The following is a 225,538-nucleotide window of genomic DNA, read 5'->3' as shown; positions in this document are numbered from 1 at the left end:
CTGCGTCACGTCGCACGGCAGCGTGCACCCCGGCAGGCTGGCCACCGCGACGGTGGCGGCCCTGGCCAGGCCCGCGCCCTGGCCGCCCGCGCACTGGATGTCCCAGCCCGCCGCCGCGGCCCGGTCGTGCGCGCGCCGGACCTCCGACAGCGCGGGGAAGGCGGACGGGCGCAGCAGCAGGACCTTGGCGGCGCGCAGCGTGAGGTAGTCGTCCAGCTCGGCGGTGGAGCCGGGCTCGACCGCGACCGAGGCGGTGACCTGGTCCTGGAGCGAGGCGTGCGCGTAGACGTCGCCCACGGCGAACGGTCGCTCGATGACCTCCAGGCCGTAGGCGTCGAGCGCGACGAGCTGGCCGAGGTCGGAGTAGGCGTTGCCGCAGTCGACGGCCAGGGTCAGCGCCGGGTACGCCTGCCGCACCGCGCGTACGGGCTCGACGTCCCAGCCGGGCCGCACGTCCAGCGTCACGTGCCCGTAACCGGCGCAGACCTGCTGGTTGACCCGGGACACGAGGCTTTCGATCGACGGGTCGGGCGAGAGCCGGACCGTGGCCACCAGCGAGGTGCGGGTGCCCCCGATCGCCTCGGCGAGCGGCACGCCGCGCATCCTGGTCCACAGGTCCCAGCAGGCCATGTCCACCGCCGGGTCGCCGCTCGGCACCGTGTCAGGATGCTCCCAGTCGACGCCGATCAGCAGGGCGGCCAGCGTCTCCTCCAGTCTGGACCAGGTCTTCGGCTGGGGTGAGATGGTCTCGCCCCAGCCGGTCATGCCGCCATGGTCGGTGAGCTTGACGAGGAGGCTCTCCGACCTCCTGCCAGATGGCAGGACCAGTCGGAAAACCTCAAGCTCGCGCACTCGCGGCATTTATCCCCCTTTTATGACGCGGCTCCTTCCATAGTGCCTGTCTTCGCTGATTGGGCAAAACGCGGGGCCAGCAGTACGGCCACCACGGCCAGCACGACGGTGAAGCCGAGACCCACCGCGTAGTTCTCCGCCGTGGCGGTGAACAGGGCGCCGCTGACCGCGACGGCCACCACGGTGAACACCGATTCGCCCACGCCCACGGCCGCGCTGTTCTGGCCTTCCTCGCCCTCCTTGGACATCTCCAGCACCAGGACGGACACCGTCGGGTGCAGCGCGCCGATGCCGAGCCCGGAGATGGCCATGGCCACGTACGCGACCGCGATCGGCATGGAGTCGATCAGCACCAGGGAGACGAGCGCGATGCCGATGGCGATCATGGCGGCACCGCCGCGGATGGCGGTCAGGTGGCTGATCGTGCCGCGGCCCTTGATCCAGGAGCCGGTGGACCAGCCGAGCGCGCCGATCGTCAGGACGATGCCCGCCCCGGTGGCGCTCAGGCCGCGCTCGTTCATGAGCATGAGGGGGATGAGCACCTCGGCCGCCATCAGCGAGCCGTAGGCCAGGCCGCGCAGCACGGGCGCGGTCGGCAGGCCGCGGGCGGCCCTGAGCGAGCCGGGCAGCAGCAGCCTGGGCAGCGCCACGGCCAGCAGGACGACACCGGCGATGAGCAGCGGCAGCCCGGCCAGCTTCAGCGCGCTGCCGTACTGGATGAGGGCGGCGGCGACGGCGGTCACCGTGGCCCAGGCGAGCTTGCGGCCCAGGCCGGGTGCGGGCTCGGCGCTGCCGTTCTCCAGGGCCTGGCCGGCGGTGCCGCGCCAGAGCAGCAGTGCCGACGGGATGACGATCAAGGAGACACCGTGGAAGATCCACCGCCAGTCGGCGTTCTCGACCACGAAACCGGCGATCGCCGGGCCGATCATGGACGGCACCACCCAGGCGGCCGAGAACAGCGCGAACACCTTGGGATGCATCGCGCCGGGGTAGACCCGGGCGACCAGCACATAAAGCGCGACCTGGATCAACCCCGCCCCGAGCCCCTGCACGAACCGGCCCGCGATGAACACCTCCATCGTCGGCGCGAACCCGGCCAGCAGCAATCCGGCCACGAAACCCACCACACCCACCGCGATCGGCTGCAACGGGCCCCGCACGTCACTCCATCGCCCGCCCAGCACCGTCGCGATCACGCTGGCCGCCAGCGTGGCGCTGAAGGCCAGGTTGTACAGGGGCATGCCGCCCAGATCGCGGGCCACGACGGGCATCGCCGTGGCCACCGCCATCGCCTCGAACGCGACCAGCATGACGAGCGCGACCAGTCCCACGCTGAGCGCCCGGTACCGGGGGGAGAGCACGCCGGCCGGGGCGGCCGCAGGTACTTCAACAGTCGTTGTCATACCGGAAAGCTATGACGAAACCCCTGGTCAGCACATCGGGCGCGGGTCCTAGGCAATTGGCCCTAGGGCGCCCTAGGGACGGCTGAGGGCACGCCGCCCGGCTCAGCCCCCTGCTCCGCCATGCGCGCCTCCATGCCGTCGAGGAGCAGGTCCAGGCCGTAGTGGAAGCGCGTTTCGCCGTCGTCGGCGATCAGGTCGTCCACGAACCTCGCCAGGTGCGGGAACCGCTCCTGCGGCAGCGCGCGGTAGTAGCCGGAGATCTGCCCGGAGAACGTCTCGAAATACTCCTCCTTGCTCCGGTGCCCGGCCGCGCGCATCCGCGCGTAGTGCAGGGAGCCCTCGTACGCGTCGCCGACGACGTAGAGCGAGAGCCGGTCCATCGACAGGGACGCCTGCCTCGGCGTCATCCCCGAGTCGATCATCAACCCGAAGACGAACTCGCCGATGCGCAGCGAGTTGGGCCCCGAGGGAATGTTGGCCAGCGCCGCGCGCGCCACGTCGGCGTGGGCGGCGAGCACCCGGTGCACCTCGACGCCGTACGCCCGCACCTGCTCCTTCCAGCGGCTCGGATCGGGCTCGGGCAGCTCGATCTCGCCGAGCACGCGATCGTAGATCAGCTCCAGCAGCTCGTCCTTGTTGGCCACGTGCGCGTAGAGCGAGGCGGGTCCCGTGTCGAGCTCCTGAGCGACGCGTCTCATGCTCAGCGCGTCGAGCCCCTCGGCGTCGAGCACCCGCATCCCGGTCTCGACGATCAGGTCCTGGCTGAGCTGCCGCTTGACCTGCGCCGACTTGCGCGGCCTGCGCCACGGGGGTGCGGGCACAGGCTGCACGGGCTCAGGCGTGGGCACCGCATCGGCGCCTTCCTTGCGATCCACCATACGAACACTGTACTTGACACGAACACTGTTCGCCCTTAAAACAGTGTTCGTAACGAACACCGTTCGTCGAATAGAACACCGTTTCTCTGAAGGAGTCCCCATGACAGTCACCGCCTCGACGGCGGCCACCGGCGTCCAGCCCTACCGCTGGCGCTGGGTCGCCCTGTTCGTGATCCTGGCCGCCGAGGTCATGGACCTGCTCGACGCCCTCGTGACCTCGATCGCCGCCGTCACCATCCGGAAGGAGCTGGGCGGCTCCGACAGCCTCGTGCAGTGGCTCGGCGCCGGCTACACCCTGGCCATGGCCGTCGGCCTGATCACCGGCGGGCGGCTCGGCGACCTTTACGGCAGGAAGCGGATGTTCGTGATCGGCGCCGCCGGTTTCACCGCCGCCTCGTTGCTCTGCGGGGTCGCGGGCAGCCCCGAGATGCTGATCGCCAGCCGCGTGCTGCAGGGCCTGTTCGGCGCGGTGATGATCCCGCAGGGCCTAGGGCTGATCAAGGAGATGTTCCCGCCGCAGGAGCTGGGCAAGGCGTTCGGCATGTTCGGCCCGGTCATGACCATCTCGTCCGTCGGCGGTCCCGTGCTGGCCGGCTGGCTGGTCGACGCCGACTTCTTCGGTACGGGCTGGCGCATGATCTTCCTGATCAACCTGCCGATCGGCCTGGCCGCCGTGCTGGCCGCGATCCGCTTCCTGCCCGAATACCGCCTCTCGAACGCCACCAGGCTCGACCTCCTCGGCACCGTCCTCGTCTCGGCCGCCGCGTTCCTGCTGGTCTTCCCACTCATCCAGGGCCAGGAGCAGGGCTGGCCGGTGTGGACGTTCGTGTCGATGGCGGCCTCGATCGTGATGTTCGTCGTGTTCGGCCGCTACGAGTCGCGCCGGGCCAACGCCGGCCTGGACCCGCTGGTCACGCCCAGCCTGTTCCGCAAGCGCGCGTTCACCGGCGGGATGGTGGCCGGGCTGGCGTTCTTCTCCGGGATGATGGGCTTCGGCCTGGTCTTCAACCTCTACACCCAGAGCGGCCTCGGCTTCACCCCGCTCCAGGCGGGCCTCGCCGGGCTCCCGCAGGCCCTGGGCGGCGTGGTCGGCTTCGGCCTGGCGATGTCCGGCCTGCAGGAGAAGCTGGGGCGCGGCCTGCTGCAGATCGGCACCCTGGTCATGGCGGCGGGTGCGGCCGTACTCGCCCTGACCATCCACGCGGCCGGCCTCGACGTCAGCGCCTGGCAGCTCGCTCCCGGCCTCGGCCTCGTCGGCATCGGGATGGGGCTGACCATGGCGCCGTTCTTCGACATCGTGCTGGCCGGGGTCGAGCCGCACGAGTCCGGCTCCGCCTCGGGGACGCTGACCGGGGTCCAGCAGCTCGGCGGCGCGCTCGGCACCGCGGTCCTGGGCACGATCTTCTTCAACCTGCTCGCGAAGGAGTGGGACTTCGGCTCGGCGATGCAGGTCACGATCTGGGTGGAGGTGGGGCTGCTGGCGCTGACGTTCGGGCTGTCGTACCTGCTGCCGCGCAGGGCCCGTCCCGAACAGGCCGCCCACTGACCGCCCGCCCCGCACCCTCGCGGCCGCTCCGGGCGGCAGGCAATATCGGCCGGCTCACTCCGGCTCCGGAAGGTCCATCGACGCGAGCCGGGCCGGGTCGATCACGACCGCGATGCCGGCGATCCGGTCGCCGGCGATGGTGAAGGACATGAGCGAGAACGGAGTGCCGTCCTCGCGCCAGGAGACGAACCCCGGAAGGCCGTTGACGAGCACCGCGAGCCCGCGCGCGGCCGTGCCGCCCGCGACGCGCGTGGCCGCGCCGGAGGCGACCTTGGTGGCCCCGAGGGCGACGATCACACCGTCGGCGGTGTCGACGGTCAGCTTCACCTCGGGGTCGAGCACGCGCAGCAACCCCTCGAAGTCGCCCCGGCGAGCGGCGGCCAGGAAGGCCTGGACCACCTCGCGCTGCTCCCGCCGGGCGGCCGCCGGCCGCTCGGTCGCCTGCACCTTCCTGCGGGCGCGGCTGGCCAGCATCTTGGCGGCGTCGGCGGACTTGCCGAGGATCTGGCCGATCTCGTCGAACGGCACCGCGAACAGGTCGTGCAGCACGAACGCCAGCCGCTCGCTCGGCCTGAGCGACTCCAGGACGACGAGGAGCGCGAGCCCGACCGAGTCGGCGAGCGCCACGTCGTCCTCCGGCGCGAGACTGTCGTCGACCGTCACGACGAGCTCGGGCAGCCGGTCGTCGTAGGACGCCTCGGGGCGGGCCTGGCGCGAGCGCAGGACGTCGAGGCTGATCCGGCCGACCACGGTGGTCAGCCAGCCGGCGAGGTTGTGGATGGTCGCCGTGTCCTGGCGGGAGAGCCGCAGCCAGGCCTCCTGGACCACGTCCTCGGCGTCGGCGTGCGATCCGAGCATCCGGTAGGCGACCGCGCGCAACCGGTCGCGCTGCGCCTCGAACATCTCGGTCACCAGGTTCGTCGGGCTGGCGTCTGGCATGTTGTTACCTTCCTCAGATCCGCTCCGTCATGGGTGATGACGAGCCCGGAAGGGCGCAGGTAACCGAATAGCCACCCATGAAGGAGCAAGAACGATGGAAGCACGTATGAAGAGCGCGGCGAACGCCGATGTGATGACGGCGATCCAGGGCCTCTACAAGGCGATGTACGCCGGCGGCGTCGACCCCCGCGTACTCGGGCTGGTCCACCTGCGGGCCAGCCAGATCAACGGCTGCAGCCCGTGCGTCTTCGCCGGGGTCGAGTCGGCGAAGAAGCAGGGCGAGACCGACGAGCGGCTGCACAACGTGGTCGCGTGGCGCGAGACGCCGTTCTTCACCGAGGAGGAGCGGGCGGCGCTCGCGCTGACCGAGTCGGCCACCCGGATCCAGGACGGCGCGCCGGGCGTGACCGACGAGATCTGGGACGCCGCCGCGGCGCACTTCGACGAGAAGCAGTTGTCCGCGATCATTCTGAACATCGCGCTGACCAACTTCTTCAACCGGATCAACCGCACGATCCGGGAGCAGGCCGGCAAGTCCTGGTGAGTGGGGCGGGGTGTCATCCACCCGGGGCTCCCCTGGTGGATGACACCCCGCACCCCCTACGCTCCTGTGCCGACGTGCCGCTCGGCCCACTGGGCGAGGTCGCGGCGCTCGATGGCGGCCGCCATCAGGTCGGGGAAGGCATCCGGGGTGCAGGCGAACGCCGGCACGCCCATCGCGGCCAGCGCGGTGGCGTTCTCGTGGTCGTAGAACGGCGCGCCCTCGTCCGACAGCGCGAGCAGCACGACCACCTGGACGCCGGCCTCCGTCATCGCGGCCACCCTGCGCAGCATCTCCTGCCTGACACCGCCCTCGTAGAGGTCGCTGATCAGGATGAAGATCGAGTTCGCCGGACGGCTGATCAGGCCCTGGCTGTAGGCGATGGCCCGGTTGATGTCGGTGCCGCCGCCGAGCTGGGTCCCGAACAGCAGCTCGACCGGATCGTGGAGCTGATCGGTGAGATCCACCACCGACGTGTCGAACACGACGAGCGACGTCTTGAGCGACCGCATCGACGCCAGCACCGCCCCGAACACGCTCGAATAGACCACCGAGGCCGCCATCGACCCGCTCTGGTCGATGCACAGCACGACCTCACGCTGCACCGAACGCTGCCTGCGCGCGTAGCCGACCAGCCGCGAGGGGACGATCGTGTTCTTCTCCGGCAGATAGTTCTTGAGGTTGACGCTGATCGTCCGGTTCCAGTCGATGTCCGCGACCCGCTTGGGCCGATGCGTCCGCGCCGAGCGGTCGAGCGCCCCGGTCACGGCCGCCCTCGTCTTCTGGGCGAGCCTGCGCTCCAGCTCCCGCACCACCTTGCGCACCAGCGCCCTGGCCGACTCGCGGGCCTGGTCGGGCATGACCTTGTTGAGCGCGAGCAGGGTGCCGACCAGGTGCACGTCGGGCTCCACCGCCTCGAGCATCTCGGGCTCCAGCAGCAGCCTGGTGAGGTTCAGCTTCTCGATGGCGTCCTTCTGCATGACCTGGACGACCGTGGTCGGGAAGTACGTCCGGATATCGCCCAGCCAGCGGGCCACCCGAGGGGCCGACGCGCCGAGGCCGCCCTGCCTGCCGTCGCGGTCGTCGTACACGGCCGCGAGGGCCGCGTCCATCTGAGCGTCCACACCCTCCAGGCCGCACCCGGTGCCGTCGGCGTCACCTCCGCCCAGCACCAGCCGCCACCTGCGCATCCGCTCGTCCTGCCCGCTCATCCGCCGTCCCTCCCGATGATCGCCAGCACGGTGGCGACGGCCGCGGCCGCGCGCCGCTCGTCCACGTCCTGCTCCGCTTCCGCCTGTCCGCGCCCGGCCGAGCGCAGCCGCTCCCCGACCGCCCTCCGCTCCGGTACGGCGAAGCCGCCGAACGTCCTGCGCAGCAGCGGCAGCACGTCGGTGAACTGGTCGCCGGACAGCCCGGTGAGCCAGCCGTCGACGAGGGCGAGCAGGCGCGGGTCGTGCACCAGCAGCAGCCCGCCCCCGGACAGGAACCCCTCGACCCACGCCGCCGCCCTGGCCGGGGTCTGCCCTCTGGACATGGCCCTGGACATGCGGTCACCCGCGTCCTGGAGCTCACCGGAGTCGAGCAGGATCCTGGTCAGGCGGCCTTCGATGAGCCCGTGCAGGTCCTGGCGGTCGCTGACACCGCGCAGGGTCACCAGCCACCGGCTCCGCGGCGACCCACCGCCGGCGTCCGTCTCACTACTGGGCGGCGCGGCGTCGCCGAGGAGTGCGACCGCCGTGTGCACACCGTCCACGTGTTTCAGCAGGTCCGCCGCAGCGTCGTCGTCCAGCCCCGTCACGGCCACCGGGAGGCCGACGCAGATCCGTTCCAGCATCGACCGCACGATCACCGCCAGCCCGTCGGCCGAGGTGCCGCGGACGTCGCCGTACCGATGCGCGCGCACCATCGCCGGCAGCGCGGCCATCAGATGCGTCACGTCGGTGTCGAGTGCCGCCTTGGCCGACAGCGCCGCCAGCACCTCGGGCAGCGCCTCGGGCAGCTCGGCCAGCAGGCACAGCTCCACGAGCGCGGTCAGGTCCGCCAGCGCCGCCGACTCGGCCCCCGCCTGGTCCCTGGCCCGCTGCGCGGCGGCCGAGAGCACGGTGGTGCCCAGGGCGGCGTGCTCGATGAGCGCGAGGTCGTGCTCGGGCCGCCACTGCAGCGTCCACGGCTCCCTGAACGTCCCCTTGCCCCGCGACTCCCCCAGCGCCCCCCAGCCGACGCCGAGCAGCCGCAGCCGGTGCAGCAGGTGGCTGCGGTCGAGGTCGAGCGGCTTGCGCAGGTCGAGGTCGATCTCGCGGTCGAGCGCCTCGGGCTTGAGCTTCAGCCGCCGCTGCTGCTCGCGCAGGTCCCGCTGGAGCGGCACCATCGGCGTGCCGTCGGTGACGTGCCCGAGCCGGTCGCTCACGACCATGCGCCGCTGGATCAGCTCGACGGCCAGGTCGTCGCCCTCGCACAGCACGGCCCTGGCCGCCTCGGTGACCTCCCCGAGCCCGGCCAGCGGCCGGCCGCGGAGCGTCGCCAGGCTCTCGGCCAGGCGTACGGACTCGATGACGTGCGCGGACGAGACGGGCAGCCCTTCGTCGCGCAGCACCGCGGCGGCCGCGGCCAGCCACCGCTCCACGGGCCGGTCAGGCGCGCCGAACAAGTGGTGGTACCAGCCGGGTGAGGTGATCCCCGCGCCGTAGCCGCTCCAGGAAGCCAGCCGCCCGTACGTCCACGGCACCCACGTCAGCTCGGCCTTCACCTTGGGCAGACCGCGCAGGAGCGCGTTGTCGGCCGTGGCCGGCGGAAGCGGCCCGGTCAGCGCGGGGACGTGCCAGGCGCCGCAGATCACCGCGATCCTCGTGAATCCCGCTTTCAGGGCCGCGCGCAGGGTCTTGCGCATGTGCGCCTCGCGCCTGGCCTCCCGCTCGTCCGGCTCGTAGCCCTCGCGTACGGCGGCCATGGCCTCGGCGATCACCTCGAAGGGCGTGTCGCCCCGGTGCTCGACGACGTCCTCCCACCAGCGTTCGGGATCGTCGTATCCGGCCGCGGCGGCCAGCGCGCCGATGGGATCGCCGTGCAGCCCGGACCTCGCCTCCGCGGGGGCCGCCCCCGGGCCGGGAGCCTCATCGGCGGGGGCGCTTCCCGGGGCGGGAGCCTCGTCGTCGCGGTCGCCGGCCAGCGAATGGGCCGCGGGCAGGTCGCAGAAGCGTACGGGGATGCCGGCGGCGGCGCCGTACAGGATGGCCTGCCATTCCGGCGAGAACTCGGCGAACGGCCAGAAGGCGGCGCGGGACGGCTGCCCCGGCACGTGGGCCAGCAGCGCGACCGGCGGCTCCAGCTCTGGCGCGAGCGCGACGAGGGCGTCGGCCTCCGGCGGGCCTTCGATGAGCAGGGCATCGGGCCGCAGGCGGTTCAGCTCCGCCACGACGGCCCGCGCGGACCCCGGCCCGTGATGCCGCACGCCCAGGACGAACACATCCGCACCGCCACCCCGCCCCGGACCCGTCGCACCGCCACCCTGCCCCGGACCCGTCGCGACGTCATCCCGCCCCGGACCCGTCGCGACGTCATCCCGCCCCGGACCCGTCGCGACGCCGCCCTGTACCGGGCCCGCTGCGCTGCCGCTCTCCTGGGTGTCGCTCATGAGACCTCTCGGCACGCGCGGTAGAAGTCTCGCCAGTCCTTGCGCTCGCGGACCACGGTCTCCAGGTATTCGCGCCACACCACCCGATCGGAGACCGGCTCCTGCACCACCGCGCCGACGATCCCGGCGGCCACGTCGGCCGGGCGGAGCACCCCGTCGCCGAAGTGGGCGGCCAGCGCGATGCCGCTGGTGAGCACCGAGATCGCCTCGGCCGTGGACAGGGTGCCGCTGGGCGACTTGACCTTGGTACGCCCGTCCTCGGTGACGCCCGCGCGCAGCTCGCGGAACACCGTGACCACCCGCTGGATCTCCGCCAGCCCCGTCGTCGTCTCGGGCAGCGCCAGCGAGCGGCCGAGCTGGGTGACGCGGCGGGAGACGATGTCCACCTCCTCCTCGGCGGTGGCCGGGACCGGCAGCACGACCGTGTTGAAGCGGCGGCGCAGCGCGCTGGACAGCTCGTTGACGCCCCTGTCGCGGTCGTTGGCCGTGGCGATCACGTTGAACCCGCGCTCGGCCTGGACCTCGCGGTTGAGCTCCGGGATCGGCAGGGTCTTCTCCGACAGGACGGTGATCAGCGCGTCCTGTACGTCGGACGGCATGCGGGTCAGCTCCTCGACGCGGGCGATGCGGCCCTCGGCCATGGCGCGCATCACCGGCGACGGGGTCATCGCCTCCATGGACGGCCCCTCGGCCAGCAGCCTGGCGTAGTTCCAGCCGTACCTGATGGCCTCTTCCGCGGTGCCGGCCGTGCCCTGCACGAGCAGCGTCGAATCGCCGCTGATGCCGGCCGCCAGGTGCTCCGACAGCCACGTCTTGGCGGTGCCGGGCACGCCGAGCAGCAGCAGCGCGCGGTCGGTGGCCAGCGTGGCGACGGCGACCTCGACGATGCGGCGCGCGCCCACGTATTTGGGGCTGATGCGGTCGCCGTCGCCCAGGATGTACGTGGTCACGGCCCACGGCGACAGCTTCCAGCCCGGCGGTCTCGGCCGGTCGTCGTCCTTGGCCAGGACGGCCAGCTCCTCGGCGTACTGGTCTTCGGCGTGCGGTCGCAAAACGGTCATGAGACGAGCTCCTTGTACATGTCTGCACGGAAACGCAGCAGGGCGGCGACCTGCTGGATGGACTCCACGGGCGAATAGCTCTCGGCCAGGAGGAACAGGGCCGGATCGATGCGCTCGCCCGCCAGCTTGACCAGCTCGCCGAGGTTCCAGGGCTGCGTGGTGGCCACCTTCACGATCTTGCGCAGGACGGCCGTGGCCAGGCCCTCGCGCCAGTGGGACGAGACGCCGCCCAACACCATGATCAACTGACTGTCCAGGTCATGCTTTTTCACGAAATCGGCGGCGAGTTCCTGCTGCTCTTCCGGCGGCAGCGACTCCAGGAGGTCCGCGATCGGGTCCCACCCGAACATCGCCCGCGCCCACTCCGGGTCCTTCTGCAGCACGGCGGCACGCACCCAGGCGGCCTTCACCTCGGCGTCCCAGTCGGGGATCTTCAGCTTGAGCAGCGCGGCGGGCGGCCCGCCCCAGATCGCCAGCGGGGCGCGGGCGATCACCTGCTGCAGCCACCAGGCCCGTTCGCCGATGCCTCTGGGCGGTTTCAGGCGGATGCCGTCGCGTTCCATCGCCTTGTCGCACTCCTTGGGCGGGTCGACGGCGATGGTCTGGCGGGTGACGGTCACGCACGCGCTCACCCGCCCGGCCATCCGCTGGGACATGCGCGAGCCGGGAAGCCGGGTGAGCAGGTTCGCGGCGGCCTGGCGCACCTCCCTGCGGCGGTCGTCGAGCGCCTCTTCCAGGAACGGCTCGTCTTCCATGCTCAGCCCGCCGGCCAGCACCTCGACGAACTCGGCCCGGTCGTCGGGCGTCTCCCCCTCCCAGGTGCTCTCCAGCAGCCGCCTGGCCCGCGCCGGGTCGGCCGCCCTGAGCGCCCGGAGGTGGGCGAGCCGGTCGGCGGCGCCGCCCAGCTCCCACGTCTCGCCCGTGGGCTCCTCCAGCAGGTAGTCCCAGCCGGGGCCGAGCGCGGCCAGCCACCTGCCGCGGCGGCCGGCCAGCACGCCGAGATGCACCCTGATCGAGCGGTCGCGCCTGCCCTTCTCCAGCAGCTCGGGCAGCACGTAGGCGGGCACCCTGCGGCCCGTCGCGGCCGCGGCGGCCAGCCACTCGGGCAGCAGCCGCTCGTGGTCGCCGCCGATGATCCGCACCAGCCGCTCAGCCGCCCGCCGCCCCACCGCCGCCTGCTCCTCAGCGGGCGCGGGCCGACCGGCCTGCTCCTCGCCGTCGGCGGAGCCGCCGAGCTGGGCTTCCTCGGACGCCGGCGCTTCGGACGCCGTCCGCGGCTCTCCGGGTGCGGACTCCGGCGGGCCGGTCTTGCCCGGTCGGCGGCCGGCTCGCCGTCGCGCCACCTCGACGGCCGCGTCGGCGAGCAGATCCCCTTGGTACGGCCTGCGGTCGGTGCCCACCAGAGCCGCAGACGCCAAATCCTCCCAGCTCGTCACAGGATCACCGCCGTTCCCTCGTCGTCCCAGGTCGTCAGGGGTCGCAGGCCCCTCGGGGTCCATTCGGCGGCCACCGTCAGCGGATGCCCGCCGGAGACCGCGATCAGCCGCCAGGGGTCGCGAGCCCGGGGATGCAGCGGCAGACCGCCGATCGACGCCCGTGCAGGCACCACCCCGGCCAGCACGACCGGCCACGACTCGGTCCACGGATCCTCGCCGAGCGCCCTGGCCACCTCGTCCAGCGCCTCCTCCGGCGACATGCCCGGCGGCACGGCAGAGACCGCCGCGCCGCCTTCAGCCACGGGCACGGCCGTCCCGTGGCGGGCCGCGACCAAGGCGCGCAAGGGGGCCGCGCCCGGGTAGAAGGTGAGATCGGCGTCGATCGTGACGCCCGTGACCAGGGATGCGTCCAGCGGCTGGCCCTGCGGGGCGAACGAGAGCACCAGCGCGGGCCGCCCGGTGCCGCGTCCGCGCAGCCAGACGCGGCGGGCCGTCAGCCGGTCCTGCTCCTCGTCGCGCCGCCCGAGCACGTCCCACCGGTCGCGCACCGCCGGCCCGGCCAGCACCTCTTCCCTGGTGACGGGGAACCCGGCCCTGATCAGCACCGTCTCGGCCAGCGGGCCGGGCAGGGCGGCCCGGCGTCTGTAGGCGACGGCGAGCAGGTTGACCAGCGCGTATTCCTCCAGGAGCCGGCCCGGCCAGTCGTCCTCCGACCTGACCTGGGACAGCCGGGACACGACTCCCGCCGCTCCGGGGGCCTGCGCGTCGATGAGGCGCTTGGCCAGCCCGTCCCACTCGTGCGGCGCCGCTCCGGCCAGCCCTTGGCGCACCTGGTCGGCCAGCCAGCGCTCCAGCTCGGCCAGCCCGGCGGCGACGCGCGCATGACGTACGGACTCACCGCCCGCGCCCGCCTCACGCGCCCGCCCCGAGGCCGCACCCCCGGCCCCGGCCCCGGTTCCGGATGACCCCGACCCGCCCGAGCCTGGGGCCGCACCACCCGCAGTATCCGATCCCGCAGCGCCTTCCGAGTCACCCGAGCCCGCAGCGCCGCCCTCACCGCCCTCGACGCCCGAGTCGGCCTGGGCGGCGGCCTTGGCGCGGGCGGCCTCGATCTTGGCCGCCGACTTGGCGGCGCGCTCGGCCCGCGACTCCAGCCACTCCGTCACCCACTGCGGCGCCGCCTCCTGCACCGGCACCCCGTCCGCCGACCACATGAGCAGCAGCCCGAGCGCGTGCTTGCACGGGAACTTGCGGCTCGGGCAGCTGCACCGGTAAGCGGGCTCGGTCAGGTCGACGCAGGCCAGATAGGGTCTGGCCCCGCTGCCCTTGCACTCGCCGTACAAGACCGTGCCTGTCGTGCCGCGCAACGACCATTTCCCGGGCGCCGCGATCCCCTGCGCCGCCTTCTGGGAAGGTGCGTCGGGGGCGAGAGCGAGCACCTGATCACGGCTCCACCGTTCGATCACCTGCCGCAGACTAGCCAGCCCGACCGACATTTCGCCGCCAGTCCGGATGATCCGTTCACGGCCCTCCCGAAAGCCGGGAGGGCCACGAAACCACCCCGCCGTGACCTCGGCCGCGGACAGGTAGGAGCCGCCGAGCGCCCGGGCGCCTTCGAGCCGCACGTGACGCGCCTCGGCCCCGGCGAAAGCGGTCGTCTGCAGCCGCGCGTCGCCCGCTCACGTGCCGGCCGCGACCTGCGTGACGGCCGTCGGCGCTCACGTACACCTTGTGGCCGAGGATCGTGCCGTTCAGGTTGCCGGCGACTGGTACCCGACCTCGCCGACCTGCCGGACCTCACCCAGATCGAGGGTGAGCGACTGCGGCAGCGGGGCGGGCGCGCCCTCAGACCGCCCCACCTTGTCCTTGAAACATCGGCATAAACTCTCCGGGATGGAGCTACGGATCTACCCCCACGGCCCGTCCGTCCAGGTCACCGACGAGGCCGCGGCCCTGGCCAGCCCGCTCGACGGCCAGCTCGTCCTCGACGGGACCCGCTTCCTGCGCAGGGATGTCACGGGAGCGCCGGTCGCGTTCGTGGACCGCCCGCCCATCGCCGCGGCGCTGGACCTGCTCCCCCACCCCGAGGGCGGCTGGTTCCGCGAGACCTGGCGCTCGGCGGTCACCTTCCAGCCGGACGGCTATCCGGGGACGCGGGCGAGCGCCACCGGCATCTACTTCCTGCTGCAGCCGGGCGAGGAGTCGGTCCCGCACGTGGTCAGGTCGGAGGAGGTCTGGCTGTGGCACCGCGGCGGGCCCCTGAGCCTGACGATCGGGGACACGACGGTCACGCTGGGCCCGCAGGTGGAGGACGGGCAGGTGCCGCAGGCGATCGTGCCCGGCGGGGTGTGGCAGTCGGCCCGCCCGGCCGCCGCCGAGCCCGTGCTGGTGAGCTGCGTCGTGTCACCCGGCTTCGACTTCGCCGACTTCTCCGCCTGAGCCCGCGACGACGCGGACCCGCGCCCCCGGAGCCGAGTGCGGGTGCGGGTTTAGCGGCCTCGGGCGGGGCAGCCGTGTGGTCATGGAGGCCAAAGAATGGATCGTGCGGATCGATCTCGATGAGGACGGCGACGAAACCTCGGCGCGGGCGACGCTGACGACCGACGGCGGCGGCCAGGCGACGGGAACGGGCCGGGCCCGCCGTAATCCCGCCGACCCGGCGGTGGCGGAGATCGGCGACGAACTGGCCGCCTCGCGTGCCCTGGCCGACCTGGCCGCCAAGCTGGCCACCATGACCAGGCACGACATCGCCGGCAGCGCGCCGGACTCGCCGCCGCCGGCACGTTCGTGGTGATCCCCCGGCACGAGAACGGCGGGCGTCACGTCGCCGAGCTCATCTTCCGAGGCTTGACGCAGGTCCCGCGCCCGGGCACGGACTCCACGAGGCCCGACTGCCGCAGCGCCGCCACGGCTCTGCGCACGCGGGCGCGGCTGACGCCGTAGTCGCGCATGAGACGTTCCTGGGACGGGATCGCCCGGCCGGGAGGCAGCTCGCCGCGGCGGATGCGGGCCAGCAGGTCCTCCAGGAGGTACTGGTCCACGAGATCGGTGTAACGCGGGCTGCCCGTCTCGTCCGTCAGCATGGTCGTCCACGGGATCGGGCAGGGCGAGGGATGCCCGGGGTCCGGGCACAGCAGCCGCTGGATGCGCTCCTGGAGGTCCTCGGCCTGCTCCCTGGTGGCATAGACGCCGACGCGGACCTCCCGGAGCGCTCTGTCGTCGGGCAAGACACGTCTCCTCTGATCTCCGTCCGCGACAGTCTGCGCAGGTGGCGGCCCATCCGGCAACCCGTTTTCACCCCAAAACGAGTTGACGCCCGCGCGCGGCGCCGCTGAAATGGCCTCTCATGGGCAGAATGCACGCCGACGAAGTCGGCACCGACGTCGCGCTCGTGCGCCGGTTGCTGGCCGGTCAGTTCCCGCAGTGGGCGGACCTGCCCGTCGAGCCGTTCGACTCGCCGGGGACGGTGCACGCCATCTACCGGCTCGGCGACCACCTGTCCGTACGGCTCCCGCTCGTCGAGTGGGGCAGCGAGGACGTGGAGAAGGAGCAGCGCTGGCTGCCGCGGCTCGCCCCGCTGCTCCCCGTCGCCATCCCCGCCGTGCTCGGCAAGGGCGTCCCGGCCGAGGGCTTCCCCTGGCCGTGGTCCGTCTGCCGCTGGCTCGACGGCGGCAATCCCGACGCCGGCCGGCTCGCCGCCGATGCGCAGACGGCGGGGGCGCTGGCCATGGATCTGGCGGGGTTCGTCGGGGCGTTCCGGCGGATCGAGCTCCCCGGCGGGCCGCCCGCGTACCGTGGAGGGTCTTTGGCCGAGCAGGACACGGCGACGCGGGCGGCGATCGCCGAGCTGAAAGGGCTGATCGACACCGACGCCGCCACCGCCGCGTGGGACGCGGCGCTGCGCGCGCCCGAGTGGGCGGGCCCGCCCGTCTGGGTGCACGCCGACCTGATGCCCGGCAACCTGCTCGTCGCGGACGGCCGGCTCACCGGCGTGATCGACTTCGCCACCACGGGCGTCGGCGACCCGGCCTGCGACCTGATCATCGCCTGGAACCTGCTGCCGCCCCGCGCCCGCGAGGAGTTCCGCGCCGGGCTGAACCCCGACGACGCGACCTGGGCCCGAGGCCGGGGCAAGGCGCTGTCCATGGCCCTCATCCAGCTCCCCTACTACCTCGGCACCAACCCGGCCATCGCGGCCAACGCACGGCATGTGATCTCCGCGGTGCTGGCCGGCTGACAACAGGGCTCCTTGGGTTTTTTCCGGCGGGATGATTGTCTGTCCGGAGGAACTACGAGGAGGGCACCGGTGAGCCGACAGATCGTTTCAGTGGTGGGCGGCAAGGACGCCCCTGCCGCGGACACGTACACATCGACCAATCCCGCACGAACGGGCGAGGTCGTGGCCCGGGTCGGCCTGGCCGACGCCGATACGTTCGCCGCCGCCTGCCGCACCGCCAAGGAGGCCCAGCGCGAGTGGGCCAAGGTGCCGGCCCCCGTGCGCGGCCGGGTGATCGCCTCCATCGGGCGGCTGGTCGAGGCCAACGCCGAGCGGCTGGCCAGGCTGGTGACCGACGAGATCGGCAAGCCGTACGCCGAGGCGCTCGGCGAGGTCCGCGAGATCGTCGACACGTGCGACTTCTTCCTGGGCGAAGGGCGCAGGCTGTACGGGCAGACGGTGCCGTCCGAGATGCCGGACAAAGACCTGTTCACCTACCGCAACCCGGTCGGCGTGGCCGCGGTCGTCACGGCGGGGAACTTCCCCGTCGCCGTCCCCTCGTGGTACCTCGTGCCGGCCCTGCTCTGCGGGAACGCGGTCGTCTGGAAGCCCGCCGAGTACGCCGCCGCCTCCGCGCACGCCATGTACCGGCTCTTCGCCGCCTCCGGCCTGCCCGACGGCGTCCTGAACATCGTGTTCGCCGACGGCGCGCAGACCTTCCGCGGCCTGGAGCTGGCCCTGGAGGCGGGCAGCGTGCAGAAGGTGGGGTTCACCGGCTCCAGCGAGGTGGGCAGGAAGATCGGCGAGCTGACCGGGCGGCACCTGCAGTCCGCCTGCCTGGAGCTCGGCGGCAAGAACCCGATGGTGGTCATGCCGGACGCCGAGCTCGACCTGGCCGTCGAGGGCGCGTTGTTCGCCGGCTTCGGCACGGCCGGGCAGCGCTGCACCAGCCTGGGCACGGTCATCGTGCACGAGAGCGTCCACGACGAGTTCGTCGAGCGGTTCGCGCGGGCGGTGCGTGAGGCCAGGGTCGGCGACCCGGCGGAGGACGTGCTGGCGGGGCCGTTGCTCGACCAGAAGTTCGCCGACCGGTACGAGGAATACCTGACCTGGATCCAGCCCCACCACAAGGTCGTGTCAGGAGGCACCGGGAGGATCACCCAGGACAACCCGCGCGGCGACTTCGACGGCGGCGCGGGCCTCTACTACCACCCGGTCGTCGTGGACGGCGTCCGCGCCGCCGACCGGCTGTTCCTGGAGGAGACGTTCGGCCCGATCGTGGGCGTGACCACGTTCAGCACCCTCGACGAGGCGATCGAGCTGGCCAACCTGCCCGGCTACGGCCTGTCGAGCTCCATCTACACCACCGCCCCGACGAACGCCTTCCGCTTCCGCGAGGGCGTCTCGGCCGGCATGGTCAGCGTGAACAACTCCACCTCCGGCGCCGAGGCCCACCTGCCGTTCGGCGGCAACGGCAAGTCGGGCAACGGCAGCCGCCAGTCCGGCATGTGGGTGCTCGACCAGTTCACCCGCTGGCAGGCGATGAACTGGGACCACTCCGGCCGCCTGCAGAAGGCGCAGATGGACGTCGCGGAGATCGAGCCCGACCTGACCTTCCGTCTCTGAGCGAAAAAACGCGGGCCCCTCGCCAGGAGGAGCCCGCGTCATTTCGTTAGCGTCAGACCTGGCCGGCCTTCTCCAGGGCCGAGCAGCAGGTGTTCACCATCAGGCGGGCGACCACGTACGGGTCGACGTTGGCGTTGGGGCGACGGTCCTCGATGTAGCCCTTCTTCTCCACCTCGACCTGCCACGGGATGCGCACGGATGCGCCGCGGTCGGACACGCCGTAGCTGTACTTGTTCCACGGGGCGGTCTCGTGCGCGCCGGTGAGGCGGCTCTCGATGCCCTGGCCGTACTGGGTGATGTGCTCCATCGGCTTGTCGCCCTCACCGAGCGCCTCGCAGGCGGTGATGATGGCGTCGTAGCCCTCGCGCATGGCGCGGGTGGAGAAGTTGGTGTGCGCGCCGGCGCCGTTCCAGTCGCCGCGGGCGGGCTTGGCGTCGAGGGTGGCCTCCACGCCGAACTCCTCGGCCGTCCGGTAGAGCAGCCAGCGGGCGAGCCACATGTGGTCGCCGACCTCAAGGGGGCTCGCCGGGCCGATCTGGAACTCCCACTGGCCGGGCATGACCTCGGCGTTGATGCCGGAGATCGCCAGACCGGCGGCGAGGCAGCGGTCGAGGTGCAGCTCGACGATCTCGCGGCCAAAGATGGCGTCGGCGCCGACACCGCAGTAGTACGGGCCCTGCGGGGCGGGGAAGCCGCCCTCGGGGAAGCCGAGCGGGCGGCTGCCCTTGAAGAAGGTGTACTCCTGCTCGATGCCGAACCAGGACTCCTGCGCGGCGAACTGCTCGGCGATCGGGCGCAGCAGGGCGCGGCTGTTGCTCGAGTGCGGGTCGCCGTTGATCTCCTCGACCTCACACAGGACGAGCACGTTGGCGCCGCCGCGGATCGGGTCGGGACACGTGAGGACCGGGCGGAGCACGCGGTCCGACGAGTGGCCCTGTGCCTGGTTGGTGCTGGAGCCGTCGAAGCCCCAGACCGGAGGCTCGGCTCCATCGGCCAGGATCTTCGTCTTCGAGCGGAGCAGAGCCGTGGGCTCGGTGCCGTCGATCCAGATGTACTCAGCCTTGTAGCTCACGGCGGTCCTTTCGGGGTTTTTCTCAGCCACGCCGAGTCTTACGGACGGCCGTTTCCCGGTCTTTGCCCGAATGTGAACGGCGTGTTAATCGCGGCGCGTGAGCACCCCCGGGGTCACCGTTCCCGCACGACGCCGTCGCGGCTCACGGTGAGGGCGGTGCTAGGGCCGCCTTCGCCGCAGTCGGGGCCGTTGGGGAAGCTGCCCTTGGGCGTCACCGTGACCGTGCGTTCCAGCACCGGGTCCGCGGCGGCGCCGAGCAGCTTCAGCCGGACCTCCACCGGCCGCTTGGGAAGCCCTTCGACCTCGCCGACCCCGTGCTTGTCCCCGGTTCGCACCCCCCTCGCCGAGCAGGTGTCGCCCGAGCAGGTCGAGCTCTCCATCCGGGTGGATGGGCTCAGCGTGACGTCGGCCGGCCGGCAGGCGCCGTCCCAGCACACCTGTATCGAGACGGTCTCCGTTCTGGCCGCGAGCGGCGCCTCGATGCTCACCCCCACGCCGACGACGACGTGGAGGAGCCTGCACGAGGGCTCGGACTGGCACCCGGTGAGCAGCGCGGACACGGCGGCGAGCACGGCGAGTCGATGCATAACCGGTAAGACGTGGCCGGACCGCCCGGGGTTGCCCTTTCAGGGGGCGAACGCGGCGATCTCGGCCGGGACCGCGGCCTCCAGGATCGACCGCGCCAGGGCGTCGCCGGTCAGCGGCCCCATCGTCAGCCCCGCCGCGCCGAACCCCGTCACCACGTGCAGCCCGCCCACGCCCGGCAATGCGCCCACGACGGGCGAACCGGTCTCCGCCAGCGGCCGGAGCCCCGCTCTGGTCTCGATGAGCGTCGCCTCGGCCAGCCCCGGCGCGATCCTGAGCGCGTCCGACAGCACCTGCCACTGCCCCTTGGCCGTCACCCGCGCGTCGAACCCGCTACCCGTCTCGCGGGTCGCGCCGACGGCCACCCTGGAGTCGTCGAACGCCACCAGGTAGTGGTGCGACAGCGGATGCACCGACGGCCAGGCACTGGTGTCCACGCCGTCGAGCCGGAGATGGGTGATCTGGCCGCGCTGCGGCTCGACGGGCACGCGGGCGGCGACGGGTTCGAGCAGCTCGTTCGTCCAGGCGCCGGCGGCCACCACGACGTCGTCGGCCACCAGTACCTCCCCCGAAGCCGTGACCTCCACGTGGGGCGCGCCGTGCGGGCGCGGGCGCAGCCGGGCGCGGCCCTGAACCCGGACCGCCCCGTGGTGCGCCGCGCCCGCGAGGAGCGCGTCGCGCAGCGTGCGCCCGTCCACCCGGCCGCCCCCGGTGATGTACACGCCTTCCAGGCCGGGCGCGAGCGGCGGGAACAGCGCCCGCACCTCGTCGTCGCCGATCCGCCGCACCTCCCCGACGGCGCCCCCCGCCGTGCGGGCGCGCGCCTCCACCCGGGCCTGCGCCTCGGCCAGCCTGGCCGGATCGTCGCTGACCAGCAGGGCTCCCGTACGGCGATAGTCGGTACGCCGGGCGCCCGCCGCCGCGAGCAGCTCGACGACCCGCGGATAGTACGCCGCCCCCGCCGCGTACAGCTCGTAGCAGGGTCCCTCGATCGCCGAGGCCCAGGGCGAGACGATGCCCGCGCTGGCGTCCGTCGCCTGCCCCGCATCGGCGGCGTCGACGACCGTGACGGCCGCCCCGCGGCGGGCCAGGGCGAAGGCGGTGCTCGCGCCGGCGATTCCACTGCCGATGACGATGACGCGGTGCTGAGACACGGTGTCCTGAGGTCCTTCCCTGCGGGCGCGGATCGTGCACAGCGAGGCTATCCAGGGCGCGTCACAGGGGTCGCACGGGCTCCCCCGGTCCGGGGAGCGCGGCGGGCTTGGGCGTCGCCGCACCGGGTACCACCTGCGGAGATAGGAGTTCCCGCCCAGTCGCCACCCCCACGACGGCCGAGATCTGGAGCCTTCAGTGGACGTGTCCACCGTCGTGTGGTGGCTGACGATCCTGGGGATCGTCGGGTTGCTGCTGTTCGACTTCTTCTTCCACGTACGCAAGTCGCACGTCCCCACGCTCCGCGAGGCGGCGATCTGGTCGGCGCTCTACGTGGGCATCGCCCTGCTGTTCGGCGCCGGGGTGTGGCTCTTCGGCGGCGCCGACGCCGGGGCCGAGTATTTCGCCGGCTACGTGACGGAGAAGGCGCTGTCGGTCGACAACCTGTTCGTGTTCCTGGTGCTCATGTCGAGCTTCAAGGTGCCGAGGGCGGACCAGCAGAAGGCGCTGCTGTTCGGCATCGTGTTCTCGCTGATCGCCAGGAGCGGGTTCATCCTGCTCGGCGCGGCCCTGATCAACGCCTTCGCCTGGGTGTTCTACCTCTTCGGCCTCATCCTGCTGCTCACGGCCGGCAACCTGCTCAAGTCGGAGGGCGAGGAGGGCCACTCCCCCGACAATCTCATGGTCCGCGCCGCCCGCAGGCTGCTGCACACCTCCGACACCTACGACGGCGACAAGCTGTTCACCGTCCAGGACGGCAAGCGGGTCATGACGCCCATGCTGCTGGTCATGATCGCCATCGGCGGGACCGACATCCTGTTCGCCCTGGACTCCATCCCGGCCATCTTCGGCCTGACCCAGAACGTCTACATCGTCTTCACCGCCACCGCGTTCTCCCTGCTGGGCCTGCGGCAGCTCTACTTCCTCATCGACGGGCTGCTGGACCGGCTGATCTACCTCACCTACGGCCTGGCGATCATCCTGGCCTTCATCGGCGTCAAGCTGATCCTGCACGCGCTGCACGAGAACAACGTGCCGTTCATCAACGACGGGGAGCCGGTGCCGGTCGTCGAGATCACCACCGGCCTGTCCCTGTCAGTGATCATCGGCGTGCTGCTCGTCACCGTGGTGGCCTCGCTGGCCAGCCCCAAGGGCCGCGCCCAGAACACGGTGTCGGCCGCGCGCCGGCACGCCCAGGAGTATCTGGACGTCGAGCACGACCCCGCGCTGCGCGAGGAGCTCTTCGGCAAGCTCCTCGCCGAGGAGGCCCAGATCAGGAAGCTGCCGGAGAAGTACCGCAGGCGCATCCACGAAGAGGACCGGCTCATGACCCTGCTGCGCAGGGCGCACGAGGAGCACGACGAGCTCTGAGCCCCGCGGACGACCTCGCCGGGGCGAGGTCGTCGTCAGGGCCTCACATTCCGTTACGCCCGTCCGTCCCGTTGCCGTCGTAGCCGAGCAGCCGCATGGCCGTGTCCGGGTCCATCGCCGCGGCCAGGAGCTGGGCCCTGGCGTGGGCCTGGTCCCGTTCGCGCTCCGCCTTGGCCTGCGCGGCGCGTACCCCCTTGATCGCGACGAACGCCAGCCCGGCGCCCACGATCACCGCGACGACCACGACGAACAGCAGGAGCAGCAGCCCCGGCGAGGCCACCGGCGAGGCGGCCGCGTTGGTGCCGGCCGACATCGTGCCGGTCACCGCGAGCGCGGCGATGATGGACAGCGCCACGAGCCCGAGCAGGCTGGCGATGACCAGCCAGAACCGGGCCACGCCCTTACGCGGCCCACCGGCCGGCTGCGGCGCGGGGACGGCCACCGGCAACGGCGCGGCGTGCCCGCCCATCGGTCCGCTTCTGCTCACGGGTTCAGGCGCGGGCGACGCGGGCGCCCACGGCACGAACTCCGGCCGATCGGGCGACTCGGCCGGCAGCACCTCCGCGACCGGCACGATCGACCCCGACGCGGCAGGCGGCGGGACCAGCGGCGCGACCTGGCCGGGGGCCAAGATCTGGACCGCGGTGCCCGCGGGGGCGCCGAAGGCGGCCGGCTGCAGCTCGACCTCGTCCTCCACCCGTCCGGGAAGGTCGCGCTCGATGTGGCTGTGCTCCTTGTGCGCCCTGGCCGCGTCCCGGTGATACTCCTCCAGGTCCTGGTAGAGGTCGTCGGAGGCGTAGATGGTGCCGTCGATGAGCGGCCCGGTCCGGCCGCGGATGATGGCCACCACGTCGTCGCCGTTGAGCGTCTTGTGCGTCTCCAGCGCGTGCGCCAGGCAGAGCACCTCCCTGCGGTGCTCCTGCAGCAGCGCCTCGGTCTTCTCCAGCAGCCGCACCAGGTTGAACTCGATCCGCTCGCCGAGCACGTCGGGCGTCATGTCGGTCTGGTTCCTGGCCGGCTCCCTCTCGGTGATGCCGATGCCGCCCGTGCCGGGAACGCGCTTGCGCATGGCCTTGCCGCCCATGATCTCCAGTTCCTGGAGCGCGGGCAGCGAGGTGACGCCGGAGCCCATGCCCCAGTACGACTCCATCATCGCGGTGAGATACGTGGCCGAGTAGAGGTCGCCGGAGACCCCGGAGGAGTTGTCCTCGCCGAAGAACATCCGCTCGCCCGCCAGTGAGGCCAGCGAGACCATGATGTCGGCCTCGTGCTCGGACTTCCACCGGGTGAACTGGTCCTCGGGCTTGATCGAGGCGACCATGCCCAGGTAGTCGGCGCCCTTCTCGATGGTGGCGATGTCGATCTCGAGGTGGAAGCGGGTCACGTAGGCCACGACGGCGTGACAGGCCTCGTGCACGGCCACGGCGTGCCGCTCACGCTCGATGTACTCGACGTCCTCGGGCGGGCCGAGCTGCTTGAGCCGCTTGGCCCGCAGCACGTCCGACCAGGTGATGATCTCGCGCCCGTCCCTGATGGCGGTGATCAGCGACTCGTTGACCAGGTCCTTGATCGTCGCGCCGGTCGCGTACGGGGTGATCGTGGCCAGCTTGTCGATCTGCTCGGGGGTGAGCTCGTGCGCCACCTTGTCGAAATAGCCCTGGTACGTGCGCACCCGCCCGGCCTTGGACGGGTAGCCGACCTTGTAGATCCGGTCGATGCGGCCGGGCCGCAGCAGCGCCTCGTCGAGCGCGTCGGGCCGGTTCGTGGCCATCATGACGAGGATGCGGTATTTGGGCGGGGGCTTCGGCCGCATCCCGAGCAGCCGCCTGACCAGGCGGTTGAAGAACCCTCGGGGCTTCTTGAGCCCGGACAGCTCGGTGAGCAGCGCCTGGAGCGTGCCGGGGTCGCCGCTGCCGTTCATGCCGCCGCCGCCCATGAAGAAGCGGTTGCGCCGGCCCGGCTCCTCCTCGGCCTGGCGTCCGGCCCTGAAGGCCAGCACCTGGCGGGTCTCCTCGGACAGGTAGTTCACGCCGTGGCAGCCGTGGTGGCCGTTCATGCCGGAGAACCCGCCGCCCTGGCCGGGAGGACCCTGCTGGGCCAGCCGGCCGCGCTTGCCGAGCGAGTCGGCCTCGTCGAAGAAGACGATCACGCCGCCGTACCGGAGTGCGAGCTTGCGCAGCTTCCTGAACAGCGACTTCACCTTCAGGATGCCGATGCCCATGAACATGTTGGTGAACGCGCCCGGATCGACGAACACGTACGGCTTGCCGGTCTCGCCCGCGACGGCCTCGGCCATGAGGGTCTTGCCGGTGCCCGGCGGGCCCCACAGCAGCAGTCCGCTGGGGACGTACCCGCCGCGCTTCTCGATCTCGTCGGGCCGCTCCAGGAAGACGATGTTCTCCTGGACGCGCTCGACCACGTGGTCCTGCCCCCACACGTCGCGGAAGCGGGTCTTGATGTCGTCGGGAAAGTACGTCTCCACGCCGCCCCTGGACAGGAACCAGAACAGGCCGACGAACTGGATGATGACCACGAAGAACAGGAAGACGATCTGGATCAGGAACGGCATCGCCTGCCAGATCAGCGCGGGCGCCCGCAGCAGGGCCAGGAACGGGCTGACGTCCAGGACCGCGCCCAGCACCAGGGCGATGACGGTGACGAAGAAGGCGATCTTGAGCGCCCGCGAGAGGCGATACCTCGTCCAGTCGTCGAAGCGCCGGTGGGTCCACCGCTCGAAGCCGCCGAAGACCCGCTGGCTCCAGAAGCGGTGGTAGGCCGACCAGTGCTCGCTGACGAGGAAGTGCAGCTGCCTGGCGACCTCCGCGCCGAGCAGCCAGAAGATCCACTGGTAGGACTGCGCGATCTCCCGCGCGGCCTCGGGGAAGGAGATGATGCCCTCGAAGTCGGCCATCACCTTCCACGTCAGGATGAGATAGGCCAGCACCAGGACGATGAGGAATTTGCTCCGGTCCCAGAACTGCATCTTCTTCCTGGTCACGGCGTCCGGATCAGTGGGCCCGCTGCCGGGGGCGCGCAGCCCTTCGTGATGATTGGTCGTGGTCACTGGTGCTCCCTCATCCGGGCAGCCGGAGCAGCTTGAAAGAACTCGCGATCTTGTCGAACTCGCCGGCCCGCTTCAGGAAACAGATCGACTGGCAGCCGATGAGCATGACGGAGACCGTGCCGCCCTTCTCGTCGAGGATCGCGGTGTGGTCGAACGTCTGGACGTCATTGCCGATCTGGTAGTTGAAGCGGACGTGCACGCCTCTGGCGCCGTCGTCGAGGACCAGGACGTCATCGCTGATGGGCTCGAAGCGGTTGAACATCGCCGGCTGGCCTGTCGCCGTCGCCTGTTGCGCGTAGAGCTCGCGCATCTGTTCTGTCACCGGCAGGACGAAGTCGCGCAACCGGTTGAGGGAGATCGTGTCCCGCTGCTCTTCCGTGAGCTGGTGCACGGTGGCGTAGACGAACGGTTCCTGGGAGCCGAGAAGATGGTTGACCGAGGGCTCGGCCGCCTGATCGAAGGCCGTGGACCACACCCGCTGGGCCCGCAGCATCGCCGACTGCGAGTTCGGGTGGTCTCCTGACAGGTACAGCTCGATGGGGTACGCGTTGAGCTGCGTGAACGTGGCAGGCACCTTGAAGTAGGTGGTGCCTTGCTTGTCACGTACGTAGGTGAACTCCGACTGCCCGCACGCCGACAGCATGAAGATCGCGACCATGAGCGCGATCAAAGCCCGTGTCTTTTTCACCAGGGCTGACCTCCGCTTTACGGACCAACGGAGTTGTTGTGCCCGCTTTCAGCTGGAATGAGCCCACCGCGCAGTGAGAAATCTTGACCAAATCTTGGCCATACCTTGGCCTTACTTGTTACAGATCAAAAAAGACAAGCCCCCAGAGGCCAGGTCATGGGGGCGTTGTGACCCGTACAACGTTCATGCAACCCCCATTGGTTCAACTCAGGAAGTAGCGAAAGATATGAGGATCCCTTCCGACACCCCGGAGCGCGCGATGACAGAACCCGCCATGGAGACCGTCGACTCCTTCGGTATGACGGCCGAACGACAGTTCTCCGACGTCTGGTCGAGAACCGTCCTGTCGGTCAAGGAGCGCCGGCTGCTCCTGCTCGGGCTGCTCGTGGGCCAAGGGCTCGACGAGATGACGGACATCCAGCTCGACACCGCGCTGCGCAGCGGCGACCTGTCCGAGATCGAGCTGCGCGAGGTGGTCGTCTTCCTCACCCACTACGCCGGCTGGCTCCGGGGCGCCCGGCTGAACGACCAGGTCGAGGAGCTGATCGAGCGGGTCAGGCAGGCTCGATCCGATAGAGCGGACCCTGCAGGCTGAGCGCGTACAGCTCGCCGTCCCGGCCCTCGCCGAACGACGAGAGCTGATCGACCCGGCCGACCTCGGCCGCCTTCTCCAGCTCGTCGACGGGGGCGGCCTTGATCCACCCGGCGCAGAAGTCGCCGTACATGAACTGTCCCTGCAACCACGGGATCTTCTCGCCCCGGTAGACGTATCCGGCGATCATCGAGCAGTTGCCGCCTTCCTTGAGCGGATAGGCGATCACCGGATCGACCAGCTCGCGTCCCTTCCCGCCGCGGAAGGGGCGTTCGCCCTCGCGCAGGCTCCAGCCGTAGTTCTCGCCGCCCTCCGAGCCGGCGGGCTGGTAGTCGACCTCTTCCCACGCGTTCTGCCCGACGTCGCCGATCCACAGGTCGCCGGTGCCGCGGTCGAAGGTGAAGCGCCAGGGGTTGCGCAGGCCGTACGCCCAGATCTCGGTCCGCGCGCCCTGCTTGCCGACGAACGGGTTGTCCTCCGGGACCTTGTACGGCTTGCCGCGCGGGTCGATGCGCAGGATCTTGCCGAGCAGCGTGCCCAGGTCCTGGCCGTTGCCCTCCGGGTCGCCCGCGCTGCCGCCGTCGCCGAAGGCGATGTAGAGGTGCCCGTCGGGGCCGAAGGCGAGCTGGCCGCCGTTGTGGTTGGCGTAGGGCTGGTCCTGGGTGAGCACGTCGCGCCTGGCCGTGGCCTTGGCGCCGTCGTAGGCCCACTCGGTGACGTGGGTACGGCCGCGCGCGTCGGTCCAGTCGAGGTAGACCCAGCGGCCTGAGGGGTGGAACGCGACGCCGAGCAGGCCCTGCTCGTTGCCGCGGCTCACCTCGCCGGACAGGTCGATCACCGTGTCGCCGCCCGAGGTGCGCAGTTTGCCGGGCTGCTCGGCGATGTAGAGCCGGTCGTCGCCCTTGCGCACGGCGAACGCCACCGGCTGGTCGAATGTCCCGATCTCCTTGAAGCGCAGCTCGCCGCGCTCGGCCGTCTTGGCCGTCTTGGCCGGTGTGGCAGGCGCGGCAGGCGTGGCCGTGCCGGGCGTGCTCATCTCCGGGGTGGCGGGTGCCGAGCACCCGAGAAGGAGCACGAGTAAAGGTAGGGCCGCGACGAGGCGCACAGCGCTCATCCTGCCATGAACGTTAGGGTTCAGGCATGCCTACCGCATTGATCACGGGCGCGACCTCCGGCCTCGGCGCCGCCTTCGCCCGCCGCCTGGCCGCCGACGCGTTCTCGCTCGTCCTGGTGTCGCGCGACGCGCTCAGGCTCGCCCAGACCGCCGACCAGCTCAAGCTCCGGTACGGCGTGGACGTCGAGGTGCTGCCCGCCGACCTGACGACCGATGAAGGGCTGGCCAGGGTCGAGTCCAGGCTCCACGACGGCGTGGACCTGCTGGTCAACAATGCCGGGTTCGGCCATCCCGGCAGCTTCCCCGACGTGCCGGTCGAGCAGGAGCTGCGCATGCTCAAGCTGCACTGCGAGGCCGTGCTCAGGCTGACGCTGGCGGCGCTGCCCGGGATGCGGGAGCGCGACAGGGGCGCGGTGGTCAACGTGGCGTCGGTGGCCGCGTTCTTCGCCCACAACACCTACAGCGCGTCCAAGGCGTGGGTGGTCAACTTCAGCGAGGCGGCGGCCGCCAAGGTGGGCAATCCGCGCATCAAGGTCATGGCGCTGTGCCCCGGTTTCGTGCGGACCGAGTTCCACCAGCGGGCCTCGATGGACAGCTCGGGGATTCCCGGGTTCCTGTGGCTCAAGGCCGACAACGTGGTGCGGGCGGCGATGCGCGACCTGGCCCTGGGCAAGCCTGTCTCGGTGCCCGACCTGCGTTACAAGGCGATCGTCGCGGTGGGCAGGCTGGTGCCCCGCGGCCTGCAGTCGCGCGTCTCGGCCACGATCGGGCGCTGACCGCGTTCGTGCCGGGAAGGGAACGGGCCCCCGCCGCGGGAGGGGGTCGCGGTGGGGGCCCAGGCGGCCGTGAGCGAGCTCACGGCCGGGAACAAGGGGGAGCGGAGTTTCTAGCGGTTGGCCTCGTGGCCGATCGCCAGGCCGCTGTCCGGGTCGAAGAAGTGCAGGTTGTGCGTGTCGAGGACCAGGTCGATGTTCTGGCCGGGACGCGCGTGGCTGCGGGCGTTGACGCGGGCGGTCCACAGGGACTTGTCGCCCACGAGCGGCAGCGCCGCCTCCTCGTCGTCGCCCGTGTCGGCGGCGGCGACGGTGTCCTTGTGCTCGACCGGCGGGGCGTCGATCAGGAACAGCACGTTGATCTCGGAGCCCAGCTCCTCGGTGACCTCCGCCTTGACGGGCAGCGTGGCCCAGCCGTTGGCGTGGGTGCCGGCGGAGGTGGCGTCCTCGAAGTCCGACGGGCGGATGCCGAGGATGATCTTCTTGCCGATGTACTGGTCGAGGCCCGGCTTATCGGTGAACGTCGAGTCGGGGATCGACAGCTTGATGTCGGCGAACGTGACGGCGGCGCCGCCGTCGCGGACGAGCTCGGCGGTGACGAAGTTCATCGAGGGCGAGCCCATGAAGCCGGCGACGAACAGGTTGACCGGCTTGTCGAACAGGTTCTGCGGGGTGTCCACCTGCTGGAGCAGGCCGTCGCGCAGCACGCAGACGCGGTCGCCGAGGGTCATGGCCTCGACCTGGTCGTGCGTGACGTACACGGTGGTGACGCCGAGGCGCTCGTGCAGGGTGTTCAGCGAGGCGCGCATGGAGACACGGAGCTTGGCGTCCAGGTTGGACAGCGGCTCGTCCATGAGGAAGGCCTGCGGCTCACGCACGATGGCGCGGCCCATGGCGACACGCTGGCGCTGACCACCGGACAGGGCGGCCGGCTTGCGCTTGAGGTAGGTGTCCAGGCCGAGCATCTTGGCGGCCTCGTTGACGCGCTTCTGGATCTCCGGCTTGGGCATCTTGCGAAGCTTGAGGCCGAAGGCGAGGTTCTCCTCGACCGTCATGTGCGGATAGAGCGCGTAGTTCTGGAAGACCATCGCGATGTCGCGGTCCTTGGGCGGGAGGTGGTTGACCACCTTGTCGCCGATCGAGATCTCGCCGCCGCTGATGTCCTCAAGGCCGGCGATCATCCGGAGCGCGGTCGACTTACCGCAACCGGATGGGCCGACCAGCACCATGAACTCGCCATCCTTGATTTCAAGGTTGAGCCCGTTCACGGCCTTTACGCCACCGGCGTAGATTTTGTCGACGTTCGTCAGAACGATGGATGCCATGACATTCCTTCGCGCTCCAGGGCGGTAGCCCGGACGTTGTTACCGTGTTCCCACTCACGTGGATACGTTTTCAAGCATCTCACCCGAAACGGACATCGGTGTCAAGGGTTACGGCGTGACCAGCCGTTGTGTGCGCGGGCTTCTTCCTGTTTCCGCGGAACCATGATGGAATCGTTTCCATGGAGAAGCGGGCGACCATCAAGGATGTGGCCGAGGCGGCCGGCGTGGGCGTCGCCACCGTGTCCCGCGTGCTGTCCGGCGGCTCGGCCAGTCCGAGCACCAGAGAGCGGGTCCTGGCCGTCGCCGCCCAGCTCGACTACCGCCCCAGCGCCCTCGGCCGCAACCTGCGCCAGCGCCGCACGGGCGGCATGGGCCTGCTCGTCCCCGACCTGACCGACACCTTCTACGGCCAGCTCGCCGAGGGCGTGCTGGCCTGCGCCCGCTCGGCCGGCGAACCGGTCGTGCTCGGCTCCACAGGAGGCGACCCCGAGCAGGAGGCCGATCTGATCGGCATGCTGCTCGAACAGAGCGTAGACCGGCTGATAGCCGTCCCGTCGGGAGACGCGGAAACCTGGAGCCCCGCCCTCCGCGCGGGCATGACCGTGATCTTCGCCGACCGCCTCCCCGCCCAGTCACTGCCCGACGATCCCGGCGGCACCGCCCTCGCCGACCTCCTGCTGCTGGACGGCCTCTCCCCCGCTCCGCAGCCGCCGCCCCAGCCTCAGTTCCAGACCCGGCCCCGGCCGCTGGACGTGCCCGCCGTGGTGGCCGACGACCGGGCCGGCATCCGTACGGCCGTCCGCTACCTGCGGGGCCTGGGCCACAAGCGCATCGCCTTCCTCGGCGGCCCGGGGCAGCACCGGCGGGTGGCGGCCTTCAGGGAGGCGGTGGGCGCGCCCGTGGACGAGGAGCTGGTCGTGTTCGGCACCGGCAGCCGCGACTCCGCCTACGCGGCCGCCTCCGGCCTGTTCCAGAGCCGCCCCGACCTGTCGGCGGTGGTGGCGGGGGGCAACGTCCTGGGCGAGGCGGCGGTGCTGGCGGCCAGGGAGCTGGATCTGCGGGTGCCCAAGGACGTGTCGCTGGTGATGTACGACGACGTCCCGTGGGCCGAGCTGTGCTCGCCGCCGCTGACGGTGATCGCCCAGCCGGGGCGGGACATGGGGTACCGGGCGGCCGAGCTCGTGCTGCGCTCGGGCGGCAGGAAGCCGCGCAGCGTGGTCCTGCCCACGGAGCTCATCATCAGGGGCAGCTGCGGCCCCCACCGCTGACCCTTCTGTGAGCGAGCTCAGCGGGGTGCGGGCTCCGTGGCCAGGATCGCGCTCGCGCCGCGTAGCAGCTCGGCCCGCAGGTCGGCGGCCGGGACGTCGGGGAGCTGGCTGATCGGGTCGGTGACGGCGGCGAAGGCCTGGGCGGCACGTACGCGCCGGCGCCAGTCGGGGTCGGGACCCGCGAGCAGCTCCACGGCCCGCGCGGTGAGGCCGAGCACCCTGGACATGATCTCGGTCGTCTCGTCCCCGTAGACCGAGGCGTCCCGCAGGAGCAGGGCCATGGTCGCGCGGTGGGTGATCATGACGTCGAGACAGCCGCCGAGCACGCCCTGCCGGGTCTCCTCCGGCGTCGCGCGCTCGGCGGCCGCCTCGATCGCCGCCGCCAGCTCGTCGATCGGCGGGCGCACGAGGCTCGTCAGGATCTCGCTCTTGCTGCGGAAATGGTGGTACAGCGAGGGCTTGGTGATGCCGACGCGCTCGGCGATGTCGCGCATGGAAGCGGCGCGGTAGGTCTGCGCCGTGAACAGCTCGCGCGCCGTCTCGATGATGCACGAACGCGTGTCGCCCGGCTCGTCCTTCGGCAACGGTGGCTCCTCCCGCTCTGGCTCGTGCTGCACTCTAGCAGCCCTACCTACCGGTCGGTTGCCAACCTTCCGGTCGGTAGGCTACGGTCTGCCCTACCGACCGGAAGGTTGGGCGACGCGGAAGGAGTGTGACCCCATGGCGGACACGATGATCGAGGGCACGGTCGCGGCCGGGTTCGAGCCCGTACGGGAGGCGTTCGAGCGGAACTTCACCCCGGACGGCGAGGCAGGCGGGGAGGTCGGCGCCGGGCTGACCGTCTACCGGCACGGCGAGCCCGTCGTGGACCTCTGGGGCGGGTACGCGGACGCCGCCACCCGCCGGCCCTGGCGGCGCGACACCATCGCCCCGCTGGCCTCGACCTGCAAGACGTTCGCGTCGGGCGCGCTGCTCCTGCTCGCCGAGCGCGGCGAGGTCGATCTGGAGGCCCCCGTGGCACGCTACTGGCCGGAGTTCGCCCAGCACGGCAAGGGCGAGATCACCGTACGCATGCTGCTGGGCCACCGCGCCGGCCTGCCCAGCCTGCACATGCGGCCGATCACCTGGGAGGACCTGCGCGACTGGACGCCGATCACCGAGGCCCTGGCGGCGGCCGTGCCCGAATGGCCGCCCGGCACCGCGCACGGCTATCACGGGGTGAGCATCGGCCACCTCGCGGGCGAGATCGTCCGCAGGGTGTCGGGGGTGACGCTGAGCGAGTTCCTGGCACGGGAGATCACCGGCCCGCTCGGCCTCGACTGCTACGTCCGCGTGCCTGACGCGGCGATGCCACGCCTGGCCACGGTGGTGGTCCCCGACGCGGACGCGGTACGCCTGGGCATGGAGGTGCCCGAACTCGCCGATTTCGTCAAAGCCCTGAACGACCCGGGCACGCTGTCCTTCCGCGCCCTGTACGGCAGCGTGGCGCTCGGCTGGGACACGGCCAACGATCCGCGTACGTACCAGGTCGAGAGCCCGTCCATGGACGGGGTCGCCTCCGCGCACTCCCTGGCCCGCTACTTCGCCGCGCTCATCGGCGAGGTCGACGGCCTCCGGCTGCTCGGCCCCGGCCTCCTCGATCGGGTACGCAGCCCCCAGGCCGACGGGATCGACCAGGTCCTGCGGGTCCGCACCGCGTGGGGCATCGGGTTCGCCGTGCCCGGCGGGCCGTTCTGGGCCGCGCCGGAGCACATCACCGGGCTGTTCGGCCAGAGCGGCGCCACCGGCTCCTTCGCCTTCGCCGACCCGGCGCGCGGCCTCGCCTTCGGCTACGTGCCGAACCGCGGCTCCGAGCTGCTGGAAGGCGGCGACTTCCGGGCCCGCTCCCTGATCAAGGCCCTGTACGCCGCCCTCGTCTGACACCGCCCGGGGCCCTACGCCCCGCCCGGACGGGTCCCGGTGTAGCGGCGGGGCAGGATCATGACCGGGTTGTCGTCCAGGATCACCTCTGGAGGCCCGTACCGCGCGGCGACCTCCCGGATCTCCGGCTCGTCGAGGATCAGCAGGCGGCCCCGCTCGATGAACAGCTCGCCGTCCACCACGACAGTGGGCCGGTCCACCTGGCAGTCGCAGTGCGCGAAGCCGGGCCCCGTCTTGACCGGCACGCCGTCGGTGAGGCCGTCGATCCCGCAGTAGAACGCCCCGGCGTGCTTCTCCCGCTCGAACTGGGTGCCGCCGGCGATCCGGACCTTCGGGTTCAGCCCGATCAGGCCGTGCCGCATGTAGAAGCCGTCGGGCGCGTACCGCCGGAGCTGCTCGGCCGCGGCCCCGCCCTCGATCTTGCGCACCAGGTTTCCTTCGAGGGTGAGGCGCAGGGACTCCTCGGGCACGCCGGTGACGGTGCAGTCCTCGACCATGATCACGCCCTCGGTGTCGGTGGGCCAGAAGTTCGCGCCGCCGTACGGGAAGGGCCGCCAGTCGCCGGGCCGCATCGCACCGGGGTCGGGGTCGAAGGCCGGCCCCGAGAACGTCACGTCCGTACCCCGCGCGGAGGTCACCCGGATGGACTTGGCCGCGGAGAGCTGGCGCAGCGTCCGGCGCAGCAACGCGTAGAAGACCTCGGCGGGCAGCCGGCCCCCGGTCAGCAGCGCGCCGGCCGTGGCGGTCATGTGCAGCGACAGGAACCTGGACGAACGGGCCTTGATCTGGTCGAAGAACAGCGGCGCCGTGTGCACCTCGCCCCACCAGGTGCCGGTGATCACGACGTCGGCCTCGCGGAACGCGGCCGTCTCGATGTCGAGCGACGCCTCCCTGTCACACCCGCCAGGACTGAACGGCGCCACGGACAGGATGCGCACGTCGGCGTCCTGGAAGGCCGCGGCCGCGGCGATGGCCTGGATGACGACGGGATCAACGGTGTGCTCCATGATCAGCAGCACCCGCTCGCCCGCCTTCAGCCCCACGTAGTCGCACAGGTTGCGCACTCCGGGCATCAGCTCGACGATCGAGTTCGGCGCCACGGCGGGCTCGGCCACGTAGCTGAAAGGCGATCCTGCGTACGGATTGATCGTCATCGCGAGCTCCCTGCGGGACGTCGGGCCACTGTCCTGGGCTGGGGGCGGGACCAGCCGCGGACTCAGCCGGTCAGTTACATACCGCAATCAGTCGATTACTACACGTTCGACTCGCTCGCGAGCGGCTTACCGGGGGTCGGCGGGCGCGCCGGCGAGGCTCGGCGCCATCTGCCGGATCGCGGGCCCGCGCATATGACATATCCGCTGACCTGCCCATACAGTCAACCATTGTGCTTTACGGCAGATCCGCGGAAATCGCCACCGTCGACCGGCTGATCGCGCAGGCGCGTGACGGCGCCGGCGCCGCGCTCGTGCTGCGCGGCGAGGCGGGCGTGGGCAAGACGGCCCTGCTCGACCTGGCGGCCTCGCGCGGCGGCGGCATGCGGGTGCTCAGGACGACCGGGGTCGAGGCGGAGGCGGATCTGGGGTTCGCCGCGCTGCACCAGCTGCTGTGGCCGGTGCTCGGGCTGCTGGACCCGCTCCCTGAGCCGCAGCGCGAGGCCGTACGCGGCGGGCTGGGGCTGGCGGCGGCGGCTTCGGCTGATCGGTTCCTGCTGGCGGCCGGAGTTCTGTCGCTGCTGGCGGAGGCGGCCGCGCCGGACGGGCTGCTCTGCGTGGTCGACGACTTCCAGTGGGTGGACCGGGCGTCGGCGGACGCCCTCCTGTTCGCCGCCAGGCGGCTGGGGACGGAACGGATCGCGATGCTGTTCGCCGTACGCGGGGACACGGCGGTGCGGGGCGTGCCGTCGGTGGAGATCGGCGGACTGGCCGAGCCGGCGGCGGGCGAGCTGCTGGACGAGGGCGTACCGATCGCGGGGCCGGTCCGGCGTGAGCTCGTCGCCCAGACCCGGGGCAACCCGCTGGCCCTGCGCGAGACCGTACGGCTCCTGACCCCTGACCAGCTCGCCGGACGCGAACCGCTGCCCGATCCGCTGCCCGGCGGGACACAGCTCTTCGGGGAGCAGGTGGCGGCGCTGTCCGGTCCTGCCCGGCACGTTGCCCTGCTCGCGGCCGTGGAGAGCGACCTCGACCTGGTCCTCCGCGCCGCCGACGAGCTGGGTGCGGGACGCGCGGCGCTCTCGGAGCTCGAAGGCGCGGGCCTGGCGAGCGTCTCCGGGCCGAACATCCGCTTCCGCCACCCCCTCATCCGGTCCGCCGTGTACGAGGCCGCCACCCCAGCCACCCGCCGCCACGCCCACGCCACCCTCGCCCACGCCATCCCCGCACCGACGCACACAGCCCCCACAGGCACAACCCGCGCGGACCCAGGCCACGCAGACCCCGAGCACGCGGGACACGCGAGTGCGGGCCACGCGAGTGCGGGCCACGCGGGCGCGGAGCACGCGGGCCACACGGGTCCTGAGCATGCGGACCCCGAGCACGTGGGGGTGGGGCACGCTGGCACGGGCTACGTGAACCCGGGGCGTGCGGGCGTGGGAGGGGGCGACACGGTCGGTGGGGATCGGTGGGCGTGGCATCTGGCCGGGGCGGCGCTCGGGCAGGACGAGCGGGTCGCCGCCGCGCTCGCGGCGACCGCCGTGCGGGCCCGCGACCGCGGTGGGTACGGCGCCGCCGCCGCTGCCCTGATCAGGGCCGCCGAGCTCACCCCCGTAGCGCTCACCCGTGCGGAACGCCTCAAGGACGCCGCCGTCGCCGCCTGGCTCGGCGGCCGTCCGGGGCAGGCGGAGTCGCTGCTGGCGGAGGCGGGCGAGCATGCGGGCCGGGACGCCGCGCTGGCGATGGAGATCGCCCAGTTGCGCGGCCGGTTCGAGCTGAACTCGGGGAACGCGGCCGAGGCTGTGCGGATCCTGGCGGCCGGTGAGAGCTTGAGCATGCTCGCCGACGCCTCGGAGGCGGCCTCGTACGTGGGCGACACGGCCGCCATCATCGCCATCGGCCGGCGCGCGGCGGCCTTCCCCGAGAGCTTCCTGCGCGACGTGGTGGCGGGGATCGGCGCGATCCTCGACACCGGCCCCCAGAGCGGACACGGCAGCGGCAACGGCAGCGGCGGGCCTGGGATGCTCAGGCGGGCGCTCGGGCGGGCCGGGGAGCTGAGTGAGCCGGCCGAGCTGCTGTGGGCGTCGGCGGCGGCGAGCTATCTGGGCGAGGCCGACCTGGCCGTCGAGTTCGTCGGGCGGGCCGGCCGGGTGGCCAGGGTGTCGGGGATGGCCGGGCAGTTGCCCGTGGTCCTGGAGTTCGTCGCGACGGCCGAGCGGATGGCCGGGCGGCTCGCGGAGAGCAGGGCCGTCTCGGAGGAGGGCCTGGAGCTGGCTCGCGAGGCCGGATACAGCAACACCGTAGCGGCGCACCTGGCCAACCTGGCGGTGGTGGCGGCGTTGCGGGGTGAGGAGGAGTCGTGCCGGCGGCACGCCCAGGAGGCGCTGACCATCGCCGTCCCGCACCGGGTGGGCATGCGCGCCGGCGTCGCCGCCTACGCCCTGGCCATGCTCGACCTCAGCCTGGGCCGGTACGCCGCCGCCCACGACCGGTTCCTGTCGATCGTGGCCGCGGGGCCGGGTGCCGGGAACCCGACCGTGGTCTGGCGTTCGACCCCGGACCGGATCGAGGCCGCCGTCGGTACGGGCGATCTGGCGGCGGCCAGGGCGGCGCTGGAGGCGTACGAGCGATGGTCGGCCCATGCGCGTACGGCGGAGTCACAGGCGCTGCTCGCCCGCTGCCGCGCCCTGGTCGCCGCGGACACCGGCCGGCCCGGCCCCGGAGCGGGCCGCGAGACGACAGCCCTTCGGTCCGGTTCTCGGGCGGGCCGCGAGACGGCGGGACCAGCCGCCGACCCCCGAACGAGCCGGGAGGGCGGGGGTTTTGCGGAGTTCGAGGAGGCGTTGCGGCTGCATGCCAACCCGTTCGAGGCCGCCAGGACCGCGCTGCTGCTCGGTGAGCGGCTGCGGCGGGCGCACCGGCCCGGTGAGGCGCGGGCGCATCTGCGTACGGCGCTGGAGACGTTCCAGCGGGCCGGGGCCGAGCCGTGGGCGCGGCGCGCGCACGGCGAGCTGCGGGCGGCCGGAGAGAGCGCGCAGGCGCCGCGCGGCTCGGCGCTCGACGGGCTGACCCCGCAGGAGCTGCGCATCGCCGGCCTCGTCGCGGACGGCCTGTCCAGCAAGGAGATCGCCGCCCAGCTCTTCCTCAGCCCGCGGACGGTCGAGTACCACCTGTACAAGATCTATCCGAAGGCCGGCGTCGGCACCCGTACTGAGCTGGCGCGGCTAGTAGTTCTACAGAAGGCACCGGTAGCGGCACAGGACATTCTCTGAGCATGCATATCAACATCTGGAGTGAAGAGTTCGGCGCCGCGACGGACGAGCCGATCGTGCTGGTGATGGGTTCGATGTCGCAGGGCGTCCTGTGGCCGGACGAGTTCGTGGGCAGGCTCGCCGCGGGCGGCCGGCGGGTGATCAGGTACGACCACCGCGACACCGGCGCCTCGGACACCGTCGACTTCGGCGCGAACCCGTACACGTGGCACGACATCAAGGACGACCTGCTGCGCGTGATGGACGCGCACGGGCTGGACAGCGCGCACGTGGTCGGTCATTCGGCGGGCGGGCTGCTCGGCCAGCTCGTCGCGGTGGAGCGGCCGGAGCGCGTGCGCACGCTGACCGTGATCGGCTCCTCGCCGCTCGGCGGCGGCGAGGGCGCGGTGCTCGTGCGGGCGCTGATGGGCGAGCCGCAGCCCGAGGGCAGCCTGCCCGAGCCGACGCCGGAGTTCGTGGCGTTCTTCCGCGAGCTGATGGCCGCCCCGCCGGCGACCGGCCGGCGGGAGCAGATCGAGCGCATGATCGCGGAGCAGCGGCTGCTGCACGGCACGGCGCTGCCGTTCGACGAGGACGCGGCCCGCAGGCTGCAGGAGCGCATCTACGACCGGGCGAACGACCTCGCGGCCGTGGCCAACCACCGCCTGGCCGCGATGGCGCTGCCCGGCTTCGAGCCGGTCGGCGTGCTGCACCAGGTCAAGGCGCCCACCATGGTCGTCGAGGGCACCCACGAGCCCGTCAAGCCGGGCCACGGCGCGATCATCGCCGAGCGGATCCCCGGCGCGCGGCTGCTGATGATCGACGGGATGGGCCACACCTTGCCGCCCGAGGTGCACGAGGAGCTGGCCGGAGCCGTCCTCGCGCACACGGCCGCGTCATGAGAACCAGGGCTAGAGAAGCTTCTCGATGGCCGACGTGACCGCCGGGTCCTCAGGGGCGGTGCGGGGCCGGAAGCGGGCCACGACGTTCCCCTCGCGATCGACGAGGAACTTCTCGAAGTTCCACTGGACGTCGCCCGCCGCGCCCTCGCCGTCCTCGATCTTGGCCAGCTCCTCGTAGAGGGGGTGCCGGTCGGGGCCGTTGACGTCGGCCTTCTCCAGGAGCGGGAAGTCCACGCCGTAGGTGGTCGCGCAGAACTGCTCGATCTCCTCCGCCGTGCCCGGCTCCTGGCCGGCGAACTGGTTGCAGGGCATGCCGATCACGGTGAAACCGCGCTCCGCGTACTGCTGCTGCAGGGTTACCAGGCCGCCGTACTGCGGGGTCAGGCCGCATCGGGAGGCCACGTTCACGATCAGGGCGGCCTTGCCGGCCGCCAGTTCGCCGAGGGTGGTCGGCGCGTCCGCAAGGGTGCGGAGCGGGATGTTGCTGAGGCTCATGTTCCGACCCTACAGAACGAGTCAGGGCGATAAATGTGACGTAGTCCTCATTTTCCCGGCAAACCCCCTGAACGCGGATATATCGGGATCTTTACTCACGATCTACCTTTTCATGGTCAATTCGCTGTAAAGGGAGTCAATCAGGCAGGGTGGCGCGGTCCCTCGAACCCCACTGAAAGGGAATCCGCATGCCCATGCTCCGCCGTACCGGCGTCGTGGTCCTGACCGCCACCTTGGTGGCGGCAGGCGGCGCCTCGGCCGCACAGGCGCAGAGCTCCCAGACCAGCGGCGAGAACAAGGCGATCGCCAAGCCCATGGTTGCCAAGCGTGGCTGGAACAAAGCCCAGTTCAGGTGCCTCGAACGGCTCTGGGCCAGAGAAAGCGGCTGGAACCACCGGGCCGGCAACGGCTCAGGCGCGTACGGCATCCCGCAGGCGCTCCCCGGACACAAGATGGCCTCCTCGGGCCGCGACTGGAGGACCAACCCGCGCACCCAGATCGCCTGGGGCCTGGCCTACATCAAGGGGAGGTACGGGTCGCCGTGTCGCGCGTGGGCGCACTTCCAATCCCACCATTGGTACTGAGCCAAACCCCAGGCTTGCGCGCGCTTTGCGGCAAGCGTCGCCCATAAGGGCGGCGGACCGGGCAATCCCGGCCCAGCGAGCGGGCCTTTTATCCGCAACGAGTGCACAAACACCTGTCCTTCGCGTGTCGAGATGTATGACCCGCGGTGACCGCGCGTAATAGGAATCGTGCTAAAGGACACGTCGCGGAGCCCTCCGGGCCGCCCAGCACGATCGGGCGGTGCAGGATCCCGGAGGGCCACGCGGACCCTTCACGTCCGAGCCACGGACGTGGACCGGCAGGGCGCCGCACACTGTGCGCCCGTCCGCACGCGACCCGACAGCAAGGATCGTTGTGGACAGCAAGCGCGCGCTTCGCGGCACTCTCATCTCCGTCACCGCCTTCACCGCCCTCGGCACGGCCTCGCCGGCCTGGGCCGAGGCACCGGCTCCGATCAAGACGCGGACCTGGACGACGTCGGCGCAACCGAAGGTCCCGGACATCGGGCCGAGCACGAACAAGCGGATCGCCCTGGGCCAGGTCGTCCAGCGAGCCTGGAACTTCCAGGAGTTCCGCTGCCTGGACAACCTGTGGACCAGGGAGAGCAACTGGAATCATCGAGCGCTCAACCACTCATCCGGCGCGTACGGCATCCCGCAGGCGCTGCCCGCGGGCAAGATGCGGGGCGCGGGACGGGACTGGAAGTCCAACCCGGAAACGCAGATCCGGTGGGGCCTGGCCTACATCAAGGGGAGGTACGGCAGGCCGTGCGGCGCCTGGGGTCATTGGAGATCGCACAACTGGTACTAGGCGGCTCCGGAGGGCATCCGGAGCTCACCGGGTGCCCTCCCTACGCCCCGAGTGCACCTCCATCGCCTTGATCAGCAGCTCGACCCCGAACTCGAACTCGGCCTCGTGGTCGCACTGGTCCAGGAGCGGCGCCAGCGCGCTGACCGTGGGGAACAGCGCGGGATCGACCCCGTCGGCCTTGATCGTCCTGGTCTGCACGGGCGCGAACGTCGGCGTCACCCCGACCTCGCGCAGCAGCGAGCCCACGATGAACGCGATGAACATCCGCAGCATCCTGACCGCGTCCGCCCCGTCGAACCCGGCGCCCCGCAGCGTGGCCAGCGCCCGCTCGACGGGCAGCAGCCCGGCGGCGGAGTGGAGCTGGCGGCTGACCACGAGCATGGTCGAGCGCGGATGGCCGTGCGCGATCTGCCGGAACGCCCGTGCCTGCATGCGCACCCTGTCGGTCCAGTGCGCGTCGGGGTCGTCGGTGAACTCGATCTGGCTCAGCACCGTCTCGGCCACGCCGTTGAGCAGCGCGTCCTTGTTGGGCACGTGGTTGTAGAGGGACATCACCCCGACGCCCAGCTCGGCCGCGATGCGCCGCATGGAGACCGCGTCGGCGCCCTCGCGCTCGATGAGGTCGATGGCCGCGGCGACGATGCGGACCCGTGACAGGGGCTCGGTGGGCATAGCTCATTCTATTGACTGCCGTACGGCGTACGTGCAAGCTCGAAACCGTGGACGTACGGTGTACGTAACCCCCTGCGGAGGTCCCATGTCGACGCACGATCTCTACACCATCCCCGCCGAGCTCTCCACCTGGAACGTCGAGATGGCCGGCGCCAGCCGGTTCACCTGGGAGTACGACGACGGCAGAGATCGGATGCTGGCCCTCTACCAGAAGGGCAAGGACAAGCAGTGGGATTCCGCCAAGCGCATCGACTGGGACCTCGAGGTCGATCCGTACAACGTGCTCGGGATCCCCGACCAGACCATCGCGATCTACGGGACCCCGCTCTGGGAGCGGATGGACGACAAGACCCGCCAGGACGTCCGGCTGCACGGCGCGGCCTGGCAGTTCTCGCAGTTCCTGCACGGTGAGCAGGGCGCGATGATCTGCTCGGCCAAGATCGTGGAGTCGGTGCCCGATCTCGACTCGAAGTTCTACGCCGCCACGCAGACGATGGACGAGGCCCGCCACGCCGAGACCTACGCCCGGTTCCTCCAGGAGAAGGTGGGCCTGGCCTACCCGATCAACGAGCACCTCAAGGCACTGCTGGACAGCACGCTGAGCGACTCCCGCTGGGACATGCCGTACCTGGGCATGCAGGTGCTCATCGAGGGGCTGGCGCTGGCCGCGTTCGGGGTGATGCGCGACATCACCACCAAGCCGCTGCCCAAGCAGATCCTCGCGTACGTGATGCAGGACGAGGCCAGGCACGTCGCGTTCGGCCGGATGGCGCTGCGCGACTACTACGGCGACCTGTCGGAGACGGAGCGGCGCGAGCGCGAGGACTTCGTGATCGAGGGCTGCTACCTGATGCGCGACCGGCTGCGCGGCCGGGAGACCTGGGAGAACCTGGGCCTGTCGAAGGCCGAGGTCGAGGAGGCCATGGTGGCCACCGACCAGTCGGACTACCTCAAGCTGTTCAGGTCGCTGCTGTTCAGCAGGATCGTGCCGTGCGTGAAGGACATCGGGCTGTGGAGCCCGCGGCTGCAGCAGGCGTACGCGGACATGGGCGTGCTGGAGATGGCCGGCCAGTCGCTCGACGCGCTGATGAAGCAGGACGAGGACATCGCCGACAAGATCGACGAGGCCCGTTTCGCCGAGGAGGAGGCCGAGCGGCACGCCGAGGTCGCCGACACGATCACGCTCGGCGGCTCCTGACCCCTCCCGGATCAGGCCCCGCCCGCGCGCGAAGTTCGGCAGACTACGGGCAGATCGAACTTCGGGAGCCCTTCTTTGCGGCAGATCTTGAGCTATCGCGACGCCGTGGTCCTGCTCGGCGGCGACAGCGCGCTCACCGGCGCCCTGGACAAGGCGTCGGCGCTGGCGCTGTTCGGGCTGGGCGGGATCGACCTGTTCGACGCCCGCGCCGAGGCGGTGCGGCTGGGCGACGGGTTCATCCGCGGGCTGCGCGACCGGGTCAAGGGCCTGAGCAGGTACGACAGGACGCAGCGGCTGACGGCAGCGCACACGGTCATCGTGGTCGTCGCGTACCTGGAGGTGCTCGACGAGGCGGACGTGCTGCGCGAGCTGACCCCCGAGGACCAGCGGCGGATCACCGGGACGAGCCGCGTCGGCCCGTACCTGATCGACTTCCCCATGCCGGCTCCCACGCCGCAGCACGCGTACGAGGACGTGCGCCACGATCTGGCGGGCCACTACAGGGCGCTGACCGACGCCTTGTTCGACTTCCTGCCCGGCCTCGCCCGCTGGGACACGTGGGACGAGACCACCAGGACCAGGCTGGCCGCCGATCTCCCCGCGCGGGCGCTGCGCCGCTACGACGAGCTGTTCCGCCGGCTCGTCGCCGGCTTCCCCGAGGTGGCCTGCTGGTCCGACCTGGTCAACCACCGGGCCACCCGGGCGGAGGTCAGGAGGCTCGCGCGCGGCCTCGAAGGGCTGCACGACCAGCTCGCCACGATCGTCTCGGCGCGTCACCCGTCCGACCGGCTGGCCGCGCTGATCCAGGCGAACGCGGCGGCGCTCAAGCGCCCGATCGTCGCCTCCGCCGACGCGCCGCCCGGGATGACGATCCCCGCACTGGGCGAGGGATACGTCAACCCGGGCTTCCGCGTGCTGCTGCCCGAGATGCGGCATCTGGTCGCCTCGGAGGAGACCTGGGCCGCGCTCCCCCGCCGCAACGACCTGGACGCCTTCCTGTCCGGCCATCTCACCCTGCCGCAGGCGGCGCGGGGGCCGCTGCTCGTGCTGGGCCAGCCGGGCGCGGGCAAGTCGCTGCTGACCCGCGTGCTCGCGGCCCGGCTGCCCGCCGCCGAGTTCCTCCCGCTCCGGGTGGAGCTGCGCGGCGTCCCCGCCGACAGCGACGTGCTGGCGCAGATCGAGCACGGGATCAAGGACGCCCTGGACGAGGCGATGTCCTGGCCCGAGCTGGTGCACGCGGCGCGGGGGGCGTTGCCCGTCGTCATGCTGGACGGGTTCGACGAGCTGCTCCAGGCGACCGGGGTCAACCAGACCGACTACCTGGAGAGGGTCGCCGAGTTCCAGCGCGACCAGGCGGAGAAGGGCCGGGCGCTGGCGGTCGTCGTCACCTCCAGGACGGCGGTGGCGGACCGGGCGCGGGTGCCGGGCACCTCGATGGTGCTGCGGCTCGAACCCTTCGACGAGCCCCAGGTCCGCCACTGGGTGGACCTCTGGAACGACGCCAACCGCGGCTACTTCCTGCCGCGCGAGCTCGAACCGCTGTCCGCGCGCAGCGTGCTGGCCGTGCCCAACCTCGCCGGGCAGCCGCTGCTGCTGCTCATGCTGGCCCTGTACGACGCCGACGCGAACGCGCTGCGCCTCGTGCACGAGGACCTGCACGAGTCCGAGCTGTACGAGCGGCTGCTGCGCGGCTTCGCCGCCCGCGAGGTGGGCAAGACCGCCAGGGGCCTGACGGAGGCCGACCTGTCGCGGGCGGTGGAGGACGAGCTGCTGCGCCTGTCGGTCACGGCGTTCGCGATGTTCAACCGCGGCCTGCAGTGGGTCGGCGAGCACGATCTGGACGCCGACCTGCGCGCCCTGCTCCCCGAGGCGCAGGAGCCGCCGCGACCGCACGGGTTCCGCCGCGCCCTGACCCGCGCGGACGGCGTCATCGGCCGCTTCTTCTTCGTGCACGCCACGCAGGCCCTGCGCGAGGAGGAACGGCTCAAGACCTACGAGTTCCTGCACGCCACGTTCGGCGAATACCTCGTCGCCCGCCTGGTCGTCCGCGAGCTGGCCGACCTGGCCGAGGAGCTGGCCCTCGCCCGGTCGCGCAACCGCCCGGCCAAGCCGGACGAGGCGTACCTGCACGCCCTGCTGTCCTTCGCCGCGCTCACCGGCCGCGGCCCCATCGTCGGCTTCCTCCGGTACGGGCTCACCCACCTCGTCCCCGAGGACCGGCGCGCGCTGCTGCTCCGGCACCTGTGCGGCCTGTTCGCGCTCTCCCTCATGGCCAGGCCGGGCTCGGCCTTCGACGGCTACCAGCCGGTGGCGGCCGAGGCGACCGTCAGGTGCGCCGCCTACAGCGCCAACCTGCTGCTGCTCGCGGTGCTGTCGTCGGACGCGCCGCTGCCCGGCACGGACCTGTTCGCCATCGGCCAGCCGGAGCAGGCGAACGAGCGGTGGCGCAGGATCGCCCGCCTGTGGCACTCCCAGCTCACCAGGGCCGAGTGGGACTCGCTCATGAACACCGTCAGGGTCCGCCACTTCCTCGACGACGGAACCCGGCGGATGGAGGTGTCACTCGACCGGGGGCAGCCCTTCGACCTGCACGATCTGGTCTTCTTCACTTGGCCGGGCACCATCCCCGAGCGCTATCCCTACGAGTTGCTGGCCCATGGCGGCGCGCTGGCGCCGTGGATGCGGGAGATCTCCTTCCGCGACGACAGCGTGCTCGGGAACCTCTTCCTCGACGTGCTGCCGTATGCGCAGGAGATCGACACGAACCTGAACGCCCATCCGCAGAGCCCCGTCACCGACCTGCTGACGATCGTGCTCAGCCCGGAGCCGAAGCTTGCGACCTACCAGCAGGCTCTGTCGCGGGGGCCGAGCTGGAACTACATCGACCGGGTGCTCAGGCAGCTCGAAACGGACTGCCACCGGTTGCCCGGCCACGTCGTGCTCGACCTGCTGCGCGTCGCCGCCGTCCGCTGGAGCGGCCCCGGCCGTCTGGAGCGCATACTCGGCCATCTCGCCCACCGCCTGGACGTCGGCGCCGAGGATTACCGGGAGGTCCACGACTTGATCGAGCGCAAGGCCCAGGACTCGCCGGGCATCCGGCCGCCCCTTCAGGTGTAGCAGCGGCGGTGCAGCTCGCGTACCTTTTCCGCCAGCTCGGGCACCGGCCCTTCCACCGTCACGCCGGGCGCGACGTCGTGGATCGGCAGCGTGCGCACGGGCGGCGCGGGCACGCCCAGCTCGGACAGCCAGCCGGCGAGCTGCTCCGACGACGCCGCGTACACGATCCGGCCCAGCCCCACCCAGGCGTGCGCGGCGGCGCACATCGGGCAGTGCTCGCCCGAGGTGTAGACGGTGGCCGCCGCCCGCTCCCCGGGCGTCAGGTGCGCCGCCGACCAGCGGGCCAGCGCGAACTCCGGATGCTGCGTGCGATCCCCCGCGGCCACCCGGTTGTGGTCCTCGGCCAGCATGGTCCCGTCGCCTGAGACCAGCACCGACCCGAACGGCTCGTCGCCCGCCTCCAGCGCCTGCTCGGCCAGCTCGACGCAGCGGCGCAGGTAGGGCAGCTCAGATTCCTCGATCACGAATCCTCCAGATGAGTGAACACGGTGAGCAGGGCCGCGCCGAGGTAGGCCGCGGCGGCCACGAGCGCGGCACGGTGCAGGCCCGTCATGAAGGACGCGGGCCGGGCCGGGTCGCCCGCGATCGCGCCCAGGACGGCGACGCCGATCGCGCCGCCCGCCTGCCTGGCCGTGTTGTTGAGCGCGCTGGTCAGGCCCTCCCTGCCGGGCGGGGCCGCGCCCATGGCCAGGGCCACCACGCTGGGCGTGAGCAGCGCCGCGCCGACGCCGATGACCACCATGGCGAGCATCAGCGGCAGGTAGCCGGAATCCACGCGGATCGGCAGCAGCAGGCAGAAGCCCGCGATCAGCAGGGCCAGGCCGGCCAGCATGACCGGCCTGGGCCCGCGCCGGCCTGCCACCCGTCCCGCGTGGGCGGGCAGCAGCACCAGCGGCAGGAACAGGGGCAGCAGCGACAGCCCGGCCTCGATCGGCGTGCGATGCCTGATCGTCTGCAGGTACAGGATGAGCAGCAGCATGGCGCCGTTCATGCCGAAGTTCATGGTGGCGGCCACGATCGTGCTGACCGCGATGGGCGGTCTGCGCAGCAGCGGCAGCGGCAGCACGGGCTCCGCGCGGCGGTGCTCGACCAGCACGAAGGCCACGACGAGGAGCACCGACCCGGCGGCGGCCGCGAGCACCAGGGGTGCGCCCATCCCGAGCCGGCCGGCCTCGATGACGGTGAACGCGACCAGGCCCAGCGTCGCCGTGCCGAGCACGACCCCGGCCACGTCCAGGCGGCGTGCCTCGGGCTCGCTCTCGTCGACCAGGCGCAGGATCACGGCCACGACCACCGCGATCACCGGCACGTTGATCCAGAACACCCAGGGCCAGCCGAGCAGCTCGACCAGCAGGCCGCCGAGCACCGGGCCCGCGGGCAGCGCCAGGCTGCCGATCGCCGCCCACACGCCGATGGCCCTGGCCCGTTGTTCGCGGTCGGCGTACAGCCTGGTGATCACGGCGAGGGTGCCCGGCAGGAGGAGCGCGGCGCCCGCGCCCTGGACCACGCGGGCCGCGACCAGCGCCCCGATGCCCGGGGCGAGCGCGCAGGCGACGGAGGCCAGGCCGAAGATCACGAAGCCGATCGTGACGACGCGCTTATGCCCGTACCGGTCGCCGAGCGTGCCTCCGGCCAGCAGCAGACCGGCGAGCGTGAGCTGATAAGCGTCGATCACCCACTGCAGATCGGCGACATGGGCCGCGCCGGTGCCGCGGCCGATGGCCGGGAGTGCGACGTTGACGATGGTGACGTCGAGCAGCACGAAGAAGATGCCCGCGCACATCACCATGAAGGTGACAGTTCGCCGTACAGTCATGATCTTTCACGTTTTCGCACGTCATGTACAAGTACCCCACCCTGGGGCGACAGAAAATCGCTTGATCCCCCGTATTAGCCTAGATGGGATGCCTCCCGATACGCGCAACCCTCGCCGTCCCCTGCTGTCCTCCAACTCCCTCTGGCGGATGAAGTCCTACCTCCGCCCCTACGCCGTCAGACTCGTCTTCATCTGGCTGGCCGCGATCGTCGGCATCGCCGCCGCCATCGCCCTCCCCCTCATCAGCGAGCAGGTCATCGACGGGCCCGTGGCCCACGGTGACTCCAGCGGCCTGCTCCCGCTCGGACTGCTCGCGATCGGCGTCGGCGTGGTCGAAGCCCTGCTGATCTTCCTCAGGCGGTGGGCCCAGGTCCGGCCGGTGCTCGGCCTGGAGACCGCCATCCGCGACGACCTGTACGAGCACCTGCAGCGCCTGCCCATGGGCTTCCACGACGACTGGCAGTCGGGGCAGCTGTTATCACGGGCGACGACGGACCTGTCCACGATCCGCCGCTTCCTCGGCTTCGGCATGCTCTTCCTGGTCATGAACATCCTGCAGCTCATCACGGTGACCGTGCTGCTGCTGAACAAGTACTGGCCGCTCGGGCTGCTGGTGCTGGCCTCGTCCGTCCCCATCGTGTGGGTGTCGCTGCGCTTCGAGAAGCGCTACATCAGGATCTCCCGCCAGGTGCAGGACCAGCAGGGCGACCTGGCCACGCTCGTCGAGGAGTCCGCGATCGGCATCCGCACGATCAAGGCGTTCGGCCGCCGCCACCACGTCTACGACCGCTTCGACGACGCCGCCCTCAAGGTCTACGGCACGTCGATGGACAAGGTGCGCCTGTCCGCGAAGTTCTTCGCCTTCCTCGAAGTGATCCCCAACATCACGCTGGCCCTGGTGCTGCTGCTGGGCGCGCTGGCGGTCGGCTCCGGCGCGCTGACGCTGGGCGCGCTGGTCGCCTTCACCACGCTGATGCTCCAGCTCGTGTGGCCGATCGCGAGCCTCGGCTACATCCTGGCCATGGCGCAGGAGGCCATGACCTCGGCCGACCGCGTCATGGAGGTCATGGACACCGTCCCGGCCATCGAGGGCGGCACGCAGACCGTCGCCAAGCCGCGCGGCCACCTGCGCTTCGAGGGCGTCGGGTTCCGCTTCGCCGACTCCGAGGAGCCGGTGCTGCACGACGTCTGGCTGGACGTGCGGCCGGGTGAGACCGTGGCCATCGTGGGCGCGACCGGCTCGGGCAAGACCACGCTGACCGCGCTGGTGCCCCGGCTGATCGACCCCACCGAGGGCCGGGTCACGATCGACGGCCACGACGTGCGCGAGCTGACGCTGCCCGCGCTGCGCTCGGTGGTGGCCACCGCGTTCGAGGAGCCGACGCTGTTCTCGATGAGCGTGCGCGAGAACCTCACGCTCGGCCGGCTCGACGCCACCGAGGAGGAGCTGGCCGACGCCATCCAGACCGCGCAGGCCATGTTCGTGTACGACCTGCCGTGGGGCCTCGACACCCGCATCGGCGAGCAGGGCCTGTCGCTGTCCGGCGGCCAGCGGCAGCGGCTCGCCCTGGCGCGGGCCGTGCTGAGCAAGCCCAGGATCCTGGTGCTCGACGACACGCTGTCCGCGCTCGACGTCGAGACCGAGGCGCTGGTGGAGGAGGCGCTGCGGCACGTGCTGCGCGACGCCACCGGCATCGTGGTCGCCCACCGCGCCTCCACGGTGCTGCTCGCGGACAAGGTGGCGCTGCTGCGCGGCGGCACGATCACGCACGTCGGGCAGCATCAGGAGCTGCTGGCCCAGGTGCCCGAATACCGCGAGCTGCTGGCCCAGGACGCCGACTTCGACGGCGCGTCGGAAGGGGCACTGGCATGACCGCGACGACGACAGAACCCCCGCCGAAGAACGCGTCCTGGCGCGGCGTCGCCTCCGAGGATCAGGACGAGCTGCCGGAGAAGATCTCCGTCCTGCTGCGGGAGCGCTCCCGCCGGCTGCTCGGCCAGTTGCTCGGGCCGTACCGGAAGAAGATCACGCTGCTGATCGGGATCATCGTGGTCTCGAACGCGGCCGGCCTGTCGATCCCCTTCCTGGTGTCGGTCGGCATCGACTCGGGCATCCCGCTGATCCAGAAGGGCTCGGGCGCGTCGGTCCTGCTGACCGTGGTCGGGGTGATCCTGTTCGCGGCGATCACGCAGGCGCTCACGCGGCAGGCGTTCCTGCGCCTGTCGGGCAAGATCGGCCAGAGCATCCTGCTGGAGCTGCGCAGGCGGGTGTTCGACCACTTCCAGCGGCTGTCGCTGAGCTTCCACGAGCAGTACACCTCCGGGCGCGTCATCTCGCGGCTGACCTCCGACATCGAGGCCATCGCCGAGCTGCTCCAGTCCGGGTTCGACGCGCTCGTCAAGGCCGTGCTGACCATGGTGGGCACGGCCGTGCTGCTGCTGGTGCTGGACGTGCACCTCGGCCTGGTGGCGCTGGTCCCGCTGCCGCTGCTGCTGCTGTTCACCAAGTGGTTCCGGCGGCAGTCGACGATCGTCTACCGGCGTACGCGGGAGACCGTGGCGCTGGTGATCGTGCACTTCGTGGAGTCGATGACCGGCATCCGCGCGGTGCAGGCCTTCCGCAGGCAGCCGCGCAACCAGGAGATCTTCCAGCAGCTCAACGACGACTACCGGGGCGCGAACGCCAGGAGCATGCAGCTCGGCGCGACGTTCATGACCGGCATCAAGCTGATCGGCAACATGACGGTCGGCGGGGTGCTGCTCTACGGCGGCTGGCTGGCGCTGCAGGGCGAGGTCAAGGTCGGCGTGCTGACCGCGTTCCTGCTGTACCTGCGGCAGTTCTACGAGCCGATGCAGGAGGTCAGCCAGTTCTACAACACGCTGCAGTCGGCGGGCGCGGCGCTGGAGAAGCTGTCGGGCGTGCTCGAAGAGGAGCCGGCCGTGCCCGAGCCGCGCAAGCCGGAGTCGCTGCCCCAGGGCAGGGCGCGCGGCAAGGTGCGCTTCGAGGGCGTCAGGTTCGCCTACGTCGAGGAGATGCCGATCCTGCCCCGCCTCGACCTGACGGTCCCGGCCGGGCAGAGCGTGGCGCTCGTGGGCGCGACGGGAGCGGGGAAGACGACGCTGGCCAAGCTGATCTCCCGCTTCTACGACCCCACCGAGGGCCGCGTGCTGCTCGACGGCGTCGATCTGCGCGCCCTGGACGAGCCGACGCTACGCCAGGCCGTGGTCATGGTGACGCAGGAGAACTTCCTGTTCAGCGGCACGGTGTCGGACAACATCAGGTTCGGCCGGCCGGACGCCACCGAGCGGCAGGTGCGCGAGGCGGCCAAGGCGATCGGCGCGCACGAGTTCATCGCGAGCCTGCCGGACGGCTATGACACCGAGGTCGGCAAGCGCGGCGGCCGCATGTCGGCCGGGCAGCGCCAGCTCGTGGCGTTCGCCAGGGCGTTCCTCGCCGATCCTGCCGTGCTGATCCTGGACGAGGCCACCTCCAGCCTCGACGTGCCGAGCGAGCGGCTCGTGCAGCGGGCGCTGCGGACGATCCTCGCCGACAGGACGGCGCTGATCATCGCGCACCGGCTCTCGACGGTGGAGATCGCCGACCGGGTGCTGGTGATGGAGCGCGGCGAGATCGTCGAGGACGGTCCGCCGGATCGGCTCATCGCCTCCTCCGGCCGGTTCGCCGGGCTGCACCAGGCGTGGCTGGACAGCCTGAGCCAGTGACCGACGGGCGCGGGGCCCCTGCCCGGCTGGGTACGGGGTCCCGGGCCTGCTCAGTGGTGCGGGCCTGCTCAGTGGTGCGGACCTGCTCAGTGGTGCGGGCCTGCTCAGTGGTGCGGGCCTGCTCAGTGGTGCGGACCCGCGACGGACACGAGGTTCTCGTACAGCTCGTAGCCGATGAACGCGGCCAGCGGCACCCCTAACGCGACGAGCAGCCGGCCGGGCAGGTGCGAGCGTTCGACGGGCACCGCGAGCGGCTCGATCGCCGGCGCGAACACCGGTGCGGGCTCCGGCTCCGGTGCGGGCACGAGCTCGGGGTGCCGGGCTAAGTAGCCGAACGGGAAGGAGGTCACGTGGTACGCCCCGCAGTGCGGGCAGCAGCCTCCGGATCTGGGCGGCGGCACGGGCACACCCGAGCTGAGCCAGATCTCCACCTCGTTGCCGTAGTTGTCGGTGAGGTGTCTGACGACGAAATCCTCCTCCCAGACGTACAGGCAACGCAGGCACTCGAAAGGCCATGTCTCACGGGTGTCGAACCCGTCGGGCACTTGGACCACCCCCGGCCACAGTTCGCCGTTCGATCCTGAGTGTCCGCCTGGTCTCCCACGCCCGCAAGGCGGGTCTTTATGACACTTGCCGCTACGAAATGCTCACCAGGTGTCAGGTTAGGTGGTGGGCGGCGCGCTTCCGCACGGGGCTGATCAGCGGTGTCGCGTCCGGCACGACCGGCCCGATCGGCGGAATCAGCTCCGGATGGCGGGAGAGGTACCCGTCGGGGAACGTGGTCGCCTGCTGACTCCCGCAATGCGGGCAGAGGGCTCCGTGCGGCGGTGGCGGGACGCGCTGGCCGGCCACGAGCCAGACCTCGCTCTCGCCGCCATGACGGTCGTCCACGTGCCTGACGAGGTATTCCTCTTCCCAGACATGCCAGCAACCCCGGCATTCGAAGGGCACGTTACGGTGTTCTTCTGCCAATGAGGTCACCCCCCTCACCCCGAGTGTCCGCCTCCTTCTCCCCATCGCGCAACCAGGCTCACCTAACGGTCAGGACAAACGTGAAAGCGCCCGCGACCACGCTCAACGTGCCGAGCCAGGCGAAGAAGACATCGAGCCACGCGTCCAGCGGCGTGCCGCCGTGCAGTGCCGCCTGCACCTGGCGGAAGCGCACGCCGGTCCTGATGAGCAGCACGCCGCCGCACAGCGCGGCCAGCGCGAACACCACGACCGCGAGCGCCGGCAGGCCGTGCCTGAGCGACAGGCCGGCCGCGCCGAGCCCGCCGGTGGACAGGGCCACCGCCGTACGCACCCAGGCGAGCCGGGTGCGCTCGCTCTGCAGCCCCCGGTCCCAGATCTCCTCTTCCTGCGACATGTGCGGGATTCAGATCGACAGGACGATGAGCACGAGGGCGATCACGGCCACGGCGGCGACGCCGTAGCCGAAGACGGCCGCGAGCGCGGGCGGCGGGAGCGGCGTCTGCTTGCGCAGGGCGCGCTGGATGTTGCGCCAGCGGGGGTAGGCCATGCCCGCCGCCAGCGCGGAAAGGGTGACCAGCACGATCGCCAGTCCGGTGCGGATCCACGGTACGAACACGTCGGCGGGCACCGCCGCCATCGCCACCCCGCCTGCGCTGAGCGCGAGTGCCGTGCTCAGCCAGGTGAGGAACGTGCGTTCGTTGGCCAAAGTGAAACGCGGGTCGGGCTCCATAGGAAAAACGGTAATTCGTCCCTATTTCCCCTAGAGAAGCCGGGAATCTCCCTGCTGATCAGCTACAGGCCTTGGCCACCTTCTCCACGTAGGCGGCGCTCTCGGCGGTGACCTTCTGCGCCGCGTCGACGGCCTCGCTGGCGCTGCCGACATTGATGCCGCTCAGGGTCTTGGCCAGGTCGTCGGAGGCTTCTTTGAGCGTGGTGTTGGCGGCCTTGTCGGCCACGCCGTTGAGCTTGGCCGCGGCATCGTCCAGGGCTTTGTCCATGGCCTGGGGGTCGTCGGTGAGCTTGGTGATCTGTGCGCCCAGGTCGGTGATGATCTTCGGCGCCTCGAGGCACGCCTGGGCCTTGTCGATGGTGTTGTTGACTTCACCGCATCCGGCGGCGAAGACGCACAAGGCGAAAGCGGCCACGGGCACGAACCGGCTTTTGAGGTGACGCATGCTTCGACCCTACCCAAGCACCCGGCCGCGTGCCGTCACGGAAAGTTCCGAACCGGTCACTCTTCGGCAGAACGGGTGCTCACGACGGCAGTGCGCGCAGCCAGTCGATCAGCAGCCGGTTGACCTCGTCCGCGCGTTCCTGCTGGATCCAGTGCCCGCATCCGTCGAGGAGGTGGCAGGAGGTCAGATTCGGCAGGGTCTGCGGGAACGCCTCGACGGCGCCGGACATCCAGGTCGTGCTGGCGTCGAGCCGGCCGCCGGCGAACAGCGCGGGCTGCGCGATCGGCGCGCCGTCCCACGCGGCGAGGTCCGCCCAGTCCCGGTCGGCGTTGCGGTAGCGGTTGAGCGCGCCGGTCAGCCCCGTACGCTCGAACTCGCCCGCGTAGACGTCGAGGTCGGACTCCGTCAGCCAGGACGGCAGGACGCCGGACGGGAAGCGGTCGCGGAGCCTGCCGCCCGCGGCGACGAAGTAGGCGGACTCCGCGCCGGTTGCGGGCATCGTGCCGGCCGAGAGCGCGGCGTAGAGGCCCGCCAGCCAGCCGCGCACGTCGGGCTCGATCTCCGCCTCCGCCCGCCCGGGCGTCTGGAAGTAGCTGACGTAGAACTCCTCGCCCTCGCCTCCCATCCGGGCGAACACCTCCGTCGGGCGGGGACCGCCGCGCGGCGCGTACGGCACGCTCAGCAGGCCCACGGCGCTGAACAGGTCCGGCCTGAGCAACGCGCTGCTGGCGGCGATGGGAGAGCCCCAGTCGTGGCCCACGATCACCGCGGACCGCTCGCCGAGCGCCCGCACGACGGCCACGTTGTCGGCGACGTGGGCCGTCATGGCGTACGCCGCCGTCTCCGCGGGCTTCGACGAGCGCCCGTAGCCCCGCACGTCGATGGCCACCGCGCGATAGCCCGCCGCGGCCAGGGCCGGGAGCTGGTGACGCCAGGAATACCACGACTCGGGGAAGCCGTGGACGAGCAGCACCAGCGGCCCGGCGCCCTCCTCGACCAGATGGATGCGGCCGCCGGGTGTCTCCACCAGCCGATGTGTCCCAGACATGCGTCCTCCGTGTGAGCCGCGCTTGCGATGGCACTCCAGATCATGCGGGACGGGCCCTGAACTGGGCGAACCGCGTTGCCGTTCCGGCAAAGGGGATGTATTCCAAAGGAATCCTTGACATCTCCGGAGCCGTCTCCGAAGATTCCAAGCATGTCTTTGGAATCTTCGGAGGGACGTCCGCGGCGGGTGCTCGACGCCGCGGCGATGCGGGCGTTCGCCCATCCGGTCCGGCTCGCGCTGCACGAGCTGCTGATGCGCGCCGGCTCTCTGACCGCCGCCGAAGCGGCCAGGGAGGTCGGTGTCAGCCAGGCCCTGGCCTCCTACCACCTGCGGCAACTGGCCAAGTACGGCCTGGTGACGCAGGCCGAGCCGCGCGACGAGCGGGAGCGGCCGTGGAAGGCGACCGAGAGCCGCCAGGACTGGGGCGACACCGCGGGACCCGAGAGCACGGCCGCCCAGAGCCTGCTGGAGCAGGTCATGGCCGAGCGGGCGCTGGCCCGGCTGGTCGAGTGGCAGGAGCGGCGCGGCGACGAGCCGGAGCCCTGGCGGGCGGCCGGCGGCCTGAGCAACTCCTACCTGTACGCCACACCCGAGGAGTACGAGGCACTCGGCGAGGCCGTCGCGGCCCTGCTGGAGCCGCTCATCGCCCGCATCGACGACCCGGCCACCCGGCCGGAGGGCGCGCGGCCGGTGCTGCTGACGCAGCTCTGGGTGCCCTTGACCCCCACGGCGTCCGGTGACTGAGGCCCCCGCGCGCGAGGGCCTGCTGCGCGGCAGCCGCGACTTCCGCCGGCTGCTGCTGGCCGGGGTGATCTCCCAGACCGGCGACTGGGTGGTGAGCACCGGCCTGGCCTTCTACGTCTACGACCTGACCGGCTCGACGCTGTCCTCCGCGATCACGCTGCTGGTCGCCCGGCTGCCCGACGTCGTGCTCGGCTCCGTGGCCGGGGTACTCGCCGATCGCTGGGACCGCCGCCGCTTACTGGTCGGCGCCGATCTGCTGCTGGCGTTCGGGCTGCTGCCCCTCCTGCTGGTACGCGACCCGTCCCAGATGTGGATCGTCTACGCCGTCGCCCTGTGGACCGGCGTGCTCAGCACGCTGCCGGCTCCCGCGCAGAAGGCGCTGATCCCGCAGCTCGTGCCGGAGTCGCAGCTCGTACGCGCCAACGCGCTGCACGGCCAGAGCGGCGAGGTGGCCCGGCTGGTGGGCGCGATGGCGGGCGGGATCGCCGTCAGCGCGGGCGGGCTGACCGCGGTCGTGCTGCTCGACGTGGCGAGCTTCGCGATCTCGGCGGCCCTCCAGGCGGGCCTGCGCGTGCCGGGCCGTCCGCCCGCGCCCGTGACGACGGTGGGCGGGCAGTGGATCGACGGGCTCCGGATGGCCGCCCGGCACAGGGGCGTCCGGCTGCTGGTGGCGTACATGATGATCACCGGGCTGGGGGAAGGGATCTTCGGCGCGCTCGCCGCGCCGTTCGTCGCGGACGTGCTGGGCGGCGGCGGTGACGCCTACGGGCTGTTCCTGTCGGTGCAGGCGGTGGGCGGGATCGCCGGTGGCCTGGTCGTGGCGGTGTATCCGGGCAGGGCGGCCCCCGGGCCGCTGCTGGGCGGCGCGACGATCGTCTTCGGGCTGCTTGACCTGGCGTTGTTCACCTATCCGCTGGCCGTGGCGTCGTTCTGGCCGGCCCTCGTGCTGATCGGGCTGGCCGGGATTCCGGGGGCGGCGATGACGGCCGCCTTCACCACCCTGGCCCAGGGCGCCGGCGGCGAGGAGCGGCGCGGCGGCGTCTTCGGTCTCCTGGGCAGCGCCCACGCGGGCACGGCGCTGCTCGGCACCGCGCTCGCGGGGGTGCTCGCCGGGCTTCTGGCGGGCTCGATCGGCGGCGCGGCCGGGATCGTGGTGACGCTGTGCGTGCACGCGGGCGGTCTGCTCGCCGCCGGTCTGCTGACGCTGACCCTGATGCGCCGCCCGCACGGGTAAAGCATCGCTCCTTGTGGCGTCTACCTGCGATCATGCGTGATTCGATATCGATCTGTTCGCGATATCGCTATTAGACATCGGCTGACGGCATCTGCTTTGCTCCTGCCCTCTGACGGACGACAGCAAGGACTTCGACATGCGACACGGCCGCTACCTGGCGCCCGCTCTGGCGTTCACCCTCACGGCGGGCTCCCTCCTGGCCGGCGGCGCCCTCACGGCCGGCCCGGCCGCGGCGGCGCCCGCCGCTCAGGAGGCCCTGCCGGGGCAGGCGCGGGCCGCCAAGGAGTTGCGCGCGCTGGAGGCCTCCTTCAAGGGGCGCATCGGCGCGTACGCCATCGACACCGCGACGGGGAAGACGATCGCCTACCGGTCGGGGGAGCGCTTCCCGTTGCTGTCCACGTTCAAGGCGGTGGCGTGCGCGGCGGCGCTGCACAAGGCGCGCACCTCGGAGCCGGGGCTGATGGGCAAGGTCGTCCACTGGACGACCGCCGAGCTGGAGGAGAACTCCCCCGTCACCGAACAGCACGTGAAGGACGGGCTGACGGTCTCCGAGCTGTGCAAGGCCGCGGTCACCCGGAGCGACAACACCGCGGGCAACATGGTGCTGCGGCAGATCGGCGGCCCCGCCGGGCTGACCAGGTATTTCCGTACGCTGAAGGACCCGGTCTCGCGCCTGGACCGCTGGGAGACCGAGCTCAACGACTGGACGCCCAAGGAGAAGCGCGACACCACGACGCCCGGGGCCATGGGCCGTGACCTGCGCGCGCTCACGGCGGGCAACGCGCTCAGCGCCAAGGACCGGCAGACGCTGAACGCCTGGCTGATCGGGAACCAGACCGGCGACGCCCGCATCCGCGCCGGCCTGCCCAAGACGTGGATGATCGGCGACAAGACGGGCACGAACGCGACGGCCGGGCTCGCGAACGACGTCGCCGTCGTCTGGCCGGGCAAGTCGGCCGCCCCCATCATCCTGTCGATCTACACCAACCGCTCGGCCTCGGACGCCGCCGCGAGCGACAAGGCCATCGCGAGCGCCGCCACCATTCTCGCCCGCGGACTCGGCAGGATCTGATGGCGCGTCGGGGGACGACAATCATCAGGCTCGTCGCCGCGGGCGCGGCGGCGGGCGTGGTCGTGGCCGGGATGGCGTTCCCGGCCGTCGGGGGTGCGGGCTTCGGGTTCATGACGGCGGCCGGCGAGGTGAACCTCAAGCCGGCCGACCTCGCCGAGCCGCCGCCCGCCGAGGTCACGATCGTGCAGGACGCGAAGGGCGGCGAGATCGCGCGCTTCTACGAGGAGTACCGCGAGGTCGTCGGCCTCGACGAGGTCGCCGAGACGATGAAGACGGCGATCGTCGCGATCGAGGACTACCGGTTCTACCAGCACGGCGCGATCGACATCGAGGGGACGATCCGCGCGTTCGCCAGGAACATGCAGGCGGGCCGGGTGAGCCAGGGCGGGTCGAGCATCACCCAGCAGTACGTCAAGCAGGTGCTGCTCAACTCGGCCGACACCGAGAAGGAGCGGAACGCGGCGCTGGAGGCCAGCTACGCGCGCAAGCTCAACGAGCTGCGGTACGCCATGGGGATCGAGAAGAAATACACCAAGGACCAGATCCTGGAGAAATATCTGAACATCGCGTACTTCGGCGCCGGCGCCTACGGCGTCGAGGCGGCGGCCAAGCGCTTCTTCGGCGTCCAGGCGGAGTCGCTCACGCTGCCGCAGGCGGCGACGCTGGCCGGCGCGGTGCAGGATCCCAACGCCACCGACCCGAACCTGGGCAAGGCGCAGCGCGATCGGCTGCTGAACCGCCGCGACGTCGTCCTGAACCGGATGGCGGAGCTGGGCAAGATCTCCCAGGAGGAGGCGGAGAAGGCGAAGGCCGCCAAGCTCGGGTACAAGGGCACGCGGCTGCCTGGCGGCTGCGAGTCCAGCAAATATCCCTATTTTTGCCTTTATGTGCGCCAGGAGATCCTCAACAACTCCGACTTCGGCCGCACGGCCGAGGCGCGGCTGCAGCTGCTCAACCGCGGCGGCCTGACGATCAGGACCACGCTCGACCGGTCCATGCAGGCGGCGGCGGAGCAGGCGATCAAGAAGTGGGTGCACGCCTCCGACGAGCCCGTCGCGTCCGAGGCTCTGGTGCAGCCCGGCACCGGCGAGATCAAGGCGATGGCCGCCAGCCGGACGTACGGGGGCGACGCGGCCAAGAACGAGATGTCGTACAACCTGGTCGCGGACGCCGCCCACGGCGGCGGGACCGGCTTCCAGCCGGGCTCCACGTTCAAGACGTTCACCCTGATCACGGCGCTGAAGCAGGGCATGAAGCTGGACGACGGCCTCACCGCGGGGGCCGGTTACCGGGCGCCGGCGTACTCGACGTTCACGAACTGCAAGGGCCAGAACATCGGCGACCCGACCCACACCGTGACCAACGACGAGGGCTCCCCCGGCTGGAAGACGCTGCGCACCGGCACCTGGGCGTCGGTGAACACGTTCTTCCTTGAGCTGGAGCAGCGGGTCGGGCTCTGCGACACGGTCACCACGGCCAAGTCGCTGGGCATCCGGCGCGCGGACGGGAAGAAGCTGCAGGAGTACGAGACGTTCACGCTCGGCATCAACGAGATGGACCCGGTGACCCTGGCCACCGCCTACGCCGCCGTCGCGGCCCGGGGCGAGTACTGCGCGCCGATGGCGATCACCCGGATCACCGACCGCGACGGCAAGAGCACCCGCTACCAGCCGAAGTGCCGCGCGGCCCTGGACCCGGCGGTCGCGGACGCGGCGGCCGACGTGCTGTCGGGCGTCTTCACCAAGGGCACGATGCGCGGCGTCGGCGGCATCGGGCGGGACGCGGCCGGCAAGACGGGCACCACGGACGACTACGCCGCCGCCTGGTTCGCCGGGTTCACGCCGGACCTGGCGGCGGCGGTGAGCCTCGGCGACCCGCGCGGCGCCCAGGAGCACAAGCTGACGGGCGTGACGATCGGCGGGCGCTACTACGCGCTGGTGGCCGGGGCCAGCCTCCCGGGGCCGATCTGGAAGGACACGATGGTGGCCGCGCTGAAGGGGGTGGAGCCGACGTCGTTCACGCCGGTCGACACGGCCCGCTTCGGCGGCTGCGCCGAGAGCTGCCAGCCGGCCGCCCGTCCGGACAGCCCGGAGGACGTCACGGACGACCCGCTCGGGGATGATGCCGGGGACGTGACGGCGGACGTGGGGCCTGACGGCGGTTCGCTGGGGCCGGACGCCCCCGGCTCCGGGCCGGACGGCGCCCCGCTCATCCCGGACGTGACCCTCCCCGGCCCGGGACGGTGACCGGGGGCTCGCTGGTAGCGTGCCGGGCATGATCGTTTGGCTGAACGGCACTTTCGGCGCGGGCAAGACGACCACCTCGGGCGAGCTCGTCCGGCTTCTCCCCGGCGCGAGGATCTACGACACCGAAGAGGTCGGCTTCATGCTGAGGCGCCTGCGCTGCCTGCCGCCCGTCAAGGACTTCCAGGATTGGAAGCCCTGGCGCGGCCTGGTCGTGGAGACCGCCGTCCACCTGCTCGACCAGCTCGGCGGCACGCTCGTCGTCCCGCAGACGGTGCTGGTCGAGCAGTACTGGACGGAGATCCGTACCGGCCTGGAGAAGGCCGGCATCCGGCTGCACCACTTCGTCCTGGACAGCGACGAGGACACCCTCACCCACCGGATCGACACCGACAGCGTGGAAGCCGGAGCCCGCCAATGGCGGCTGGACCACCTTCCCCGCTATCGCGCGGCCCTGCCCTGGCTCAGCCGCGCGGCGACCGTCGTGACGACGTCCGGCGTCTCCCCCGCCCACGTCGCCGGGACCATCGCGGGCACCATCGCCTGACGCCAGCAGGCGTCAGGACACCTCCTTGCGCCGCACGCGCGCGACACCCACGGCCATGGGGATGGCGATCCAGACCAGGATGGACGTGGCGAGCCTGGCCACGTCGCCGCCGGACATGTCGCCGGCGCTCAGCGGATCGCTGGTCCTGTTGAGGTCGAGCCATCCGGCCAGCGTCTCGCCGACGGTGCCGGCCCTGCCCACGGCGCTCCAGATGGCCGTGTTCGACAGGAGTATGACGATCGCGGCGGGCGCGTTCAGCAGGAGCAGGCCCAGGGCGAGCCCCTGCGCGACCACGAGGACCATCGTCGCCGTCGAGCCCAGCAGGGCCAGGGGCTCGGCCCCCCACTCGGCCGGCGCGTCCTGGATCAGGGCGGCCACGCCGGTCGCCGGCACGGCCGCCACGACGGCGAACGCGCATCCCGCGACGCCCGCGGCCAGCGGCGGCAGGCACTTGGCGGCCAGCACCCGGCCGCGCCGCGGCTCCAGCGCGAACGTGGTCATCGCGGTGCGATGGCTCCACTCACCGGTGACGGTGAGGATGCCGAGCACCGGGAGCAAGGTGGCGAGGGGAAGTCCGGCCGTGCTGACCAGGGCGTCCAGGTCCGGCCCCGAGACGGCCGCGCGGGCGGCGAGAGCCCCGAGCATCAGGAAAACCATGATCACCGCGAGCACCCTGCCGCTCCGCGTGTCCACGAGCTTGCGCGCCTCGACCAGGGCCAGAGTGCGGAACGGCAGCCCACCCGGGCCCGTGAGCACCGCGGCTTCGTGACGTCCGGTGACGAGATCGCTCATGCCAGGCTCCGATCGGCGTGGGAGGTGAGTTCGATGAAGGTCTGTTCGAGGGTCCGGCCCCGGCTGAGCTCGGCGACACTGCCCTGGGCCAGCACCCGGCCGCGGCCGATCAGCACGATCCGGTCGGCGACCTGCTCCACCTCGTGCAGCTGGTGCGAGCTGAGCAGCACCGCGCAGCCGGCCTCGGCCAGGTTGCGCAGCAGCCCGCGCATCCAGTGGGCGCCCTGGGGGTCGAGGCCGTTGGCGGGCTCGTCCAGGATGACCGCCCGGGGCCGGCCGAGCAGGGCGTGCCCGATGCCGAGCCGCTGTTTCATGCCCAGCGAATAGCCGCCGACGGCCCGGCCGCCCTCCTTGCCGGTCAGTCCGACCAGGTCCAGGACCTCATCGACGCGCGATCCCGGCAGCCCGAGCATCATCGCGCCCAGGGTCAGCACCTCCCGCCCGGTGCGCCCCGGGTGCTGCGCGCCCGCGTCCAGCAGCGTGCCGACGTGAAAGCCCGGACGGTCCAGCTCCGCGTACGGACGCCCGAGCACGGTGGCGGAGCCCGACGTGGGGCGGGAGAGCCCGGTCAGGATGCGCAGGGCCGTCGATTTGCCCGCGCCGTTCGGCCCGAGGAACCCGGTGACGGTGCCCGCCTCGACGGTGAAGGACACGTCGTCGAGTGCCTTCACTCCTTTGTAGATCTTGCTGAGGTGGTGGAGTTCGATCACGGGATCCAGTCCAGCGCCTCGGGGTGCCGCCGTTCATCGGTCCCAGGTCGAGACCTGCCGTCCCCGAGGCGAGATCCGCCGGGCGCCGGGGTAGCCCGGGGACGACAGGCCGCATGGCCTTTTGTGCTGTTCATGTAGACCTGGGTCCAGGGGAGGACCGACCAGGGTCGCTGGATCCGCAGGTCGGAGGGTCCCTATGGTGGAAGGCGTGCACGAGTATCAGCCGCCCCTCGACCGGATGGCCGCCGCGTCGCGCTACCTGCTGGCCGCGCTGCCGCTGGCGCTCTACGGCGTCCTGCTGGTCACGCTCTCCGGCCGTGCCCCCGTCACGCCGGAAGCGATCACGGAGCTGCTGGCCGACATGGGGATCGGCGCGGCCGGGCTGGTCCTGCTGCGGTGGCGGCGCGACAAGCCCTGGCAGATCGCGCTGGCGACCGCCCTGCTGACCGTCGTCTCCACCACGGCGGCCGGACCCGCCCTGGTCGCGTACGTGTCCTTCGGCACGCACCGCGCCTGGCGCCGGCTGGTCCCGATCGCGGCCGTGCTCTGGACATGCCTGGTCGCGTCCACCCGGTGGCAGGGCACCGACCAGCTGACCATCGCGTACGCGGTCGGCTTCGCCTTCGTCATCGGCGGGCTGACCCTGTTCGCCTTCTACCTGCGCGGGCGCCGCGATCTGGCCGCCGCGCAGCGCGCCGCCGAGCTCAGCGCCTCGCTGCAACGGGTGGAGCGGGCCAAGCTGGCCGAACGGCTCAAGATCGCCCACGAGATGCACGACGTGCTCGCCCACCGGATCTCCCTGCTGGCGATGCTGGCCGGCGGCCTGGCCTACCGTACCGACCTGTCCGCCGGCGAGACCCGCGAGACCGCGCTGGCCATCCAGGAGAACGCGCACCAGTCGCTCAACGAGCTGCGCGCCGTCCTCGGGACGCTCAGGAACGACGGCGGCCGGCAGGCTCCGCAACCCACGCTGGGCCAGCTGGACGACCTGTTCGACGAGGTACGGGCGGCCGGGCAGCAGGTCGAGGTGGCCGACGCCATCGACGAGCGGGAGTCGCTGCCCGCGCAGACGGGGCGGCACGCGTACCGGATCGTGCAGGAGGCCCTGACGAACGCCCGCAAGCACGCGCCGCCCGGCAGCCGGGTGCGGGCCGAACTGGGCGGACGGCCCGGGCACGGGCTGCGGATCCGGGTGAGCAACCCGGCGCCGTTCGGGACGTCCGCGGGCCCCGGCGCGCGGCTGGGCCTGGTCGGCCTGGCCGAACGCACCCGGATGGCGGGCGGCACCCTCAGCCACGCCGTCCAGGACGGCCGCTTCGTGCTCGACGCCCGGCTGCCGTGGGAGGCTTGATCCGTGATCCGCGTGGTGATCGTCGACGACGACCCGATGGTCCGCACCGGGCTGCGCCTCATCCTGGGCGGCGAGCCCGACCTCGACATCGTCGGGGAGGCCGGCGACGGCCGGCAGGCCATGACCGTGATCCGCGACCTCGAGCCCGACGTCGTCCTGATGGACATCCGGATGCCCCATCAGGACGGCCTGACCACCACCGAGCTGCTCCTGAACCGCCGGGATCCGGCCCGGATCCTGGTGCTCACCACGTTCGACGCCGACGACATGGTCCTGCGCGCCCTGCGGCTCGGGGCCCACGGCTTCCTGCTGAAGGACACGCCGCCGCCGAAGATGATCGAGGCGGTCCGCGCCGTGGCGAAGGGCGAGCCGGTCCTGTCGCCGAGCGTCACCCAGCAGGTGATCACGGCCGCCACCGGCCGGTACGACCCGCGGCGGCCCGACGCCTCCAAGGAGCTGGCCCGGCTCACGGAGCGCGAGCGCGAGGTGGCGATCGAGGTGGCCAGGGGTCTGACCAACACGGAGATCGCCGCGACGCTGTCGGTGAGCGTGGCGACGGTGAAGGCCAACATCACCCGTATCTTCGCCAAGCTGGACACCGACAACCGGGTGCTCGTCGCCATGAAGGTCCGCGACGCCGGCCTCCTCTGACCCGGCCGCTCACCGGTGAGAACTCGCTTGACGCCCGAGTTTCGCGTCGGCGAGGATGATCGCCGTCCGGCCTGCCCTGCCTGCCGGGGACTCACCGCCTCCTGACGCGAACGTCCCGCGCGCCGGACACGATGAGACGAGATGAGGGTGGATGAGCTTCAAGCTCGACGGGCCGATCCTGGAAGGCGCCCTCGTACGCCTTGAGCCGCTGGACCACCGTCACGCGCGGGATCTCGCCGTGGCCGCGGAGGAGGATCGCAGCTCCTACCGGCTCACCTGGGTGCCCAGGGCGGACGAGGTCGTGCCGTACATCGACGCGCAGCTGGCCCGCGCGGCGGACGGGCGGCTCGCCCCATACGCCCAGGTGGCCAGGTCATCGGGGCGGGCGGTCGGAGCCACGGCGTTCTGGGACCCGCGCCTGTGGCCGGGAGAGGACCGGTTGTGCGCGGTCGAGATCGGCTTCACCTGGCTGGCGGCCTCGGCACAGGGCACGGGGCTGAACGCGGAGGCGAAACTGCTGATGTTCCGGCACGCGTTCGAGGTGTGGGACGCGGCCAGGGTCGACCTGAAAACGGACGCGCGCAACGAGCGGTCGCGCGCCGCGATCGAGGGGGCGGGGGCCCGGTTCGAGGGCGTTCTCCGCAGTTGGTCGCGGTCGTGGGCGCCGGGCGAGGACGGCCTGCTCCGGGACTCGGCGATGTTCTCGGTGGTGGCGGCGGAATGGCCGGAGTGCCGGGCGAGGCTGGAGCAGCGGGTGGCAAGCAGGTGCTGAACGCCGTCCGTGATCAGTTCTGGGACGCCGGTTACGCCGCGACCTCGCTGGAAGACCTGATGCGGGTCAGCGGCCTGGGCAAAGGCAGCCTGTATGCGGCGTTCGGCGACAAGCGCCAGCTCTTCCTCCGGGCGCTGCACAGCTACACCGACGACAGCCATGGCCATCTTCGGGAAGCCCTCGCCGAGGCTCCACGGGCCCTGGACGCACTACGCATGCTCCTCGAAGCACCGATCGGCGACCCGACCGGCACCGGCACGCGGCGTGGCTGCCTGATGGCCAACAGCACCTGCGAACTCGGTAACGCCGATCCGGAAGTCCTCGACCACGCCCACCGCACCTACGAGACGTCCACCGCGCTGATCGGTGACTGCGTCGCCCGCGCCCAACGCGAGGGCGACCTGCCGGCCGGAGCGGATCCGATCGCACTGGCGCGGGCCCTCCTGGCCGCGCAACAAGGAATCGTGTTCATGAGCCGGACCGGGCTGGACGCGGCCACACTCACTGCCACGGCACGATCGCTCGCGGCTCAACTCCTGCCGGACCACTCCTGCGACTGAACCGGCGGGCGCGAACGGACCGTCGGCACCTCTGAGGGACGAGACAGCCGGCAAGGACCGTCAGGGCGTGAGCCCTCGCCTCGCGTCGACGTCAGCCTTCTTTCCTAAGCGTGGGCGCCTTTGCGAATGTCGAGAGGTTGGTTGCGATGAGGTGTCAGCGTGGTCGTGCTTCGTCGAGGTCGGATCGCCAGCGGCGCTGAGTGCGGCCGTAGCGTTTGCCCGCAGGTTCGCCACCTCCGCGCGGCAGGCCGCGCACTGCCGCAGGTGTTCCTCGACCCTGGCCGTCTCGACGGGGTCGAGCGCGTTCAGCGAGACCGGCTCCTGTCTGGCGGCCCATCCCGGCCACAGCCGGAACGCCACCGACTTGTCCAAGCGGCCGCCGAGGTGCATGGAGCGCCAGGCCCCGCGATAGCCCGGCAGCACCCCGCACGCGACCGCGATGTGACCGGCGACAAGCACGGTGACGAGGTAGGTCGCCCAGATATGCACTTGTACGAGCACCGCGAACACCGGCCCCCCGTGCAGCCACGCCATCCCGGCCCCGCTGCCGATGAGCGCGAGCAGTCCGCCGGCCAGCGCCAGGTTCATCAGCCGTTGCCCGGGATCGAAGTGCCCGTCGTGGTGAGTGAACCGGCCAGTCAGCGTGGCGGCGGGCCAGCGGGCGAACCACCGCAGGTCCGTACGCCGGAACCGTACGGACTCCTTCACAAACGTCCCTACCGCGCGGCGCCCCAGTGCGAGCCCTGCCCCGGCGAGTACCACGAACGCCCAGCCCACCACGGTGTGGAGGGTGGTGTCATGCGTGCCGGTGATCCGCGCGAGCGGGCTGGGGCGGCCCTCCAGACCGGCGAGCAACCACCAGCCGGTGCCGAGCAACGTCAGCGTCATGAGGTAGACGCCTGCGTGGAACCACCTGGTCCGCCGGTTGTGGCGGCGAACCCAGTGGTCAGTACCCGCCGCCATAGTCCTGCTCCGGCGCGGGAGAGGTGCTGCCGCCCGATCCGGTGACGTTCACGGTGATCTCATCCGACGCGCCTGCCGATGAGTGGTCGGCGTGCTGCAGGGTGACGCTCACCGTGTGCCTGCCTGGGGGCAGCCCCGTGACCTGGAACGGCGACGCGTCGACCACGGTGTAGTCGTCGGCGTGACCGTCGGTGGATACGTGCACGTGGTTCTTGCCGGAGCCGGGCGGGCCGATCTCCTCGCTTGAGCCGAACTCGAGAGCGAACGCCGATCCGACGTTCGCGCCGTCGGCGGGGCCTTCGATGGTGACCGTCGGCGATCCCGCGGAGCCTGTGGCGGTGCCGCAGCCTGCGATCAGCAGGCCGCTTGCGGCTATGAGGAAAAAGCGTTTCATACGTGGTTGTACGGACGACGGCAGGACAACGGATTCACCTGAGGCCAAAACGGTGATCATCTCCGTAGAACGGGCATGTGGGCTCTTTCTGATGAGTCGCTCCTCGTCGGCATGGCTTCTGGCGACGCGCAGGCGGCCACCGCCCTGGTGCGCCGCTACCAGGCCAGGGTGTTCGGCCTGGCGCGGACGATCGTGCGCGAGCCGGCGCTGGCCGAGGAGGTGGCTCAGGAGGCGTTCGTCAGGGTGTGGCGGCACGCCGCGGCGTACGACTCGCGCCGCGGCGCGGTGTCGACCTGGCTGCTGACCATCACCCGCAATCTGGCCATCGACGCCTTACGCCTCAAACGGGAAGAGCCTGTCGACCCACAGGTGCTGCTCACCAAGCTCCTCGCCGTCGAACCAGCCGACGACGCGGCCCACGACGAGGAGTTCGTCCGTCAGGCTCTCAGCGGGCTGCCGGGGGAGCAGGCCAGAGCGATCGCGCTGGCCGTGTTCTATGGGATGTCGGGCCGGAACATCGCCGAGATCGAGGGCATACCTCTGGGCACTGCCAAAACCCGCCTGCGCAGAGGCATGGCGAGACTCCGCGACCAACTGGAGGTGAACGATGGCTGAGCCCGTCGGTTGCGGAGCGGCCCGCGAGGTGATCCCCGAACTGGCCACGGGCGCCCTGTCGGGTGAGGAGCGCGCCGCAGCGCTGCACCACCTCGGCGACTGCCCGGCCTGCCGCAGGGAACTGGAGGAGGCGGCCCGCGTGGTCGACGCCCTCACCGCGATCGCGCCCGCCGCGGAGCCGCCGCCCGCGTTCGAGTCCCGCGTGCTGGCCAGGATCTCCGAGAATCGCAGGCCCTCGCGGCTGCGCAGGCTGATCCCGTACGTGGTCACAGCCGTGGTGGTGGGCGTGGTAGCGAGCGGGACGGTCTGGAACGCCACCGAAGCGGACCGCCGGCTCGCGGCCGGCTACCAGGCCACACTGGAGGTGGCCAACGGGCGATACCTGAGGGCGGCCCGTCTCTATTTCGGCCGGGAGGTGGTCGGCGTCGTCTTCGCCTACCAGGGATCGCCAAGCTGGCTCGTGTTCACCATGCGGCAGGGGACAGGGCGATACCAGGCGGTGCTGGTCGAGACCGGCGGTGCCATGGTGGACCTGGGCCGATTCACCCTCTCCGAACAGCAGCAGTCGTGGAGCACCACCGTCGGGCAACCCATCGGGACGATCGCCGAAATCCACCTGCGGCACCCGGGCGCCCCGGACGTGGTCGCGAGGTTCCAGCACTGACCCACTGACGGCGTCGCGTCTCCAGCACGGCGGCGATCTCGGCCCGCAGGGCTTTCGCCGGCGGGCGCTCATCAGCGAGCGTCCGCCGGATCCGCCCCGCGACTTTCGCCTCGGCCACTTCGGGTGTCGGCATGACCGGCGCGCCGCGGGGCAGCGGTGGTGCCAAACATCTTAAAAACATGAATCCGAGTTGTCATGCCGGCCCGTACAACAAGGAGACGTGCGTCGTACGACTTCCAGCGATCACGATCCGCCAACCACACATGGGGAAGCAAAGAACATGATCACAGCGAGACGACTGACGACGCTGGGTGTGACGATTGTGGCCCTGCTCGGCTTCGGCGCGGTCCCGCCGGCCTCGGCATTCGCCCCCGTCAACAGCCCGGTCAGAGCCGCGGGCCCGATGACCTTCGCGCAGCAGCGCCCGGCCTTTTCCGCGGTGGCGCGCTGCTCCAACGAGTTCTCCGGCCGTGTGACCGCCGACCGTGGCACCGGCAGGGGCGGCGAGGCCCGCATCGACCGTATCTCCTTCGCCAACTGCGATTCCGGCCTGGCCGTGACACCCCGCGCCTTGCCCTGGGCACTCGCGCTCGATTCATCGCGCACGATCACGCTGCGCAACGTCGACATCGATGTCCGCACATCGCGGGGCACGTGCCGGTTCACCGGAGATCTGCTGAACGGCTTCTTCGACAACACCCTCGGCCTGTACAACATAAGCGGCGTGCTGCATCGCCGCAGCGCCGGCTGCGGTGTCGGAGACACGCTGGGCCTCGACACCGGCTTCCAGGAACTCATCCTGGTCAACGGCACGGGTTTGACGCTCTGACAGGATGGCCGACGCGGAGCTTGTCGCCTCACGTGGCAGCGGGCCTGCACCTTGTCAGCAAAATGCTCAACAGCTGTGGGACGCGCACCGCCCTCACCGGCTGCCCCAGAGACCTTCCCGTAGGCTCGAGCTGTGCTGACCTTCGCCTTCGACGTCGGCGAGACCATCATCCGCGACGACCGCTACTGGGCGTCCTGGGCGGACTGGCTGGACATCCCACGCCACACCCTCTCCGCAGTGGTCGGCGCCGTCGTCGCCCAAGGCAGGGACAACGCCGACGCCCTCCGCCTGCTCCGCCCTGGCATCGACCTCGACGCCGAGTACGCCGCACGGGAGGCGGCCGGGCGCGGAGAACGCATCGAGGAGGCCGACCTCTATCCCGACGTCCGGTCGGCGCTGCTCACGCTGCGTGCCGCCGGCCACCGCCTCGTGGTCGCCGGGAACCAGACGGCGCGCGCGGCCGAACTCCTGCGCGCCCTGCGCCTGCCCGTCGACGCGATCGCCACGTCCGGTGAGTGGGGCGTCGCCAAGCCGGACCCGCGTTTCTTCGCCCGCCTGGTCGAGTTCGCCGACGCGGTCCCGGACCGGATCGTGTACGTCGGCGATCACCCGGCCAACGATGTCGGCCCGGCCAAGGCCGCCGGGCTGCGTGCTGCTCACATACGCCGCGGTCCCTGGGGGCATCTCTGGGCCGATGAGCCGTCCGCCGCCGCAGCCGACTGGCGGTTGAACGGGCTGACCGAGCTCGCCGCCATCACCACATAAGGACGAGCCTGCTCATCATGGGAGCCGATGCGTCCTCGCATGCTCCTTCCGCCTGCTCATGCTCTGCTCGCGCGACGACGCATAGGTCCCGGCAGCGAAGTCCTCGCGCGCCGTCAGGCGCGCTCCAAGAAGGACGGCCCGAGCGTCAGCGAGGACCATTCGGGGCGGGAATCAGCAGGCCCACACTCCAGCAGGGCAACGGGTGGGCGAGCGGAGCGAGCGGGGTTGTCCGGGGGTCGAAGGGGGCGGAGCCCCCTGGGGGAAGCGCCCGGAGCCCCGGCTGCGCGAAGCGCCCCCTTGCGGAGGCCCGAGCGGTCGGGCCCCCGAAGCGGTCACGCCCCCTCCCGCGAAGCGGTTCTCGCGGAGGGTTCCTGACGTACCGACGCTTCTAGAGTTTGCTGAAGCAGGGTCCGTCGAAGGTGTACGACTGCGCCGTAGCCCCTGTGAAGAAGTCCTTCACGATGGTCACCCCGGTAGGCGCCTTGTCGTCCACCTTGTTGATCAGCGTCTGCCGGAACGTCGAGGTGTTCGGGTCGCCCGCGTAGTCGCCGGCCTCCGGAGGCAGCATGCCCTCGTAGTCCACCGTCTTGAGCGTCTTCACCGCCGCCGCCAGCCCCTTCCTGCTCACGTCCCCGCTCGCCACCATCGCGTCCAGGGCCGCCTTCATCGGGTACGCCCACGCCCATCCGGACGTGTAGCCGTCGTTCGGCGTCACGCCGGGCAGCGCGTCGCGCATCGCCTTGTGGCCCGGCGTGTCGGCGCCCCACGGCTTGCCCGGGGCCGACTGCTCGTACAGGGCCTTGAGCGCGGGCGCGGCCGGGGACTTGAGCAGGGCCGGGTTCCAGGTCGGGCCGGTGCCGATGAAGCGCCCCTTGTAGCCGGCCGCCGCCGCCTGGCCGATGATGGTCGCGGCGTCCGCCGGGCCTGTGGTGAGGATGACCAGGTCGGGCTTGTTCTTGGTGATCTCGGTGATGGCCCTGCCCTGCTCGGTGGCGCCGGACGGGGTCTCGACGTTGGTGAACTTCAGGCCGTTCTTCTCAGCCGCGATCTTGGCGCCGGCCGCCGCGTCCGCGCCGTAGTCGCCGGCCAGGTGGACGGCCATGACCGTCTTCGGCTTGTACGTGTCCATCGCGTAGTCCACGGAGTTCATGGCCTCGACGCAGTAGTTGGACCCGGTTTCGATCATCACGTCCTCGAACTCCCAGGCCGAGGTCCAGGAGGCGGGGGCGGCGACGATGCTGTTGGCCTTGAGGTCGCCGATGATGGCGGCGGTCGTGGGCGAGCCGAGCGTCTGGGCCAGGCCCAGCACCTGGTCCTTGATCTCGTTGTAGACCTGCCGGTGCACCTCCGGGTTGTACTTGTTGTCCTTGACGTACTTGGTGACGTCCACCTCGTACTTGCCGCCGATGCCGCCGGCCTTGTTGACGCGGGCCCAGAACGCCTTCTGCGCGTCGGTGATCGGCACGGCGAGCGCGGCGAAGGGGCCGGAGGTGAGGTCGGAGATGGTGCCGAGGTAGATGCAGCCCTTCTTGGTGTCGGCCGCGGAGGGGCACGGCTCGGTGGTGACGCCTGGAGCCTGGGCGCCGCCCTTGCTGCCCTCGTCGTCCCCCCGGAAGACGCCGCACGCGGACAGAAGGGCCACTATGGCGATAAATCCGACCGCATAGCGACTCTTCATGAAAAACCCCTTCTAGTACGAGAAAGGCCAGGATTTCCAGTAGTTGCGGATCCGAATCCACAGGCCGAACAGGCCCCGCGGCTCGAAAATGAGGAACAGCACGATCAACAGCCCGTACAGCACGGTCTCGACCTGGAACACGTTCGGCGTCTGCGTCGTGTCACCGCTCACGAACGGCACCAGCGACGGCAGCGACCTGGTCACCGGCTGCAGCAACGAGATGAACAGCGCCCCCGCGATCGACCCCGACACGGTGGCCGCGCCCCCGATCAGCACCATCGCGATGAACTGCACCGACAGCAGCAGGCTGAACGACCCGGGCTCCACGTATCCGGAGATCGTGTAGAGCAGCCCGCCCGCGCACCCCGCGTAGAAGGAGCTGACGCCGAACGCCAGGACCTTGTACCGGGTGAGCGGCACCCCGATGACCGCGGCCGCGATGTCCCGGTCGCGGATGGCGGCGAAGGCGCGGCCGATGCGCGAGCGCGCCAGGTTGCGCGCGGACACGGCGAAGACGATCAGCAGGACCAGCATGAGCACGTACAGCGTCTGCTCCCTGGTGCCGAGCGGCCCGTCCTGGTCGAGGCGCACGCCGAAGAGCTCGGGGATCGCCGCCTCGCGGCCCACCCCCGGCCCGCCGGTGAGCTCCTGCCACTCCTTGAAGACGTGCTCGCCGAGGAACACCAGCCCGAGCGTCACCACGGCCAGATAGAGGCCGCGCAGCCGGGTGGCCAGCGGCGCGACGAGCACCCCGGCCGCCGCGGCGACGAGCCCGGCCGCGGGCAGCCAGATCCAGATCTCGGGGATCCCGAAACCGATGTTCTTGCCGTCCACGGGTCCCGACAGGGCCGCGGCGGTGTAGGCGCCGATGGCCACGAAGAAGGCGTGGCCGAGGGAGACCTGCCCGGCGTACCCGGTGACGATGTTCAGGCCGATGGCGCCGATGGCCAGCACGTACGCCGCCGCCAGCACCTCCAGCGACCGGTCCTGCAGCAGCACCGCCAGCCCGAACGCGAGCAGCACGAGCAGCCCGGTCCACACCCGTTTCGCCCGGGTGTCGAGCAGCGCCATGTCCTGGGCGTAGGAGGTGTAGAGCAGCGGCCGGCCGCGCACCTTCCGAGACCGGCCGGTCGGTATGTCAGGAGCGGCCGAAGCCCCCGCGGATCGCGTCTCGGTCATACCCGCTCGACCTCCCGGGTCCCGAACAGCCCGTACGGCCTGACCAGCAGCACGATCAGCATCACCACGTACGGCGACACGACCGCGAAGTTCTGCCCCAGCCACGGGGCGAACTCCCCCTGGTACGACTGGAACAGCGACTCGACCACGCCCACGATCAGCCCGCCCGCCACGGCCCCGCCGAGCGAGTCGAGCCCGCCCACGATGATCGCCGGCAGCGCCTTCAACGCGATCACCCAGGTCATCTGCTCGATGCCCTGCCCGGTGCCGACGAACATCCCGGCCACCGCCGCCAGGAACCCGGCCAGCCCCCAGGACAGCGCGAACACCGTGCCGACCGACACCCCCTGGGCCAGGGCGATCTCCTGGTCGTAGGCCGCCGCCCGCATCGCGAGCCCGTACCTCGTGTAGCGGAAGAACGCGAACAGCAGCGCCACCAGCCCGGCCGTGACGAGCAGCATGGCCAGCCAGCGCTGCTGCACGACCAGCGGCCCGAGCGATACCTGCGTGAACCCCCAGGGGTCGCCGACCTGGCGGACGTCCCTGCCGATGAGCCCGTTCACCACCACCCGGACGACCACGTCGATGCCGAGCGTGATGATCGCCACGACGAAGACGGGCCGGCCGACCATGGGCCTGATCGCGACCCGCTCGATGCCCAGCGCCACCCCGGCGATGAGCAGCGCCGCCAGCAGCACGGCGGGGTAGAACCCGGTCACCTCGACCAGATAGCTCACCGCGACGGCCCCGGCCAGCATCAGGGCGGGTTGCGCGAAGCTGATCACCCGGGTGGCCTTGTAGATGATGACGAACCCGAGCGCGAGCAGCGCGTAGACCGAGCCGTTGCCCAGGCCCCTGATGACGGACTCGAGCAGCCCCTTCACCGCACGTACATCCCTTCGACCAGGTCCTCGAAGAGCTTGGCGATGGCGCTGCGCTTGACCTTCTGGGTGGCGGTCAGCTCGCCGTCCTCGTGGTCGAGCTCCTTGGGCAGGAACGCGAACCGCTTCACCTGCTCGGTCCGCGCGAACCGGCCGTTCACCTCCTCCACGATCTGCCTGACCAGCTCCCGCGTCTCCGGCTTCTCCGACAGATCGCGATACGTCGTGTAGGGCAGCCCGCGCCGCCGCGCCCACTCCCCCACCGTGTCCAGCTCGATCCCGATCAGCGCCACCAGGTACGGGCGCTGGTCGCCGATCACCACCGCTTCCTTCAGGTACGGCGACGCCTTCAGCGCGTTCTCGATCTCGCTGGGCGCGATGTTCTTGCCGCCCGCCGTGATGATGATGTCCTTCATCCTGTCGGTGATCCGCACGTGCGTGCCCTCGACGAACTCGCCCACGTCCCCGGTGTGCAGCCAGCCGTCCGCGTCGAGCACGTCGGCCGTGGCGCGCGGATTGCGCCAGTAACCGGCGAAGTTCCCCGGATGCCTCGTCATGATCTCGCCGGTGGCCTCGTCGATCTTCAGCTCGATGCCCGGGTGCGGCTCGCCGACCGTGCCGAGGCGCACCCGGCCGGGGCGGTTCGCGGTGGCGATCGCGGTGTTCTCGCTCATCCCGTACACCTCGTGCATGGGCACCCCGATCCCCATGTAGAACTTCAGCACGCCCGGCGCGATCGGCGCGGCCCCCGAGGCGGCGTACCTGACCCGCCGCATCCCCAGCCGCTCGCGCAGCGAGCGGTAGCAGAACACCCACCCGATCCCGTACGCCGCCCGCGTCCACGCCGTGTGCCGGCCGCCCGTGCGCACGAGCACGTCGCCGGCCCGGTCCGCCACCCGCAGCCAGAACCGGGTGACCGCCCGCTTGACCGGAGAGGCGGACTCCAGCTTGATGTCCACCTGGGCCAGCACCTTCTCCCAGATCCGCGGCACCCCGAACAGGATCGTCGGCTGCACCTCGCGCAGGCTGGCCTGGACGGTGTCGATGGACTCGGCGAAGTTCACCTGCACGCCGGCCGCCGCGTTGAACCACACGGTGAACGCCCGCTCGGCGACGTGGCACAGCGGCAGGTAGGACAGGACGAGGTCGCGCTCCGACGGCGGCGGCGAGGTGAACCCGCCGCCCAGGACCAGCGTGCGGACGGCGAACTCGACGTTCGCCACGGTGAGCATCACGCCCTTGGGCGGCCCGGTGGTGCCCGAGGTGTAGATGAGCGTCATCACGTCGTCCGGCGTGGCCTGGGCCATGAGCCGGTCCACCGGGCCGGGGCGCTCCGCGCGGTGCTCGGCCCCCAGCGCGAGCAGTTCGGGCCAGGACATCAGGACGTCGTCGTCGTAGCGGCCGCGGATGCCGCGCGGCTCCAGGTAGACGATGCGCCGCAGGCCGGGGCACTCGCCCAGGACCGCGAGCGCCTTGTCCACCTGCTCCTGGTCCTCGGCGATGAGGACCTTGGCCCCCGAGTCGGCCAGCAGGTAGGCGACCTCGGCGGGCGGGTTCGTGGGGTAGAGGCCGACCGTGATGGCCCGGACCGCGACCGTGCCCAGGTCGGCGTAGAGCCACTCGGGACGGTTCTCCGCGTGGACGGCGACCCGGTCGCCCGGCTCGACGCCCAGCGCGAGCAGGGCGTGCGCGACGAGCTCGACCTGCGTCCAGTACGCCGCCCAGGTGACCTCCTGCCAGATGCCGAAGTCCTTGTTCCGCATGGCGACGGCGTCGGGGGCGTTCCGCGCGCGCTCGCGGACCCGGGTGACGATGGTGGCCGTCATGAGCTGCCCTGTCACTGCGGTCATGCCGTCCCTCCCAGGTACGCCTCGATGACCTTGGGGTCCCGCTGCACCTCGGCCGGGCTGCCGAGCGCGACCGCGCGGCCGAAGTCGAGCACCAGCACCCGGTCGGCCAGGTCCATCACCAGCCCCATGTCGTGGTCGACCAGCACGACGGGGACGCTCAGCTCGTCGCGCACGTCCATCACGAACCTGGCCATGTCCTCGGTCTCCTCGACGTTCATGCCGGCCACGGGCTCGTCCAGCAGGAGCAGCCTGGGCTCCATGGCCAGCGCCCGGCCCAGCTCCACGCGCTTCTGGATCCCGTACGGGAGCAGCCGCACGGGATGGCGGCGCCAGGCTTCGAGCTCCAGGAAGTCGATGATCTCCTCGACCCTGGCGCGGGCGGCCAGCTCCTCGCGCCTGGCCCGGCCGTACCAGAGGAGCGCGGCCGGCGCGCCGTAGCGGAAGTGGTGGTGGCGGCCGAGCATGAGGTTGTCCAGGACGGTCAGGTTGTGGAACAGCTCGACGTTCTGGAACGTCCTGGCCAGCCCCATGGCCGCGATCTCGTACGGCCGCCTGGCCAGCAGGTCCTCGCCCAGGAACGTGACCCGGCCCCGGTCGGGCCGGTAGACGCCGGACAGCACGTTGAAGATCGAGGTCTTGCCCGCGCCGTTCGGCCCGATGATCGCCAGCAGCTCGGCCTGGCCCACCTCGAACGACACCCCGTCGACGGCCACGACGCCGGCGAAGCTCAGATGCACGTCCTCGAACGTCAGGAGAGCCATCGTTTCCTCCGCTTGTAGTGCTTGACGTCGCGGAAGGACCGGACGGCCCCCAGGTAGAACTCCTTGATGTCCTCGTCGGCGAGCAGCTCGCCGGCCGGCTTGTCCATGACGATCTTGCCGGTCTCCATGACGTAGCCGTGCGAGGCGATGGACAGGGCCATCGTGGCGTTCTGCTCGACCAGCAGGACCGTGGTGCCCTGCCGGTTGATCTCCACGATCAGGTCGCGCACCTGCCCGACCAGCGACGGCGCCAGGCCCAGGCTGGGCTCGTCGAGCAGCAGGTACGCCGGCCCCGCCATGAGGGCACGCCCGACCGCCAGCATCTGCTGCTCCCCGCCCGACAGATAGCCCGACACGCTCTTGCGCCGCTCCCGCAGCAGCGGGAACAGGCCGTAGACGCGCTCCAGGTGGGAGTCGCCGGCGGTGTGGCCGCCGACCCTGAGGTTCTCCTCGACGGTCAGCTCGGCCAGGATCCGCCGGCCCTCCATGACCTGGCTGACCCCCCGCCGTACGATCTGGGCGGGTTTGAGGTGGTGGATGGGCTTGCCTTCGAGCGTGACCGAGCCCTTGGTGATCTCGCCGTCGTGCACGTCGAGCAGCCCCGAGAGGGCGCGCAGCAGGGTGGACTTGCCCGCGCCGTTCGCGCCGAGCAGGGCCACGATCGAGCCGGGCGGGACCTTGAGGCTCACCCCGCGCAGCACGAGCATCACGTCGTCGTAGACGACCTCGAGGTTGCGTACCTCAAGCACGCGCGGCTCCTGGGATTGTGTGGCCTACGTCACTCCCCCCGATAGAGCACAATGTCCACGTTTGCCCGGCAGCCGACAAGGGCCCTGCCGAAAATCGACCGTCACTCTGGTCATAGGATTTCACGTATGGCAATTTGTGAGCATCTTTCCAAGGTCGGCGACCCGCCCGCGAAGACGCCGGAGGGTTGCGAGGAGTGCCTCGCCGCCGGCGGGCGGTGGGTGCACCTGCGGCGCTGCCTGGAGTGCGGCCACATCGGCTGCTGCGACTCCTCGCCCGCCAAGCACGCCACGGCTCACTTCCACTCCGCCGGGCATCCGGTGGTCCAGTCGTTCGAGCCCGGCGAGAGCTGGCGGTGGTGCTTCGCCGACAACCAGATGGCCTGAGGGCCGCCTATCGCTCCAGCAACGCCTCTTCGAAGTCGAGCTGGGACATCACTTCGCGCAGCACCTCGTCGTCGAGGCGGCGTTCGTCGCGCAGCCGTACGAAGACCCGGCGCTCGGCCTGGAGCATGTCACGGCGCAGGCGGCGGTAGAGGGCGCTCGGCGTCTCCGAGCCGCCCTGGCCGGTGCCGCCGCCCAGGCGTTCCCACGCGGTCAGCGAGCGCCGCCACGACTTCTCCCTGAGCTGGTCGATGACCTGCTTCTGGATCTCGTCGGGCTCGCCCTGCTCGGCGACCAGCCGCTCCAGCTCCGCCGTCCCCGCTTCGAGCGCCGCCTGCTGGGCCGCCGCCTCGGCCAGGCGGTCCTCGTACACCTCGCGCTCGCTCGACACCCCCAGCCGCCTGATCAGCGTCGGGAACGTGGTGCCCTGGATCAGCAGGGTGCCGATCACCGTGGTGAACGTCAGGAAGAGCAGCATCGCGCGGTCCCGCGCCGGGATGTCCGGCGGGATGGCGAACGCGGCCGCCAGCGACACCACGCCGCGCATGCCCGCCCAGCCGAGAATCACCGTCTGCTGTCTGGTCGGCTGCCCGTCGCCCTTGCGGAACAGCTGGATCAGCGACGTGGCGGCGAACACCCAGGCGAACCTGCTGACGATCGTCACCGCGAGCACCGCGGCCGCGTAACCCGCGACCTGCCAGGGGCTGTAGCCGGTGATGCCCTCGATCACCGTCACGAGTTGCAGCCCGATGAGCGCGAACACGATCGTCTCAAGGAAGAAGTCGGTGACCTTCCACACCGCGTCGGACACCAGCCGCGTGCCGAACCCCCGCAGGTGCATCCGGTTGCCCAGGTAGAGGCCCACGATGACCACCGAGATCACGCCGGAGGCGTGCACGGACTCGGCCGCAAGGTAGGCGGCGAACGGGATGAGCAGCATCAGCGTGTTCTCGACCAGCGAGTCGCGGGTGCGCTGGAACAGCCACGCGAACGCGAACGCCAGCACCAGCCCGATCAGCACCCCGCCCGCCGCCGCGTACAGGAACTCGCCGACGCCTTCGAGCAGGTCCACGGTGCCGCCCACGGCCGCCCCGATGGCCACCCGGTAGAGGGTCAGCGCCGTGGCGTCGTTGAACAGGCTCTCGCCGATCAGGATCGTCAGCGCCCGGCGCGGCAGGCCCAGCCGGCGGCCGACCGCGACGGCGGCCACGGCGTCGGGCGGCGCGATGATGGCGCCGAGCGCGAAGGCCAGCGCCAGCGGCAGGTCCGGCAGCAGCAGGTGGACGACGAACCCGACGACCCCCGCGGTGAACACCACCAGCCCGACCGACAGCAGCGCCACCGCCCGCTTGACGTCGCGCAGGCGCAGGTAGGAGCTGTCGAGCGCGGCCGAGTAGAGCAGCGGCGGCAGGAACACGAACAGCACCAGCTCCGGCTGCAGCGGCACCGCCGGGACCAGCGGGGAGACCAGCAGCCCAGCGGCCACCAGCAGCAGCGGGGCCGGCCAGCCCTTGCGCCGCGCGACCGCTGCGACGGCGATCGCTCCCCCGGCCAGCAGCAGCAGTTGCAGGCCCATGGTCGGATTCACCGGCGCTCCTTCTAGCTCAGCCCGATCACCTCAGCGAGGCAGCCTCGCGGAGAGCGTACAGGCCGGGTAGAAGCGGGCGTGTCACCACTCCCTGCGGTCGCTTCTCTCGTGGTAGTCCGGCTGCTCGGGGCGCAGGCGCTCGCCGGTGGAGAACATGGGGTCGCCGACATAGGGGCGCGACATCTGCACGTCGGTCTGCTGCGGGTACTGCTCCTGCCGGCCCAGTGCCAGCAGCGGGTCCACCGGGTTGGGCTGCTGCGGGGACTGGTAGCCCGCGTAGTCGTCGACCGGCGGCTGCGGCTGCCGCCGCTGCGGGGCCGAACGGGGCCGGCCCGCGCCGGGGATGCCGTGCATGGGTGTGCCGAGCCCGGCGGTGCTCTGGCCGGCCTGTTGCGGCTGTGCCTGCTGTTGCTGCTGGGGCGGGGCCTGCGGCGGGGGCGGCTGCTGGATGTAGTGGGGGCCGCTGAGCGGGTCGACGGCGTACTGTGCGCCGGAGTGGTATTGCGGCTCGGACCGGTACGGCGACTCGGGCTGGTACTGCGGCTCCGGCTGGTACGAGGGCTCAGGCTGGTACTGGGGCTGGGCGGCCTGGGAGGGGAAGCCGAGCGGGTCGGTGCTCAGCGGCGACGCCGACGGGCGGCGCTGGTCGCCCGGCAGCTGGTATCCGGGCTCGCTGTCGACGTATTGAGGACCGGTGAAGCGGTCGGGCTCGACGTAGTGGGGGCCGCTGAGCGGATCGGAGGTGTACTGGGGGCCGCTGAAGGGGTCGCCGGTGTACTGCGGCTGCGGGCCGCTGAGCGGGTCGGAGGTGTATTGAGGGCCGGCGAAGGGCGCCCCCCGCTCGCCGTAGGCCTGGGTGGCGTCCCTGGGACCCGTCGTCTCGCCGTACGAGGCCACCAGCTTGTCCTGGTGCGCGGGCGGAGCGCCCCTCGCCACGAGGACGTCGTTGGGCGCGAGGGCGGCCGTGGGCCGGTCATCGGGCTGCGGCGGTTGCGGAGCGTGCTGACCGGGCCGCTGATATTGGCCGGTGCCAGGAATGACCTCGGTGCCCGGGTCGTGCGCGGGCACGGCGGGCTGCTCGCCCGTGGCCTCCGCGAAACCGTCGTCAAGAGTGTCGAGCAACCGGCCGACATCCTCCATCGGCATGCGGAAGCTCGCTGTGCACATCTCTCCTCGCCACAGGCTGAGGACCAGCGTGCCCTCATGCCACGTGACGCGGAGGCACCGCTCCTGACCTCGTGCATCGAAGAAGACTTCGCCGAACGACGGCAACGGGACAACTTCCGACATGGCAGACATACTGCTTTAACCAGCCTTTATTCGTCCACTCAACCCCGGAAAACCCTACTTAACCGGCCTTCCCATCTACACCGAGAGCCCCTCTGGTCACGCCCTGTAAAGGACCAGTTGGAGTCCCGATCGCCCAGTGTGCCACGCGATCCGGCGCGACGATTCGGGAACGACGGGATGCGTCTGGCCGATCACGCGCCGTTCGGCGCATGGCTGAACGTGTCGCAGCGGGGCACGGTGGCCCCGGAATGCGGGTAGCGTTTACTGCCGTGCCGGACTCCCATCTCCCGTCAGTGGACGAACTGCTCAGCATCGCGGTCAACGCTCTCGGAGGGAGCGAACGGCAGGGCCAGATCACCATGGTCCAAGCCGTCCAGAAGGCCATCGACGACGAGGAGCATCTGGCCGTCCAGGCCGGCACGGGCACCGGAAAGTCGCTGGCCTACCTCGTGCCCTCGGTCCGGCACGCGATGGACAGCGAGACGCCCGTCGTGATCTCCACGGCCACGATCGCGCTGCAGCGCCAGCTCGTCGACCGCGACCTGCCGAGGCTCTCGGAGGCGCTGGGCAAGGAGCTGCCGCACGAGCCGACGTTCGCGATACTCAAGGGCCGGCGTAACTACCTGTGCCGCTACAAGGCGACGGCGGGCTGGCCCGAGGAGGACGAGCAGGACCAGCTCTTCGACCCGCGCGAGGTGAGCGCGACCGGCCGCATGGTGCAGCGCATCCAGGAGTGGGCCGAGGAGACCGAGACCGGCGACCGCGACGAGCTGGTGCCGGGGGTCAGCGAGCAGGCGTGGCGGCAGTTCTCGGTGAGCGCGCAGGAGTGCCTGGGCGCCACCCGCTGCCCGAGCGGGCCCGAGTGCTTCGCGGAGCTGGCCAGGGCGCGGGCGGGCGAGGTGGACGTGGTGGTGACCAACCACGCGCTGCTCGCCATCGACGCCATGGGCGACATGCCGGTGCTGCCCGAGCACGACGTCGTGGTCGTGGACGAGGCCCACGAGCTGGTCGACCGGGTGACCTCGGTGGTGACCGGCGAGCTGTCCGACACCTCGGTGGTGCTGGCCGTGCGCCGGGTCGGCCGGCTGATCGAGCAGCCGATCGCCGACCAGCTCATGGAGGCGGGCGAGGACCTCAAGGCGCTGCTGACCGCCGCGCCGCCCGGCCGCATCGACGAGATGCCGCAGGTGCTCGGCCTGACGCTGGCGCTGGTGCGCGACACCGCCTGGCGGTGCGTCACCGCGCTGGGGCCGCGCAACGCCGACAAGGACGACCCGGACAAGGCGGGGCAGCGCAAGGCGGCGTTCATGGCGCTGGACGACGTGCACGACACGGCCGTGCGCATGCTGGAGGCCTACGGGCACGACTCCGAGACCGACCGGGCCGAGGTGGTCTGGCTCGACTCGGGCAGCGACCGGCGCCCGCCCGCGCTGCGCGTGGCGCCGCTGAGCGTCAGCGGCATGCTGCGCGACAAGCTGTTCGGCGAGCGCACGGTGGTCCTGACGTCCGCGACGCTGGCCCTCGGGGGCACGTTCGACGGGCTGGCCGCGCAGTGGGGGCTCGGCGACAGCAAGAGCTGGCAGGGCATCGACGTGGGCTCGCCGTTCGACCACCCGCGGGCGGGCATCCTGTACGTCGCCAAGCACCTGCCCCAGCCGGGCCGCGACGGGCTGCCGCAGCAATACCTCGACGAGATCACCGAGCTGATCGAGGCGGCCGGCGGGCGCACGCTGGGCCTGTTCTCCTCGATGCGCGCCGCCAAGGCCGCCACCGAGGCGCTGCGTGAGCGGCTGGACGTGCCGCTGCTGTGCCAGGGTGACGACTCGACGATGCTGCTGGTCAAGCAGTTCGCAGAGGACGAGGCGACCTGCCTGTTCGGGACGCTGTCGCTGTGGCAGGGCGTGGACGTGCCCGGTCCCTCGCTGCGGCTGGTCATCATCGACCGGGTGCCCTTCCCCCGGCCCGACGACCCGCTCACCTCGGCCAGGCAGCGCCATGTGGCGGCCAAGGGCGGCAACGGGTTCATGGCGGTGGCCGCCAACCACGCCGCCCTCCTGCTCGCCCAGGGCGCGGGCCGCCTGCTGCGCGCCCAGGACGACAAGGGTGTGATCGCGGTCCTCGACCCGCGGCTGGCCACGGCCCGCTACAGCAGTTTCCTGCTGGGCTCGCTGCCGCCGTTCTGGCGCACCACGGACCCGGCCATCCCCCGCGCGGCCCTGAAGCGCCTCGCCACAGAAGGCTGACCCGGCTCTCGCGAGGTCCTTCGGCCGGGTCCGGCGCTCGCCAGGTCCTTCGGCGGGTCCGGCGTTTGCCGGGTCCGGCTTTCAGCAGGCCCAGCCGTTGCCACGGAGTCGCGTGCCGGGCGCCGTTGCGGCGCCCGGCCGGGTGCGGGTCAGCGGCCGTCTCCCTGGAGGCCCTCAGCCCCGGGCGGCGGGCGGTGCCGACTTGGCTCCGCCGTAACCGATGAAAGCCTCTAGGTCTGGGCGTTTCGGGGTGATGCCGTCGCCGGAGGAGACGCCGCGCAGGCGGCGGGCCACCCACGGCACCAGATGCTCGCGCAGCCACTGGGCGTCCTCGCGGCGCCGCGCCCGCGGGTCCACCGCCCGCTCCGGCCAGTCCATCCGCCAGTCCTCGAACGGCACCCCCAGCACGTCGAGCACCCGCGCCGCCACCAGCCGGTGGCCGTCCTCGTTCATGTGCAGCCGGTCCGCGCTCCAGGCCCGCCAGTCGCGCAGCCCCTGCATCGACCACTGGTCCACCAGCCGGCACCCGTAGAGGTCGGCGATCGAGCGCACGTGCAGGTAGAAGATGGCGAAGCGGCCGCGCAGCCGGCGCATCAGCGGCGTGTCGCGCGGGTCCACGCCCGTGAACAGCAGCACGTCCGCCCCGCCGGCCCGCAGGTCGCGGACGGCGCGGGCGAGCCGCTTGGCCATCACGTCGGGATTGCTGCCCGGCCTGAGCAGGTCGTTGCCGCCGGCGCAGAGGCTGACCAGGTCTGGGGCCATCTCGACGGCCAGCGGCACCTGCTCGGTGACGATCTGGTCGAGCAGCTTGCCGCGAACGGCCAGGTTGGCGTAGCGGAAGCTCGGGTCGTCGGCGGCGAGCCGCTCGGCCACCCGGTCGGCCCAGCCACGGTAGTGGCCGTCGGGGCCGGGATCGTTCAGTCCTTCAGTGAAGCTGTCACCGAGGGCGACGAAGGACTTGTAGTGCCTCATGAGGTGGGTTTCATCTCCGCGATAGCGTGCAGCGCAAGGACGTATGACTGTAGTCCGAACCCCGCGATGGTGCCCGACGCCACCCCGGCCACGACGGAGGTATGCCGAAACTCTTCCCTGGCCGCCGGGTTGGAGATGTGCACCTCGACGAGCGGGGCCGTGCGCTGGGCGATCGCGTCGCGCACGGCATAGGAGTAATGGGTGAAAGCGGCCGGATTGAGCACCACCGGGATGCGGCCGTCGATGGCCTCGTGGATCCAGCCGATCAGCTCGGCCTCGTCGTCGGTCTGGCGCACCTCGACGTGCTGCCCGAGCGCCCTGCCGGTGTCGCGGCACAGCGCGGCCAGGTCCTCGAACGTCTCGGCGCCGTAGACGTCGGGCTCGCGGGTGCCGAGCCGGCGCAGGTTGGGTCCGTTGAGGACGAGGATCATGCGGAGATCTCCTTGTACGCGGCTTCGAGCAGCTCTTCCGCGGGGCCTTCCAGCCGCCCCGGCCTGGCCAGGTCGTCGAGCACGACGAACCGCTGCTTGGCGCCGCGGTTCTTCTTGTCCAGGCGCATGTGGTCGCGCAGCCGCGGCCAGGCGTCGGCGCGGTAGGCGGTGGGCAGGCCGACGCTCGTCAGGATCGTACGGGTGCGCTCCACGAGGTCGGCGCGGCCGGCGAGCCTGGACAGCTCGGCGGCGTAGACCATGCCGATGGCGACGGCCTCGCCGTGGCGGATGGCGTAGTGCTCGTCGCGTTCGATGGCGTGGGCGAGCGTGTGCCCGTAGTTGAGGATCTCGCGCAGCCCCGCCTCGCGCAGGTCGGCGCCCACGACGTCGGCCTTGACCTGGATCTTGCGCTCGATCAGCTCACGGGTGTGCGGCCCGTCGGGCCGGGTGGCGGCCTCCGGGTCGGACTCGATGAGCGTGAGGATCGTGGGATCGGCGATGAAGCCGCCCTTGATGATCTCGGCCAGCCCGGCCACGTAGTCGGCCCTCGGCATGCTGGCCAGCGTGTCGAGCTCGCACAGCACGCCCGCGGGCGGCAGGAACGTGCCCACGAGATTCTTGCCCTCGGGCGTGTCGATGCCGTTTTTCCCGCCGACGGCCGCGTCGACCATGGCCAGCAGCGTCGTGGGCACGAGCACGACCTGGACGCCGCGCAGCCACGTGGCCGCCACGAACCCGGCCAGGTCGGTCGTCGCTCCCCCGCCCACGCCCACCACGGCGTCGGACCTGGTCACGCCGTAACGGCCGAGCGCGGACCAGAGCTGGGCCGCCACCTCGACGGACTTGGCCTGCTCCCCGTCGGGCACGGGCAGCTCGACGACCTCGTAGCCGGCCTCGGTCAGCGCCGCGCCGACCGGCCTGGAGATCTCCGGCAGGCTCGCCGGGTGGATCACCGCGACCGTGCGCACGCCGGGCTTGAGCAGCGTCGCCAGCTCGGCGAGCACGCCGGTGCCGACCACCACGTCGTACGGGCTGTCGCCGCGTACCTGGATCCGCGTGGCGGTCATGCGGGCAGCCCCTTCACGATCTCGTCGGCGAGCTCGGCCGGCTCGCGCTTGTCCGTGATCACCGTCACCACGGCCAGCCGCTCGTAGACGGGCCGCCGCTCCTCCATCAGCTTCTTGAGCTGGCTGCGCGGGTTGAGCACGAGCAGCGGCCTGGCGGCGGCGAGCCCGACCCGCTGGACGGCGTCGGCCAGCCCCACCTGCAGGTAGACGACGTGGTGGCCGTCGAGCAGAGCCTGCGTCTCCTCGTCGAGCACGGCGCCGCCGCCGAGCGACAGGATGCCCTCGTGCTCGGCCAGCGCCCGGCGCACGGCCTGGTGCTCCAGCGTGCGGAAGGCGACCTCGCCGTCCTCGACGAAGATGTCGGCGACGGGCTTGCCCGCCGCGGCCTCCACGTCGGTGTCGGTGTCGCGGAACTCGACCCCGAGCCGCTCGGCGAGCAGCCGTCCGAGTGTGGTCTTACCGGAGCCGGGCGGCCCGATCAGCACGGCCTTCGTCGTCATTTGATCACCATGGAAGAGAGGTATCCGGACAGGTTGCGTGCGACTTCCTCGACGGAGTCGCCGCCGAACTTCTCCAGCGCCGCGTCCGCCAGCACCAGCGCGACCATCGCCTCGGCCACGATGCCGGCCGCGGGGACCGCGCACACGTCGGAGCGCTCGTGGTGGGCCTTGGCCGCCTCGCCGGTCTTGACGTCGATCGTGGCCAGCGCCCTGGGCACCGTGGAGATGGGCTTCATGGCGGCGCTGACGCGCAGGATCTCGCCGTTGGTCATGCCGCCCTCGACGCCGCCCGCGCGGTTGGTGATGCGCTTGACGCCGTCTTCCGCGGTGTACTCGATCTCGTCGTGGGCCCCTGAGCCGGGCCTGCGCGCGGTCTCGAAGCCGTCGCCGACGGCGACGCCCTTGATCGCCTGGATGCCCATCAGGGCCGCGGCGAGCTTGGAGTCGAGCCTGCGGTCCCAGTGCGTGTAGCTGCCCAGGCCCGGCGGCAGGCCGTAGGCGAGGACCTCGACGACGCCGCCGAGCGTGTCGCCGTCCTTGTGGGCCTGGTCGATGACGGCGACCATCGCGGCGCTGCCCTCGGGGTCGTGGCACCTGACCGGGTCGTCGTCGATCCTGGCCAGGTCGTTCGGCCCCGGCAGGGTCTCGGCCGGGCTGCGGGTGCCGCCGATCTCGGTGACGTGGCTGACGATGTCGACGCCGAGCGCCTGCTTGAGGAAGCGCCTGGCGACCTCGCCGAGCGCGACGCGGGCCGCGGTCTCGCGGGCGCTGGCCCGGTCGAGCACCTGCCTGGCGTCGTCGAAGCCGTATTTCTGCATGCCCGCCAGGTCCGCGTGGCCAGGGCGCGGGCGCGACCTGGGCGCGTTGCGCGCCAGGCCCTCCAGCTCGGCGGGATCGACCGGGTCGGCCGCCATGACCTTCTCCCACTTGGGCCACTCGGTGTTGCCGATGCGGATCGCGACCGGGCTGCCCATCGTGCGGCCGTGGCGTACGCCGCCGGCGATCGTGAGCTCGTCCTGCTCGAACTTCATCCGGGCGCCGCGGCCATAGCCGAGCCTGCGGCGGCGCAGGGCCTCGTCGATCGCGGCCGTGGTCACCTCCACCCCGGCCGGGAGGCCTTCGAGGATGGCGACGAGTTCGGGCCCGTGGGACTCTCCGGCGGTCAACCAGCGCAACATGCCTCCAAGTCTTCCACGTGCCGCCTAGTGGGATGGCCAGCGTTCACCAGCCGAGACAGAGCACCGTGAACGCTCCGAGCAGCATGAACGGCCCGAACGGGAACTGCGTCTGCCTGGTCCCGCGCCTGGTCAGCAGGAGGGCGAGGCCGTAGAGCGCGCCGAGGAGCTGGCCGCAGAACGCCGCGACGACCCACGCCTGCCACCCGAGCGCCGCGGCGGCCATCCCGATGAGCCCGGCCAGCTTGACGTCCCCCAGGCCCATCGCCTCCGGCCGGGCGAACCACAGCAGCCCGTAGATCGCCGTGAGCGCCACCCCGCCGGCCAGCGCCCGCGGCAGCTCTCCCGTCGGCACAAGCGCCAGCGCCATGATCGGGTACGCCGGCAGCGTGATCGCGTCGGGCAGCGTGCTCGTACGCCAGTCCACGACGGCCAGTGCCGTGCCGATGACGGCGAAGCACACGTACGGGAGCCCCAGCCGCCAGGCGACCAGCGCGGTCACCGCGGCGGTCACCAGCTCGACGGCGGGCGGCCATGGAGGCACGGGGGCGACGGCGCCGCCGTAGGAGTCGGCCAGCGCCCTGATGGCGCGTCCGCAGAACAGCCCGAGCACCGCCATGAGCGCGACCACGAGCAGACCCTAGACGCGCCCTGCCACGTCCGCCGCGCCGATGACGGAAAAGGTCTCGTACGGCGAGTCACTTGCGGTTCTTCGAGAACCACCAGCGGCGCACCGGGGCGGGCTCCACCCTGGCGACGGTCACGCCGGAGAGCTGATCGACGGTGCCGGACTCGACCGCCGCGAGCGCCGCCAGCACCTCCCCCTCGATCACGAACTGCACGGGCCCCGCCACGTCCACCACGACCGCCGCCGCCCGCTCCTGCACGGCGGCCTGGCACACCTGCAGCGTGGTGGCCTGGATCGGCCGCGCGTCGGGCCGCCACCTGACCATCGTCTCGGTCCCCGTGAACGCGAGCACCGCCTGCCTGCCGTCCTGCCCGACCAGCTTCGGCAGCGCCATCTCGCTCTCCTTCTCCTGCCGCAGCCCGTGCGCGCCGACCTCGGACTCGGTCAGCAGGGCGACGACGGGGACGAGGAGTCTGGCGCCGCTCAGCGCGTTCAGCACCTCGGCGGGGCCGGCCGCGCCGGCGTCGTAGGCGGCGAGGGCGGCGGAGACCGCGGCGGCGGCGCTGCCGTCGTCGTGGGGATCGAGGGGTCGGGGAATGCTCGGCACAGCGTACGAGCCTATCCGGGCCGGCGTACGGCCCTACCGTCGCAGGGTCCTGGCCATCCGCGGCATTCCGGCGACCAGCCGGGCCGCGAACCCCAGCCGGGCCCTCCTGCCCGGCAGCGCGTGGAGCTCCCCGAGCCACTCCTCCAGCCACCGGCCCCGCGCCCCGGCGGGAAGCAGGATCGCCACGGCGCTGATGACGCCGAAGGAGGCCCGGATTCCGCCGCTCTCCGGCAGCTTCGCGGCGCACAGCCCGGACAGGCCCGCGGCGGCCAGCCGCCGCAGCTCCTCCTCGACCTGGACCAGCCCCAGCCGGGCCGCGACGGGGGCGGCGACGTCCAGCGTCTCCCGGCACTTCACCCGCTGCCGATCCTCGGGCAGGAAGCGCATCGTCCGCTGGTTGTGCAGCCGGTCGGCCAGCTTCAGCGTCAGCACCCGCTCGTCGGTGGCGGTCTCCCAGTCCGGCGGCCTGCGCCCGGGATGTTCAAGCGCCAGCAGGCCGCGCAGCATCCCCACGACCTGCTCCCCGAACTCGGCGACCAGCTCCTCCTCGGGACAAGCGGTGTCATCCAGCACGTCGTGCAGCAGCCCCGCGCAGATCATCTCGTGGTCCATGCCCAGCTCGGCCAGGATCACGGCGACGGCCACGGGGTGGGTGATGTAGGGGTCGCCGCTGCGGCGCCGCTGGTCGCGGTGCCAGTACGCGGCCAGCTCGTACGCGCGCTCCACCAGCCGCAGCCGCTCGCCGCTCAGCCCGTCACCGGCGGCCGACAGCAGCGGCCCGAGCGCGCCGGTCACGACCCGCCTCCCGCCACCGGCCCGGGGCCGAGCCGCCAGCCGGGGGCCGGTCGTCTCCGCTGGGCCCTGGCGATCGCGGCCCGGCTCCGCACCGCGCCGTCCGGCGTGATCCGGTAGTAGCGGCGGCGCGGCCGTCCCTCCCGCACGTGCGTCTCGGGGTCCTCCCACCGGCTCTCCACCCAGCCCGCCTGCTCCAGCCTGGCCAGGATCGGGTAGAGCGTGCCGCTCGGCAGCCCCGCCAGCGCGCACAGTTCGAGGCCGTAGTGCTCGTGGCCGGGGCCGTTCAGCAGGACGTGGAGCACGGCCTGGGTCGGCGTGGTCATCCGGGGACCGCTCTGCATGGCTCGTACTCTACATAGGTAGAGATAGCGCGGCATATCGCCGTTCCGCGACAAGCCTGTCGCGGAACGGCCGGACCCTCCTCGCTACTCCACCGCCGAGATGGCCGCCACCGGCCCGCCGCCGGACGGGCCCTGGTGCACGGCCGCCACCGAGACGAACACCGCAGGATCCCCCGTGACCGCCGCCGCCACGCCGCCGACCGTGGCCTTGATCTGCCGGTGCCAGTGCACGTCGGAGTCGTCCAGCATGATGTTGCGCCGCCCTCGTACGCGTCCGGACGGGTCGGCCTCGCACTTCATGAAGACGTTCACCAGCCGCCCCCCGAGGTCCGACGAGTGGGGGCGGTCGGGCAGCGGCAGGCCGGAGTCCCTGATGGCCTCCCAGATCCCGTCGGCGTCGAGGGCGTCCTTCATGACGCTGTGGCCGATGCGGTAGCGGCCGCCGATCCCGCGTACGTTCCCCACCAGCACGATCTGCGCCCGGTCCAGCTCCACCCCGGACGAGCAGGAGGCCACGGACGAGTACAGCGACAGGTCCTTGTGGATCTGCCCGGCCTCCGGCATGTCGATCTCGCCGAGGGCGACGGCGATGCCGAGGGCGGTGGTGGAGTTCGACAGGTCCATGGAGGGGCCGGTCTCCTCGATGGCGGTGTCCTGGCCGCGGCTCTTGGCGTCGGTGATGGTGGCCAGCGTGAGCAGCGGCGTCTTGGTCTGCACGTAGTGGACGTCGCGCGGGTCGTCGATCCCCGCGATCTTCATGGCCTCGCGCACCCCGGCGGCGACCTTCTCCACCATGGCGGGACGGCCGATGTCCTCGGGCAGGATCACCTCGCTCATCGCCACGCCCACGGACAGCCGCGGCTCGTCGGACGCGGGCGCGTCGGCGGTGGTGGCGAAGATGGTGGCGTGCGGGCTGAGCACGCCGTCCGTCCCGCCCGACCACACCAGCGGTACGTTCTCCGGCGCCGGGTGCCCGTGCTCGGCCAGCACCTCCCTGAAGGCGCGGTCGGCGAGGATGCGGGTGTAGTCGTTCACGCCGCCGTTGCCCTCGGTCTTGCCGACGACGGCGAGCACCCTGTGTGCCTCGATCACCCCGTCGGCGATGAGCCGTGAGAGGCCCGAGGCGTCCGTGACGCTCTCGATCGGCACCTTGCGCACTTCGATCGGGTCCGGCATTCGACGCCCTTTCCTCCGCACCGGTTCCCCCTGTCCTGGCGACGCTAGCCGAGCCGGTCAGAGGTGTTCATGGGCAATGTCTGCCCACGAACGGCGTCCGCGATGTCAATGTGCGCTCAGCCGTCCTGGGGGCTCGCGTCTCCGGCTGCCGGAACGCCGGATCCGCGAGAACGGCGCGATCGCGGCCGGAGGGGACGGCGGTAGGGTCGCGGATGTGATTCGCGAAGCGCACGTAAACGGGATCAAGCTCGTATATCGCGAGGAAGGCGATCCGGCCGCGCCGCCGTTGCTGCTGATCCACGGCCGTACCGCCGACCACAACGACTGGAACGGCATCACCCAGCACTTCGCCGCCCGCCACCACGTCTTCGCCATCGATCTGCGCGGTCATGGGGGCAGCGACCACCCTGGGGAGTATCCGCTGCCCGAGATGGCCGAGGACGTCGTCGCGCTGCTCGACCACCTGGGCATCGAACGCGCCACGCTCATCGGGCACTCGCTCGGCGGCGTGGTGTCGTACCACCTGGCCACGAACCATCCCGAGCGGGTCGAACGGCTCGTGCTGGAGGATCCGGCGCCGCCGCTTCCGCTCGAAGGGCGCGCGCCCCTCGTTGAGGACGGCTCCACCGCCTTCGACTGGCGGATGATGCACGACACCGAGCGGCAGTTGCTGAACCCGGATCCGGCCTGGCTCGACGGGCTGGGGAAGATCACGGCGCCGACGCTGGTGATCGGGGGCGGGGAGCTGAGCCCGTTCGACTCGGCGGGGGTGGCCGCGCGGATCCCGGGGGCGGAGTTCGTCGTGATCGAGGTCGGCCACCTCGTCCACGTCAACGGCCGCCGGCCCTTCCTCCAGGCGGTCGACACCTTCCTGAACCGCTGAGCCCGCCGCCTCAGGACATCCTCCCGCCACAGCCGCAGCCGGCCAGGCTGAGCGGCCCTCTGGGACGGCCGGACCCGACACCTCAGGCGACGTGGCCGAGCGGCGTCCCGGAACGGCCGGACCCGGTGCCTTGGGGCGGCCGGGCCGAGCGGCATCTCATCCCGCTGTAACCCCTGTGTCACGTGACCACGTCAGGGTAGGTGCGTGGTTGACATGCAGATTCACCAGCGCCTGACCAGGCTGCGGCTGATGGCGCCCACGATCGGCCAGTGTGCTGCCGGCGCCGCGCTCGCCTGGCTCGTGGCCAAGGACCTGCTCGGCCACCCGCGCCCGTTCTTCGCGCCCATCGCCGTGGTCGTGTGCATCGGCGTGGGGCTCGGCCAGCGGTTCCGGCGGGTGGTCGAGCTGGTCGTCGGGGTCAGCCTGGGCATCGGCGTGGGCGACCTGCTCGTGGCGCGGATCGGCTCGGGCGCCTGGCAGATCGCGCTGGTGGTGGCCCTCGCGATGGCCGCCGCGGTGCTGCTCGACAGCGGCTCCCTGATCGTGCTCCAGGCCGCGTCGTCCGCGGTGCTCGTCGCGACCCTTCTGCCGCCGTCCGGCACCGGCGGGGTGGACCGGATGCTCGATGCACTGGTCGGCGGCCTCATGGGCTTGGCCGCGGTGGCCCTGCTGCCCGCCAGCCCGTCGGCGCTGGCGACGAGGCACGCGACGGGGATCTTCGGAGCGCTGGCCGACGCGTTGCGGCGGATCGCGGAGGCCATCGAACGGTCCGACTCGGCGCTGGCCGGCGAGGCGCTGGCGGAGGCCCGTACCAGCCAGGCGAGCGTGGAGGAGTTCAAGCAGGCGCTGGCGACCAGCAGGGAGATCGCCACCCTCTCACCGCTGCACCGCCATCGCCGCGCCAGGCTGGAGGGCTACGAGAAGGCGTCCGTGCCGCTCGACCACGCGCTCAGAAACGCCAGGGTGCTGGCCAGACGGGCCATCGTGGCGCTCGACGGGTCGAGCCGGCTGCCACCCTGGCTGCCTGCCGCGCTGCGCGAGCTGGCCGACGCCACGCTGCTGCTCCGGGAGGAGCTGGCCGCCGGCCGCACACCGGAGGGGGCCTGCGCGGCGATCCTGTCGGTGGCCTCCCGGCAGAGCTCGGAGCGGTGGGGGTTCTCGGCCGACGTCATGATCGCCCAGCTCCGATCGATCATCGTGGACCTGCTCCAGGCCACCGGCACCGAGCGCGAGGAGGCCGTGGCCGCCCTACCGCCCCTGGACGTCCCCGACGAGGATCCCCGCCCCAGCACCCCCGGTGGGGAGCGACCTCCTGAGGGGACCGGCACCCCCGATGACGTGCGGCTCGACGAGGAGAAGGACTTAGTCTTGGCCCATCAGACAGCCCGGCAAAAGGGCGTTGATGGGGCAAATGTGACCTCAGCGTCATAAAGATCCGCCAAGGTGGAGGGGTGCGAACGAGGCTCAGCGATCATGTGAAGGAACGGCTGGGCACGTTCAGCTTGATGGCGCCGTCCATCGCGCAGTGCGCGGTCGGCGCCGCTCTCGCCTGGATCATCGCGATGCAGTTGCTCGGCCATCCAAGCCCGTTCTTCGCGCCGATCTCCGTGCTGATCTGCGTGGGCACCGGTCTGGGGCAGCGGCTGCGCAGGGTGGCCGAGCTGGTGATCGGCGTCAGCCTCGGGGTGGGTGTGGGCGACCTGCTGGTGGGCTGGATCGGCTCGGGCGCGTGGCAGATCGCGCTGGTGGTGGCGCTGGCGATGACCGTCGCCGTGCTGCTCAACAGCGGAGCGTTGTTCGTCGCGCAGGCCGGGTCGTCGGCCGTGCTGGTGGCCACACTCGTGCCGGGCGACGGGGCCGGAGGGCTGGACCGGATGGCCGACGCGCTCACGGGCGGCGTCATCGGGATCGCGGCGGTCGCGTTGCTGCCCGCGAGCCCGTTCGCGATCGCGGCCAAGCACCTGTCGGGGGTGCTGGACGCGCTGTCCACGGTGATGGAGCAGGCTGCGGAGGCGATCGAGAAGCGGGACGTGGATCTGGCCGCCGAAGCGCTGGAGGAGGCGCGTACGACGCAGGCTGCGGTGGAGGAGTTCGAGGCGGCGCTGGAGACCAGCAAGGAGATCACGATGATCTCGCCGTTGCACTGGCACCGGCGCGCCCGGCTCGCCCGTTACGAGACCGCCGCCGTGCCCGTGGACCTGGCGCTGCGCAACGTGCGGGTGCTGGCCCGGCGGACGCTCGCCGCGCTCGGCGAGGCCAGCCCGCCGCCGGCCGCGCTGGCGGAGGCGATGCGCGAGGTGTCGGAGGCGGCCCTGCTGCTGCAACTGGAGCTCGGCGCCGGGCGCGAACCGACGCTGGCGCGGCAGGCCCTGCTGGCGGTGGCGGCGCGCGAGCGGCCCGAGGGGCTCGGGTTCTCGGCGCACGTGATCATCGCACAGCTGCGTTCCGTGGTCGTCGATCTGCTGCAGGCGACCGGGATGGACCACGAAGCGGCCACCGAGGCGCTGACCCCACTGGACGAGCCTGGCGGCCCTCAGACCGGGTGAGGCCGCCCGGCTTGAGGTGGCCGACGCTCGCCGGACCGACCCAGCGGGCCGTCAGGCTCGGGTGAGGCGGCGCCGCCTTGAGGTGGCCGTTGGTTACTGGGCCAGTAGGTGCTGGGCGTCGAGGCCGGACTCGCCCTTGCTCCAGTTGCAGGGACACAGCTCGGCGGACTGCAGGGCGTCGAGGACGCGCAGGACCTCCTCGACGTTGCGGCCGACAGAGCCGGCCGTCACCATCGTGAACTGGATCTCGTTGTTCTGGTCCACGATGAACGTGGCGCGCTGCGCCACCCCGTCCTCACCGAGCACGCCGCAGGCCTCCGACAGCTCGCGCCTGAGGTCGCTCAGCATCGGGTACGGCAGGTCGCGCAGATCGTCGTGGTGCTTGCGCCAGGCGTGGTGGGCGTATTCGGAGTCGACGGAGACACCGAGCACCTGGGTGTCACGGTCGGCGAACTCACCGTTGAGCCGCCCGAACGCGGCGATCTCGGTCGGGCACACGAACGTGAAGTCCTTCGGCCAGAAGAACACGACGCGCCACTTGCCCTCGTAGGTCTTGTGGTCGATCGCCGCGAACGCCTTGCCGGGGTCGAGGTCGACGCAGGCCGTGAGCTCGTATTCGGGAAAGTGGTCGCCGACGGTGAGCACGTTCTTTTCTCCTTCAGAGAGCGGTTCGGGCCCATTGGGGCCGACACTTACCATTGATTGGAGATAGCGGATTATGGGATGGATTTGAGAGGTGATTCCTATCAGTGAGCCCAGGCCAACCCTAGCTCAGCTGCGCTCATTCCTCGCGGTAGCCGAGCAGTTGCACTTCAGGGAGGCGGCTGCGGCTCTGGGGGTGAGCCAGCCCACGTTGTCCGGAAATATCGCGTCATTGGAGGAGCTGCTCGACAGGCGGCTGCTGGAGCGGACCACTCGGAAGGTGCTGCTCACCCCGGCTGGGGAGCGGGTCGCCGAGCACGCGCGGCGCGTGCTGGTGGCGGTCGAGGACCTGATGGGCGAGGTCGCGAGCGGGCCTTTCGGCGGATCCGTCGCGCTCGGCGTGATCCCGACGGTGGCGCCGTACGTGCTGCCTGTGCTGCTGCCCATGTTCGCCCGGGGCTTTCCCGAGCTGAAGGTGGCCGTCCGCGAGGCCCGGGCCGAGGTTCTTGTGGAGGACGTTCGTGCGGGGCGCCTGGATCTGGGCCTGCTCGCGCTGCCTGCGAAGACCGGCCTGGTCGAAACGCCGCTTTACGAGGAGGAGCTGCTGCTGGCGCTGCCCCGTGACCATCCTCTGGCGGCCGGCTCCGTGCCGCTGCCTCGCGAGGCGCTCAAGGGCTTGGACGTCGTACTGCTGGACCGGGGTCACTGCCTGCGCGATCAGGTCGCCGGCGTGTGCCGCGAAGCCGGCGCCGAGCCTGTGGCCATGACGTACGCGTCCAGCTTGGAGACGCTGGTGCAGCTGGTGGCGGGCGGGCTCGGGGTGACGCTGCTGCCGGAGCCGGCGGAGGCGAGCGAGCGGGGACGCCTCGCGCTGCGCCGCTTCGACGCCCCCGCTCCGGGGCGGACGATCGGACTGGTCTGCCGGGCCGGGCAGCCGGCGGAGTTCGGACGGCTGGCCGGCGAGATCCGCGACGCCATCCGGCGAGCCAGGCTGCCGGTCACGATGACGCCGTGAACCGAGCTCCGCCTTCCGCGAGCTTGAGAACCTGCTCCAGCGTGAGGTAGCGGGTCATTCGCCGAGCCTGTCCAGCACCGGCCGCCAGCGCTCCCTGGACTTCGCGCCCAGCCGGCGGACCTCTTCGTCGGCGGCGGGCCGTGACAGGTATTCGTCCACAGCGGCCGGCACGATCTGCCGCATGCTGCGGCCTTCGAGCTCGGCGCGCTCGCGGAGGGCCTCGGTCTGCTCGTCGGTCAGGCGAGGGGTCTCGGTCATGCCCCCATCGTAGGAAGTGGTGGTGTCACGGCGACACCACTTCCGGCTCATGGTGGGTGTGCTGCTCCTAGGAGGAGCGCGGTCTTATCCGGCCTCCGTGAGCTGGGCAGACTCGGGGTTGCCGGCGCACGGGAGGTGCGGCGGCGGCCCCGCCTCGCGTGGGGCGGGGGTCACACCATGGAGGTTCTGAGACGTGATCGGAAGAGTGCTGTTCGTTCTCGGCGTGTTCGCCACGATGGCCGCCTGCGCCGACGGGAGCGGGGCGGCGGAGCATCCGTACCTCGGCATGTGGGTGACCGCGGACGGCCGCATCCGGCAGGAGCTGTTGCCCGGCGGCCGGTACGAGGAGGCGCGCGACGGCCGCGAGCGCGCCTACACCGGCCGGTACACCGTCACGGGCAGCCACCTCGACTACCACGACGACCTGGGGTTCACGGCCACCGGTGACGTTCGTGACGGGGTGCTGTACCACGAGCACCTGGTCCTGTACCGGGAGAGGTGATCAGCGGGGGACGAGGTGGAAGAAGGAGCCGTCCATCGGGCCGGTGTCCTGGTGGGAGATCTCGTCCAGCCGGGACATCGCCTCGTCCGGCAGGTCCAGCTCGAACGCCGCCAGGTTGCCCCGCAGCTGCGCCACCGAGCGCGGGCCGAGCAGGATCGAGGTCACCCCCGGCCGCCGGGCCACCCAGGCCAGCGCCACCGCGGCCGGCTCGGCGTCCAGCTCCGCGGCGACCTTGACCAGCTCCTCGGCGATGCCCAGGTTGCGGTCGTTGAGCAGCGAGCCGGCCCACCGGTTCGCGCCGGGCAGGGAGAGGCCGAGCAGCCGGCCCATCCGGCTGTCCGGGTCGGGGTCCTCGCCGTGCCGGTAGCGGCCGGTCAGCACGCCGCCGCCGAGGGCCCCGTACGCGATCGTGCCGATCCCGTGGCGCTCGCAGGCCGGCAGGATGTCCGCCTCGATGACGCGCTGGACCAGGGAGTACTGCGGCTGCAGGCTCACGAACGGGGTGCCGCCGACGCGGGCGGCCGCCCACTGCGACTCGACGAGCTGGGTCGCGGTGAAGTTGGAGCAGCCGAGGTAGCGCACCTTGCCCGCGCGGACGAACCCGTCCAGCGTGGCCATGGTCTCCTCGATCGGCGTCACGGGGTCCCACTGGTGGCACTGGTAGAGGTCGATGTAGTCGGTGCCGAGGCGGCGCAGGCTGGCGTCGAGCGCCCTGGTGAGGTGCCGCCGCGAAAGCCCGCGGCCCTCGGGCCCCACCGGCATGGCGCCCTTGGTCGCCAGGACGACCCATTCGCGCCTGCCCTTCAGCGCCCGGCCGACGATCTCCTCGGTCTCGCCCCGGTGGTAGAGGTCGGCGGTGTCGATGAAGTTGCCGCCCGCGTCGAGGAACGCGTCGATGATCCGGCCCGCCTCGGCCTCGTCGCTGGCGGCCAGGCCGTACTCGGTGCCGAAGTTCATGGTGCCCAGGCAGGCTCTGGAGACGCGCAGACCGGAGCGGCCCAGGTTCAGATGGTCCATGGGGATCCCCTAGAATCGGAATGTGTGTTCCGGTTGGACGATACGGAACACTCGTTCCGGTTGTCAATCAGGAGGACCGCCATGCGTGCCGACGCGCAGCGCAACCGTGCCCGTGTGCTGGACGCCGCCGAGGTGGTGCTGGCCAGGGACGGCCTGTCCGCGTCGATGCGCGAGATCGCCGAGCTGGCCGGGGTGGGAGTGGGCACGATCTACCGCCAGTTCCCCACGAAGGAGGCGCTCTACCAGGCGATCGTCCAGGACCGGATGCGGCGGCTGGCCACGCGGGCCGGCGAGCTGGCGCAGGCGGCGGACGCCGGGGCGGCGTTCTTCGAGTACTTCAGCACGATCGTGGCGGATTCGACGGTCAAGAAGGTGCTGGTCGACGCCCTGGCCGCCTCGGGGATCGACGCCAAGGCGGGGGCGCCCGACATCAAGGCGCCCATCGAGACGCTACTGGTGCGGGCGCAGGAGGCGGGGGCGGTCCGGGGGGATGTCGGGATGGAGGAGCTGCTGGCGTTGCTGAGCGCCGCCTGCCTGGCGGCGCAGCACAACAACTGGCGCGACGATCTGCGGGCGCGCACGCTCGCGGTGGTCTTCGACGGCCTCCGCCCGGCCGCGTCGCCCCGTTGACGCTCCGAACGGCCCCCGGATCACGGAAGGTCAGGCCCCGGGGCCGCGGGAGGTCAGGGTGAGAGGTGCTTCAGCCTGGTCACGGCCTCGTCGATGACCTCGTCCTTCTTGCAGAAGGCGAACCTGACGAAGTGCCGACCGCGCTCGGCGTGGTCGTAGAACACCTGCGTCGGGATGGCCACCACCCCGGCCAGCTCCGGCAGCCGTCGCGTGAGCTCCAGCCCGTCGGTGAAGCCCAGCGGCCGGATGTCGGTCTGTACGAAGTACGTCCCCGACGGCCTGAGCACCTCGAACCCGGCCGCCGACAGCCCCTCCATCAGCCGGTCGCGCTTGTCCTGGAGCCCCGACCGCAGCGCCGCGACCCACTCCAGCTCGTGCCGCAGCCCGTACGCCACCGCGACCTGCCACGGCGCGCCGGCCGTGAACGTGAGGAACTGCTTGACCGTCTGCACCGCCGTGACCAGCGCGGGAGGGGCGCACACCCAGCCGGTCTTCCACCCCGTGACCGAGAACGTCTTGCCCGCCGACGAGATCATCACCGTGCGCTCCCGCATCCCCGGCAGCGTGGCCAGCGGGATGTGCTCGACCCCGTCGAACGTCAGGTGCTCGTACACCTCGTCCGTCACGGCGATCAGATCGCGCTCCCGGCACAGCTCCGCGATGACGGTCAGCTCCTCCCGGGTGAACACCGTGCCGGTCGGGTTGTGCGGCGAGTTGACCAGAATCGCCCGGGTGCGGGGCGTGACGGCGGCGCGCAGCTCCTCGGGGTCGAACGTGAAGCGCCCCGCGACCGGCCGCATCGTCACGGCCACCAGCCGGGCCTGGGCCAGCGCGATCGAGGCGGCGTAGGAGTCGTAGTAGGGCTCGAACGCGATCACCTCGTCCCCGGGCTCGCACAGCGCGAGCACGCTCGCCGCGATGGCCTCGGTCGCGCCCACCGTCACCAGGATCTCGCCCGCCGGGTCGTAGGACAGCCCGTAGTGGGCCTGCCGGTGCTCGGAGATCGCCTGCCGCAGCTCCAGCACGCCCGGCCCCGGCGGATACTGGTTCGCCCCCGCCTCGATCGCCTGGACCGCGCGGTCGAGCATCGCCGCGGGCCCGTCGGTGTCGGGAAAGCCCTGGCCGAGGTTGATCGATCCGGTCTGTACGGCGAGCGCGCTCATCTCCGCGAAGATCGTCGTGCCGAAGTCGCGCATCCTGGTCACAAGTGGTTCCGTCACGGCTCCACACTATTAGTCTCGTCCCGTGATCATTCGGGTCGTGCTCGCCCTCGCCCTGACCGTGCCCCCCATTCTCACCACGGGCGCGTCCGTGGAAGCCCCCTGCCCGGTCGTCATGCCCCCTCGTACGACCTGCGGTTTCCTGGTCGTCCCCGAGCGCAGGGACGCTCCCGAACGGCAGATCAAGGTCGGCTACGCCGTGCGCGTCTCGACCGCCAAGGACCGCAAGCCGGACCCCGTCGTCTACATGAGCGGCGGCCCCGCGTCGGCGTCGATGCAGCTCACGGGCTTCCTGAGCCAGATGTTCCCCGACCGCGACGTGGTGGCGGTGGAGCAGCGCGGCAACCGGTACTCCGAGCCCGCGCTGGGCTGCCCCGAGACGGCCGAGGCGCTGCTCGGGCAGCTCAGGCGCCCGCCCGCCGACCTCGCCCAGGCCGCCACGCGCTGCCGCGACCGGCTCCGGGAGCAGGGCGTCGACCTGCGGGGATACAACACGAAGGAGATCGCGGCCGACGTGGTCGCGTTGCGGAAGGAGCTCGGGTACGCGTCGTGGAACCTGTTCGGCGTCAGCTATTCCACCCGGGTCATGCTGGACGTGGCCGCGGCGGATCCGGCGGGGGTCCGCTCGGTGGTGCTGGACTCGTTCCTGCCGGAGAGCGTGGGCTGGTACGACGACGCCGACGCGAACCTGACCGCCACCGCGGCCCTGCTGGGCGTGCGGGACCCGTTCGCGGCGATGACCGCCAGGCTGAACGCCTCCCCCGCCCAGGTGCCCACGACCGACCCGCTGCTGGGCAGGGCGTTCACGGCCAGGGTGAGCGGCGACGACGTGGCCACGATCATGGCGGAGGCGCTGCACGAGTCGGACGTGGCTGCGGTGGCGCCCGCGATGGTCGGCGCGCTGGCGACGGGCCACGACGAGCTGCTGCGCCCGCTGGCGGACGCCGTGGGCGAGGGGCTGGTGTCGCACGAGTTCGGGCTGTATCACGCGGTGCAGTGCCAGGACGAGGTCCCGTTCAACACATTCACCACCAAATCCCGACTTTTCACCATAAATGGGGATAAAGCGGTGTGTGATGCTTGGCAGCTTCCGAAGTCCCGCCCGGTCAACGCCACCACGAAGGCCCCGGTCTACGTCCTCGGCGGCCAGTACGACCCCACCACGCCCCCCAGGACCAGCAGGCCCGCCGCCGAAGCCCTGCCGAACGCCCGCTTCGAGGAGTTCGCCCGCACCTCCCACGCCGTCTTCCTGGCGAACGCCTGCGCCCGCCGGAAGATCGTCGAGTTCGTCGGCGATCCGGCCCGCAAGGACGGCTCGCCCTGCTCCGACGGCACCACCGTCAGGCCCGCGCCCGCCATGCACGTGACCGGCGCGCCGTACCGGATCTCGCAGTCCCCCTGGCTGGCCGCGCCCTTCGCGTTGTTCGCGCTCGCGTCCCTGCTCCAGCTCGTCACCGGCGCGCTGAAGGGCCGGGCGCTGGCGGCGTTCGGCGGCCTGACGGGACTGGCGTTCGCCGGGCTCGTCGTCCAGTCCGTATACGGCCTGGTCAGCACGAACGAGACCGCGCTGGCCGTCGGCGTCCCCGACGCGGCGTGGCTCTACACCTGGGTCGCCGCCGGCTCCGCCGTACTGACCGCCGCGGTGCTGCTGCGGCGGCGCGGATGGCCGCAGATCGCGGCAACCGTCATCAGCGCCGGTTTCCTCGTATGGTGGTGCACTTGGTTCCTATGACGCGCATCCGAGAACTCGACGCGCTCCGCGGCTTCGCGGTGGGCGGGATCATGCTGGTCAACACCTGGCAGCACACGCTCAAGGAGCCGCGCGCCGAGGTCGACTGGGCGGTCGAGGCGCTGTTCCAGAGCAGGTTCTATCCGATCTTCTCGATGCTGTTCGGCATCAGCTTCATGCTGTTCCTGCGCGGCAACAGCCGCTGGGCGCTGCTCAGCAGGCTCTTCTGGCTGTTCTGCCTCGGGCTGGTCCAGCACACGTTCTACGAGGGCGAGGTGCTGACCGACTACGCCTTCTGGGGCGCGGCGGTGCTGCTGCCCGTCTCGTTCCTGCCCGGCGGCCTGCCGGCCCTGGCGCTGGGGGTGGCGGGCGTCGTCGTGGGGCTGGGCTGGCTGGGCGGCGGGGCGTGGCTGATCCCCGGCCTGCTCCTGGTCGGGATGGGGCTGTGGCGGCTGCGGCTGCCTCAGTGGCTGCTGGCGCCGGCGTTCGGGGTCGCCGCGCTGGCCACCGTGCTGCTGATGGGCTGGTGGGTGCAGACGAACGAGTGGATCGTCTACAGCGTGGCGGCGCTGGCGGGGGCGGCGGCGTACTCGCTGGGGCTGCTGCTCGCCCTGAGACCGTGGCCGTGGCTGACGGCGGCGCTGGAGCCGCTGGGCAGGACGGCGCTGACGAACTACGTCTCGGGAACCGTGGTGATCGTCCTGGTCGTGCCGCTGCTCAACCGCGACCCGACCCGCTGGTCCGTGGTGGCGCTGGCGCTGGCGACCGTGATCGCGCAGGCGTTGCTGAGCAGGTGGTGGCTGGCGAGATTCAGGTACGGGCCGCTGGAGTGGATTTGGCGATGCCTGACCTGGTTTCGACGCGTGCCCAACAGGCTAGAGTCGGGCCGTGACCAGAATCGCCCTCTGCCAGATCCCGGTGTCCCCTGATCCGGCGGCGAACCTCGAAAGGGCCAGGGAGGCGCTGGCCAGAGCCGAGGGCGCCGATCTCGCGATCTTTCCCGAGGCCACGCTCACCCGCTACGGCAGGCGCATCACGGATCTGGCCGAGCCGCTGGACGGGCCGTTCGTGTCCGGCCTGGCCGAGGCCGCGAAGCAGCACGGGCTGGCGGTGATCGCCGGCGTGTTCGAGCCGGGCGAGGATCGGGTGCACAATACGGCCGTGGCCATCGACGCCGAGGGCGCGGTGCGCGGGGCGTACCGGAAGATCCATTTGTTCGACTCGTTCGGCGCGAAGGAGTCCGACCTGGTCGCGCCCGGCGCGGAGCCGACGGTCGTGGAGCTGGCCGGGCTGAGGGTCGGGCTGGTCACCTGCTACGACATCCGTTTCCCCGAGCTGACCAGAGCGCTGGTCGACCAGGGCGCGGAGCTGTTCGCGGTGATCGCCGCCTGGGGCTCGGGGCCGCTCAAGGAGGACCACTGGGTCACCCTGGTCAGGGCGCGGGCACTGGAGAACACGACGTGGACGGCCGCCGTCGGGCAGGCGCCCAATCCGGCCGAGTCGTCCGACGGGTTCGGCGTGGGCCGCAGCATGCTGGTCGATCCGCTGGGCGTGGTGCGTGCCGATCTCGGCACGGGCCCGGGTGTGCAGGTCGTGGAGGTGGATCACGAATGGACCACAACGGCCAGAGCGACACTGCCGTCACTCCAACATCGCGTGTTGCAGGGTCAAGCGATCGTAAAATGAAACGGTGAGCGGAACGCAGATGCAGAAGGTTGTCCCGCCGCGTCTGCTCGTGCCATACCTGTCGGGCAAGCGCACGGTCATTTCAGGCTACGTCTACCGGGTGCAGGACTGCGTCAGGTTGACCACGCCTGAGTCGCTCTATTACGGCCTCGACCTGGCGTTCGACGGGTCGGAGCTGTTCGCGGAGGTGCCGGAGGTCTATCTCATGCGCTGGCATGCCCGAGACGTCGACACCTACGCGGTGCCGTACGGGCCCCACATGGGCGGCGACTGGAGCGACGCGCCGCCCTTCGCGGGCAACGGGTTCACCACGTCATCGGACCACGTGGTGCCGCAGTTCCACACCGTGCCGATGCCGATCCCGGCCGGCGCGGAGATCGTCCATGTGAGCGCGGACGGCGAGCGCCCCTTCGCCGGTTACGACGGGCTGACCTGGCGGCCCGCCGCATGAGCGAGGACATCACGCCGGTCGCCTCCGGCTTCGTGGCCCGCTACGACGAGCGCACCCTGCCCGCCGCGCTCGGGCCCGACAACGATCAGGTCGTGCTGTTCAGCGAGGTCGAGCTGGACGGGTTCGACGCCGAGGCCGGCTACTGGCGGCGGGTGGTGGCCAGGTCCGAGGTGGAGTGGCTGGTGCTCATCCGCACGGTGGGCGCGTTCGGCGGCGAGCCGTGCATCGTGCTCGACGAGGACGAGGACGGCCTGCACATCGCCTATACCGGGCACAGCGGGATGAAGGCCGAGGCGCTGGGCTACTGGATGGTCGACCACGGCGCCTACGAGGTCGTGGTGCCGCGCGAGGAGGTCTTCTCGATCCGCGTGGAAAGGATTCCGGTCCCTTAGTCAACCAACGGGCGCTTCGTGTGTCTGTTGAAGTGTGATCGACTCCGTGACCATGGCGCAGCCGTCGTTCGCCGAGCTGTTCGCCGCCCAGTACCAGCCCTTGGTACGCCTGGCGGGTCTGCTCGGCGCCGACGACCCCGAGGACATCGCCCAGGAGGCGTTCGCCCGGCTGCACACGAGACGGCTGCGCGACGACGGGGCCGCCCTGGCCTACCTGCGCTCGACCGTCTGCAACCTCACCCGCAACCGCCTGCGCCACCTGCGGCTGATCCGGCTGCGCCGGCCGGATCCCCCTGAGCCCGCGCGCAGCAGCGAGCATCACGTCCTCGTCGCCGAGGAGCACCGCGCGCTGCTGGCGGCCGTCGACGGGCTGCCGCGCCGCCAGCGCGAGGCCATGGTGCTGCGGTACTGGCTCGACCTGTCGGAACGGGAGATCGCCGAGGTCATGGGCGTCTCGCCCGGCTCGGTGAAGACGCACGCCAGCAGGGCGCTGGCCGCCCTCGGCCAGGCTTTGACGGAGGAGAGCCGGTGAACGACGACCTGGAGCGGCGGCTGCGATCCGCCTTCGATGCCCGTGCGCGTACCTTCGAGGCCAGTCCTGACGCCTGGTCGCGGGTGCGCGAGCGCGAGCCCCGGCGGAGCAGGGCGCGCTGGCTGGTGGCCGCGTTGCCGGTGGCGCTGCTGACCGTGTTCGTCCCCATCCTGCTCAACGGCGGGCTGGGCAGGAACACCGCGAACGACCCCGGCGAGCTCTACCGGCAGATCATGAGCGGCAGGACGGCCGCCGGCGAGTCCGTGACCGTGGCCGACCCGGCAGGCGGCGGGCGGTTGCGGCTCTGGTTCGCCAGAGGCCGGATGGGCAATCCCGAGCTGTGCTACATCGTCGAGCAGTCGGACTCGTACGGCTCCTGCGACGGCATGCGCGACCTCCTGGACCGCGCCGGCTGGTTCGCGGGGAGCACGGCGAGGACCGGCGCGCGCACCTCCATGGACTACGGGGTGGCCCGCCAGAACGCCACCTCGGTCGCGGCGGTCACCAAGGGCGGCCGCACGATCGAGGGTGAGCTGCTGCGCCCGGCCGGGGCGCCGTCCCAGATCTGGACGGTGACGTACCCCGCTCAGGACCCGGTGTCGAAGGTCTCGTTCACCGACACCGACGGCAGGACCACAGAGATGCCCCGCTCCATCCTCGGCAGAGGCGCGCAGATCGACCGGCCCCTGGGCCCGGCCGTCGAGCTGCCCGGCGGGCTCACGGTGGGCCACTATCAGGAGAACGACGGCCCGACCCTGTTCTGGACCCGCCACGGCGAGACCGTCGGGGCCATCAGGTCCGCATCGGAGCAGTTGCTGAAGGCCGGACCGCTGGACCGCCGCAGCGCCGAGAACCTGTACTTCGGCGTCGCCCGCAAGGACGTCGCCACCATCAGGATGACCACCGCGGGCGGAGCCACCGCGACGGCCACGACCAGGCCCGATCCGTGGAATCTCAGCGTCGGGCTGTTCGCCCTGGTCAAACCGGGCGGTTGGGAGGCGGGACACCGCATCGCCGCCTACGACGCCACCGGCAAGGAGATCTGGCACATCGACCATGGCGGGCGCGACTCGGACGCCGCCGACATCGGCATGCGGAAGATGGGCGACGTCATCACCCTGCCCGGCACCGAGCAGTTCGGCCACGGACCCGTACGCGTGTGGTTCGTCAAGGAAGGGTCCTCGAACCACCTGCTCTGCGTCTCCGGAGGGGTCGGACCCGACGGGAGCAAGAGGAGCGGCTGCGCCTCCGCCTCGTTCGACGACCCGAACAACTTCACTCACAACTCGGTGGACACCTACCTGCCCGATCCCGGGGCGACGGTCAGGTTCGGCACGGCCGGCGCCGACTGGGAGTCGATCGACGCGGTGCTCCCCGACGGGCGTCGCCTGTCCACCTGGTTCGTGTCCGGCAAGGGCGCTCCCGCCCGGGTCTGGTACTTCAATCACCTCATGTCCACCCGGATCGCCGCCTTCGCCATCAAGCTGAAGGGCAGACAGCTCGAACGGATCGTCCCCATCCGCCACGACTGCTTGGAGGTCAAGCAACAGGAGGGCCAGGGCCACACCATGACCCAGGGGATCACCGCCGTGCTGCACGCGGGCAACTGCGTGCGGTTCTGGAAGGACGGCAAGGCACCCGTGTCCTACGAGCCCATCCCCGGTGGCAAGCTGAGCGCGATGATCGCGGCCGAGCGGCCGCTGCAGTGGGGCCAGGTGAAGGGCGACTGGTACGGCTTCGCGCTCCCCGGCACCGCCAGGATCGAGGTCACCCTGCAGGACGGCGGCACCGCCACGGCCACCGCCGAGCGGACGCCCGACCCGTGGGGCCAGGGAGTGGTGCTGTTCGCCGGGACCGTGCCGGAGAAGGCGGGCAAGCGCGGGATCTCCTGGCCCGGCATGCGCTTCACCGGCTTCGACGAGGCCGGCCGCGAGCTGTGGACCTACGAGCCCAAGGGGCCGTAGGTCAGCGGCCGAGGTTGCGATAGCGGGCCTGGCGGGCCGCGAACCGGTCCGCCGGGCTCACCTCCAGCAGCCCGGCGATCTCGTACTCCAGCGCCCGCCCCACCCGCTCGCAGAACTGCCTGGGCTCGTAGGCGGCGTCGGGCACCTCGGGGATCACCCGGTCCACGATGCCGTCGCGGCGCAGGTCGGTGGCGCGGATGTGCTGCGCCTGAGCGATCTCGGGGGCGAAGTCGACCGAGCGGTAGAGGATGGCCGAGGCGCCTTCCGGCGGCAGCGGCGACAGCCAGGCGTGTTGCGCGCACAGCACCCGGTCGGCGGGCAGCAGCGCCAGGGCCGCGCCGCCGGCGCCCTCGCCGAGCAGCAGGCAGACGGTCGGCGCGTCGAGCATGACGAGCTCGGCCAGGCAGCGGGCGATCTCGGCGGCCAGGCCGCCCTCCTCCGCCGCCTTCGACAGGTCGGCCCCCGCCGTGTCGATCACGGTGACCAGGGGCAGGCGGAGCTCGGCGGCCAGCCGCATGCCGCGCCTGGCCACCCGGAGCCCGGCCGGGCCGAGCGGCGAGTTGGCGCGCTGCAGCCGCCGGTCCTGGCCCAGCACCACCGCGGGCGCCGTACCGAACCTGGCCAGCGCGAGCAGCAGCCCCGGCTCGTTCTCCCCCTCGCCGGTGCCGCTCAGCGGCGTCACGTCGGAGGCGGCGAGCTTGAGCAGCGTACGGACTCCTGGGCGGTCGTCGCGGCGGGAGCGGGTGATCGCCTCCCACGGCTCCACCGGCCGCAAGTCCTCCTCGGGGGCCGGGCCCGCGACGATGCCGGACCGGTCGGCGGCGAGCACGCTCAGCGCCCTGATCGCGACCTCGCGCGCGTCGTCGGCCGAGACCACCGCGTCGAACAGCCCGTGGCGGTGCAGGTTCTCCGCGACCTGGACGCCCTCAGGGAAGGCGTAACCGTGCAGCGACTCGAACACCCTCGGCCCCAGGAACCCGATCAGCGCCCCCGGCTCGGCGGCGGTGACGTGCCCGAGCGACCCCCACGACGCGAACACGCCGCCCGTCGTCGGATGCCGCAGATAGACGAGGTACGGCAGGCCGACGGCCCGGTGCGCCTGGATCGCGGCGGTGATCTTCACCATCTGGACGAACGCCAGCGCGCCCTCCTGCATGCGCGTGCCGCCCGAGGCGGGCGCGGCCAGCAGCGGCAGCCCGTCGTGGGTGGCCCGCTCGACCGCGGCCACGACGCGCTCGGCCGCCGCGACCCCGATCGAGCCCGCCATGAACGAGAACTCGCAGGCCACGATGGCCACCCTGCGACCGCCGAGCAGCCCTTCGCCGGAGATGACCGCCTCGTCGTAGCCGGACTTGACGCGGGCGGCGGCCAGCTCTTCTGCATAGGAGGAGCCGGGCTCCGCCGGGTCGGCGGGCGGCGCGTCCCACGATTTCCACGACCCCCTGTCGAGGACCGTTTCGATCAGTGTGCGCGCGTCCGGACGGCTCACTATCGCTCCCTAGAAGTCAGCCAACGTTGCAATGTTGACGCACGAAAGCACCGGCCGGTGCCACGAAAACACGGTTCATCTTTCGCGCTCTTCGAGCCAGGCGAGCACGGCGTCACCGTCCTGGCCGAGCGCGGGGGGCGCGGTGTGCTCCTGTGCGGCCAGCCCGTCGAAGCGCAGCGGCGGGCCCGGCAGCTCGATCGTGCCGAGCACCGGGTGGTCCACCTCCACGACCAGGCCCTGCGAGCGGGTCTGGTCCCACGTGTAGACCTCGTCGATCGACCTGATCGCGCCCGCGGGCACTCCGGCCTGGCCCAGCTCGGCCAGCCAATGGCCGCGGTCGTGGGCGGCCAGGGCCTTTTCCATGTCGGCGATCAGCTCATCCCGGTGCGCGAATCTCTCCCTGTTCGTCGCATATTTCGCCACATCAGGGTCGATGTCGAGTAGCGCGGCGACCTTCTTCCACTGGCCGTCGTTCGCCGCGGCGATCTGCAGCATGCCGTCGGCGCAGCGGAAGGCGCCGTAGGGGGCGATGGAGGCGTGGTGATTGCCGTTCGCGCCGGGCACCTTGCCGCCGACCGTCCATGCGGTGCCGTGGTAGGAGTGGACGCCGGTGATCGCGGCCAGCAGCGACGTGCGCACGACGCGGCCCTTGCCGGTGCGCTCGCGCTCGTAGAGTGCGCCGGTCACGCCGTACGCGCCGTGGATGCCGGCGAGCAGGTCGGCGATGGACGCGCCGACGCGGTAGGGCTCGTCGGGCGAGGGACCGGTCAGCGACATCAGGCCGCCCTCTCCCTGGGCGATCTGGTCGTAGCCCGGGCGGCCGCCCTCGGGGCCGTCGTGGCCGAAGCCGGTGATGGACAGGATGACCAGGCGCGGGTTGAGCTCGTGCAGGCGCTCGGTGGAGAAGCCGAGCCGGTCGAGCACGCCGGTGCGGAAGTTCTCGACGAGGACGTCACTCTGGCGGACGAGGCGCTCGATGAGCTGCTTGCCCTCGGGGGACTTCAGATCGACGGCGATGGATTGCTTGTTGCGGTTGGCTGCCAGGAAATAAGTCGAAATTTCGTTATCCGGGCCGACGAAGGGCGGCCCCCAGCCGCGCGACTCGTCGCCTCCGTCCGGATGTTCGACCTTGATCACCCGAGCGCCCAGATCACCGAGCATCTGCGCGGCGTGCGGCCCGGCCAGGGCCCTGGACAGGTCGAGCACGACGATGTCACCGAGGGGTCCGAGCAAGATCAACCTCCTACTTGCGTTCGGGGCGAAAGAACATTCTCTCAGGCGCCCGTCGTCCGTCATCTACCCTGGGGTCGGTGAATGACCTGGCCGACCGCATCATGAGCCTGCGGCCCACGTGCGGTCCCGTCCGGCTGGTGGCCGTGGACGGCCCTGCGGGGTCGGGCAAGACGACGTTCGCGGGGCGGCTGGGGGCGGCGCTGGATTGCCAGGTGATTCACAGCGACGATTTTCCCGTGCCGTGGGAGGAGGGGCCCGGCGGCTGGTTCCACGCGCTCGAATCGCAGGTGCTCCGGCCGTTGGAGCGCGGGCTTCCTGGGGGTTTCCGCAGGTACGACTGGGTACGCGGGGAATATGGCGGCCGCGTGGCCGTGCCCGCCGCGCCGGTCCTCGTCATCGAGGGCGTCGGAACGGCGCGCGCCTCGGTGTCCGGGCTGCTGGCGTACGTCGTCTGGGTGGAGGCTCCTGAGCCGGTGCGGATGCGGCGGGTGCTCGATCGGGACGGGGAGCTGGAGGCGCGGTGGCGGGCGTGGTTCGCGGCGGAGCGGGCCTGGTTCGCCGGGGACCGGACCAGGGAACGGGCCGATCTGGTCGTCCGGACGGACTGATCCCGTACGCGGGGGTTCACGCGTTGCGGCCCCGTACGAGGTGGGCGACGTCGTTGAATTGGAGCAGCTCGGGACGGCCGCCGTTGGTGCGCCAGATCGAGACCGAGGCGTTCAGCACCGGCGCGTACCCGAGAACCGCGGCCAGCTCCGCGTCCGGGCTCCGCGCGAGGACGTGGCGCAGGCCGAGCACCACCGAGTCGTGGGCGACGATCAGCACCCGCTGGCCGTCCGCGCGCTCGCGCAGGTCGGCGAGGAAGTCACGGAGCCTGGCCACGACGTCGCCCAGCGACTCGCCGCCGGGCGGGCGGAAGGCGTAGGCGCCCTCGGCGTCCCGGCGGGCCAGCTCCTCGGGGTAGAGCCGCTCGATCGCGGCCAGGTTGTAGCGGGCGAACTCCCCCGCCTCCTGGTCTCTGAGCCGCGCGTCCACGACGACCGGAACCCGATCCCCGTCCCACGCGCCCTGCGCGCCCTCGTCCCCAGCCACCTGCGCGGCCTCCTGCGCGCCCTCCTGCGCGGTCTCCTGGGACGCCCGCCGGGCGGCCTGGCCGGCGGCTTTCTGGGCGTGGCGCCAGGTGTCGAGGGCGCGCAGGTAGGGCGAGCACCAGACCTGTTCCGGCGCCTCGCCGGCGGGCAGCGCGGCCAGCAGCCGTCCGAGCGCCGCCGCCTGCAGCCGGCCCAGCTCGGTCAGCGTCACCTCGTCGTCGCCCCGCTCATAGACCAGCGGCGTCGTGCCGGCCTCCTGGTAGGCGAGGTTCGCCTCGCTCTCACCGTGGCGTACTGCCGAGATCAACGTGGGACCCATCCCGACATCCTCACACGCCGCCGCGCGCGTACCCTCTGACGAGGTCCTCGACCTGAGCCCGCAGGGCGAGGAACTCGGGGGTCCGCTTGAGTGCGAGCCGGCGCGGGCCGTCGAGCGGCACCGGCAGCTCGGCGGCGACCCGCCCAGGGCCGGAGGACAGCACGATCACGCGCCGCCCGAGCAGCACCGCCTCCTCCACGTCGTGGGTGACCATGAGCACGGTGGCGCCGGTGTCCTGCCAGACCTGGTGCAGAAAGACCTGCATGTCCTCCTTGGTCTGTACGTCGAGCGCCCCGAACGGCTCGTCGAGCAGCAGTACGGACGGCTCGCAGGCCAGTGCGCGGGCGATCGCCACCCGCTGCCGCTGCCCGCCCGACAGCTCCTTGGGCAGCGCCCCGGCGAGCGGCAGCAGGCCGACCTCGGACAGGTACCACTCGACCCGGCGCGCCCGCTCAGCGGCGGGCAGGCGCAGGCCGAACCCGACGTTCTCGGCGACCGTGCGGAACGGGAACAGCGCCCCCGACTGGAACACCAGCCCACGCTCCGGCCCCGGCCCGCGCACGGGAACGCCGTCGAGCTCGATCGAGCCCGCGGTGACCGGCTCCAGCCCGGCGATCATGCTGAGCAGCGTGGACTTGCCCGAGCCGCTGGTCCCGACCATGCACACGAAGTCGCCGCGGCCCATCTCCAGGCCGATCCCGTCGAGCACGGGCCGGCCGCCGTACTCCTTGACCACGTCACGCAGCACGAGCGTCATGCCGCCCACCTCCCCACGCGGGCGCGGACCAGGCGCAGGCCCACGTCGATGGCCAGCCCGATGAGGCCGATCACGACGAGCACCGCGAAGATCCGGTCAGTCTGCAGGAAGCGCTGGGCGCGGACGATCCGGTAGCCGAGCCCGGACTCGGCGGCGATCAGCTCGGCGACGACCACGAAGTTCCACGCGGCTGCGGCGTTGACGCGCATCGCGTCCAGCATCCCGGGCAGCGCGTACGGCCACACCACCTTGCGCAGCACCTCACCACGGGTCGCGCCGAGGGTGGCGGCGGCCTTGTGCAGCTCGCCGGGAACGGCACGGACGGCGTCCGCGGTCATGAGCGTGTTGAAGAACACGACGCCGATGACCAGAATCGCGATCTTGGACGGTTCGCCGAGGCCGAGCCAGATGATCAGCAGCGGGATGAACGCGGAGGCGGGCAGGTAGCGCAGCAGGCCGATCACGGGTTCGAGCAGCGCCAGCGCCACCTGAGAGTTGCCCATGGCCATCCCGAGCGGCACCGAGATCGCCACCGCCAGGCCGAACCCGGCGGCGACCCTGCCCAGGCTGGCCGCCGCGTCCGACAGGAGCTGCCCGCTGCCGGCCATCTCGGCGAACGCCCGCGCGACGGCGGCGGGCGAGGGCAGGAACGTCGGATCGACGACGCCCATGGAGCTCACGGCCGCCCAGAGGCCGAGGGGCACGACGATCGCCGCCGCCCGCAACGCCCACCTGACCCGTCCCGGCAACGCCCGCCCGGCCCCTCGCCAAGACCCCGGCCGCCCGCGCCGGGCGGCTCCCTGCCCGGCCACCGGCCGTCCCTTCCGGCCTGACGCGCGGGCGAGCTCGACGGCCAGCGCCAGGCGGGCCGGCAGCAGCCCGCCGCCGGGCTCGCCGGGTCCCGGCTCCCTGGCGGAGGCGGCCGGCACCGGCCCGGTCACGACGACACTCCCTGGACGTAACGCGGATCGAGTAGCCCGTCCAGCGCCGGCGCGGTGTCCGCCAGGCCGGACTCGGTGAGGAAGGCGGCGATCTCCTTGGCCTGTTTCTCCAGGCTCCCTGAGCTGAACGCCGCCCTGTTGTCGGCCAGCGTGAAGATCGTGGTCCCCGCGTCGTAGTCGGCGTAGTCCTGCTCGCTCACCCCGGCCCGCTTCGCCATGATCGCCCGCGCCTCCGCCTTGTTCCCCTGCATCCAGGTCAGCGTGTCGAACCAGGTCTTCACCAGCGCCTGGACGGTCTCGGGCCGCTCCGAGGCGAACGCGCGCGAAACCACCAGATGGTCCGGGATGGCCCCGGGAAAGTCTTTGGAGGTGGCGATGGCGGCCGATCCCGGCAGCTCCAGCGCGGTCGTCGTGAACGGCGCGAACACCCCGACCGCGTCCACCTGCCCCGCCTTGAACGCCGCCGCCGCGGCATCCGTGGGCAGCGGTTTGAACGTGATGTCGCTCGCGCTGAGCCCCGCCCTGCGTAGCGCGAGGAGCAGCAGGTAGTGGTCCACGGTGCCCTGCTCCGCCGCGACCGTCCTGCCCTTCAGCGCCGCGACGGACCCGATGCCCGGCCTGGCGATGATCTGGTCGTTGCCGGTGGAGTTGTCGTTCACCAGCACCACCGTCTGCTTGGCGCCGCCGGAGACCGAGGCCAGCGTGTCGTTCAGGGTCTGGCTGTTGGCGTCGATGTTGCCGGTGGCCAGGGCGGTGAGGCTGTCGGTGTAGCTGTCGAAGTACTTCAGCTCGGCCTGCACCCCGTTCTTGGCGAACAGGCCCTTCTCCTGGGCGATCTGCCAGGGGAACCAGCCGGGCCAGGCCGAGAAGCCGAGGGTGACGGCCTGCTTCGCGGCGCCGGTGGCGGGCGCGGACGGTGCGCCGCCGCCGCAGGCCGTGCAGACGACCAGCAGGGCGGCCAGCAGGGCGGCGCGCAGGGGGCGGCGTTTCATGACGCGGTCTCCTTCCTGTTCGACGGCAGGTGGCCTGAGCGGACCAGGCAGCCGAGGGTGTCGCAGATGACCCGGGTGGCGATCAGCGAGGTGATGTCGGCGTTGTCGTACGGCGGGCTGCACTCGACCACCTCGATCCCGGCCAGCGGCGCGGCGTCGGCGATGAGCTGGATGAACTTGAGCACCTCGCGCGGCAGGAACCCGCCGGGCTCCGGCCACCCGGTGCCCGGCACGAACGCGGCGTCCAGGCAGTCCACGTCGAACGACAGCCACACCGCCTCCGCGTCGCGCCAGGCCACCTCCAGCGCCCGCTCGGCGGCGGCCTCGATGCCCATCTCGACGCAGTCGGTGACCGTCATGATCGTGGTCCCGCGCTCGCGCCCCACCTGCACGCCCGGCCTGGGCGCCTGCCAGCCGCCGATGCCGATCTGCACGAGGTTCTGCGGCGGCACGTTCGGGAGGTCCGTCGCGTGGAACCACGGCGTCGTGTGCATGCGCTCGTCGAGGTCGGTCTCCTGGGTGTCGACGTGCCGGTCGAAGTGGATGATCCCCAGGTTCCCCGACAGGTGCTCGGCGACGCCGCGGACCGTCGGGTAGCCGATCGAGTGGTCGCCGCCCAGCACCACGGGGAACGCGCCGCTGGCGTACACGTGCGAGACGGCCTTCGAGATCTGGTCGAACGTCTTCTCGATGTTCCCGGGGATCGTGAACACGTCCCCGAGGTCCGCCACTGTGATCGACTCGCGCAGGTCCACGCCGAGCTCGAAGCTGTAGGGGCCGTACAGGGCGGAGATCCGGCGGATGCCCTGCGGCCCGAAGCGCGTGCCGGGGCGGTACGTGGTGCCGCCGTCGAACGGCGCGCCGAGCACGGCCACGTCGTAGTCGCCGCAGGTTCGGACGTCCTCGACGTACGGGGCCTTGAGGAAGGTGTTGATGCCGGCGAAGTGCGGCAGCTCGCCGCGCGAGAAGGTCGGGATGCGCCGGTCCACGATGGAGTCGGCGCCGGGCAGGCCGAGCTCCAGTCCCCTGGCCACCTCGCGGTCCCAGGCGGTGGTGGGCAGCTCGGCCTCGCGTTCGACGGCGAAGCGGGCCTCGGGTCCGTAGTTCTCGTGGAGCTTGCGGGGGTGCCAGTGCATTCGAGCTCCGAATGATCGACGCCCGGCCGGAAGGCAGCCAGGCTGTGGCTGACCTCCCGGGCTTTTGTCCCGCCGTGGAGCGGCCTCGTGCGGCAGGCCGCCTGCACCTCTCGGACCAGACCCGCGAGCGGCGGAACCCTAGGTGCGCCTCACTGTCGGTGAGTCCCCCTCAGTGGACTCCGGTGGTGTTTCCGCGCCGTTAAGACCGTGTTCCAGTCCGCGCTCCCCGCTCGCGTCCTCGTCGGCGTTTCCCGTTCGCGTGCGGCCGGCGTTCCGGCCGGTGTTCCCCTTCAGGCCGGCTTGCCTGACAGCACCTTCGCCAGGGCCTCGGCGATGTCGGCCGGGCCGGCCGGGTCCATGAGCATCGACTGGCGTACCCACACCACGGTCCTGGCCGCTTCCTCGGCCGCGGGGCAGGGCTCGACGCGGGCCCCCTCGGCGGTGAGCGCGTTCATGGTGCCGAGCGGCGGGTACCCGGCGTCGAGCGGCACGCCCTCCGCGGCCATGGCGGTGAGCAGGAACTCGCGGTCCACGCCGGGATCCACGCGGAGCATGAGGAGGTGGCGGGAGTCGCGCGTGGTGCCGTCCGGCCGGGGCGGCACGCTGACCTCGGGGACGATGGCCAGCTCGCGTTCGATGGCGGCGCAGGAGGCGTTCCTGCGATCGATCTCCTCGTCGAGGCGGTCCAGCCAGGGCAGCAGCAGGGCGGCCTGGATCTCGGTGAGCCGCAGGTTCCAGCCGACGGAGGGGTGGCCGTACCACTGGCCGCCCAGCTTGCGGCCGAGGTTGCAGGTCGACCAGACGCGCTCGTGCACGCTCTCGTCGCGGCAGACGATCAGGCCGCCCTCACCGGCGGTCATCGCCTTGCTCGCCTGGAAGCTGTAGACGCCCGCGTCGCCCAGGCCGCCGACCGGGCGATCCTTGTACGTGGCGCCGTGCGCCTGGGCGGCGTCCTCGACGACCGCGAGGCCGTGGCGGGCGGCCAGGTCGTTCAGCGGGTCCATGGCGGCCGGGCTGCCCGCCAGGTGCACCGGCATGATCGCGGCCGTCCGGCCGGAGATGGCGGCCCGTACGGCGTCCGGGGACAGGTGCAGGTCGGCGGGGTCCACGTCGGCGATCACGGGCGTCGCACCGGCCAGCAGGACGGCGGTGGCCGAGGCCACGAACGTGTACGCGGGCACGATCACCTCGTCCCCTCTTCCCACGCCCAGTCCGCGCAGGGCGGCGAACAGGCCCAGGGTGGCGTTGCCGACCGCGACGCCGTACTGGACGCCTGAGCGGCGGGCGAACGCGTCGACCAGGTCCGCGACGACGGAGCCGCCCTGTGTGGCGCCCCACAGGCCGCTCTCCAGGACCTTGGTGACCAGCTCGCGCTGCGCGGGGTCGAGCGGCGGGGGCCAGGAGGGCCAGGGGGTGGCGCGGACGGGGGTGCCGCCGTGGATGGCGAGCGTCACTGGAGTCGTCCCTTCACAGGCGAGCCGGCGGAATCTCCGGGCGAGGCTTCTACGGGCGAGGCTTCTCCGCGCGAGTCGGCGGAGCCTCTGGGCGAGGCTTCCGCAGGTGAGACGGCGGAAGCTCCGGGCGGGGTTTCCGCGGATGAGACGGCGGGCCGGATGCCGGCGGGTCTAAGGCCCTCGGGTGGGAGGCTCTCGGGCAGGAGGCCCTCGGGTGGGAGGTTGAGGATGCGGGCCAGGTTGGCGCCCTGGATCAGGGTGCGGTCTTCGTCGGAGAGCGGCGCGAGGGCGACCCGGCCGTAGCCGGTACGCAGGTCGAGGAAGCAGGCGTCCGTGCCGAACACCACCCGCTCGGCCCCCGCCAGCGCCGCCAGCCTGGTGATCCAGCGGCCGGTCATCTTCGAGCCGCACGTCTCCAGGAACACGTTCGGATGATCGGCCACGAGCCGGGCCGCGCGGCCGAACCCGTACGGCCAGAGCCCTGTGTGCCCCATGAGCAGTGGCACGTGCGGATGACGGGCGGCGACGACGGCGAACTGGGCCGGGTCGCTCCAGATCGAGTCCGTCTGGCCGTGCGCGAGCACCGGCAGGCCGAGCCGCCAGACCGGCTCGTACAGGGGGTCGTCGAGGCGGCACTGGTGCACGTCGGGATGGAGCTTGACGCCCCAGACGCCTTCCGTGGCGAGCGGGGTGCGGTGGTGCGGGTTGTAGACCTGCCAGACCCCGAAGCGACCGGGAAAACGCCCGGCGATCTCCATCGCCAGCTCGTTGCCGCGTACGGCGTCCGGGCCGACGCCGAGCAGGTGGCTGATGCCCATCGCGGTGACGCCGACGCGGTCCATGGCGGCCAGGAGGTGTTCGGCGGTGGGATGGGGGATGAGGAAGTCGGGCCAGGTCCCCACGTGGCCGTGGGCGTCGAGGATCACAGCAGCGCCCCCAGCGAGCCTGCGGCGATCAGGCCGACGTCCTCTGGGGGCAGGTCGAGATGGTCGAGCAGGAAACGCGGGCCGCAGTCGTCGGACACCGGCGCCCCGGTCCCGAACACCAGCCGCCCCGCCCCGAACCGCTCCGCCAGCCATTCGACGCCGCCCTGCGTGTTGACGGTGCCGACCTCGGCCCACACGCGGGGCGCCTCGGCCATCAGCTCGGCCAGCGCGCGCAGCCTACGGTAGCCGGGGTTGAGCACGAGGATCCGCAGGTCCGGCAGGCGTTCGGCGAGGTGGCGGAGCTGGGCGGGCGAGGTCTCGTCCAGGTCGATGGCCACGGGCAGGGCGAGGGCGGTCAGGAGGCGGAGGGCGGCGGGGCCGGTGAGGTCGAAACGGTGGCGTTCCGGGCAGAGCCGGACCATCCGCACGCCCCAAGCCGCCACCTCCGCCGCCACCGCCTCCTGCACCGCCACCAGGGCCGCGTCCCCTGCCGTCATGTCCCGTGCCGTCATGTCCCCTGCCGCCGTGTTCCCTGCCGCCGCGTCCCGTGCCGCCGCGTCCCGTGCCGCCGCGTCCCGTGCCCCCGCGTACGGCGGCCCCGCGTACGGCGGCAACGGCTCGGGGTCTGCCGGTACCACCACGGGCACCGGGATGAGCCGGGGGTCGCCGAGCGTGAGCAGGGCCTCGTTGCCCGCTCGCGGATCGGAGTAGAGGCTGAGCGTGTGGGTCACGCAGGCCCGTTCGATGCCCAGCCGGTCCATCTCGGGTCGCGGATCCTGCGGCAGGTCATCGAACGGCACGGGACCGACGAGCCGGTGGGCGTCGATCACATATTTCGGCACAGACCGAAACCTAGTAGGGTCATGGAGTTACGGTCAAGGCCGGGCAGCGCGGGTCCAGCCTGATCCGCGCCAGATCCCGCCCCGCCAGCGCCCACGCCCGCCAGGAGCCGGGCTCGAAGTGGAGCTGCGGGTTGGTGTACCACTCGTCGCCGAGCCCGGTGGCCAGCAGCTTCTCCGTGGTGCCCAGCTCGTACGCGTTCCCGCCGCCGAAGAACGTGGACACGAACACCCGGCCCCTGTGCGTGGTCAGCTCGCCGTACCCGGAGAGCTTGCCCTGCCTGACCACCTGCTTGGTCGCCAGGTCCATGGCGATCCAGGTGCCGGAGTCACGCTTGTAGACGGCGTACAGCAGCCCGTCGTGGACCTTGATGTCCTGGAACGTCCGCTGCCCCGCGACCGGATCCACCTGCCAGAGCACCTTGCGCTTCCCGAGGTCGAACGCGGCGACGGACGCCGACGTCTTGACCGGCGGGGTCCCGCCGCCGCCGAGCACGTCGCCGCCCAGGTAGACGACGCCGCCGCGCGGAGCGAGCGAGAGGCTCATCAGGCTCTGGTCCGGGATGACGCCCTCGTAGACGTCGATGCGCCCGGTGCGGGGGTCGATCACGGACAGCGCGCCGTTCAGCTTGGCGCCGAGCGGGGCGGTGGCGACGACCAGCTTGTCGGTGACGGGGTCGTACTCGATGTCCCAGGGGCGCTGCTGGCCGTGTCCGAGGTAGCCGACGCTGCGGACCTCGTCGGTGCGCAGGTCCACGGAGACGATCTGGCCGCTGGGGTAGATGGCGGCGTAGATCTTGTCGCCGCGCCGTACGAGGTCCTTGGGCTCGCCGGGCATCCGGAACCTGCGCTTCTCACCGGTACGCAGGTCGCGCACCTCCATCGAGAAGTGGCCGCCCACGTAGAGGGCGCGGTTGGGCACGAGGAGCATGCTCTGCGGACGTTCGGAGCCGCTGGGCAGACCGGCCTCGATCAGGTCGACGAACTCGGAGGTGCCGGTACGCAGGTCCAGCCACCACATGCCGCCGCTGCCCGCGAAGCCGACCATGGTGTTCTCGTCGATCAGCTGTAGCCGCCTGGTCTCGTCGCCGGCGGAGGGCGGGTCGGCGACCTTGGTGAACGCGGCGTCGCCCGAGCGGTAGCGGTGGACCGCGCCGTCGGGGCGGGAGGTGGTGTACACGGTGCCGTCGGCGGCCGTGGTCAGCACGTCGAGCGTGCCGCCTTCCAGGGTGGCGCGGTGCTCGTCGGTGCCGTCCGTGCGGATGTCGATCAGCGTGCCGCCGCTCGCCGCCAGCACGCGGTCGCCGTGCAGGGTGATGGAGCCGATGCCGCCGGGGCCGGCCGCCAGCTCCTTGACCTCGCCGGTCGCGCGGGTGATGCGGACGAGCTTGGCCTTGTCGAGCAGGCCGGCGTACACGTAGGTGGCGTCGGCGGCGACCGCGCGGACATATCGCTCGCCCTGGGCCAGCACGCCGAAGTCGCGCACCGCGCCGGTGGCGGGCACGTACTCCCAGACCCGGCCGTCGGGGTAGGTGCCCGCGTAGAGGGTGCCGTCGGGCGCGGCGGCCAGGCTCCAGACGAACCCGCCGTTCTTCCCGAACGACCTCAGATGCCGCACCTCACCCGTGGCCGGGTCGAAGCTGTAGAGGTCGGGCACCGGGTACGTCCCGACGTAGATCTTCCCGCCGGACACCGCCGTGGCCCATCCGCCCTCCGGCTCACCCGTGGCGGGGCCGTCCGGCAGCGTGACGCTTCTGACGACCTTGCGGGTGGCCAGGTCGATGTCGGCCAGGACGGGCGGCTTGAGTCCCCTGGTGACGACGTACGCGTGGCCTTCGTGCACGGCCGCGCCGACGATCGCGCCGGTCACGGAGGCCGGGCCGAACCGCTCCACCGCCGGCGCGTCGCAGGCCGTCGCCGCCTGGGCGACGGGGCCCGTGAACAACGCCGGTAACACGGCCGTGAGGACGATGAGGAGAGATCGGAGCATGTGCGTACCTCGCGTTCATTGCTGCTCGATTTTGGCCCAGACCGTAACTGTATGAGCGCTGTTCGTCAATGGCATGATGTCCGTCATGGCGATTAAGGATGGGCCCGGTATCCCGTTTGACGCGTGGCGGCTGGTGGGCGGGCTGGAGGTGACGCTGGACGTGGACGTGCTGTTCGGGGCGTACCCGGACCGCGAGGGACCGCCCGGCACGCCGGCGTCGGTGCTGCGGACGCTGGGGGCGCATCGGATCAGGGCGGCGGCGGTGGCGAGCCTGCGGGCGGGGCTGTTCGACGTACGCTCGGGCAACGACGACCTGCTCGCCCTCGCCGCGCCCCCGGCGGACGCCGGCCCAGCGGCGGCGCTTACGGACGCCGACCCCGGGGCGGCTCCTGCGGTGGTCGTGCCGGTCGGGGCGGTGGACCTGCGGGATCCCGTCGGCGCGGCGCGTGAGCTGGACCGGCTGGCGGAGGCGGGTGTGCGGGCCGTCCGGTTGTTCCCCGACGAGCAGGGGGCCGAGGCGGGCTTCCCCTCCGTCCGGCATGTCGCCCGCCGGGCGGCCGGGCTCGGGCTGGTGGTGCTCACCGGGGGTGACGTGCGCCGGTTCTGGCAGCCGTTCGCGGGCACCGGAGGCACCGTCGTCTTCCTCGACACGCACTTCTACCACCTGGGCGACTTCCTCGTCGCCGCCGCCGACGAGCCCGGCTTCCACACCTCCACCCGCCTGCTCAACTCACCCGACGCGCTGGAGCTCGCCGCCGCCGAGCTCGGCGCGGACCGCCTGCTGTACGGCTCCCGTACCCCGCACTACGAGCCCATCGTCCCCCTCCTTCGCCTGGCCACCAGCGGCCTGAAGCCGGCGGAGATCGCGGCCGTCGCAGGCGGCAACGCCCGAAGACTCCTGTCCCCCGAACCGCCGGCCGAGGCCGCGAGGAGGTCGACGTCATGATCATCGACGTGCACGCCCACTGGGGCCCGTGGTTCTTCACCATGGACGTGGCCGAGGCGAACCTCGTCACCATGGACCGCTACGGCATCGACCGGGCGATCGTGTCCGCCACCGAGGCCGTCATCTACGACGCCCCGGCGGGCAACCGGGCCCTGGCGGCGTACCTGGAGACGCAGGACCGCCTCCTCGGCTACGTCACCGTCAACCCGCGCCGGCTGCGGGAGGCGGAGGCGGACCTGCGCGCCTACCTGCCCGGCGGGAAGTTCGTCGGCGTCAAGATCCACACCGACTACACGGGCTCGCCGGTCGGCTCCCCCCAGCTCCGGGACGCCCTGACGCTGGTCGCGGAGAGCGGGCGGCCGGCGCTCGTGCACACCTGGGGCACCTCCGTCCTCGACCTGGCCGAGCTCTGCCTGGACATCCCGGACCTTCGGCTGATCGCCGGGCACATGGGGGCGGACGGGTTCCGGCACGCCATCGAGGCGGCCGGCGCCTGCGACCGCCTCTACCTGGAGCCCTGCTGGTCGCACGCCCCGGCGGGCCGCATCGCCGAGGTGGTGTCCGCCGTGGACCCGGCCCAGCTCCTCTTCGGCACGGACGCGACCCTGATCGACCCGTCGTCGGCGTTCGGCGCGGTCGCGGCGGCGGGCCTGACCGGCGAGATCGCCGAACGGGTCGCCTGGCGCAACGCCGCCGCCCTCTTCCAGCTCTAGCCCCGGCCCGGCGGTGGGTGCGATCTAGACATTACGGCCCCGTCCGTTATAGCGTGCGGCGCAACTTCACAAGGGAGCCCGCGCATGATCCCCCGCCGCCGTTTCCTCCTGGCGGCCGCCGCGACCACAGCGGCCGCCGCCCTCACCGCCCAGCCCGCCCACGCCCGCACCGGCCCAGCAGCCGACGCGGGTGCCGACCAGGCCACGGCCAGGCGAGGCGCACCTCAGCAACCCGAAGGCACGATCACCGAGATGGGCCCGGCGAGCGTGGCCAGCCCGCTCGGCAACGGCGAGTTCGTCGGCGACGTCCTGTACGCCGGCTCGCGCGGCCTCTCGCCCAACGTGGTCGGCGCGTACGACGTGGCCAAGGATTCGGTCACGGCCCATTTCGACATCCCCACCGGCGTCGGTATCTGGGCGATGTGCAAGGCAGGCACCGACGTCTACATCGGCACCCACGCCAGATCCGACCTCTACAAGCTCGACACCACCACCGGCCAGGTCACCAGGGTCGCCGAATACCCCGACCACTACATCTGGACCATGGCCTCCTCCCCCGACGGCAAGGTCTACATGGGCACGTCGGAGCCCGGCCGCGTATGGGAGTACGACCCGGCCACGGGCACGAGCCGCGACCTGGGCCAGCCCGCCCCCGGCGAGGCGTACGTCCGCAGCATCCAGGCCGACGCCACCCACGTCTACGCGGGCGTCGGCGCCAACGCCCACCTCGTCGCGATCGACCGCGCGACCGGCGAGAAGCGCGAGCTCCTCCCGCAGGAGGTCGCCGACCGTGACTGGGTCTCCAGCATGGGCATGTCGGACACCCACCTGGCCGGCGGCATGAACTCGCTGGCCGAGCTGATCGTGCTGGAGAAGGCCGCGCCGCAGAACCACAAGGTCGTCAAGGCGACGGCCGCCGGCGAGAAGTACGTCGTCGCGGTGCTGATCCACGACGGGTACGTCTACTTCGCCGGCCGCCCGTCGGGCACGTTCTACCGCTACCACCTGGCCACGGAGAAGCTGGAGGTGCTCGGCGTCCCGTACTTCGAGGCGCTCACCCACCGCCTGCTCGCCCACGAAGGGCGCATCTACGGCATCCAGGACAGCGCGGTCTTCGTCTACGACCCCGCGACCGGCACGCTCGACTACCTCAACCTCGTCCAGCGCGGCTTCAAGTCGGCCCCCGAGGAGCCGATGTCCATCCACTCCGACGGCAAGCGGGTCTACGTCGGCGGCAAGGGCGGCGCCGACCTGCACGACCTCGCCACGGGCCAGGTCAGCAGGCTCGGCATCGCGGGCGAGCCGAAGACGCTGCTCACCGTCGGCAGCACCACGTACCTGGGCGTCTACACCCAGGCCGCGCTGTACGCGCACCGCGCGGGGCAGAGCGAGGCCGAGCTGGTCGCGCGCACCGGCAACCAGCAGGACCGCCCGCGCGACCTGGCCCACGACGCCACGACCGGGCTGATCGTGATGCCCACCCAGCCGGAGCCCGGCCACATGAACGGCGCGCTCTCCCTCTACTCACCACGCACCGGCACGTACGCCACCTACCGCCCGATCGTGGAGCGCCAGACCGTCTACTCGGTCGCCGCCCGGCGCGGCGTCGCCTACCTCGGCACCCTGATCCAGGAGGGCCTCGGCCTGCCGCCGGTCACGACGACCGCCAGGCTGGCCGCGTTCGACCTGGTCAGGCGCAGGCTCCTTTGGCAGGTGGAGCCCATCCCGAACGCCCGCCAGATCTCCTCCCTGTCCTTTGGCAGGACCACCATGCTGTACGGCATGGCGAGCACGGGCGACGTGTTCGAGTTCGACTTGCGGCGCAAGAAGGTCACCAGGACGCTCAAGGTCGGGGCGAAGGGCGGCGAGCTGTACGTCACCGGCCGGGTCGCGTACTGCACCGACGGCGACAAGATCTACAAGATCGACCTTGCGGCGTTCACCGCGAAGCCGATCGTGGAAGGGCTGGCCGGGCAGTGGTTCGGCGGTGAGCCCAAGCTGGCGCTCGACCCCTCGCGCCGGGCCCTGTACGCCGTGCGCGGCCGCGACCTCGTCCGGGTCGCCATCACCGGCCGCTGACCCGCCCATCGGCCGGCGACACGCCCCCGGGTCCTGGAGGTCCGGGTCGCCGATCGTAGGGTGAGGTCATGGCTACAGTCGCAGTGCTGGGGACCGGGCTCATGGGTGCGCCCATGGCCCGCAATCTGCTCAGATCAGGCCTGGACGTCCGGGTCTGGAACCGTACGAAGGAGAAGGCCCAGCCGCTGGAGGCCGACGGCGCGAGCGTCGCCGGCTCTCCCGCCGAGGCGGTGGAGGGCGCCGACGTGGTGCTCACGATGCTGAACGACGGCGACGCCGTGCACGCCGCGGTGACCGCCGCCGCGCCCGGCCTGCGCGCCGGGCAGGTGTGGGCGCAGATGAGCACGGTCGGCGTGGCGGCGGCCGGGCGGCTGGCCGCGCTGGCCGCCGAGCACGGGCTGACGTTCGTCGACGCGCCCGTCCAGGGCACCAGGCAACCGGCCGAACAGGGCAAGCTGGTCATCCTGGCCGCCGGGCCGCAGGAGGCCAGGCAGGCGCTGGAGCCGGTCTTCGCCGCGCTCGGCCAGCGCACGCTCTGGCTCGCCGACGACGGCGCGAGCGGCGCGGGCACCAAGCTCAAGATGGCCACGGTCAGCTACGGCATCTCGATGACCGCCGTCGTGGCCGAGGCCCTCGCCCTGGCCAAGGGGCTGGGACTCGACCCCGATCTGGTACGCCAGGTGGTGACGGGCGGGCCGATGGACAGCCCGTACTTCCAGGCCAAGTCCAAGGCCGTCCTGGAGGGCGACTTCGAGCCCAGCTTCACCGTGCACAACGCGGAGAAGGACACCAGGCTGATCACGCAGGCGGGCGAGGCGGCCGGCGTCCGGCTGGACGTGGTGGCGGCGGCGGGCGAGCGCCTGCGCCGCGCCGAGTCGCAGGGCCACGGCGACGAGGACATGTCCGCCACCTACCATGCCAGCTTCGACGGGGCCGGTTTCAACGAGAGCTAGCGATCACCGCGGCCCGCTCCGCGTCCGGCAGGGGCGGGCCGTAGGGGTCGTACGCGTGCGGCTCCGGGATGCGCCCCTCGGCGGCGGCCAGCCAGAGCATGCGCTGCACGTAACCCTCCATGGGCTCGGTGAACGTGGCCGCCGCCAGCCGGTCGAGCCGGCCTGACGCCTCCTCGAAAGCGCGCAGATCGGACCCGCCGAACGCCTTCATGACGGCGGCCGTCACGTCCACGCTCGCCGCCGCGATCCCGACCAGGGCCGCCTGCGCGCCCCAGAGCAGGGACGGGCCGAACATGCGGTCCTCACCGGTGATCGCCAGCCGGCCCGCCCGCGTCGTGAGGTCGATGGCGCGCTGGCAGCCCATCGCGTCCGACAGCAGGGCCGTCTTGAGGCCGGCGACGCCCGGATGCTCCAGGAGCGCGCGCATCGTCCCGGCCGGGCACGGGAGGGTGTAGAGGTCGAAGGCGATCATCGGGAGGCGGGCCGCCCGCCACACCTCGTCGTGCAGCGCCACCCGGTCGCCCGCGGAGGGGAACACGAGCACGCCGTCCGCCCCCAGCTCGGCCGCCGTCCGAGCCTGCTCGGCCGGCCCGTCCGTCGACCGCCCGTCCAGGCCCGAGCCGCCGCCCGAAGCGGACGCGCCCAAAGCGGACGCGGACGAGCCAGGGCCGCCGCCCACGCCGACCAGCACCGGTACGCCCAGCGCGACCGCGCGTTCGATGATCGCGGCGCGGGTCTCAGGCGCCAGGTACGGCCCGCGTCCCGTGTGCGCGAGGACGGCCAGGCCGGTGACGCCGTCGGCCACCAGGCCCGCGAAGTACCGTGAGACCACGTCGAGATCGACCTCGCCCGACGCCGTCATGGGCGTGGCCGCGGCGGCGATCAGCGCGCCCCGGAGCCGGTCCCGGAGGTTTTGTGCCGAAATATCCACCCGACAGAGCTTATTTCAGCCCGGTCATCGCGATGCTGTTGACCAGATACCTCTGGAGCAGGAAGAACACCAGCAGGCACGGCACCACGGACACCGCCGTCGAGGCCATCAGCACCGACAGCTGCAGCTCCTCCGTCCGCAGCGTGGTCAGCCCCACCGTGAGCGTCCTGGTCGCGTCGCTCTGCCCGACGACCAGCGGCCACAGGAAGTCGTTCCAGTGCCACAGGAACACGAACACGCCGAGCGTGGCCAGGATCGGCTTGGTGAGCGGCAGCACGATCGTCCAGTAGACCCGCCACTCGGAGGCCCCGTCCACCTTGGCCGCATCGAACAGCTCGTCAGGCAGCCCCAGGATGAACTGCCGCATCAGGAAGACGGCCTGCGAGTTGGCCAGCGTCGGCACGATCAGCCCCCAGAACGTGTCCACCCCGTCCAGGCTGTTGACCAGCACGAACGTCGGGATGAGCGTCGCCTGGAACGGCACCATCATGGTGGCGAGGAACGTCCAGAACATCGCCTCCCTGCCGGGGAAGCGCTTCTTGGCGAAGGCGTACCCGGCCATGGACGAGGTGAGCAGGATGATCACCACGGAGACGACGGCGTAGACCAGCGAGTTGACCGTCCAGGTGACGAACCCGGACGACGAGAGCACCGCCGTGATGTTGTCCAGCGTGAACGACTCGGGCCACTGGGCCGGCACGGTCGGCCGGCCCGCCGGCGACAGCGCCACGATGAACATCGCCACGAACGGGCTGACGGTCAGCACCGACAGCACCGCGAGCAGCGCCGCCAGCGGCCACGTGCCCCGCCACCACGGACGGCGGGGCGGCGGGGGCGCCTTGACCCCGGTGACGGGACGGGACGCGGTGATCGTCATGTGTTCCCCCGATCCAGGAAGCGGCGCTGGACCAGCGACACGATCAGCACGATCGCGAACAGCACCATGCCCCACGTCGCGGCGTAGCCGAAGTCGAAGGACCTGAAGCCGTGGTCGTAGATGCCGTAGATGAGGGTGTAGGTGGCCCTGGCCGGGCCACCGCCGGTCATCACGTACACGGTGTCGAAGGTCTGGAACGCGCTGATCGTCTCGATCACCACGACGAAGAAGATCGTGGGCTTGAGCAGCGGCAGCGTGATGCGCCTGAAGCGCTGCCACGCGCTCGCCCCGTCCACCGTGGCCGCCTCCAGGTAGGAGGACGGGATCGACTTCAGCCCGGCCAGCAGGATCAGCATCGAGTAGCCGAAGCCCTTCCACACCGACACGACGGCGAGGGCGGGCAGGACCACCGACGACTGCTCCAGGAACGCGACCGGGCCGAGGTCGGCCTTGGCCAGCAGGCCGTTGATCAGCCCGTCGAACTCGTAGATCCAGCGCCAGATGATGCCGGCCAGTACGAAGCTGGTCACGTACGGGAGGAAGAGCATGCCGCGGAACAGCCCGCGCAGGAAGACCACCTGGTTGAGCAGCAACGCCGTGCCCAGCGCCACGAGCAGCGTGAGCGGCACGTAGATCACCACGTACACGAGCGTCACCCGCAGGCTCAACCAGAAGTTCACGTCGTCGAGCAGCCGGGCGTAGTTGTCCGCGCCGATGAAGTCCCACTCGCCGCCGATGTTCCAGTTCGTCAGGCTCATGCCCGCCGCCCCCAGTGAGGGGAAGATCCGGAAGATCAGGAAGAGCACGAGCACGGGCAGCACGAACAGCAGTCCGGTGACCGGGTCACGCAGGCGTTGACGCACCAGGTGATTCCTTTCCTCGCTCAGCCGCTGCTGCTGAGCAGCGTGTTGGCCTCCTTGGCGGCCGCGTCGAGCGCGGTCTTGGCGTCCTCCTTGCCCAGCAGCGCCGCCTGGATGTGCGGGCCGATGAGGCCCATCACCTGGCGGGCCTTGGGGTGGGTGTCGCCGGGGAAGGCGTACTGCAGCGACTTGGCGAACTCCTTGGACGTCTCCGACTGGTCCGGCACCGTCACGTCGGTGCGGGCCGGGAAGAAGCCGGACTCCTTGGCCAGCGCGGCCGTGACCTCGGGCGAGGACAGGAACGTGGCGACCTTCTTGGCCGCGTCCTTGTTCTCCGTGTGCTTGGCCAGCACCAGCGCGCCGGGGATGCCGAACGCGACCCGCTTGGAGCCTTCGAGCGGCAGGCCGATGCCGACGTTCTCGGCGCCGATGGCGGCGGCGAGCTGGTCGACCATGCCGGCGGTGGCCGCGTGGTAAAGCGCGGTCTTGCCGGCGGCCAGCGGGCCGCCCTCGATGTCGTTGCTCTTGCTGGCGGTGTTCTCCGGCAGGCCGCCGACGGCCTTGAGGTCGAGCAGGTACTGCAGGCTCGCCACGCCCTCCGCGCCGTTGAACGCGACGGTCTTGCCGTCGGGGGCGAAGACGCTGCCGCCGTTGGCCCACAGGATCGGGTAGAAGCTCTGGTTGAGGCTGACCTCCGGCTTGCCCGGGTAGTCGAGCACGGCGACCTTCTTGGCGGCCAGCTTGGGCGCGGCCTCCTTGAGCTCGGCCAGCGTCTCCGGCACCTTCTCGACGCCCGCCTCGGCGAACAGCTTCTTGTTGTAGATGGGCGCGGTGATCGTCTGGTAGATCGGCACGCCGTAGAGCTTGCCGCTGACGGTCAGGGCGGTGAGCGAGTTCGGCAGGAAGGAGGCCTTGACCGGGGCGACGATGTCGTCCACCGGCTCGACCGTGCCCTGCTGGGCGTACTGCGGGATCTGGTCGGGACCGAGCACGACCAGGTCGAAGCCCTTCTTGGAGACGAGGGCGGTGGTGACCTTCTCCTGCCGGCCCTCCCAGGGCTGCTGGTCGATCTTGAGGTCGATCGCCGCGTTCTTGGCCTCGAAGTCCTTCTCGATCTTGCCCCAGAACGCCAGGTTCTTCGCCTGGTCCCCGATGACGGGGTACATCCAGAGGGTCACGGTGCTCTTGCCCGAGCCGCTGTCGGATCCGCACCCGGCGGCCGCGAGACTCAGGGCGGCCACGAGGCCGACTGCCGCTGCCTTCTTCATGGGCGGCTTCCTTTCGACTAATACCGGTCCTGACCGAAACCTAGTGAGGGCGTCTCGGCCGGGTCAATGCCTGATACATGAACGTAACTAGCCGCCTACGGACGAGCCCGGAATTTCATCATTTCCTGGGCGATCAGCTCGACGTGCGCCGAGGTGTAGTTCTCGTTCCAGTCGATGACCAGCAGCGTACGGTCCACCATGCGCTCGGCCTGCGGGCAGGGGTTCGGCTCGTAGCCGTCGAGCGGGTAGCGGGAGCGGCCGTAGATGTCCGCCTCCCACACCGGCGCCCGGTTCAGCGGCTCCCCGAGATAGCCGGCCCGCGCCGGGATCCCGGCCGCCGCCAGGTGCGCGGCCAGCTCGGCAGCGTCACCGTCCGGGCACACGACGGGGAAGAGCCACCAGGCGTGGCCGCCGGGGCGCGGCAGGCGTACCCCTGGGAGGCCCTTGAGGGCGTCGAGCAGCAGCGCGGCGGTGCCGCGGCGGGCGGCGAGCACGCCGGGCAGCTTGGCGAGCTGGGCGCGCGCCACGGCCGCCTGGAGCTCGGTCATGCGGTAGTTGAGCCCGAAGGCGGCGTGCGAGCGCCCGGCCGCGCGGTCCCAGCCCTTGTCGGAGAACAGCCGCATCCGCCTGGCCAGCTCGTCGTCGTCCGTGATGGCCACGCCGCCGTCGCCGCAGGTGATGTGTTTCCACTGCTGCAGGCTCAGGCAGCCCACCTGGCCCGCGGTGCCCGCGAGGGCGCCGCCGGGCAGCTCGGTCAGCCACGCCTGCGCGCAGTCCTCGATCAGCGTGAGCCCGTGCTCGTCGGCCAGCTCGCGCAGCTCGCGCACCCTGGCGGGCGCGCCGAACAGGTGGACCGCCATGATCGCCCTGGTCCGCGGGCCGATGAGCGCGGCGACGGCCGCCGGGTCGAGATTGCCGTCGGACGGATCGACGTCGGCGAAGACAGGAATGGCGTTCTGCGCCAAGATGGGGGCCACGGTCCCGAAGTCCGTGATCGGTGTCGTGATGATCTCGTCCCCGGGGTCCGGTGCGGCCGCGACGACCGACAGATGGAGGGCCGCGGTGCCGGAGCTGCAGGTGATCGCGTGGCGGACGCCGTACATCTCGGTGAGCTCGCGTTCGAGCGCGCGCGCCTCGGTGCCCCAGACGGAGTTGAGCATGCCCGAGCGGATCACCCGCTCGGCGGCGGCGACCTCCTCGTCGCCGAGCGTGCGGCCGTCGGCTTCTGCCATGGACGGGAACTTCACCGGGCACCTCACAAGTTATTATTGCGGTCTTGACCGAAATGAGCGAGAGGGAGGCATGCGTGGGAATCGTCATCGGAGTCGTGGGGCCGCACGATCTGGTCGACGACGTCGCGGCCGTCTGCGAGGAGCAGCCGGGCGTCAGCGCGCTGCGTCTCGACTACGACCATGAGTCGCAGGCGCCCGCGATCGTCGAGGCGCACGCCGCCGCCGTCGAAGGCTGGTTGTTCACCGGCATAGTGCCCTACATGCTCTCGCGTGCCGCCGACGCGCTCACCCGGCCCGCCGCGTTCGTGGACTATTCGGGCGCGACGCTGCTCAACGCCCTCGTCCGCCTCCAGCACCAGGGCGAGGACATCACCAGGCTGTCGATCGACACGCTGCCGGCCGCCGACGTCACCGCCACGTTCGCCGAGGCGGGGCTGCCGTCCGGCGACCTGCGGACGCTCCCGTACCGGCCGGAGATGACCTCCAAGCGGGCGATCGCCTTCCACCGCAAGGGCCAGGCGCACGCGGTGATCACCTGTCTCAGCTCCGTGCACGAGGCGCTCCGCGACGAGCTGCACGTGCTGCGCCTGGTGCCCTCCCTGCACTCCGTACGCGTGGCGCTGCGCCAGCTCCTGCTGACCGCCGAAGGACAGGCCCAGGAGGACGCCCAGATCGCGCTCGGGCTCATCGAGGTGGCCAACGAGGAAGGGCTGCTGCGCGAGGCCACGGCGCTGGGCGGCACCCTGGCGGCCTTCCGCGGCGGCACCCACCTGCTGGTGACGACCCGCGGGCCGCTGCACGACGCCACGGGCGGGTTCACGGGCCTGCCGATGCTGGCCCGGCTGGCCGCCCAGAACGACGTCGTACACGTCGGTTTCGGTCTCGGCCGCAGCGCGGCGGAGGCGGAGAGCCTGGCCCGCCGCGCCCTGGCCAGAGCGCGGCGGATCGGCGAGGTCGCGGCCGTGCTGTCGCTGCGTGCCGACACCGACATCGTCCTGGAGTCGGTGACGACCACGCCGGCGGGCAGCCAGAACCTGTCGGTCATCGCCCGCCGGGTCGGCCTGTCGGTGCCCACGCTGGAGAAGCTGCTGGAGGCGCGGGCCGCGGCGGGTGACGAGCCGCTGACGACGCGGGAGATCGCCGACCGCCTCGCCGTCCAGCAGCGTACGGCCCGCCGCATGCTCCACCGCCTGGAGCTGGCCGGGCTGGCCGAGCGCACGGGCAACCTCACCAGCGGCTCCAGCGGCCGGCCGCTGACCCTCTACCGCCTCACCCTCTGACGCGCCGCGGGACACAAGCAGGGACACAAGCAGGGACACGATCAGGCGAGCCAGCGGTCGAGTCCGCCGGAGACGAAGTCGTCGTCCCGGAGCCACGGGTACGCGGCCCAGATCCGGTCGATCTCCCCGAGCTGCCCGGGCGACAGCTCCTCGCCCGGGTCCAGGCACCAGCGCCCTTCGAGCAGTCCCTGCCGCCGCAGCACCTCGTGGATCCCCGGGATGCAGCCGTGGAAGCCGTTGGCCGAGTCGAAGATGGCCGCGTTGGCGTCGGTCAGGTGCCCGTCGAGGGTGAGCAGCCGCCGCACCGCCGCGTCGTCTCCCGCGCGCGCCAGCTTGGCCTCCTCCAGCAGCTCCACGGCCCGCCGCACCCACACGGCCCACTGGCCGAGCAACCCGCCGACGAACTCGACCTCCACCTCGTGCCCGTCCACCACCACCCGGTGGCCGGTGATGAGGTCGGCCAGGATGTGGTCGTCGTTGCCGGTGTAGAGCGCCACCTCACCGGCCCGCCCGGCGCGCACGACGCCGTGCAGGACGTCCAGCGTCCGGTAGCGGTCGAAGGGCGCGACCTTGATGCCGACGACGGACTCGATCCCCGCCAACCTTGTCCAGAAATTTCGTGACAAGGCGCGTCCGCCTACCGCCGGCTGCAAATAGAAGCCGATCACCGGCAGCACCTCGCCCACCGCCCTGGCCCGCTCGATGAGCGCGTTCTCGTCCAGCTCCCGGTACGGGCTGAGCAGCACCATGTGATACCCGAGCGACCTGGCCAGCTCCGCCTCCGCGACCGCCTGAGCGGTGGGCCCGGTCGCCCCGGCCACCATCACCACCTCGCGCTCGAACTCCCCCGCGGTGCGCGCGGCCAGCTCCAGCACGGGCGCCAGCAGGCCGGTGCCGTGGATGGCGAACTGCGTGGTGTGCACGCCCACCGCCAGCCCGCCCGCACCCGCCTCGACGTAGTAGCGGGTCAGCGCCCGCTGGCGGCGCTCGTCCAGCTTCCTGTCCTCGGTGAGCGCCAGCGGATGCGCCGGGATCACCAGGCCGCGCCTGAACAGGTCGCGCACGGACGTCTGCGCCTCTGGAGCCGTGCTGAGCACGTGAGGTCCCCCTTCACTCGGATATGGCACGGGCCGGAAATGGCACGCGCGTCAGAAACGCCCGTCGCGGCGCTCGAACTTGGTCGGCTTGCCGAGCAGCGGCCCGCCCTCGGAGACCCACCGGGCGGTGTGCTCGATGAGCTCGGCGGGCGTGAGCTCCGGATAGCCGAACAGCCGGTGGCAGCGCCCCGCGTTCGACAACAGCGCGGTCGGCGCCTCCTCCCCGGTGAACACGGGCTCCTTGCCGAGCTCGGCGCCGAGGGCCAGCGCGGCCTGGCGGACGGAGACCAGCTCGGGTCCCGTCACGTTGAGCACGGCGGGCGGCGTGTCGGCCAGGGCCAGCGACCGCAGCGTGACCTCGTTGGCGTAGCCCTGCCAGACCACGTTCACCTGCCCGGTGGACAGGTCGATCGGCGCTCCGGCCAGGACCTTCTGCGCCAGGTCCACGAGCACGCCGTACCGCAGCTCGACCGCGTAGTTGAGGCGGATCAGCGACAGGCGCGTCCCGTAGGTCTCGGAGAAGTGCGTGAGCACCCGCTCCCTGCCCAGGCAGCTCATCGCGTAGTCGCCGACGGGACCGGCCGGGGAGTCCTCGGTGCTGCCGCCGCTCGTGACGGGGACGAGCGGGTAGACGTTCCCGGTCGACAGGGCGGCGATCCTGGCGTCCCTGAACCGGTCGGCCACCCGCCCCGGCAGGTACGCGTTGGTGAACCAGGTGGCGTGCTCGCGCCCCTGCGTGCCGAATTTGGCGCCGACCAGGAAGACCACGTTCGGCGCGTCAGGCAGCTCCCGCAGCGCGCGTTCGTCGGCCACGTCGGCGGGCACGACCGTCGCACCCGCACCGGCGAGCGCGTCGGCGAGCCCCGGCTCGGAGAACCGGGACACGGCGATGATCCGCCGTTCCGGCCCCGCCGCCCTGGTGGCGTTGAGCGCCAGCCGTACCAGGCTGGGCCCCAGCTTGCCGCCGGCGCCCAGGATCATGATGTCGCCGTCGAGCCTGCTCAGGTCCTCGACGAGCCCGGCGCTCGGCCGCGCCAGCCGCTCCTCGAGTTCCACTGTCGTCCGCACGCGGGATCCCCTCCGTCTGTCAGTTACGGTCCAGACCGTAACTGTCGCAGACTTCGGCTGTCAACGGGGGGCGAGGTCAGGCGCTTTCGCGGGCGCGGACCAGCACCTCCAGGATGGCCCGGGTCTGCTCCCACGGCACCGGACTGGGCGCGCCGCCCAGCATCGCGAGGAACGCCTCGATCGTCCCCTCGTACCCGAGCCCCTTGAGCGGGTCGTCGCCGCTCTCGATCACGATGGTCTCCGAGCCGTCGCGCCTGTGCAGGGTGACGGTGTAGGACTCGCCTTCGGAGACGCCGAGGATCTCGACCGTCCCGGTGACGCCGCTCCCCCAGCTGAGCGCCAGCACGCCGGTGTCCTCCGAGCGCAGGTTCAGGTAGTGCCGCCTGGCCCCCGCCGCGCCGACCAGCCGTACGTCGGGGCCGAGCAGGGCCACCAGCAGCTCCACGCCGTGGACGCCCATGGTCACCAGGGTTCCGCCGCCCTCGCCGGGCGTGTCCTGCCAGGCGTTGTAGCCGGTGTCCCAGAGCCCCACGTCATGCCGTACGGTCGCCCGCACGGCCAGCAGCTCACCCGGATCGACCCGCACCCCGGCGAAGGCGGGCGCGAAGCGCAGCACCGAGCTCGACAGCACCCGCTCGTGGATCGCCAGCCGGTCGAGCGCGTCGAGCTGGGCCCGGGACGCGGCGGCCGGCTTGTTCACGAAGCAGGGCACGCCGGTCTCCAGCACCTGCGCCAGCGCGCCGGGGATCTGCGGGTTAGGCACGGTCAGCACCACGCCGTCGGGTCCGGCGGCCAGCGCCTCGCCGAGGCTGCCCGCCACCTTGGCCGCCGGGTGCTCCTCGGTGAAGCGGCGCAGCCGCTCCTGGTCCTGCTCCCACACCACCAGCTCGGCGTGCCGGGTCAGGGTGCGGGCGTCGGTGTACGGGTGGCTGGTGGCGAGCCCGGCGAGAGCAACACGCACGATCGTCTCCCCTTCTCATCGGAAAAGGAGACCATCATGGCAGCCCGTTACAGCTCGTCCACCTCCGCGAACGTCCGGCCGCCCGACAGCTTGGCGTACCCGGGCCCCCGGTCGAAGAACCGGTCGGCCGTCGGACGCAGGTTGGCGCGGAGCTCGGCGGTGGCCCGCTCGTCGATGCGGTCGCCGTCCAGGACCACGCCGTAGTCGCCGAGCGCGCCCGCGATCGACACCTTCCCGTCGCGCACGTCGGCGGCCACCGCGCGGGGGTCGCGGTCGTAGGGCGAGCCCCAGCCGCCGCCCCCGGTGGTGCGGATCCTGATCATCTCCCCGGCCTGCACCGGGAGGTCGTCCACGAGCCCTTCCATCTCCTTGCCCGCGATCTCCACCCGGAACGGCCGGCCGGCGAGCCCGCCGTTGACCCCCCAGCACGACAGGATCGAGCGGTCGGCGATGGACATGTACGAGGCGTCCCTGAGCATCCTGATGTGCTTGTCGTAACCCAGGCCGCCCCGGTACATCCCGGGACCGCCCGAGTCGCACGCCAGCGCCAGCCGCTCCACCCTGAACGGCCAGCGGGACTCGGCGAACTCCACCGGGATGTTGCGCGAGTCCGGCACCACGTGGATGGTGTCCTCGCCGTCGGCGTACCAGCGCCCGCCCGAGCCGCCGCCCAGGACCTCGCGCATCAGGTAGGGCGAGCCCTCGCCGTCGGCGCCGTACACGCCGGTGTAGCGGATGGTCTCCTGGTCGGCGGGCATGCGGCCGCCGGTCGCCTTGGCCAGGACGCCCGCGAGCACGCCGAGCAGGCGCAGGATGACGAACGTGCGGGCGTTGGTCGGGGCCGGGAAGACCGGGGTGAGCAGCGTGCCCTTCTCCGGGAAGACCATCTTGATCAGCGGCACGACGCCCTCGTTGACGTCCAGCTCCGCCATCCGCTCCGGCGTGTCGGCCAGGTTGCGCAGGATCGGGGCCAGCCACTTCTTCAGGAAGACGCCGTCGGCGTAGTCGCCCGCGTGGTTGATCGGGCCCTTGGCCTGCGGCGAGGTGCCGGTGAAGTCGATCGTCAGCGGGGCGTCGGCGGTGTGGTCCACGCTGAGCGTGATGCGCTGCGCGTGCAGCCTGGGCTCGTCCACGCCGTCGTGCTCGGCGTAGTCCTCCCACACGTACGTCCCCTCGGGGATCTTGGTCAGCAGCTCCCTGCGGAACGTCTCGGTGGTCTTGCCGATGATCGCGTCGAAGCACTCCTCGACGGCCTGCCTGCCGTACCGCTCGAACAGCTCGCCCAGCCGCCGCGCCCCCATGAGGCAGGCCGAGCACTCGGCGTCCAGGTCGCCGGACAGCGAGTCGGGCATCCGCGAGTTGCGGGTCATGATGCGCAGCGCGGCCTCGTTCGGCACGCCCTGGTCGTACAGCTTGATCGGCGGCACCATCAGGCCCTCTTCGAAGACCGACCTGGCGTGCGAGGGCATCGACCCGGGCACGCTCCCGCCGATGTCGTCGTGGTGGCCGAACGCCTGCACGAACGCCACGACCTCGTCCTCGTGGAACACCGGCACCGTGACGCACAGGTCGGGCAGGTGGCCGATGCCGCCTTCCGAGAGGTAGACGTCGTTGTGGAAGTAGACGTCGCCCGGCCGCATCGACTCCACGGGGAAGTCGCGCACGACCGGCTGGACGAGCGCGCTGTAGGAGCGGCCGGTCAGCTTGCGCAGCCGTACGTCGTGGATGCCGGCGCGGAAGTCGTGCGCGTCGCGGATCATCGGCGAGCGGGCCGTGCGGGCGATGGCCGTCTCGACCTCCTTCTCCACCGAGGCGAGCGTGCCCTCGACGATCTCGACGAGGATCGGATCAGTCACGTCTGACCTCCACGTTTCCGTAGACGTCCACGGTGGCGGTGAAGCCGGGGTGGATGGGGATGGTGGAGCCGTACTCCTCGATCACGGCCGGGCCCACGATCTTGGCGCCGGGGCCGAGCGCCGTGCGCTGGTGGATCGGGGTGTCGCGGGTCTCGTCGAAGTGGACGGCCCGGACCGACGTGGCGCCCGTGCCCGCCTTCTCCAGGGGGCGGATGGCCGGGCGGTTGATGGGGCCGATGCCGGAGACGCGCAGATTGACCCATTCGACGCCGTGGCGCGGGTCGTCCCGGTAGGCGTAGCCGTAGAGCTTCTCGTGGGCCTCGTGGAAGCGCTCGATCACCTCGGCCTGCCAGTCACCGTCGATCTCCCCCGCGGGGGCGTTGACGCGGACCTCGTACGCCTGGCCGTAGTACCGCAGGTCGGCGCTGCGCAGGTACACCGGGTCGTCGAAGCCCTCCCGGTCCAGCGCCTCGCCCGCCTGGTGCTCAAGATCGTGGAAGATCTCGGCAGCCTTGCCGAGCGAGAGGTCGCGGGTGACGTACGTACGGACGTAGTCGTTCTTGACGTCCACCGTGAGCAGCCCGAACGCGGAGACGTTCCCGGGGTCGCGGGGCACGACGACGGCCGGCAGGCCGAGGATGTCGATCAGCCGGCAGGCCAGCAGCGGCCCCGACCCGCCGAACGTCACCAGCGGGAAGTCCCGCACGTCCAGCCCGCGCTTGACGGTGAGCTGCCTGATCGCGTTGCTCTGGTTGAACGCGCTGATCTCCAGGATGCCGGTGGCCGTCCGCTCGGGCGTGAGGCCGAGCTTGTCGGCCAGCGCCTGGACACCGGTACGGGCGGCGTCCACGTCCAGCGGGATCTCCCCGCCGAGCAGGTGCGGCGGGATCCGGCCGAGCATCACGTGCGCGTCCGTCACCGTCACCTCCGTGCCGCCCTTGCCGTAGCAGAGCGGCCCGGGGTCGGCGCCCGCGGACTTCGGCCCCACCTTGAGCGTGCCCTCCGGCGAGATCCACGCGATCGAGCCGCCGCCCGCGCCCACGGTGACGATGTCGATCATCGGGATCTTGCACGGGTAGCGGCCGACCGAGCCCTCGGTGGTGATGGAGGGCTCGCCGTCCACCACCACGGCCACGTCGGTCGAGGTGCCGCCGCCGTCCAGCGTGATCACCGACGGATGCCCGGCCGTGGCGGCGATGAGCGCCGCGCCGAGCGCTCCGGCCGCCGGGCCCGACAGGACGGTGCTGATGGGCTGGTTGACGACCTCGCGGGCCGACAGGACGCCGCCGTTGGACTTCATCACGGAGAACGGCATGCCGAGCCGGTTGGACAGGCTGGCGATGTAGCCGCGCATGGCCGGTTTGACGGCGGCGTCCACGAGGGTGGTGACCGAGCGCTCGTACTCGCGGTACTCGCGCAGCACGTCGCTCGACAGCGAGATCACCGCCTCCGGGTGCTCGCGCCACAGCACCTCGCGCATCCGGCGCTCGTGCTCCGGGTTGGCGTAGGAGTGCAGGAAGCAGACCCCGATCGCGGTGACGCCCTTGGCCCTGAACCAGCGGGCCACCTCGGTGGCCTGCTCCTCGGAGAACGGCCGCACCTCCGCGCCCGTGTGGTCCAGCCGCCCGCCGACGGTCTTGACCAGGTGCACGGGGACGATCCTGGGCGGCTTGACCCAGAAGTAGGAGTTGCCGTAACCGTCGGGCACGCTCTGCCTGGCGATCTCCAGGACGAACTCGAAGCCCTCTGTCGTGATGAACCCGAGATTCTCGATCCGGTCCTCGAGCAGCTGGTTCGTGGCCACGGTGGTGCCGTGCACGATCGAGCTGACGTCGAGGTCGCCGAGCTTCTCGATGCCGGCGACGAACCCGTCCGCCGGGTTGGCGGGGGTCGAGGGGGTCTTGGTGGTGTGGATCTCTCCGGACTGCTCGTCCACCGCCACGACGTCGGTGAAGGTGCCTCCGGTGTCCACTCCGATACGGACGCTACGCATGGCTCCTCAGCTTCGGCGACGGCCGAGCGTCGATGACTCGGGGCGCGTTCTCTGTCACGGCGGATGGCCGGAGGCACCACCATCTCATGCGACCTGACCGGCTTGGCGGCGATGGTGCCTTGGTGACCACGGTTCCTCCTGATAACTCCAGGGGAGAAATGTCCCACGAGGTCATGGAACAAGCCAAGCCACTAAGCTGGCGGCCCGTGACCCAATCGTCTGCCTTGTCTGCCGTGCCGTCTGGTGCCAGGGATGCCGTACTGAAGTTCTACTTCGGCCCCATGGATTGCGGGAAGTCCACCCTGGCGCTTCAGATGAACTACAACCACGGACGCCAAGGCCGGCGCGGCCTCGTGCTGACCAAGCACGACCGCTCCGGCGGCCCGAAGATCACCAGCCGGATCGGGCTCGGGCTGGAGGCGATCGAGGTGGTGGACTCCCTCGATCTCGTCCGCCTGGTGACCGCGCACGACCGGATCGACTACCTGATCTGCGACGAGGCGTGCTTCTACACGGTCGAGCAGATCGAGCAGCTCGCGGACCTGGTGGACGAGCACGGCATCGACGTCTACGCGTTCGGGCTGGCCTCCGACTTCAGGTCGGTGATGTTCCCGGCGGCGCAGCGGCTGTTCGAGCTGGCCGACGAGGTGTGCCGGCTGCAGGTCGAGGTGCTGTGCTGGTGCGGGCGGCCCGGGCTGCTCAACGCGCGGGTCGTGGGCGGGACGCTGGCGCGCACGGGCGAGCAGGTGGTCATCGGCGACACGGACGCCTCGGCGGTGCGCTATCAGGTCCTCTGCCGCCGCCACCACCGCTCGGGACACCTCGGTGAGGGCACGTCGCAGGCGGTCTAGCTTCTTGTCTCACACGAGGCGGTCGAGCCTTGGTTCGCACCAAGCGGTCGAGCCTTGGTTCACACGAGGCGGTCGAGCCTTGGTTCACACCAGGCGGTCGAGCCTTGGTTCACACGAGGCGGTCGAGCAGCTCCCTGAGCAGGCGCGCGTCGTCCGCCGGGAGCGCGGCCAGGAACGCCTCCTCGGCCGCGTCCATGGCGCGGGCGCCCTTCTCCAGGACGTCGCGCCCGTGCTCGGTCGGCTCCACCATGTTCTTGCGCCGGTCGCCGGGATGCGGCCGGCGCCCCACCAGCTCCTTGCGCTCCAGCGCGTCCACCATGGCGACCATCGTGGACCTGTCGATCCCCAGCCGCTGCGCCGCCTCCTGCTGCGACAGCGGCTCGGGCGTGCCCAGCACCGACAGGACCGCGAACTCGCGCCCGTCGATCCCGTACGGCTCCAGCGCCGGGCCGGTCAGCTCCGCCAGGCGCAGGTTGGCGTGCTTGAGCAGGTAACCAAGGCGACGTGTCGGCACCTCACGATTCTCCCACCCCGGCCGCGCCCGCTCAGACCGCCCCTCAGACCGCCCCTCAGACCGCGCAGTAGCCGTCGTCGTCGCATCCGTCGGCCGGGGCGGCGAGCTGAGTGATCGGCGTCTGCCCCGTACGCTCCGCGACCTCGTCGATCGCGGCCGCGAAGGCGTCTTCCGGCTGCGCCCCTGAGACCGCGAACTTGCCCTCGAACAGGAACAGCGGCACCCCCGTGACCCCGAGCGCCCGCGCCCTGTCAAGCTGCTCGCGCACCTCCTCGGCCCCCGCGCCGTCGTCCTCGACCCCGGTCTCGGCCGCCAGCCCGGCCAGAACGTCCGGGTCGCCCACGTTCCTGCCCTCGGTGAAGTACGCCACGAACAGCCGCTCGGCCATCTCCTTGCCGAGCCCCTGGCGGGTGGCGACCTCGATCAGCCGGTGCGCCCGCAGCGTGTTGGAGCTCACGGCGTGCTCGTAGTCCAGCTCCAGGCCCTCGCCCGCGGCGGCGGAGACGACCCGCTCGGTCATCTGGCGGGCGTTCGGCCCGAACTTGCGCTCCAGCGCCGGGATCAGCGGCTCGCCCTCCGCCGGGGCGTCGGGGTTGAGCTGGAACGGCCGCATCGTCACCTCGATCGTGCCGCCCTTGGCGCGGAACCGCTCGGCCGCCCGCGCGAACCTGACATGCCCGATGTAACACCAGGGGCACACGACATCAGAGAAAATCTCCACCTTCATACCCGGAGACAACCCGCCGCCCCCGACCCCGATTCCCGCCGGGGCGACGGCAGGGCGAAGCTCCGGCTATCATCGGCCAACGCTCAGCCGGCCGCCAGCTCCTCCAGCCGGTACGGCAGGTACGCGGAGTCGTCCACCAGGGCCGACGCGCCGCGCCACCAGCCGAACCACTCGCCGCTGCGCCACATCCAGTCGACCCGCTCGATGGCGGCCACCACGTCGCCGACCGTCGCCCACCGCTCGCCGAGCTGCTCGCGAGAGGCGCCGTGGCGCATCGCCCAGGCCCGCAGGATGCCCACGGCCGCCGAGGGCACCTCGCGGGCGTAGGGGTCGGGATCCTCGCCGGGCAGCCGGTGCGGCCCGAGCCCCGCCGCCACACCCCAGCTCCACTGGGCCTCGGCGGGCCGCGCGTAACGCAGGGAATGGAAGTCGAGGTTGGACCCGAGGTCCTCGTCGGCCCGCCGGGTGACGACCGCGTCGAGTCGCCCGCCCGCGTCGAAGTGGACGACGACCCGCTGCCCCGGCTTGACGCCCGGCGGCAGCTCGAAGCGGTCCTCGGCCTGCCAGGAGTTGAGATCGACCTGCGCCGCGGGCTGTCCCCAGAGCTGGTCGGCGGCGTCGTCGGAGATCCAGGCGGCCAGCATCTCCAGGGCGGTCAGGTCGGTCCACGGCTCGATCGCCACGGCCGTGCGCACCACCTCGTCCGGCGCGGGCAGCTTGCCGCCTCTGGACCGCGTCCACCACTCCTCGCCCAGCTCACGGGTGCCGACCAGCAGGGCGGCGATGGCGGCCAGCTCGGCCGAGCGCCTGGTGAGCGAGGCGCCCAGGGCGAGCTCCAACGTGCGGTCGGTCCGCTCGTCGCCGAGCACCGGGCGCACGGTGCCGATCAGTGTCTCGGCTGTCGGACGCTCCTCGCCCAGCAGGTTGCGTACGACTCGCCTGGCTTCGGTCCGAGCGTCTTCAGCGTGTGCCTGCCGCATACCGCCACGCTACGCCCGGAGATCCTTTTCCGCGAGAGTCCTGGACGCCACGCCGAAATGCCCCGATCACCCGAAGCTCCGGGCGGCGCGGCTTATCCCATGCGGTGGCGTGGCTCAGGCCGCCAGGAACACCGGGCGTGGCTCATGGCGACAGGAGCGGCAGCATGCCCATGCCGTCACGACCGGCAGCATGCCCATGCCGTCACGACCGGCAGCATGCCCATGCCGTCACGACCGGCAGCGGGCTCACGCCGTCACGAGCGGCGGTGCCGGGATCCGCGGCCGAGCAGCCAGCCCACGGCCACCCCGGTGAGCGCGACCCCCGCTCCCATGCCGAACGACGCCAGCATCACCCACGGGCGTGTCTCGGTGCGCTGCTTGGGCGGGCGCTCATACACAGCGGCCCCCGACCCGGCCCCCGACCCGGCCGTCACACCGGCCGCCGAACCGGCCGTCACGCCGGATTCAGGGAGGCCCGGGACGGTCAGGCCGCTTTCTGGCGGAACGTCCGCGTGCGGGACGGCTGGGGCCGCTTCGGCCGGGGCGCGCAGGTGCTCCTCGACCGCCGCGAAGAACTCCCCCGCCGTCCGCTTGGCCACCGAGCCCAGCATGCGCTGCCCGACCCCGCCGATCATGCCGCCGATCACCGCGTCGGCCTCGTAGTCCACCTGGGTCCCGCCGTCGATCTCGCTCAGCCGTACCAGGACGGTGGCGTCCACCGTCCCCGGCGCGCCCTGCCCGCGCGCCTTCAGCGTGAACGAGTCGGGCGCCAGCGGGTCGGTCAGCGCGACCTCACCCTGATAGACGCCCTTGATCGAGGCCACGCCCGCGTTGACCGTCACCCGGTACGTGTCCGGCCCCGTCTCCTCCAGCCGCTCGCACCCCGGGATGGTGCGCACCAGCACCGCCGGATCCTGGAACGCCGCCCACACCCGATCCCTCTGAACGCCGATCACGGCACTGCCCGCCACTTTCATGTGGCTACTTTAGGCAGGCCCCACCAGGCGGATAAGGGCAACACCTGCCAGAGCGAGGGCAAGCCTTGGGGATCAAGACTGGCAAGATGGTGCTCCATGCGCAGGGGGCGAAGCGGGGAGCATCAGGTGACGCCGGCAAGCCGCACGGCCCGCCCCCAGAGGACGACGCGGCTGCTGGGGGCCGCGGCGGCGGTGGCGGTGGCGCTGGTGGCGGCCTGTTCGCCGGCTGAGACGGCCGGCGTCGCCGAGACGGCGGGGAACGCCGGGGCGTCACCCTCCGCGACCCCCAAGCCGTCCGTCCCCCAAGGCCCGCCCGGCGTACGCCCGCGCAAAGGCGAAGTACGCCCGATCGCCCGCACCGGCCCCCTCCCGCCCGTGATCAGCTCCATCCCCACCAAGCGCAAGGTCGTGTTCCTGACCATCGACGACGGCTGGGAGCAGGACCCCGGCTTCGTCAAGCAGGTACGCGACCAGCGCATCCCCATCACCGCCTTCGCCATGCGCGACGCCGTGGAGGCCAAGGGCACCCCCGACGAGTCCGGCGGCCCAGCCCGATACGTCGGAGCCGGGAAATGGGGATATTTCCGGCAGCTCCGCGACGCGGGCGTACCCGTCGAGAACCACACCCTCACCCACCCCAACCTCCCCCTGCTCGGCCACGACGCCCAGAAGCGCGAGATCTGCGGCGCCGCCCAGCTCGTCAAGAAGGAGCTGGGCGCCAGGCCCGCCCTGTTCAGGCCGCCGTTCGGCAACTACAACACCGACACGCTGAAGGCCGCGAAGAGCTGCGGAGTGACCTCGGTCCTGCTCTGGACCGCCACCGTCCAGCCCGGCGGCAAGATCGCCTACCAGGTGCCCGACAAGAAGCTCCACCCGGGCGACATCCTGCTCCTGCACTTCCGCCCCAACCTGGCCAGGGACTTCCGGATCCTGGTCGGCAAGATCAAGCGCAGGGGCTACGAGCTGGGCAACCTCCAGGCGTACCTGGACGCCGCCACACCCCGGTAAGTCCGTCCCTCGGCGTACGGGGGAATCAGCCCGGCGGGTGACGCGGCGAGCCGCCCCCGCACGGGATCCTCGTGCACACAGCAGCCAACGGGACGGGATGTGACCAAGGTCGCATCCCATTGCTCTACAAGCTGTAGTACTACTTCAAGTAGATGTACTACAGCCTGTAGAGCTCGGGAGTCGACGGGGAACATGGACGCACTTGATCTGGCGCGGTGGCAATTCGGGATCACCACCGTCTACCACTTTCTGTTCGTGCCCCTGACCATCGGTCTGGGCATCTTCGTGGCCGGGCTCCAGACGGCCTGGCACCGTACGGGCAAGGAGCACTACCTCAGGCTGACGAAGTTCTTCGGGAAGCTCTTCTTGATCAACTTCGCCATGGGCGTGGTCACCGGCATCGTGCAGGAGTTCCAGTTCGGGATGAACTGGAGCGAATACTCCACGTTCGTCGGCGACGTCTTCGGGGCGCCGCTGGCCATGGAGGCGTTGCTGGCCTTCTTCATGGAGTCCACGTTCCTGGGGCTGTGGATCTTCGGCTGGGACCGGCTGCCGAAGAAGGTGCACCTGGCGTGCATCTGGGCAGCCGCCATCGGCTCAAATTTGTCGGCATATTTCATCCTTGCGGCGAACGCCTGGATGAAGCACCCCGTCGGCTACGAGGTCGTGGACGGCAAGGCCAGGATGACCGACCTGTGGGCCGTGCTGACCAACTCCACCGCGATCGCCCAGGTCCCGCACGTGATCGCGGCGGCGTTCATCGTGGCGGGCGGGTTCGTGCTGGCCGTGTGCGGCTACCAGTTGCTCAAGACGCGCGCCGGTATGTGGCGCGGCGCCGCGCGGGCCGCGCTCCTCATGACGGCGATCGCGGGGGCGGTCGTCGCGGGCACCGGCGACATGTCGGCCAAGCTGATGTACGAGCAGCAGCCGATGAAGCTGGCCTCCGCCGAGGGGCTGGAGCACGACACGGCGGGCGCGGCGTTCAGCGTGGTCCCCGGCATCGAGATCCCCAGCCTGCTCAGCTTCCTGTCCACCAACGACCCCAACGCCGCCGTCCAGGGCACCGAGGACCTGCAGCGGCGCTTCGAGCAGCAGTTCGGCCCCGGCGACTACCGGCCGGACCAGCAGGTGGTGTTCTGGTCGTTCCGCGTCATGATCGTCTTCGGGCTGGCCACGGTGGGCCTGTCGGTGCTCGGCCTCTGGCTCACCCGCAGGAAGCGGCCGTTCCCGTCCTGGCTGTCGCGGGCGCTGCTGCTCGCCCTCCCGCTGCCGCTGATGGCGGTGATCGCGGGCTGGCTGCTGAGCGAGATCGGCCGCCAGCCGTGGACGGTCGCCGGCGAGCTGCTGACCGCGTCGAGCGTGTCGCCCGGCGTGAGCCTCGCCGAGGTCGCCACCTCGCTGACGATCTTCACCCTCCTGTACGGCGGGCTCGCCGTCGCCGAGGTCCTGCTGCTGGTCAGGCACGTACGCCAGGGCGCGGAGGAACGCGACCCCGTCCCCGCGACCGAGCAGCGCGAACCGTCGCTGATGTACTGAAGGACCGGACAATGATCGATCTGTGGTTCGTCATCATCGCCTTCCTCTGGACCGGCTACTTCGTGCTGGAGGGCTTCGACTTCGGCGTCGGGATGCTCGCGCCGATCGTCAGCAGGAGCCCCGCGGAGCAGCGGCAGAGCCTGGAGACCATCGGCCCGGTGTGGGACGGCAACGAGGTCTGGCTGATCACCGCCGTCGGCGCCATGTTCGCCGCCTTCCCCGCCTGGTACGCGGGCGTGTTCAGCGCGTTCTACCTGCCCGTGACGCTCGTCCTGGCCGGCCTGATCGTGCGCGGCGTCGGCCTGGAGTGGCGCGGCAAGGTACGCGACCCGCGCTGGTGCGACCTGGGCATCGTGGTGGGCAGCGCGCTGCCCGCGTTCCTGTGGGGCGCGGTCTTCGCCGACCTGCTGTTCGACAGCGCGCTCGCGGCCCTGGTCGGCGGCGCGTTCACGCTGGCGGTGTGCCTCCTGCACGGCGCGGTCTTCCTGGCGCTGAAGACCACCGGCCGGGTCCGCCGCCGCGCCCGCGCGGTGGCCATGATCGCGGGAGCGGTGGTCATCCCGGTGGCCGTGTTCGCCCTGCCGAACCTGGGCACGCCGCCCGCGCTGGCCGCCATGGCGGGGCTGGCCGCGGCCACGGCGCTGATCTGGCGGCGCAGGGAGGGCTGGGCGTTCGCGGCCACGGCCGGCGCGATCGTGCTGACCACGCTGGCGGTGTTCATCGAGCTGCGGGCCCGGCCGCTGCCGGGGCTCACGCTGGCCGAGGCCGCCTCGGGGTCGTACACGCTGACGATGCTGAGCTGGATCGGGCTGATCGCGCTGCCGTTCGTGCTGGTCTACCAGGGGTGGACGTACTGGGTCTTCAGGAAGCGCGTGCAGACCGCCGTCCGTTGAGGGGTCCTACGTGGCGGGGGCGCCGCCGAGGTAGAGCCGCCCGAGCCGGGGGTCGGCGGCCAGCTCGCGCGCGGGGCCGGAGATGTGCACCCGGCCGAGGTCGAGCACGCAGCCGACGTCGGCCATCTCCAGCGCCCTGCGCGCGTTCTGCTCGACCAGCAGCACCGCCACGCCGGTCCTGCGCATGAGGTCGATCTGGTCGAACACGGTCTGCGTGTTGCGCGGGTCCAGCCCCATGGACGGCTCGTCGAGCAGCACCACGGACGGCTGCAGCATGAGCGCGCGGGCGAACTCGACCTGCTTCTGCTGCCCGCCCGACAGCAGCCCGGCCATGCTCCCCCACCGCTCGGCCACGACGGGGAACAGCTCCTTGACCGCCGCGATCCGCGCGCCGAGCACGGCCTGGTCGCGCACGGTGTAGCCGCCGAGCCGCACGTTCTCGGCCACCGTCATCTCGCGGAACACGCTGTGCCCCTGCAGCACGTGGGCGAGCCCGCGGCCGAGCAGCCGCTGCGGCGACAGGCCCGTCACGTCCTGCCCGGCCAGCAGCACCCGGCCGGACCTGGGCGCGAGCAGGCCGCTGGCGACCTTGAGCGCGGTGGACTTGCCCGCGCCGTTCGGGCCGACGAGGCAGACGACCTCGCCCGCGCGGACGGTGACGGTCAGGCCGCGCAGCACCGGCGCGGCCCTGCCGTACCCGGCCTCGACGTCCTCCAGGGACAACAACGCGTCAGAAACGGGAACCTCAGACACCGAGATACGCCTCCAGCACCCGCGGGTCCTCCCGCACCAGCGCGGGCGGGCCCTCGGCGATGGGCGCGCCCCGGTCGAAGACGATCACGTGGTCGCACATGCCCATCACCATGTCCATGTTGTGCTCGACGACGAGGAAGGTGCGGCCCTCCGCGTTCAGGTCGCGTACGAGGCCCACGATGCGGTCGATCAGCGCCGGGTTGACGCCGCCCGCCGGCTCGTCCAGCAGCACCAGCTCGGGCTCGGCCATGAGGACGGCGGCCAGCTCCAGGAGCTTCTGCTGGCCGTAGGACAGGTCGCGGGCCTCGGCGTCCTCCAGGTGCTCGATGCCCATCCTGCGCAGCCAGTGGCGGGCCCGCTCGATCTCGCCCTTGTCGCGCAGCCCCGTCAGCAGCTCGCGCAGGCGGGTGCGGCGGACGGCGACCAGCATGTTCTCCAGCACGGTCAGGCGGGCGAAGACGCGGCAGAGCTGGAAGGTACGGCCGAGCCCCGCGTGCGCGATCCGGTGCGGCGCCAGGCCGGTGAGGTCGCGGTCGCGGTAGAGCACCCGCCCCGCGTCCGGTTTGATCATGCCGGTGACGAGGTTGAAGAACGTCGTCTTGCCGGAGCCGTTCGGCCCGATCAGCCCGTTGATCCGGCCCTCGCGCAGCGAGACGGTGGCGCCGTCCACGGCCAGCACGCCGCCGAACGACTTGGTCAGCCCCTCCGTGCGCAGCGAGGTCACGGGACCACCCCCTGGAGTCGCTGGCCGGCGCTCTCCTCGGGGATCGACGGCCCGGCACGCCTGCGGGTCAGCCCGGCCAGGATGCCGTCCGGCATGAACAGCACGACCAGCACGAGCACCAGGCCGGTCGCGGCCAGGTGGATCTGCGTCTCGCCCAGCGCGATCAGGAAGTACTCCCCCGCCGGGGCCACGATCAGCGCGCCGAGCAGCGGGCCGAACAGCTGCCGCACGCCGCCGAGCAGGCTCATCAGCACCATGTACGAGCCGATCAGGATGGAGAAGACGAAGATCGGGTCGAGGCTGCCGAACCAGAGGGCGTACAGCCCGCCGGCCAGCGCCACGAACAGGGCGGACAGGGCGAAGGCCGTCACCTTGTACGCCCCGGTGGGCACGCCGAGCGACTCCGCCTTGTCCTCGTCCTCCCTGATCGCCCGCAGGCCGGCGCCGAAGCGGGAGCGGGAGACGTACCACCAGGTCAGCAGCGCGAGCCCGAGCAGCGCCAAGAACAGGTGGAAGAACACGATGTGCGTCTGCCCCCGGTGCAGATCGGGGAAGGGCGTGGGCACCTGGAGCCCCGTGGAGCCGCCGGTCAGCGAGCGCCAGCCCTGCACGACGAGGTTCATCATCGACACGAGCGCGATCGAGACGATCACGAAGGACGCGCCGCGCACCCTGACGGCCGCGACGCCGACGCCCACGGCGAACACCGTGACCAGCAGGGCCGAGATCGCCAGGGCCGCGATCCACGGGACGCCGAGCCTGGTGACCAGCAGGCCGGTCCCGTACGCGCCGAGCCCGAAGAACGCCGAGTGGCCGAGCGAGACGTAGCCGGTGAAGCCGCCGAGCAGGTTCCAGGACGTGGCCATGGCGGCGTACATGACGGTGAGCGCGCCCGCGTACACCAGGTAGTAGTTGGGGACCAGCCACGGGTAGGCGATGGCCAGGACGGCGGCCAGCGGCAGGAGCCCTCTAGAAGCGATGCGCAAGCCGGCCTCCGAAGAACCCCTGGGGGCGCGCGAGCAGGGTCAGGAAGAGGAAGACGTAGAACATCATGGTCGCCCAGGTGGCGTCGACGGTGACCAGCACGACGCCCTCGACCAGGCCGAGCATGACGGCCGCGAGCGCCGCGCCGAGCACGCTGCCGAGCCCGCCGACCACGATGACGGCCATCAGCTTGCCGATCCACACCCAGTGCGAGGCGGGGAAGAACGGCGTGATCAGCGCCAGCACCGTGCCGCCCACGGCCGCGGTGGCCAGGCCCACGCCGAAGCCGTAGCCGGCGACCCGCTCGGTCTGGATGCCGACCAGCCTGGCCGCCTCCCGATGCTGGATCGTGGCCCGCAACGACCGCCCGAACCTGCTCTTGACCAGCACCGCGAAGAGCACCGCCAGGGTGAGCCCGGCCACGCAGAAAGCGATGATCTTGTCGTACGGCAGGTGCACGCCGCCGATCGTCAGCGACCTGGTCGCGTAGTCCATGCTGATCGACTTGTAGGACCCGGTGTAGAACGTCCCGAGCAGCCCCTCGATCATCAGCGCGATCCCGAACGTCAGCAGCACCGACATCATCGCCAGGTTCTCCGGCGCCAGCCGCGCGACGAGCAGCCGCTGCACCGCCACGCCGAGCCAGAAGAACAGCGGCACCAGCACCGGCAGCGCCAGGAACGGGTCCACCCCCAGCGTGCTGTGCACCGTGTACGTCAGGTACGCCGCCAGGAACAGGAACGCCGGATGCGCCACCATGACCACCCGCATCACCCCGAAGTACAGCGACAGCCCCGAGGCCAGCAGCGCGTAGAGCCCGCCGGTCAGCACGCCCAGGGCCAGCCCCTGCAGGAGCAGGCTCACCACGGCTTCTTCGGATAGACGATGCCGGCAGTCTTCGCCTGCTCGGGCAGCACGATCTCGACCTTGCCGTCGACGTACTGCTGGATCATGTGGGCCTGCTCGGGCCTGCCCTGGTCGTCGAAGGACAGCGGCCCCACGACGGTGTCGAACGTGGCCTGCCTGAGGTGCTCGGTCAGCTTGTCCTGGCACGCCTTGGCCGCGTCGGCGCACTTGGCCGCGGTCACCGCCGCCTCGACGACCTGGCCCACGGTGAAGCCGTTGGCGGCATCCTCGTTCGCGTCGCCGCCGAACATCTCCTTGTACCGCTTGACCAGCTCCGCGTTGCCGGTGAACGACGACGTGGCCGACCAGCCGACCGGCGAGATGATGTGCTCCGCCGCCCCCTTCACCGCGTCGGGGAACTCCGACAGCGTCGGCCCGGTCGAGAACGCCGCCAGCTTGGGCTGCACCTTCAGCTCCTGCAGCGCGCGCACCAGGCCCACGGAGTCCTCGAACTGCGTGCCGCCCACGATCAGGTCCGGCTCGGCGGCGGCGATCTTGGCGGCGATGGGCGAGAAGTCGGTGGTCTCCGGCGGGTACACCTCGTCCACGACGGTCTTGATCCCGGCCGCGACCAGCTTGTCGCGCAGCCCGTACGCGGTGCCCTGGGCGAACGGGTCGTCGAGGCTCGCGTACGCCGCCGTCTTCGGCCGCTTGTCCGCCGGCAGCTTGATGAGATAGTCGGCCAGGTAGTTGTAGTGGTCGGAGGCGATCGCGGGAGCCGCGTAGAACAACCGCTTGAAGCCCTGCTCGAAGACCTCCTTGGCGGCCCCGGCCGGCTCCACGAACAACATGTTGTACGACTCGGCCACCTTCGCCGCCGGGATCACCAGCCGTGAGGAGAACGGCCCGAAGACCAGGTTGACCTTGTCCTGCGTGATCAGGGACTCGTAGTCGGAGCTGACCCGGTTCGGGTCGGAGGCGTCGTCGCGGAAGATCAGCTCGACCTTCCTGCCGAGCAGGCCGCCCTTGGCGTTCACCCGGTCGGCCCACACCTGGTAGCCCTCCTGGATGCCCTTGCCGGGCTCGGAGAAGTCGCCCGTGAGCGGGAGGGAGATGCCGATCTTCACCGGCCCCTGCTGCTGCCCCGGCGAGGCCACGCCGGGTTCGTCGGTCTTCGCGCAGGCGGTGAGCCCCAGTGCGCATATCGAGATGATCGCCAGGCCGTTCAGAACCCTTGCCATCGAGGAGACCCCCGTCAGAAGAGGCGCCGCGAAAGCGCTTTCGTAAGCGCTTTCGGTTACGATTACACGGGATTCGGCCCCGTACAAGGGGGTTCTTATGGCAGAGCGATCTTCTCCACCCCCTTCTCCGGCTTCTCCGCCGCGGCTGATCGACGTCGCCAAGGCCGCCGGGGTCTCGCTGGCGACGGCCTCGCGGTCCATGACGGGCAGTTCGGGCGTGAGCGCCGAGGTCGCCGCGCATGTGCAGGCGATCGCCGCCCAGGTCGGCTACGTGCCCAACAGCCACGCGCGGGCGCTGGCCGGCGGGCAGGCGTCCATGGTGGGCCTGATCGTGCACGACGTCGGCGACCCCTACTTCGGCGAGATCGCCAGGGGCGTGCTGCGCGAGACGGAGAGCCGCGGCTACCTGGCGCTGATCAGCCAGACCGAGCGCGACCCGCGCGCCGAGCTGGCCAGGATCCGCGCGCTGCGCGCCCACCGGGTGACCTCCATCGTGCTGGCCGGCTCCGGCTACGTCGAGGCGCGCACCGAGGCCGACATCGCCGCCGAGGTCCGCTCGTTCATCGCGGCGGGCGGCCGGGCCGCCGTGATCGGCCGCCACCACCTCCCGGTGGACGCGGTGCTGCCCGACAACGCCGGCGGCGGCGTCACGCTCATGCGCCACCTCCTCGGCCTGGGCCACCGCCGCCTGGGCGTGCTGGGCGGCCCGGCCAACCTGACCACGGTGGAGGACCGGCTGGCCGGGCTGCGCGCGGCGTTCGGCGCGGCCGGGCTCGACTGGCGCTCGGTCCCCATCGAGCACGGGGACTTCACCAGGGAGGGCGGCGCGGCGGCGGCCGCCAGGCTGCTGCGCGCCCGTCCCGACCTGACGGCGGTGGTCGCACTGAACGACCCGATGGCCGTCGGCGCGCTGTCCTGGCTGCTGAACGACGGGCGCAAGGTGCCGGAGGAGATCTCGGTGGCCGGGTTCGACGACGTCCCGGTGGCGCGTGACGTCTATCCGGCGCTCACCACGATCAGGCTGCCCATGGTGGGCATGGGCAGGCAGGCACTCGAACTGGTGCTCAAGCCACCCGCCGCGCGCCCGCGCCGCCGCCGCACCCCGCATGAGCTGGTGGTCAGGGCCTCCACGGCCCCGCCACCCCCTTGACAGACCGCTTGACAGCGGCCCGCGCCGGGTTAGGATCCGCTCGAAGGTCACCGTAAGCGCTTGCGGCCGCCGCCACCCATCGATCCCCCTCGACGTTCTGGTGGTGAACAGGTATGCCCAAAACCCTCCGTTGCCTGCTCGTCGCGCTGCTGGCCGTCGCACTGTGCGGCCCGCAGGCGGTGGCGCTGGCGGAGCCGGCCCCCGTCGACGACCCCATCCCGGACGCCCCCACGCCGTCGGCCCTGACGCTGACGCTGGAGGAGTTCGCCTCGTTCCCGAAGACCGAGACGATCCCGCCGCCGGTGGACCAGCGGCTGGTCCGCTGGGCCAGGATCAACTACCTGGGCGAGCTGCCCGACGGCTCGCGCCGCCTGTTCGCCAACGACCTCAACGGCATCCTCTACCTGCTCGACAAGGGACAGCCCCACCCCTACCTCGACGTCGCCGCCGCCTTCGCGCCGGACTTCGTCTCGGGACGCGGCCTGGGCAGCGGGTTCGGCTTCGCCGCCTTCCATCCGGACTTCGGCAGGAACGGCCGGTTCTACACCGTGCACACCGAGTGGGGTGCGGCCCTCACCACGAAGACCCCCGACCTGCCGCCCCAGCCCGGCACCAGGTTCCACGGCGTGATCACCGAGTGGACCGCCGCCGACCCCAAGGCCGCCGTCTTCACCGGCACCCGCAGAGAGGTGCTGAGGCTCGGCTTCTCCGGCCAGATCCACGGCATCCAGCAGATCGACTTCAACCCGGCCGCGCGCCGCGGCGACGCGGACTACGGCCTGCTCTACGTCGCCGCGGGCGACGGCGGCCGGGGCGTGTCCAGCGACGACCCGCAGAACCTGGCGATCCCGCAGGGCAAGATCCTCAGGATCGACCCGCGCGGCACGAACGGCCCCGGCGGCAAGTACGGCATCCCCGCCGCCAACCCGTTCACCGGCACGCCCGGCGCGCTGGGCGAGATCTACGCCTACGGCATGCGCGACCCCCACCGCTTCAGCTGGGACCCGGGGGCCGGCAACCGGCTGTTCCTCGGCCACATCGGCGAGCACGCCATCGAGGCCGTCTACGACGTCGGCCCCGGCGACAACCTGGGCTGGAGCGAGCGCGAAGGCGCCTTCGTGTTCGACAAGGCCGACCGCTGCCACCTCTACACGCTGCCCGAGGACGACGCCCGGTTCGGCTACACCTACCCGGTGGCCGCCTACGACCACGACCCGCCGCCGGGCCTCCCGTGCACCGCCGACAGCGGCCACGCCATCGCCGGCGGCTTCGTCTACCGGGGCGCCAGGCTGCCCGCGCTGCGCGGCGCCTACCTGTTCGGCGACATCGTGGACGGTCAGGTGTTCTTCACCGTCGCCGCCGAGATGAACGAGCGCTCGGGCCGCCTGGCCACCATCCACCGCCCGCGGCTGGTGGACACGGCCGGCCGCCAGGTCACCATGCGGGACCTGGCCGGGGACAGCCGGGTGGACCTGCGCTTCGGCCGGGACGGCGCGGGCGAGCTCTACCTGCTCTCCAAGGCCAACGGCCGGATCTGGAAGGTCACGAAGGCCGCGTGGAGCCCGCCCGGCGTGCTGCCGAGCCTGCGCTCCGGTGTGGTGGCCGCGTACGACTTCGAGCATCCGCTGCCCGCCGACCCGGCCCAGGAGCAGGACCAGGGCGCGTCGGGCACGACCATCTCCCTGGTCAACGGCGGGGCCGCGATGCGCGTGGCCGACCGCGCGTACAAGGGCAGCACGTACGCGCTCCAGACCGGGCAGGTCACGCCCGGCACGACGGGCAACGACGACTGGAAGGCCGGCGTGTACGGCGCGGACGGCGTACCGAGCCTGCGCGCGTTCAACGGCGTCAAGGGCGTCACCATCATGGGCTGGTTCAAGATGCTCGGCGAAGGCCCGGCACTCAACTCCAACACCGCCGACCCGGCCGACCGTTACAACGCGATCGGCCTGGCCGGCCTGCTCAGCGGCGACTCACAGGGCCACGACGTCCGGGCGCTGCTCGAGCTCATCACGGTGAACGGCGAGCTGCGCGCGGTGGCGCTGGCCAGGCGGACGGACGGGAGTGCGTCCCAGACCTTCGCCGCGAACCTGCCCTGGCAGCAGGTGCTCCCCAGGGACGAGTGGGTCTTCCTCACCGCGACGTACGACTTCGACGACGCGACGATGAGACTGTTCAGGAACGGCAGGCCGCTCGACGGGACCTACACGGTCCCCGGCGACCCGTGGGGCGTCGAGGGGGACCCCGAGCCCGACGTCACCTCGGCGACCGACCCGCGCGGCATCAAGATCGGCGGCAGCTTCCCGCAGAACACGAGAGAGCAGAACCCCTGCGACTGCCGCATGGACGGCCTGATGTTCCTGGACCGGATCGCGACCCCTGGCGAGGTCAGGGCCCAGTACGAGCTGGCGCGCCTGCGCTAGCCGACCACCTGCATCTTCTTGGTCCGGTGGTCGGTCAGGTGCAGGTCCCCGCCGAGCCGCTCCTTGAGCAGGTCGAGCACCTTCCTGCTGGACAGGACCGTCCAGAGGCTGCCGACCAGGTGCGGGTTGTACTCGGGGGCCGCGTCCATCCAGGCGTCCTTGCCGGCCTGGTTCTTGAACGTGGTCACGAAGAACTCACCGTCGGGCGTCTTGCAGTACCCGGTGCGAATCTCGGTGGCGTTGACCTGCATGCGCGGCGCGCAGCCCACCTTGGCGGAGAGCTGCTCGACGGTGAGGGGCGCGGCGTTGGCCTGCGGGTTCTTGCCTGCTGCGACATAGCCGCCCCCGCTCCCTGAGGAGCAGGCGGCGACCAGCCCGGCCAGCAGCGCGAAAGCGGCCAGACGTGGAAGTGTCGTCATGTGCGGAGGTACGCAGCGCCGGCCACCCCGGTTCAGCGCGGTGCCGTAGCCATCTGAGACGTCCTGTGGTCGGTCAGGTGCAGGTCGCCGTTGAGCCGCTCCTGGATCGCCTTGAGCACCTTGAGCGGGCCCAGGACCGTCCACTGAGGGCCGACCAGGTGCGGGTTGTACTCAGGCGCCCGGTCCATCCACTCGTCCTTGAGCGCCTCTGTGGCGAAGGTGTTGACGAAGAACTCGCCGTCCGAGGTCTTGCAGTACCCGGTACGCAGTTCCGTGGCCTGAACCTGCATCTTCGGTTTGCAGCCGACCAGGGTCGAGAGCTGTTCGACGGTGAGCGGTTTGGCGTTCGTCTGGTCCTTGCCCGCTGCGACGTAGTCGCCCCAGCCTGCGGACGAGCAGGCGGCGACCAGCCCGGCCAGCAGCGCGAGAGCGGCCAGACGTGGAAATGTCGTCATGTGCGGAGGTACGCAGGACTATCGACCCCGGTTCAGCCCCGTGTCCATCAATCAGCGCAGAATCACGCAGCCGCGCTCGCGCAGCCACCGCAGCACCTCCGGATCGCCGTCGAGCTTGTTCCAGCGCAGGTCGAGCTTCTCCAGCGGCGGCAGGCGCGCGGGCAGCTCACGGAGCCGGTTGTTGCGCAGGTCGAGCTGCCGCAGCCCGGCGGGCAGCGTCTCCGGCAGCTCGCGCAGCACGTTGTTGCGCAGGTCGAGCACGCGCAGCTCGCCCAGCTCCGCGATCGAGGCGGGCAGCCGGGACAGCCGGTTGCCCTGCGCGTGCAGCTCACGCAGCCGGGCCAGACCGCCGGTCGACTCGGGCAGCGACTCCAGCCGGTTGCCGTAGAGGCGCAGCTCCACCAGCCCCGCCATCGCGCCGATCGTCTCCGGCAGGCGGGTGAGCCGGTTGTCGGTCAGGTTGAGGTAGGCCAGCCGGTCGAGCCGCCCGATCGACGCGGGGACCTCGGTGAACAGGTTGTCGCTCAGATAGAGGTAGTCGGTCAGGCCGAGGTCGCCGAGCTCGGGCGGGATCGCCGTGAGCCGGTTGTGGCCCAGGTCGAGCATGCGGAGCCGGGTCAGCTCCCCGATGGCCGCGGGGATCTCGGTGAGCGTGTTCTCGGCCAGGTTGAGCGACTCCAGGGCGGTCGACTTCCACAGCGCGGCGGGCACCTCGCTCAGCGCGTTCCCGCCGGCCGCGAGGTGCTTCAGCCGGGGGCCGAAGCCGCCGGAGAGCACAGCCAGGCGGTTGCCGTACACGAAGAGCGTCTCCAGGCTCGGCGGGAGGGCCGGCAGGGCGGTGAGCTCGTTCGCGTCGAGGTGCAGCGCGCGCAGCGCGGTCAGCCCCGAGAGGCCGGGCAGCGCGCGCAGGCGGTTGCCGTCGAGCCTGAGCTCCTCCAGCGCGGCGAGCCCGGCCACCCAGGAGGGCACCTCGGTGAGGTCGTTCCAGGCCAGGTCGATGAGCCGGACGTCGGCGGGCACGGCGGGGAAGGCGGTCAGACCCGCCGCGGGAGCGCGCATGCCGCCGATCATCCCATGTCAGTGCGAGGCGGCACGCAGCTCGAAGAGCTCGGACGGGGAGATGGGCATGCGGTCGATCTCGATGCCCTCCGCGTCCTCCAGGGCCGAGGCGATCACCGCGGAGACGGGGATCACCCCCGCCTCCCCCGCGCCCTTGATGCCGAGGGGGTTGAGCGGGGAGGGCGTCTCCAGGTGGGCGGTCTCGATGTGCGGGATCTCGGTGGCGTAGGGCATGAGGAAGTCCATGAAGGAGGCGTTCACGAGCTGGCCATGCGGGTCGTACACCATGCGCTCGTAGAGGGCGCCGCCGATGCCCTGCGCCACCCCGCCGTGGATCTGGCCTTCGACGATCATGGGGTTGATCAGCCGGCCGCAGTCGTGCACGACGGCGTACCGCACCACCTTGATCTCGGCGGTGTCCGGATCGGTCTCGACGATCGCCGCGTGCATCCCCGACGCGAACGTGGCCCTGATCGGCGAGTAGTAGTCACGCCCCTCCAGCCCCGGCTCCTCGCCCTCGGCGACCGGCGGCCGGTCGGGGTCGGCGGTGCCGGCGAACTGGGTGGCCTTGGCCGTCTCCTCGTCGAAGGCGTAGCGCAGGGGGTTGGCCAGCACCGCGACCGTGGACAGCGGGATCGCGGCGGACGGCGTGCCGGCCACGTGCACCATCCCGTCGGCGATCTCCAGGTCGGCCGGGTCCGCCTCCAGCGCCTCCGCCGCGATGCGCAGCGCCTTCTCGCGTACTTTCCTGCAGGCCAGCGCGATGGCGTTGCCGCTGACGACGGCCGCCCTGGAGGCGAACGTGCCGACCGCGTAGCCGAACCTGCGGGTGTCGCCGGTGACCACGCTGATCCGCTCGACGGGCACGCCCAGCTCCGTGGCGGCGATCTGGGCGAACACGGTCTCGTGCCCCTGCCCCTGCGAGGTGAGCCCGGTGGACACGTGCACCCGGCCGTCGGAGGTGATCTGCACGTGCCCGCCTTCGTACGGCCCCACGCCGGTGCCCTCGACGTAGCACCCGATGCCGATCCCCCTGCCGGGCCGCCGCTCGTGCTCATCCCAGCCGATCAGCTCCTTGACCATGCGCAGCATCTCGGGGTAGTCGCCGCTGTCGTAGATCAGCGGCCGCCCGTCCTGGAACGTCATCCCCTGGTCGTAGGGGAACTCCTCCGGCCCGATGAAGTTGACCTCGCGCACGGCCGTCCGGTCCTTGCCCAGGTATCGGGCGATCTTGTCCATCGTCCGTTCCATGCAGAACACGCCCTGTGGCCTCCCCGCCCCCCGGTACGGCGTGACCTGCACGGTGTTGGTGTAGACGGCGGTGAACTCGACGCGATAGGCCCCGATCTTGTACGGCCCGAGCAGCTGCGTGGAGGTCACGATGGGGACGATGATCCCGTACGGCGTGTAGGCCCCGTGGTCGTGCAGGATCGTCACGTCCAGCCCCAGCACCCGCCCGTCGTCGTCGAAGCCCACCCGGACGTGCTGCACCTGCGCCCGCTCGTGCGCCGAGGAGATGAAGTGCTCGCGGCGGTCCTCGGCCCATTTGACCTCGCGCCCGAGCGTCATGGCCGCCCACGGGACGAGCACCTCCTCCGGCCACGGATGCACGATCTTCACCCCGAACCCGCCGCCCACGTCGGGCGCGATCACCTCGACCTGCGGCAGCGGCAGCCCCAGCGCGGCGGCGACGGCCATCCGGACGCTGGTCGAGGTCTGGGTGCTGGAGTAGACGCGCAGGTCGCGGCCGTCCCAGCGCGCGTAGACGCCGCGTCCTTCCAGCGGCATGCTGGCGCTGCGCTCGATGTCCAGCCGGAAGGCGAGGGTGTGCGGCGCGGTCTCGACGGCCTCCCGCGCGCCGCGCCCGTCGGCCGCCGCGACCTCCTGGACGAGGTGCGCGCCGACGTTCCCCGGCACGTCCTCGTGCACGAGCTGCGCGCCCTGGACGGCCTCCGCCAGGCCGACGACCGGCTTCAGCGGCTCGTAGTCGACCTCGATGAGCGCGCAGGCGTCCTCGGCCAGGTACCTGTCGGCGGCCACGACCATGACCACCGGCTCGCCGACGTGCCTGACGACCTCTCTGGCCAGCGGGTAGGCGGTGCGCCCATGGGTGAGCGCGGGATGCGGGATGAGCAGCGGGAGCGCCCGGCCCGCCCGCTCGGGCAGGTCCTCCCAGGTGTAGATGGCGACGAGCCCCGGCACGTCCAGCGCGGGCGTCACGTCGATGTCGCGGATGCGGGCGTGCGCGTGCGGCGAGCGCACGAACGCCGCCGCCAGCGCGTCCTGCCCGAGGTCGTCGAGGAAGCGCCCCTGCCCGGTGAGCAGCCGCGGATCCTCCCGCCGCGCCACGGGCTCCCCGAACAGCTTCGTCGTCACGTCGCCTCCCCCGGCAGCTTCGTCGTCATGCCCGCTCCCCCCGGCCGCTCGGTCGTCATGCTTCCTCCGCCAGCAGCTCGGCGGCCCGGTGGACGGCCTTGACGATGTTCTGGTAGCCGGTGCAGCGGCACAGGTTGCCCGAGATCCCTTCGAGCACCTCCTCGTGCGTCGGCACCGGGTTCTCCCGCAGCAGCGCGGTCACCGTGCAGAGGAACCCGGGCGTGCAGAACCCGCACTGCAGCCCATGGCACTCGGCGAAGGCCCGCTGCACGGCCGACATCCGCTCCCCGTCGGCCAGCCCCTCCACGGTGGTGATCTCGCGCTCGTCCACGGTCACCGCGAACGTCAGGCACGAGCGCACCGGCTGCCCGTCGAGCAGCACCGTGCAGCAGCCGCAGACGCCGTGCTCGCAGCCCACGTGGGTGCCGGTCAGCCCCAGGTCGTGGCGCAGGCAGTCGGACAGCAGCCGCCGGGCGGGCACGCGTACGCGCCTGACCGTGCCGTTCACGACGAGCGTGATCTCATGCTCCACGGGCCGCCGCCCCCTCTCTCGCCGCGTTGCGCAGCGCCCGCTCGGCGAGCACCCCCACCAGGTGCGCGCGGTAGGCGGCCGAGGCGTGGACGTCGCCTTCCGGCTCGCTCCGCGCACGGACGATCCCGGCGGGAAAGGCCCAGTCGGCGGCCTCCGCCGGCACCCGCCCGCACACCTCGCCCACGTCCACGACGAGCGGCACCGGACCGACGCCGACGCAGGCCACCCTGGCGGACTCCACCCGGCCGTCCTCGTCCAGCGCGACCACCGCGCAGACGCCGGCCAGCGCGTAGTCGCCGTGCCGCCTGGCCACCTCCTCGAACGCCACCCCGGTCCGGGGGCCCAGCGCCGGGAAGAACGCCGACACGGCCAGCTCGCCCGGCCCGGCCGCGGACTCCATCGGCCCGGTGAAGAAGTCGCGCGCCGCCACCTCACGCTCTGCCCGCGCGGACCCGTCCCAGCGGGCGAGGCGGACGTGGCCGTCCAGGACGGCCAGCACGGCGGGCAGCTCGGCCGCCGGGTCGGCGTGCACGAGGCTGCCCACCACCGTCCCCCTGTTGCGGATCACCGGGTGCGCGACCAGCCGCAGCGCCCGCGCGAGCAGCGGGTGCGCGCCCGAGCGCTCCGCCTGCGCGTGCCTGACCAGCGCGCCGACCTCGACCCCGCCCCGCGTCACGGTGATCGATTCCAGGGCGGCGATCCGGTTGATGTCGACCAGGTGCTCGGGGGCCGCCAGCCGCATGTTCAGCATGGGGATCAGGCTCTGCCCGCCGGCCAGCACCTTCCCGCGCACCTCCGCGAGCGTCCGCAGCGCCGCGCCGACGTCGCGCGGAGCGTGGTACTCGAACGGCGGCGGCTTCACCCGGCGTCGCTCCCCGACGGCCCGGGAGGCCCGGAAGTCGCGGCCGGCTCCAGCGTGCGGCCGGCGATGGCGCGCAGCAGGTGGTAGCCGCCCAGCACGACGATGGTGCCGAGCGCGATGCCTTCGAGGCTGAAGTCGCCCCCGATGATGTGCTGTACAGGTCCGATGGCGAGGATGATTCCCGCCCCGATCGGAACCATGTTGACCGGGTCGGCGAAGTTCACCCGGTTCTCGATCCAGATCTTCGCGCCGAGCAGGCCGATCATGCCGTACAGGATGACGGTGACGCCGCCGAGCACGCCACCCGGCGTCGCGGCGACCAGCGCCCCGAACTTGGGGCACAGCCCGAACAGGATCGCGATGACCCCGGCGATGTAGTAGGCGGCCGTGGAGTAGACCTTGGTGGCCGCCATGACGCCGATGTTCTCCGCGTACGTGGTCGTGGGCGAGCCGCCGACCGCGCTGGTGACCACGGTGCCGACGCCGTCGGCCAGCACGGCGCGGCCCACGTACGGGTCCACGTCGGTCCCGGTCATCTCGCCGACCGCCTTGACGTGCCCGATGTTCTCCGCGATGAGCGCGATGACCGCGGGCAGCACCAGCAGCACGGCCGAGGTCTTGAAGTCGGGGGCGTGGAAGCTCGGCAGCCCGAACCAGGGCGCCGAGGCCACCGCGTCGAAGTTCACCCGGTCGTGCGGGAAGGCCGTGGCCACGCAGTACGTGCCCTCCGCCGGGCAGGCGGCTCCCGCGGCGTCGCGCAGGTTGGCGCCGGGCAGCACCGAGGTGATCTGCCCCGCCGCCCGGTCCAGCACCCAGGACAGCACGAACCCGGTCACCAGCCCGACCAGCACCCCGATCCGCCCGATGAACCCCTTGAACAGCACGATCACCACGAACGTCACCAGCATCGTGACGAGCGCGACCCAGTGGTCCTGCGGCCAGTAGACGTCCGCCACCACGAACGCCAGCCCGAAGCCGATCAGCATCACCACCGCGCCGGTGACCACGGGCGGGAAGATGCGGTGGATGATCTGCACGCCGAGGAAGTGGATGGCCAGCCCGGCCAGCGCCAGCACGAACCCGGCGACCAGGATGGAGCCGGTCACGAGCGCGTCCGCGTTCGCGACGTCGCCGCCGGCCGCGGCCCTGATGGCGAACACTCCGCCCACGAAGGACGCGCTGGTGCCCAGGTAGCTGGGCACCTTGCCCTTGACGATCAGCAGGAACATGATCGTCGCGATGCCGGACATCATCACCGCGACGTTCGGGTCGAGCCCCATGACCAGCGGGAAGACGAACGTCGCGCCGAACATCGCGATCACGTGCTGCGCCCCGAACCCCACCATGCGGGGCCAGGTCAGCCTCTCGTCGGGTCTGACCACCTCACCGGGGGCCAGATGCTTGCCGTCACCGTGTTTGGTCCATCCCACAACCATGAGAGCCCCTCTTGTACTGGGCCTTGCACCGGACCGGCGGCTCGTTCCGTTGCGGGCACATTAGGCCAGCCGGCACGCTCCTACACGGGCATGATCTGCCAAATCTGCCCGCCCGACCAGAGGAACCCTCGCGCACATGAGGTCAGCCCTCTTGTGATGCCTCCTCGCGGCGGCGGCCCGCCCGCAGCAGGTGGTAGCCCAGCAGCAGGACGATCGTGCCGAGGGCGATCCCGCTCAGCGCGAACGTGCCGGTGATCGGGAACGCGACGGGCCCGATGGCGCAGATGATGCCCGCCCCGGTGGGCAGCAGGTTGACCGGGTCGGACAGGTTGACCCGGTTCTCGATCCAGATCTTGGCGCCGAGCAGGCCGATCATGCCGTACAGGATGGTCGTCACCCCGCCGAGCACGCCGTCGGGGGTGGCGGCGATCAGCGCCCCGAACTTGGGGCACAGCCCGAACAGGATCGCGATGACCCCGGCGATGTAGTAGGCGGCGGTCGAGTAGACCCTGGTGGCCGCCATGACGCCGATGTTCTCCGCGTACGTGGTCGTGGCCGATCCGCCGACCGACGTCGCCACCACGGTCCCGACCCCGTCGGCCAGCACCGCGCGCCCCATGTAGGCGTCCACGTCCGCGCCGGTCATCTCGCCGACGGCCTTGACGTGCCCGACGTTCTCCGCGATGAGCGCGATCACCACGGGCAGCACCAGCACGATGGCCGACACCTCGAAGACGGGCCCGTGCAGGCTCGGCAGCCCGATCCAGTCGGCGGTGGCGACCCCCTCCAGGTTGACCCGGAAGTGCTCGGTCACGTTGCCCGCGGCGTCGGGCGCGAGGATCTTGCCGCCCACGAGGTCCCACACCCACGACAGCACGAACCCGAAGACCAGGCCCAGCAGCACGCCGATCCGCCCGAGGAAGCCGCGGAACAGCCCGATGAACACGAACGTCGCCGCCATCGTCAGCAGCGCCACCCACGGGTCCTTCGGCCAGTAGACGTCCGCCGCCACGTAGGCCATCCCGAACCCGATCAGCATCACCACGCCGCCGGTGACGATGGGCGGGAAGATCCGGTGGATGATCTGCACGCCCAGCCGGTGGATGACGAACCCGCACACGGCCAGCACGACGCCGACGGCGAGCAGCGCCCCCGTCACGGTCGCGTCGCCGCCCCCCGCCGCCCTGATCGCCGTGACGGCGCCCACGAAGGACGCGCTCGACCCCACGTAGCTGGGGATCTTCCCCTTCACGATCAGCAGGAAGAGGATCGTCGCGACGCCGGACATCATCACGGCGAGGTTCGCGTCCAGCCCCATGACAAGGGGGAAGACGAACGTCGCGCCGAACATCGCGATCACGTGCTGCGCCCCGAACCCCACCATCCTGGGCCAGCTCAGCCGCTCGTCCGGCTTGACCACCTCACCGGGCGCCAGGCGCTTCCCATCGCCGTGCAACTTCCACCCGAACGCCACGAACCACCTCGATCTCCCCGCCTGACCAGCGGGTATGTTCCCCATCAGATGTCGGAGAGCACAATAAGGGGTGGCGGCCTGCTCCAGTGCGGCGGGCGGCGCTCAGCCGGGGCGCGTCACTCCACCCGGATCGAGAAGCCGTCGCCGCTGACGACCTGGCCCGAGCGGATCTTGGCCCGCTTCCGCAGCTCCACCTCCCCGTCCACCAGGACCATGCCCTCGGCGACGAGGTGCTTGGCCATCCCCCCTGTCTCAGTGATCCCGCAATATTTCAGCAGGTCGCACAGCGGGATGTACTCGGAGCGCAGTTCGAAATCCACGAGTCCAAAGCCTAGATGCCCCGCATGCGCAGCACGTGCAGGGCCAGGGTCAGGTTGAGGCGAAGATGCGGGTCGTCGGTGAAGTTCCCGAGCATGCGCTCCAGCTTCCCGATGCGGTAGCGCAGCGTGTTGTAGTGGAAGTGCAGCCGCCTGGCCGTCTCGGCGACGTTCAGGTTGGTCTCCAGGAGCACCTGGAGCGTGCGCCTGAGGTCGGCGTTCTCGGCGTCGTCGTCGGAGGCCAGCGGGCCCAGCGTCTCCCGTACGAACGCGTGCAGCTCGTCGGTGTCGTTGACCAGGGACAGCAGCCGGTAGACCCCGAGCTGGTCGAAGTGGGCCACCGCGCCGGGGCCGTGCAGCTGCCGCCCGACCCTGGCCGCCTTCAGCGCCTGCGAGTACGCCTCGGGCAGCGTCTCCGCCCCCGGGCTCGGCCGGGACGTCCCGGTCGAGAACGTCGCGGGCGGCACGTCCGCGAACCCCGACGCCGCGTCCTTGGCCAGCCTCGTCGCGTCGATGGCGGCGTCCACCACGGCCACCACCTCGTGCGAGAACCCGGCCACCGCCCCGCGCGGGTCGTGCCGCCGCATCGCCGCGGTCCAGCACGCCACCAGCCGGTCCTGCGCGCTGCGCTCGTCCACGTCCGGGTCGAGCTCGGCCACCAGCACCGTCACCGGCCGTGCCAGGTCCCAGCCGAACGCCCTGGCCCTGGTCGTCACCCGCTCGGCCGTGCCGGCCCGGCCGGTGAGCACGTCGCGCAGGAAGTCGGCCCGGTATTTGCTCTCGACGGCGTTGACCGCCTCCTGCCGCGTGATCACGAGCGCGGCGACGGTGGCGGCGCGTTCGAGGATGCCGACGTCGCTGTCCCTGATGGCCCCCACCGGGCTGTAGGCGACGATCCGGCCGTGATGGTGCCCGCCGGCCACCACGGGCACCGACGCGAACGCCCGCGCCCGCACCCCGGCGGGCGTACGGGCCGGTGACGTCGGCGGGCCCTCGCGGGAGATCGACTTGCGCAGCACGGCGACGTGATCGGCGGCCCCGGCGGCGGCCAGCACCTGGCCGGAGCCGTCCACGGCCGCGACCGACACGTCGAGCAGTTGCGCCACCTCGGCGGTGACCTCGTCCAGCCCGCCTCCGGCCAGCACCACCTGGACCAGCGCCCGGTGCGCCTCCTCCGCGCGGGCCAGCACGGCGGCCTGCCGGTTCAGGATGTCGGTGAGCACCTGGTTGAGGATGTCGTCGAAGCCGACGTCGTTCGGCAGCAGGATGAGCGGGAAGCCGAGCCGGTCGGCCTGCTCCACCATCTCGTCGGGCAGCTCGTCCACGTACCGGCCGAGCTTGATCGCCAGCGCGGCGAGCCCGCGCTCGTCCAGGTCGGCCACCAGCCGGCCGAGCGACTGCGGCGTGTTGCGCAGCGGGTAGCCGGTGGTCAGCAGCAGCTCGTGCGGCTTGACCCAGGCCAGAATGTCGGGGACCTCCATGACGTTGAGCCGTTGCACGATGCGGCCCAGCCCGCTCTCCCCTGCGATCAGCCTGGCATCCGCGAGGGTCGAGACGCCGAGGACCTCTCCTACGGACACGCCGTGGATGATCGTTCCGGTGCTGGCGAGACGGACGGGGGGCTCCATGGGGAAAGTGTGACCCCAGAAGCCGTCTGTCAGGAAGAGCCAACCTTCTCGCTGACTGTTGGCAAATTTACCCGTACGGAGGGTTCCCGGCCCGTTCTACGGTCAGGTCCAACGTCGGATGGGAGGTCCAGTGACCGTCAGTACTCATGCGCGGCGTGCCCGGATCCATGTCACGGGCGCCGCCAGCACGGCGGTCCGTCCCGTACTGGAGTCGTCCCGCCGCCCCGCCCGCGTGCTCGCCGCCTTCCCCGCGGGGGTGTACCTGGAGGTCAGGACCGAGCTGGAGCCGTCGGTGATCGCCATCATCACGGGCACGGCCACCAGGCTGCCCAACTCCGTGCTGCTGGCCGGCCCGCTGCCGCACGTCACGGTGGGTGACGACGCCACGGTGGGCGACCGCGTCATCGACCTGGGCCCGCTGAGCCTGAGCGTGCGCCGCTGGTGGGATCCGGCCCCGCCGCTGGGCCGGATCGACCGGGCCCGCCTCGAACACGCCGCCACCCGTCTCGGCGATCCGCCGGGTCCTGGGCTGGTGGGCAACGGCGCCGTCGAGATGCTCGCGGACAGTTGCGCCAGGGGCTGGCTGCTCGGCGCTGTGACGGCGGCGGAGCAGCTCGTCGGCCTGGGCCCCGGGCTCACGCCGAGCGGCGACGACGTCCTGGCCGGGCTGCTGGTGACGCTGCGGCACCTGGGCGCGGCGGCGGGCGCGGATCGGGCGGTGTGGCTGGCCGACTGGCTGGCGGCGACCGTCACGTTCGACGCGCGCACGCGGACGACTCCCCTGTCGGCCACGCTCCTGCACTGCGCGGCCAGGGGCGAGGCCAGCCCCGAGGTGATCGCGGTGCTGCGCGGCATCACCGGCCGGCAGGCGCTCGAACCCGCCCTGCGCCGCCTGCACCGCCTCGGCCACACCTCCGGCGCCGACCTCGCCCAGGGCGTCGCCATCGGCCTGGGCGCGGTCCTGTCCCTGAGCAGGCCCGAATGAGCGGGGAGCTGGTGCTGGTACGCAAGGGCGCGTACTACGACTCGGTCACCCTCATGCGGGTCAGCCGCGCGCTGACCGAGCTGCCCGGCGTGGCCGCCGCGATGGTCGCCATGGCCACCGAGCTCAACGTCGCCGTCATCAGGGACCTGGGTTTCACCGTCCCCGAGGCCGGCCCGAGCGACCTGCTGATCGCCCTGCGGGCCGCCGACCCGGACGCGGCCGTCGCGGAGGCGGACCGGCGGCTGACCGGGTTCCAGCCGCAGGAGACCGCGGCGGAGCAGCCGCCGCTGACCACCTTCTCGGCCGCCAGGACCCCGGCCGACCTGGTCCTGGTCTCGGTCCCCGGCGAGCACGCCTTCGCCGAGGCGCTGGACGCGATCCAGGCGGGCCTGCCCGTCATGATCTTCAGCGACGGCGTCTCCGTGGCGCGGGAGCGGCGGCTGAAGGAGCTGGCCGAGGAGAAGGACGTCCTGGTGATGGGGCCCGACTGCGGCACGGCGGTGATCGGCGGCGTGGGCCTCGGCTTCGCGAACGTCCTCACTCCCGGCCCCGTCGGCGTGGTGGCCGCGTCGGGGACCGGCGCCCAGCAGGTCACCTGCCTGCTCGACTGGGCGGGCACGGGCGTCAGCCACGTGCTCGGCGTGGGCGGCAGGGACCTGTCGGCCGAGGTCGGCGGCCTGTCCACGCTGCGCGCCCTGCGCCTGCTCGACGAGGACCCGGCCACGGAGCTGATCGTGCTCGTCTCCAAGCCGCCCTCCCCCGAGGTGGCGCGGATGGTGCGGGAGGCCGAGGAGCGGCTGCGTACGCCGGTGGTGCGGGCGCTGCTGAACGAAGGGACGGATCTCACCGCGGCCACGGAGGAGGCGCTGCGCGTCCTGGGCAGGCCGGTGCCCGAGTGGCCGTCCTGGCCCGCCTGGAGCGGCAGGACCGCGCCGCACAAGACGATCAAGGGCGTGTACTCCGGCGGCACGCTCAGCGCGGAAGCAGCCCAGATCGCCGGGCAGGGCGACTTCGTGGACTACGGGGACGACGCCTACACCGACGGCAGGGCGCATCCGATGATCGACCCGACGCTGCGTGTGGAGGCGCTCGCCCGGGCCAGGGACACGGACGTGGTGCTCATGGACGTCGTGCTCGGCCACGGCGCCGACCCCGACCCCGCCGCCTCGCTCGCGCACGCGGTCGCCCGTACGCCCGCGACCGTCGTGGTCGCCCTCATCGGCACCGAGGGCGACCCCCAGGACCTGCACCGCCAGGCCGCCGCCTTCCGCGAGGCCGGCGCGGCCGTCTTCACCTCCAACGCCCAGGCCGCACGGCACGCCAGGAGCCTGCTTTGACCCCGAACTCTCCGCTGCTGGCCGCCGGGCCGCGCGTCATCACCGTCGGCGCGAGCCTGCTCGACGAGGCGCTCAGGGCGCAGGCCGTGCCGACGACGCCGGTGTCCTGGCGGCCGCCGCTCCCCGGCACCGCCGATGCCCTGGCCACGGTCCTCGCCGACCCGCGCAGGCAGGCCGCGGACGAGCTGGCCGTGCGCCGGCTGACCTCCGCGCGGCCGCACCTGGTCGGGGTGCGGCGGGCCTCCGAGGTGCTGGCGGACGGGATGTTCCTGCACGCGGGCCCGCCCATCGAGTGGGAGCGCGCGTCGGGCCCGATGCGCGGCGCGCTGATCGGCGCGATGCTGCTGGAGGGCCTGGCGGGCGACGAGCGGGCGGCGGAGCGCGAGCTGGCGGCGGGCGCGATCGCGTGGCGGCCCTGCCACGAGCACGGGGCCGTGGGGCCGATGGCGGGCGTGGTGAGCCCGTCGATGTGGCTGTTCGAGGTGCGCGACGACGAGCACGGCGGCACCGCGTACTGCTCGCTGAACGAGGGGCTGGGCAAGGTCCTCAGGTACGGCGCGTACGGGCCGGAGGTGCTGGAGCGGCTGCGCTGGATGGACGAGGTGCTGGGGCCGGCGCTGGCGGCGACGCTGGAGCGTACGGGGCCGATCGACCTGCGGGCGCTGATGGCGCAGGCGCTGCAGATGGGCGACGAGCTGCACAACCGCAACCGGGCCGCCACCTCGCTGCTGCTGCGCGAGCTGGCCCCGGCCGTGGTCGAGGCCGCGCCGGGAGCCGCCGCGCAGGTGCTGCGCTTCATCAACGGCAACGACCACTTCTTCCTGAACGCCGGCATGGCCGCGGCCAAGGTGAGCACCGACGCCGCCCGCGACATCCCCGGCTCCTCCATGGTCGTCGCCATGGCCAGGAACGGCACCGACTTCGGCGTGCAGGTGTCGGGGCTGGGCGGGCGCTGGTTCACCGGTCCCGCGGGCGTGCCCGACGGGCTCTACCTCGGCACGTACGGCCCCGGGGACGCCAATCCGGACATCGGCGATTCGACGATCACCGAGACCTCAGGGCTGGGCGGGTTCGCGATGGCGGCGGCGCCGGCCATCGTGCGGTTCGTCGGCGGCGAGGTGGCCGACGCCGTGCGCGCCACCCGTTCCATGTACGAGATCACGCTCGCCGAGCATCCGGCCTACCAGATTCCCGGGCTCGGCTTCCGCGGCACGCCGGTTGGGATCGACATCACACTTGTGGCTCGGACAGGTGTACTGCCCGTGGTCAACACCGGCATCGCGGGCCGCCTCCCCGGAACGGGACAGGTCGGTGCGGGCCTGGTCAAACCCCCCGCCGAGGCGTTCGTCAGCGCTTTGCTGGCTCTCGCCGACGCCGTTAGTGATCCATTTGAATTGCAACATATCCGCACGTCAGGGCCATTGTAAGCGGGTACCAACTTCCATTACGGATTTCGCGCCGATATCGTATCGAACCTCATAATCTCGAAGTAGTACGTGACGGATGAGGCGGATGGGGGCGGGATCATGGCAGCCGACCGCTTGCTCAGCGGGTCCGGCCCGGAGGGTGGTGCCCCGAGCGGCGCGCCGCAGAGCCTGGGTCGCCTGATAGGCAGGCGCTACCGCCTGATGTCGCCGGTCGGCAGGGGCGGCATGGGCATGGTGTGGCACGCCCACGACGTCCTGCTCGACCGGGACGTGGCGGTCAAGGAGCTGATCCTGCCCTACGGGCTCGATCACGCGGGCAAGCAGGTGGCGCACCGGCGCATGCTGCGCGAGGCCAGGTCGGCCGCGCGGCTGACGCATCCCGGCATCGTGACCGTGCACGACGTGGTCGAGGAGGACGGCCGCCCCTGGATCGTGATGGAGCTGGTCCGCGCGTGGTCGCTGGAGCAGGCCGTACGCCAGAGCGGGCCGCTGCCGGTGATCCAGGCGGCCGAGATCGGCATCCGGGTGCTCGACGCGGTGCGTCACGCGCACGCCGCCGGGATCCTGCACCGCGACATCAAGCCCGGCAACGTGCTGCTGACCTCGGACCGGGTGGTGCTGACCGACTTCGGCATCGCGGCCATCGAGGGCGACGTGAACATCACGCAGACCGGGCTGCTCATGGGATCGCCGGCGTACATCCCGCCGGAGCGCCTGTCCGGGCAGGCGATCACGCAGGCGGCCGATCTGTGGTCGTTCGGCGCGACGCTGTACGCCGCCGTCGAGGGGCGGCCGCCGTACGAGGGGCCCGATCCCGTCGCGGTGCTCGGCTCCGTGCTCACCCAGGAGCCGATCACGCCGCAGCGGGCCGGCGCGCTCATGCCGGTCATCGAAGGGCTGCTGCGCAAGAACCCGGCCGAGCGGCTCACCTCGACCCAGGTCATCGACATGCTGGAGGCGGTGCTGCGGGCGCACGGCTCCGCCCGTCCGCGCGCCCCCGAGACGCTGCCCAGCCAGGCCAACCCGACGCCGGCCGGGCTGCTGCCGCCGCTGGACACCCCGTCGGGGCCGATGCCCTCACGGATCGTGGAGACGCCCTCGGGGCCGGTACGCGTGCCGTACGACCCGATGACCAGCCCTTCCGGCGGTTACTCGATGCCGTACGACGGCCTGACCAGCCCGTCGGGCAGCCATCGGACCGACCAGCTGGCGCAGCCCTCGGGCGGTTTCGACGCGTTCGGCGGCCCGTCGGGACCCCAGGCCATGCCGCCGCACGGCGGACCGTCGGGCGCGCACCCGCTGAGCAGCCCATCGGGCGGGCACTCCCTGGGCGGCCCGTCGGGCGGGCATTCTTTGGGCGGCCCGTCGGGCGGGCACTTTGTGGGTGGGCCGTCCGGCGAGCACGCCCTGGGCGGGCCTCCTTTGGGCGGGCCGTCGGGCGGGCATTCGCTCGGGAGCCCTTCGGGCCCTCATGCCCAGCCGCCGTTCGGGGCCCCTCCGGGGCCGCGCAGGATCGCGAACGACTCCGACGACGACCTGGACTCCCCCACCGGCCCGCGCCCCCAGCCGATCCTGCCGCTCACCAGCGACAGCCGCACGTCCTCCGCCGCCACCCCGTGGCCGCTGGCCTCCGCCGACGACCTGCGCGACCAGTCGCGCGACCTGGCGCAGGACATCGGGCACAACCGCCTGCTCTCACTGCCCGACGCGGGACCGCGCACGGGCAAGAGCCGGCGCAGGCCGGAGGAGGACGACGGCTTCTGGGGCCGCAGCAAGCGCCCCGCGCCACTCATGATCATCAGCGTCGTCGTGGCGGTCGCCGTCGTCGTGGGCGCCGTCGCGATCATCCTCTCGGGCGGCTCGCCCCAGGTGGTGCAGACCAGCGCCCCGCTGCCCGCCGGCAGCACCGCGGCCCCCGAGCGGACCGAGGCGGGCGCCGTGCCCGACGGCTACAAGGAGCACACGCCCACCGGGTTCGCCGCCGCCGTGCCCGCGGACTGGCGGCTGGCCGCCTCGGGCGACAAGGCCACGTTCAACGGCCCCAAGGACTCCGGCATGCGGATCGTGGTGGAGCCCGCCACGTCGCAGCCCGATGGCGGGCTGTCCGAGCTGGGCAAGCAGGAGGCCGCGGGCGGCGTGGAAGGCTACATCCAGGTGCAGCTCCAGGCCGCGACCTACCGCAACTGGCAGGCCGCCGACTGGGAGTACACCTACACGACGGCCAACGGCGTCCCGATGCACGCGCTGACCCGGTACGTCACGATCGACGACAAGTCCGCGTACAAGATCACGTTCGACCTGCCCGAGCTCAAGTGGGACGACCAGGCCGACACCCGCACGGTCTTCCTGGACACCTTCCGCCACACGGCGTGACCCCGTAGCACGTTTTGCACCAACCGTTCCAAAACGTGCTACGGTCGTGGCATGGCACGACCGCGGAAGTTCGAGGAGCACAGGGCGATCGAGTCGGCCATGCGCGCGTTCTGGGCCGCGGGCTACGAAGCCACCTCGACCCAGGACCTGTGTGAGGCCACCGGCCTGGGCCGCAGCAGCATCTACAACACCTTCACCAGCAAGCGCGACCTGTTCCGGCAGGCCCTGCTCCATTACACCGGCGAGCGCAACGCCTCGCTCGCCGAGCTGATGGACGGCGACCTCCCGGTCAGGGACAAGGTCCGCACGGTCCTGTGGTGGGCGGTCGATCCCGAGCCCGGCGACCCGGCCGGCTGCCTGGTGGTCAACTCGATGGTCGAGCTGGCGCCCCACGACACCGAGATCGCCGAGCTGCTCCGCCGCGACAACGACAAGCGGCTGCGGGTGATGCGGGAGGCGTTCGAGGCCGCCCGTTCGCGCGGCGAGCTGGACGCGGCGCAGGACCCGCAGACCCTGGCGCACTTCGTCTTCGCCACGGTCAGCGGCCTGCGCGTGGCCGCACGCGGCGGCCACGACCGCACCGCGCTGGAGTCGATCGCGCGAACCGCGCTGAGCGTGTTCTGACTTTTTCACGCTCTCGTTTTGAACTGATCAATCTAAAATTGGAGGAGTCACCATGCCCTTGGCGATCTACATCCTGGGTCTCGCGATCTTCGCTCAAGGCACCTCGGAGCTCATGCTGGCCGGCCTGCTCCCCGAGCTGGCCGCCGACCTCGGGGTGTCCGTGCCCGACGCGGGCCTGCTGATCTCGGCGTTCGCGATGGGGATGCTGGTGGGCGCGCCCGTGCTCGCCGTCGTCACGTTGCGCTGGCCCCGGCGTACGGTGCTGCTGACGTTCATGGGGATCTTCGCCCTGACACACGTCGTCGGGGCGCTGACCACGAGCTACGGCATGCTGTTCGCCACCCGCGTGGCGGGCGCGTTCGTCTACGCCGGGTTCTGGGCCGTGGCGGCGACCACCGCGATCAGCCTGGTGCCCTCGAACGCCCGCGGCAAGGCCATGAGCGTGGTCGCCGGCGGGCTGACCGTCGCCACCATCGTCGGGCTCTCCCTGGGCACGGTCATCGGCCAGCACCTCGGCTGGCGGGCCGCGTTCTGGGCGGTGGCCGCGCTGTCGGTGCTCACCGCGGCCGGTGTGGCGGCCACGATCCCCGGCGGCCGGCCCGGGAACACGGCCACCCCGCGCCTGCCGGCCGAGCTGCGCGCCATGACCGATCCCAGGCTCTGGCTCGCGTACGGCACGACCGCGCTGACCACCGGCGCGCTGCTGGCCTCGTTCAGCTACCTGAGCGCGCTGCTCGTCGACACCACGGGCCTGGAGTCGGCCTGGGTGCCCGCCGTGCTGGCGCTCTACGGGGCCGGCTCGCTGATCGGGATCACGATCGGCGGCAGGAGCGCCGACGCCCGGCCGTTCCTGTCGCTGTACACCGGGATCGCGGGCCTGATCGTCACCTCGGCGGCGCTGGCCATGGGCGCCTCGGTCGCGGCGGTGGCCGTCCCGCTGGTCTTCCTGCTGGGCGCGTTCGGCTTCGCCACCAACCCGGCGCTGAACACCCGCGTCTTCGCGCTCGCCAAGGACGCCCCCACGCTGGCCGCCGCGGTGAACGTCTCCTCTTTCAACGTCGGCATCACCATCGGCCCCTGGCTGGGCGGGCTGGCCATCGGCGGCGGCCTCGGCTACCCGTCCGTCGCCTGGGTCGGGGCCGCGATGGGCGTCGTCGCGCTCGGCACCGTCGCCCTGTCCGCCGGCCTGCGGCGCAAGGATTCCGCCGTGGCCGCTGCACCGGAAAGCGGTGAGATACGGTCAGCCATATGAAGCTCGCGAGCATCCATTTCTATCCTGTGAAGTCCGCCGCGGGACACGAGGTGCACGAGGCCGAAGTACAGCCCTGGGGGCTGGCCGGCGACCGGCGCTACCTGATCACCGACGAGCACGGAGGCATCATCACCGCCCGTGAGGAGCCGAGCCTGCTGGCCTGTCTCCCCCTGCTCGACGGAGACACGCTGACCCTGACCGGCCCGCACGCCGCCCCGCTGCGGGTCGTCCCGGATTCGGCGATCTCGACGGTGGACATGCGGGGCACGCCGGTGGCGCTCACCGACTGCGGCGACGCCGCCGCACGGTGGCTGTCGGAGCTGGCCGGGCGGCCGGTCCGGCTCAAGTGGCTCGACGACCCGACCCGCCGGCCCGTCAATCCCGCGTACGGCACGCCGGAGGACCGGGTGAGCCTCGCCGACGCCTATCCGCTGCTGCTCACGTCGAACGACTCGCTCGCGCAGCTCGACGACTGGATCGCGAAGACCGCCGCAGAACGCGGCGAGGAGGCGCCCGCGCCGCTCCCCATGCACAGATTCCGCCCGAACGTGGTGATCGACGACGTCGGCACCCCGTTCGCCGAGGACGAGTGGAGGCGCGTGCGGATCGGCGAGGTGACATTCCGCGTCACCAAAGGCTGCGATCGGTGCGTGCTGACCACGATCGACACCGCGACCTACACAAAGGGCAAGGAACCCATCAGGACCCTGGCCAAACACCGCAGGCGGGACGGCAAAGTGTGGTTCGGCATCAACTTGATTCCGGACGCGCCGGGCCGGATTGCGCAAGGTGATTCGGTCGCTATTCTCTGAAATATCGCGAAAAATCGGCATTCTCAATTAAAAAAGGGCGGCCGTCCCCTTTGGGGCGATGTCAGGGGCTATGGGAGACTTCACAAGTGACCAGCACCCCCACAAAGCCCCCTGCCCTGACCTCTGACCGCGTCCGGATCATCCAGCGCCGCACCCTTGGCGTGCTGACCGCGGCGCAGATCGTCGGCGGCGTGGGCGTGGCCGTCGGGCTGGCGCTCAGCTCCGTGGTCGTGGACGACCTGTCGGGCTCCACGGTGATCAGCGGTTTCGCGGGCACGGCCACCGTGCTCGGCGCGGCGCTGCTGGCCCTGCCGACGGCCAGGGCGTCGGGCAAGGGCGGCCGCCGCGCGGGTCTGGCGCTGGCGTACGTGGCGGCGCTCGGCGGCTGCGCGATCTCCGTGGCCGCGATCAGCCTGCGCAACTGGCCGTTGCTGCTGGCCGGCCTGGTGTTCGTGGGCGGCGGCAGCGCGGCGAGCCTGGCCGCCCGCTACTCCGCCACCGACCTGTCGCCGAAGGGGCGCGCGGCCCGGCATCTGTCGCTGGTCGTGTGGGCCTCCACGGTCGGCTCCGTGGCCGGTCCCAACCTGGCCAAGCCCGCCGACCAGATCGGGATGCGGTTAGGGCTGGTGGAGAAGGCGGGGCCGTTCGCCTTCGCGGCACTGGCCTTCGCCGTGGCGCTGGCCATCATCGTCTTCCTGCTGCGCCCCGACCCGCTCCAGCTGGCCCGCGACCTGGACGGCGGCGAGAGCCCCGTGACCGGCCGGGCCTCGACGATCAGGACCGCCTGGCAGACGCTGCGCACCACCCCGATGGCCCGCCAGGCGCTCATCATGATCGCGGTCAGCCACACGGCCATGGTGTCCGTCATGTCCATGACCCCCGTCAAGCTCCACCACGACGGCTCGAACCTGGACGTCATCGGTCTCGTGATCAGCCTGCACATCGCCGGCATGTACGTGCTCTCGCCGGTCGTGGGCTGGCTGGCCGACAAGGCGGGCAAGGTGCCGGTGCTGGTGCTCGGCATGGGACTGCTGCTGAGCGCCGCCGCCCTGGCCGGCACGGCGGGGCACCGGATCTGGCAGGTGACGGCCGCGCTGGTGCTGCTCGGGCTCGGCTGGTCGTGCGGCCTGGTGGCCGGCTCCGCCCTGGTCACGGAGTCGGTCCCGATCGACCGGCGGGCCTCCGTACAGGGGCTGTCGGACCTGCTGATGAACGTCTGCGGCGCCACGGGCACGATCGTCGCCGGCGCCATCGTCGGCCTGCTGGGCTACGGCGTGCTCGGCCTGGTCGTCGGCATCATGGTCGCCATCGCCGGCCTCTGGCTCACCACCACCTGGCGCCGCACCACCCCCGCCTGACCCGCCTCAGAGCCACCCACCGCACCCGCCCTCCGTCCGGATCACTTGGCGTCGGAGTAGGCGCTGACCGCGACGGCCTCCATCGGGAAGCGCACCGGCGTCCCCCCGAACAGCAGCCTGCTCGCCTGCCCCGCCGCCTCCGACACGGCCGCGATCACCTCCTCGGCCTGCTCCAGCGGGCAGTGCACCATCACCTCGTCATGCTGGAAGAACACCAGCCTGGCCGGCTCCGGCAGCAGTCCGCGCAGCACCGCGAGCAGCGCCAGCGCCCACTCCGCGGCCGTCCCCTGCACCACGAAGTTCCGGGTGAAGCGCCCCCGGTCGCGAGCCGCCCGCACGCCCTCAGGCCCCGACACCAGCTCCTTCCACCGCGCCGACGGCGGCGGGCTGGTGCGCCCCAGCCAGGAGCGCACGAGCCGCCCCTCCTCGCCCGCCTTGGCCGCGTCCTCGACGAACTGGTAGGCCTTGGGGAAGCGCTGCCGCATCACGGCCAGCAGCTTGGGCGCGTCGCCGCTGGTGCCGCCGTACATGGCGGACAGCATCGCGATCTTCGCGTTGTCGCGCTCGCCCCCGAACGACTGCGCCAGCGCCGAATAGAGGTCGATCTCCCCGGCGGCCCTGGCCAGCCCCACGTCACCGGCCATGGCGGCCAGCACCCGCGGCTCCAGCTGCGCGGCGTCGCCGACGACCAGCACCCACCCGTCGTCGGCCACCACCACCCGCCGCATCGCCTTCGGGATCTGCAGCGCCCCGCCGCCGTTGGTGGCCCACCGCCCGGACACCACGCCGCCCACGACGTATTCGGGGCGGAAACGCCCGTCACGCACCCATTGGTCGGCCCACACCCACCCGTGGAAGCTGAACAGCCTGGCCAGCTCCTTGTAGGCCAGCAGCGGCGCCACGGCCGGATGGCCGATCCGCTTGAGCTCCTCCGACCTGGTCGTCTTCAGCGCCACCCCCGCCCCCTTGAACGCCTTCACCAGCTGCTGCACGGAGTCGGGGTTGACCGGATGCCCGAACGCCGCCGCCACCTCGTCGGCCAGCGTCTGCAGCTTGGCCGGGCGCATGCCGTGGACGGGCCGCGGCCCGAGCAGGTCGGTCAGCAGCGCGTCGTGCACGTCCCTGCGCCACGGCATGCCGTCGTGGGACATCTCGGCGGCGACGAGCGCGCCCGCCGACTCGGCCGCCACCAGCAGCCTGAACCGCCCCGGCTCGGGCAGCGCCTCGATCCGGCGGAGCTGGTCGGCCAGCACCTCGGCCACGGCCTGCGCGCCGAGCGGCTCAGGCGCGAACAGCGTGCCCGGCGCGTTCGGCTCCTCCTCCGGCACCGGCAGCCCGTGCAGCCTGGCGTGCGCGGCCCTGGCCGAGCGGGGCTGGCCGTAGCGGCCCTCGTAGGCGAGCAGCAGCCCTTCCGTCAGCGCAAGGTCGTGGCAGCGTGAGACCCGCACCCCCGCGCCGAGCAGCGGCGCGTAGTCCTCTCTGGTGTCGGCCCACACCCAGCGGGGCCGCTCGGCGGCCTCCAGCTCACGCACGGCCTCCGCCAGGCCGGGGACGCGGCGAGCGGCGCCCCCGACGGGCAGCAGGCTCTCTCCGGCGACCACGACGTACACGAGGTCAAGGGTGCCAAACGGGGCCGACAGAATCGCGACCGGCCACCGGAATCGCCGGCCTGAACGTCAGACTGGGGAGCGCGTCAAGCCAGGCTGATGGTCACCTCGTCCTCCAGCGGCGGGTCGAGCTCCTGGCTCAGGCAGCCGGTGGCGGCGAAACAGCGCAGGGTCAGCTCCTCCGGCGTGACGTCGACGTGCAGGAGCTGCTTGAAGAACGGCGGCGTGTCCCAGTCGGACAGCTCGGACAGGTAGCGGTGGAAGACCTTGTCCACCGGCAGCCTGAACGGCCACGGCCAGGCCCCGAGCAGCCGCGCCGCCCACCGCATCCTGCGAGTGATCGTCACGGGCCCTTCGGGGGTCCTGACCGGCTCGTTCTTGATGTGCTGCGACATGATGCAGACGGCCTCGCGAGGCGTGAGGTAGAGCCACTTCATGCGCAGCCTGCGGGCGTAGAGCTGGCTGTAGAAGGACAGCGAGTCGCCGCGCAGCGGGTAGCACTTGAAGTCGTCCTCGTGCACCCCCGCCACGTCCACCCTGCCGATGGTGTGCGTGGCGTGCATGAACGCGCCGCCGCCGCCCGACACGATGTACTGGATCACCCGATCTCCCACCTTGACCGGGTAACGCTGGTAGTTGTGCACGTCTCCGCCGATGGCCGCCACATACCGGTGTGCCGGGTCGCGCACGATGTCGTCGATCGTGCCGCCCTCTTCGAGCGGCGACGGCTTGTAGTCGTTGCGCGTGTAGATCGGCTTGCCGGTGACGAGGATCTTCGGCCGCGGGTCGAGTGAGACGCGCCGCAGCCAGGCGGTCTGGGTCTTGTCGATCATGCCTCTGATGCCGGTGTCCACGCCGACGACGACCAGGCTGTCGCTCTCGATCGCCCAGTACGGCCCCGGCTGCGTCGCCTGCTGGGACGGCTTGCCCCTGAGCTCGCGAACCTGTTCGAGCCGGGCTTCGTCGATCGTCTCCGGCTTGCGCCACAGCAGCCCGCGCAGCCCGCGGTCCGGCTTCGGCTTGAGCGCCGGCGTGTCGCAGAAGACACGCATGAAGCCGCCGAGGCCGTCGTACCAGTCGTGGTTGCCGGGAATCGCGTAGATAGGGGCGTCATAGTCCATGTACGGGCGGAAGAACTTGTCTCCGTACTCGTTGCCCGATCCCGTCGGATAGATCACGTCGCTGGCGATGACGGCGAACGACGTTCCCTGACCGAGTTTCAGCATGCCCGGAACAACGGCGTACTGGGACGCGTCGCCTTCTCCGGTGTCACCGAGCAGAAGGAAACTGAAATTTCGCCCGACAGGCGCTTTGATACGAAATTCCGGGTCAATCCCGCGCGCTTCCTGAGCCTCCAGCCAGCGCGCCCGCACCTGTCCCGAAGGATCGCCGAACAACCCGGCGAGGATCTCGTTACGCGACAGCCAGAGCGTGCGCGGATTCAGCCAGCTAAAGCCCTGATTGTTCGGTCTGAGCTGCGCAAACGTACCTGTTTGCGAGCAGGCCCAACCGGCGCCCTCCTCGGAGACCCGTGAGGAAACCTGCTTTCCACGCTCAGCCGCTACTTCCACCATGACCACATCTTTACCGCGATCTACCATTCGCGCATCTTGAACGCTCCGTACCGTCGGGGACACAGATCGTTCGCAATGGTGTAGCCTCACCCCCCAAACAAGCGGTAGGGACCACCGAGGGGGGCTCGCATGTCCCGTAACGGCCCGGACGACGCGACCCGAAGAGGCACTTCTCAAGTGGAGGCCATTGAGGGTTTGCTCGCTTATGCCCGCACTCGTTCCCGCTGGGGCGGAGGAGCTCTCCGCAACGCGAGCCAGGCCGTCGCGATGAGCCGGACATTGGTCGGCGAGTCCGCGGGAAAGCACACGGATCTGCTGGCCCGGGCCCTGCGCACGACGGCCGGAATCCTGCTCGAACGGGGCAAGGCCACCGAGGCGCTGCCGATGGCCCAGGAGGCGGTGGCGCTCACCCGCGCGATCGGCGGCGGGCCTTTAGTGGTCTCCCTGCACTGCCTCGCCGGCGCGTTCGAGGCGCTCCACCGCTACAGCGAGGCCGCCGAGATGCTGGCGGAGGCCGATCAGATCCCGCCGGCCGACTGCTGAGGGATGAGCACGCCGGGGTTGAGTATCCCGGCCGGGTCGAGCCTGGCCTTGACCGCCTCCAGGATGCCGGCGCCCACAGGCCCGAGCTCCGCCGCGTACGCCTCCCGGTGGTCCCGCCCGACCCCGTGGTGGTGCGTGATCGTCCCGCCCGCGGCGACGATGGCCGCGTTCACGGCCGACTTGGCCCGCTCCCACTGGGCCAGCGGATCGGCGTCCTGCGGGGTCACGACGGTGAAGTAGAGCGAGGCGCCGGTCTCGTACACGTGCGAGATGTGGCACATGACCAGCGGCGCGCCGAGCGCGCCGAGCAGGGCCAGCCGGACGGCGTCGTAGAGCCGCGGCAGGTTCGCCCAGAACCCGGCCGTCTCCAGCGTCTCGACGGTCGCGCCGGCCGCGAGCAGGGAGTCGCGCAGGTACGGGGCCGAGAACCGGCCGTGCTCCCACGCCTCACCCGGAGCCGCCCCCAGAGGCTCCCCGCCCATCCGCGCCAGCACGTCCGCCGCCGAGCCGCCCTCCCGTCCCTCTGGCGAGCCCGTGCCCTCGTATCCCGCGATCAGCAGGCACCCCGACCCTCCTGAGCCGATCGTGTCCGGCCGGGCCAGGCCGATCATGGTCTCCGTCTCGTCGGAAAGCCGCAGCACCACCGGAAGCGGCCCTTCCTGGGCGAGCGCCCGCACGGCCGCCGATCCCGCCGCGAACGACCCGAACCGCCAGCCCTCGTAACGGCGCTCGGCCGGGACCCGCCGCACCCGCAGCCGCAGCGACGTGATCACACCGAAGGCGCCCTCGGAGCCCAGCACGAGCTGCCGCAGATCGGGCCCGGCCGCCGACTTGGGAGCGCGGCCCAGCTCCAGGGTGCCCGACGGGGTGGCCAGCGTGAGTCCCACGACCATGTCGTCGAAGCGGCCGTACCCCGCGGAGGCCTGCCCGCTGGAGCGGGCCGCGGCGAAGCCCCCGAGCGTGGCGTACTCGTAGGACTGCGGGAAGTGGCCCAGCGTCAGCCCGTGCCCGGCGAGCAGCCGTTCGGCCTCGGGAGCCCGTACCCCGGGCTCGAACTCGGCCACCATCGACTCGGCGTCGACCGACCGCAGCCGGTCGAGCCGGCCGAGGTCGAGCGCGATCACCCCGGCGAAGCCCGCGCGGGCCGCCGCGAGCCCGCCCACCACCGAGGTGCCGCCGCCGAACGGCACGACCGCGATCCGCTCGTCCGAGCACAGCCGCAGCAGCGCTTCGACCTCCTCGTGCGAGCCGGGCAGCACCACCGCGTCGGGGGCGTCCGACCCGTCCCCCGCGCGCATCCGCAGCAGGTCGGGAGTGGATTTGCCGCGCGTGTGACGTACCCGCGCCTCGTGCGAGGTCAGCACGTGCGCGGGACCCGCGACCCCGGCCAGCGCGGCGAGCAGCGGCGCGGGCAGGGCGACCGGCGGCAGCCGCACCGACTCCAGCGAGGCGGGCGGCGCGGCCGGCGCGCGCACGCCGAGGAGGTCGTGCAGCAGCTTGCGGATCTCCTCGGGCAGCTCGCGAGCCTTGGCCAGGTCGCCCCACCCCGACCACGACATCGGTTCCTTCGGCGCACATACGTCTCTAGGCACGCTTACACTGTGACACATGACGTCGATTCGTCACAATGAGGGCGTGCTGGACGCGGCACACGACTGCGTGCTGGCCTATGGGGTGCGCAGGACGACGCTCACGGACGTGGCACGCAGGGCCGGGGTGTCGCGGATGACGCTCTACCGCCGCTGGCCGGACGTGCGCACGCTGGTCGCGGACCTGATGACCAGGGAATGGGTGCGCGTGGTCGAGGGGCTGGACATGTCGGACCCGGTGCGCGCGGTCGTGGCGGGCGTGCGGGGGCTGCGCGCGCACCCGCTGTGGCGCAAGATCGTGGAGGCGGATCCCGAGTTGCTCATGCCGTACCTGCTCGACCGGCGGGGCGCCAGCCACGAGGCCGTGCTGTCCGTGCTCGAACAGGCGGTCGGCGACCCGCGCAAGGCACGGGCGGTGCTGCTGGTGGCCCAGTCGTTCCTGCTGTCCGCGCCCACCATGCTCGACCCCGTGACGCTGGACGAGCTCGACGCCGAGCTCGTCACCCTGCTGGAGGCCTACCTTGGATAGCTCGCTGAACGCCCGCAGACGCTCCCGCGAGTTGCGCGAGATCGCCGAGGAACGGGTGGACGTGCTGGTGGTGGGCCTCGGCGCGACGGGAGCCGGAGCCGCGCTCGACGCGGCGTCCAGAGGGCTGAGCGTAGCGGCGATCGACGCGCACGACCTGGCGTTCGGGACCTCCAGGTGGAGCTCCAAATTAGTGCACGGCGGGCTGCGCTACCTGGCCAAGGGGCAGGTCGGCGTCGCTCACGAGAGCGCGGTCGAGCGCGGGATCCTGCTCCGTACGACCGCGCCGCACCTGGTCAGGGCGCACCCGTACGTGCTGCCGCTGACCTCGGAGGTCTCGCGGCGGCAGGCGGCGCTGGTGATGGCCGGCTACCGGCTCGGCGACGGGCTGCGCGCCGCCGCCAGGACGCCGCGCCGCCTGCTGCCCGGCCCTGCCCGGCTGAACGCGGCCCGCGCCCACACGCTGGCGCCGGTCCTGAGCGAGGAGGGCCTGCGCGGCGCGCTGCTGTCCTGGGACGGCCGCCTGCTCGACGACGCCCGCCTGGTGGTGGCGATCGCCAGGACCGCCGCCGCGCACGGGGCCCGCGTGCTGACCCGCTGCCGTGCCCTGCGGCTCACGGACCAGGGCGCCCTCGTACGCGACGAGCTGACGGGCGCGGAGCTCACCATCCGCGCGCGGGCCGTGGTCAACGCGACGGGGGTGTGGGCCGGGACGCTGGACCCGCAGGTGAAGCTGCGGCCGTCGCGCGGGACGCACCTCGTGCTGTCCCCGGGAACGCTTCCTGGACTGATCGCGGGCATGCACCTGCCCATTCCCGGAGAGACCAACCGATTCGCGCTCGTACTCCCCCAGCGGGACGGCCGGATCTACGTCGGGCTCACGGACGAGCCGGTGGACGGGCCGGTGCCGGATGTTCCCGAGGCGCCCGAGGAAGACGTCAGAACGCTTCTGGAGGTGCTGAACGGGGTTCTTGAGGTTCCGGTGACCAGAGAGGCGGTTGCGGGTGCGTACGCGGGCCTCAGGCCCCTTCTGGGGGCTGACGGGCGCACGGCCGACCTGTCGAGGAGGCACGCGGTGCTGTCCGACGGCCCGCTCGTCACCGTGGTGGGCGGCAAGCTGACGACATATCGGCGGATGGCCGAGGACGCGGTGGATCGAGCGGTCGCGTCCGGAGATCTCCGGGCGGGGCGGAGCCGTACGCGGCGGATTCCCCTCGTCGGAGCCGGCCCGCAGCCGTCCGGGGTGCCGCCGCGCCTGGCCGAGCGGTACGGGAGCGAGGCCGAGTCGGTGCACGAGCTCGTCAAGGCGTACCCGGAGGAGGTCGGGCTCGGCATCACCGAGGGCGAGCTGCTCTGGTCCGTCAGGCACGAGGGCGCGCTCGACGAGGGCGACCTGCTGGACAGGAGAACCAGGATCGGCCTGGTCAAAGCGGACAGGGACCGCGCGCTGAGCGCGACACGAGCCGTATTGGAGCAAAGCATCCCCACATGAACGCACCAACCCGTTAGATTAGGCTTACCTAAGTCGATCGGGGAGGGGAACAGGCGTTGGCGACGGGCTGCGAGCATCCCAGGGGATGCCACACCGGGCTGGTGCCCACTTTGGCCAGCGCCACCGTGGGAGCCAGGCTGTGGTTGCTCATCGAATACACCGGAGCCTGGCCATCCCGCCTGGAAAGCTGGGAACTTCCTGAAAAAATCTCAACCCTGGTGCAGCGGGCGCTCGAACGCGGTATCCGCCCCCAGCTGATCCGCCGCCCCGGTAAGCGGACCCGCCCACAGGAGCAGGGGATCCGTGTGCTAGTGGGGTACGCGGCGGGGCATCGCCCCTGGCTGGCGCAAGGTGTCATCGCAGGTCCTGACGATCTTGACCTGGACGCGCTGGTGGCCGGAGTGGTCCCGGAGTCCTGCATACTTGAGGACGAGCCGGTATTTCTGGTCTGCACGCACGCCAAGCGCAATGTGTGCTGCGCCCGCATTGGACTACCCCTCGCTCGATTCCTGGCTGAATCGTTGCCGGACAGAGTGTGGGAAACGTCACACGTTGGCGGCGATCGTTACGCCGCCAACCTCGTGTGCTTGCCACACGGAATTTTCTACGGCAGCATGTCTCAGGCTGCTTCACTGGCAGCGGCTAACGCGTACCGGTCGGGCGAGGTCATTCTCGACCGCTACCGGGGACGCGCAGGCATCCCTGAGCCATTGCAGGCCGTCGAGCACTTCGCCCGAGCACATACGGGAGAGTGTTCTGTCGGCGCAGTGGCCGTGGAATCCTTCAGGTCGGACGGTGACGTCACCGAAGCCATCGTGTGCTGCGGAGACGTCCGGTTCCAGGTTGTGGTTGAGCCATCGGCGTTCACAGCGCCGTGTGGTACGGCTTGCGCCGAGACGATCACCACCTACCGGCTGGTTTCGCTGGACAGGCTCACGCCTGTGCGGTACGCCACGCCCGCCCTCACCTGAGCTAGGGAACATCACGGCCCGACACTGCGTTGGAACAGTGACGCCAAAAGCGTCCAATGCGGCTCAAATACCGAAATACCTCTCACGAAGGTGGTTTTCTCATGTCTCAGGTACGTCGGCAGCTCGCCCGCCCGCGCCCCAGCTGGGGTTGGCAGGATGATGCCGCGTGCCGGGGTGAGGACCTCGTGCTCTTCTTCGGCCCCGATGGGGAGCGGCAGCCCGAGCGTGACGTACGTGAGCGGAAGGCCAAGGCGATCTGCGCCCAGTGCCCTGTCCGCAACGAGTGCCTTGACTACGCGCTGTCCCGGCCCGAGAAGTACGGCACGTGGGGCGGTCTCAACGAGGACGAGCGCGCCTCCGAGCGTCGCCGTCGTATGCGCCGCGCGGCCAGCGCCGGCATCTCCGCCGCCTGACACACCCGGCAGCGTCACCATCATCGCGTGATCGTGCAGTTGTCCCGATGAACCAGAGCCTGGCCCTCCATGTCCAGGCTCTGGCGAACCCGGTCGGGGCAACTGCCTGATCAGGCGCCTCACTCCGCACGACCACAGGACCACCCACCCGACGCCTCGGGCTGGGTGGTCTCTGTCGTTCCCACACCCCGGCCCCGCGCGTGCAGCACCCTCGCCCTTTCTTCGCGCCGCCCCTCAAAGCACCCCGTATCCTCATCCGTCCGGCGCCCGCCTCAATTCGCTCCGTAACCCATCCGTCCGGCGCCCGCCTCAAAGCACCCCGTAACCCATCCGTCCAAAGCCCGCCTCAGAGCGCCCCGGCACGGACGAGCAGCGGGACCACCTGGTCGCGCACCGCCGGCGCCAGGCACGGCCGCAACTCGTCGCGTCCGTCGGTCCAGCCCAGCGCGGCCAGCTCCGCAGCCGGTCTCGGGCCGCGATCCAGTCGCGCGGTGTAGACGGTCATGCGCATCGGCACGCCTTCCAGCGCCGCCACATCCTCCACGTGACCCAGCAGCGCCGCGTCGAGCGGGCGCACCCCCAGCTCCTCCGCCAGCTCCCTGGCCAGCGTCTCCTCGGGGGCCTCGCCCGGCTCGGGCTTGCCTCCCGGCAGGTAGAACACGCCGGGAGCCGCCTTCTTGCTCACGACCAGCAGGCGGCCCTCGTCGACGACCGCCGCCGCCACGACGCGCATCGGATCCATGCCTTCAGCATCCCACCGCTCAGGAGCACCTGAAGCCGCCGGCGCCCGCCAGACACCCCGTGGACACCTCGGGACGTCCCGGGACGCCGTGATACAACTCTCACTGGTCATCGCCCGTTGCCCGCTGTTCGGATTGCCGTCATGTGGCCGCCCTAGGGTGCCCGCCATGACACGCATCACCATCGTGACCTGCGCGGCCACGGCGGCCCTCGCTCTGGCCGCCCCAGCCTTGGCATCCCCGGCTCTGGCCGCTTCCCCGACAGCCGCTTCCCCGACGGCCGCTGGGGCCGATCGTGGCGCCTTCGGCCAGGCCACGCTCACCGGGTTCGCCTCGCTGCCCGCGCAGACCTACGTCCCCGGCAGCGAGCCGTCGGGCTCGCTGCTCGGCACCGCCCCGGTCAACGGGATCACCCCGCCGTTCCCCGGCCAGCCCGTCCAGGGCTTCAGCGGCATCGCCCGCCGCCACGACGGCACGTTCGACGTCCTCTCCGACAACGGCTTCGGCAACAAGGCCAACAGCTCGGACTTCCTCCTCCGCATCCACCGCATCAAGCCGGACTTCGCGGCCAAGTCGGTACGGGTGCTCGGCGGCGTCGACCTGACCGACCCGCGCCGGCTGGTCCCGTTCCCCCTCACCCGCCAGGACCGTACGCTGACCGGCGCCGACTTCGACGTCGAGTCGATCGTGCGCACGGCCGACGGCACGTACTGGGTCGGCGACGAGTTCGGCCCGTTCCTGCTCCACTTCGACCGCCAGGGCCGCCTGCTCCAGGCCCCGATCGAGCTCCCCGGCGTCAAGGCCCCCGAGAACCCGGCGCTGAACGGCGGCCAGCCCAACCTCGCCAGCAGCAAGGGGTACGAGGGCATGGCCAGGTCCGTGGACGGCCGCCGCCTCTACCCGCTGCTCGAAGGCACGGTGAACGGGGACCCGGCGGGAACTTTGCGCATGAACGAGTTCGACCTGCGCAAGGGCGCTTACACCGGGCGCCGCTGGACGTACCGGCTGGACGACCCCTCCCACGCCATCGGCGACGCGATCGCCGTGGACCGCAACCGCTTCCTGATCATCGAGCGGGACAACCTGCAGGGCGACGCCGCCAAGGTCAAGCGCATCTACCTGGCCGACATGCGCGACCGGGACCATGACGGCGCGCTGGACAAGACCCTGGTGGCCGACCTCCTGAACATCGCCGACCCACGCGGGCTCGGCGGCGCGGCGGGCACGTTCAGGTTCCCGTTCCAGACGATCGAGGACGTCGCCATCCTCGACGACCGCACGCTCGCGGTGCTCGACGACAACAACTTCCCCTTCTCCAACGGCCGCACGCCGGGCAAGGCGGACGACAACGAGTTCATCACCATCAAACTCACCCACGGCCTCCAGGCGGACCCCCGCGTATACCGCTGACCTCCGGGAACTGGCTGACCTCCGCTACCGGCGACCGGCGAGCGGGTACCAGATTCCGGTGCCCCCGCCGGCACCCAGGCCACACCCAGTGACCGGCCCTCTGGCAAATTCGGGCGGCCGATACCCCCGGGGCACTGCCGGTGACCGGTCTTCCGGGCCACCCTGACAGCCGGCGCCGGGACTCCGGGGCCCGTGCCCCAGGACCACTCCCGGTGGCCGGTCCCCTGGGCCGCTCTGGCAGCCGACGCCCTGAGCTCAGGGGCCCCTTGTCCTAGGGCCGCTCCCGATGGCCGGTGTCGCCTGGGCGAACTCGGGTGGCCGCCGCTGGGGCGGAAGTGTCGGGGCGCGGCGGTAGGGTGCCTGGCATGTCACAGCCAGTGCAGCCGTCACCCGTCGTCACCCCCGACGACCTCGAAGAGGCCGTCCGCCTCGCGGTCGAGGCCCTCAAGGGCATCCCGGAGCCTGCCTGGGACGACAAGGCCGGCTCGCTGGAGTGGACCTGCTGGGAGACCGTCGAGCACATGAGCGACGACCTGTTCGCCTACGCCGTCCAGCTCGGGCTCAGGACACCGCCGCTGGACGTCTACGTCCCCTTCACTCTGGAGAGCCGCAGGCCGGGAGGCCCGAAGAACTCCGTGCACGCCGACCGCGCGGCGGGCCCGGCCGGGCTGCTGCAGGTGCTGGAGACGAGCGGCGCGCTGCTGGTCGCGATGACGCGCACGACCCCGCTCGACCGTCGCGGGCACCACGTCTTCGGAGCCTCGGACCCGGAGGGCTTCGCCGCGATGGGCATCGTGGAGGTCCTCGTGCACACCCACGACCTGGCTGATGGCCTCGGGCTCGGCTGGGCGCCACCGGCGGGCATGTGCTCCCGGGCGCTGGCCAGGCTGTTCCCCGACGCCCCGCGGACCACCGACCCATGGACGACCCTGCTGTGGGCCACCGGCCGCGCCGACCTCCCCGGCCGCCCCCGCCCCACCCGCTGGCGCTGGTACGGCGAGCCACGCCCCTGACCCACTGATGCGTTGGTACGCCAAGCCGCGCTTTCCAGCCACCGGCCCCGGTACGACCATGCTCCCGGCCCGCCGGCACGCTCACACGACCTGCCGACAACGCTCCCGACCTCACTTGGCATGACCTGACCCGGTGCGGCGCAGGCCATCGTGAGCCGACCGGCGCCATCCCGCCTGACCGTCCGATGCCAAGCACGGGCAGGTCGCGATCCCGCGCATGCAGGGGCAGAGCGCCGACGATGAGCCGCGAGCAGGCCCGCCGCAGCAGGCCCAGCGCGCTCCGTCCCGGCAGGCATGGAGGCGGTGATCGCCGAAGCCCCTGGTCACGCGGTGAGGCGGCCGGCCGGGTGGCTCCGTCAGCGGTAAGGGGCCGAGGGGCCGAAACCCATCGCCGGAGGGACCGAAAGCAGGTGCGTCCGGCGATGGGAGGAGGGCTCAGACGATGAGATCGTCGAACTCGCCGTCCTTGGCCCCGAGGACGAACGCGGTGATCTCGGCCTGGGTGTAGACGAGTGCCGGGCCTTCTGGGAAGCGTGAGTTACGCATGGCTATCTCCCCCGTGGGCAGGTTCGCGACTTCGACGCAGTTGCCGTTGGGGTTGCTCCGCTTGCTTTTGCGCCAGACGACGGGAAGTCGGCTGGCGGACGTTCCGTTCCGGAACTCATGCATGGGGGCAGCTCCTCGCGATCTTACGGATGCACGTGCATCCGCGTTTGCGAGCTGAGAATACGGCAGCGCGTTGATCTCCATATAGCGGACGACCAAAAATCACCGTATGGAGTGGATCACAGGCATATCAGCAGCTCATCGGGAAATGAGGCGTTCCAGGAACCTTCGCGTCTGCTTGGGCTCTTCGGCCTGAATGCTGAGCCGGTCCATGACCTCCATGTAGTGGTCGGAATCGGCTGGCTTGTCCAGGTAGAGGGCGCTCGTGAGCTGCTCCATGTAGACGACGTCGGGCAGCTCGCGCTCCGGGAAGCGCAGAATGCTGAACGGGCCGCCCGCCGCCGCATGCCCGCCGCGGTCGAACGGCATGATCTGCACCGTGACATTGCGCTCCGCCGTGATGTCCAGGAGATGGACGATCTGCTCCCGCATCGTCTCCGGGCCGCCGAGCATGCGGCGCACCACGGCTTCGTCGATCACCGCCCAGATCGTCAGCCCGCTCTCCAGCCGCTTCTGCCGGGTGGTGCGCAGCGTCACACGGCGGTCGAGCTCCTGCTTCGAGGCCTTCTCATGGGCCAGCTCGATGACGGACCTGGCATAGGCGGGCGTCTGGAGCAGCCCGGGGACGAACTGGTTCTCGTACGTACGGATGGCCGACGCGGCCCCCTCCAGCCCGATGTAGACCTCGAACCAGGACGGCAGCAGATCGCCGTACTTGTGCCACCAGCCGGGGGCGTTGGCCTGCTTGGCCAGGGCGAGCAGCGGCTCGCGCTCGGCGGGGTCGGTGACGCCGTACAGCGTCAGCAGGTCGGCCACGTCCCGCTGCTTGAAGCTGACCTGGCCGAGCTCCAACCGGCTGATCTTCGCATGAGATGCCCGAATCGAATACCCGGCGTCCTCCCGGGAGATACCCTTCACGGTACGGAGCCTGCGGAGCTGGGTCCCGAGCAGGATCCGCAGCACCGTCGGGCTTCCCGGCGAGTAGCTGAGAAGCTTCCCCTCCGCGCTTTGTGCGCTCACCGCACCGCTCCTAGGTCAGTTGCACGTGCAGATGCTATTCGCATCCGTAAACCACGAAAAGTCTTGCATCGGTAAGCACTCCCCGTAAAGATGGGCATTGGATCACCAGACCGCGCTTCGGGGGCCAGAATGACGACTTTCGACGCTCGGCCGCAAGCCGCCATCGGTTCCCGGCCACCAATATGGCTTTCGTCGATCCTCCTGGACGGGCGTGCCGGTGAGTGCGACGCGGTGTTCCCGTTCCATCAGCGGACGGCGCTTGAGCCGGCCTGTGTGTCCACGGCCAGGCGATTCGTTGATCAGACCCTGACGTCGTGGGGTGCGCTCGAGGTGGCCCTGGACGCCCAGCTCGTGGTTTCCGAGCTGGTGACGAACGCCATGCGCCATGGGGGCGGGGCCGCGCAGCTCCGGTTATTGAGCCATGGGCCCGAGCTGGCGTGCGTCGTGAGTGATCACAGCCGGACGGTGCCGGTGGCGGCGGCGCCGGACGTGTTCTCGGAATTCGGACGGGGGTTGCGGTTGGTGGACGCCCTCTGCACCGCCTGGGGCTGGCTCTCCCCGGGCGGTGCCCGCAAGCTCGTCTGGGCCGTCCTCGCGGGCTGACAGGTAAGAGGCTCCTGGTCAGGCTCTGTCCAGGAGCTCCAGTACGTCGGCGTCGCTGAGCTGGCCGAAGTGCTCGTACCATTGCCCGACCGCCCTGAAGTCGACCGGTGTGATCACCACGACCACCTCGTCGGCCTCCTCCCGCAGTGACCTGACGGTCTCGCGGGCCCCGACGGGCACGGCCAGCGTCACCTTGGCGGGCTTGGCCGCGTTCACCGCTCTGAGTGCCGCCCGCGCGGTGCCGCCGGTGGCCAGGCCGTCGTCCACGACGATCACCTCACGGCCTTCGAGCGCGGGCAGCGGGCGGTCGCCCCGGTAGGCGCGTACCCGGCGGGCCAGCTCGCGTCGCTCCTGCTCGACCACGTCGGCGACGGACTCGGGGGTCATGCCCAGCCGGTGCAGCAGGGGAAGGTCGAAAACCGGCTCCCCGCCCTCGGCTATCGCGCCGACACCCAGCTCCGGGGCCGGCGGATAGCCGATCTTCCTGGTCACGAGCACGTCGAGGGTGGCGCCCAGGCTGCGCGCGACCGGCACCGCCACCGCCACCCCGCCCCGGGGCAACGCCAGCACCACCGGGTCGTGCGTGTCCCGCAGCCGCTCGGCGAGCAGCGCCCCGGCCTGGGCCCGATCTGCGAAGAGCTCCATGACCAGTGCCTACCCGCTCACACGGCCTCCTCGCCTCCGACCCGCCTGCCATTCCCCGGTTCGCGCGCCCCCGGGCACGGGGCGCGCGGACCGGATGCCGGGCCAGGCGGGTCAACGGGACCGAAGGGTCGAACGGGTCCGAAGGGTCAGGCGGGACAGGGGCGGAGCGTCAGGGGCGGTTGCGGCCTGAGCGGCGCATCTCCTTGTGGATGACCTTCCACTTGTTCTGCTGCTCCTTACGCAGCCGCGCATCCGTCCTGGACGCCATCCACGCCGCCTCCCGCTGCAGTTTGCGCCAGCTCGTCAGCCGCCGCTCCGGCAGCTCCCCGCTCTCCAGGGCGTCCAGCACCGCGCAGCCCGGCTCGCCCGTGTGGCCGCAGTCGCCGAACCTGCACCGCTCCGCCAGCGCCTCGATGTCGGAGAAGACCAGGTCGACGCCCTCGCCGATGTCGTAGAGGCCGATGCGGCGGATGCCCGGCGTGTCGATGACGAGCCCGCCGCCGGGCAGCGGGATCAGCTCCCGGTGCACGGTGGTGTGCCGGCCGCGCCCGTCGGCGGCGCGTACGTGCTGGGTCTCCATGACCGAACCGCCGGCCAGCGCGTTGACCAGGGTGGACTTGCCCGCCCCCGACGGGCCGAGGATGACGGCCGTACGGGAGCCTTCGAGGTAGTGGCCGGCCAGCTCGACGCCCTCGCCCTGCAGCGAGGAGACGGCGTGCACGGCCACGCCCGGCGCGGCCACCCGGACGTCGGCGAGCAGGTCGTCGAGGCCCTGCTCGAACAGGTCGGACTTGGTGATGAGCACGACGGGCGTGCCACCGGACTCCCAGGCGAGCGCGACGAGGCGTTCGATGCGGCCGAGGTCGGCGAAGTCGGTGGAGTGCATCGACGGCTCGGCCACGAAGACGATGTCGACGTTGGCGGCGAGCACCTGGCCCTGGCCGTCGCCGGACAGCCCGCCCACCGAGTCGCGGCTCACGCCGCCCCTGATGAACGCGGTCGTCCTCGGCATGACCTGGTCGAGCTCGTAGCGCCCCTCCGGGAGCAGCTTGAGCGCGACCCAGTCGCCGACGCAGGGCAGCGCGACCGGGTCGGCGGAAGAGGCCCTGCGGACGCGGGCGCCGTACTTGACGTGATGCTGGCCGTCCGCCGCGATCACCTCGGCGGCGCCGCGGTCGATGCGGGCCACGCGGGCGGGGACGGTGCCGTCGGGCAGCTCGGCGGCGCGGAGCTCGCTCCACCCGAGCAGGGTGAGATCGAAAGACGTGAGATCAGCTGACGTGAGGTCGAAAGACAAGGTAGTGAACCCTTTGATGCGAGAAGGGACCGGGCAGCTCAGACGAGGGCCCGGAGGTGGACGGACGGCATACGGAAAACGACGACCCGCATAGTCCTCACCTCCTCGATCAGTTGAGAGCGACTCTACGCACCCTGTCCGCGGGGATGCAATCGGATTTGATTCGGCGTGTCGTTGAACCGTGCCAGGGCGGCTGGCCGTACCACCTGCCGACGGACGCGAGAAAGGGGAATGATGCGAATCAGCACTTATCCCCCGCCCTCGGCCGAGGGAGTCGCCCCGATGGGGAAGCCGCGCTTACGACACTGGATCCGGCGTGTGCGGCCGGATGACGAGATGGTCGTGTCCGCGCTCTACCGGGAGTATCACAGGCCGCTGCTGGCCTTCGTGATCAGGTTGACGGCGGGCGATCGGCAGTGGGCGGAAGACGTGGTGCAAGAGACCATGATTCGTGCTTGGCGTAGTTCGGAGCAGTTCGACCCGGATTCGGTGTCGTTGATGCCCTGGCTCGCCACGGTCGCCAGACGTATCGTGATCGATGACCGGCGGCGCCGGGACGCCCGGCCGCAGGAGTTGGGCGATGGACCGCTGGAGAGCATGCCCGTGCCGGACGAGATGGAGGGACTGCTGCACCAGGTGGTCGTGTCAGAGGCGCTGAAGGCGTTATCGCCGGCACACCGCGAGATTCTCAACGAGACGATCTTGCGGGACCGGTCGGTCAACGACGCCGCGGAGGCGCTCGGCATCCCGGTGGGCACCGTGAAGTCCCGCGTCTACTACGCCGTCCGCGCGCTGCGGATCGCTTTGGAGGAGAGGGGGGTGACGGCGTGACCTCGAGAGTCGAGCACACTGACGTAGGCGCCTATGCTTTGGGCCTGCTGGACGACGACGACAGGCTGGCGTTCGAGACCCATCTCCTCGTCTGCCCCGCCTGCCGCTTCGAGCTGTCCGACCTGGCGGGTGTCGCGAGCGTGCTGAACGGGATCGGTCCCGTCGAGGACGCCGACCCCCCTTCCTTTGAGGAGCAGGGCGACGTGGTCGACCTGCTCCGGCGCAAGAAGTCGGCCGACAGGCGGACGCGCAGGGGGACGTTCGTGATCGGGATGGCGGCGGCGGTCACGCTGGTGGCCGGCGGCCTGACGATCGGCACGCAACTCGACGCGGAGAGCCCGCCGCAGGTCGCGCAGGAACACTCCGGACACATGGGCACGCACATGGGCCCGGCGGAGCAGTTCTACGCCGACGGCTCCCCGATCGAGGGCAAGGGCGTCGACGGGATCACCGGCGGACTGGTCGTGGAGTCCAAGGGGTGGGGCACTCACGCGGCGCTCAAGCTGGCCGGGGTGAAGGGTCCGCTGGAGTGCGAGCTGATCTCCGTGGGCAAGTCGGGTGAGCGCCGGGTGATGACCGGATGGTCCGTACCTCCAGCCGGGTACGGAGTACCGGGATCGCCTGATCCGCTCTACATGCACGGCGGCAGCGCGACGCCGCTGGCGAACATCGATCATTTCGAGGTCATCTCCTCGGCAGGTAAGAAATTGCTCACCATCAAGGCCTGAACACCGGCCTCCAAGCCCTCCCGCCGCTGGTGGGAGGGCTTTTTTTGGTTTCTTCCCGTTGTGTGGAAATTTACGGATAACTGAGTTGAACCTCCCCGGGCTCCGGCGCGTACTGCCTGCCGTACCCGCCGAAATATCAAGCCCTTTAAGAGGTTTCATTATGTCTATCCGTAAAATCATCATTCCTACCGCTCTGGTGGCTGGTGCTCTTCTCGTCCCCTCGGTGCAGGCGAATGCGGCCGCCTCCGGCGACGAGGTCTATCTCGCGGCGGGGCTGCGCGGTGCGAACGAGGTCGGTGCCAAGGGTGACGCCGACGGACGTTCGACGGTCGTCCTCAAGATCAGCGGGAACGAGATCACGTTCGCCGTCCGGTGGAACGAGATCGGCGCCCCCACCGCGGGACACGTCCACCTCGGTGCCAAGGGCGCGAACGGGGACGTCAAGCTCGAGTTCTTCACCAAGCCGCTGCCCGCCTCCGTGCTCGGCCTCACCGGCACCGTCCAGGCCGACCCCGAGCTGGTCAAGTCGCTCCTCGACAACCCCGGCGGCTTCTACGCGAACCTGCACGACGCGGCCCACCCCAAGGGCGCCGTACGGGGACAGCTGCACAAGCTGAACAAGCCGATCGACCTCAACGGCGTGCTGCACGGCAGCAGCCAGGCCACGCTGTCCTCGCGCGCCGACGCCACGCAGGAGGTGGCGGCGAACGACGGCAAGAAGCGCGGCGACCCGGACGGCCAGGCCACCTGGTGGCTGCGCCCGAACGGCTCGTCCATCGCCTACACCGCCTCCTGGTCCGGCCTCGGCCAGGTGACCAACGGCCACCTGCACAAAGGCGTGGCCGGCAAGAACGGCCCGGTCGTCGCGGACCTCTTCGCGGGGACCCTGCCCCAGAACGTGACCGGCGTCACCGGGGAGACGCCGGTCGCGGCCAAGGTGGTCAAGCGCATCGCCGCGAGCCCCGGCCGCTACTACACCAACCTGCACACCCTCGACTTCGACGGCGGCGCGGTGCGCGGTCAGCTCTCCGGCGAGGCGTTCGCCCACCCGCGCGCGCTCACGGCCGACGTGCTGCGCGGCTCGCAGATCTACGCCTGCACGCAGCAGCCCGCGGGCGGCTACGCCTTCACCCAGTTCGGCGTGACGGCCAAGCTGCGGCGCGCGATCGACCACTCGTTCGTGACGCCCGCCGCCGGCCCGCCGCAGTGGATCGCCCCGGACGGCAGCGCGGTGCGCGGCGCGGTCGTGACCAGGACGCCCAACGGCGAGGGCAACATCCCCGAGCTGGTCCTCGACGCCACCCAGTCGGGCACGGGCACCGGCCTGCTCGCGCACGCCACGCAGATCCTGCGGCTCAACACCACCGGCGGCGTCGCCCCCGCCGGGGCGTGCGAGCCCGGCAGCCAGGTGCAGGTCGCCTACGGGGCCGACTACCTCTTCCTCGGCTGAAGCCAAGGCTGACCGGGGGGACGATTCGGTCCCGTCCCCCCGGGAGGCCGTCCCCGGCCGATCCGGCCCGGTCCCCCGGGCCACCGGTCGGCCAGCGCGACGGGGTACTCCGGTCCACCCCGCTCGCGACGAAGCACCCCGCCGCACATGGGAGCCTGTGCGGCGGGGTGCTTTTCGTGTGGTCCCGGTGGCCACCGTCAGGGACGGAATCGTCGAACCGGCCTCATGAGAGGCGGACGGGACGGCCCGCCGTGCGCCGTCGCGGCGGGCGGCCACGTGCGGGTCAGCGGGCGTCTCCCTGGAGGCCGGAGCCACGCACGGTGGGTGACGCCCACCGTGCGCAGCCGTACCCTATGAAGCCTTTTTTTACAGACCGGGCGCGGGGAACTGCGCGGTCAGCTCGCTCACCTCGTGGTGGACGCGCGTGATCACGTCCTCCGCGTCGCCCTTGGCCAGGGCCGTGACGACCTCGTCCATCCAGGCGCCGATCTGCCGCATCTCGGCCTCGCCCATCCCGCGCGAGGTCACCGACGGCGTGCCGATGCGGATGCCCGACGGGTCGAACGGCTTGCGCGTGTCGAACGGCACCGTGTTGTAGTTGGTCTCCAGCCCCGCCCGGTCGAGCGCCTGCGCGGCCGGCTTGCCGCCGATGCCCTTGGGCGTGAGGTCCAGCAGGATCAGGTGGTTGTCGGTGCCGCCCGAGACCAGGTCGAACCCGCGCGCGGCGAGCTCGTCCGCCAGCGTCTTGGCGTTGGCCACCACCTGGTGCGCGTACGCCTTGAAGTCGTCGGTGCTCGCCTCGTGCAGCGCCACGGCGATGGCCGCGGTCGTGTGGTTGTGCGGGCCGCCCTGCAGGCCGGGGAAGACGGCCTTGTTGAGCGCCTTGGCGTGCTCCTCGGAGGTCGCCATGAGCATGGCGCCACGCGGGCCGCGCAGCGTCTTGTGCGTGGTCGTCGAGATCACGTCGGCGTGGCCCACCGGGGACGGGTGCGCGCCGCCCGCGACCAGGCCGGCGATGTGCGCGATGTCGGCGGCCAGCACGGCCCCGACCTCACGGGCGATCGCGGCGAAGCCCTCGAAGTCGATCGTGCGCGGGATCGCGGTGCCGCCGCAGAAGATCAGCTTCGGCCGGTGCTCCAGCGCGAGCGCGCGGACCTCGTCGAGGTCGATGCGGCCGGTGTCCTGGCGCACGCCGTAGCGGACCGGGTTGAACCACTTGCCGGTGGCCGAGACCGACCAGCCGTGGGTGAGGTGGCCGCCGAAGGGCAGCCCCATGCCCATCACCGTGTCGCCCGGCTGCAGGAACGCCATGTAGACGGCCAGGTTCGCGGGCGAGCCGGAGTAGGGCTGGACGTTGGCGTGGTTGACGCCGAACAGGGACTTGGCGCGCTCGATGGCCAGGGTCTCGACCTGGTCGATGACCTGCTGACCCTCGTAGTAGCGCTTGCCCGCGTAGCCCTCGGAGTATTTGTTCGTCAATACGGTGCCGGTGGCCTCGAGGACGGCCTTGGACACGTAGTTTTCGGACGCGATCAGCTTGACGGTGTCGGCCTGACGACGCTCTTCCGCCTTGATGAGCTCGGCGATCTGCGGGTCGACGCTAGCGAGAGAACCCATGACTCTCCTGTCATCGTTGACAACTCGCGAAGACCCAGGCGCACGGCCTCCGCTCCTTTCGCTCCCCGGTGGTCGATCCCACCCAATGCGCCAGTCGCGTCTGGCTACAGACGATATCGGATCCCGCACGGGCTGAATTCGCGCGAACGACGCTCAGGACTTCGGCGTCTGTTCGGCATGGCCTATTTGGTACGGCTCACGCCCGGCCACAGCCGGTCCACCTCGGCGTTGAGGATCGCCCCGATCAGCACGGCCAGCGCGGTGATGTAGAGCCAGAGCAGCAGCGCGATGGGCGCGGCCAGCGAGCCGTAGACGGAGACCGGCGAGAACCACGCCGCCAGCACGGCCCGCAGCACGGCCGCGCAGACGATCCACAGGAACAGCGCCAGGATCGCCCCCGGCAGCTCGCGGTACCACTTCGTGCGCACGGGCACGCTCACGTGGTAGAGGACCGTCAGGAACAGCACCGAGCCGCTGATCACCACCGGCCAGTAGAGGAAGTCGATCAGGATGCCGTATTCGCCGGGCAGCGCGTCCTTGAGCAGGGTCGGCCCGATCACCAGGATCGGCATGACGATGATCCCGATGATCAGCCCCACGATGTAGAGGCCGAACGACATCAGCCGGGTGCGGATGATGCCGCGTTCTTCCCCCAGCCCGTAGGCCACGGAGATGAGGTCGACGTAGACATAGAGGGCCCTGGAGCCGGACCAGAGCGACAGCAGGAAGCCCAGCGAGATGATCGAGACCTTGCCCGCGTCGTCGCTCAGCACGTCGGTGAGCAGCGGGTTGATCACCTTCTGGACGGCGTCGTCGGTGAACAGCAGCCCGGCCTGGTCGATGACCCAGGTCTTGACCTGCGTGACCACGGTGGGCCCGAGCCAAGTGCCGAGCTTGCCCAGCACGCCGATCAGGCCCAGCACGAACGGCGGCAGCGAGAGCAGCGCGAAGAACGCCGCCTCGCCCGCCAGACCGGTGACCCGGTAGGTGACGCCGGCGTTGGTGGTCGCGCGGACGATCGCCCACGACCTGGTGTCGAGCACCCAGATCAGCCGGGCCCGGGCATTGGCGGTGAGCCGTCTCTTGCCCTTGGGCCGTGGAGGCGCATCGGTCGACGTCATGGCACCCAACGGTTTTTAGCAGTGAGTCTCCGGGACAGCTTACGTCCCCGTACTGCCCTAGTCGTTGTCTACGATGCGCGCGCCCAGCGGTAGCAGCGAAACCGGGATGAGTTTGAGGTTCGCGATGCCCAGCGGGATGCCGATGACGGAGATGAACAGCGGGATCGAAGTGATCACGTGGCCGATGGCCAGCCAGATGCCGGCGACCACGCACCAGATGATGTTGCCCAGCAAGGAGAACACGCCGGAGTCGGGGTCGCGCACCACGGTCCTGCCGAACGGCCACAGCGCGTACGCGGCGATCCTGAACGAGGCGATGCCGAACGGGATCGTGATGATCAGGATGCAGCAGATCACCCCCGCCAGCGCGTAGCCCAGAGCCAGCCAGACCCCGGCGAAGACGAGCCAGATGACGTTCAAGATGGTGCGCAGCATGCTCACAGCATGTCATCGCGCGTGCCCCGCGCGTCATCCGGAATGACCCTGATCTCACCCTGACCTGGGCGCCCTGCCCTTTCCTGGACCTCCCGCGAACGCCTGCGCGATCTCCATCCAGGCCCTTACGGGCTCGCCCGTCAGCTCCAGCGCGGTGTCGGACAGATGGATGCGCTGCGTCACGACCAGGCAGAAGTCGAGCATCGGCCCGCGTACGACGCTGTCCGCCTCCGCCGGGCCCGCCGTCCAGAGGGCGCCCCCTGGCGTGGTCAGCTCCGCCCGCACCGGCTCGGCCGGCACGGGCAGCCCGCGCACGGCGAAGCTGTACGGCCTGGCCCTGAACCCGATCGCGGCCACGTGCCGCAGCCGCTCGGCGGGCCGCCGGACGACGCCGAGCGCGTCGGCCACGTCCTGGCCGTGCGCCCAGGTCTCCATCAGCCGCGCGGTGACGAAGGACGCGGCCGACATGGGCGGCCCGAACCACGGCACCCGCTCGCGCGCCCCGAGCGTGGCGAACACCTCCAGGCTGCGGGCCCGTGCCGTGCGGAACCACGCGTGCAGGTCGGCGGGCGGCATCCCGCGCGACTCCAGCGCGATGTCGTCCACGAAGCCGGCCGCGGAACCGCTCAGGGAGCCGTCCAGTGTGGCCGCGTGGGCCTCAGGGTCGGTGACCGCGCGGACCGCCGCGTCGTCGAACCAGGCCAGATGGCTCACCTGATCGCGGATCGCCCATCCCTCCGCGGGCGTGGTCAGCTCCCAGTCCTCGTCGCGCAGGGGCTGGAGCAGCGCCTCGAAGGCGGCGGTCTCGGCGCGCAGGTCGCCGGTCAGCTCCGCCATGAGGTCCTGCGGGTCCTTGGGCTTCACGCGCGCCAGCGTAACCCGAACAACGTTCTGGGAGAATAATGCGAAGCGTGATCTGCGAGAGCTGCAAGGACAAACGTCACGAGGACTGCCGCGGCGGCTCCTGGTGCGACTGCCAGCACCAGGTCGAGGAAGAGCCGCAGGAGTCGGCGCTCGACTGGCCGCGACAGGGCTGATACGGGGCTGAGCGCGCCGGACGTATAGGCCGGACGAGGGTCGGACAGTCCCACACTCTGGACCCCGTCTTGGACATACGGGACGGCCGGAGTATCTTCATGAGTATGCCAGCGGATCCCATGCTCGTCGGTCGGCGCCACGTCGATCTTCAGCGTGTCCGCAGTGCCATCTGTTGCGACGCCCGCTAACTCACCTGTTTTTGCCGCTGAGCGCGTCGCAATCCTCCCCACCACCCCTGCCCTCGATGACGAGGCGGAGGAACCGTGCGCGCGCCCATGAACCGAAGGACGCGCAATGAGCACGCCTGCCAGCCGCACACCTGCCAGCCGCCATCACAAACGCCCGCGCGGCGAAGGCCAGTGGGCTCTCGGTTATCGGGAGCCGCTCAACAAGAACGAAGAGAACAAGAAGAACGACGACGGCCTCAACGTCCGCCAACGCATCATCGACATCTACGCCAAGCAGGGCTTCGACTCCATCGACCCCGCGGACCTTCGCGGCCGCATGCGCTGGTACGGCCTCTACACCCAGCGCAAGCCCGGCATCGACGGCGGCAAGACGGCGATCCTGGAGCCCGAGGAGCTCGACGACAGCTACTTCATGCTGCGGGTGCGCATCGACGGCGGCCAGCTCGACCTGGCCCAGCTCCGGGTGATCGCGGACATCTCCAACGAGTACGGCCGCGGCACCGCTGACCTGACCGACCGCCAGAACATCCAGCTCCACTGGATCGAGATCGAGTCGGTGCCGGACATCTGGGAGCGGCTGGAGGCGGTGGGCCTGTCGACCACGGAGGCGTGCGGCGACACCCCGCGCGTGATCCTCGGCTGTCCGCTGGCCGGGATCGACTCCGGCGAGGTCCTCGACGCGACCGAGCAGATCCAGGAGATCAACCGGGAGTTCATCGGCAACCCGGAGTACTCCAACCTGCCGCGCAAGTTCAAGTCGGCGCTGAGCGGGTGCCCGGCGCACTGCACGGTGCACGAGATCAACGACGTGGCGTTCGTGGGCGTGGTCAACGAGCAGGGCGAGGCCGGCTACGACCTGTGGGTCGGCGGCGGCCTGTCCACCAACCCGATGCTGGGCAAGCGGCTCGGCGTGTTCGTCAAGCCGGAGCAGGCGGCCGACGTCTACGGCGGCGTCATCGGGATCTTCCGCGACTACGGCTACCGGCGGCTGCGGCACCGGGCCCGGATCAAGTTCCTGGTCAACGACTGGGGGCCGGAGAAGTTCCGGGAGATCCTCGAGACCGAATACCTCAAGGAGCCGCTGCCCGACGGGCCCGCGCCCGAGCTGCCGCGCGGCAGCCGCCGTGACCACGTCGGCGTCTTCCCGCAGAAGGACGGCAACTTCTACGTCGGCTTCGCGCCCAAGGTGGGCCGGCTCGACGGCGACAAGCTGCACGTGATCGCCGACATCGCCGAGCGGCACGGCTCCAGCCGGGTCCGTACGACGGTCGAGCAGAAGATGGTCGTCCTCGACGTCGCACCCGACCAGGTCGACTCGATCGTGGCCGCGCTGGAGGAGAACGACCTGCAGGTCAGGCCGTCCACGTTCCGCCGGCAGACGATGGCGTGCACCGGCATCGAATACTGCAAGCTGGCCATCGTCGAGACCAAGGCCAGCGCCGCCAACCTGATCGACGAGCTGGAGCGGCGGCTGCCGTCGTTCGACCAGCCCCTCACCATCAACGTCAACGGCTGCCCCAACTCCTGCGCCCGCATCCAGGTCGCCGACATCGGCCTGAAGGGCCAGCTCGTGGTGGACGAGCACGGCGAGCAGGTCGAGGGCTTCCAGATCCACCTGGGCGGCTCGCTCGGCGTCAACGCCGGCTTCGGCCGCAAGGTCCGCGGGCTCAAGACCACCGCCAAGGCGCTGCCCGACTACGTCTCGCGCGTCGTGACGAACTACGACACCCAGAAGAAGGAAGGCGAGTCGTTCGCCGACTGGGTGCAGCGAGCCGACGAGGCGGACCTGAAATGACCACACGAGCGGTCCCGTTCCATTGCCCCTACTGCGGCGATGAGGACCTGGAGCCCTACGAAGGGGACGGCGGCTGGTACTGCCGCGCCTGCGCTCGTGCCTTCAAGCTGAAGTTTCTCGGAATCGGAGTGAAGATATGACGCTGGTGGACATCGAGGTCGGTTTAAGAGATCAGCGTGGCGTGCTCGACCTGCAGGACATCGTCGAGTCCGCCGCGACCTTCCTGGAGGGCGCCCCCGCTCGCGAGATCATCCGCTGGGCGGCGGCGACGTTCGGGGACCGGCTGTGCCTGACCTCCTCCATGAGCGACGCCCTGCTGATCGACCTGGTCAGCAGGGTCAAGCCCGGCGTGGACGTGCTGTTCATCGACACCGGCTACCACTTCGCCGAGACCATCGGCACGCGGGACGCGGTGCGACAGGTCTACGACGTCAACGTGATCGACATCAAGCCGTCGCGGACGGTCGAGGAGCAGGATCGCGACCTCGGCCCGCGCCTGTTCGGCCGCAACCCCGACCTGTGCTGCTTCCTGCGCAAGGTGGAGCCGCTCAACCGGGCGCTGGAGCCGTACCTGGCGTGGATCTCCGGCATCCGCAGGGACGAGTCCTCCAGCAGGACGGACACCAAGGTCGTCGAGTGGGACGCCAAGCGGCAGATGGTCAAGGTCAACCCGATCGCGGCCTGGACCCAGGAGGACGTCGACAACTACATCTCCGACAACGGGGTGCTGATCAACCCGTTGCACTATGACAACTACCCCTCGATCGGCTGCGGGCCGTGCACGCGGCAGGTCGCGGAGGGAGAGGATCCGCGCAGCGGTCGCTGGGCGGGTCTGGGGAAGGTCGAATGCGGCATTCACCTGTGATCCCCAGCAGGGGAACCGTCCCGTTGGCAGGCGGGGCGGCCCCCGGAGGCGTGCCATTGGTGGCGGTGGCGCACGGGTCGCGAGATCCGCGCGCCGCCGCCACCGTGGCCGCGCTGCTCGACCGGGTACGCCTGGCGCGCCCTGAGGTGCCCGTACGCGTGGCGTACCTGGACCACTGCACCCCGACGCTGGCTCAGGCGCTGAACGGGCTGCAGGAGGCCGTGGTGCTGCCGCTGCTGCTGACGGAGGCGTACCACAGCCGGGTGGACCTGCCGTCGGCGCTCAACGAGATCCGGGCGCGCGACCCGCGCCTGCGCGTGCACTACGGCGCCACGCTGGGCCCGCACCCGCTGCTGCGGCCGGCGCTTGAGCGGCGGCTCGCCGAGGCGGGCGTGCCCGCCGGGGACCCGGGCACGGCGGTGGTGCTGGTGTCGGCGGGTTCGAGCGACGCCAGGGCGAACGCGGTGGTCGCGGGACTGGCGCGGACATGGCGGCGCTCCGGCTGGTGGACGGTGTCCGCCGGCTACGCCTCCGCCGCCTCGCCCACTCCCGAGCAGGCCGTGGCCGAGCTCAGGCGGGCGGGCGCGCCGCGGGTGGTCGTCGCGCCGTACCTGCTCGCGCCCGGTTACTTCGCCGACAAGGTACGCCGCGGCACGCTGGCGGCGGGCGCCGACGTCGTGGCCGACGTGCTCGGACCGGCGCCGGAGCTGGTGGACGTGCTGCTCGAACGCTACGAGGCCGCCCAGCGGCAGCCGGTGGCCCTGGTGGGCTGAGCCGCCGGTCGGTACGGCCCTGGTGGGCTGAGCCGCCGGGCGGTGCTCACTTCTTGCAGGTCGGGACGATGTCGCCGGTGGCCGGGTTGATGACGACGACGTCCGCCCGGCACGTCAGCGACTCGACGTCCATCACGGTCACCAGCCAGTCGGCCGCGTAGGGGGCCGCGCCGTCCAGCAGCTCGCGGGCGCGCTCTTCCGTCATCCGGCCAGTCGTCCGGGCGGCCGTCGTGGGTATGAGCGCGGCTGTCACCTCGTTCGGGACGTCCGGCCGCGCGGCCGCGTCCTGCCCGAGCCAGTGGGGTGACGACGAGGCGGTGCCGTCGCACCGGCCGTTCGCGGCGAGCTTCCCGTTCAGCCAGATCAGCGCGTAGCCGCCCGTGGGACAGCGCACCGAGAAACGCACCTTCTTCGCCGAAGAGCCGAACATCAGCGTCTCCCGCGTCCCGCCCCGCTGGAAGCGGTGGTAGAACGGCAGGCTGCGATAGATCGGCCGGGCCTGCTCAGCGGCGGAGGGCTGGGCGAGCACGCCGGTCCACACCTCGCCGGGCGCGGTCGCGGGCCGCGTGCGCGGCGGGACCGACACCGCCGCCGTCACCGCCAGCACGGCCAGCGCGGCCGACCCCGCCACCTGCGCGCGCCGCCTGCGCAGGCCGCGCACCCTGGCGTCCACGTCCGCCACGGTCACGCCCCCGCGGGGCCCGCCGTCGCTGTCGCCTTCGAGCAGCTCGCGCAGCTCCTGCTCTTGCCCTGTGGTCACGGTCAGCTCCCCGTCGTCTCTGTCGCAGCCCGCGCCGCGGGATCGAGCCGCAGCTTGGCCAGCGCGCGGCTGGCCTGACTGCGTACGGTCGCCACCGAACAGCCGACGATCCCGGCGATCGTCTCGTCCGGGAGGTCCTCGAAGTAGCGCAGCACGATCACGGCCCGCTGTTTGCCGGGCAGCGCCGCCAGGGCGGCCCTGAGCGTCTCACGGGTGCCGAGCTCCGCCGCCGCGTCCCCCGGCTGGGCGCTGTCGGGCAGCTCGCCCGTGGCCACCTCGCCCCGCCAGCGCCGCCGCCACCAGGAGGCGTGCGTGTTGGTCAGGATGCGGTAGACGTACGGGTCGGGGTTCGCGCCCACGCGCCGCCACGCCAGCCAGGCTTTGGCCAGCGCCGTCTGCACCAGGTCTTCCGCCGTGGCCCAGTCGCGGCACAGCAGGTACGCCGTTCTGAGCAGGCGGGCCGAACGCTGCTCCACATAGCGTTCGAAGTCGGCTCGATCCCGCATCGAGGGTCCTCACTGTTCGGTGACGTTCACCGATCACTACGCGCCAGGAGGACCGGAACGTTGCACGAGATCCCGGGAGATCGCGGGGAGATCCGGGGAGATCGCGGGGAGATCCCGGTCAGTAGCCGCGCCTGAGGCCCCTGCGGCGCGGTCAGTAGCCGCCCGCGCCTGAGATCCCTGCGGCGCGGTCAGTAGCCGCGCCCGAGACCCCTGCGCGCGTCCCGCTCCTCGTCGCGGAGCTGCCTGCGCAGGTCGCGGCCCTCGTCGCGGACCTTCCTGCCCAGCTCGCGCCAGTCCTCGCCGTGCAGCCGCCGCCAGTGCTCCCGCCAGGCCGCGAAGCCGCGCTGCAGCGGCTGCGCCCGCGAGTCGCCGATCACCTTGACGTCGCCCATCACCGCGTACGCGTGGACCCTGATGACCGGCACGTTCATGCCGGGCGAGCCCTCCAGGACGTCCACCTTCTTGTCGCCCATGATGGCCACGCCGTCGAGGTCCACGTTCACCCCGTCGGGCACGATGATCTTCACGTCGCCCATCACGGAGACGGCCATGATGTCCACCGTGTCCGTGCGCACCTCGGCCTCGCGCAGGTCGAGCAGCACGTCGCCCATCACGGCGACGGCGCCGAGCTCCTGGTCGATGCGCCACGTCCCGCGCCGCTTGGAGTCGCCCATCACGCCGACGAACCAGCGCCGCTTCCTGCCCTCGCGGACCTGCGGCACGGACGCGGGCCTGGGGGCCGGCATGGCCGCGCCCGCCGGCAGGTCCTGGGTGAGCAGGGCCAGCTCGGCGTGGGTGGTCGCGGTGTAGGCGGCCTCCGTGCGATCGGTCAGCTCGGCCAGAGTGAGTCTGCCCTCGACCGATGCGACACGGAGCTGCTCGACGACGGCCTCTCTTTCGGCGTCCGACGCTCGGACCTCACCCGGATCAGTCATACTCGCAACATATCGCGTCTTGCCCGAAACGTGACTCCTCCCGAGGGAGGAATCCGTATACCGCTAACCATGCAGTCGCCCCTCATGCTGGAGACGGTGGCCGAACCCGCCCGGGGCCGGGACGCCGAGCCCGCCCGGGGCCGGGACGCCGAGCCCGCCCGGGGCCGGGACGCCGAGCCCGTCCGGGGGCGGGGCGCGTACCAGCCCATGACATGGCCCCGGCTTGGCCCGGTGGGCGGCCGGACCAGGCTAGGGTCCGTGTCATGCATGAGGAACAGCTCTACCGCGCGGCGTTGAACGGCGAGTCTGAGACCGTGGGCAAGCTGCTGACCGGCGGCGCCGACCCCAACCAGCTCAGCCAGGGCGAAGAGGAAGGCCTGCCGCTGTGCGCGGCCGCCGCCTGGGACCGCTCCGAGGTGGCGAGCGCGCTGCTGACCGCCGGCGCCGACGTGAACGGCCGGGAGGCCGGCGGCTGGACGGCGCTGCTCTGGGCCGCCGCCAACGGCCATGCCGCGACCGCCAGGGTGCTGATCGAGGCGGGGGCGGAGGTCGACGCGTCCAACGACGACGGCGACACCCCGCTCTCCCTGGCCGCCAGGCGCGGCGCGCTCGGCATGGTGCAGGTGCTGCTTGAGGCGGGCGCCGACCACGAGAAGTTCGACGGTGACGGCGACATGCCGATCGACATCGCCGTCGCCTGGGTGGGCGTACACCTGGAGAGCGCGCTGCTCGACCAGGTCGAGCAGGACGGCTGGGAGTACGTCGTGGGCCGCCAGTACGCCAAGGACGGCACCGAGCTCGTCACGGTGGCCGGCCGATCGGCCGACGGCGAGCAGACGGAGCAGGTGCAGGCGCAGCGCGGGCACGCGGCGATCGCGACCCTGCTGGAGGACACGGCAGGCATCTATACGCCGGTGGACCGGCTCGTGGCGCGGGCCCTGGCCCATCGCGACGTCGACGAGGACGCCGAGACCTGGTGGATCGTCGCCGACTCGCTGGGCAAGCGGGCCGACGACGAGACGTACGAGGCGCTGGCCAAGCTGTGCGTGAGCGAGGACGCCAGGGAGCGGGAGTTCGGGGTGGACGCGATCGCCCAGTTCGGGTTCGCGGACGACGAGAAGCCCTACCTGGACAGGACGCTGCCGCTGCTGCAGAAGATGGTCACCACGGAGGGCAACCCGCAGGTCCTGCGCTCGGTCCTGGCCGCGCTCGGCCACCAGGGCGACCCGCGGGCGCTGCCCCACGTGCTGGACGTCATCCGCCGCCCCGGGCACCAGCGCACGATGACGGACGCGATCGCGCTGGCCGACGTGCTGCCGCCGGACCACGAGGAGGGGCTGGCGCTGCTGATCGAGATGACGACGGACGAGGACACGGAGGTCCGCGACTGGGCCACCGCCGGGCTCGCCGGGCTCTCGGCCGACACGCCGGTCATCAGGGAGGCGCTGGCCGCCCGGCTCGCCGACCCGGACCTGCGCACGGTGGCCGAGGCCACGCGCGGGCTGTCCGCCCGCGGGGACGAGCGGGCCGCGCAAGGGGCCGCCCGGGTGCTGGCGGAGAGCGACGACGAGTACGAGCGAGACCTCGTCACCAACCCGAACGCCGAGTGATCCGCGCCGGCCACGGCGGCATCCGACGCCCTGGCCGGCGACCACTCCCACCCACCGCTGAGGCACCCGCGCTCGCCGGGGTGGCCCGCCCGCTCAGTTACCGCCGGGCATGCGGATGACCCAATCGGGGGCGCCCGCGCAGACCCTGCCAGGTAGGCGGATGATCCCGCTCCAGGAGGCCCGCGCTCAGCCGCCGTCGAGCACGCGGGTGACCCATTCCAGGGTCCCCGTGCTCAGGGCCTCCTCGGCGAGGCGTTTGCCCGTCGGGGTCGTCAGGGCGGCCAGCGAGCTGTCGATCCACCCCTGGACGTTCTGGTGCCCCTGCTCGCGGTATTCGACCGCCTGGATGAGGCACTCCAGCTTGTCGGCGTCGCGCGCGCAGACGGCCTCGATGCTGGCCTTCTCTTCGTACTCCCCCACGGCGTCGCTCACCATGTCGGCCACCGGCGCGGGCACGCCGCGCATCTGGTCGGCGGTGACGGCCTCATTGGCGGCCGCCTTGAGGTAGCGCTTGCCGATATAGGGGATGTCGGTGATGCGGGTCTCCTGCGTGTCATGGAACAGGCTCATGAACGCGGCCCGCTCCGGATTGCCGCCCTCCAGCTTGGCGATCACACTCGCGATGACCGCCGCGCGGAAGGAGTGCTCGGCGATGCTCTCGGGATCGCGTACGCCCGCGACCAGCCACCCGGTGCGCTTGTAGCGCTTGAGCAGCCCGAACTCGTACATCAACCCCGCCAGCCCCGTCACATCGTCCGTCACGAGGACCCCCTCTCGTCTCTTTCAGAGCCTAGACGACGGCCTCGGCCGCCGCCGCGGCAGAATGACTGCGAGAACTCCGAATTCGATAAATGCCGTGGCCGGTCAATTGGCCACGGCATTTGTCGTCCGCCGTTCAACGGATACGGGAGCGATTTACGCTCGGCGCCGGTCGCCGGATCGGGCGGCCTAGCTGTCGAACGGCGACCAGTCGTCGAACGGCGTCCAGTCGTCGTGGTTGTCGTCCTTGATCGGGTGATGGTCGTCCTTGACCGGCGGCTTGTGCGGCTCCTTGACCGGAGGCGTGACCGGCGGAGCGTGGTGGATCACCGGCTCCTCGTGGTGCCGCCTGTTGTCGAACTTGTGGTGGCTGAAGTGGTTGTGGTGGTGACCGTACGAACGGTGGCCCCACCAGCGGCGGCCGCACCAGCGGTTGCCGCAGCCGCCACAGCGACGGCCCCAGCCGCACCCGAGGACCGGCTTCTCGTTCGAGACGACGCCGACACCGGTCGGGACGAGGGCACCGCCTGCGCTCGCACTGGCGATCCCCTGACCCAGAGGAAGGAGCATGAGACCGGCAACGGTGCCGGCCAGTGCTAGTCCCGCGATCCGCCTGGGGCGTCGCGGTTGCCGACTTTCAGTATTCACGTGCATTCGTTTCCGTTCATGGGTAGTCGACCCGGAATCCGGGCGCCCATTTCTCGGCAGGCACTCGGACACAGGCAGACGTACCCATGTCCCGAATCTCACTTAACTCCATGAACCCAAACAACCCGTCAAATCATTAGCCTTCGCAGGAGCCGAACCGCATTCGCCCGATTTATCGCGAAATAGCGCGAAAGGCCATAATCGCCAGCAGCCGCGTCACCGATCGCGGCCACGTGCGTCTCACCGCGCCGATGCCGGCGCTCGTCGGTGATCGCGGGCACGTCGGGGACCGCGGGCACGTCGGGGACCGCGGGCCGATGCACGTTCGGCGGCCACGGGCCGGAGCACGTCAGTGACCGCGAGCCGGAACGCGTTCGCCGACCGGGGGCGGGGGCGTGTTGAGCGTCAGGGGCCTGACAGGGCGGGGGCGCTGGCCAGTACGTCCCTGGCCAACGCGAGGTCGCCGCCCAGCTCGGCCGGGAACTCCGCGGGGTCGCCCCTGCCGCCCAGCAGGAAGCAGAACGCGACCACGTCCGCCGTGATGCGGGCGTCCGGCGGACCCGGCTCGGTCTGTTCGAGCCCCAGCGGGATCAGCCAGTCGCCCCCGCCCTCGCCCGTCAGCGTGACCTGCACGGTGCGGCCCGCGCCGTCCATTCCCGAGAACAGCATCGTGAAGGTCAGCAGGCGGGCGCACAGATCGGCGGTCGGGTGCAGGTGCGACACGATCGGGTCCGGGAGGCGGATCCCGGCCATCTGGGCGGCGTCCGAGGTGTGCACCCACGTCTCCAGCCCCCTGGCCAGGATGTGGTCGCTCACCACCGCGTCGAGGCCGTCCAGGCTCGCCGGGGTGGTGGGCGGCAGGTCCGCCAGGTGGCGGCACAGCGCGTCCGCCTGCGCCCGCCAGTCCCTGCGCGTCTGCTCGGGGCTGCGAGCTCGTTCATAAGCCTGTACGTCGTGCGTGCGGCTGAGCGAGTCCGTCGCGCCGATGGGCGGCCCGAGCACGGGTGCGCCCACGGAGGCGGCCACGAGGCCGTCCTTGGCGGCCAGGTGGGCCACGAGCTCCTGAAGCGTCCAGCCCTCGACGATGACGCGTGACCAGTCGTCGTCGACGGCGCAGGCCAGCAGCGCGTCCATGGCGGCCACCCGGCCCGCGTACGGCTCCGCCCAGGCGGCGGTCGGAGCCGCGGGCCTGCGCCGCGCCCTGGCTCCGGCCAGAAGCTGGGGCCGCAAAGAGCCGGCCGGCACCGCCGGGTCCTCCATCATCGCGTCCAGATAGAGACGCTCGACGGGGTCCATCACACCTCTTCCTCCGCAAGCGCGTCCGCCAGGCGTCGTAACGCCAGCCGGATGCGCGATTTGGCCGTGCCCTCGGGCACACCCAGTTCCTCACCGACCTGCCGATAGGTTCTGCCGCCGAAGTAGGCCAGCTCCACCGCTTCCCGAAGTCCTTCGGGCAGCGACGTCACCGCCTGCCGCACCCGCTTGGCCTCGTCGGCCGCGAGCACGGTGTCCTCCAGTCTGACGGGCTCGCGCTCGAACAGCCGCGGCCCCAGCGCCGACACCCGCCGCCGCTCCTCCGCCCGCACGTGGTCGACCGCGCGCCGATGCGCGATCGTGGCGAGCCAGGCGCGTAACGTGCCGCGATCCGGGTCGTAGGCCAGCGGCCGTTCCCAGAAGACCAGGAACACCTCCTGTGTGATGTCCTCAGCGATCACCCGGTCCCTGGTGACCCGCAGGGAGAGACCGAAGATCAGCGAGGAGAGCCGATCGTAGACCTCCCCCAGAGCGGACTCATCGCCGCCGACCACCCGCTGGTGCAGCAGGCGGTCGTCGTACGGTGCCTCCACTGGCACCACACTCCCGTTTAATCCGGACCTAGGCGGCAGGTGCGCCGCGACCCGAGCATGTCATTATTCGCCGGAAATGTAGAGCTGGATGACCGGCGGACGGGACTTTGTCGGCCGCGCGGTAATGTCGGAGGACACGTACAGAGGGAGCACACGTTATGGCCACCACCCGCACCGCCACCACCCAGTGGAAAGGCGCTCTGCTCGACGGCTCCGGCACGGTTTCGCTCGACACCTCGGGGGTCGGCACGTTCGAGGTCTCCTGGCCTTCCAGGGCCGAGGCGGCCAACGGCAAGACCTCCCCCGAGGAGCTCATCGCTGCCGCCCACTCGTCCTGCTTCTCGATGGCGCTCTCGCACGGGCTGGCCGGCGCCGGCACTCCGCCGGAGTCGCTGCAGACCAGCGCGGACGTGACGTTCCAGCCGGGTGAGGGCATCACCGGCATCGTGCTCACGGTCAAGGGCCAGGTCCCCGGTCTCACGGCCGAGCAGTTCCAGGAGGCCGCCGAGACGGCGAAGGCCAACTGCCCGGTGAGCAAGGCGCTGACGGGCACGACGATCACGCTCAAGGCTGAGCTGCTCTGAGACCGCTGCTCCTCCGACGACGGGCTCGCTCGCTCAGGAGTTCTTCCCCCGCCGCCCGCCGGCGGCCCTACGGAGCACGATCGAACTATTGAGAGACCAAGAGCGCTTTCGCGTGCGACAATTGGGCCACATGCGCGAGGTCTGGCCGGGCGAGCCCTATCCACTCGGCGGCACCTGGGATGGCGTTGGCACCAGCTTTTCGGTGTTCTCCGAGGTCGCCGATCGGATTGAGCTGTGCCTTTTTCAGGAGGACGGCACCGAAGAGCGGGTGGATCTGCCCGAAGTCGATGGGTTCGTCTGGCATGGCTATCTGCCGGGGATCCAGCCGGGGCAGCGTTACGGCTACCGGGTGCACGGGCCGTACGAGCCGTCCCACGGGCACCGGTGCAACCCGGCCAAGCTGCTGCTCGACCCCTACGCCAAGGCCATCGACGGGGACCTGACCTGGAACCAGGCGCTGTTCCCCTACTACTTCACCGATCCCACCAGGCGCAACACCGAGGACAGCGCGCCCTACATGCCGAAGAACGTGGTGGTCAACCCGTTCTTCGAGTGGGGCAACGACCGGCCGCCGCGCATCCCGTACCACGAGACCGTGATCTACGAGGCCCACGTGCGCGGGCTCACCATGCGGCACCCGGACGTGCCGCCCGACCTGCGCGGCACGTACGCGGGGGTGGGGCATCCGGCGATCATCGACCACCTGCTGTCGATCGGCGTGACGGCGGTCGAGCTCATGCCGGTGCACCACTACGTGCCCGAGCACTTCCTGGTGGCGCGCGGCCTGACGAACTACTGGGGCTACAACACCATGGCCTACCTGGCGCCCCACGGCCGCTACTCCAGCTCGGGCACGCGGGGGCAGCAGGTGCTGGAGTTCAAGGCGATGGTGCGGGCCCTGCACGAGGCGGGCATCGAGGTCATTCTCGACGTGGTCTACAACCACACCGCCGAGGGCGACCACATGGGGCCGACGCTGGGCTTCAGGGGCATCGACAACTCCGCCTACTACCGGCTGCACGACGGCGACCGGCGCTACTACCTCGACTACACCGGGTGCGGCAACTCGCTCAACGTGCGCTCGCCGCACGCGCTGCAGCTCATCATGGACTCCTTGCGCTACTGGGTGCTGGAGATGCACGTCGACGGGTTCCGCTTCGACCTGGCCTCGGCGCTGGCCAGGGAGCTGCACGACGTCGACCGGCTGAGCGCGTTCTTCGACCTGATCCAGCAGGATCCGGTGATCTCGCAGGTCAAGCTGATCGCCGAGCCGTGGGACGTAGGCCCAGGCGGCTACCAGGTCGGAAATTTCCCGCCTTTGTGGACTGAGTGGAACGGCAAATACCGGGACATCGTGCGAGATTTCTGGAGAGGCACCCACTCCGCCCTGCCCGAGTTCGCCTCCCGGCTGACCGGCTCCGCCGACCTGTACGAGTCCTCCGGCCGCCGCCCGGTCGCCTCGATCAACTTCGTCACCTGCCACGATGGGTTCACCCTCAGCGACCTGGTCTCCTACGACCACAAGCACAACGAGGCCAACGGCGAGGACAACCGCGACGGGACCAACGACAACCGCTCCTGGAACTGCGGCGCCGAGGGCCCGGTGGAGGACCCCGGGGTCGTCACGCTCCGCCGCCGCCAGCGCCGCAACTTCCTGGCCACCCTCTTCCTGTCGCAGGGCGTGCCCATGCTCAGCCACGGCGACGAGATCGGCCGCACCCAGCGGGGCAACAACAACGCCTACTGCCAGGACAACGAGCTGGCCTGGGTCGACTGGTCGATGGTCAACGCCGAGCCGGAGCTGCTGGAGTTCGTCAGGGCACTGTCGAAGCTGCGCCGCGAGCACCCGGTCTTCCAGCGCCGCCGCTTCTTCCACGGCCGGCACCCCGACGACGGCAAGCGCGACCTGGTCTGGCTCACCCCCGGCGGCGCGGAGATGACGGCGGGCGACTGGCACATCAGCTACGCCAAGTCGCTGATGGTCTATCTCAACGGCGAGGCGATCACCGAGCCGGGGCCGCGCGGCGAGCGGATCGTGGACGACTCGTTCCTGCTGCTGATCAACGCTCACCACGAGAACATGCCGTTCACGCTGCCCGGCGAGGAGTTCGGCAAAGGGTGGCTGCCGGTGCTCGACACCAACCACGACACGGTGGAGGACGCCTTCGTGGACGAGCGGTGGAGCGCGGGCGACCTGGTCGCCGTGACGGCGCGCTCGCTGCAGGTGCTCCGCCAGCCACGAAAGGCCAAATCCAGCTAGGGCGGCTTCGCCGTACTGCGGCTTCAGAAGGCGCGGGCCGCGCGAACGCCTCAGAAGACGCGGGCCGCGCTGGCCGAGAGGAACACCAGCGCGAACGTGGTCACCCCCGCCACCCCGTGCAGCACCACCGCCAGCACCGGGAACCCCTGCGTGCCCCGTTCGTGCCGTCCCGCGCCCAGCCAGCGGGTGAACATGGCGAACCCGAGCAGCGCCGCCACCGCCAGCCCGCCGAACGCCACCCACACCAGCGCCCGGTTCCCCGTCACCAGCCCGGCCACCCAGCACGCGAGCGCCACCACCGCCAGCGCCGGGTGGGAGAAGATCAGCACGACCGGGAAGCGGGTGACCTTGGCCCGTCGCAGGCCGCCTCCCGACAGTCCCCGCCACAGCAGGTAGATCCCGCCGATCGCGGCGATCGTCCACGTCACAGCGGTGACGACACCCACTGGCCCTCCCCGGCGGTCCCCATCCCTGTGGTCACGTTAAGCACGGATCCACCGGCATGTCCCCGGATACGTAAAAGTGCTATCCACCCCAAAACCCGCCGCGAACGAATGTCAGTGGGGTATGCCAAGGTAGAGGAGTGCGGCGCATCTATCCCGACATACAAGACAATCCGGATATCGCTCAGGCGTACGCCTACCCGGACGACCGGCCGTGGCTGCGGCTCAACATGGTCTCCAGCTCCGACGGCGCGGCCTGGCTGAAAGGACGCTCGGGCGGGCTGTCGAGCACCGGCGACAAGCGGATCTTCCAGACCCTGCGCGGGCTGGCCGACGTGATCGTCGCGGGCGCCGCGACCGTGCGCAAGGAGGGCTACGGCCCGGTCAAGCCACGCGACTCGTGGGCGGAGATCCGCGCGGGCCGGCCCGACGTGCCGCCCATCGCGGTCATCACCCGCAGCCTCGGCTTCGATCTCGACGACGAGCTGTTCACCGACGCGCCCAGCAGGACGATCGTGATCACCTGCGAGTCGGCGCCCCACGAGCGGCGCAAGGAGGCGGCCAAGCGGTCCGACCTCATCGTGGCCGGCGAAGAGGGCGTCGACATGCGGCGGGCCGTGGCGGCGTTGCACGACCGGGGGCTGACCAGGATCCTGTGCGAGGGCGGTCCCCGGGTCAACGCCCAGCTCTCGGCCTGCGACGTGGTCGACGAGCTGTGCCTGTCGATCAGCCCGCTGCTGGTCGGGGGCGGCGCGGCGCGCATACTGAACGGCGAGCCGTCCCAGGTCGCACTGGATCTCAGCCAGGTGCTGGAAGAGGAGGGGGTCCTCTTCTGCAGGTACACGAGGGAGCAGAGCCCATGACCGAACCCACCGAACCCACAGGACCCACCGAACCGGCCGTGACGGCTGTCGTCGAGGAGCCGGAGCCGGTTCCGAATCTGCCGGTACGTCCGCCGGTGCCGCCGATGCTGGCCAAGGCGGTCAAGGCGATGCCGAAGCAGAACGGCACGCTGTTCTACGAGCCGAAGTGGGACGGTTTCCGGTGCATCGTCTTCCGTGACGGCGACGAGGTCTATCTGGGCAGCCGCAACGAGCGCCCGTTCACCCGCTACTTCCCCGAGCTGGTCGAGGCGGTCAAGGCTGAGCTGCCCGACAAGTGCGTGGTCGACGGCGAGATCGTGCTGCCCATGGGCTCGCAGCTCGACTTCGACGCGTTGCAGCAGCGCATCCACCCCGCCGCGTCGCGGGTGAAGATGCTGTCGGAGCGGACGCCGGCCCACTTCGTCGCGTTCGATCTGCTGGCGCTCGGCGACGAGTCGCTGCTGGAGGCGCCGTTCTCCGAGCGGCGGGCCCGGCTGGAGGGCATCTTCGGCGAGAAGGCCGGCTCCATCCGGCTGACTCCCGTCACGACCAACGAGGAGCAGGCGGGCGAGTGGTTCGAGATGTTCGAGGGCGCCGGGCTCGACGGCATCATCGTCAAGCCGGGCGACCAGCCGTACATCCCGGACAAGCGCACGATGTTCAAGGTCAAGCACGAGCGCACGGCCGACGTGGTGGTCTGCGGCTACCGCGAGCACAAGTCCGGGCCGATCGTGGGCTCGCTGCTGCTCGGCCTCTACGGTGACGACGGCAAGCTGCACCACGTGGGGGTGGCGGCCTCGTTCCCGATGGCGCGCAGGGCCGAGCTGGTGGAGGAGATCAAGCCGTACCTCGCCGAGCTGAGCGAGCACCCCTGGGGCCACTGGGCCGCGCAGGCGCAGGCCAACGTCGGCCAGCCGGCCGCCGGGCCCGCTACGGGCGGGCAGCGGGTGCCGGGCGCGGTGTCGCGGTGGAACGCCAAGAAGGACCTGTCGTTCATCCCGCTGCGGCCCGAGCTGGTGATCGAGGTGGCCTACGACCAGATGGAGGGCGACCGGTTCCGGCACACCGCGCAGTGGCGGCGGTGGCGGCCCGACCGCACGCCGGAGTCGTGCACGTACGAGCAGCTTGAGCGGCCGGTGAGTTACAACCTCGACGACATCCTTGCCCGGTAGCCAAAAATCCCGTTATATCTCGACATATGAGTACCGGAGATGAGCTCAAGGCGGCCGTGTCGGCGCGACGTGACCTTGGCCCCGAATACGAGGACGCCGTCGTCGAGTCATTCCTCGACAAGATGGGCCAGGAGATCGATCGGCGGGTGGACGAGCGCCTGGCCCATTCGTCCCCGCCACCCAAGCACGTCACGCGGGCTCAGAACACGGCCGACGGGCAGCGGCTCGCCCTGGCGATCGTCTCGATGGCCCTCGGCACCATCGCCACCCTGGCGATCACGCTGGGCACCAGCGGCAGCGGGGCGGCGCTGATCCCGATCTGGATCGGGATCATCATCGTGAACGTGGTGTTCAACGGAAGCCGGGGCAAGAGCGGCTGACACCTGCCCGGCCAAGGACGGCCGGGCAGGCGGGGGCGATGGCGCTCAGGTCAGACATGCAGGCCTGGGCGAGAGCGCTCAGGTCAGCCAGATGAGCCCGGCGAACCGGCCGCCGGGCTGCTCGCGGCGGTGGGAGTAGAGCTCGCCCGACTCGATCGTGCAGCGGGCGTCATGGCGTACGTCGGCCAGCCCCGCCGCGCTGAGCTGTGCCTCGATCCCGGCCCGCAGGTCGAGCGCGGGCGTCTCCCAGGACGTCGTGGACCACGTCTGCGGCACCTTGGCGGCGACCTGCTCGCGCAGCTCTGCGGGCACCTCGTAGCAGCGCCCGCAGGCGCCTGGCCCGATCAGCGCGACCATCCGGCCCGGCTCCGCGCCCTTGCCCGCCATGGCCGTCACCAGGGCGGTGGCGATGCCCGCCGCCGTGCCCGGCCGGCCGGAGTGGGCGGCTCCGATCATGCGGGCCACCGGGTCGGCCACCAGGACGGCCGGGCAGTCGGCGCCCAGTGAGGCCAGCGCCAGCTTGGGCTCGGTGGTGTACACCCCGTCGAGCTGCGGCGGGTCGTCGCCGAACGGCTCGCTCACGTAGGCGACGTCGGCGCTGTGGACCTGGCGCATGAACACGACGGCCCGGACCCCCAGCTCCGCCGCGACCCCGTCGCGGTTGGCGCGCACGGCCGCCGGGTCGTCGCCGACCATGCCGCCGAGGTTGCGCGAGCCGTAGGGCGGGGCGCTGACCCCTCCGTGCCGATCGGTGATGGCGACGTGCACTCCCGGGGCCAGTTGCATGCCTCGATCTTAGAGCCCGGGCCGGGAGGAGGGGGTGCCCCGGCCCGGGAGCCCAGCGGTCCTGCCAGGCGGGCGCGGCTGCGGGAAGGGGCGTCAGCGGCCCTGCCAAGGGACCTTCTCCTTGGCCAGGAAGGCGGGCACGGCGGCGTGGAAGTCGGCGCTGCCGAAAACCGTGGCCACGATGTCGTCGCCGTCCGGCAGGTTCGCCACGCGCAGCCGCCTGACCGCCTCCTTGGCGGCCCACATGGACAGCGGCGCGTGGGAGAGCAGCCGCTCCTCCACCGCCGCCTGGCGCGCGGGCAGGTCCCCGGGCTCGCACAGCTCGGCCACGAAACCGGCCGCGTGGGCCTCCTCGGCGGTGTACATGCGGGCCCTGAGCAGCATGTCCAGCGTGCGGGCCGGCCCGAGGTGGTGGACGAGGAGCGAGTAGGTGTTCATGGACAGGCAGTTGCCGAGCGTCTTGGCGATCGGGGCGCCGAACGTGGCCCCGGGCACGGAGAGCCGCAGGTCGCAGGCGGCCGCGACGACGAGCCCGCCGCCCACGCAGTAGCCCTCGACCACGGCCAGCGTGGGCACCTTGACGCGTTCGAGCCGGTCGATGATGCGCTGGACCTTGGCCTCGTACGCGATGCCGTCCTCGCCGCCGGTGAACGTGGCGAACTGCGAGATGTCGGTGCCCGCCACGAACGCCCGGCCACCCGCCCCCGACAGCACGAGGAGCTTGATCCCCGGATCGTCGTCGGCCCGCTCGCAGGCGTCGTAGAGGCCGTCCCACATGGCCCAGGTCAGCGCGTTGTGCTGGCCGGGCCGGTTGAACACCACCCGCAGCACAGGCCCGTCGGCCGTGACCAGGAGCTCGCTCACACCTTCTCCTCTTCCTTGTTCCGGATCGGCGTCTTCTTCGGGATCAGCTTGACCAGCGAGGGCCCGGCCAGCAGCAGGGCCGCCAGCAGGAGCACCACCAGCGCGATCGGCCGGGTGAAGATGATCGTCAGGTCGCCGTCGCCCATCGCCGACGTCTGCGCCAGCGCCTTCTCGAACAACGCCCCGACGACGAGCCCGAGCACGAGCGGCGCCATCGGCAGATCGAACTTCTTCATGAAATATCCGACCAGGCCGAAGACGAACACCACCCAGACGCTGAACATGTTGTTGTCGATCGAGTAGGCCCCCACGAAACTGGTGACCAGGATCAGCGGATACATGTAGCCGTACGGGATCCGCAGGAGCTGCGCGAACAACGGCGCGAGCGGCAGGTTCAGCACCAGCAGCAGCACGTTGCCGATGAAGAACGAGGCCAGCAGCCCCCACACCAGCTCCGGCTGCTCCTCGAAGAGCAGCGGCCCGGGCTGGATCCCGTACATCATGAACGCCCCGAGCAGCACCGCCGTCGTCGCGCCGCCGGGGATGCCGAGGGCGAGGGTGGGGACGAAGTTCGCGTTCGCGGCCGCGTTGTTGGCGCTCTCGGGCGAGGCGACGCCCTCGATCGCGCCGTGCCCGAACTCGTGCTTGTTGCGCGAGACGCGCTTCTCCACGCCGTACGCGAGGAAGGAGGCCAGCGTGGACCCGGCGCCGGGCAGGCAGCCGAGCACGTAGCCGATCAGGCTCCCCCGGGCGATCGCCCCCTTGGAGCGGGACAGCTCCTCCCTGGTGATCATCAGGTCCTTGAAGCGCGCTCTGATGGGCTCGGCCGCGCCCTGCCGGATCTGGAAGAGCACCTCCCCCACCGCGAAGAGCCCGATCATCACCTGGACGAACGGCAGCCCGGACAGCAGGTCCACGTCGCCGAACGTGTAGCGCGGCAGCCCGGTGGCCGCGTCCACGCCGACGGTGGCGAGCAGGATGCCCAGCATCGCCATGGCCAGGCCGCGCAGCCGCGCCCCTGAGGAGAAGCTGACGATGGTGGTGAGCCCGAGCACCATGACGGCGAGGTTCTCCGGCGGGCCGAAGTCGAGCGCCAGCTTGGCGAACGGCGGCGCCATCGCGACCAGCAGCACCAGCGAGACGATGGCGGCCACGAAGGAGCCGATGGCCGCGATCGACAGCGCCGCGCCCGCCCGGCCCTTGCGGGCCATCTGGTAGCCGTCGATCGCGGTGACCACGCTGGCCGCCTCGCCCGGGGTGGAGATCAGCACGGAGGTGATGGTGCCGCCGTACTGGGCGCCGTAGTAGATGCCGGCGAGCATGATGAGCGCGGTCAGCGGCTCGAAGGAGAGCGTCAGCGGCAGCAGCACGGCCACGCCGGTCGTCGAGCCGAGGCCGGGCAGCAGCCCGATGACGGTTCCGGCGAGCACGCCGACGAAGCACCAGAGCAGGTTCGCCGGGGTCAGCGCCGCCCCGAACCCCATCAGCAGGTTGTCCAGCATCAGCCGTCACCTCCGACGCCGAGCAGCCCGCCGGGCAGCGGCACGGCCAGGAACAGGACGAACACCGCGTAGATCACCAGCGTGGCGGCGACCGCGACGCCCGCGGCCGGGAGCAGGCGCTGCTTCTCCACGAAGGCGGACACGGCGAACACCAGCAGCCCGAACGCCACCAGGAACCCGGTCAGCGGGACCAGCAGCAGCGCGGCCAGCAGCAGGGCGAACACGGTCCACAGCGTCCTGATGCGCCGGGGGTCGGCGCCCTCCTCCTGCGGCGCGCCGCCGCGTACGGACTGGAGGAGGCAGGCGGCCGAGAGCAGCGCCAGTGCGACGCCGCTGACCAGGGGCAGGAACCCGGGTCCGACCTGGCCGCCCTCCTTGGTGATGCCGTACCCGAAGGAGACGGCGGCCATGGCGGTGGACAGGCAGACCAGCAGGGCCCAGACGGCGGACTCGCCGCGGAGCAGCTGCCTCATGACGACTTCTTCAGCACCGGCGCGAGAGCCGTGTCGAGCTGTTCGAGATAGCTGCCGAACGCGTCGCCGTACAGCTCGGCCTGCTGCAGGTAGTTGTCCTTGAGCCACTTCTGGAACTCGGGGGTCTTGGTGACGCCCTTGGCCGCCTGCTCCCAGTACGCCTTCTCTCGCTCGTCCAGCCCGCCGGGGGCCAGGAACCCCCTGAACTGGACGTACGACACGTCGATCCCCTGCTCCTTCGCCGTGGCCAGGGCGGCGAACTCGGGGTAGGTGTAGCGCTTGTCCGTGGTGACGCACAGGCCCCTGAGGTCGCCGGACTTGAGCTGGCCGATGACCTCGCCCGGGTTCAGCAGCGCGACCTGGATCTGGCCGCCGAGCACCGCGGGCACCAGCTCGCCGCCCGACTCGAACGGCACCCGCTGGAACTTCACCCCGGTCTTCTGCTCGATCATCGTGAAGATCACGTTGTCCACGCCGAACGCCCCGGACATGCCCACGCTGACCCGGCCGCCCTTGGCCGCGTTCACGACGTCGGTGCAGGTCTTGTACGGCGAGTCCTTCTTGACCACGAGGATGCCGCCGTCCTCGGCCAGCTTGGCGACGGGCGTGAAGTCCTTGCGGGTGAACGACACCTGGCCGCTGAGCGGCAGGGACAGGATCGCGTTCTCGGTGGCGAGCAGGTAGTTGCCGTTGCCCTTCTTACCGAGCATGGCCGAGTAGCCGACCGCGCCCGAGCCGCCGTCGCGATTCTCCACGGTGACCTTCAGGTCCGGCTGGGCCTTCTCCAGCGCGGTCGCGATCGCCCGGCCGGCCAGGTCGCTGCCGCCGCCGGCGGCGAACGGCACGATCATGCGCACGTCTCCGCGCGGCTTCCACGCGCCGCCGCCGCCCGCGTCCGCGTTCGCGCCGCAGGCGGCCACCAGGAGCACCGCGACCAGCGCCGCCGCCCTCATGACTCCAGCTCCCGCAGCTTGGCGGTGAACTTGTCCAGGTCGATGATGAAGCGTTCGTGAGTGCCGTGGCCGATGGTCCCGTTGCCGTCCTCGGCTACCACGGTGAACGCGACGCGCCGCCGGTCCACCTCGGTCACCGTGGCGGTCGCGGTCACCGTGGCGCCCTTGAGGGTGGGGGCCACGTGCGCGATCTCCACCTTGCTGCCGACGCTGCCCTCGCCGTCGTTCAGGTACGGGGCCAGCGCCTCGATCGCGGCGTCCTCGATCAGGTGGACCAGGTTGGGGGTGGAGAAGATGTCGTGGTCGCCGCGGCGGGTGCAGTGCCGCTCCGCCACGATCCAGGTGCGGCTGCCGCTCACACCCGGGCTCAGCCGGTCGCTCATGAACTCTCCAAGGGGGTGGGGGATTGGGCCGCCGCGCCTTCGGCGAGCAGCCGGTCGATCTCCTGCTCGGTCAGCCCGCACTCGCGCAGCACCGCGACGGTGTCCGCGCCGAGCAGCGGTCCCGCGGGCCCGCGCCTGGTGGGCGTGGCCGAGAACCGCATGGCGGAGCCGAGCTGGCGGACGGCGCCCATCTCGGGATGCTCGGCATCCCAGAAGAAGCGCCGCTCGTTCAGGTGCTCGTCCTCGAACACCTGTGAGTAGTCGGAGATGGGGGCGCACGGCACGCCGTGCTGGTCGAGCGCGGCCACGACCTCCGCCGTGGTGCGCCGGGCGGTGGCGCGTTCGATGGCGGGGATCAGCTCGTGGCGCAGGCCGTGCCGGTCGTGGGCGTCGGCGTACCGCTCGTCGTCGAGCAGCTCGGTCAGCCCGAGCGCGGAGCAGAAGCCCTGCCAGGTCTTGGGGGTGACGGCGCCGACCGTGCACCAGCCGTCGGCGGTGCGGACGGCCTGGTACGGGGCCGTGCTCTGGTGCGCGGAACCGAGCGGCCCGCCGACCTCGCCGGTGGCGAAATACTTGCCCGCCTCCCAGATGGCGAAGGACACGGCCGACTCCAGCAGCGACACGTCCACGTGCTGGCCCTGTCCGGTCAGCTCGCGGGCGTGCAGCGCGGAGACCGCGCCGAGCGCGCCGTAGAGGCCGCAGACCAGGTCCGCGATCGGCACGCCGACCTTGACCGGATCGCCGTCCGGCATGCCGGTGACGCTCATCAGCCCGCCTCTGGCCTGGGCCATGATGTCCAGGCCAGGCAGGTTCGCGAGGGGGCCGTCCTGGCCCCAGCCGGAGGCGGAGACGTACACGAGGCGGGGGTTGAGCGCCTTGAGGTCGTCGAAGCCGAGGCCGAGCTTGCGCATGGCGCCGGGGCGCAGGTTCTCCACCAGCACGTCGGCCTCGGCGACGAGGCGGCGGAAGGCGGCCGCGCCCGGCTCGGACTTCAGGTCCAGGGCGACCGAGCGTTTGTTCCTGTTGAGCCGGGCGAACGGCGAGCTGTGCCCGGCCGCGAACGGGCCGATGGCGCGCACCTGGTCGCCACCGGCCGGATTCTCGACCTTGATGACGGTGGCGCCGAGGTCGGCCAGCTGCATGGTGGCGAAGGGGGCGGCCATGAAGGCGCCGACCTCGACGACTCGAATTCCGGACAACGGAGTCATATGTTACGAAAACCTCACTTCGGCCGGGGTTGGTCTATTGTCTACAGAAGACAAGTCGGCTAGACAAGAGTTCTGCCGGAAGTTCTTCGGCACTATGGCGACAGACATTGATCGCCGACGACAAGAGAGACCACGATGCGCATCGAGGCACCCCCCAGCATGGTTCAGCTCGCCACCGAGGCACTGATGCGCATGCTCCTCAGCGGCAAGCTCCAGCCGGGCGACCGGGTGGTGGAGAACCAGCTCACCCAGGAGCTGGGCGTCAGCAGGCCGCCGCTGCGCGAGGCCATGCGCGTGCTGGAGCAGCAGGGGCTGATCACTCAGCTGCCGCGCCGGGGCGCGTTCGTCACGCAGCTCACGCTGCACGACATCTACGAGATCGTCACGCTCAGGCGCGAGCTGGAGCGGCTGGCCGTGGACCTGGGCGTGCCGGTACGCGAACCGGCCCGGCTGAGCCGCTGCCACGCCGCGCTCGACCGGCACGGGGCCTGCGCGCGGGCCGGGGACTGGATCGGCGTGCTGGAGGAGGCCGTCGAGTTCCACAGCTCGGTCATCGGGCTGTCCGGCCACCGGCGGCTGGAGGAGGCCTACCGGTCGATCCAGCTCCAGATGCTGCTCTGCATGGGCATGAACCGTCAGGTCAGAGCCTCCGGCGAGTCGCTGGTCGACGACTGGGAGCGGCACCGGCGGCTGCTCGGCGTGATCGAGGCCGGCTCTCCCGAAGCCGTGCACCGGGAGCTGGCCGGGCATGGGGACATGGCGTTCCTCGACGGCATCGAGGACCGGGTCGGCGGCCACTCCCCCGAGTCGCTGGCCTGGCTGAAGCGGGTCAGAGAAGGAGATTCATGATCGAGACCCTCCAGGAGGCCGTGGGCTGGACCGGGCCCCCGCGCGAGGACGTCGTCGAGCGGCGTCACCTGGACTTCTACCGGCACGCCGTCGGGGACACCGGCTCCGGGGTGCCGCCCACGTTCACCGCGTGCTTCCTGGACGAGCCGCCGTCGCTGCCGGCCGCGTCGTCGTACGGGTCCGGGTGGCTGAACGGCGGCGACAGGTTCGAGTACCACGCGCCGCTGCGGGCCGGGGACGTGATCGTCTCGCAGCCGCGGTTCACCGGCGTGGTGGAGAAGAACGGGTCGGCGGGGCCGATGGCGATACTGACGTTCGAGACGGAGTTCAGGCGGCCGGACGGCGAGCTGGTCGTCCGCCACATCGGCACCAGGATCCGGAAATGACCGACATTCCCCCTTTGACGGAGACCACCACGCTGCGGCGCCTCGTCGAGTACGCCGGCGCTTCGGGCGACTTCTACGACATGCACTACGACCTCGACTTCGCGCACGCCCTGGGTCATCCGGAGCTGGCGGTGCACGGGCTGCTGAAGGCCGCCTATCTGGGGCGGCTGGTCACGAGCTGGCTGGACGGGCGGGGCCGGCTGGCGACGCTCGAGGTCAGCTACCGTGGCATGGACTTCCGGGATCGGGCCCACACGTGCCGGGGCCGGGTGATATCCACCTCGGATGACAGGGCAGTGCTCGAACTGTGGGGCGAGGACGACACGGGCCGGCGCACCACGCTCGGACGCGCTGAAGTGATCTACGACGAGGAGGCCCCCCGATGACCAGCCTTGCCGACCTGCACACCCTCATGGCCGCGCTCGGCCACCCGGTGCTCCAGGCCGCCCCCACCACGGGGTCGCGCTTCTCCGACGGGACGCCGTACCGGTTCGAGATCCCCAGCGTCGAGGGGCCCGCCGTGCTGGAGGCGGTGGTCGCGGAGGCCGACGAACTGGGCGTGCCGATCTCCAGGGTCTCGCAGGGCAGCGGCGTGATGATGCTGTCCGACGCCGAGATCACCCGGATGGCGCGGATCGGGGCCGAGCGCGGCATCGAGGTCAACCTGTTCCTCGGGCCGCGGGCCGCCTGGGACATCGGCGGCCAGGCCAAGCTGACCCAGGCCGTCGCGGCGGCCGCGCGGGGCAACGCGATGGTGGCGGCCTGCGTGGCCGACGCCCTGCGGGCCTGCTCGCTGGGGATCCGCAGCCTGCTCGTGGGCGACCTCGGCGCGCTGGACGTGCTGCGGGGGCTGAAGGCGGACGGCACGCTGCCGGGCGATCTGGTGCTCAAGACGTCGGTGCTGATGCCGCTCACGAACGGGCCCACGGCCGCGATCTACGAGCGGCTGGGGGCGACCACGGTGAACGTCGGGACCGACCTGACGGTTCCGCACCTGGCCGAGATCCGGGCCGCCACCGCCTTGCCGATCGACCTCTATCTGGAGGTGCCCGATGATCAGGGCGGGTTCGTCCGGTTCTACGAGGTGGTGGAGATCGTACGGGCCGCGGCTCCGGTCTATCTGAAGATGGGGCTGCGGAACGCGCCCAACATCTACCCGTCGGGCGGGCACCTCGGAGGGGTGCCCAGGGAGCTGGGACGGGAGCGGGTGCGGCGGGCGGCGCTGGTGCGGGAGCTGATCGAGCGGCTCGACCCCGAGCTGACCAAGGCGGTCGCGGGTGAGCGTCCGCGGGACCTGGGGGTTCCGCAGATCTGACGGGATCGTCCGCATTTCGCAGATCTGACGGGATCGTCCGCGGGACCTGGGGATTTCGCGGATCTGACCGGATTGGCTGCGGCCCTCACCCGCGCTTGGGTGAGGAGCCGGGGCCGCCGGCGGCCGAGCCGTGCAGGACGACGTCCGCCGGCCGGCCCAGCTCCAGGTACATGTGCACGGAGTCGAAGCGCTGCCGGCCCACCTCGATCGCGTTCGGCAGGCGGCCCCACTCGCGGAAGCCGAGCGACTCGTACAGCTCGATCGCCCCGAAGTTGTTGCCCCGCACGCCGAGCGTCATCGTCTCGATTCCGGCCTCGCGGGCATCGCCGACCAGCGCGGACACGACGAGGCGGCCCAGGCCGAGGCCCCTGGCCTCCGGGTGGGCCATGATCTTGCCGAGCTCGGCCGTGTGGGCGAACACGATGGCGGGGTCGCGCCGCCACAGGCCCATGCCCTGCACGGTGCCGTCCACGACCGCGAGAGCCAGGCGCGCGTCCCCGTCGCGTACCGACTTCAGCAGGCTCTCCAGCCAGGGGTCGGTCGCCTCGCGGCCGGGCGGCGCGCTGTATCCGACCGCCCCGCCCAGCTCCACGACGGCCCGCATGACACGGTTGACGGCGGACAGCAGGGCTTCGTCGGGCGTATCCGGCCAGGTCAGCTCAGTACTCACGATTCGCCATAATGCCCCATGCGACCGACATGTCGTGACACTGGCTCGGCCGATCAAGCAAGCATATGCTTGGGTACGTGCCTGACTATCGCAATCTCATCGGCGGCGAGCTCGTCGCCGGCACGCGGATGATGGACTCGGTCAATCCGGCCACGGGCGAGGCGTGGGCCCGCATCCCGGCCGGCGGCCCCGACGAGGCGGAGGCGGCCGTACAGGCGGCCCGCTCGGCCTTCCCCGCCTGGTCGGCGCTGCCCGCGCTGGCCCGCGCGCACTACCTGCGCAAGGTGTCGGAGATCTTCGGGCGCCATGCCGACGAGCTGGCCAGGCTGGAGACGCGCGACAACGGCAGAATCCTGCGCGACACCCTCAAACGGGACCTGCCGGGCATGGCCTATCTGTGGCAGCTCGCCGCGGGGCAGTGCCTGGAGGCGGTCAAGGGTGACACCGTCATCCTGGGCCCCGACGCGCTCGGGCTGACGCGGCGGGAGCCGTACGGGGTCGCCGTCTGCATCATTCCGTGGAACTCGCCGATCTCGACGTTCTCCGCGAAGGCCGCGTACGCGCTCGCGGCCGGCAACACGGTCATCGTCAAGCCCGCCGAGCAGGCCAGCGCGTCGGTGCTGCGGCTGGGCGAGCTGCTGGCGGAGGTGTTCCCGCCCGGGGTGCTGAACATCGTCAGCGGCCTGGGCGAGGAGGTGGGCGACGCCCTCGTACGGCACCGCGGCGTCAGCAAGATCAGCCTCACCGGCTCAACCGCCACCGGCCAGGCCATCACCCGGGCGTCGGCGGACTCGCTGAAGCCGATGACGTTCGAGCTGGGCGGCAAGTCCCCCAATATCGTCTTCCCTGACGCAGACCTGGACGCGGCCGCCCAGGGCGTCACCGTGAACTCGATCTACACGGGCAACGCCGGCCAGGTGTGCGTCGCCGGCTCGCGCATCCTCATCCACCGCTCGATCTGGGACGACCTGCTCGGCCGGATCAAGGACATCTGCGCGGGCCTGGTCCTGGACGACCCGCTGGACCTGCGCACGACGATGGGCCCGATCGTGTCGGCCGGGCAGTACGAGCGCGTGACGTCGTACCTGGAGCTGGCCGAGAAGGAGGGCGCCGAGCTCGTCTTCGGCGCCCGGACGGGCGCGGACGTGGTGCCCGGACTGCCGGGCGGCTACTGGGTGGCGCCCACTTTGTACACGGCCGCGGACAACTCGCTGCGCGTCTGCCAGGAGGAGATCTTCGGGCCGGTGGCGGTGGCCCTGCCGTTCTCGACGGACGAGGAGGCGCTGGAGATCGCGAACGACTCCCCGTACGGGCTGGCGGCCGGCCTGTGGACCCGTGACCTGGGACGGGCCCATCGGTTCATCCGCGATCTGCAGAGCGGCACGGTCTGGGTGAACACCTTCCGGCAGATGCCGCCGGGGCTGCCGTTCGGGGGCGTCAAGGACAGCGGGTACGGCCACGATTCGGTCCTTGAGTACACCCGGGAAAAGGCGGCCATAATCCAGATCTAGTGGATAGATTTACCGATCATGAGTGAGGGGATCAAGGACCGGCCCGAGCTGTCCGAAGCGGCGGCCCAGTCTCGGGCGTCGGTGCTGCGGAGCCGCGCGGAGTCGTACATCGCCTTGTCGCGGCACGACGCCGCGATCGCGGACCTGACGGAGTCGATCGCGCTGGCGCCGGACAACGCGCGGGCGTGGCGGCTGCGCGGCGAGAGCCATCGCGTCGTCGAGCGCTACGAGGCCGCGCTGGAGGATTTCGACGAGGCGCTGAAGCTGGAGCCGGACAGCGCGTACGCACTGGGCTCGCGCGGCCAGACGTACGCGGCGACGGGCCGGCTGGAGGAGGCCATGGCGGACTTCGAGCACGCGCTCACCCTGTCGCCCGACTCCCTGTGGATCCTGGAGGCGAAGGCGGACGTTCTGGTGGATCTCGACCGGCTGGACGAAGCCCTGGGCGAACATGCCAAGATCATCTCTTTGAACGAGGACCTGGCCTATTCGTGGGTGGCCCGGGGTGACCTCTACCAGCGGATGCATCTGTACGCGGAGGCGATCGGCGACTACACGAAGGCGTTGTCCGTGGAGCCCGAGCACGTGCGGGCGCTGAGCCGGAGGGGCGAGGCCCTGCGTATGGTGGACCGCTACGAGGACGCCTTGGCCGACCTGAGCCGGGCGCTGGAGCTGGACCCCGACAACGACCGCGCGTACGGCAGCCGCGGGGCGGTGCTGAGCGAGCTGGGGGACGATGAGGCGGCCTTGACCGATTTGAACCGGGCGATCGAGCTGGACTCCGGGTACATCTGGGCTTACCGGGTGCGGGGGGAGATCTTGCAGGAGCTGGAACGCCATGAGGAGGCGGTCTCCGACTTCTCCCAGGCGCTGCACCTGGAGTTCGGCGACTGACGTTTCTTCGCACGGCACCCCCGGTTCGCACGGCACCCCCGGTTCGTCGGCATCCCCATTCGCACGGCACCCCCGTTCGTACGGCATCCCCGTTCGTACGGCATCCCCGGAAAGCTTCGCACGGGCATCCCCGGAGAGGGCCTCAGCGCTGAGCTGAGGCCCTCTCCCGTTCATCGTGCCGCTCTCCCGAACCGGGTCAGGACGGCGGCGCCGGACTGCTCGGCCGACAGGCACTCCAGGTACGCGGGCGGTCCCCCGGCGGGAAAGAGCCGCTCGCCGGCGCCGAGCACGGTGGGGAAGATCAGCAGCCGGTACTCGTCGATCAGGTCCTCGGCCATCAGCGCGCGCACGACGCTGAGGCTCCCGGGGATGACCACATCGCGGCGCTCGCGCCTGACCGCGTCGGCGAGTTCGCCGTCGAGGACCTTCGAGTTCGCCCACGCCGAGACGTCGGTCAGCGTGCGAGAGGCGACCAGCTTCGGCACGGCGTTCATCCGCGCGGAGAACGGGTCGTCACGCTCCGGCCAGAGCCGGGAGAACAGCTGCCAGGTCGCCCGCCCCAGCAGCATGACGCCGTCGTCCAGCGTGCTGCCGAGCCGGAACTTGTCCCCGGCGACCGTCCCTGGCCCGTGCCGGAACGCCCAGCCGCCGGCCGGCGTGCCCCCGGACCCGTCCGGGTCGGTCACGATGCCGTCCAGGGTGATGAACTGCATGACAATGACGCTCACGATGAGTGTCCTTTCGATCGATGCTCACCGGTACGTACCGGCGGCATCGGCCCGGCTCATCGCGTCTGGCGAAATTCCTCGACAGAAATCTGCTCGGGCAGGTCGAAGGCCGCGAACACCCCTGGATCGGCGAACACGACGTTGTGCGCGACCCGCCCGCCGGTGACCGTGAAGACCTGCAGCGTGTGCAGCCGGAGGCCGCCGCCGAGCTCCGGTGCGTACGCGGCCAGTGCCGGCTGCCCGTTGGCGGTCAGCCGCCGCATGCCCCAGCCCGTGCCGCGCATCTCGAACACCCGGCGCATGAACAGGCCGTAGTCCCGGCTGCCCTGGTACCACAGCGGCACCGGCGGCATCTCCAGGATCGCTTCCTCGCTGAGGAGGCGTACCAGCGCTGGTACGTCGGCGGCCTCGAACGCGCGAACGTACCGTTCGATCACCGCGCGCACCTCGGGGTCGTCCGGCTCGGACCACCCGCCGCGATCACCGACCTCGCCCGCTCCACCGGCTTCAGCGGCCTCGCCGTCGCGGGCTTCACCAGCCTCGGCCAGTGCGGCTCGGGCTCGCTGCAGGGCGCTGTTGACGGCCGGGACCGTGGTGCCGAGCTGCGCGGCGACCTCGGCGGCGCTGAACTCCAGCACCTCGCGCAGCACCAGCACGGCCCGCTGCCGCGGCCGCAGGACCTGCATCGCCGCCACCAGCGCCAGCCGCATGTCGGCCCGCATCCCGATGTCGAACCGCGCGTCGGGAAACGGCTGCAGCCAGGGGACGTCCAGCGCCGGCGCCAGCGGCGCGCCCGGGTCGTCGCTGGGCCCGCCCATCCCGGACGGCAACGGCCGCCGCGCCCGCCCCTCCAACGCGGTCAGACACACGTTGGTCGCGATCCGATACAGCCAGGTCCGGACCGACGCGCGCGTGGCGTCATACCGATCGCGCGCCTTCCAGGCGCGCAGCATCGTCTCCTGCACCAGGTCCTCGGCATCGTGGAACGAGCCCAGCATGCGGTAGCAGTACGCCACCAGCTCACCCCGGTACGGCTCGAAGTCCACCGGCTCATCCTGCCACGCACGCCTCCG

The 225,538-nt window shown here is 71.3% G+C and carries 220 protein-coding genes and 2 riboswitches (1 of these 222 cut by a window edge); of the genes, 95 read left to right on the top strand and 125 right to left on the bottom strand.

Going from position 1 to position 225,538, the window contains the following annotated elements; all coding sequences use genetic code 11:
* From ABEA43_RS09845 to ABEA43_RS09835, 3 genes are all read right to left on the bottom strand, one after another.
* Positions 1–765, bottom strand: the 5' portion of a protein-coding gene (locus ABEA43_RS09845; protein WP_345560445.1) for an enolase C-terminal domain-like protein. 144 nt of this gene lie to the left of the window's left edge; 765 of the gene's 909 nt are visible here — the first part of the coding sequence; the start codon lies at positions 763–765; the stop codon falls past the left edge of the window.
* Between the two features lie 107 nt (positions 766–872).
* On the bottom strand, positions 873–2,255 hold the full coding sequence (locus tag ABEA43_RS09840; RefSeq protein WP_345560444.1) for an MFS transporter: 1,383 nt from the start codon (positions 2,253–2,255) through the stop codon (positions 873–875).
* Positions 2,256–2,317: 62 nt separating this feature from the next.
* Positions 2,318–3,133, bottom strand: coding sequence for a TetR/AcrR family transcriptional regulator (locus ABEA43_RS09835; RefSeq protein WP_345560443.1), 816 nt, complete (start codon positions 3,131–3,133; stop codon positions 2,318–2,320).
* Between the two features lie 100 nt (positions 3,134–3,233).
* Between ABEA43_RS09835 and ABEA43_RS09830 the strand changes: the two genes are divergently transcribed.
* Complete coding sequence (locus ABEA43_RS09830; protein WP_345560442.1) at positions 3,234–4,679, top strand: DHA2 family efflux MFS transporter permease subunit; 1,446 nt, start codon at positions 3,234–3,236, stop codon at positions 4,677–4,679.
* A gap of 54 nt (positions 4,680–4,733) precedes the next feature.
* On the opposite strand, the gene ABEA43_RS09825 is transcribed toward ABEA43_RS09830, so the two are convergent.
* Entirely contained in the window at positions 4,734–5,618 is an 885-nt protein-coding gene (locus ABEA43_RS09825) for a sigma-70 family RNA polymerase sigma factor (protein WP_345560440.1), read from the bottom strand.
* Positions 5,619–5,712: 94 nt separating this feature from the next.
* Here ABEA43_RS09825 and ABEA43_RS09820 point away from each other — a divergent pair, with 94 nt between their 5' ends.
* Positions 5,713–6,162 carry a carboxymuconolactone decarboxylase family protein gene (locus ABEA43_RS09820; protein ID WP_345560438.1) on the top strand — a complete coding sequence of 150 codons (450 nt, stop codon included), beginning with the start codon at positions 5,713–5,715 and terminating at the stop codon, positions 6,160–6,162.
* Between the two features lie 56 nt (positions 6,163–6,218).
* Here the strand turns inward: ABEA43_RS09820 and ABEA43_RS09815 are convergent, their stop codons facing one another.
* Genes ABEA43_RS09815 through ABEA43_RS09795 form a run of 5 tightly spaced genes read right to left on the bottom strand, consistent with a single transcriptional unit; the run spans position 6,219 to position 13,753 of the window.
* Positions 6,219–7,370, bottom strand: a complete 1,152-nt coding sequence (locus tag ABEA43_RS09815; RefSeq protein ID WP_345560436.1) for a VWA domain-containing protein — start codon at positions 7,368–7,370, stop codon at positions 6,219–6,221.
* Positions 7,367–9,790 carry a DUF5682 family protein gene (locus ABEA43_RS09810; RefSeq protein WP_345560435.1) on the bottom strand — a complete coding sequence of 808 codons (2,424 nt, stop codon included), beginning with the start codon at positions 9,788–9,790 and terminating at the stop codon, positions 7,367–7,369. The genes ABEA43_RS09815 and ABEA43_RS09810 overlap by 4 nt, the downstream gene beginning before the upstream one ends.
* Positions 9,787–10,851, bottom strand: coding sequence for an ATP-binding protein (locus ABEA43_RS09805; RefSeq protein WP_345560433.1), 1,065 nt, complete (start codon positions 10,849–10,851; stop codon positions 9,787–9,789). The genes ABEA43_RS09810 and ABEA43_RS09805 overlap by 4 nt, the downstream gene beginning before the upstream one ends.
* A complete protein-coding gene (locus tag ABEA43_RS09800) occupies positions 10,848–12,269 on the bottom strand; it encodes a DUF5691 domain-containing protein (RefSeq protein ID WP_345560430.1) in 1,422 nt (473 codons plus the stop codon). The genes ABEA43_RS09805 and ABEA43_RS09800 overlap by 4 nt, the downstream gene beginning before the upstream one ends.
* A 14-nt stretch (positions 12,270–12,283) precedes the next feature.
* Positions 12,284–13,753 (bottom strand): SWIM zinc finger family protein, encoded by a 1,470-nt coding sequence (locus ABEA43_RS09795; protein WP_345560428.1) that lies wholly within the window; start codon positions 13,751–13,753, stop codon positions 12,284–12,286.
* 427 nt (positions 13,754–14,180) lie between these two features.
* On the opposite strand from ABEA43_RS09795, the gene ABEA43_RS09790 reads away from it, so the two are divergent.
* Entirely contained in the window at positions 14,181–14,726 is a 546-nt protein-coding gene (locus ABEA43_RS09790; protein ID WP_345560426.1) for a cupin domain-containing protein, read from the top strand.
* Between the two features lie 103 nt (positions 14,727–14,829).
* Entirely contained in the window at positions 14,830–15,081 is a 252-nt protein-coding gene (locus tag ABEA43_RS09785; RefSeq protein ID WP_345560424.1) for a dsRBD fold-containing protein, read from the top strand.
* Between the two features lie 25 nt (positions 15,082–15,106).
* On the opposite strand, the gene ABEA43_RS09780 is transcribed toward ABEA43_RS09785, so the two are convergent.
* Positions 15,107–15,514 carry a GntR family transcriptional regulator gene (locus tag ABEA43_RS09780; RefSeq protein ID WP_345560422.1) on the bottom strand — a complete coding sequence of 136 codons (408 nt, stop codon included), beginning with the start codon at positions 15,512–15,514 and terminating at the stop codon, positions 15,107–15,109.
* Between the two features lie 128 nt (positions 15,515–15,642).
* Between ABEA43_RS09780 and ABEA43_RS09775 the strand changes: the two genes are divergently transcribed.
* Entirely contained in the window at positions 15,643–16,524 is an 882-nt protein-coding gene (locus ABEA43_RS09775; RefSeq protein WP_345560420.1) for an aminoglycoside phosphotransferase family protein, read from the top strand.
* Positions 16,525–16,593: 69 nt separating this feature from the next.
* On the top strand, positions 16,594–18,129 hold the full coding sequence (locus tag ABEA43_RS09770; RefSeq protein WP_345560418.1) for an aldehyde dehydrogenase family protein: 1,536 nt from the start codon (positions 16,594–16,596) through the stop codon (positions 18,127–18,129).
* A gap of 52 nt (positions 18,130–18,181) precedes the next feature.
* Here the strand turns inward: ABEA43_RS09770 and glnII are convergent, their stop codons facing one another.
* The 3 genes from glnII to ABEA43_RS09755 form a co-directional block, all read right to left on the bottom strand.
* Positions 18,182–19,201, bottom strand: coding sequence for a glutamine synthetase (gene glnII / locus ABEA43_RS09765; RefSeq protein ID WP_345560416.1), 1,020 nt, complete (start codon positions 19,199–19,201; stop codon positions 18,182–18,184).
* 113 nt (positions 19,202–19,314) lie between these two features.
* The gene (locus tag ABEA43_RS09760) at positions 19,315–19,788 is read right to left on the bottom strand and encodes a putative periplasmic lipoprotein (RefSeq protein ID WP_345560414.1); all 474 of its coding nucleotides are present in this window, start codon (positions 19,786–19,788) and stop codon (positions 19,315–19,317) included.
* Between the two features lie 39 nt (positions 19,789–19,827).
* Positions 19,828–20,940, bottom strand: a complete 1,113-nt coding sequence (locus ABEA43_RS09755) for an NAD(P)/FAD-dependent oxidoreductase (RefSeq protein ID WP_345560412.1) — start codon at positions 20,938–20,940, stop codon at positions 19,828–19,830.
* Between the two features lie 196 nt (positions 20,941–21,136).
* Here ABEA43_RS09755 and ABEA43_RS09750 point away from each other — a divergent pair, with 196 nt between their 5' ends.
* Positions 21,137–22,309: a TerC family protein gene (locus tag ABEA43_RS09750; protein ID WP_345560410.1), complete on the top strand. Its 1,173-nt coding sequence runs from the start codon at positions 21,137–21,139 to the stop codon at positions 22,307–22,309.
* Between the two features lie 43 nt (positions 22,310–22,352).
* Here the strand turns inward: ABEA43_RS09750 and ABEA43_RS09745 are convergent, their stop codons facing one another.
* Positions 22,353–25,373, bottom strand: a complete 3,021-nt coding sequence (locus ABEA43_RS09745) for an AAA family ATPase (protein WP_345560408.1) — start codon at positions 25,371–25,373, stop codon at positions 22,353–22,355.
* A gap of 10 nt (positions 25,374–25,383) precedes the next feature.
* Positions 25,384–26,061 (bottom strand): LptM family lipoprotein, encoded by a 678-nt coding sequence (locus tag ABEA43_RS09740; RefSeq protein ID WP_345560407.1) that lies wholly within the window; start codon positions 26,059–26,061, stop codon positions 25,384–25,386.
* Positions 26,062–26,320: 259 nt separating this feature from the next.
* Here ABEA43_RS09740 and ABEA43_RS09735 point away from each other — a divergent pair, with 259 nt between their 5' ends.
* Complete coding sequence (locus tag ABEA43_RS09735; protein ID WP_345560405.1) at positions 26,321–26,656, top strand: carboxymuconolactone decarboxylase family protein; 336 nt, start codon at positions 26,321–26,323, stop codon at positions 26,654–26,656.
* Here ABEA43_RS09735 and ABEA43_RS09730 read toward each other — a convergent pair.
* The gene (locus tag ABEA43_RS09730) at positions 26,616–27,767 is read right to left on the bottom strand and encodes a PQQ-dependent sugar dehydrogenase (RefSeq protein ID WP_345560403.1); all 1,152 of its coding nucleotides are present in this window, start codon (positions 27,765–27,767) and stop codon (positions 26,616–26,618) included. The genes ABEA43_RS09735 and ABEA43_RS09730 overlap by 41 nt on opposite strands.
* Before the next feature lie 26 nt (positions 27,768–27,793).
* Between ABEA43_RS09730 and ABEA43_RS09725 the strand changes: the two genes are divergently transcribed.
* On the top strand, positions 27,794–28,543 hold the full coding sequence (locus ABEA43_RS09725; RefSeq protein ID WP_345560401.1) for an SDR family NAD(P)-dependent oxidoreductase: 750 nt from the start codon (positions 27,794–27,796) through the stop codon (positions 28,541–28,543).
* Positions 28,544–28,653: 110 nt separating this feature from the next.
* On the opposite strand, the gene ABEA43_RS09720 is transcribed toward ABEA43_RS09725, so the two are convergent.
* Positions 28,654–29,865 (bottom strand): ABC transporter ATP-binding protein, encoded by a 1,212-nt coding sequence (locus ABEA43_RS09720; protein WP_345560400.1) that lies wholly within the window; start codon positions 29,863–29,865, stop codon positions 28,654–28,656.
* A gap of 179 nt (positions 29,866–30,044) precedes the next feature.
* Between ABEA43_RS09720 and ABEA43_RS09715 the strand changes: the two genes are divergently transcribed.
* Positions 30,045–31,133, top strand: coding sequence for a LacI family DNA-binding transcriptional regulator (locus ABEA43_RS09715; protein ID WP_345560399.1), 1,089 nt, complete (start codon positions 30,045–30,047; stop codon positions 31,131–31,133).
* Between the two features lie 17 nt (positions 31,134–31,150).
* On the opposite strand, the gene ABEA43_RS09710 is transcribed toward ABEA43_RS09715, so the two are convergent.
* The gene (locus tag ABEA43_RS09710; protein WP_345560397.1) at positions 31,151–31,717 is read right to left on the bottom strand and encodes a TetR/AcrR family transcriptional regulator; all 567 of its coding nucleotides are present in this window, start codon (positions 31,715–31,717) and stop codon (positions 31,151–31,153) included.
* 136 nt (positions 31,718–31,853) lie between these two features.
* Between ABEA43_RS09710 and ABEA43_RS09705 the strand changes: the two genes are divergently transcribed.
* Complete coding sequence (locus tag ABEA43_RS09705) at positions 31,854–33,053, top strand: serine hydrolase domain-containing protein (RefSeq protein ID WP_345560395.1); 1,200 nt, start codon at positions 31,854–31,856, stop codon at positions 33,051–33,053.
* A gap of 14 nt (positions 33,054–33,067) precedes the next feature.
* On the opposite strand, the gene ABEA43_RS09700 is transcribed toward ABEA43_RS09705, so the two are convergent.
* Positions 33,068–34,207, bottom strand: a complete 1,140-nt coding sequence (locus tag ABEA43_RS09700; protein ID WP_345560393.1) for a 2,5-dihydroxypyridine 5,6-dioxygenase NicX family protein — start codon at positions 34,205–34,207, stop codon at positions 33,068–33,070.
* 230 nt (positions 34,208–34,437) lie between these two features.
* Here ABEA43_RS09700 and ABEA43_RS09695 point away from each other — a divergent pair, with 230 nt between their 5' ends.
* Positions 34,438–37,476 carry a helix-turn-helix transcriptional regulator gene (locus ABEA43_RS09695; RefSeq protein WP_345560392.1) on the top strand — a complete coding sequence of 1,013 codons (3,039 nt, stop codon included), beginning with the start codon at positions 34,438–34,440 and terminating at the stop codon, positions 37,474–37,476.
* A gap of 2 nt (positions 37,477–37,478) precedes the next feature.
* Positions 37,479–38,357: an alpha/beta fold hydrolase gene (locus ABEA43_RS09690; RefSeq protein ID WP_345560391.1), complete on the top strand. Its 879-nt coding sequence runs from the start codon at positions 37,479–37,481 to the stop codon at positions 38,355–38,357.
* 9 nt (positions 38,358–38,366) lie between these two features.
* Here the strand turns inward: ABEA43_RS09690 and ABEA43_RS09685 are convergent, their stop codons facing one another.
* Complete coding sequence (locus ABEA43_RS09685; RefSeq protein ID WP_345560390.1) at positions 38,367–38,852, bottom strand: glutathione peroxidase; 486 nt, start codon at positions 38,850–38,852, stop codon at positions 38,367–38,369.
* Positions 38,853–39,040: 188 nt separating this feature from the next.
* Here ABEA43_RS09685 and ABEA43_RS09680 point away from each other — a divergent pair, with 188 nt between their 5' ends.
* On the top strand, positions 39,041–39,436 hold the full coding sequence (locus tag ABEA43_RS09680) for an aggregation-promoting factor C-terminal-like domain-containing protein (protein ID WP_425570215.1): 396 nt from the start codon (positions 39,041–39,043) through the stop codon (positions 39,434–39,436).
* Positions 39,437–39,770: 334 nt separating this feature from the next.
* Positions 39,771–40,226 (top strand): aggregation-promoting factor C-terminal-like domain-containing protein, encoded by a 456-nt coding sequence (locus tag ABEA43_RS09675; RefSeq protein ID WP_345560389.1) that lies wholly within the window; start codon positions 39,771–39,773, stop codon positions 40,224–40,226.
* 24 nt (positions 40,227–40,250) lie between these two features.
* On the opposite strand, the gene ABEA43_RS09670 is transcribed toward ABEA43_RS09675, so the two are convergent.
* The gene (locus ABEA43_RS09670; RefSeq protein ID WP_345560387.1) at positions 40,251–40,898 is read right to left on the bottom strand and encodes a TetR/AcrR family transcriptional regulator; all 648 of its coding nucleotides are present in this window, start codon (positions 40,896–40,898) and stop codon (positions 40,251–40,253) included.
* Positions 40,899–40,983: 85 nt separating this feature from the next.
* Between ABEA43_RS09670 and ABEA43_RS09665 the strand changes: the two genes are divergently transcribed.
* A complete protein-coding gene (locus ABEA43_RS09665) occupies positions 40,984–42,096 on the top strand; it encodes a ferritin-like domain-containing protein (protein ID WP_345560385.1) in 1,113 nt (370 codons plus the stop codon).
* Between the two features lie 75 nt (positions 42,097–42,171).
* Positions 42,172–45,213, top strand: coding sequence for an NACHT domain-containing protein (locus ABEA43_RS09660; RefSeq protein ID WP_345560383.1), 3,042 nt, complete (start codon positions 42,172–42,174; stop codon positions 45,211–45,213).
* On the opposite strand, the gene ABEA43_RS09655 is transcribed toward ABEA43_RS09660, so the two are convergent.
* Positions 45,204–45,677 (bottom strand): nucleoside deaminase, encoded by a 474-nt coding sequence (locus ABEA43_RS09655; protein ID WP_345560379.1) that lies wholly within the window; start codon positions 45,675–45,677, stop codon positions 45,204–45,206. The two genes, ABEA43_RS09660 and ABEA43_RS09655, sit on opposite strands and share 10 nt — an antisense overlap.
* Positions 45,674–47,029 carry an MFS transporter gene (locus ABEA43_RS09650; RefSeq protein WP_345560377.1) on the bottom strand — a complete coding sequence of 452 codons (1,356 nt, stop codon included), beginning with the start codon at positions 47,027–47,029 and terminating at the stop codon, positions 45,674–45,676. The genes ABEA43_RS09655 and ABEA43_RS09650 overlap by 4 nt, the downstream gene beginning before the upstream one ends.
* Before the next feature lie 88 nt (positions 47,030–47,117).
* Between ABEA43_RS09650 and ABEA43_RS09645 the strand changes: the two genes are divergently transcribed.
* Positions 47,118–48,902, top strand: coding sequence for an ABC transporter ATP-binding protein (locus tag ABEA43_RS09645; RefSeq protein WP_345560376.1), 1,785 nt, complete (start codon positions 47,118–47,120; stop codon positions 48,900–48,902).
* On the top strand, positions 48,899–50,752 hold the full coding sequence (locus tag ABEA43_RS09640) for an ABC transporter ATP-binding protein (protein WP_345560374.1): 1,854 nt from the start codon (positions 48,899–48,901) through the stop codon (positions 50,750–50,752). The genes ABEA43_RS09645 and ABEA43_RS09640 overlap by 4 nt, the downstream gene beginning before the upstream one ends.
* Positions 50,753–50,874: 122 nt before the next feature.
* Here ABEA43_RS09640 and ABEA43_RS09635 read toward each other — a convergent pair whose 3' ends face one another.
* The 6 genes from ABEA43_RS09635 to ABEA43_RS09610 form a co-directional block, all read right to left on the bottom strand.
* The gene (locus ABEA43_RS09635; RefSeq protein ID WP_345560372.1) at positions 50,875–51,297 is read right to left on the bottom strand and encodes a hypothetical protein; all 423 of its coding nucleotides are present in this window, start codon (positions 51,295–51,297) and stop codon (positions 50,875–50,877) included.
* A 112-nt stretch (positions 51,298–51,409) separates the two neighbouring features.
* On the bottom strand, positions 51,410–51,643 hold the full coding sequence (locus ABEA43_RS09630) for a hypothetical protein (protein WP_345560370.1): 234 nt from the start codon (positions 51,641–51,643) through the stop codon (positions 51,410–51,412).
* 139 nt (positions 51,644–51,782) lie between these two features.
* The gene (locus ABEA43_RS09625; protein ID WP_345560369.1) at positions 51,783–52,118 is read right to left on the bottom strand and encodes a DUF202 domain-containing protein; all 336 of its coding nucleotides are present in this window, start codon (positions 52,116–52,118) and stop codon (positions 51,783–51,785) included.
* Positions 52,119–52,127: 9 nt separating this feature from the next.
* Complete coding sequence (locus ABEA43_RS09620; RefSeq protein ID WP_345560368.1) at positions 52,128–52,454, bottom strand: YidH family protein; 327 nt, start codon at positions 52,452–52,454, stop codon at positions 52,128–52,130.
* Positions 52,455–52,512: 58 nt separating this feature from the next.
* The gene (locus ABEA43_RS09615; protein WP_345560367.1) at positions 52,513–52,899 is read right to left on the bottom strand and encodes a hypothetical protein; all 387 of its coding nucleotides are present in this window, start codon (positions 52,897–52,899) and stop codon (positions 52,513–52,515) included.
* Between the two features lie 79 nt (positions 52,900–52,978).
* On the bottom strand, positions 52,979–53,947 hold the full coding sequence (locus ABEA43_RS09610) for an alpha/beta fold hydrolase (protein WP_345560365.1): 969 nt from the start codon (positions 53,945–53,947) through the stop codon (positions 52,979–52,981).
* Positions 53,948–54,097: 150 nt separating this feature from the next.
* Here ABEA43_RS09610 and ABEA43_RS09605 point away from each other — a divergent pair, with 150 nt between their 5' ends.
* From ABEA43_RS09605 to ABEA43_RS09585, 5 genes are all read left to right on the top strand, one after another.
* Positions 54,098–54,691, top strand: coding sequence for an ArsR/SmtB family transcription factor (locus ABEA43_RS09605; protein ID WP_345560363.1), 594 nt, complete (start codon positions 54,098–54,100; stop codon positions 54,689–54,691).
* Positions 54,684–55,925, top strand: coding sequence for an MFS transporter (locus ABEA43_RS09600; RefSeq protein WP_345560362.1), 1,242 nt, complete (start codon positions 54,684–54,686; stop codon positions 55,923–55,925). The genes ABEA43_RS09605 and ABEA43_RS09600 overlap by 8 nt, the downstream gene beginning before the upstream one ends.
* Positions 55,926–56,061: 136 nt before the next feature.
* Complete coding sequence (gene bla / locus ABEA43_RS09595; protein ID WP_345560361.1) at positions 56,062–56,997, top strand: class A beta-lactamase; 936 nt, start codon at positions 56,062–56,064, stop codon at positions 56,995–56,997.
* The gene (locus tag ABEA43_RS09590; protein ID WP_345560359.1) at positions 56,997–59,243 is read left to right on the top strand and encodes a transglycosylase domain-containing protein; all 2,247 of its coding nucleotides are present in this window, start codon (positions 56,997–56,999) and stop codon (positions 59,241–59,243) included. The genes bla and ABEA43_RS09590 overlap by 1 nt, the downstream gene beginning before the upstream one ends.
* Positions 59,244–59,271: 28 nt before the next feature.
* A complete protein-coding gene (locus ABEA43_RS09585) occupies positions 59,272–59,787 on the top strand; it encodes a P-loop nucleotide/nucleoside kinase family protein (protein ID WP_345560358.1) in 516 nt (171 codons plus the stop codon).
* Between the two features lie 12 nt (positions 59,788–59,799).
* Here ABEA43_RS09585 and ABEA43_RS09580 read toward each other — a convergent pair whose 3' ends face one another.
* Entirely contained in the window at positions 59,800–60,579 is a 780-nt protein-coding gene (locus ABEA43_RS09580; protein WP_345560356.1) for an ABC transporter permease, read from the bottom strand.
* Positions 60,576–61,289 (bottom strand): ABC transporter ATP-binding protein, encoded by a 714-nt coding sequence (locus tag ABEA43_RS09575; RefSeq protein ID WP_345560354.1) that lies wholly within the window; start codon positions 61,287–61,289, stop codon positions 60,576–60,578. The genes ABEA43_RS09580 and ABEA43_RS09575 overlap by 4 nt, the downstream gene beginning before the upstream one ends.
* A 208-nt stretch (positions 61,290–61,497) precedes the next feature.
* Between ABEA43_RS09575 and ABEA43_RS09570 the strand changes: the two genes are divergently transcribed.
* The 4 genes from ABEA43_RS09570 to ABEA43_RS09555 all read left to right on the top strand — a co-directional run bounded on the left by ABEA43_RS09570 (position 61,498) and on the right by ABEA43_RS09555 (position 64,623).
* Complete coding sequence (locus tag ABEA43_RS09570; protein ID WP_345560353.1) at positions 61,498–62,640, top strand: sensor histidine kinase; 1,143 nt, start codon at positions 61,498–61,500, stop codon at positions 62,638–62,640.
* Between the two features lie 3 nt (positions 62,641–62,643).
* Positions 62,644–63,291, top strand: coding sequence for a response regulator (locus tag ABEA43_RS09565; RefSeq protein ID WP_345560352.1), 648 nt, complete (start codon positions 62,644–62,646; stop codon positions 63,289–63,291).
* A gap of 151 nt (positions 63,292–63,442) precedes the next feature.
* Positions 63,443–64,063, top strand: a complete 621-nt coding sequence (locus tag ABEA43_RS09560) for a GNAT family N-acetyltransferase (protein WP_345560351.1) — start codon at positions 63,443–63,445, stop codon at positions 64,061–64,063.
* Positions 64,057–64,623 (top strand): TetR/AcrR family transcriptional regulator, encoded by a 567-nt coding sequence (locus ABEA43_RS09555; RefSeq protein ID WP_345560349.1) that lies wholly within the window; start codon positions 64,057–64,059, stop codon positions 64,621–64,623. Before ABEA43_RS09560 ends, ABEA43_RS09555 begins: the two co-directional genes overlap by 7 nt.
* A 60-nt stretch (positions 64,624–64,683) precedes the next feature.
* Here ABEA43_RS09555 and ABEA43_RS09550 read toward each other — a convergent pair whose 3' ends face one another.
* Positions 64,684–65,586 (bottom strand): cytochrome b/b6 domain-containing protein, encoded by a 903-nt coding sequence (locus ABEA43_RS09550; protein WP_345560347.1) that lies wholly within the window; start codon positions 65,584–65,586, stop codon positions 64,684–64,686.
* Entirely contained in the window at positions 65,570–65,980 is a 411-nt protein-coding gene (locus ABEA43_RS09545; protein ID WP_345560345.1) for a hypothetical protein, read from the bottom strand. The genes ABEA43_RS09550 and ABEA43_RS09545 overlap by 17 nt, the downstream gene beginning before the upstream one ends.
* 111 nt (positions 65,981–66,091) lie before the next feature.
* Here ABEA43_RS09545 and ABEA43_RS09540 point away from each other — a divergent pair, with 111 nt between their 5' ends.
* The 4 genes from ABEA43_RS09540 (at position 66,092) to ABEA43_RS09525 (ending at position 68,853) form a co-directional block, all read left to right on the top strand.
* Positions 66,092–66,595 (top strand): RNA polymerase sigma factor, encoded by a 504-nt coding sequence (locus ABEA43_RS09540; protein ID WP_345560344.1) that lies wholly within the window; start codon positions 66,092–66,094, stop codon positions 66,593–66,595.
* The gene (locus tag ABEA43_RS09535) at positions 66,588–67,259 is read left to right on the top strand and encodes an anti-sigma factor family protein (RefSeq protein ID WP_345560342.1); all 672 of its coding nucleotides are present in this window, start codon (positions 66,588–66,590) and stop codon (positions 67,257–67,259) included. The genes ABEA43_RS09540 and ABEA43_RS09535 overlap by 8 nt, the downstream gene beginning before the upstream one ends.
* Positions 67,260–67,539: 280 nt before the next feature.
* Positions 67,540–68,088, top strand: a complete 549-nt coding sequence (locus ABEA43_RS09530; RefSeq protein ID WP_345560340.1) for a hypothetical protein — start codon at positions 67,540–67,542, stop codon at positions 68,086–68,088.
* Between the two features lie 132 nt (positions 68,089–68,220).
* Positions 68,221–68,853 carry an HAD family hydrolase gene (locus ABEA43_RS09525; RefSeq protein WP_345560338.1) on the top strand — a complete coding sequence of 211 codons (633 nt, stop codon included), beginning with the start codon at positions 68,221–68,223 and terminating at the stop codon, positions 68,851–68,853.
* Positions 68,854–69,241: 388 nt separating this feature from the next.
* On the opposite strand, the gene ABEA43_RS09520 is transcribed toward ABEA43_RS09525, so the two are convergent.
* From ABEA43_RS09520 to ABEA43_RS09495, 6 genes are read right to left on the bottom strand one after another with little or no spacing between them, the layout of a single operon-like run.
* The gene (locus tag ABEA43_RS09520; RefSeq protein WP_345560336.1) at positions 69,242–70,531 is read right to left on the bottom strand and encodes an ABC transporter substrate-binding protein; all 1,290 of its coding nucleotides are present in this window, start codon (positions 70,529–70,531) and stop codon (positions 69,242–69,244) included.
* A gap of 12 nt (positions 70,532–70,543) precedes the next feature.
* Entirely contained in the window at positions 70,544–71,710 is a 1,167-nt protein-coding gene (locus tag ABEA43_RS09515) for a branched-chain amino acid ABC transporter permease (protein ID WP_345560335.1), read from the bottom strand.
* Positions 71,707–72,594 carry a branched-chain amino acid ABC transporter permease gene (locus ABEA43_RS09510; protein ID WP_345560334.1) on the bottom strand — a complete coding sequence of 296 codons (888 nt, stop codon included), beginning with the start codon at positions 72,592–72,594 and terminating at the stop codon, positions 71,707–71,709. Before ABEA43_RS09510 ends, ABEA43_RS09515 begins: the two co-directional genes overlap by 4 nt.
* Positions 72,591–74,441, bottom strand: coding sequence for an AMP-dependent synthetase/ligase (locus ABEA43_RS09505; RefSeq protein WP_345560333.1), 1,851 nt, complete (start codon positions 74,439–74,441; stop codon positions 72,591–72,593). The genes ABEA43_RS09510 and ABEA43_RS09505 overlap by 4 nt, the downstream gene beginning before the upstream one ends.
* Positions 74,438–75,202 carry an ABC transporter ATP-binding protein gene (locus ABEA43_RS09500; RefSeq protein WP_345560331.1) on the bottom strand — a complete coding sequence of 255 codons (765 nt, stop codon included), beginning with the start codon at positions 75,200–75,202 and terminating at the stop codon, positions 74,438–74,440. The genes ABEA43_RS09505 and ABEA43_RS09500 overlap by 4 nt, the downstream gene beginning before the upstream one ends.
* Positions 75,190–75,951 carry an ABC transporter ATP-binding protein gene (locus ABEA43_RS09495; RefSeq protein WP_345560330.1) on the bottom strand — a complete coding sequence of 254 codons (762 nt, stop codon included), beginning with the start codon at positions 75,949–75,951 and terminating at the stop codon, positions 75,190–75,192. The genes ABEA43_RS09500 and ABEA43_RS09495 overlap by 13 nt, the downstream gene beginning before the upstream one ends.
* A gap of 126 nt (positions 75,952–76,077) precedes the next feature.
* Between ABEA43_RS09495 and ABEA43_RS09490 the strand changes: the two genes are divergently transcribed.
* A complete protein-coding gene (locus ABEA43_RS09490) occupies positions 76,078–76,335 on the top strand; it encodes a UBP-type zinc finger domain-containing protein (protein WP_345560328.1) in 258 nt (85 codons plus the stop codon).
* 7 nt (positions 76,336–76,342) lie between these two features.
* Here the strand turns inward: ABEA43_RS09490 and ABEA43_RS09485 are convergent, their stop codons facing one another.
* Complete coding sequence (locus ABEA43_RS09485) at positions 76,343–77,920, bottom strand: Na+/H+ antiporter (RefSeq protein ID WP_345560326.1); 1,578 nt, start codon at positions 77,918–77,920, stop codon at positions 76,343–76,345.
* 81 nt (positions 77,921–78,001) lie between these two features.
* Positions 78,002–79,210: a hypothetical protein gene (locus tag ABEA43_RS09480; protein ID WP_345560324.1), complete on the bottom strand. Its 1,209-nt coding sequence runs from the start codon at positions 79,208–79,210 to the stop codon at positions 78,002–78,004.
* A 248-nt stretch (positions 79,211–79,458) separates the two neighbouring features.
* On the opposite strand from ABEA43_RS09480, the gene ABEA43_RS09475 reads away from it, so the two are divergent.
* Positions 79,459–81,453, top strand: coding sequence for an ATP-dependent DNA helicase (locus ABEA43_RS09475; protein ID WP_345560322.1), 1,995 nt, complete (start codon positions 79,459–79,461; stop codon positions 81,451–81,453).
* A 174-nt stretch (positions 81,454–81,627) separates the two neighbouring features.
* Here the strand turns inward: ABEA43_RS09475 and ABEA43_RS09470 are convergent, their stop codons facing one another.
* The 10 genes from ABEA43_RS09470 to bar form a co-directional block, all read right to left on the bottom strand.
* Positions 81,628–82,425, bottom strand: coding sequence for an SGNH/GDSL hydrolase family protein (locus tag ABEA43_RS09470; RefSeq protein ID WP_345560320.1), 798 nt, complete (start codon positions 82,423–82,425; stop codon positions 81,628–81,630).
* Positions 82,422–82,856, bottom strand: a complete 435-nt coding sequence (aroQ, locus tag ABEA43_RS09465) for a type II 3-dehydroquinate dehydratase (RefSeq protein WP_345560318.1) — start codon at positions 82,854–82,856, stop codon at positions 82,422–82,424. Before aroQ ends, ABEA43_RS09470 begins: the two co-directional genes overlap by 4 nt.
* Positions 82,853–83,923 (bottom strand): 3-dehydroquinate synthase, encoded by a 1,071-nt coding sequence (gene aroB, locus ABEA43_RS09460; RefSeq protein WP_345560316.1) that lies wholly within the window; start codon positions 83,921–83,923, stop codon positions 82,853–82,855. Before aroB ends, aroQ begins: the two co-directional genes overlap by 4 nt.
* Positions 83,920–84,423: a shikimate kinase gene (locus tag ABEA43_RS09455; RefSeq protein ID WP_345560314.1), complete on the bottom strand. Its 504-nt coding sequence runs from the start codon at positions 84,421–84,423 to the stop codon at positions 83,920–83,922. Before ABEA43_RS09455 ends, aroB begins: the two co-directional genes overlap by 4 nt.
* Positions 84,420–85,601: a chorismate synthase gene (aroC, locus tag ABEA43_RS09450; RefSeq protein WP_345560312.1), complete on the bottom strand. Its 1,182-nt coding sequence runs from the start codon at positions 85,599–85,601 to the stop codon at positions 84,420–84,422. The genes ABEA43_RS09455 and aroC overlap by 4 nt, the downstream gene beginning before the upstream one ends.
* A gap of 43 nt (positions 85,602–85,644) precedes the next feature.
* Complete coding sequence (locus tag ABEA43_RS09445; protein WP_345560310.1) at positions 85,645–86,229, bottom strand: prepilin peptidase; 585 nt, start codon at positions 86,227–86,229, stop codon at positions 85,645–85,647.
* A 67-nt stretch (positions 86,230–86,296) separates the two neighbouring features.
* Positions 86,297–86,833 (bottom strand): SseB family protein, encoded by a 537-nt coding sequence (locus tag ABEA43_RS09440; RefSeq protein ID WP_345560308.1) that lies wholly within the window; start codon positions 86,831–86,833, stop codon positions 86,297–86,299.
* A gap of 33 nt (positions 86,834–86,866) precedes the next feature.
* Positions 86,867–87,628, bottom strand: coding sequence for an HD domain-containing protein (locus ABEA43_RS09435; RefSeq protein ID WP_345560306.1), 762 nt, complete (start codon positions 87,626–87,628; stop codon positions 86,867–86,869).
* Positions 87,625–87,969 (bottom strand): PadR family transcriptional regulator, encoded by a 345-nt coding sequence (locus tag ABEA43_RS09430; protein ID WP_345560304.1) that lies wholly within the window; start codon positions 87,967–87,969, stop codon positions 87,625–87,627. Before ABEA43_RS09430 ends, ABEA43_RS09435 begins: the two co-directional genes overlap by 4 nt.
* 84 nt (positions 87,970–88,053) lie before the next feature.
* On the bottom strand, positions 88,054–89,145 hold the full coding sequence (gene bar / locus ABEA43_RS09425; protein WP_345560301.1) for a barbiturase: 1,092 nt from the start codon (positions 89,143–89,145) through the stop codon (positions 88,054–88,056).
* A gap of 214 nt (positions 89,146–89,359) precedes the next feature.
* On the opposite strand from bar, the gene ABEA43_RS09420 reads away from it, so the two are divergent.
* The 3 genes from ABEA43_RS09420 (at position 89,360) to ABEA43_RS09410 (ending at position 92,574) form a co-directional block, all read left to right on the top strand.
* On the top strand, positions 89,360–90,028 hold the full coding sequence (locus ABEA43_RS09420; protein ID WP_345560299.1) for an alpha/beta fold hydrolase: 669 nt from the start codon (positions 89,360–89,362) through the stop codon (positions 90,026–90,028).
* A gap of 213 nt (positions 90,029–90,241) precedes the next feature.
* Positions 90,242–91,459 carry an FUSC family protein gene (locus ABEA43_RS09415; protein ID WP_345560298.1) on the top strand — a complete coding sequence of 406 codons (1,218 nt, stop codon included), beginning with the start codon at positions 90,242–90,244 and terminating at the stop codon, positions 91,457–91,459.
* A gap of 20 nt (positions 91,460–91,479) precedes the next feature.
* Positions 91,480–92,574, top strand: coding sequence for an FUSC family protein (locus ABEA43_RS09410; RefSeq protein WP_345560296.1), 1,095 nt, complete (start codon positions 91,480–91,482; stop codon positions 92,572–92,574).
* 93 nt (positions 92,575–92,667) lie between these two features.
* On the opposite strand, the gene ABEA43_RS09405 is transcribed toward ABEA43_RS09410, so the two are convergent.
* Positions 92,668–93,219: a peroxiredoxin gene (locus ABEA43_RS09405; RefSeq protein WP_345560295.1), complete on the bottom strand. Its 552-nt coding sequence runs from the start codon at positions 93,217–93,219 to the stop codon at positions 92,668–92,670.
* Between the two features lie 91 nt (positions 93,220–93,310).
* Between ABEA43_RS09405 and ABEA43_RS09400 the strand changes: the two genes are divergently transcribed.
* Complete coding sequence (locus ABEA43_RS09400; RefSeq protein WP_345560293.1) at positions 93,311–94,231, top strand: LysR substrate-binding domain-containing protein; 921 nt, start codon at positions 93,311–93,313, stop codon at positions 94,229–94,231.
* A 54-nt stretch (positions 94,232–94,285) separates the two neighbouring features.
* On the opposite strand, the gene ABEA43_RS09395 is transcribed toward ABEA43_RS09400, so the two are convergent.
* Positions 94,286–94,489, bottom strand: a complete 204-nt coding sequence (locus tag ABEA43_RS09395; protein WP_345560292.1) for a CopG family transcriptional regulator — start codon at positions 94,487–94,489, stop codon at positions 94,286–94,288.
* Between the two features lie 193 nt (positions 94,490–94,682).
* Here ABEA43_RS09395 and ABEA43_RS09390 point away from each other — a divergent pair, with 193 nt between their 5' ends.
* A complete protein-coding gene (locus ABEA43_RS09390) occupies positions 94,683–94,991 on the top strand; it encodes an Atu4866 domain-containing protein (protein WP_345560290.1) in 309 nt (102 codons plus the stop codon).
* On the opposite strand, the gene ABEA43_RS09385 is transcribed toward ABEA43_RS09390, so the two are convergent.
* Positions 94,992–96,008 carry an aldo/keto reductase gene (locus ABEA43_RS09385; RefSeq protein WP_345560288.1) on the bottom strand — a complete coding sequence of 339 codons (1,017 nt, stop codon included), beginning with the start codon at positions 96,006–96,008 and terminating at the stop codon, positions 94,992–94,994.
* Positions 96,009–96,089: 81 nt separating this feature from the next.
* On the opposite strand from ABEA43_RS09385, the gene ABEA43_RS09380 reads away from it, so the two are divergent.
* Complete coding sequence (locus ABEA43_RS09380; protein ID WP_345560287.1) at positions 96,090–96,638, top strand: TetR/AcrR family transcriptional regulator; 549 nt, start codon at positions 96,090–96,092, stop codon at positions 96,636–96,638.
* Between the two features lie 53 nt (positions 96,639–96,691).
* On the opposite strand, the gene ABEA43_RS09375 is transcribed toward ABEA43_RS09380, so the two are convergent.
* Positions 96,692–97,858: a pyridoxal phosphate-dependent aminotransferase gene (locus ABEA43_RS09375; RefSeq protein WP_345560286.1), complete on the bottom strand. Its 1,167-nt coding sequence runs from the start codon at positions 97,856–97,858 to the stop codon at positions 96,692–96,694.
* A gap of 25 nt (positions 97,859–97,883) precedes the next feature.
* Here ABEA43_RS09375 and ABEA43_RS09370 point away from each other — a divergent pair, with 25 nt between their 5' ends.
* From ABEA43_RS09370 to ABEA43_RS09340, 7 genes are read left to right on the top strand one after another with little or no spacing between them, the layout of a single operon-like run.
* On the top strand, positions 97,884–99,590 hold the full coding sequence (locus ABEA43_RS09370) for an alpha/beta fold hydrolase (RefSeq protein ID WP_345560285.1): 1,707 nt from the start codon (positions 97,884–97,886) through the stop codon (positions 99,588–99,590).
* Positions 99,587–100,516: a DUF418 domain-containing protein gene (locus ABEA43_RS09365; protein WP_345560284.1), complete on the top strand. Its 930-nt coding sequence runs from the start codon at positions 99,587–99,589 to the stop codon at positions 100,514–100,516. The genes ABEA43_RS09370 and ABEA43_RS09365 overlap by 4 nt, the downstream gene beginning before the upstream one ends.
* Positions 100,476–101,273, top strand: a complete 798-nt coding sequence (locus ABEA43_RS09360) for a carbon-nitrogen hydrolase family protein (RefSeq protein ID WP_345560283.1) — start codon at positions 100,476–100,478, stop codon at positions 101,271–101,273. Before ABEA43_RS09365 ends, ABEA43_RS09360 begins: the two co-directional genes overlap by 41 nt.
* A 4-nt stretch (positions 101,274–101,277) precedes the next feature.
* Positions 101,278–101,724, top strand: coding sequence for a hypothetical protein (locus ABEA43_RS09355; RefSeq protein ID WP_345560282.1), 447 nt, complete (start codon positions 101,278–101,280; stop codon positions 101,722–101,724).
* Positions 101,721–102,116 carry a hypothetical protein gene (locus ABEA43_RS09350; RefSeq protein ID WP_345560280.1) on the top strand — a complete coding sequence of 132 codons (396 nt, stop codon included), beginning with the start codon at positions 101,721–101,723 and terminating at the stop codon, positions 102,114–102,116. The genes ABEA43_RS09355 and ABEA43_RS09350 overlap by 4 nt, the downstream gene beginning before the upstream one ends.
* A gap of 52 nt (positions 102,117–102,168) precedes the next feature.
* Positions 102,169–102,648 (top strand): sigma-70 family RNA polymerase sigma factor, encoded by a 480-nt coding sequence (locus tag ABEA43_RS09345; protein WP_345560801.1) that lies wholly within the window; start codon positions 102,169–102,171, stop codon positions 102,646–102,648.
* Positions 102,645–104,612 (top strand): hypothetical protein, encoded by a 1,968-nt coding sequence (locus tag ABEA43_RS09340; protein WP_345560278.1) that lies wholly within the window; start codon positions 102,645–102,647, stop codon positions 104,610–104,612. Before ABEA43_RS09345 ends, ABEA43_RS09340 begins: the two co-directional genes overlap by 4 nt.
* A gap of 1 nt (position 104,613) precedes the next feature.
* Here the strand turns inward: ABEA43_RS09340 and ABEA43_RS09335 are convergent, their stop codons facing one another.
* On the bottom strand, positions 104,614–106,101 hold the full coding sequence (locus ABEA43_RS09335; RefSeq protein WP_345560276.1) for a carboxyl transferase domain-containing protein: 1,488 nt from the start codon (positions 106,099–106,101) through the stop codon (positions 104,614–104,616).
* Positions 106,102–106,176: 75 nt separating this feature from the next.
* Positions 106,177–107,334: a CaiB/BaiF CoA transferase family protein gene (locus tag ABEA43_RS09330; RefSeq protein WP_345560274.1), complete on the bottom strand. Its 1,158-nt coding sequence runs from the start codon at positions 107,332–107,334 to the stop codon at positions 106,177–106,179.
* Positions 107,335–107,411: 77 nt separating this feature from the next.
* Here ABEA43_RS09330 and ABEA43_RS09325 point away from each other — a divergent pair, with 77 nt between their 5' ends.
* Positions 107,412–107,942 (top strand): uridine kinase family protein, encoded by a 531-nt coding sequence (locus tag ABEA43_RS09325; RefSeq protein WP_345560272.1) that lies wholly within the window; start codon positions 107,412–107,414, stop codon positions 107,940–107,942.
* A 16-nt stretch (positions 107,943–107,958) separates the two neighbouring features.
* Here ABEA43_RS09325 and ABEA43_RS09320 read toward each other — a convergent pair whose 3' ends face one another.
* The 9 genes from ABEA43_RS09320 to ABEA43_RS09280 all read right to left on the bottom strand — a co-directional run bounded on the left by ABEA43_RS09320 (position 107,959) and on the right by ABEA43_RS09280 (position 117,779).
* Positions 107,959–108,744 carry a histidine phosphatase family protein gene (locus tag ABEA43_RS09320; RefSeq protein ID WP_345560270.1) on the bottom strand — a complete coding sequence of 262 codons (786 nt, stop codon included), beginning with the start codon at positions 108,742–108,744 and terminating at the stop codon, positions 107,959–107,961.
* 10 nt (positions 108,745–108,754) lie between these two features.
* Positions 108,755–109,501 carry an ABC transporter ATP-binding protein gene (locus tag ABEA43_RS09315; RefSeq protein WP_345560268.1) on the bottom strand — a complete coding sequence of 249 codons (747 nt, stop codon included), beginning with the start codon at positions 109,499–109,501 and terminating at the stop codon, positions 108,755–108,757.
* Positions 109,498–110,442 (bottom strand): ABC transporter permease, encoded by a 945-nt coding sequence (locus tag ABEA43_RS09310; RefSeq protein ID WP_345560266.1) that lies wholly within the window; start codon positions 110,440–110,442, stop codon positions 109,498–109,500. The genes ABEA43_RS09315 and ABEA43_RS09310 overlap by 4 nt, the downstream gene beginning before the upstream one ends.
* Complete coding sequence (locus tag ABEA43_RS09305; RefSeq protein WP_345560263.1) at positions 110,439–111,434, bottom strand: ABC transporter substrate-binding protein; 996 nt, start codon at positions 111,432–111,434, stop codon at positions 110,439–110,441. The genes ABEA43_RS09310 and ABEA43_RS09305 overlap by 4 nt, the downstream gene beginning before the upstream one ends.
* Positions 111,431–112,570 carry an agmatinase family protein gene (locus ABEA43_RS09300; protein ID WP_345560261.1) on the bottom strand — a complete coding sequence of 380 codons (1,140 nt, stop codon included), beginning with the start codon at positions 112,568–112,570 and terminating at the stop codon, positions 111,431–111,433. The genes ABEA43_RS09305 and ABEA43_RS09300 overlap by 4 nt, the downstream gene beginning before the upstream one ends.
* A 51-nt stretch (positions 112,571–112,621) precedes the next feature.
* A riboswitch (guanidine-I (ykkC/yxkD leader) is annotated at positions 112,622–112,723 on the bottom strand.
* A gap of 137 nt (positions 112,724–112,860) precedes the next feature.
* Entirely contained in the window at positions 112,861–114,024 is a 1,164-nt protein-coding gene (locus ABEA43_RS09295; protein WP_345560260.1) for a DegT/DnrJ/EryC1/StrS family aminotransferase, read from the bottom strand.
* Positions 114,021–114,950: an amidohydrolase family protein gene (locus ABEA43_RS09290; RefSeq protein WP_345560259.1), complete on the bottom strand. Its 930-nt coding sequence runs from the start codon at positions 114,948–114,950 to the stop codon at positions 114,021–114,023. Before ABEA43_RS09290 ends, ABEA43_RS09295 begins: the two co-directional genes overlap by 4 nt.
* Entirely contained in the window at positions 114,947–115,792 is an 846-nt protein-coding gene (locus ABEA43_RS09285) for an amidohydrolase family protein (RefSeq protein WP_345560258.1), read from the bottom strand. Before ABEA43_RS09285 ends, ABEA43_RS09290 begins: the two co-directional genes overlap by 4 nt.
* A 19-nt stretch (positions 115,793–115,811) precedes the next feature.
* The gene (locus ABEA43_RS09280) at positions 115,812–117,779 is read right to left on the bottom strand and encodes an outer membrane protein assembly factor BamB family protein (protein WP_345560256.1); all 1,968 of its coding nucleotides are present in this window, start codon (positions 117,777–117,779) and stop codon (positions 115,812–115,814) included.
* A gap of 85 nt (positions 117,780–117,864) precedes the next feature.
* On the opposite strand from ABEA43_RS09280, the gene ABEA43_RS09275 reads away from it, so the two are divergent.
* The 4 genes from ABEA43_RS09275 (at position 117,865) to ABEA43_RS09260 (ending at position 122,470) form a co-directional block, all read left to right on the top strand.
* On the top strand, positions 117,865–118,725 hold the full coding sequence (locus tag ABEA43_RS09275) for an amidohydrolase family protein (protein WP_345560255.1): 861 nt from the start codon (positions 117,865–117,867) through the stop codon (positions 118,723–118,725).
* Complete coding sequence (locus tag ABEA43_RS09270; RefSeq protein WP_345560253.1) at positions 118,722–119,438, top strand: amidohydrolase family protein; 717 nt, start codon at positions 118,722–118,724, stop codon at positions 119,436–119,438. Before ABEA43_RS09275 ends, ABEA43_RS09270 begins: the two co-directional genes overlap by 4 nt.
* A gap of 84 nt (positions 119,439–119,522) precedes the next feature.
* Entirely contained in the window at positions 119,523–121,517 is a 1,995-nt protein-coding gene (locus ABEA43_RS09265) for a hypothetical protein (protein WP_345560251.1), read from the top strand.
* A 68-nt stretch (positions 121,518–121,585) separates the two neighbouring features.
* Positions 121,586–122,470: an NAD(P)-dependent oxidoreductase gene (locus ABEA43_RS09260; RefSeq protein WP_345560249.1), complete on the top strand. Its 885-nt coding sequence runs from the start codon at positions 121,586–121,588 to the stop codon at positions 122,468–122,470.
* On the opposite strand, the gene ABEA43_RS09255 is transcribed toward ABEA43_RS09260, so the two are convergent.
* The 5 genes from ABEA43_RS09255 to ABEA43_RS09235 all read right to left on the bottom strand — a co-directional run bounded on the left by ABEA43_RS09255 (position 122,457) and on the right by ABEA43_RS09235 (position 127,638).
* A complete protein-coding gene (locus tag ABEA43_RS09255) occupies positions 122,457–123,401 on the bottom strand; it encodes a dihydrodipicolinate synthase family protein (RefSeq protein WP_345560247.1) in 945 nt (314 codons plus the stop codon). The genes ABEA43_RS09260 and ABEA43_RS09255 overlap by 14 nt on opposite strands.
* 10 nt (positions 123,402–123,411) lie before the next feature.
* Positions 123,412–124,278, bottom strand: a complete 867-nt coding sequence (locus ABEA43_RS09250; protein ID WP_345560245.1) for a carbohydrate ABC transporter permease — start codon at positions 124,276–124,278, stop codon at positions 123,412–123,414.
* Positions 124,275–125,141 (bottom strand): carbohydrate ABC transporter permease, encoded by an 867-nt coding sequence (locus tag ABEA43_RS09245; protein WP_345560243.1) that lies wholly within the window; start codon positions 125,139–125,141, stop codon positions 124,275–124,277. Before ABEA43_RS09245 ends, ABEA43_RS09250 begins: the two co-directional genes overlap by 4 nt.
* Before the next feature lie 20 nt (positions 125,142–125,161).
* Positions 125,162–126,406: an ABC transporter substrate-binding protein gene (locus ABEA43_RS09240; RefSeq protein WP_345560240.1), complete on the bottom strand. Its 1,245-nt coding sequence runs from the start codon at positions 126,404–126,406 to the stop codon at positions 125,162–125,164.
* A gap of 95 nt (positions 126,407–126,501) precedes the next feature.
* Positions 126,502–127,638: a DegT/DnrJ/EryC1/StrS family aminotransferase gene (locus tag ABEA43_RS09235; protein WP_345560238.1), complete on the bottom strand. Its 1,137-nt coding sequence runs from the start codon at positions 127,636–127,638 to the stop codon at positions 126,502–126,504.
* 74 nt (positions 127,639–127,712) lie between these two features.
* Here ABEA43_RS09235 and ABEA43_RS09230 point away from each other — a divergent pair, with 74 nt between their 5' ends.
* Positions 127,713–128,918 carry a hypothetical protein gene (locus ABEA43_RS09230; RefSeq protein ID WP_345560236.1) on the top strand — a complete coding sequence of 402 codons (1,206 nt, stop codon included), beginning with the start codon at positions 127,713–127,715 and terminating at the stop codon, positions 128,916–128,918.
* Between the two features lie 41 nt (positions 128,919–128,959).
* On the opposite strand, the gene ABEA43_RS09225 is transcribed toward ABEA43_RS09230, so the two are convergent.
* The 5 genes from ABEA43_RS09225 to ABEA43_RS09205 all read right to left on the bottom strand — a co-directional run bounded on the left by ABEA43_RS09225 (position 128,960) and on the right by ABEA43_RS09205 (position 135,893).
* On the bottom strand, positions 128,960–130,015 hold the full coding sequence (locus ABEA43_RS09225; protein ID WP_345560235.1) for a dihydrodipicolinate synthase family protein: 1,056 nt from the start codon (positions 130,013–130,015) through the stop codon (positions 128,960–128,962).
* A 51-nt stretch (positions 130,016–130,066) separates the two neighbouring features.
* Positions 130,067–131,083, bottom strand: coding sequence for an NAD-dependent epimerase/dehydratase family protein (locus ABEA43_RS09220; protein WP_345560233.1), 1,017 nt, complete (start codon positions 131,081–131,083; stop codon positions 130,067–130,069).
* Between the two features lie 76 nt (positions 131,084–131,159).
* Positions 131,160–132,044 (bottom strand): Gfo/Idh/MocA family protein, encoded by an 885-nt coding sequence (locus tag ABEA43_RS09215; protein ID WP_345560231.1) that lies wholly within the window; start codon positions 132,042–132,044, stop codon positions 131,160–131,162.
* Positions 132,045–132,091: 47 nt separating this feature from the next.
* Positions 132,092–133,900, bottom strand: coding sequence for a hydantoinase B/oxoprolinase family protein (locus tag ABEA43_RS09210; RefSeq protein ID WP_345560230.1), 1,809 nt, complete (start codon positions 133,898–133,900; stop codon positions 132,092–132,094).
* Positions 133,893–135,893, bottom strand: coding sequence for a hydantoinase/oxoprolinase family protein (locus ABEA43_RS09205; RefSeq protein ID WP_345560229.1), 2,001 nt, complete (start codon positions 135,891–135,893; stop codon positions 133,893–133,895). Before ABEA43_RS09205 ends, ABEA43_RS09210 begins: the two co-directional genes overlap by 8 nt.
* Positions 135,894–136,051: 158 nt before the next feature.
* On the opposite strand from ABEA43_RS09205, the gene ABEA43_RS09200 reads away from it, so the two are divergent.
* Complete coding sequence (locus tag ABEA43_RS09200; protein WP_345560228.1) at positions 136,052–136,744, top strand: thymidine kinase; 693 nt, start codon at positions 136,052–136,054, stop codon at positions 136,742–136,744.
* 109 nt (positions 136,745–136,853) lie between these two features.
* On the opposite strand, the gene ABEA43_RS09195 is transcribed toward ABEA43_RS09200, so the two are convergent.
* The 4 genes from ABEA43_RS09195 to ABEA43_RS09180 form a co-directional block, all read right to left on the bottom strand.
* Entirely contained in the window at positions 136,854–137,258 is a 405-nt protein-coding gene (locus ABEA43_RS09195; RefSeq protein ID WP_345560226.1) for a MarR family winged helix-turn-helix transcriptional regulator, read from the bottom strand.
* Positions 137,259–137,313: 55 nt separating this feature from the next.
* A complete protein-coding gene (locus tag ABEA43_RS09190) occupies positions 137,314–137,985 on the bottom strand; it encodes a DsbA family oxidoreductase (RefSeq protein WP_345560224.1) in 672 nt (223 codons plus the stop codon).
* Between the two features lie 83 nt (positions 137,986–138,068).
* Complete coding sequence (locus tag ABEA43_RS09185) at positions 138,069–138,965, bottom strand: hypothetical protein (RefSeq protein ID WP_345560222.1); 897 nt, start codon at positions 138,963–138,965, stop codon at positions 138,069–138,071.
* Between the two features lie 254 nt (positions 138,966–139,219).
* Positions 139,220–139,942, bottom strand: coding sequence for an SRPBCC family protein (locus ABEA43_RS09180; RefSeq protein WP_345560220.1), 723 nt, complete (start codon positions 139,940–139,942; stop codon positions 139,220–139,222).
* 126 nt (positions 139,943–140,068) lie between these two features.
* Here ABEA43_RS09180 and ABEA43_RS09175 point away from each other — a divergent pair, with 126 nt between their 5' ends.
* The 3 genes from ABEA43_RS09175 (at position 140,069) to cydB (ending at position 143,379) form a co-directional block, all read left to right on the top strand.
* Positions 140,069–140,950 carry a polysaccharide deacetylase family protein gene (locus ABEA43_RS09175; protein WP_345560218.1) on the top strand — a complete coding sequence of 294 codons (882 nt, stop codon included), beginning with the start codon at positions 140,069–140,071 and terminating at the stop codon, positions 140,948–140,950.
* A 192-nt stretch (positions 140,951–141,142) separates the two neighbouring features.
* Positions 141,143–142,486 carry a cytochrome ubiquinol oxidase subunit I gene (locus ABEA43_RS09170; RefSeq protein WP_345560216.1) on the top strand — a complete coding sequence of 448 codons (1,344 nt, stop codon included), beginning with the start codon at positions 141,143–141,145 and terminating at the stop codon, positions 142,484–142,486.
* A gap of 11 nt (positions 142,487–142,497) precedes the next feature.
* The gene (cydB, locus tag ABEA43_RS09165) at positions 142,498–143,379 is read left to right on the top strand and encodes a cytochrome d ubiquinol oxidase subunit II (protein WP_345560214.1); all 882 of its coding nucleotides are present in this window, start codon (positions 142,498–142,500) and stop codon (positions 143,377–143,379) included.
* 6 nt (positions 143,380–143,385) lie between these two features.
* Here the strand turns inward: cydB and ABEA43_RS09160 are convergent, their stop codons facing one another.
* From ABEA43_RS09160 to ABEA43_RS09140, 5 genes are read right to left on the bottom strand one after another with little or no spacing between them, the layout of a single operon-like run.
* Positions 143,386–144,132: an ABC transporter ATP-binding protein gene (locus tag ABEA43_RS09160; protein ID WP_345560213.1), complete on the bottom strand. Its 747-nt coding sequence runs from the start codon at positions 144,130–144,132 to the stop codon at positions 143,386–143,388.
* Positions 144,125–144,856: an ABC transporter ATP-binding protein gene (locus tag ABEA43_RS09155; protein WP_345560211.1), complete on the bottom strand. Its 732-nt coding sequence runs from the start codon at positions 144,854–144,856 to the stop codon at positions 144,125–144,127. Before ABEA43_RS09155 ends, ABEA43_RS09160 begins: the two co-directional genes overlap by 8 nt.
* Positions 144,853–145,842 carry a branched-chain amino acid ABC transporter permease gene (locus ABEA43_RS09150; RefSeq protein WP_345560209.1) on the bottom strand — a complete coding sequence of 330 codons (990 nt, stop codon included), beginning with the start codon at positions 145,840–145,842 and terminating at the stop codon, positions 144,853–144,855. Before ABEA43_RS09150 ends, ABEA43_RS09155 begins: the two co-directional genes overlap by 4 nt.
* Complete coding sequence (locus tag ABEA43_RS09145; protein WP_345560207.1) at positions 145,826–146,704, bottom strand: branched-chain amino acid ABC transporter permease; 879 nt, start codon at positions 146,702–146,704, stop codon at positions 145,826–145,828. The genes ABEA43_RS09150 and ABEA43_RS09145 overlap by 17 nt, the downstream gene beginning before the upstream one ends.
* Positions 146,701–147,927: an amino acid ABC transporter substrate-binding protein gene (locus ABEA43_RS09140; protein ID WP_345560206.1), complete on the bottom strand. Its 1,227-nt coding sequence runs from the start codon at positions 147,925–147,927 to the stop codon at positions 146,701–146,703. Before ABEA43_RS09140 ends, ABEA43_RS09145 begins: the two co-directional genes overlap by 4 nt.
* 97 nt (positions 147,928–148,024) lie before the next feature.
* Between ABEA43_RS09140 and ABEA43_RS09135 the strand changes: the two genes are divergently transcribed.
* Both ABEA43_RS09135 and ABEA43_RS09130 read left to right on the top strand, forming a co-directional pair.
* Positions 148,025–149,077: a LacI family DNA-binding transcriptional regulator gene (locus ABEA43_RS09135; protein ID WP_345560205.1), complete on the top strand. Its 1,053-nt coding sequence runs from the start codon at positions 148,025–148,027 to the stop codon at positions 149,075–149,077.
* Between the two features lie 113 nt (positions 149,078–149,190).
* Positions 149,191–151,500 (top strand): PQQ-dependent sugar dehydrogenase, encoded by a 2,310-nt coding sequence (locus ABEA43_RS09130; protein WP_345560203.1) that lies wholly within the window; start codon positions 149,191–149,193, stop codon positions 151,498–151,500.
* Here the strand turns inward: ABEA43_RS09130 and ABEA43_RS09125 are convergent.
* The 10 genes from ABEA43_RS09125 to ABEA43_RS09080 all read right to left on the bottom strand — a co-directional run bounded on the left by ABEA43_RS09125 (position 151,497) and on the right by ABEA43_RS09080 (position 162,058).
* Positions 151,497–151,919, bottom strand: a complete 423-nt coding sequence (locus ABEA43_RS09125; protein ID WP_345560201.1) for a hypothetical protein — start codon at positions 151,917–151,919, stop codon at positions 151,497–151,499. The two genes, ABEA43_RS09130 and ABEA43_RS09125, sit on opposite strands and share 4 nt — an antisense overlap.
* Positions 151,920–151,951: 32 nt before the next feature.
* Positions 151,952–152,374 (bottom strand): hypothetical protein, encoded by a 423-nt coding sequence (locus tag ABEA43_RS09120; protein ID WP_345560199.1) that lies wholly within the window; start codon positions 152,372–152,374, stop codon positions 151,952–151,954.
* Positions 152,375–152,425: 51 nt separating this feature from the next.
* Complete coding sequence (locus ABEA43_RS09115; protein ID WP_345560197.1) at positions 152,426–153,433, bottom strand: leucine-rich repeat domain-containing protein; 1,008 nt, start codon at positions 153,431–153,433, stop codon at positions 152,426–152,428.
* 18 nt (positions 153,434–153,451) lie between these two features.
* The gene (cutA, locus tag ABEA43_RS09110; RefSeq protein ID WP_345560195.1) at positions 153,452–155,809 is read right to left on the bottom strand and encodes an aerobic carbon-monoxide dehydrogenase large subunit; all 2,358 of its coding nucleotides are present in this window, start codon (positions 155,807–155,809) and stop codon (positions 153,452–153,454) included.
* A gap of 55 nt (positions 155,810–155,864) precedes the next feature.
* Positions 155,865–156,341: a (2Fe-2S)-binding protein gene (locus ABEA43_RS09105; RefSeq protein WP_345560193.1), complete on the bottom strand. Its 477-nt coding sequence runs from the start codon at positions 156,339–156,341 to the stop codon at positions 155,865–155,867.
* Positions 156,331–157,203, bottom strand: coding sequence for an FAD binding domain-containing protein (locus ABEA43_RS09100; protein WP_345560192.1), 873 nt, complete (start codon positions 157,201–157,203; stop codon positions 156,331–156,333). Before ABEA43_RS09100 ends, ABEA43_RS09105 begins: the two co-directional genes overlap by 11 nt.
* Positions 157,200–158,639: a uracil-xanthine permease family protein gene (locus tag ABEA43_RS09095; protein WP_345560191.1), complete on the bottom strand. Its 1,440-nt coding sequence runs from the start codon at positions 158,637–158,639 to the stop codon at positions 157,200–157,202. The genes ABEA43_RS09100 and ABEA43_RS09095 overlap by 4 nt, the downstream gene beginning before the upstream one ends.
* Positions 158,640–158,781: 142 nt before the next feature.
* The gene (locus ABEA43_RS09090) at positions 158,782–160,113 is read right to left on the bottom strand and encodes a uracil-xanthine permease family protein (RefSeq protein WP_345560188.1); all 1,332 of its coding nucleotides are present in this window, start codon (positions 160,111–160,113) and stop codon (positions 158,782–158,784) included.
* Positions 160,114–160,229: 116 nt separating this feature from the next.
* The gene (locus tag ABEA43_RS09085; protein ID WP_345560186.1) at positions 160,230–160,433 is read right to left on the bottom strand and encodes an RNA-binding S4 domain-containing protein; all 204 of its coding nucleotides are present in this window, start codon (positions 160,431–160,433) and stop codon (positions 160,230–160,232) included.
* An 11-nt stretch (positions 160,434–160,444) separates the two neighbouring features.
* Positions 160,445–162,058, bottom strand: coding sequence for a PucR family transcriptional regulator (locus ABEA43_RS09080; RefSeq protein WP_345560184.1), 1,614 nt, complete (start codon positions 162,056–162,058; stop codon positions 160,445–160,447).
* 130 nt (positions 162,059–162,188) lie between these two features.
* Between ABEA43_RS09080 and ABEA43_RS09075 the strand changes: the two genes are divergently transcribed.
* The 8 genes from ABEA43_RS09075 to ABEA43_RS09040 all read left to right on the top strand — a co-directional run bounded on the left by ABEA43_RS09075 (position 162,189) and on the right by ABEA43_RS09040 (position 172,226).
* Positions 162,189–163,043: an oxamate carbamoyltransferase subunit AllH family protein gene (locus tag ABEA43_RS09075; RefSeq protein ID WP_345560182.1), complete on the top strand. Its 855-nt coding sequence runs from the start codon at positions 162,189–162,191 to the stop codon at positions 163,041–163,043.
* Positions 163,040–164,380 carry an AllF/FdrA family protein gene (locus ABEA43_RS09070; RefSeq protein ID WP_345560181.1) on the top strand — a complete coding sequence of 447 codons (1,341 nt, stop codon included), beginning with the start codon at positions 163,040–163,042 and terminating at the stop codon, positions 164,378–164,380. Before ABEA43_RS09075 ends, ABEA43_RS09070 begins: the two co-directional genes overlap by 4 nt.
* Positions 164,377–165,807 (top strand): YlbE family protein, encoded by a 1,431-nt coding sequence (locus ABEA43_RS09065; protein WP_345560180.1) that lies wholly within the window; start codon positions 164,377–164,379, stop codon positions 165,805–165,807. Before ABEA43_RS09070 ends, ABEA43_RS09065 begins: the two co-directional genes overlap by 4 nt.
* A gap of 99 nt (positions 165,808–165,906) precedes the next feature.
* Positions 165,907–168,180 (top strand): serine/threonine-protein kinase, encoded by a 2,274-nt coding sequence (locus ABEA43_RS09060; protein WP_345560179.1) that lies wholly within the window; start codon positions 165,907–165,909, stop codon positions 168,178–168,180.
* Between the two features lie 51 nt (positions 168,181–168,231).
* Positions 168,232–168,804, top strand: a complete 573-nt coding sequence (locus tag ABEA43_RS09055; protein ID WP_345560178.1) for a TetR/AcrR family transcriptional regulator — start codon at positions 168,232–168,234, stop codon at positions 168,802–168,804.
* Between the two features lie 52 nt (positions 168,805–168,856).
* On the top strand, positions 168,857–170,056 hold the full coding sequence (locus ABEA43_RS09050; RefSeq protein WP_345560176.1) for a Cmx/CmrA family chloramphenicol efflux MFS transporter: 1,200 nt from the start codon (positions 168,857–168,859) through the stop codon (positions 170,054–170,056).
* Positions 170,053–170,868, top strand: coding sequence for an MOSC domain-containing protein (locus ABEA43_RS09045; protein WP_345560174.1), 816 nt, complete (start codon positions 170,053–170,055; stop codon positions 170,866–170,868). The genes ABEA43_RS09050 and ABEA43_RS09045 overlap by 4 nt, the downstream gene beginning before the upstream one ends.
* An 86-nt stretch (positions 170,869–170,954) precedes the next feature.
* The gene (locus ABEA43_RS09040) at positions 170,955–172,226 is read left to right on the top strand and encodes an MFS transporter (RefSeq protein WP_345560172.1); all 1,272 of its coding nucleotides are present in this window, start codon (positions 170,955–170,957) and stop codon (positions 172,224–172,226) included.
* 41 nt (positions 172,227–172,267) lie between these two features.
* On the opposite strand, the gene ABEA43_RS09035 is transcribed toward ABEA43_RS09040, so the two are convergent.
* Positions 172,268–173,836, bottom strand: a complete 1,569-nt coding sequence (locus ABEA43_RS09035; protein WP_345560170.1) for a bifunctional 3'-5' exonuclease/DNA polymerase — start codon at positions 173,834–173,836, stop codon at positions 172,268–172,270.
* Between the two features lie 83 nt (positions 173,837–173,919).
* Positions 173,920–175,059, bottom strand: a complete 1,140-nt coding sequence (locus tag ABEA43_RS09030; RefSeq protein ID WP_345560168.1) for a metallophosphoesterase family protein — start codon at positions 175,057–175,059, stop codon at positions 173,920–173,922.
* Positions 175,060–175,674: 615 nt separating this feature from the next.
* Here ABEA43_RS09030 and ABEA43_RS09025 point away from each other — a divergent pair.
* Entirely contained in the window at positions 175,675–175,950 is a 276-nt protein-coding gene (locus ABEA43_RS09025) for a tetratricopeptide repeat protein (protein ID WP_345560166.1), read from the top strand.
* Here the strand turns inward: ABEA43_RS09025 and ABEA43_RS09020 are convergent.
* Complete coding sequence (locus tag ABEA43_RS09020) at positions 175,926–177,509, bottom strand: FAD-binding oxidoreductase (RefSeq protein ID WP_345560164.1); 1,584 nt, start codon at positions 177,507–177,509, stop codon at positions 175,926–175,928. The genes ABEA43_RS09025 and ABEA43_RS09020 overlap by 25 nt on opposite strands.
* Positions 177,510–177,558: 49 nt before the next feature.
* Here ABEA43_RS09020 and ABEA43_RS09015 point away from each other — a divergent pair, with 49 nt between their 5' ends.
* From ABEA43_RS09015 to ABEA43_RS09000, 4 genes are all read left to right on the top strand, one after another.
* Entirely contained in the window at positions 177,559–178,068 is a 510-nt protein-coding gene (locus ABEA43_RS09015; RefSeq protein WP_345560162.1) for a TetR/AcrR family transcriptional regulator, read from the top strand.
* Complete coding sequence (locus ABEA43_RS09010; protein WP_345560160.1) at positions 178,061–179,557, top strand: glycerol-3-phosphate dehydrogenase/oxidase; 1,497 nt, start codon at positions 178,061–178,063, stop codon at positions 179,555–179,557. Before ABEA43_RS09015 ends, ABEA43_RS09010 begins: the two co-directional genes overlap by 8 nt.
* A 143-nt stretch (positions 179,558–179,700) precedes the next feature.
* Positions 179,701–180,528, top strand: coding sequence for a sucrase ferredoxin (locus tag ABEA43_RS09005; protein WP_345560158.1), 828 nt, complete (start codon positions 179,701–179,703; stop codon positions 180,526–180,528).
* Between the two features lie 101 nt (positions 180,529–180,629).
* Positions 180,630–180,941 (top strand): WhiB family transcriptional regulator, encoded by a 312-nt coding sequence (locus ABEA43_RS09000; protein ID WP_080036407.1) that lies wholly within the window; start codon positions 180,630–180,632, stop codon positions 180,939–180,941.
* A gap of 346 nt (positions 180,942–181,287) precedes the next feature.
* On the opposite strand, the gene ABEA43_RS08995 is transcribed toward ABEA43_RS09000, so the two are convergent.
* A complete protein-coding gene (locus ABEA43_RS08995) occupies positions 181,288–181,683 on the bottom strand; it encodes an NUDIX hydrolase (protein ID WP_345560157.1) in 396 nt (131 codons plus the stop codon).
* 166 nt (positions 181,684–181,849) lie between these two features.
* Between ABEA43_RS08995 and ABEA43_RS08990 the strand changes: the two genes are divergently transcribed.
* Positions 181,850–183,091 carry an esterase-like activity of phytase family protein gene (locus ABEA43_RS08990; protein WP_345560156.1) on the top strand — a complete coding sequence of 414 codons (1,242 nt, stop codon included), beginning with the start codon at positions 181,850–181,852 and terminating at the stop codon, positions 183,089–183,091.
* 365 nt (positions 183,092–183,456) lie between these two features.
* A complete protein-coding gene (locus ABEA43_RS08985; protein ID WP_345560155.1) occupies positions 183,457–184,104 on the top strand; it encodes a hypothetical protein in 648 nt (215 codons plus the stop codon).
* Positions 184,105–184,539: 435 nt separating this feature from the next.
* Here ABEA43_RS08985 and ABEA43_RS08980 read toward each other — a convergent pair whose 3' ends face one another.
* Complete coding sequence (locus ABEA43_RS08980; RefSeq protein WP_345560154.1) at positions 184,540–184,773, bottom strand: DUF397 domain-containing protein; 234 nt, start codon at positions 184,771–184,773, stop codon at positions 184,540–184,542.
* Positions 184,774–184,908: 135 nt separating this feature from the next.
* Positions 184,909–185,790: a helix-turn-helix domain-containing protein gene (locus ABEA43_RS08975; protein ID WP_345560153.1), complete on the bottom strand. Its 882-nt coding sequence runs from the start codon at positions 185,788–185,790 to the stop codon at positions 184,909–184,911.
* Between the two features lie 129 nt (positions 185,791–185,919).
* Between ABEA43_RS08975 and ABEA43_RS08970 the strand changes: the two genes are divergently transcribed.
* On the top strand, positions 185,920–186,393 hold the full coding sequence (locus ABEA43_RS08970) for an ATP-binding protein (protein WP_345560152.1): 474 nt from the start codon (positions 185,920–185,922) through the stop codon (positions 186,391–186,393).
* 18 nt (positions 186,394–186,411) lie between these two features.
* On the opposite strand, the gene ABEA43_RS08965 is transcribed toward ABEA43_RS08970, so the two are convergent.
* Positions 186,412–187,038, bottom strand: coding sequence for a phosphoribosyltransferase (locus ABEA43_RS08965; RefSeq protein WP_345560151.1), 627 nt, complete (start codon positions 187,036–187,038; stop codon positions 186,412–186,414).
* A 169-nt stretch (positions 187,039–187,207) separates the two neighbouring features.
* Entirely contained in the window at positions 187,208–188,335 is a 1,128-nt protein-coding gene (gene rsgA, locus ABEA43_RS08960) for a ribosome small subunit-dependent GTPase A (protein ID WP_345560150.1), read from the bottom strand.
* A 336-nt stretch (positions 188,336–188,671) separates the two neighbouring features.
* On the opposite strand from rsgA, the gene ABEA43_RS08955 reads away from it, so the two are divergent.
* From ABEA43_RS08955 to ABEA43_RS08945, 3 genes are all read left to right on the top strand, one after another.
* Positions 188,672–189,166: a sigma-70 family RNA polymerase sigma factor gene (locus ABEA43_RS08955; RefSeq protein WP_425570225.1), complete on the top strand. Its 495-nt coding sequence runs from the start codon at positions 188,672–188,674 to the stop codon at positions 189,164–189,166.
* Positions 189,163–189,894 carry an anti-sigma factor family protein gene (locus ABEA43_RS08950; RefSeq protein WP_345560149.1) on the top strand — a complete coding sequence of 244 codons (732 nt, stop codon included), beginning with the start codon at positions 189,163–189,165 and terminating at the stop codon, positions 189,892–189,894. Before ABEA43_RS08955 ends, ABEA43_RS08950 begins: the two co-directional genes overlap by 4 nt.
* 223 nt (positions 189,895–190,117) lie before the next feature.
* On the top strand, positions 190,118–191,344 hold the full coding sequence (locus tag ABEA43_RS08945) for a CHRD domain-containing protein (protein ID WP_345560148.1): 1,227 nt from the start codon (positions 190,118–190,120) through the stop codon (positions 191,342–191,344).
* A gap of 366 nt (positions 191,345–191,710) precedes the next feature.
* On the opposite strand, the gene ABEA43_RS08940 is transcribed toward ABEA43_RS08945, so the two are convergent.
* From ABEA43_RS08940 to ABEA43_RS08925, 4 genes are all read right to left on the bottom strand, one after another.
* Positions 191,711–192,961, bottom strand: a complete 1,251-nt coding sequence (locus ABEA43_RS08940; protein ID WP_345560147.1) for a serine hydroxymethyltransferase — start codon at positions 192,959–192,961, stop codon at positions 191,711–191,713.
* A 25-nt stretch (positions 192,962–192,986) separates the two neighbouring features.
* Positions 192,987–193,069: riboswitch (ZMP/ZTP riboswitch) on the bottom strand.
* Between the two features lie 74 nt (positions 193,070–193,143).
* Entirely contained in the window at positions 193,144–194,082 is a 939-nt protein-coding gene (locus ABEA43_RS08935; protein ID WP_345560146.1) for a YihY/virulence factor BrkB family protein, read from the bottom strand.
* A 57-nt stretch (positions 194,083–194,139) separates the two neighbouring features.
* Positions 194,140–194,523: a YccF domain-containing protein gene (locus ABEA43_RS08930; protein WP_425570212.1), complete on the bottom strand. Its 384-nt coding sequence runs from the start codon at positions 194,521–194,523 to the stop codon at positions 194,140–194,142.
* A gap of 48 nt (positions 194,524–194,571) precedes the next feature.
* Positions 194,572–195,381, bottom strand: a complete 810-nt coding sequence (locus ABEA43_RS08925) for a TIGR03084 family metal-binding protein (RefSeq protein WP_345560144.1) — start codon at positions 195,379–195,381, stop codon at positions 194,572–194,574.
* Between the two features lie 38 nt (positions 195,382–195,419).
* Here ABEA43_RS08925 and ABEA43_RS08920 point away from each other — a divergent pair, with 38 nt between their 5' ends.
* The 5 genes from ABEA43_RS08920 (at position 195,420) to ABEA43_RS08905 (ending at position 199,176) form a co-directional block, all read left to right on the top strand.
* A complete protein-coding gene (locus ABEA43_RS08920) occupies positions 195,420–195,554 on the top strand; it encodes a hypothetical protein (RefSeq protein WP_345560143.1) in 135 nt (44 codons plus the stop codon).
* Between the two features lie 99 nt (positions 195,555–195,653).
* The gene (locus ABEA43_RS68135; RefSeq protein ID WP_379507194.1) at positions 195,654–195,743 is read left to right on the top strand and encodes a putative leader peptide; all 90 of its coding nucleotides are present in this window, start codon (positions 195,654–195,656) and stop codon (positions 195,741–195,743) included.
* A 106-nt stretch (positions 195,744–195,849) separates the two neighbouring features.
* Entirely contained in the window at positions 195,850–197,538 is a 1,689-nt protein-coding gene (locus ABEA43_RS08915; protein WP_345560142.1) for a nitrite/sulfite reductase, read from the top strand.
* A 136-nt stretch (positions 197,539–197,674) separates the two neighbouring features.
* Positions 197,675–198,403 carry a phosphoadenylyl-sulfate reductase gene (locus ABEA43_RS08910; protein ID WP_345560141.1) on the top strand — a complete coding sequence of 243 codons (729 nt, stop codon included), beginning with the start codon at positions 197,675–197,677 and terminating at the stop codon, positions 198,401–198,403.
* Positions 198,385–199,176: a sirohydrochlorin chelatase gene (locus ABEA43_RS08905; RefSeq protein ID WP_425570210.1), complete on the top strand. Its 792-nt coding sequence runs from the start codon at positions 198,385–198,387 to the stop codon at positions 199,174–199,176. Before ABEA43_RS08910 ends, ABEA43_RS08905 begins: the two co-directional genes overlap by 19 nt.
* A 46-nt stretch (positions 199,177–199,222) precedes the next feature.
* Here ABEA43_RS08905 and ABEA43_RS08900 read toward each other — a convergent pair whose 3' ends face one another.
* The 3 genes from ABEA43_RS08900 to ABEA43_RS08890 all read right to left on the bottom strand — a co-directional run bounded on the left by ABEA43_RS08900 (position 199,223) and on the right by ABEA43_RS08890 (position 201,377).
* Positions 199,223–199,936 carry a hypothetical protein gene (locus ABEA43_RS08900; RefSeq protein WP_345560140.1) on the bottom strand — a complete coding sequence of 238 codons (714 nt, stop codon included), beginning with the start codon at positions 199,934–199,936 and terminating at the stop codon, positions 199,223–199,225.
* A 2-nt stretch (positions 199,937–199,938) separates the two neighbouring features.
* Positions 199,939–200,442 (bottom strand): SigE family RNA polymerase sigma factor, encoded by a 504-nt coding sequence (locus ABEA43_RS08895; protein WP_345560139.1) that lies wholly within the window; start codon positions 200,440–200,442, stop codon positions 199,939–199,941.
* A gap of 188 nt (positions 200,443–200,630) precedes the next feature.
* Positions 200,631–201,377, bottom strand: a complete 747-nt coding sequence (locus tag ABEA43_RS08890; RefSeq protein WP_345560138.1) for a DUF1707 SHOCT-like domain-containing protein — start codon at positions 201,375–201,377, stop codon at positions 200,631–200,633.
* Positions 201,378–201,640: 263 nt separating this feature from the next.
* Here ABEA43_RS08890 and ABEA43_RS08885 point away from each other — a divergent pair, with 263 nt between their 5' ends.
* A complete protein-coding gene (locus ABEA43_RS08885) occupies positions 201,641–202,987 on the top strand; it encodes an ankyrin repeat domain-containing protein (RefSeq protein ID WP_345560137.1) in 1,347 nt (448 codons plus the stop codon).
* A 186-nt stretch (positions 202,988–203,173) separates the two neighbouring features.
* Here ABEA43_RS08885 and ABEA43_RS08880 read toward each other — a convergent pair whose 3' ends face one another.
* The 4 genes from ABEA43_RS08880 to ABEA43_RS08865 all read right to left on the bottom strand — a co-directional run bounded on the left by ABEA43_RS08880 (position 203,174) and on the right by ABEA43_RS08865 (position 206,247).
* A complete protein-coding gene (locus ABEA43_RS08880) occupies positions 203,174–203,749 on the bottom strand; it encodes an HD domain-containing protein (protein WP_345560136.1) in 576 nt (191 codons plus the stop codon).
* A gap of 186 nt (positions 203,750–203,935) precedes the next feature.
* Positions 203,936–204,316: a hypothetical protein gene (locus ABEA43_RS08875; RefSeq protein ID WP_345560135.1), complete on the bottom strand. Its 381-nt coding sequence runs from the start codon at positions 204,314–204,316 to the stop codon at positions 203,936–203,938.
* A 483-nt stretch (positions 204,317–204,799) separates the two neighbouring features.
* Entirely contained in the window at positions 204,800–205,690 is an 891-nt protein-coding gene (locus ABEA43_RS08870; RefSeq protein WP_345560134.1) for a maleylpyruvate isomerase family mycothiol-dependent enzyme, read from the bottom strand.
* Complete coding sequence (locus ABEA43_RS08865; protein WP_345560133.1) at positions 205,690–206,247, bottom strand: sigma-70 family RNA polymerase sigma factor; 558 nt, start codon at positions 206,245–206,247, stop codon at positions 205,690–205,692. Before ABEA43_RS08865 ends, ABEA43_RS08870 begins: the two co-directional genes overlap by 1 nt.
* Positions 206,248–206,399: 152 nt before the next feature.
* Between ABEA43_RS08865 and ABEA43_RS08860 the strand changes: the two genes are divergently transcribed.
* Together ABEA43_RS08860 and glgX are read left to right on the top strand one after the other, a co-directional pair.
* Positions 206,400–206,825, top strand: a complete 426-nt coding sequence (locus ABEA43_RS08860; protein ID WP_345560132.1) for an OsmC family protein — start codon at positions 206,400–206,402, stop codon at positions 206,823–206,825.
* Between the two features lie 130 nt (positions 206,826–206,955).
* Positions 206,956–209,085: a glycogen debranching protein GlgX gene (gene glgX, locus ABEA43_RS08855; RefSeq protein WP_345560131.1), complete on the top strand. Its 2,130-nt coding sequence runs from the start codon at positions 206,956–206,958 to the stop codon at positions 209,083–209,085.
* Positions 209,086–209,135: 50 nt separating this feature from the next.
* Here glgX and ABEA43_RS08850 read toward each other — a convergent pair whose 3' ends face one another.
* Positions 209,136–209,531 (bottom strand): hypothetical protein, encoded by a 396-nt coding sequence (locus ABEA43_RS08850; protein ID WP_345560130.1) that lies wholly within the window; start codon positions 209,529–209,531, stop codon positions 209,136–209,138.
* A 137-nt stretch (positions 209,532–209,668) separates the two neighbouring features.
* Here ABEA43_RS08850 and ABEA43_RS08845 point away from each other — a divergent pair, with 137 nt between their 5' ends.
* Genes ABEA43_RS08845 through ABEA43_RS08835 form a run of 3 tightly spaced genes read left to right on the top strand, consistent with a single transcriptional unit; the run spans position 209,669 to position 211,943 of the window.
* Positions 209,669–210,391: a pyrimidine reductase family protein gene (locus ABEA43_RS08845; protein ID WP_345560129.1), complete on the top strand. Its 723-nt coding sequence runs from the start codon at positions 209,669–209,671 to the stop codon at positions 210,389–210,391.
* The gene (locus tag ABEA43_RS08840; protein WP_345560128.1) at positions 210,388–211,563 is read left to right on the top strand and encodes an ATP-dependent DNA ligase; all 1,176 of its coding nucleotides are present in this window, start codon (positions 210,388–210,390) and stop codon (positions 211,561–211,563) included. The genes ABEA43_RS08845 and ABEA43_RS08840 overlap by 4 nt, the downstream gene beginning before the upstream one ends.
* A gap of 26 nt (positions 211,564–211,589) precedes the next feature.
* Positions 211,590–211,943, top strand: coding sequence for a hypothetical protein (locus ABEA43_RS08835; RefSeq protein ID WP_345560127.1), 354 nt, complete (start codon positions 211,590–211,592; stop codon positions 211,941–211,943).
* 78 nt (positions 211,944–212,021) lie between these two features.
* Here ABEA43_RS08835 and pgeF read toward each other — a convergent pair whose 3' ends face one another.
* The 7 genes from pgeF to ABEA43_RS08800 all read right to left on the bottom strand — a co-directional run bounded on the left by pgeF (position 212,022) and on the right by ABEA43_RS08800 (position 218,112).
* Positions 212,022–212,729, bottom strand: coding sequence for a peptidoglycan editing factor PgeF (gene pgeF / locus ABEA43_RS08830; protein ID WP_345560126.1), 708 nt, complete (start codon positions 212,727–212,729; stop codon positions 212,022–212,024).
* A 93-nt stretch (positions 212,730–212,822) separates the two neighbouring features.
* Positions 212,823–213,593 (bottom strand): enoyl-CoA hydratase/isomerase family protein, encoded by a 771-nt coding sequence (locus tag ABEA43_RS08825; RefSeq protein ID WP_345560125.1) that lies wholly within the window; start codon positions 213,591–213,593, stop codon positions 212,823–212,825.
* A complete protein-coding gene (locus ABEA43_RS08820; protein ID WP_345560124.1) occupies positions 213,590–215,095 on the bottom strand; it encodes a tripartite tricarboxylate transporter permease in 1,506 nt (501 codons plus the stop codon). Before ABEA43_RS08820 ends, ABEA43_RS08825 begins: the two co-directional genes overlap by 4 nt.
* The gene (locus ABEA43_RS08815) at positions 215,095–215,568 is read right to left on the bottom strand and encodes a tripartite tricarboxylate transporter TctB family protein (protein WP_345560123.1); all 474 of its coding nucleotides are present in this window, start codon (positions 215,566–215,568) and stop codon (positions 215,095–215,097) included. Before ABEA43_RS08815 ends, ABEA43_RS08820 begins: the two co-directional genes overlap by 1 nt.
* Entirely contained in the window at positions 215,565–216,521 is a 957-nt protein-coding gene (locus ABEA43_RS08810; RefSeq protein ID WP_345560122.1) for a tripartite tricarboxylate transporter substrate binding protein, read from the bottom strand. Before ABEA43_RS08810 ends, ABEA43_RS08815 begins: the two co-directional genes overlap by 4 nt.
* A complete protein-coding gene (locus tag ABEA43_RS08805) occupies positions 216,518–216,904 on the bottom strand; it encodes a thioesterase family protein (protein ID WP_345560121.1) in 387 nt (128 codons plus the stop codon). The genes ABEA43_RS08810 and ABEA43_RS08805 overlap by 4 nt, the downstream gene beginning before the upstream one ends.
* Positions 216,901–218,112, bottom strand: coding sequence for a CaiB/BaiF CoA transferase family protein (locus ABEA43_RS08800; protein ID WP_345560120.1), 1,212 nt, complete (start codon positions 218,110–218,112; stop codon positions 216,901–216,903). The genes ABEA43_RS08805 and ABEA43_RS08800 overlap by 4 nt, the downstream gene beginning before the upstream one ends.
* A 135-nt stretch (positions 218,113–218,247) precedes the next feature.
* On the opposite strand from ABEA43_RS08800, the gene ABEA43_RS08795 reads away from it, so the two are divergent.
* The 4 genes from ABEA43_RS08795 to ABEA43_RS08780 are packed head-to-tail and all read left to right on the top strand — an operon-like array spanning position 218,248 to position 220,662.
* Positions 218,248–218,961, top strand: a complete 714-nt coding sequence (locus tag ABEA43_RS08795) for a GntR family transcriptional regulator (RefSeq protein ID WP_345560119.1) — start codon at positions 218,248–218,250, stop codon at positions 218,959–218,961.
* Positions 218,958–219,347, top strand: a complete 390-nt coding sequence (locus ABEA43_RS08790; protein ID WP_345560118.1) for an FAS1-like dehydratase domain-containing protein — start codon at positions 218,958–218,960, stop codon at positions 219,345–219,347. Before ABEA43_RS08795 ends, ABEA43_RS08790 begins: the two co-directional genes overlap by 4 nt.
* On the top strand, positions 219,344–219,733 hold the full coding sequence (locus tag ABEA43_RS08785) for a MaoC/PaaZ C-terminal domain-containing protein (RefSeq protein WP_345560117.1): 390 nt from the start codon (positions 219,344–219,346) through the stop codon (positions 219,731–219,733). The genes ABEA43_RS08790 and ABEA43_RS08785 overlap by 4 nt, the downstream gene beginning before the upstream one ends.
* Positions 219,730–220,662 carry a hypothetical protein gene (locus ABEA43_RS08780; protein WP_345560116.1) on the top strand — a complete coding sequence of 311 codons (933 nt, stop codon included), beginning with the start codon at positions 219,730–219,732 and terminating at the stop codon, positions 220,660–220,662. The genes ABEA43_RS08785 and ABEA43_RS08780 overlap by 4 nt, the downstream gene beginning before the upstream one ends.
* Before the next feature lie 85 nt (positions 220,663–220,747).
* Here ABEA43_RS08780 and ABEA43_RS08775 read toward each other — a convergent pair whose 3' ends face one another.
* Entirely contained in the window at positions 220,748–221,332 is a 585-nt protein-coding gene (locus tag ABEA43_RS08775) for a GNAT family N-acetyltransferase (protein ID WP_345560115.1), read from the bottom strand.
* Between the two features lie 77 nt (positions 221,333–221,409).
* On the opposite strand from ABEA43_RS08775, the gene ABEA43_RS08770 reads away from it, so the two are divergent.
* Together ABEA43_RS08770 and ABEA43_RS08765 are read left to right on the top strand one after the other, a co-directional pair.
* Positions 221,410–222,843, top strand: a complete 1,434-nt coding sequence (locus ABEA43_RS08770; RefSeq protein ID WP_345560114.1) for an aldehyde dehydrogenase family protein — start codon at positions 221,410–221,412, stop codon at positions 222,841–222,843.
* Between the two features lie 18 nt (positions 222,844–222,861).
* A complete protein-coding gene (locus ABEA43_RS08765) occupies positions 222,862–223,737 on the top strand; it encodes a tetratricopeptide repeat protein (protein WP_345560113.1) in 876 nt (291 codons plus the stop codon).
* A 170-nt stretch (positions 223,738–223,907) separates the two neighbouring features.
* Here the strand turns inward: ABEA43_RS08765 and ABEA43_RS08760 are convergent, their stop codons facing one another.
* Positions 223,908–224,465 carry a dihydrofolate reductase family protein gene (locus ABEA43_RS08760; RefSeq protein ID WP_345560112.1) on the bottom strand — a complete coding sequence of 186 codons (558 nt, stop codon included), beginning with the start codon at positions 224,463–224,465 and terminating at the stop codon, positions 223,908–223,910.
* Positions 224,466–224,521: 56 nt separating this feature from the next.
* Positions 224,522–225,511: an RNA polymerase subunit sigma-70 gene (locus ABEA43_RS08755; protein WP_345560111.1), complete on the bottom strand. Its 990-nt coding sequence runs from the start codon at positions 225,509–225,511 to the stop codon at positions 224,522–224,524.
* Positions 225,512–225,538: the final 27 nt, after the last annotated feature.

The sequence above is a fragment of the Nonomuraea rosea genome (assembly GCF_039539705.1).
Taxonomy (GTDB): Bacteria; Actinomycetota; Actinomycetes; order Streptosporangiales; family Streptosporangiaceae; genus Nonomuraea; species Nonomuraea rosea.
Note: the sequence above shows the minus strand (reverse complement) of the source record. Positions and strands in the feature narration are given on the sequence as shown.

Coding starts and splice junctions, on each gene's coding strand:
- ABEA43_RS09840 (WP_345560444.1), bottom strand. CDS start 2,255: ATGACAACGACTGTTGAAGTACCTGCGGCCGCCCCGGCCGGCGTGCTC.
- ABEA43_RS09835 (WP_345560443.1), bottom strand. CDS start 3,133: ATGGTGGATCGCAAGGAAGGCGCCGATGCGGTGCCCACGCCTGAGCCC.
- ABEA43_RS09830 (WP_345560442.1), top strand. CDS start 3,234: ATGACAGTCACCGCCTCGACGGCGGCCACCGGCGTCCAGCCCTACCGC.
- ABEA43_RS09825 (WP_345560440.1), bottom strand. CDS start 5,618: ATGCCAGACGCCAGCCCGACGAACCTGGTGACCGAGATGTTCGAGGCG.
- ABEA43_RS09820 (WP_345560438.1), top strand. CDS start 5,713: ATGGAAGCACGTATGAAGAGCGCGGCGAACGCCGATGTGATGACGGCG.
- ABEA43_RS09815 (WP_345560436.1), bottom strand. CDS start 7,370: ATGAGCGGGCAGGACGAGCGGATGCGCAGGTGGCGGCTGGTGCTGGGC.
- ABEA43_RS09810 (WP_345560435.1), bottom strand. CDS start 9,790: ATGAGCGACACCCAGGAGAGCGGCAGCGCAGCGGGCCCGGTACAGGGC.
- ABEA43_RS09805 (WP_345560433.1), bottom strand. CDS start 10,851: ATGACCGTTTTGCGACCGCACGCCGAAGACCAGTACGCCGAGGAGCTG.
- ABEA43_RS09790 (WP_345560426.1), top strand. CDS start 14,181: ATGGAGCTACGGATCTACCCCCACGGCCCGTCCGTCCAGGTCACCGAC.
- ABEA43_RS09775 (WP_345560420.1), top strand. CDS start 15,643: ATGCACGCCGACGAAGTCGGCACCGACGTCGCGCTCGTGCGCCGGTTG.
- ABEA43_RS09760 (WP_345560414.1), bottom strand. CDS start 19,788: ATGCATCGACTCGCCGTGCTCGCCGCCGTGTCCGCGCTGCTCACCGGG.
- ABEA43_RS09735 (WP_345560405.1), top strand. CDS start 26,321: ATGACAGAACCCGCCATGGAGACCGTCGACTCCTTCGGTATGACGGCC.
- ABEA43_RS09730 (WP_345560403.1), bottom strand. CDS start 27,767: ATGAGCGCTGTGCGCCTCGTCGCGGCCCTACCTTTACTCGTGCTCCTT.
- ABEA43_RS09725 (WP_345560401.1), top strand. CDS start 27,794: ATGCCTACCGCATTGATCACGGGCGCGACCTCCGGCCTCGGCGCCGCC.
- ABEA43_RS09720 (WP_345560400.1), bottom strand. CDS start 29,865: ATGGCATCCATCGTTCTGACGAACGTCGACAAAATCTACGCCGGTGGC.
- ABEA43_RS09715 (WP_345560399.1), top strand. CDS start 30,045: ATGGAGAAGCGGGCGACCATCAAGGATGTGGCCGAGGCGGCCGGCGTG.
- ABEA43_RS09705 (WP_345560395.1), top strand. CDS start 31,854: ATGGCGGACACGATGATCGAGGGCACGGTCGCGGCCGGGTTCGAGCCC.
- ABEA43_RS09700 (WP_345560393.1), bottom strand. CDS start 34,207: ATGACGATCAATCCGTACGCAGGATCGCCTTTCAGCTACGTGGCCGAG.
- ABEA43_RS09690 (WP_345560391.1), top strand. CDS start 37,479: ATGCATATCAACATCTGGAGTGAAGAGTTCGGCGCCGCGACGGACGAG.
- ABEA43_RS09685 (WP_345560390.1), bottom strand. CDS start 38,852: ATGAGCCTCAGCAACATCCCGCTCCGCACCCTTGCGGACGCGCCGACC.
- ABEA43_RS09680 (WP_425570215.1), top strand. CDS start 39,041: ATGCCCATGCTCCGCCGTACCGGCGTCGTGGTCCTGACCGCCACCTTG.
- ABEA43_RS09670 (WP_345560387.1), bottom strand. CDS start 40,898: ATGCCCACCGAGCCCCTGTCACGGGTCCGCATCGTCGCCGCGGCCATC.
- ABEA43_RS09665 (WP_345560385.1), top strand. CDS start 40,984: ATGTCGACGCACGATCTCTACACCATCCCCGCCGAGCTCTCCACCTGG.
- ABEA43_RS09650 (WP_345560377.1), bottom strand. CDS start 47,029: ATGACTGTACGGCGAACTGTCACCTTCATGGTGATGTGCGCGGGCATC.
- ABEA43_RS09645 (WP_345560376.1), top strand. CDS start 47,118: ATGCCTCCCGATACGCGCAACCCTCGCCGTCCCCTGCTGTCCTCCAAC.
- ABEA43_RS09640 (WP_345560374.1), top strand. CDS start 48,899: ATGACCGCGACGACGACAGAACCCCCGCCGAAGAACGCGTCCTGGCGC.
- ABEA43_RS09625 (WP_345560369.1), bottom strand. CDS start 52,118: ATGTCGCAGGAAGAGGAGATCTGGGACCGGGGGCTGCAGAGCGAGCGC.
- ABEA43_RS09620 (WP_345560368.1), bottom strand. CDS start 52,454: ATGGAGCCCGACCCGCGTTTCACTTTGGCCAACGAACGCACGTTCCTC.
- ABEA43_RS09615 (WP_345560367.1), bottom strand. CDS start 52,899: ATGCGTCACCTCAAAAGCCGGTTCGTGCCCGTGGCCGCTTTCGCCTTG.
- ABEA43_RS09610 (WP_345560365.1), bottom strand. CDS start 53,947: ATGTCTGGGACACATCGGCTGGTGGAGACACCCGGCGGCCGCATCCAT.
- ABEA43_RS09605 (WP_345560363.1), top strand. CDS start 54,098: ATGTCTTTGGAATCTTCGGAGGGACGTCCGCGGCGGGTGCTCGACGCC.
- bla (WP_345560361.1), top strand. CDS start 56,062: ATGCGACACGGCCGCTACCTGGCGCCCGCTCTGGCGTTCACCCTCACG.
- ABEA43_RS09590 (WP_345560359.1), top strand. CDS start 56,997: ATGGCGCGTCGGGGGACGACAATCATCAGGCTCGTCGCCGCGGGCGCG.
- ABEA43_RS09585 (WP_345560358.1), top strand. CDS start 59,272: ATGATCGTTTGGCTGAACGGCACTTTCGGCGCGGGCAAGACGACCACC.
- ABEA43_RS09580 (WP_345560356.1), bottom strand. CDS start 60,579: ATGAGCGATCTCGTCACCGGACGTCACGAAGCCGCGGTGCTCACGGGC.
- ABEA43_RS09560 (WP_345560351.1), top strand. CDS start 63,443: ATGAGCTTCAAGCTCGACGGGCCGATCCTGGAAGGCGCCCTCGTACGC.
- ABEA43_RS09550 (WP_345560347.1), bottom strand. CDS start 65,586: ATGGCGGCGGGTACTGACCACTGGGTTCGCCGCCACAACCGGCGGACC.
- ABEA43_RS09545 (WP_345560345.1), bottom strand. CDS start 65,980: ATGAAACGCTTTTTCCTCATAGCCGCAAGCGGCCTGCTGATCGCAGGC.
- ABEA43_RS09540 (WP_345560344.1), top strand. CDS start 66,092: ATGGCTTCTGGCGACGCGCAGGCGGCCACCGCCCTGGTGCGCCGCTAC.
- ABEA43_RS09535 (WP_345560342.1), top strand. CDS start 66,588: ATGGCTGAGCCCGTCGGTTGCGGAGCGGCCCGCGAGGTGATCCCCGAA.
- ABEA43_RS09530 (WP_345560340.1), top strand. CDS start 67,540: ATGATCACAGCGAGACGACTGACGACGCTGGGTGTGACGATTGTGGCC.
- ABEA43_RS09520 (WP_345560336.1), bottom strand. CDS start 70,531: ATGAAGAGTCGCTATGCGGTCGGATTTATCGCCATAGTGGCCCTTCTG.
- ABEA43_RS09515 (WP_345560335.1), bottom strand. CDS start 71,710: ATGACCGAGACGCGATCCGCGGGGGCTTCGGCCGCTCCTGACATACCG.
- ABEA43_RS09505 (WP_345560333.1), bottom strand. CDS start 74,441: ATGACCGCAGTGACAGGGCAGCTCATGACGGCCACCATCGTCACCCGG.
- ABEA43_RS09500 (WP_345560331.1), bottom strand. CDS start 75,202: ATGGCTCTCCTGACGTTCGAGGACGTGCATCTGAGCTTCGCCGGCGTC.
- ABEA43_RS09490 (WP_345560328.1), top strand. CDS start 76,078: ATGGCAATTTGTGAGCATCTTTCCAAGGTCGGCGACCCGCCCGCGAAG.
- ABEA43_RS09480 (WP_345560324.1), bottom strand. CDS start 79,210: ATGTCGGAAGTTGTCCCGTTGCCGTCGTTCGGCGAAGTCTTCTTCGAT.
- ABEA43_RS09475 (WP_345560322.1), top strand. CDS start 79,459: ATGCGGGTAGCGTTTACTGCCGTGCCGGACTCCCATCTCCCGTCAGTG.
- ABEA43_RS09470 (WP_345560320.1), bottom strand. CDS start 82,425: ATGAGGCACTACAAGTCCTTCGTCGCCCTCGGTGACAGCTTCACTGAA.
- aroQ (WP_345560318.1), bottom strand. CDS start 82,856: ATGATCCTCGTCCTCAACGGACCCAACCTGCGCCGGCTCGGCACCCGC.
- aroB (WP_345560316.1), bottom strand. CDS start 83,923: ATGACCGCCACGCGGATCCAGGTACGCGGCGACAGCCCGTACGACGTG.
- ABEA43_RS09455 (WP_345560314.1), bottom strand. CDS start 84,423: ATGACGACGAAGGCCGTGCTGATCGGGCCGCCCGGCTCCGGTAAGACC.
- aroC (WP_345560312.1), bottom strand. CDS start 85,601: ATGTTGCGCTGGTTGACCGCCGGAGAGTCCCACGGGCCCGAACTCGTC.
- ABEA43_RS09430 (WP_345560304.1), bottom strand. CDS start 87,969: ATGCAGAGCGGTCCCCGGATGACCACGCCGACCCAGGCCGTGCTCCAC.
- bar (WP_345560301.1), bottom strand. CDS start 89,145: ATGCCGGACCCGATCGAAGTGCGCAAGGTGCCGATCGAGAGCGTCACG.
- ABEA43_RS09415 (WP_345560298.1), top strand. CDS start 90,242: ATGCAGATTCACCAGCGCCTGACCAGGCTGCGGCTGATGGCGCCCACG.
- ABEA43_RS09395 (WP_345560292.1), bottom strand. CDS start 94,489: ATGACCGAGACCCCTCGCCTGACCGACGAGCAGACCGAGGCCCTCCGC.
- ABEA43_RS09385 (WP_345560288.1), bottom strand. CDS start 96,008: ATGGACCATCTGAACCTGGGCCGCTCCGGTCTGCGCGTCTCCAGAGCC.
- ABEA43_RS09380 (WP_345560287.1), top strand. CDS start 96,090: ATGCGTGCCGACGCGCAGCGCAACCGTGCCCGTGTGCTGGACGCCGCC.
- ABEA43_RS09365 (WP_345560284.1), top strand. CDS start 99,587: ATGACGCGCATCCGAGAACTCGACGCGCTCCGCGGCTTCGCGGTGGGC.
- ABEA43_RS09350 (WP_345560280.1), top strand. CDS start 101,721: ATGAGCGAGGACATCACGCCGGTCGCCTCCGGCTTCGTGGCCCGCTAC.
- ABEA43_RS09345 (WP_345560801.1), top strand. CDS start 102,169: ATGGCGCAGCCGTCGTTCGCCGAGCTGTTCGCCGCCCAGTACCAGCCC.
- ABEA43_RS09320 (WP_345560270.1), bottom strand. CDS start 108,744: ATGGGTCCCACGTTGATCTCGGCAGTACGCCACGGTGAGAGCGAGGCG.
- ABEA43_RS09315 (WP_345560268.1), bottom strand. CDS start 109,501: ATGACGCTCGTGCTGCGTGACGTGGTCAAGGAGTACGGCGGCCGGCCC.
- ABEA43_RS09305 (WP_345560263.1), bottom strand. CDS start 111,434: ATGAAACGCCGCCCCCTGCGCGCCGCCCTGCTGGCCGCCCTGCTGGTC.
- ABEA43_RS09300 (WP_345560261.1), bottom strand. CDS start 112,570: ATGCACTGGCACCCCCGCAAGCTCCACGAGAACTACGGACCCGAGGCC.
- ABEA43_RS09280 (WP_345560256.1), bottom strand. CDS start 117,779: ATGCTCCGATCTCTCCTCATCGTCCTCACGGCCGTGTTACCGGCGTTG.
- ABEA43_RS09275 (WP_345560255.1), top strand. CDS start 117,865: ATGGCGATTAAGGATGGGCCCGGTATCCCGTTTGACGCGTGGCGGCTG.
- ABEA43_RS09270 (WP_345560253.1), top strand. CDS start 118,722: ATGATCATCGACGTGCACGCCCACTGGGGCCCGTGGTTCTTCACCATG.
- ABEA43_RS09265 (WP_345560251.1), top strand. CDS start 119,523: ATGATCCCCCGCCGCCGTTTCCTCCTGGCGGCCGCCGCGACCACAGCG.
- ABEA43_RS09260 (WP_345560249.1), top strand. CDS start 121,586: ATGGCTACAGTCGCAGTGCTGGGGACCGGGCTCATGGGTGCGCCCATG.
- ABEA43_RS09250 (WP_345560245.1), bottom strand. CDS start 124,278: ATGACGATCACCGCGTCCCGTCCCGTCACCGGGGTCAAGGCGCCCCCG.
- ABEA43_RS09240 (WP_345560240.1), bottom strand. CDS start 126,406: ATGAAGAAGGCAGCGGCAGTCGGCCTCGTGGCCGCCCTGAGTCTCGCG.
- ABEA43_RS09235 (WP_345560238.1), bottom strand. CDS start 127,638: ATGGCAGAAGCCGACGGCCGCACGCTCGGCGACGAGGAGGTCGCCGCC.
- ABEA43_RS09205 (WP_345560229.1), bottom strand. CDS start 135,893: ATGCGTAGCGTCCGTATCGGAGTGGACACCGGAGGCACCTTCACCGAC.
- ABEA43_RS09200 (WP_345560228.1), top strand. CDS start 136,052: ATGTCCCACGAGGTCATGGAACAAGCCAAGCCACTAAGCTGGCGGCCC.
- ABEA43_RS09190 (WP_345560224.1), bottom strand. CDS start 137,985: ATGAAGGTGGAGATTTTCTCTGATGTCGTGTGCCCCTGGTGTTACATC.
- ABEA43_RS09185 (WP_345560222.1), bottom strand. CDS start 138,965: ATGCGGCAGGCACACGCTGAAGACGCTCGGACCGAAGCCAGGCGAGTC.
- ABEA43_RS09180 (WP_345560220.1), bottom strand. CDS start 139,942: ATGAAAGTGGCGGGCAGTGCCGTGATCGGCGTTCAGAGGGATCGGGTG.
- ABEA43_RS09170 (WP_345560216.1), top strand. CDS start 141,143: ATGGACGCACTTGATCTGGCGCGGTGGCAATTCGGGATCACCACCGTC.
- cydB (WP_345560214.1), top strand. CDS start 142,498: ATGATCGATCTGTGGTTCGTCATCATCGCCTTCCTCTGGACCGGCTAC.
- ABEA43_RS09140 (WP_345560206.1), bottom strand. CDS start 147,927: ATGGCAAGGGTTCTGAACGGCCTGGCGATCATCTCGATATGCGCACTG.
- ABEA43_RS09135 (WP_345560205.1), top strand. CDS start 148,025: ATGGCAGAGCGATCTTCTCCACCCCCTTCTCCGGCTTCTCCGCCGCGG.
- ABEA43_RS09130 (WP_345560203.1), top strand. CDS start 149,191: ATGCCCAAAACCCTCCGTTGCCTGCTCGTCGCGCTGCTGGCCGTCGCA.
- ABEA43_RS09125 (WP_345560201.1), bottom strand. CDS start 151,919: ATGACGACACTTCCACGTCTGGCCGCTTTCGCGCTGCTGGCCGGGCTG.
- ABEA43_RS09120 (WP_345560199.1), bottom strand. CDS start 152,374: ATGACGACATTTCCACGTCTGGCCGCTCTCGCGCTGCTGGCCGGGCTG.
- ABEA43_RS09115 (WP_345560197.1), bottom strand. CDS start 153,433: ATGCGCGCTCCCGCGGCGGGTCTGACCGCCTTCCCCGCCGTGCCCGCC.
- ABEA43_RS09095 (WP_345560191.1), bottom strand. CDS start 158,639: ATGGTTGTGGGATGGACCAAACACGGTGACGGCAAGCATCTGGCCCCC.
- ABEA43_RS09080 (WP_345560184.1), bottom strand. CDS start 162,058: ATGGAGCCCCCCGTCCGTCTCGCCAGCACCGGAACGATCATCCACGGC.
- ABEA43_RS09070 (WP_345560181.1), top strand. CDS start 163,040: ATGAGCGGGGAGCTGGTGCTGGTACGCAAGGGCGCGTACTACGACTCG.
- ABEA43_RS09060 (WP_345560179.1), top strand. CDS start 165,907: ATGGCAGCCGACCGCTTGCTCAGCGGGTCCGGCCCGGAGGGTGGTGCC.
- ABEA43_RS09055 (WP_345560178.1), top strand. CDS start 168,232: ATGGCACGACCGCGGAAGTTCGAGGAGCACAGGGCGATCGAGTCGGCC.
- ABEA43_RS09050 (WP_345560176.1), top strand. CDS start 168,857: ATGCCCTTGGCGATCTACATCCTGGGTCTCGCGATCTTCGCTCAAGGC.
- ABEA43_RS09045 (WP_345560174.1), top strand. CDS start 170,053: ATGAAGCTCGCGAGCATCCATTTCTATCCTGTGAAGTCCGCCGCGGGA.
- ABEA43_RS09030 (WP_345560168.1), bottom strand. CDS start 175,059: ATGCTGAAACTCGGTCAGGGAACGTCGTTCGCCGTCATCGCCAGCGAC.
- ABEA43_RS09025 (WP_345560166.1), top strand. CDS start 175,675: ATGAGCCGGACATTGGTCGGCGAGTCCGCGGGAAAGCACACGGATCTG.
- ABEA43_RS09020 (WP_345560164.1), bottom strand. CDS start 177,509: ATGTCGTGGTCGGGGTGGGGCGACCTGGCCAAGGCTCGCGAGCTGCCC.
- ABEA43_RS09015 (WP_345560162.1), top strand. CDS start 177,559: ATGACGTCGATTCGTCACAATGAGGGCGTGCTGGACGCGGCACACGAC.
- ABEA43_RS09000 (WP_080036407.1), top strand. CDS start 180,630: ATGTCTCAGGTACGTCGGCAGCTCGCCCGCCCGCGCCCCAGCTGGGGT.
- ABEA43_RS08995 (WP_345560157.1), bottom strand. CDS start 181,683: ATGGATCCGATGCGCGTCGTGGCGGCGGCGGTCGTCGACGAGGGCCGC.
- ABEA43_RS08990 (WP_345560156.1), top strand. CDS start 181,850: ATGACACGCATCACCATCGTGACCTGCGCGGCCACGGCGGCCCTCGCT.
- ABEA43_RS08985 (WP_345560155.1), top strand. CDS start 183,457: ATGTCACAGCCAGTGCAGCCGTCACCCGTCGTCACCCCCGACGACCTC.
- ABEA43_RS08980 (WP_345560154.1), bottom strand. CDS start 184,773: ATGCATGAGTTCCGGAACGGAACGTCCGCCAGCCGACTTCCCGTCGTC.
- ABEA43_RS08970 (WP_345560152.1), top strand. CDS start 185,920: ATGACGACTTTCGACGCTCGGCCGCAAGCCGCCATCGGTTCCCGGCCA.
- ABEA43_RS08965 (WP_345560151.1), bottom strand. CDS start 187,038: ATGGAGCTCTTCGCAGATCGGGCCCAGGCCGGGGCGCTGCTCGCCGAG.
- ABEA43_RS08955 (WP_425570225.1), top strand. CDS start 188,672: ATGGTCGTGTCCGCGCTCTACCGGGAGTATCACAGGCCGCTGCTGGCC.
- ABEA43_RS08940 (WP_345560147.1), bottom strand. CDS start 192,961: ATGGGTTCTCTCGCTAGCGTCGACCCGCAGATCGCCGAGCTCATCAAG.
- ABEA43_RS08935 (WP_345560146.1), bottom strand. CDS start 194,082: ATGACGTCGACCGATGCGCCTCCACGGCCCAAGGGCAAGAGACGGCTC.
- ABEA43_RS08920 (WP_345560143.1), top strand. CDS start 195,420: ATGCGAAGCGTGATCTGCGAGAGCTGCAAGGACAAACGTCACGAGGAC.
- ABEA43_RS68135 (WP_379507194.1), top strand. CDS start 195,654: ATGAGTATGCCAGCGGATCCCATGCTCGTCGGTCGGCGCCACGTCGAT.
- ABEA43_RS08915 (WP_345560142.1), top strand. CDS start 195,850: ATGAGCACGCCTGCCAGCCGCACACCTGCCAGCCGCCATCACAAACGC.
- ABEA43_RS08910 (WP_345560141.1), top strand. CDS start 197,675: ATGACGCTGGTGGACATCGAGGTCGGTTTAAGAGATCAGCGTGGCGTG.
- ABEA43_RS08905 (WP_425570210.1), top strand. CDS start 198,385: ATGCGGCATTCACCTGTGATCCCCAGCAGGGGAACCGTCCCGTTGGCA.
- ABEA43_RS08895 (WP_345560139.1), bottom strand. CDS start 200,442: ATGCGGGATCGAGCCGACTTCGAACGCTATGTGGAGCAGCGTTCGGCC.
- ABEA43_RS08890 (WP_345560138.1), bottom strand. CDS start 201,377: ATGACTGATCCGGGTGAGGTCCGAGCGTCGGACGCCGAAAGAGAGGCC.
- ABEA43_RS08885 (WP_345560137.1), top strand. CDS start 201,641: ATGCATGAGGAACAGCTCTACCGCGCGGCGTTGAACGGCGAGTCTGAG.
- ABEA43_RS08875 (WP_345560135.1), bottom strand. CDS start 204,316: ATGCTCCTTCCTCTGGGTCAGGGGATCGCCAGTGCGAGCGCAGGCGGT.
- ABEA43_RS08870 (WP_345560134.1), bottom strand. CDS start 205,690: ATGGACCCCGTCGAGCGTCTCTATCTGGACGCGATGATGGAGGACCCG.
- ABEA43_RS08860 (WP_345560132.1), top strand. CDS start 206,400: ATGGCCACCACCCGCACCGCCACCACCCAGTGGAAAGGCGCTCTGCTC.
- glgX (WP_345560131.1), top strand. CDS start 206,956: ATGCGCGAGGTCTGGCCGGGCGAGCCCTATCCACTCGGCGGCACCTGG.
- ABEA43_RS08840 (WP_345560128.1), top strand. CDS start 210,388: ATGACCGAACCCACCGAACCCACAGGACCCACCGAACCGGCCGTGACG.
- ABEA43_RS08835 (WP_345560127.1), top strand. CDS start 211,590: ATGAGTACCGGAGATGAGCTCAAGGCGGCCGTGTCGGCGCGACGTGAC.
- pgeF (WP_345560126.1), bottom strand. CDS start 212,729: ATGCAACTGGCCCCGGGAGTGCACGTCGCCATCACCGATCGGCACGGA.
- ABEA43_RS08820 (WP_345560124.1), bottom strand. CDS start 215,095: ATGCTGGACAACCTGCTGATGGGGTTCGGGGCGGCGCTGACCCCGGCG.
- ABEA43_RS08815 (WP_345560123.1), bottom strand. CDS start 215,568: ATGAGGCAGCTGCTCCGCGGCGAGTCCGCCGTCTGGGCCCTGCTGGTC.
- ABEA43_RS08810 (WP_345560122.1), bottom strand. CDS start 216,521: ATGAGGGCGGCGGCGCTGGTCGCGGTGCTCCTGGTGGCCGCCTGCGGC.
- ABEA43_RS08805 (WP_345560121.1), bottom strand. CDS start 216,904: ATGAGCGACCGGCTGAGCCCGGGTGTGAGCGGCAGCCGCACCTGGATC.
- ABEA43_RS08800 (WP_345560120.1), bottom strand. CDS start 218,112: ATGACTCCGTTGTCCGGAATTCGAGTCGTCGAGGTCGGCGCCTTCATG.
- ABEA43_RS08795 (WP_345560119.1), top strand. CDS start 218,248: ATGCGCATCGAGGCACCCCCCAGCATGGTTCAGCTCGCCACCGAGGCA.
- ABEA43_RS08790 (WP_345560118.1), top strand. CDS start 218,958: ATGATCGAGACCCTCCAGGAGGCCGTGGGCTGGACCGGGCCCCCGCGC.
- ABEA43_RS08785 (WP_345560117.1), top strand. CDS start 219,344: ATGACCGACATTCCCCCTTTGACGGAGACCACCACGCTGCGGCGCCTC.
- ABEA43_RS08780 (WP_345560116.1), top strand. CDS start 219,730: ATGACCAGCCTTGCCGACCTGCACACCCTCATGGCCGCGCTCGGCCAC.
- ABEA43_RS08765 (WP_345560113.1), top strand. CDS start 222,862: ATGAGTGAGGGGATCAAGGACCGGCCCGAGCTGTCCGAAGCGGCGGCC.